Below are 228,253 nucleotides of genomic sequence, written 5' to 3'. Positions count from 1 at the left end.
GCGCCGTGGCCGGGGGCTGGGTCAGGGGAAGACCGACGGCGGGGTCTCGAGGTCTTCGAGCTCGACGCCGGGGGCGGCGAGAACGACGTCCCCGGCGATGTGAACCGTGTGCTGCTCGCCCGTGTCGAGGGCGTTGACCTGGTATTCGTCCACGGTCAGGGGGCCGTTGTCAGTGGCGTGCGCTTCACTTCTGATCAGGGCCCACGACTGGTCGACCGTGCGGGGGGCGAGGACCGGGTCGGTGAAGGCGACGAGGCGGACTCGGGTGGGGGGAGAAGCGGGGGTGAGGCGCAGCAGGCGGGTTGTGGCGATGTAGAAGGCCGGGGACGTGCCGGTGAAGGCGTGGGCGCGCACATTGCCTTCGGTGGCGTGTGTACCGGTGGGGTCGGTACGGACCCAGGTGACGCCGTCGAGGGCGGCGCCGCGGACCTGCCAGCTCGCGGCGTGGAGTTCGAGCCGGAGGGGGCGGCCGAGGTCGTCGAGGGTGAGGTCGACGGAGCCGGTGACGGTGGGCTCCTGGTGGCCGGTGCCGGGCCCGTTGCCAGTGGGGCCGGCGGATGGGGTGGTGGTCTGGGCGACGTAGCGCCAGCCGGAGGGGCCGGGCGCGCAGTGGAAGTGCTCTTCACCGAGGGGGGTGTGATCGTGCGGGTCGTGGAGCGAATAGCGGCCGCGGGGCATGGGGTCTCGGGTCCTCGGGATCGGCGGTAGGGGTACGCCCTGGTACGGGGCAGGCCCCCGGCACGGGGGTGCGGGGGCCTGCCTGGTACCTGCTGCCGTGATCGGCTGCTGCGGACGTGCGTCAGTGCACGGGCGCCGTCAGTAGCGGTAGTGGTCGGGCTTGTAGGGCCCTTCGACCTCGACGCCGATGTAGGCGGCCTGCTCGGGGCGGAGCGTCGTCAGCTTCACACCGAGCGCGTCCAGGTGCAGGCGGGCGACCTTCTCGTCCAGGTGCTTGGGCAGCACGTAGACGTCGGTCGGGTACTCCTCGGGCTTGGTGAACAGCTCGATCTGGGCCAGCGTCTGGTCCGCGAAACTGTTCGACATCACGAACGAGGGGTGACCGGTGGCGTTGCCCAGGTTGAGCAGCCGGCCCTCCGACAGCACGATGATCGTCTTGCCGTCGGGGAAGGTCCACGTATGGACCTGCGGCTTGACCTCGTCCTTGACGATGCCCGGGATCCTGGCCAGACCGGCCATGTCGATCTCGTTGTCGAAGTGACCGATGTTCCCCACGATCGCCTGGTGCTTCATCCTGGCCATGTCCGCGGCCATGATGATGTCCTTGTTACCGGTCGTGGTGATGAACAGGTCGGCCTGGCCGATCACCTCGTCCAGGGTCGTGACCTGGTAGCCGTCCATCGCCGCCTGCAGCGCGCAGATCGGGTCGATCTCGGTGACGATCACACGGGCACCCTGGCCGCGCAGCGACTCCGCACAGCCCTTGCCGACATCGCCGTACCCGCACACGACCGCGACCTTGCCACCGATCAGGACATCCGTGGCCCGGTTGATGCCATCGACCAGCGAGTGCCGGCAGCCGTACTTGTTGTCGAACTTCGACTTCGTCACCGCGTCGTTCACGTTGATCGCCGGGAACAGCAGCGTGCCGTCCCGGTGCATCTCGTACAGACGGTGCACACCCGTCGTGGTCTCCTCCGTCACACCACGGATCTCCGAGGCGAGACGGGTCCACTTCTGGGGGTTCTCGGTGAGGGTGCGGTTGAGGAGCGTGAGGATGTGGCCGTACTCCTCACTGTCCGCGGTGGAGGGGTCCGGGGCCTCGCCGGCCTTCTCGAACTCGACGCCCTTGTGGACGAGGAGGGTGGCGTCACCACCGTCGTCCAGGATCATGTTGGGGCCGCCGGTGGGCGTGTTCGGCCAGGTCAGGGCCTGCTCGGTGCACCACCAGTACTCCTCCAGGGTCTCGCCCTTCCAGGCGAAGACCGGAACGCCCTGGGGGTTGTCCGGGGTGCCGTTCGGGCCGACGGCGATGGCCGCGGCGGCGTGGTCCTGGGTGGAGAAGATGTTGCAGGAGGCCCAGCGGACCTGGGCGCCGAGGGCGACCAGCGTCTCGATCAGGACGGCGGTCTGCACGGTCATGTGCAGGGAGCCGGTGATGCGGGCGCCGGCGAGCGGCTGGGTCTCGGCGTACTCCTTGCGGATCGCCATCAGGCCCGGCATCTCGTGCTCGGCGAGGGTGATCTCCTTGCGGCCGAACGCGGCCAGGGAGAGATCGGCGACCTTGAAGTCCTGTCGGTTGACGACAGTCGTCATTTCGAGCTGCTCCTCGTGTTGGGTCGAGGGTGGGTACGGCTGGCTCTGCGAGGTGACTGGACACAAGGATGCCCGGTGCTCGCAGTGCAGTCGTCGGAGGCCCTCTCTCCCTCGGCCGGTCCGTCGTGGACCGCCCGACCGCCATCAGCAGCGACGTCTGGCTCTCGTCCCGAATCTACACCGATCGGCCCACGGGCCCACAGTCCGCCGGGGATCCTCCGGGCGGGTACGGGGGCCGGGCGGGGCACGGAGAAGGCCCCCGTCCCTTGCGGGGCGGGGGCCTCGGTCCCCCGCGTCAGGGGGTGGGGCTGATGGACTTGGTGTCGCGGTAGATGTCCGGCTCCAGGTAGATCACGCGGGCGATCGGGACGGCGGCACGGATGCGGCTCTCGGCGGCGTCGATCGCGCGGGCCACCTCGGCGGCCGTGTCGTCGTGCTGGACGGCGATCTTCGCGGCGACGAGCAGTTCCTCGGGGCCGAGGTGCAGCGTGCGCATGTGGATGACGCGGGTGACGCTCTCGTCGTCGACGAGCGCCTGCTCGATCTTCTTGACGTCATCGGTTCCGGCGGACTCGCCGAGCAGCAGCGACTTGGTCTCGGCGGCGAGCACGATCGCGATGACGATGAGCAGGACGCCGATGCAGAGGGTGCCGATGCCGTCCCAGACGCCGTTGCCGGTGGCGAGCGCCAGGCTGACGCCGACGAGGGCGAGGATCAGGCCGACGAGCGCGCCGAGGTCCTCCAGCAGGACGACCGGGAGCTCGGGCGCCTTGGCGCGGCGTACGAAGTCCTTCCAGGACAGCTGGCCGCGGACCTGGTTGGACTCCTTGATGGCCGTACGGAAGGAGAAGGTCTCCGCGATGATCGCGAAGACGAGGACGCCGACCGGCCAGTACCAGGCCTCGATCTCGTGCGGGTGCTTGATCTTCTCGTAGCCCTCGTAGAGGGCGAACATGCCGCCGACGGAGAAGAGCACGATCGAGACGAGGAAGGCGTAGATGTACCGCTCGCGGCCGTAGCCGAAGGGGTGCTGGGGTGTGGCCTCGCGCTGGGCCTTCTTGCCTCCGACGAGCAGCAGGCCCTGGTTGCCGGAGTCGGCGAGCGAGTGGACGCTCTCGGCGAGCATCGAGGACGAACCACTGAAGAGGAACGCCACGAATTTGGCCACAGCGATCGCCAGATTCGCGGCGAGGGCCGCCACGATCGCCTTGGTTCCGCCTGACGCGCTCATGCCTGCGGGTGTCCCTTCCTAGATGCTGCTGGGGGGTGGTTCGTACGGCCGCACATTGTTGCAGCAGCGGGGTCGGGCGGTGCGTCAGGCCACCACTGTGGCCCGGAAGGCCGTTCCCGTACCGGACAGTTCGGCTTTTTCGCCCGCGGGGATGAATACGGACTGGCCGGGCGTCAGGGACAGTTCGTTGGCGCGGGGGTTCCCGGACGTCGCGAGGACGATCTGGGGGGTGGGGGCGGTGATGTCGACGGGGGCGGCGCCCTCGGACCGTACGTACCGGGAGAGGCGGAACTCGTCGGTCGGCGTTTCGTAGACCTCTTCGCCGGACGGGGAGGCTTCGGGGCGAAGGACGCCGGGGTCGTGGGCCTCGAAGCGGACGACCTTGAGGAGTTCGGGGACGTCGACGTGCTTCGGGGTGAGGCCGCAGCGCAGGACGTTGTCGGAGTTGGCCATGATCTCGATGCCGAGGCCGGCGAGGTACGCGTGCGGGACGCCGGCGCCCAGGTGGAGCGCCTCGCCGGGCTGGAGCCGGACGTGGTTGAGCAGCATGGCGGCGAGGACGCCGGGGTCGCCGGGGAAGTGGTGCGCGAGGACGGCGTACGGGGCGTGGGCGCCGCCGAGCCGGTCGCAGGCGGCGGCGGTCTCGTCGACGGTGGCCGCCATGTCGGCGGGGTCGGCGGACAGGATGGCCGTCAGGACCTCGCGGAGGGCCGCGTCCTCGGGGTGGGCGTGGAGGAGGTCGACGTACGGCTTGAGCGAGTCGACATCGAGCGCGGCGAGCAGGTCGGCCGTGCGGTCGGGGGCGCGGAAGCCGCAGAACCCCTCGAACGGGGTGAGGGCGCAGATGAGTTCGGGCTTGTGGTGGGGGTCCTTGTAGTTGCGGTGGGGCGCGTCGACGGGGACGCCGGCGCGCTCCTCTGCGGCGTAGCCCTCCCGTGCCTGCGCCAGGTCGGGGTGGACCTGGAGGGAGAGCGGGGCGCCGGCCGCGAGGACCTTGAGGAGGAAGGGCAGGCGGGGGCCGAACCGGGCGACGGCGGCGGGGCCGAGCTCGCGTTCCGGGTCGGCGTCGATGACGGCGGACAGCGGTTGCTCCCCCTGTCCGGCGCGCGTGACGCGGGAGGGGGCGCCGGGGTGGGCACCCATCCACAGCTCGGCCTGGGGTTCGCCGGTGGGGGCGACGCCGAGCAGTTCCGGGATCGCCGTCGTGGAGCCCCAGGCGTATGGGCGGACGGTGTTGGAGAGGCGGTCCATGCGTCGTCTTTCCTTGCGTCGTGCGTGCCGTGCTTGCCGTGCGGCCGCGCGGGCCGCCGGGACGGCCGGGCGCCGGCCGTCAGGTGGTGGTGCGGCGGGAGGCCAGTGCCAGGTAGACGGCGGCGAAGTCCGTCACCGCGAGGAGCTCCGCGAGGCCTTCCAGATCGATGGAGCCGTTGCCGGCGGGGGCGGGAGCGGGGGCGGCTGCCGGACCGGGGCCGGTGCCGGGCGCGCCCGGTGCGCCTGGGGTGCCCGGTGTGCCCGGTGCTCCGGGTGCGGGGCCGTTCGTGCCGTCGGCGCCGGTGGGGCTGTTGCCGGTCGTGCCGTCGCCGGCGCTCGTGGCGTCCCCGGGTTCGAGTTCGCTGATGGTGGTGTCGTGGCTCAGCGCGAGTTCGCGGGCGGCGGGGGCGGCGGTGAGGCCGCCGGCCGGGCGGTCGCGGAGCAGGACGACGCGGGCGTGCAGGGCCTGCGCCTCGTCGACGCGGTCGCGGAAGAAGTCGTCGGGGTCGGCGCCGCCCGCGAAGTCGCCCGCGAGGAGGCCGCGGTGCGCGGCGAGCGCCTCCGGGAGCTCGGCCGCGAAGGCCGGCCGGCCCGCCAGCTCCCCCAGGACGGCGGCGAACCGGCTGCCGACCGGGGCGGCCGTGACCCCCTCGGTCCAGATCAGCGGCAGGGTGTCGGCGAGTTCCGCCGCGAGCGTCTTGGCGGGGTTGCTGTACGTGGCGACGGCCGGACCGCAGCGTTCGGCGGTGCGGTCGAGGCGGTCGGCGACCCTCTGGAGGGCGTCCGCGGACGCGCTGACCAGACCGACCCGGTCGAGCAGCGCCAGGAGCGGGGTGAGCAGCGCCCACAGGGCGGCGGGGCTCGCCTGCTGCGCCTCCTCGTCGGTCAGCTCGTGCGGGGCGACCGCCATGGGGACGACCAGCCCGTGCGCACCGTCGACGGCCTCGGCGAGCGGGGAGCGGCGGGGGGCGACGGCGACGATGGTGACGCCGCGGCGGTAGGCCTGCTCGGCGAGCAGGGCGAGTCCGGGCTCGGTGCCGTCGGTCGTGGTGATCAGCAGCAGGTCGACCGAGCCGGCCCAGCCGGGGAGCGTCCAGCGGAGGGCGCCGGAGGCGGCCGCGACCCCGGTGGAGTGCAGGCGGGCCACGGGCGCGGCGGCGCCGGCCAGGGCGGCCACCAGGTCGGCGACGCAGGCGGCGGCGGTGCCGGGGCCCGCGGTCAGGATGGCGCGGGGGCGCCCCTCGGGGTTCAGCTCGGTGACGCCCGCTTCGGCGGCGTGGCGAGCGGCGGTGCGTACCCGCGCGCCGGCTTCGGCGGCCCCGCGGAGGAGACCGCGGCGGTCGACTCGGGCCAGGGCGTCCGGGTCGTCGAGCAGCGTCTCGTCGAGCATGGGGTGGGGCCTCCGATCGCCGTGCGGGTGAGGTGCGGTGCGGCGCGGCGCCGGGATGAGCGGCGCCCTTTGCGGTGCGCGTTACGGGTTGCCCGTGGACGGTGCGGTACGCGTGGCGGGGCGGCGGTCTCGGTGGGCGCCGGGCGCGGGGCGGCGCGAGGCGCGCGGTGTGCGGGACCGGGCGTCCGGGTGTCCGGGCGTCCGGGCGCCGTCAGGCCCGGGCGCCGTCAGGCGGGGCGGCGGGCCTCGTCCACGAGGAGGACCGGGATGTCGTCCCGTACCGGGTAGGCCAGGCCGCAGTCCTCGCCGGTGCAGATCAGCTCGGGGGTCTCGGCTGCCGTGCGGTCGCTGAGCGGCGCGTGGCAGGCCGGGCAGGCGAGGATCTCCAGGAGGCCGGCTTCGAGCGGCATGGGGCGGGTCCCTTCGGGCGGATGGCTGCTGGGGTGGCGCTGATGCGTGTACAGCAGCGTGTCAGTGCTGCGTGGTGCTCGATGCGCGTGCCTGGCGGTACGCGATCGGCCAGGTCAGCCTACCGCCGGGGCGCACGGGATGTGGCTTTGGCGGGGGCGGGGTCGTCCCCGCCCCTGGCGTCCCGCCGGGAGCTGTGCCCCCGGCGGGCGCCGAGCGGTGTCAGGGCAGGCGGACGAGGGCGAGGACCTCGTCGCGGACGCGGGCCATCGTGGGCTCGTCGGCGGCCTCGACGTTCAGGCGCAGCAGCGGTTCCGTGTTGGACGGGCGGAGGTTGAACCACCAGTCGGGACCGGTGACCGTGAGGCCGTCCAGGTCGTCGGTGGTGACGCCGTCGCGGGAGGCGAACGCCTCGCGGACCGCCGCCGTACGGCCCGGCTGGTCGGCGACCGTCGAGTTGATCTCGCCGGAGCCGGTGTAGCGGTCGTACGAGGAGACCAGCTGGGACAGCGGCCCGTCCTGGCCGCCCAGGGCCGCCAGGACGTGCAGGGCGGCCAGCATGCCGGTGTCCGCGTTCCAGAAGTCGCGGAAGTAGTAGTGCGCGGAGTGCTCGCCGCCGAAGATCGCGCCGGTACGGGCCATCTCCTCCTTGATGAAGGAGTGGCCGACCCGCGTGCGGACCGGCGTCCCGCCGTTCTCGCGGACGACCTCGGGGACGGACCACGAGGTGATCAGGTTGTGGATGATCGTGCCCGTGCCGCCGTTCCTGGCCAGCTCGCGCGCCGCGACCAGCGCGGTGATCGCCGACGGGGACACCGGGTCGCCCTTCTCGTCCACCACGAAGCACCGGTCGGCGTCGCCGTCGAAGGCGAGGCCCAGGTCGGCGCCCTCCTCGCGCACCCGCTGCTGGAGGTCCACGAGGTTGGCCGGGTCCAGCGGGTTGGCCTCGTGGTTGGGGAACGTGCCGTCGAGCTCGAAGTACAGGGGCACCAGGTCCAGCGGCAGGCCCTCGAACACGGTGGGGACGGTGTGGCCGCCCATGCCGTTGCCCGCGTCGACGACGACCTTCAGCGGCCGGACGGACGTGAGGTCCACCAGGGTCTTCAAGTGGGCGGCGTAGTCGCGGAGGGTGTCCCGCTCGGTCAGCTCACCGGTCCTCGCCGCCGGTGCGGGGGCGCCCGTCTCCAGCCACCGCTCGACGAGCGCGCGGATCTCCGCGAGGCCGGTGTCCTGGCCGACGGGGGCCGCGCCGGCGCGGCACATCTTGATGCCGTTGTACTGGGCGGGGTTGTGCGACGCCGTGAACATGGCGCCCGGCAGCCCGAAGCTCCCGGAGGCGAAGTACAACTGGTCCGTGGAGCACAGGCCGATCAGCGTCACGTCCGCGCCCCGCCGCGCCGCGCCGCGCGCGAACGCGCCGGAGAGGCCGGGCGACGAGGGGCGCATGTCGTGGCCCACCACGATCGCGTCGGCGCCCGTCACCTCGACGAACGCGGCGCCGAGGAGCTCCGCCAGCGGCTCGTCCCACTGATCCGGCACGACTCCGCGGACGTCGTACGCCTTCACGATCTTCGACAGATCGACTGTCACTTACCCGTACCCTCCTGCAAGCCCCGTGTGTCCCACGAAGTGGAGCACACAAACTACCCGGCGGTCGCGGAGGGCGGTGGGTCAGGAGTCGGGAGAGCGCAGCACCCGCAGGTGGCCGCGGCGCCCGACCTCCACCGGGTCACCGGCCCGGCCGCCCGGCTTGCCACCGGCCTGCGCCGCGCGTTCCTGCGGGCGGGCGGCCTCGCGTACGGCGTTGGCGAGCGCCTCGAGGTCGTCGCCGCTGGGGCGGGCGGGGGCGGAGCCGTCCGAAAGGCGGACGACCTCCCAGCCGCGCGGCGCGGTCAGGCGCTCGCTGTGCTCGGCGCACAGGTCGTAGCAGTGGGGCTCGGCGTAGGTGGCGAGCGGGCCGAGAACCGCTGTCGAGTCGGCATAGACGTACGTCAGTGTCGCGACGGCAGGGCGGCCGCACGCGGTGCGCGAACAGCGACGTACAGGGCTCACGACGTTGGACGGTACCGCACTCTTGAGCGGGCCGCGATGACTCTCCACCAGGTCACTCGCCCGTGTCGCGGTGTGACGTCCCGCACAGGGGCTTCCGGAAACGCTTCGCTGACCTGCGCGGAAGGTCCCGTCCCGGCGGGCGGGCGGCTCGGTCGCCGAACACCACCCCGAACGAATCCGGTCAATCCCGACGAGCCGACCGATCGGCCCGACGTGCCGAATCGCGCCGAAGCGTGGCCGGAATGCTCAATCGGCGACACGTCGTGGGCATGGCGCGCGGCACGATCGTCGTACGCCGGGGAGAGCTACCCTGCCTCAGTGATGGACAGTCCCGTACCGCCCCGCCCGGCCGAGCCCCGGCCGCGCCGCCGAGACCGCCACGGCCGCGGCATGCGCGGGCCCGTCGCCCCGCCCCAGGTGCCGCTGTCGCTGAGCCGCGCGGACACCTTCCGCGATCTGGTCCAGGACTCGGTGGAGCGGCTGGAGCGGCGCTGGCCGCAGCTGGCCGACGTCGACTTCCTCGTCCTGGAGGTGCCGGTGGCGCCCGAGGAGTCGGTGCCGCTGGGCGTCTCCGTCCCGGCCGGCCGGGACCGGCCCGCGCGGATCATCGTCTACCGGCGGCCGGTCGAGCTGCGCGCCAAGAGCCGGGACGAGCGTGCGCTGCTGGTCCACGAGGTCGTCGTCGAGCAGGTCGCCGAGCTGCTCGGGCTGTCCCCCGAGTCGGTCGACCCCCGGTACGGGCAGGACTGACGCACCGGTCGCCCGCCCGGCGCCGCACGGTCGTGTGCGGCGCCGTCCGGTTCAGTCGACCAGTACCGACAGCTGCTGCCGGGCCGCCGGGACCTCCACCGTGCCCCGGTCGTCGGCGAGGGTCTGCACCGTGAACATCGGGACGCCGTCGTCCGGTTCGGCCAGCATGCGCGACGCGTGCACCGGGCCGCCCGACACGGTCTCGACGGTCAGCGCGTACGAGCCCTTGAGCCCGGCGGGCACCGGCGGCGGCACCGCCAGCGTCGTCCCGGCCTTGACCGTGTACGTCTTGGTGACCGGCGTCCCGCCCTCGGTGCCCGCCGACGCGGTGACCCTGACCTCCGCGGCCCCACCGGGAGCGGTCAGCGACAGGGTGGTGCCCTTGTCGCGGTTGTCCGCCACCGTCGCCCGCTCCCCCACCGGGCCGGTCGCCGGGATGAACGCCACCTCCTGGTCGTCGCCCTTGCCGCGCACGACCCGCAGCGCGGCGACCACCGGGGTGGCCTTCCCCTTCTGCGACGGGGACAGCAGCAGCGACCCGGCCTCGCCGCGGGTGAGGTCCTTGAGGTCGACGGCCGCCGTCATCCCGGCCTTCACGTGCAGGCTCTCGGCCGCGGCCGGGGTGATCGTGCCGGTCGGGCTGGCGAGCTGGATCTTCAGGTCGGCGTCGTCCTCGCCCGGTGCGTACGCCACCAGTCGTACGGACGTGGCGTCCGCGGGGACGCCGGGCAGGACCAATGTCCCGGCCGGGTCGGCCGACGCGGGCAGCCAGTCGCTGCCGAGCTTCTCGTCGGCGGAGCGCACGACCGCGCCGACCCGCCCGCTGCGGGTGGTGACGTGGACCGTGAGGTCCTCGGCCGCCGGGCCGGTCGTCAGCGTGGACAGCAGGACCGGCACGCCGGACCGGGCCGGCACCGTGACACCGTCGGTGAGCTGGGACTTCAGGGCTCCGTCGGGCCCGTACAGCTCGATGTCGACGACGGTGGCCGTGTCGTCGGGGTTGGTCAGGTGGACGTAGTCGGCGCGCTGCCGGGCCGTCGAGGCGCCGGGGAACCACAGGTCCGTGTCGGGCGCGGTGCAGCTGAGGCCGAGCAGCCCGCGTGCGCCGCCCGCGGGGACCTTGGTGGTCTGCTGGGTGGTCCAGCCGGGCGCGAGCCGTCCGGAGGCGGAGCCGACGAGGGCGGGGGCGTCACCGCCGTCGGCCTCGGCGGTGACCGGCTTGCCCGGCTGGTTGAGGGTGAGGACCGGTTTGCCGGCGGCCGGGGCCTTCTTGGGAGCGCCGGCCTTCTTGCCGTCGGCCGTCGTCTCGGCGGTGGCGGCGGACGGCTTCAGCTCCGCCTGCCCGGCGGCGTCGCCGGTGGCGGCCGCGCCGCTCCCGCCCGCGCCGGCCGGGGTGTACGAGGTGTACACCGTCTCGGCGACCTCGGAGTTGCTCGGCGCGGGGCAGAGCAGGCTGGAGCGCTCGACCGGCATCCGCGCGGGGGCCTTGGCGGCCGCCGGCGCACCCGCCCCGCTCTCCGGGGTGGTCAGGGCGGCGAACCCGGTGATCGCGGCGAGGGCGGTGACGGCGGCGGCGAGGGAGAGGGCGGTGCGGTTCACTGGTTGCTGCTCCCGTCGGGACGCTGCTCGTTGTCGTACTCGTAGCCGTAGTTCGGGGACTGCTCGTACGGACCGGGCGGGTACTGCTGGTCGTAGGGGCCCTGCTCGTACGGGCCCTGCTCCTGCTCGTACGGCTGGGCGTACTGCTGCGGGTACTGGCCGGGCTGCTGCTCGTACTGCTGCGGGTACTGCGGGTACTGCTGTTGCTCGGGGTACTGCTGGTACGAGTCGGCCTGGTACTGCTCCTGGCCGGCCGGGTACGCGGCGTACGACTGGCCGTCCCATTCGCCGTAGGAGGGCTGCTGGGGGACGCCCGCCGCGTAGGGGTCGGCGTCCGGTACGGGAGCGGCGGGGGCCGGCGCGGGCTCGGGAGCCGTCTCGGCCCCGGACGCCCCCGCTGCCTCGGCGGCCGCGGCCGCCCGCAGCCTGCGGGCCCGGCGGCCGTCGCCCGCCAGGTCCTCGGCGGTCACGGCCGGCTGCTCCTCCTCCGGCAGGTCGTCGTCCACGTCCCGGCGCCGCCCCGGCAGGGCCAGCACCAGCAGGACCACGGCCAGGAAGACCTGCGTCCAGATCCAGGCGGTGTGGCCGAGGGAGTCCTCGTACGTCAGGTCCAGGCGGCCACCGCCGGCGGGCAGCTCGAAGCCCTGCGCCCAGCCGTCGACGACCGTCTTCTTCAGCGGGCGGCCGTCGATCGTGGCCTGCCAGCCGTCGTCCGCGCGGTCCGCGAGCCGCAGGACGCGCCCCTCGCCGCCCTCGGGGATGTCGGTGTGCGCCTCGACCGGACCGGCGGCGACGGGCAGCCGCTCGCCCTTGCCGTCGCCGCCCGGGACGATGGTGACCCGGGCGATCTGGCCGTCGACGCCCCACAGCGCGACGCCGTCCAGCTGGCTGAGCCGGGTCAGCCCGGGGGTGGCGTCCAGGACACGGCTGGTCTGGCGCGGCGCCCCGTCCCGGACCAGGACGTACCGGATCGCGAAGCCGCTCAGCTGGTCGGTCTGGTCCGCCCCGGAGCCGGCGACCAGGTGGGCGACGACCTTGTCGAGGCGCGGGTCGCCGCCGCCCGCCGCGGTCAGCTCCGCGTCCCCGAGCCGGGCCCCGGAGCCGCGGACCAGGGTGTAGGGGACCTCGGCGGACGAGGTGCCGCCGAGGACGAGGGTGCGCGGCTGGTCCCGGGTGTCGCTCTCCGCGGCGACGAACGCCGGTACCTGCACCGGGTCGCGCCGCTCCAGCGGTCCGGCCGCGCCGCCGATCATCCAGCCGGCCGCGGAGACCACCGGTCCGGCCGCGGCGGCCAGGGCGATCAGCACCGCGACGGGCTGGCGCCAGCCGAAGCTCTGGGTGGCGACGCGCGTGCGGCCGCCCTCCGCGCCGAGCATGCCCGCGGCCAGCAGCGCGATGCCGTACACCAGCGTGGCGGGGCCGGCCCAGCCCGAGCCGCCGCCCGAACCGTTGAGCAGCACCGCGAAGACGAGGGCGACGACGGCGGTGACCCACGCCGTACGGATCGCGAACCGCCGCTCGGCCCTCAGCAGTGCCGCGAGCGCCGCGAGAACCACGCCGATCAGGACGAGCCCGCCGACCGCCTTCGGCCCGCCCGGCGAGACGCCGAGCAGGTCGAGCGGGGTCGCCGCCCCCGTACCGAACGCGATCCCGGCCTCCCGGAGGAGGGCGGACGGGTCGGTGAGCAGCGACAGCGACCAGGGCGCGAGCAGCAGCAGCGGGGTACCGGCGACGGCCAGGAAGCGCAGCCCGTACGCGACGAGGTCGTCGCGCCGCAGCGCCAGCACTCCCAGGCCGAGGACGACCGCGAGCGGCCAGACGACGGGCGTGAACGCCATGGTGAAGGTGAGCAGGAAGGCGTACGCCCAGGTGGCGCGCCAGCTGCCGCGCCCGTCGCCGCGCAGGCCGTGCGCGGCGACGGCGGCCCGGGCGATCAGCGGCAGCAGGACCGCGAGGACGGCCGTGCCGAGCCGCCCGGTCGCGAGCGCGCCGGTCGCGGCGGGCAGGAACGCGTACGCGACGGCGCCCCAGGCGCGCAGCAGCCGGGACTCGACCAGGGAGCGGGAGGCGAAGTACGCGGTGACGCCGGCCAGCGGCACCGAGCAGACGAGGAGCACGGTGAGCGCGAGGCCGGTGGAGCCGAGGAACAGCGCGGAGAGGGCGGCGAGGAGGGCGAGGTACGGCGGCGCGGTCTGTGTGCCGCCGGTGCCGAGCGGGTGCCAGGCGTCCGCGTAACGGCTCCAGAGGTCCCCGACCCCGTCGGGGACGGGCAGCAGCGCGCCGCCCGCGAGGGAGCCGCCGCCGAACAGGCCGCGGCAGGCGACCAGCGAGGCGACCAGCAGCAGGGCGAAGAGGACCGGACCCGGTTTGCGGGCGATCTTCTTGAGGCGGGCGAACTGCTCGATCTCCAGGTAGTCGGCGTCGTCGCCGCCGGGGCCGGACTCGACGGCCCCGTGCCGCGAGCCGCCCGAATCGGCCTCCGTGCCGCCGAAGTCGGACACGAACTGCTCGACGGTGGCGCGGACGGTGGCGCCGGGCGGCGGGAACAACGGGCGCAGTTCGGACGCCTCGACGGCCCGGCTCTTCCTCCGGCGCCGGGCCGCGATGATCCGTTCGGGCCGCAGCAACGTGCCGAACAGGCCCGTCACTTCGTCGACGGCCTGGCCGGGCGCCTTGCCCACGAGGTAGGCGAGGGTGCGCAGGAGGGTGCCGACGACGAGGCGGAGGAGGACCCAGGGGAAGGCGACGCCGCGGGCGTTGGCGAGCAGCGTGTAGACCGCGCCCGCCTTGTCGACGCGGTGGGGGCTGGCGACGGAGCGGCCCGCGCAGTCGACGGTGCGCCGCTCGCGGGCGGACGCCTCGGCGTGCCGGAGGACGGCGTCGGGGGCGACGAGGACGCGGTGGCCGGCGGCGTGGGCGCGCCAGCACAGGTCGACGTCGTCGCGCATCAGGGGCAGGCGCCGGTCGAAGCCGCCGAGCTCCTCGAAGACGTCGCGGCGGATGAGCATGCCGGCGCTGGAGACGGAGAGCACGGGGCGGACCTGGTCGTGCTGGCCCTGGTCCTGCTCGCGCCGGTCCAGCCCGGTCCAGCGGCGGCCGCTGTTGGCGATGGAGACGCCCACTTCGAGGAGCTGCTTGCGGTCGTACCAGCCGCGCAGCTTGGGGCCGATGATCGTCGCGTACGCGTCGCCGTCCGCGACGCGGAGCAGCTCGGCGAGGGCGCCGGGTTCGGGGGCGGCGTCGTCGTGGAGCAGCCACAGCCACTGCACGGGCTCGCCGTGCGGCAGCTCCGGCATGTCGTACGCCTCATCGCGCCAGGTCCTGCTGACCGGGTCCCAGCCGCTGGGCCGCTTCAGGTACGGCAGGTCCTCGGGGCCGAGCACGGGCGCGGTGCGCGCGGCCTCGTCGACGGCGGTGCCGAAGCCGGTGCGGCGCGCGAGGTGGAGCACCCGGTCGTCGCCGATCGCCTCGGTGACCAGCCGCGCGGAGTCGTCGGCGCTGCCGGTGTCGGCGGCGACGACGTTCTGTACGGGGCGTTCCTGGCCGAGCAGCCCGGCGATGACGTCCGGCAGCCACCGGGCGCCGTCGTGGGACACGAGCACGGCGGTGACGACGTGCCGCGGGAACTCGGGCTGCTGCGCGGGGGAAGCGGGGCTGAACGCGGCTGTGGTGGCGGACATCGGGTTACGGGCCCTCCGGCCGGGGGTCGCCCGCGGGGGGCGTTGGAGCGTCTCGGACGGAGGCCCACACTAATGGCTGGCACGACACCGGTCCGCCGCCTGTGGACACAGCCGGGCGGCGGACCGTTCTTTACGTACGTGTGTGCGCGGTTTGGCCGCTCGGCGCCGGCCGGCGGGCGGGGCGCACCCCTGCCGGACCAGTCGCCGGGCCGTGGCGCGGGCCCGTGTCGGGCCCGGTGGGGCGCCGGGCCTCGCGGGCGCCGGCGCGGCGGTGCGGTGGGCTTCGGCGGCCGGGGTCACCGGCCTCGCGGGGCCCGGTCGCGGTCGCCGGTCGGTGGCGGCGGTCGCCGGTCGTGGCGGCGGCGCCGGAGGGCGGCGGGCGGTGGCGTCAGACCGCGGCCTTTTTCAGCCGGCGGCGCTCCCGCTCCGACAGCCCGCCCCAGATTCCGAATCTTTCGTCATTGGCGAGCGCGTACTCGAGGCATTCCGAACGGACTTCGCAGGCGAGGCAGACCTTCTTGGCCTCGCGAGTGGATCCGCCCTTCTCGGGGAAGAAGGACTCCGGATCCGTCTGGGCGCACAAGGCGCGCTCCTGCCAGCCGAGTTCCTCATCCGCGTCCTCGACCAGCAGTTCCTGGAACAACTCGGTCATGTGCGCCCCTCGTCGGTCTTTGCGTCCCCGTGAAGTGGCCGTTTGTCGAATTTTCCGGCCGAACGACACGAGTGAAATTACAAGTGCGGTGCTCCGGGCCAGTCAAGCTGGGATCTGCTATTGGGCCCGGTATTCACTCTGCGGAACCAAGGCTATGCGGAAAGTGTTCAAATCAGCAAAATTGAGACACATGCCACCGCCCCGCCCGCATCCCCCCTTTCACCACCTCTTCCAGGGAGGACGCCCGCCGCTTCGATCTTGTTGCGGTCGAACCCGCGAAGCGACCCGGATCACAGTCAGGTCACGGCGGCGCGGCAACGTTTGTGCGGACGGTTGCAGCGGCATGTGTCCTGGCTTCCGCCAGCACAAACCTTTCTCCGGACGGAGTAACCGGATGAGGTGAAACATTGCGGCCAAACCGGGCATTGGGTTGACAGACGGAATCCGGCCGGTCACCTTTGATGGCATGCCAGCGACCTCAGTGCTCCCCGCGACCCGCACCGGTGGGTCCCGCAGCGCTGCCCGGGCTCTCCAGCCGCTGTGTCGCTGCCGCTGTCGCTGTTCCAGCTGTTGATGCCGTAGCGCTCCAGCCGCCTCTCCCCAGCGCCTGTTTTCCGCCTTCCCCGCGTGTACCCGTACCGCTTCCGGTTTCCGGACCCGTTTCTCTCGAGGAACCCCGCACCCCATGAACAGCGACAGCCCCACCAGCGACAGCGACCTCCAGATCGCCGGCGACATCCTCGCCGTACAGCACCTTCTGCAGCCCGCCAAGGCCCATCCCTCCACCGTGGCCGAGTTCGCCGGACTGGCCCGCTCCATCGCCGCCGACCGGACCCAGTGGGCCCACCTCGTCGAGTACGACGCCACCACCCGCTGGTACCACCGGCTGCGCACCGGACCGGGTTACGAGGTGTGGCTGCTGTCCTGGGTGCCCGGACAGGGCACAGGTATGCATGATCACGGCGACTCTTCCGGCGTACTGACCGTCCTCGACGGCGAACTGACGGAACGTACGGAAAAAGGGGCCCGCGTGCTCACCAGTGGCGCACAGCGCGTCTTCGCCCCCGGGTACGCGCACGACGTCGTCAACGACTCGCTCGAACCGGCCGTCAGCCTGCACGTCTACTACCCGGGCCTGACCGACATGCCGATGCACGCCACCGCCTGCGCCGCCCCGGCGGACGAGGACGTCGCCGTCGTCTGACGGGCCGGCCCGCCGCCGCGCCCACCACCCCTCAAACGATCAGGCTCCGGCTGACAGACTGTGCCCCATGCGCATTGTGGTTCTGGCCGGCGGCATCGGCGGTGCCCGTTTTCTGCGCGGCCTCAAGCAGGCCGCGCCCGACGCGGACATCACGGTCATCGGCAACACCGGTGATGACATCCATCTGTTCGGGCTGAAGGTCTGCCCCGACCTCGACACCGTCATGTACACCCTGGGCGGGGGCATCAACGAGGAGCAGGGCTGGGGGCGTACGGACGAGACCTTCCACGTCAAGAGCGAACTCGCGGCGTACGGAGTGGGGCCCGAGTGGTTCGGGCTCGGCGACCGCGACTTCGCCACCCACATCGTCCGGACCCAGATGCTCGGCGCCGGCTACCCGCTGAGCGCCGTCACCGAGGCGCTGTGCGCCCGCTGGAAGCCGGGGGTCCGGCTGCTGCCGATGTCCGACGACCGGGTCGAGACGCACGTCGCCATCGAGGTCGACGGCGAGCGGAAGGCCGTGCACTTCCAGGAGTACTGGGTGAAGCTGCGCGCCTCGGTGGACGCCCACGCGGTGGTGCCGGTCGGCGCCGAACAGTCCACGCCCGCGCCCGGCGTGCTGGAGGCGATCGGCGAGGCCGACGTCATCCTGTTCCCGCCGTCCAACCCGGTCGTCTCCATCGGCACGATCCTCGCCGTGCCCGGCATCCGCGAGGCGATCGCCGACGCGGGCGTGCCGGTCGTCGGCCTGTCCCCCATCGTCGGGGACGCGCCGGTGCGCGGCATGGCCGACAAGGTGCTCGCCGCGGTGGGCGTCGAGTCCACGGCCGCGGCGGTCGCCCAGCACTACGGCTCGGGACTGCTCGACGGCTGGCTCGTCGACACGACCGACGCGGGCACCGTCGGCGACGTCGAGGCGGCCGGCATCCGGTGCCGGGCGGTGCCGCTGATGATGACCGACACGGACGCCACGGCGGCCATGGCGCGCGAGGCGCTCGCCCTCGCGGAGGAGGTGCGCGCGTGACGGCCCCCTCCTACCGCGTGTGGGCCCTGCCCGGACTGCCCGAGGTACGGCCCGGCGACGACCTGGCCAAGCTGATCGCGGCCACCGAACCGGGGCTCGTGGACGGTGACGTCCTGCTCGTCACCTCCAAGATCGTCAGCAAGGCGGAGGGGCGGATCGTTACGGCGGACGACCGCGAGGCGGCGATCGACGCCGAGACGGTCCGCGTGGTGGCGCGGCGCGGGTCCCTCCGGATCGTCGAGGACCGGCGGGGCCTGGTGATGGCCGCCGCCGGGGTCGACGCGTCCAACACCCCGGCCGGCACGGTCCTGTTGCTGCCCGAGGACCCCGACGCCTCCGCCCGCGCGATCCGCGACGGGCTGCGGGACGCGCTCGGCGTGGACGTCGGCGTCGTCGTCACGGACACCTTCGGGCGGCCGTGGCGCAGCGGCGTCACCGACGTGGCGATCGGCGCGGCCGGGGTGCGGGTCCTGGACGACCTGCGCGGCGGTACGGACGCGTACGGCAACCCGCTCGTCGCCACCGTGGTCGCGGGCGCCGACGAGCTGGCCGCAGCCGGCGACCTGGTGAAGGGCAAGGCCGCGGGGCTGCCGGTCGCGGTGGTGCGGGGCCTCGGGCACCTGGTGGTGCCGGACGCCGGCGAGGGGGCCCGCGCGCTGGTGCGGGACGCGGCCAGCGACATGTTCCGGCTCGGCACGTCCGAGGCGGTCCGCGAGGCGGTGACGCAGCGGCGGACGGTACGGGAGTTCACCGACGACCCCGTCGACCCGGGCGCCGTGCGGCGGGCGGTCGCCGCGGCGCTGACCGCGCCCGCGCCGCACCACACGACACCGTGGCGGTTCGTGCTGCTGGAGTCGGAGGAGTCGCGCGTACGGCTGCTGGACGCCATGCGGGACGCGTGGGTCGCCGACCTGCGGGCCGACGGGCGGGACGAGGAGGCGGTCGCCCGGCGCGTGCGCCGCGGTGACGTCCTGCGGCGCGCCCCCTACCTGGTCGTCCCGTGCCTGGTCATGGACGGTTCGCACCGGTACGGCGACGCGCGGCGGGACGGGGCGGAGCGGGAGATGTTCGTGGTCGCCGCGGGGGCCGGCGTACAGAACTTCCTGGTCGCGCTGGCGGGTGAGCGGCTGGGGTCGGCGTGGGTGTCGTCCACCATGTTCTGCCGGGACGTCGTCCGGGACGTGCTGGACCTGCCGGACGACTGGGACCCGATGGGCGCCGTCGCGGTGGGCCGCCCCGCGACCGCGCCGACGCCGCGGACGCCCAGGGAGGCGGACGGGTTCGTCGAGGTGCGCTGAGCCGGGACCGTCTCCGGGGCCGGGCGGCGGTCCCGGGGTCAGAGCGCCGCGATGTTGCCCGGCGTGAAGCGGGGGCCCCGGCGGGGCGGGGTGTTGCCGCTGAGCAGGATGAGGCGGGCGGCGCGGTGGCGCTGGCCCGCGTACGGCTCCAGCAGCTCCAGCATCTCGTCGTCGTCGGCGCCCCGGCGGCCGGTCAGGGCGTACCCGACGATGTTCGGCAGGTGGTAGTCACCGGTGGTGACCGCGTCGGGGGCGCCGTTGCTGCGCTGGACCGTCTCCGCCGACGTCCACGGGCCGATGCCCGGGATCAGCTCCAGGCGCCGCACCGCCTGCTCGGGCTCCATCGTGGCGGCCTCCTCCAGGCGGTTCGCCACCCGGACGGCGCGCAGGATCGTGCCGGAGCGCTTGGAGTCGACGCCCGCGCGGTGCCATTCCCACGACGGGATCAGCGCCCACGTACGCGGCTCGGGCATGACGTGGAGGCGGTCGGCGGGGCCCGGCGCGGGCTCGCCGAACCTGCGTACGAGCAGGCGCCACGCCCGGTACGCCTCGTCCGTGGTGACCTTCTGCTCCAGGACCGAGGGGATGAGCGACTCCATGACCAGGCCCGTGCGGGTCAGCCGCAGCCCCGGGCGGCGCCGTTCGGTGACGGCCAGCAGCCGGTGGCGGGCGGTGAACGCGCCGGGGTCGTCGTCCGCCCCGCACAGCGAGGGCAGGCGGTCCAGCAGCCAGTCGGCGCCCGCGCCCCACGCCTCCGCCTCGACGGCCCCGCCCCGCGCGGTCACGCGCAGCGTGCCCGGCCCCTCGGGGGTGCGGCAGGCTCGCCAGACGGAGCCGTCGGGCGTCGTACGGAACGTGGGGTCGCCCGGTCCGCGCCGCAGCGGGCCGAGGACCAGCCCGAGGTCCAGCGGCCACGGAGGGGTCCAGCTCCGGGTGCGGGACGCGGCGGGGGCGGGGGCCGGGCGGGCGGCGGGTATGCCGACGTGTCCGCCGCGCACGGTGGTGCGGGTGGGGCGCGGGGCGTAACGGCCTGCCACGGAATTACGGTCCTCGGGATCGGGGTCCCTACGAGGGTAGACCCCCGCCCCGGCGGGAGGAACCCGCCGGCCCGGCGCTACTGGTCCGAGGAGAACCGCACCGCGCCGTCCGGCAGGCGGGCGCCGCACCAGACCCGCACGCCGTCGCGCAGCTCGTTGTCCGCGCCGACGTGGGCGCCGTCGCCGACGACCGCCCCGTGCAGGATCGTGCGGGCGCCGACCCGCGCGCCCTCGCCGATCAGCGAGTCGGTGACCACCGCCCCGGCCTCGACGACGGCGCCGTCCAGGACGGTGCTGCCGTCGACGCGGGCGCCCTCGCCGACGGTCGCCCCGGCGCCGATGACCGTGCCGCCCGTGAGCTTGGCGTCCGTGGCGACGGAGGCGCCGTCCAGGACGAGCCGGTCGCCGCGGCGGCCGGGCACCGCCGGGGACGGGGCGCGGCCCAGCACGAGGTCGGCCGAGCCGCGCACGAAGGCCTGCGGGGTGCCGAGGTCCAGCCAGTACGTGGAGTCGACCATGCCCTGGAGGTGGGCGCCGTTCGCCAGCAGGTCGGGGAACGTCTCGCGTTCGACCGAGACGGGGCGCCCCGCCGGGATGGTGTCGATGACGGAGCGCCGGAAGACGTAGGCGCCCGCGTTGATCTGGTCGGTGACGATCTCCTCGGGCGTCTGCGGCTTCTCCAGGAACGCCGTGACCCTGCCGGTGGGGTCGGTGGGCACGAGCCCGAACGCCCGCGGGTCCTCGACCCGGGTCAGGTGGAGGGAGACGTCCGCGCCGGACGTCTCGTGGGTGTCCACCAGGGCCCGGATGTCCAGGCCCGTGAGGATGTCCCCGTTGAAGATGAGCACCGGCTCGTCCGGCCCCGAGCGCAGCCGGGAGGCGACGTTGCGCATCGCCCCGCCGGTGCCGAGCGGCTCGCGTTCGGTGACGTACTCGATGTGCAGGCCGAGCGAGGAGCCGTCACCGAAGTACGGCTCGAACACCTCGGCCAGGTACGAGGTCGCCAGCACGATGTGCTCGACGCCCGCCGCCCGCGCGCGGGCCAGTTGGTGCGTGAGGAACGGGACGCCCGCCGCCGGGACCATCGGCTTGGGCGTGTTGACCGTCATCGGACGCAGCCGGGTGCCCTTGCCACCGACCAGGAGGATCGCTTCTGTCACCTGTCGTCTCTGCTTCCTGCTGGGTCCGGTCGATGGGCCACATCGGTCATATGACCGATACGACCGGACAGTGTATGCAGACCGTTCGGTACAGCCGTCCCCGTCCCGGTCGCCGCTCCGGTCGGCGTCACCGGCCCTGGTACTTGGCCGACGCGCTCCGGGCCGTGCCGAGCTTGTTGTAGAGCTGGGTGCCGGGGCAGTCGGTCACGAAGCCGTCCCGGTGACCGGAGATGACGTTGAGCTTGACCTTGGTGCCCTTCTTGTAGCGGTTTCCGCCACCCGACGTCAGCGTGGTCTTCGCGCGCGGGTCCTTCCCGTACAGCCCGAGCTTCCACGCCGTCAGCCGCGCGACGGCGGTCACCGCCGCCGAGGGCGGGGTGGACTGACTGTACGTGCCCAGGACGGCGATGCCCATGCTGTTGGTGTTGAAGCCCAGGGTGTGCGCGCCCAGCACCGCCTTGGCCACGCCTCCCGCACGCCCTTCGTAGATGTTTCCGCACTTGTCGACGGCGAAGTTGTAGCCGATGTCACGCCAGCCGCTGCTCTTGACGTGGTAGCGGTAGATACTGCGCAGAACGGACGGCGCCTGCTTGCAGGTGTAGTTGTTGCCGGTGGCGCTGTGGTGGACGAACGCCGCCTGCACGGACTTGGTGTAGACGAAGTCGCGTTCGCGCAGCTTCTCGTCCGCGCCCCAGCCCTTGCGAGTGACGATGCGCGGGCGGGGGCCCACGTACGGCTTGGCGGCCGCGGCCTCCTCACCGAACTGCTCGGCCAGCTCCGCGTCCGTCTGCTCCTTGGTCAGCTCCGGGATCTCGGTCGCTCCGAGCGGGGCCAGTTCGGCGTTGACCGCGGAGGCGGCCGACTCCTCGGCGGTGAGCGCCGGGGCGGGGACCTGGCCGGAGGTGGTGCCGGTGTCGGTGCCCTCGGGGACCTCGGGGCCCTGGGCGGTGTCCTCGCCGGCGGGGTCGACGACGGGGTCGGTGGCGGGGTCCACTTCGCCCGCGGGCTCGGTGCCGGGCTCGTCGCCGGGGTCGACCAACTCGATGCGCATGCCGCGCGGCAGGGCGGCGGGGCCGGTGCCCGAGCGCGGCGCCTCGGCCCGTACGCGCACCTCGACGCCGTCCGAGGCGCCGACCCACAGCGGGGCGGTGGAGCCGCGGACGGTGCCCGAGTCGCGTTCGGGCGTACCTGGGTCGGCGGCGTGGGCGTGGTTGTGGGTCTCGACGGACTGCCAGCCGGACCAGGCGCCGGTGCCGATGGCGCGGGTACGGACCTGGACCGAGCCGTTCAGCTCGGCCTCCGGGTCGTCCCAGACGATGCCCACCAGCGAGAACGGCCGGACGTCCGACCGGGCCAGGCCCTGCCGGGCGGCGCCGGTCGCCCGCTCGGAGGGCAGGGACCGCAGCGGCAGCGACTGGGTGGAGCCGGGGACCGCGGACTCGCCGGCCGGGGCGGTGAGAGCGGGGGTACGGGACACGGTGGGTGCGGCGCTCGCGGGGAGCGCGAGCGGGAGCACGAGGGCCGCGGCGCACGCGACGCCGATCGAGGATGCAAGGTAGGCACGCATGGGGCGATCCTGAGCGGGCCGGACGCGCCCCGCCCGGCAAGCAACTGACGCCCCATCGGGCCGACCGGAGGACGCCGTCACCGGTACGGCGGACCCCTCCCGCGCCGCGCGCGTACCCTGGCGCGCGTGAACGCCAGCGACCGCACCCCCGCCGACCTGCTGCGATCCGCCCTCGCCGCGGATCCCTCCCGCCCCTTGGTCACCTTCTACGACGACGCCACCGGTGAGCGCGTCGAATTGTCGGTGGCCACCTTCGCCAATTGGGTGGCCAAGACCGCCAACCTCCTCCAGGACCACCTGTCCGCCGAGCCCGGCGAACGGGTCGCGCTGCTGCTGCCGGCGCACTGGCAGACCGCCGTCTGGCTGGTCGCCTGCTCGTCGGTGGGCGTGGTCGCCGACCTCGGCGGTGACCCGGCCGCCGCGGACCACGTCGTCGCCGGGCCCGACCGCCTCGACGAGGGCCTGGCCTGCCGGGGCGAGCGCCTGGCGCTGTCCCTGGCGCCGCTGGGGCGCCGCTTCCCGTCGCCGCCGGACGGGTACGAGGACTACGCGGTCGAGGTGCCGACGCAGGGCGACGTGTTCGCCCCGTACGCCCCGGTGGACCCGGCCGGCCCGGCGCTCGCCGTGGGCGGTACGGAGCTGAGCGGCGCGGACCTCGTGGACCGGGCGCGTGAGGACGCGCTGCGGATGGGGCTGGCGAGCGGGGCGCGGCTGCTGTCGGCGCTCCCGTACGACACGTGGGACGGCGTCTCGGCGGGGCTGTACGCGCCGCTGGCCTCCGGCGCGTCCGTCGTCCTGTGCCGGAACCTGGACCAGCTGTCGCCGGCCGGGCTCGCGAAGCGGGTCGAGAGCGAGCGGATCACCAGCACTCTGGTGTGAAGTCCACCCGTCCGGCGCACGGCGAGCCGAGTCCCAGGGGGTTCGGCGCCGTCCGCGATGGATGATCGGTCCCACACCCCTCGTGTGAAGGACGGACGGACGACGTGACGGACAGCGCTGGTACGCCCCCGGAGCCGGACCCCCCGTCGGGGACGTCCGATCCCGGCACCCCAGCCGGTGACGCCCCGTCGGACCCGCCCACGGGCGGCGCCCGCCCCGCGCCGGGCGGCACGGGCCGCAACGGCAGGGGCGGCAAGGGCGGCCGGTCCGGCAAGAAGCGCCGCCGCCGTCCGCCGAACCCGCCGGCGGGAGGCGTCCGGGCCGGGGCGGGGGCGCGCCCCTCGAAGCCGGCCCCGCCTCCCCCGGCCGCCGCCCCGCCCGCCGCGCCTCCCCCCGTTACGGGCGGGCGGGCCCGGTTCCGGCCGCGCGGGCTGCGGGTCATCGCGTTCCTGGGCGCCGTCGTCGTCCTGGCGGCGGCCGGGGTCGGCTGGTGGCTGTACAAGAAGCTGGACGCGAACATCACCACCGACGTCTCCGCCGCCGCCGAGCTGGAGCGGTACGCGCGTGAGCGCCCCAGCTCCCTGGTGCGCGGCGCGCGGAACATCCTGCTCATCGGCTCCGACACCCGCGCCGGGAGCGGCAACGCGCGGTACGGCCGGGACAAGGGCACCCAGCGCTCCGACACGACGATCCTGCTGCACCTGGCCGCCCACGGGCGGGGCGTCACGGCGGTGTCCGTGCCGCGCGACCTGATGGTGCACATCCCGGGCTGCCGCAAGCGCGACGGTTCCCGCACCGTTCCGCAGTACGCCCAGTTCAACTTCGCGTACGAGTTCGGCGGCACCGCCTGCACGGTCCGCACGCTGGAGAAGCTGACCGGCATCCGCGTCGACCACCACGTGGTGATCGACTTCCGGGGCTTCAAGGACATGGTGGACGCCGTCGGTGGCGTGCGCGTCTGCGTCGCCAAGCCCATCAAGGACCGCGACGCGCAGGTGAACCTGAAGCCGGGCGCCCGGACGCTCGACGGCGAGCAGGCCCTCGGTTACGTCCGGGCCCGCAAGACCCTCGGCAACGGCAGTGACACCGAACGCATCAACCGCCAGCAGCAGTTCCTCGGCGCACTCGTCAACAAGGTGCAGAGCAACGGGGTGCTGCTGAACCCGACGCGCCTCTACCCGGTGCTCGACGCGGCCACCAAGTCCGTGACGACCGACCCGGGCCTCGACTCGCTGAAGGACCTGTACGACCTGTCGCGCGCCCTGCGCAGCGTACCCACCGAAAAGGTGCAGTTCCTGACGGTTCCCCGCCGCCCCTACCGTAACGATCCGAACCGCGACGAACTCGTACAACCTCGAGCGAACAGCCTGTTCAAGCGACTGCGGGACGACGAACCGGTCGCGGTGGTGCCCCAGAACGAGGCGGGCAGCGAAGAGCCCGGGGAAGCGGCCCGCCGCAAGAGGGATACGAGCCCTTCCGCGACGCCGACGTTCGCGGGGACGAACGCCGCCGTTGGTACATGCAGGTAGTCGCTGCGAGTAAAGCGATGCCCAAAGAGAACGCCTCACTCCAGGCGGATTGGGCGTATTGCCCGCTTGTAAGGGGCGTGGAATTTGTCACGGACGTCGCCCCACGCTGAACTGGGCGGATAGTGTGACGCGATCCGGTGCACCCGGCCGTGAGGTCGCGCACTCGAGGATCGTGGAACCGAGCGCCTGGGGGGAGGCGCCTCGCGTGGCACCGACGGAGGACTCAGGCAACCGTGGACGCGCACAGCCGTGGACGGGCGGACGACATCGACCCCGCCGACCAGTGGGTACTCAACCCGCAGACCGGTAACTACGAACTGCGACTGGACAATTCCGCTGGGCATTCGGCGCCGCCGGCGCAGTCCTCCCGCACCACCGGCCGACGCGGCTCCACCGGTTCCGGAAACGGCTCCACCGGGTCGCGAAAGGGTTCCACCGGGTCCAGGAACGGCTCCCCGGCGACCGCGCCGGGACGCGGTACCGTCCCCGGCCAGCGCAGGCGCCGCACTCCCGGCGCCCCCGACGCGCCGGGCCGTGACGGCGGTTCGTCCCCGGCGGGGCGCCGCAAGCGCAAGCCACAGAAGTCCCGCAAGAAGAAGGCGCTGATGTGGACCAGCGGCGTGACGGCCGGCCTGGTGCTCGCGCTCGCCATCACCGCGTACGCCTACTACGAGCACCTCAACTCCAACATCAGCACGGTCGACATCGCGGGTGCCGGCAGCGGCGGCTTCAAGAAGGACCAGGCCATCAACATCCTGGTCATCGGCACCGACAAGCGGACGGGGGACGGCAACGCGGGCTACGGCGACAAGGACAGCGCGGGCCACGCCGACACCACGATCCTCTTCCACGTCTCCAAGGACCGGACCAACGCCACCGCGATGTCCATCCCCCGGGACCTGAAGACCGACATCCCGGACTGCGAGACGAAGACCGGCGACGACACGAAGGTCATCCCGGGCGAGCAGGACGTCCGCTTCAACACCAGCCTCGGGCAGGCCGATCGCGACCCCGGCTGCACCATGCGCACGGTCAAGGAGATCACCGGCATCACCGTCGACCACTTCATGATGGCCGACTTCAACGCGGTGAAAACCCTGACGACCGCGATCGGCGGCGTCGAGGTGTGCGTGGCCAAGGACGTCGACGACAAGCAGTCCAAGCTGAAGCTCAGCAAGGGCAAGCACATCATCCAGGGCGAGGACGCCCTGGCCTTCGTCCGCACGCGGCACGCCTTCGGCAACGAGAGCGACCTGGACCGGATCAAGACGCAGCAGCAGTTCCTCAGCTCGATGATCCGCAAGATGAAGTCGAGCGAGACGCTCACCAGTCCGTCCAAGATGCTGGACCTCGCGGAGGCGGCCACCGAGGCGCTCACGGTCGACACGGGGATAGGGAGCATCAAGAAGCTCCAGGACCTCGGTTCCGAGCTGGCCAAGGTGAACCCCAAGAACATCACCTTCACCACGCTTCCCGTTATCGACAACCCGGCCGAGACGGTCAAGGCGACGGTCGTCGTCGACGAGCCGAAGGCGCAGCCGCTGTTCTCGATGATGCAGAACGACGTCTCGCTCACCGAGGTGAAGAAGAAGGAGAAGGACGCCAAGAACGCCCAGGCCGCGCTGCTCAAGGGGCCGCGGGCGGACGTCTCCGAGGTGCGCGTGGACGTGTACAACGGCAGCGGCAAGACGGGCGCGGCGCAGCGGACCCTGGACTGGCTCCAGAACGACCAGGGCGTCTACAAGTCCTCGAACAGGAGCAACGCCCCGCGGGAAATCGCCAGGACGACAGTGGAGTTCGCGCCGAACCAGGCCGACCAGGCCCGCAAGCTCGCGGATCTGATGGGTCTGCCCGCCACGGCGCTGAAGCAGGGGACGAAGGACGCCGGGGAGACGGAGCCGATGAAGCTCACCCTCGGCGGGGACTTCAAGGGCGCGGGGGTGCCCATCACCGGTCCGGCGAAGGCGCCGGAGGGTGTGCAGAAGGTAGTGGCAGACAAACAGGTATGCGCGGAATGACGCGTACCTGAACGACAGGGGGACCTGGGGTGGGACGCAGCAGCGTGCGTGGGGAGGGAACGCGGAAAGGCGTTCCGCACGCCCGTGAACTCGGCTGGGACGACGGTCTGTACGACGACGCGCCGTCCGGCGGCACGGACGACCCGGCGAGACCGGCGGGCGCGACGGCCCCGGCCGGCGCCGCGGGTGCGGCCGGTACGACCGAGGCGGCCGAAGCGCCTGGCGCGGCCGATGCGGTCGGCGGCGGCGGGCGGGGGCACCGCCGCGGCAGGGCCGGCGGCGGTCGCCGGCGTGCCGGTGCGGGCGCCGGTGGTACCGGAGGACCGGGCGGCAGGAGCGGCAAGGGTGGCAAGCGGCGGGTGCTCCGGTGGAGCGCCTCCGTGCTGTCGCTCCTCATACTCGGGACGGCCGGCGCCGGTTACCTGTACTACGAGCACCTCAACGACAAGATCAAGAAGGATGACCTGACGCTCGGCAAGAACATGCCCGAGCACAAGGCGAACGCGGCGGGCCAGACGCCGCTGAACATCCTGCTGATCGGCTCGGACGCCCGGGACAACAAGGCGAACCAGGACCTCGGCGGGGGCAGGGACACCTTCGACGGCCCGCCCCTCGCCGACGTACAGATGCTGGTGCACCTCTCCGCCGACCGCAGCAACATCTCCGTGGTGAGCATGCCCCGCGACACCATGCTGAAGATCCCGGAGTGCAGGGACAGCAACGGCAAGGTCTACCGGGCGCGCCAGTTCGCCCAGACCAACGAGTCGCTGGACCGCGGCGGTCCCGGCTGCACGGTGGCCACCTGGGTGGAGCTGACCGGCATCCCCATCGACCACTTCATGATGATCGACTTCGCCGGTGTGGTGTCGATGGCCGACGCGGTCGGCGGCGTACCCGTCTGCGTCGACAAGAACATCGAGTCCCGCACCTCCGACGGCAAGGGCTCGGGCCTGAAGCTCGCCAGGGGCACGCACCCCATCAAGGGCGAGCAGGCGCTCCAGTGGCTGCGCACCCGGTACGGCTGGGTGGGCGGCACCGACCTGGAGCGGGCCAAGGCGCAGCACATGTACATGAACTCGATGGTGCGCGAGCTGCGGAAGAACGCGAAGCTCACCGACCCCAACAAGCTGCGCAAGCTCGCCGAGGCGGCCACCGACGCGCTCACCGTGGACAACGGCCTCGACACCATCGGCAAGCTGTACGACCTGGCCGAGGAGCTCAAGAGCGTCCCGACCGGCCGCATCACCATGACGACGATGCCGAACTTCTACTCGACGCGGCAGGCCGGCAAGGTCGAGCCGACGCCCGGTGAGGCCGAGGAGCTGTTCCGGATGATCCGCGAGGACATCCCGCTCGACGGCAAGCCGTCCAAGCGCGCCAAGCCCGCGGCCAGCAAGGACCCCGCCGCCGCCCCCGCCGAGACCGCGGTCACCGTACGGAACGGCACCTACACCGACCAGTTGGGCTCGGCCCAGGGGCGGGCCACCACGGTCGCGGGGCTGCTGGAGGCCAAGGGCTACACGCGGGCGAAGGCCGACACGCTCACGCCGCGCACGGCCAAGACGACCGTCCAGTTCCCGAGCGCGGACCTGGAGGGCGACGCCCAGGCGGTCGCCAAGGCGCTGGGCATCCCGGCCGGTTCGGTGAAGAAGACGGACCAGGTGACGGGCATCACGCTCGTCGTGGGCGCCGACTGGCGGGAGGGCGACACCTACCCGAAGCCGAAGGCCACCGGCAAGGCGCCCGGGTCGAACACCAGCCGGGCCGACCAGTCCGGCTGTATGACGGTGGACCCCAACTTCACCTGGTGACGGGCGGGACGACCGCTACGACGCCGCCGTCCGGACGACCGCCGGGCGGCGGCTGGCGATGACCTTCCTCGCCAGCGAGCGGGGGCTGGTGAGGAACCCGTACCCCCACGACATGTGCATCGTCGCGAGCGCCACCGGGATCCGCAGCCGCGCCTTCAGCGGCAGCCCCCTGCCCGCGGGGACGGACCCGGCGACGATCGCCGCCAGGTAGGCGCCGGGGACGACGAAGCCCACCGGGGTGAGCGCCGCGCCCACCACGACACCCGCCGCGATCGCGCAGACGGCGGTCGGCGGGGCGAGGTAGCGGAGGTTGATGGAGCCCTGGTGGTAGCGGGCCACCACGTGCCGCCAGCGGCCGTAGTCCTTGTACTGCTTCGCCAGCGCCCGCACGCTCGGGCGGGGGCGGTACTGGACCTTCAGCTCCGGCGAGAACCAGATCAGGCCGCCCGCCTCGCGGATGCGGAAGTTCAGCTCCCAGTCCTGGGCCCGGATGAACTCCTCGTTGTACCCGCCCTGCTGCTCCAGTGCCTCGCGGCGGAACACGCCCAGGTAGACCGTCTCGGCCGGGCCCGCTTCCCCGCCGGTGTGGAAGGCCGCGTTGCCGACGCCGATCTTCGAGGTCATCGCGGCGGCGACCGCGTGCTCCCAGTCGTTCTCGCCCTCGGCGTGCATGATGCCGCCGACGTTCTGCGCGCCCGTCTCCTCCAGGAGGCGGACCGCGGTCGCGATGTAGTTCGCGGAGAGCATGCCGTGCCCGTCGACCCGCACCACGATCGGGTGACGCGACGCCTTGATCGCGGCGTTCAGCGCGGCGGGCGTGCGCCCGGTCGGGTTGGGCACGGTGTGGACGCGCGGGTCCTCCCGTACGAGCTCGGCGGCGATCTCGTCCGTACGGTCCGTGGACGGGCCGAGGGCGATCACGACCTCCATCTCGCCGTCGTACTCCTGCTCGAGGATGTGACGGACCGAGGCACGCAGATGCCGCTCCTCGTTGAGGACCGGCATGATCACGGAGACCGGGGGCTGGGACGTGGGCATGGTTCCTCGGGGGGTACGACAGCGGGGTCGCCGTCACGTTACCGCGAACGGGGGACAGCGGTGCGCGCCGCCCGGGTGGCGCGGGCGGCAGCTGATCGTATGGGCCTACTGTGCCGACCATTCCCCCAGCCGCCCGCGGAGGTGTCCTTCGTGCCCACGCCGCCCCGCCGCCCCGCCCCGCCCCGGCCGTCCGCCCCGGGGCGGACGAGACGGGTCCCGGCGCCGGCACCGGCCGGGCCGCAGGGCGGCCGGTACGAGCGGCGGGAGCCGGAGGACGGACGCACCTCGCGGGACGCGCGCGACCAGCGTGACGCACAGGACAGGCGCGACGGACGGGACGGGCACGGCGGACGCGAGGGGCGGGATCCGCGTGCCGCACGCGACGGGCGTGACGCACGCGACGGACGTGATCCGCACGACAGACGCGACGGGAGTGACCGTGGTGGCCCCGGTGACCGCGGCGGCCCGCGGGGCCGGCGCGGCGGACGCGGCGGACGCGGCGGGCGCGGCGGGGGCCGGTGGGGCATGCGGCTGGCGACCACCCTGTCGGTGCTGGTCCTCGCGGCGGGCGGCATCGGGCACGCGCTCGTCACGAGCCTGGACACGGAGATCGGCCGGGTCGACCCGTTCAAGGACATGAAGAACCGCCCCGCCCCCGGCCACGGCACCAACATCCTGGTCGTCGGCACCGACGGACGCGACAAGATCACACCCGCGGAGAAGGCGAAGTACCGGCTCGGCGGCGCGCCCTGCCGCTGCACCGACACGATCATGCTGGTGCACGTCTCGGCCGACCGTAAGCGGGCCAGCATGGTGTCGCTGCCGCGCGACTCGTACGCCGAGATCCCGCCGCACACCGACGCCACCACCGGCAAGCACCACCACAAGCACCCGGTGAAGCTGAACGCCGCGTACGCCGAGGGCGGGCCGAACCTCACCGTCCGCACCGTCGAGCACATGACCGGCGTGAAGATCGACCACTACCTGGAGCTGGACTTCACCAGCTTCATGCGGACCGTCGACGCCATCGGGCGCGTGGAGATCTGCACCGCCAAGCCGATGAAGGACGCCTACACCGGCCTCGACCTGCCGGCCGGCACCCACAGGCTGGACGGCGGGCAGGCGCTCCAGTACGTGCGCTCCCGCCATGTCGACGGGGCGTCTGACCTGGGGCGCATGCAGCGCCAGCAGCGGTTCATGGCGTCGCTGATCGACCAGGCGACGAGCAACGGCGTCCTGCTGAACCCGGTGAAGTTCCAGCAGGTCGTCACCTCGATGCTCAGCTCCGTGCGGGCCGACGAGGGTTTCGGCGCGGAGCAGATGCTGGCCCTGGCGAAGGCGATGCGCGGCTTCACCGCCGCCTCGTCGGAGTTCACCTCCGTACCGGTCAGCGATCCCAGCTTCCCCGTCAAGGGCATCGGCTCGACGGTGAAGTGGGACCCGGTGAAGGCGAAGAAGCTGTTCGCGGCGGTACGCGCGGACAAGCCGCTCGCCCCGTACGCCGGGCGCAGCACCGTCCGCAAGAAGCTCGTCGAGGTCTCGCCGCAGCAGATCCGGGTGCAGGTCTACAACGGCACGATGGTGCACGGGCTGGGCGCCCGCGTCGGCGCCGCGCTCAAGGCGACCGGCTTCCGGACGAGCGCACCGGCCCTGAACTGGCCGCGCCGGGACGTGGCCCGCACGATCGTCTGGTTCGACCCCCGCTGGGACCGCTCCGCCCGCTCCCTGGCCACCGCGCTGCCCGGCTGCCGGCTGCTGCCGGTGGAGGGCCAGGGCGCGGTGTTCAAGGTCACGGCCGGGGCGAACTTCACGGGCGTCCTGCCGGTGCGGGCTGAGAACGCCTTCCAGGGCGAATTCGGCGCGGTCACCGGCGACCAGGTGATCTGCTCCTGAGCGGTGGGCCCGACGCCGGAAGCGGGCACGCGGGTCAGTCCTCGTCGAGGCCCTCCGCCGCGCGCTTCTCCCGCAGCTCCTTGATCGCCCGGCGGCGGGCGAGGCGGTGCGTACGGCGGATCTGCGCCTCCTGGTAGCGACGCTTGTCCCGCTCCGTCTCGGGGACCACCGGCGGGACGGGCCGCGGCTTGCCGTCGGCGTCCACGGCGGCGAAGACCAGGTAGGCCGAGCCGACCTGGGTGGGGGGCGTGGACTCGTTCCAGCGCTCCGCCAGGACCCGCACGCCGACCTCCATGGACGACCGGCCGGTCCAGTTGACCTGCGCCTTCACATGCACCAGGTCGCCCACCCTGACCGGCTCCAGGAACACCATCTCGTCCATGGACGCGGTCACGGCGGGCCCGCCGGAGTGGCGGCCCGCGACGGCGCCCGCCGCGTCGTCCACCAGCTTCATGATCACGCCGCCGTGCACCGTACCCAGGAGGTTGGTGTCACTGCCGGTCATGATGTGGCTGAGGGTGGTGCGGGAGGCCGCGGTGGGCTTTCCCCGCAGCTCGGAGGCCTGATCTGTCATGCCCTCCACCCTATGCCCGACTCCGTCCGCCCCCGCATTGCATCAGGTTCGCTACAGCCCTGGCCCGATTCCCCACCCACCCTGTCGGCGGCCGGAGGGCGGCCTGCACACTGGTCCGCATGAACGACTGGCCCGATGGATGGACCGACGACCGCAACGGGCGTTACGGCCGCGGCAGCGCCGACGCCCAGCCCGAGGGCGCCCGGGTGATGCGGCACGTCCAGCGCCCCGCCGCGCCGTCGCAGCGCCCGCCGGTCCCCCAGCAGCAGTCGCAGGGGTACGACGACGCGTACGACAGCGGCTACAACACCGGCCAGGTCTACGGCACCCCCCAGGGCGGCGGCCGTGGCGGCGGCCCCCGGGTCCCCGACCGCGGCGGGGTCCGCGCCCCGGGCCCGGCCCCGGACTGGCGCCGCCGCATCAAGATCGGCTCCATCGTGCTGCTGGTCGCGGTCCTCGGCACCAGCATCGGCACCTACTTCTGGGCCGACGGCAAGATGCGCCGCGAGGTCGACCTCGCCAAGGTCATCGACCGCCCCAAGGAGGGCGACTGCACGACCTACCTGATCGTCGGCTCCGACAGCCGTGAGGGCATGACGGCCGAGGAGAAGAAGAAGCTGCACACCGGCTCCGCCGAGGGCAAGCGCACCGACTCGATGATGATCCTCGCGGCCTGCGGCAGCGGCAACACCATGATCTCGCTGCCCCGCGACTCCGACGTGGAGATCCCCAAGTTCGTCGGCTCCGAGTCCGGCAAGACCTTCCCCGCCCAGGGACGGCGCGTGAAGCTGAACGCCGCCTACGCCGAGGACGGCCCCGAGCTGCTCGTCCGCACCGTCGAGCACAACACCGGGCTGCGCATCGACCACTACGCCGAGATCGGCTTCGCGGGCTTCGCGAACATCGTCGACTCCCTCGGCGGTGTGGAGATGAACATCGAGAAGGGATTCAAGGACAAGAAGTCCGGCGCCGACTTCCAGGCGGGCAAGCAGACCCTCAACGGCGAGCAGGCCCTCGCCTTCGTCCGCACCCGGTACGCCTTCGCCGAGTCGGACCTGGCCCGGACCAAGAACCAGCAGAAGTTCCTGTCCGCCCTGGCGAGCCAGGCGGCGACGCCCGGCACGATCCTCAACCCGTTCAAGCTCTACCCGACGATGGGCGCGGGCCTGGACACGCTGATCGTCGACAAGGACATGTCGCTGTTCGACCTGGGTGAGATGTTCTTCGCCATGAAGGGCATCAGCGGCGGCGAGGGCACGTCGATGAACATGCCGATCAACGGCACCCGCGGCGGCAACCTCGTCTGGGACAGGGCGAAGGTGCAGCAGCTGGTGCAGCAGATCCAGAACGACGAGAAGGTCACGGTCACCGGCAAGTGACCCGGGCCGGGTCCGGCCGGGTCACTCCCGGAGGCTGATGGTCCCGCGCCGGCGGGCCCCGTCGAACTTCGACGGGTCGACCGCCGGCCGCGGGGCGGGCCGGGCGGCCAGCAGCTTGATGACGCCCCTCCCTGACAGCGCCGTACGCCACTCCCCCAGCGAGGGCCTGCTGCCGAACGGCCCGGCCGCCTGCACGTACAGCCTGCGTACGGCCGCCTCGCGGCGCTCGTCCAGCACGCCCGGCACCGGGGCGAACACCGTGCCCGGCGCGGTGTACGGGTCCTGGGCGAGGATGCGGCCCAGTGCGAGCGCCGCCTTGTAGCGGTCGCTGTCCACCGTCACGGCGCCCGGCGGCGCCAGCGGGTCGTTCCAGTCGATGGTGTCCGCCTGGGCGAGCACCGGCCCGCGGCCGGCCTGCCGGATGCCGTCGCAGTCCAGCAGGTGGACCGCGGGCGCGGGCCGGACGGTCCACAGGACGTTCGCCTGCGAGAGGTCGCCGAGGACCAGCCCCATGGCGTGGAGCCGGTCGACGAGGTCCACGACCGCGACGGCCAGCGCGTACCGCTCCTCGGGCGTCGGCTGGACCACGGCCCGCCAGGCCGCCTTGGCGGGCCGCAGCAGGTAGGCCAGCTCCGTCAGCTTGGTCCCGCCACCGCCCGGAGGCCGCCACGTCATCGAGTCGGGGGCGCGGCGCATCAGGAAGCCGGTGACCCGTCCGCCGTCGGTGACCCGGCACAGCGGCCACGCCGTCCGCTCGTCCCACCAGTCACGCTCGTCCGGCACCAGGTCCCGCCGGACCCGCACCAGCGCCGCGAGCGCGCCGCCGTCGGGGCGCAGCGCCGGACGGTACGCCTTGTAGAGGATGCCCGGCGGCCCGGCGACGGCGTGGACCTCGCCCTGTCCGCCGTCACCGATCCGGTCCAGCAGCCTCAAGCCGGACAGCGGGACGTCCTCGCCGTCCTCGGCGGTCACGGCCCCTCCCAGAGACAGACGGCCGTGCGGTCGTCGTCGTACGACTTCGCCCGGAACTGCGTCTGCCAGAGGAAGTCGGCGGGCTCCGGCGGCTCACCGCCCCAGGCGGCGGCGAGGAAGTCGCGCACCTGCCGCTCACCGGCGAGCGGGGACGACAGGCCGTCCGTGCTCAGGACGAGGACGTCACCCGGGGCGGCCGGACCCAGGACGTGCGCCTCCGTGTGGCGGGCCGTGGGCAGCGCCGCCGTCCTGGTGTCGATCACCCCGCCGCCGGGGCCGTCCGCCTCCCGGCCGGTGGGGTCGAGGTCCCACGCGCCGCCGCGCAGACGGGCCAGCCCGCCGTCGCCGACCGCGAAGAAGCCACGGTTGCGGATGGCGGGGTCCAGGGGGACGAGCAGGGCGCGCAGGGTGGTGGAGAAGGCGGCGGGCGGCTCGCCCCGCTCGGCCGCGAGCCGGTCGAGCGCCTCGGCGGTCCGGCCGACCGCGGAGCTGACGAGGGCGGTGAGCATGGTGTCCGCACCGTCCCGCACCGCCTGGACGAGCTGCTCGGCGCACGTGTCCAGCAGGCCCGCGACCGTACGGCAGGCGGTCTGCGACCCCACGTGCGAGCGGGCGGCGCTGCCCACCCCGTCCGCGACGGCCAGCAGGAGCAGGGAGTCGTGGGGCTCGCCGCCGCCGAGCCGGGTGACACACAGCGCGTCCTGCCGCGGCTCGCGCTCCCACCGGTGGGAGTCGCCGCGCACGGAGGCGGCCCGGACGGTCAGGGGCCCGTGGGTGGCACCGTCCAGGACGATGTCCGGGACCACCGCGGCGTCGAGGTCCTCACGCACTCCGGGCAGCGCACCGGGCCGTGGTGGGTACCTCGGCGGCCGGGCCCCGCTGTGCCACGGCTCGCCCAGGCGCGGTACGCCGGACGCGGGCGGCTCCTGCGGAGGCGCGGCGAGGGCCGGGGCCGGGGTTGGGGTTGGGGTTGGGGCCGGGGCGGGTTCGTGGACGCGGTCGGGGACGGGAGCGGTGGCGGGAGCCGGGCCGGGGGCGGGGGCGGTGGCCGGGCGGGCGATCGGCGCGGGTGGTGCGGGGGCGGGCGGTGCGGGGGCGGGCGGGGACACCGGTTCCGGTCGGGTTCCGGGGCCGTACCCGTATCCGTACCCGTACTCCGGGGCGGCCGGGGCCTCGGGGCGGTGCCGGGCGGGTGAGCGGGGGTCCGGCACCGACGGGCGGGGCACCGGTTCGCCACCCCGGCTCACCCCGTTCGGGAGGGTGTCGAAAGCGGAGTCGGCGTCGTCGGGCGCCGGGTGGTCGCGGTGGTCGCGGTGCTGGTCGTCCTGTCGCACGGCCGGCCTCAGAGCTTGTCGAGCGAGACGGTGGAGAAGCCGGGCACGGTCTCGTCCACGGCCAGATCGAAGCCGCCGCCGCCGTCGGCGGGGATGCTGTTCGCCGAGCGCACGATCGACCGGGTCAGGCTGGCGGCGAACTCGCGCAGCGCCTGGGCCGGTGAGACGGACGTGTCCTGCTGCATGAACGCCCGGAAGTTGGCGACGTGGCCGATGGTCGCCGCCTCCGCCTCACCGATGCCGAAAGCGATGATCTTGGGGCCGTAACGGGCCTCCACCAGCTCCTTGTGCGCCTGCTGCCAGCCGTCGTCGGTGGGGCTGCCGTCGGAGAGGAAGAAGGCGACGGGACGGTACACGTCGTGGCCCTCCGCCTTGAGCGCGGTCACGTCCGCCTCGATGCAGCGCAGCAGCGTGCGGAAGGCGTCCCCGTACGAGGTCAGACCGCCGGCCGCCAGCGCGGGCAGCGAGTCGATGTCACTCAGGTCCACCAGCGGCTGGAGCACCTTGGCGTCGTCGGAGAAACCGATCAGGCAGAAGCGCGTCTTGTCGGCGACCGTCGGATTGGTGCTGATCTCGTGGTGCAGGTCGGGCAGAGCGGTGTTGATGCTGTCGATGGGAGCCCCGTTCATCGACCCCGACTCGTCACACACCAGATAGAAGGGAAGGATCTGCATGCTCGCGCACCTCGCTGCTCAGTAGCTGTAGAAGTAGATCTCGATGTCGGCGTGGCCCCCGGAGGCCCCGCCCTTCCAGAAGTCACGTGTGGTCGCCCCCTCGAACATGCCGGGGCGGGCCTCGGCCAGCAGGGAGTTGACCTCGTGGGCGTACGCGCCCCCGGGGCCCGGGTCCGCGTGGCGGCCGAAGGTGAGGACGAACGCCGCCTGGCGGCCCGCGTGCCGCGCGGTGACGGCACGCAGCCGCTCGACGATCCGGTCGCGGTCGCCCGGGGCCGCGTCGATGGCCACGTTCACCGGCTTGCGCAGCACGGCACGGGGCCCGGTCGGGGACGGCTTGGGCCGGGGCTTTCCGGACGCGGACGGTGACGCCCCGGGCTTTTTGGCCGCCTCGGCGGCCTTCACCGAATCGCCCTGGTCGCCCATCGCGACCAGCGCGAGGACCAGCAGCATGTCGGCGAACAGCCAGCCCGCCAGGTGCAGCGGGTTGAACCGGACGCGTGCCGCCCGCCCCGAGCGGGCCCTCATCGCGCGTCGGCCCAGGTCGCCGGGTCGCTCCCGGCACCGCTCCCGCCGTCGCCCTCGCCCCGCGCCCCCGCGCTCTTGGTCAACGACACGGCGGACCCCGCGTCCCGCTCGTCCTCCTCGTGCCCCCGGACGCGCTCCGCCGCAGGACCCGGGGCAGGACCCGGGGCCGGGGCGGGAGCCGGCGCAGGGCCCGGCACGGAGGACGGCTCGCGCACCGGCGTCCTGCGCAGCTCGGCCGCGAGCTCCGCGAACCGCGCCGCCGCGTCACCCAGCGCCCGGGTCCGGTCGTCGAGGCGCCGCATCGTCTCCTGCGAGCCGGCCACCGCCCGGGCGGTCTCCTCGACGACCTCGGCGAGACGGTCGAGCACCCGCGCCGACACGTCGGCGGACACCTCGGCGCCCGTCGTGAACGCGCGCTGCGCCGCCGCGAGCGTGTGCACCGAGTCCTCGACCCGCTCACCCGCCCGCCCCAGCACGTCCCGCACGTCGCCGCTCGCGGCCCGTACCTCCTCCAGCGCGTCGCGCACCGCGGTCCCGCTGCCGCTCACGGCCGCCTCCACCCGGTCGGTCAGCGACACCACGGCCTTCCCGATGTCGGCCGCGCTCTCCTCCAGCGGCCGTACGGCGCCGTCCACCGAGGACAGCCGGCGCTCGGCGCTCTCCACCGCGTCCCCCACGGTGCTCGCGGCGGCGGTCAGCTCCTTGTGCGCCTTGACCGCCCTGTCGCCGAGCCGGCGCAACGTGGAGGCGGCACCGGTGAGTTCGGCCGTGAACCGCTGGGGCGACGTCAGCCGTACGTCGTTGAGCAGGAGCTGCGCCCGGGTGAGGAGGGGCACGAGCCTGGCCAGCAGCTCGTCGCCGGTGCGCCGGGCCGCGTCCTCCCGCCGCTCGACGGCGGCCCGCCGGAAGCCGTGCGCCAGCGCCAGCACGAGCAGCAACAGGATGGCACCGGTGGCGGTGCCCGCCACGTGACCGAAGGTGAACCAGCCGGTGAGCCGCCCCTCGAAGCCGGACTGCCACAGCTGGAGGAACGGACGGCCCGCCGCCTTCGGGTCGGTGCCGATCAGCGTCCCGTAGGCGCTGGACGCCTTGGTCAGCCCGTACCAGGTGAGGAGCAGCGGGACGAAGACGAGCGCCCCGAGTCCGGCCTCCAGCCACGCCCAGTAGGGGCGTTCCGGGCCGGCGGCGGGGCCGGCGGGGGTGATGCTCTCGGGCCGCGCGTAGGCGTGGAGCAGGTCCAGTTCGGTCCAGGGCTCCACGTCCCCGTCGCCGATGCCCTGGAGGGCGTCCGCGAGCGAGGTGAGCTCGTCGCGCCGTGAGGCCAGTTCCGGCCGTTCGGCCACGTCCCGTAATTGCTGTGCGACGACATGACGTTCCGCCAGAGCCCCGACCGGCATTCCCACCCCCATGAGAGAACCCGGGGTGGAGGCACGTCCGATCCCGCCCCCTCGACGACGGATCCCCTCAACCCCGTTGCGGCCACGCTGTGTTGACGTCGGCCGCGGGCGCCGATCGTAGCGCACGGAAAGGGGTGCGGAGTCTAGAATTCCACGACCGGGACAAAGGGGGGCCATGGGTACGGAAGAGCGTTCGAGCGACCGTCCGCGCGGGGTGATCCGGCTGCGCGGCACCGGTGCCCGCGGGGAGACGGTGCTGACGGCGGCCGCGCCGCGCGTCACCCTCACCGGGCGCGGCGCGCTGCAGGCCAACCTCAACTGGCGGCCCGGCTCCGGCGCGGACCTGAACCTGTGCTGCCTCGCGACCTTCACGGACGGCACGCCGAAGGTGGTGCAGGCCCTGGGCGAGGACTTCGGGTCGCTCACGGCGTGGCCGTACATCCGCCTCGACCACGACGACCGCACGGGCGACTCGTCCGACGGCGAGACCCTCCGGGTCAGCCTCGACCGGCGCGACCTCTTCCGGCGGCTGTTGTTCTTCGTGTACGTGTACGAGGGCGCGGCGGACTTCCGCCGGCTCGGCGCCACGGTGACCGTCACCGCGCCCGGCGGCCGGGCCGTGCGGATCCTCCTCGACGACTCGCCGCCCGGGACGACGGCCTGCGCCGTCGCGCTGGCCACCCCCGAGGGCGAGGGGCTCGCCCTGCGCCGGGAGGTCCGCTGGTTCCCGGCCCGGCCCGACAAGACCCCGCACGAGCAGATCGACGACGCGTACGGCTTCGGCGTCGAGTGGACGCGGATGAGCAAACCGCCCCGGCGCTGACCGGCTCCGGATACGGGAGAACGGGCGCCCCGACCGGCGGGGCGCCCGTTCCTTCGTCCGCGCGGCGGGTGCCTTACGGCAGGTTGCGGGCCATCACGATCCGCTGAACCTGATTGGTGCCCTCGTAGATCTGGGTGATCTTGGCATCGCGCATCATGCGCTCGACCGGGTAGTCGCGGGTGTAGCCGTAGCCGCCGAGCAGCTGGACGGCGTCCGTGGTGGCCTCCATGGCGACGTCGGAGGCGAAGCACTTGGCGGCCGCGCCCAGGTACGTCAGGTCGGCGTCGCCGCGCTCCGAGGCGGCGGCGGCCTGGTAGGTGAGGGCGCGGGCGGCCGAGATCTTCATCGCCATGTCGGCGAGCATGAACTGGACGCCCTGGAAGTCGGCGATCGGCTTGCCGAACTGCTTGCGCTCCTGGACGTACCCCTTGGCGTAGTCCAGGGCGCCCTGGGCGATGCCGAGGGCCTGGGCCGCGATGGTGATGCGGGTGTGGTCCAGGGTCTTCATCGCGGTGGCGAAGCCGGTGCCCTCCTCGCCGATCATGCGGTCGGCGGGGATGCGGACGTTGTCGAGGTAGACCTCGCGGGTCGGGGAGCCCTTGATGCCGAGCTTCTTCTCCGGGGCGCCGAAGGAGACGCCCTCGTCGGACTTCTCGACGACGAAGGCGCTGATGCCCTTGGAGCGCTTGGTCGGGTCGGTGACCGCCATGACCGTGTAGTACTCGGAGACGCCCGCGTTGGTGATCCAGCGCTTCACGCCGTTGAGGACGTAGTGGTCTCCGTCACGGACCGCCTTCGTCTTCATGCCGGCGGCGTCCGAGCCGGCGTCGGGCTCGCTCAGGCAGTACGAGAACATCGCGTCGCCCTTGGCGAGCGGGCCCAGGTACTTCTTCTTCAGCTCCTCGGAGCCGGAGAGGATCACGGGCAGCGAGCCGAGCTTGTTCACGGCGGGGATCAGCGAGGACGAGGCGCAGACGCGGGCGACCTCCTCGATGACGATCACGGTCGCGAGCGCGTCGGCCCCCGCGCCGCCGTACGTCTCGGGGACGTGCACGGCGTGCAGGTCGGAGGCGACCAGCGCGTCCAGCGCCTCCTGCGGGAAGCGGGCCTCCTCGTCCACCGCGGCGGCGAACGGCATGATCTTGGCCTCGGCGAGCGAGCGGACGGTGTCCCGGAGCATGTCGTGCTCCTCGGACGGGCGGTACAGATCGAAGTCAGGCGTTCCCGCCACTTTCTCTCACTCCCCTGGGCTGCTGCTAACTACCGTTAAGTAACCCGAATTTTAGTGGCCCCGGCCACGCGAGGCATACGTGAGCTTCGTGACAGCCCCCACCACGGGAGAACGGTGCCCGGGCCGGGGCCCGACTATGCTCGGGCGCGCACTCCCTCCCGTACGTCAATGGAGCACCGTATGGCCCTCAAGATCACCGTGATCGGCACCGGATACCTCGGCGCCACCCATGCGGCGGCCATGGCGGAGCTCGGTTTCGAGGTCCTCGGCCTCGACGTCGTGCCCGAGAAGATCGACATGCTGTCGGCGGGACGCGTCCCGATGTACGAGCCGGGCCTCGAGGACCTGCTGCGCCGGCACGTCGCCGGGATCGAGGGCTCCACCGGGCGGCTGCGCTTCACCACCTCCTGGGAGGAGGTCGCCGACTTCGGCGACGTCCACTTCGTCTGCGTGAACACCCCGCAGAAGCACGGTGAGTACGGGTGCGACATGCGGTACGTCGACGCCGCCTTCAGCTCGCTGGCCCCGCACCTGCGGCGGCCCGCCCTCGTCGTCGGCAAGTCGACCGTGCCGGTCGGCAGCGCCGAACGCCTCGCCCGGCTCCTCGCCGACCTCGCGCCGGTGGGCGCGGACGCCGAGCTCGCCTGGAACCCCGAGTTCCTGCGCGAGGGCTTCGCCGTGCAGGACACCCTCCACCCCGACCGGATCGTGGTGGGCCTCGAGAGCGCCGCCGCGGAGAAGCTGCTGCGCGAGGTGTACGCCACCCCCATGGAAGAGGGGTCGCCGTTCGTCGTGACCGACTTCCCGACGGCCGAGCTGGTCAAGACCGCCGCGAACTCCTTCCTCGCGACCAAGATCTCCTTCATCAACGCCATGGCCGAGGTCTGCGAGGCCGCCGGCGGCGACGTCGTGAAGCTCGCCGAGGCCATCGGCTACGACGAGCGGATCGGCGCGAAGTTCCTCCGCGCCGGCATCGGCTTCGGCGGCGGCTGCCTGCCCAAGGACATCCGCGCCTTCATGGCCCGGGCCGGCGAGCTCGGCGCCGACCAGGCACTCACCTTCCTCCGCGAGATCGACTCCATCAACATGCGCCGCCGCGGCCAGATGGTCGGCATGGCCCGCGAAGCCCTCGGCGACGGCACGTTCCTCGGCAAGCGCGTCGCCGTGCTCGGCGCCACCTTCAAGCCGAACTCGGACGACGTACGCGACTCGCCCGCGCTGAACGTCGCCGGCCAGATCCACCTCCAGGGCGGCCAGGTCACCGTGTACGACCCCAAGGGCATGGACAACGCCCGGCGCCTGTTCCCCACCCTGGCCTACGCCGACACCGCCCTCGACGCGGTGCGCGGCGCCGACGTGGTGCTGCACCTGACCGAGTGGAACGAGTTCCGCGAGCTCGACCCGGCCGTGCTCGGCGAGGTCGCCGCCTCCCGGGTCATCCTCGACGGCCGCAACGCCCTCGACGCCGAGCGCTGGCGCGAAGCGGGCTGGACCTTCCGCGCGATGGGCCGCCCCCGGGCCTGACCCGCGCCACGCATGGCACCGCGCCGCCCGGGCACCCGAGCGCCATGGCTATTGCGACGCTCTGCCTGACCGCGATCGACTGTCCCGAGCCGCGACGGCTCGCCGAGTTCTACGCCGCCGTCCTCGGCGGTGAGATCAAGGACGACCAGACCGACGACAGCACCTGGATCGACCTCCACCTCCCCGGTGGGCAGCGGCTGGCCTTCCAGAAGGCGCCCGACCTGCGTCCCCCCGAGTGGCCGCGGGCCGACCGGAACTCCCAGCAGCTCCACCTCGACCTGGACGTCGAGGACATGGACGCCGCCCACGAGCAGGTCCTGGCGCTGGGCGCGACACCGCTGGACACCGACGACGACGGGGGCAAGCGCGAGTTCCGCGTCTACGCCGACCCGGCGGGGCACCCGTTCTGCCTCTGCCGCGCCTAGCGCGTTACGCCGCGGGCTGCGCCGCGTCCGCCGCCTCGCGCACCACCCGTGCCGCGTTTCCCCAGGTCAGCCCGGCGATGTCGGCCTCGCACCAGTCCCGGTGCAGCAGTTCGGCGATCAGGTTCGGGTAGGAGGACGCGTCCTCCAGGCCGATGGTGTGCGGGGCGTCGTTCGTCATGCCGTACGAACCCGACAGCCCCACGCCCTCCGGCCCGGCCACCTCGCGGACGTGCTCGACGTGGTCGGCCACGTCCCACAGGGTCGCCGGCTGGTCGGCGCGGCGCGTGACCTGGTCAGGGGCGAAGCTCACCATGCAGACACCCCCGTTGGCGCGCAGCCGGCCCAGGATGTCGTCCGGGACGTTGGCGGAGTGCGGGGTCAGCGCCCCGGCCGCCGAGTGGGAGAGGATCACCGGCGCCTTCGATACCTCCAGCACCCGGTCCATGGTGGCCTCCGAGGCGCCCGAGAGATCCACGAGCACCCCGAGGCGGTTCATCTCGCGGACCGCCTCCTCGCCGAACGGCGTCAGGCCGTCGGGGCCCGACGCCCAGGCCGTACCGGCGATCAGGACGCTGCGGACGCCGAGCGCGTGGTAGGCCCGCAGGGTGCCCAGCGAGTCACCGAGGGCGGTGCCCGACACGGGCCCGAGGAGCGACGCGATACGGCCGCAGTCGCGGGCCTCGACCATGTCGGCGGCGGTCAGCGCCAGCCGCAGGGCCTCCGGGCAGGACGCGATGAGCGTACGGACCGCGTCTATTCGGTCCAGCGTCTCCTGCACGGCCATCGGGCCGGGCGGTACGCGCAGGGACCAGAACTGCGCGCCGACGCCACCGGCGCGGATGCGGGGGATGTCGGTGTCGAGGAGCGTCGACCCGTGCTGGAGGTCGTGCCAGTGCGTACGGTCCAGCTCCTGGGCGAGCGTGTTGTGACCGTCCACGACCAGCTGCGCGGCGAGCAGCACGCGGGCCCGCTCGATGTCGACCTCGGCCGGGGTGAGCGCCTCGGCGAGCCCGTCGGGCGGTTCGTCGACGTCACCGATCGCGGAGGGGTCTGCGTACGGGTGGTCCTGAAGGTCTGCCATGGGGGAGCTCCGCTCCGGGTGTCACGACGAGCCGTTGTTCGATACGGCAACGGTGGCACGGGCCGGTACGGGGGTCGCGGCGGCGTACTGCGTTCGGGTGAGCACGGTCGGTTGCGCCCGGTGGGTACGGTCGGGGCCCCTCCGGGCTCACCTCCTCGGGGTCGGCGGGGCACCCCCGTACTCTCGGCGCCGTTTCATGCCGCCGATCCCCTGCGGGGGCGACCCTGCACGGCCCCTCCGCGCCGCGGTCAATCGCAACCGGCCCGTGGACGGCGTACGCCCCGAGCGACCGCACCGGCAGTGAATCCGGCCGACAGCCGGGACACGACCCGGGCCGCGGCCGTGCAGGGTCGCCCCCGCAGGCGTTGGCGGCGCTGGTGCGGCTCCCTTACGTGCGACCCAAGGCCGCCGGCGCCGAGGAGGTGAGCCCGGAGGGGCCGCGGCCCACCACCCACCGGCAGGCGACCGACCCGCACCGCACCCGAGCGCGTCAGCCGTCCAGGGACGCGAGCGTCGCCGTGGAGGGCGCCCGGGACGACAGCGACCGGGACACGGCCTCCGCGTCGCGCAGGGTCCGGACCGCGTTCTGCCAGGTCAGCTTGGCCAGGTCCGTACGGGACCAGCCGCGGCGCAGGAGCTCCGCGATCAGGTTCGGGTAGCCCGACACGTCGTCCAGGCCCGCCGGGGTGAACGCCGTGCCGTCGAAGTCGCCGCCGATGCCGAGGTGGTCGACGCCGGCGACCTCACGCATGTGGTCGAGGTGGTCCGCGACCGTGGCGGCGGTGGCGACGGGGCGGGGGTGGGCCGCCTCGAACGCCGTGTGGACCTGCATCGCCTCGGGGGTGGTGTCCAGGTGGTGGAAGCCGTGCGCCCGCATGTTCTCGTCGGCCCGCCTGGTCCATTCGACGGCGGCGGGGAGGACGAACTTGGGGACGAACGTGACCATGGCGACGCCGCCGTTGCCGGGGAGGAGGGCGAGGACGTCGTCGGGGATGTTGCGGGGGTGGTCGCACACCGCCCGGGAGGAGGAGTGCGAGAACATCACCGGCGCCTCGGACGTGGCGAGGGCGTCCCGCATCGTGGTGTCGGCGACGTGCGAGAGGTCCACCAGCATGCCGAGCCGGTTCATCTCGCGTACGACCTCGCGGCCGAAGGCGGACAGGCCGCCGACGCCCGGGGCGTCGGTCGCGGAGTCGGCCCACGGGACGTTGTCGTTGTGGGTCAGGGTCATGTAGCGGACCCCGAGGGCGTACAGGGCGCGGAGGGTGGCGAGGGAGTTGTTGATGGAGTGGCCGCCCTCGGCGCCCTTCAGTGACGCGATCCGGCCCGAGGCCCGCGCCGCCTCCATGTCGTCGGCGGTCAGCGCGAGCGCCAGGTCCGCCGGGTGGCGGGCGAGGAGCCGGTCGACGCAGTCGATCTGCTCCAGGGTCGCGCTGACGGCGTCGTCGCCGGACATGCCGGTGCGTACGTACACCGACCAGAACTGGGCGCCGACCCCGCCGGCCCGCAGCCGGGGGATGTCGGTGTGGAGCCGGCCCGTCTGGTCGGCCGCGACGTCGAGGCGGTCCAGGTCATAGCCGGCGTGCTCCCGCAGCGCCCAGGGCAGGTCGTTGTGGCCGTCGACGACGGGATGCGCGGCGAGGAGCTCGCGCGCCTGCTCCACGTGCCCCGTCACCTGGCGAAGCCGAACGACGCCGAGCCCTCGACCTTCGCCCGCAGCCGCTTGCCCTTCTCGGTGGCCTGGTCGTTCAGCTCCTTCTGGAAGTCGGCCATGCGGGCGAGCAGGTCGGGGTCGGCGCTCGCGAGGATGCGCGCCGCGAGGAGGCCCGCGTTGCGCGCGCCGCCGACCGAGACGGTCGCGACCGGGACGCCGGCGGGCATCTGGACGATGGACAGGAGGGAGTCCATGCCGTCCAGGTACTTCAGCGGGACGGGCACGCCGATGACGGGCAGGGGCGTGACGGAGGCGAGCATGCCGGGCAGGTGCGCGGCGCCGCCGGCGCCCGCGATGATCGCCTTGAGGCCCCGGCCCGCGGCGTTCTCCCCGTAGGCGATCATCTCGTGCGGCATCCGGTGCGCGGAGACGACGTCGACCTCGTAGGGGATCTCGAACTCGTCGAGTGCGCCGGCCGCGGCCTCCATGACCGGCCAGTCGGAGTCGGAGCCCATGACGATGCCAATGAGGGGGCTGCTCATTCGGTGATCGTTCCTCGCAGGTAGTCGGCGGCGTGACGGGCGCGGTCCAGCACGTCGTCGAGGTCGTCGCCGTAGGTGTTGACGTGTCCCACCTTGCGGCCGGGCTTCACGTCCTTGCCGTACATGTGGATCTTGAGCTGGGGGTCGCGGGCCATGCAGTGCAGGTAGGCCCGGTACATGTCGGGGTAGTCACCGCCCAGCACGTTGCTCATGACGGTCCACCTGACGCGCGGCCGGGGGTCGCCGAGGGGCAGGTCGAGCACGGCCCGCACATGGTTGGCGAACTGCGAGGTGACCGCGCCGTCCTGGGTCCAGTGGCCCGAGTTGTGGGGGCGCATCGCGAGCTCGTTGACGAGGATGCGGCCGTCGCGGGTCTCGAACAGTTCGACGGCGAGGTGGCCGACGACGCCCAGTTCCTTGGCGATGCGGAGCGCCAGCTCCTGGGCCTGGCCGGCCAGGTCCGGCGACAGGTCGGGCGCCGGGGCGATGACCGTGTCGCAGACGCCGTCGACCTGGCGGGACTCGACGACGGGGTACGCCACGGCCTGGCCGTGGGGCGAGCGGACGATGTTCGCCGCCAGCTCGCGGACGAAGTCGACCTTCTCCTCCGCGAGGACCGGCACGCCCGCCAGGAACGGGTCGCGGGCCTCGTCCTCGGAGCGGACGAACCAGACGCCCTTGCCGTCGTACCCGCCGCGCACCGTCTTCAGGATGATCGGGAAGCCGCCGGTCTCCGCGGCGAAGGCCGCCGCGTCGGCGGGGTCGGCCACGATGCGGTGGCGGGGGGAGGGTGCGCCGATCTCGTCGAGCTTGGCGCGCATCACCCCCTTGTCCTGGGCGTGCACCAACGCGTCGGGCCCCGGCCGGACGGGGATGCCGTCCGCCTCCAGGGCCCTCAGGTGCTCGGTCGGCACGTGCTCGTGATCGAACGTGATCACGTCGCAGCCGCGTGCGAACTCACGCAGCGTGTCCAGGTCGCGATAGTCGCCGATGACGACGTCGCTCACCACCTGGGCCGCGGAGTCCTGTGGGGAGTCGCTGAGGAGCTTGAACTTGATGCCGAGGGGGATACCCGCCTCGTGGGTCATTCGGGCGAGCTGACCGCCGCCCACCATGCCTACTACCGGGAACGTCACCCTCTCAGGGTATCCGGCCCCGCGGGCGGGCCTTCCTCCGTCCCCGAGCGGGGCCACGGGCGGGTGGTTAGCATGGCTTGGTTGACCGAATCGACCGGACGGGGCTGAAAGATCACCATGAGTGAACGAGGCGCACTGCGGGTGCGGCTGGACCAGCTCGTCCGTGAGATGGCCAAATTCGGCGTCGTCGGCGGCCTCGGGCTGCTGGTCAACATGGCGGTCTTCAACCTGGTGCGGCACACCACGGAGCTCCCGGTCGTCCGGGCCAGCCTGCTCGCGACGGTCATCGCCATCGCGTTCAACTACGTCGGCTTCCGCTACTTCACGTACCGGGACCGCGACAAGAGCGGCCGGACGAGGGAGCTGACGCTGTTCCTGCTGTTCAGCCTGGTCGGGCTGGTCATCGAGAACGGCGTGCTGTACGCGGCGACGTACGGGATGGGCTGGGACAGCCCGCTGCAGAACAACTTCTTCAAGTTCTTCGGCATCGGGGTGGCCACCCTGTTCCGCTTCTGGTCGTACCGCACCTGGGTCTTCCGTACGCTTCCGGGCCCCGAGGCCGTGACGGCCGCCGAATCGTTCCTGGAGCAGCGGCGGCACGAGTCCGAGCGGGCCGGCGAGCCGGTCGCCCCGCGCTAGCGGACCGTCGGGGGCTCGTCGGCGGCCTCGTCCTTGCGGCCGCGCGCCTCGCGGCTGAGGAACAGCGCGAAGGTCGCCGGCTGCTGCTGGAGCAGCTCCAGCCGTCCGCCGTCCGCCTCGGCGAGGTCGCGGGCGACGGCCAGGCCGATCCCGGTGGAGTTGCGGCCGCTGATGGTCCGCTCGAAGATCCGCGCGCCGAGGTCCGGCGGTACGCCCGGGCCCTCGTCCGTCACCTCGACCACCGCCTGGTTGCCGGTGACGCGGGTGCGCAGGGCGACCGTGCCGCCCCCGTGCATCAGCGAGTTCTCGATCAGCGCGGCCAGCACCTGGGCGACCGCGCCCGGGGTGCCGACGGCCCGCATGCCGACCTTGCCCGACCGTACGATCGCCCGGCCCTCGCTGCGGTAGGCGGGCCGCCACTCCTCGATCTGCTGCTTGACGACCTGGTCGAGGTCGAAGGCGATCGCCGAGCCGGTGCGCGGGTCGCGCGAGTTGGTCAGGAGCCGCTGGACGACGTCGGTGAGTCGCTCGACCTGGGTGAGCGCGATGTGCGCCTCCTCCTTGACGGTCGCCGGGTCGTCGGTCTCGGAGATCTCCTCCAGCCGCATCGACAGCGCGGTCAGCGGCGTGCGCAGCTGGTGCGAGGCGTCGGCGGCCAGCCGCCGCTCGGCGGTCAGCATCCGGGCGATGCGCTCGGCGGAGGCGTCGAGGACGTCGGCGACCCGGTCCAGCTCCGGCACGCCGTACCTCTTGTGGCGGGGCCGGGGGTCGCCGGAGCCGAGCCGTTCGGCGGTCGAGGCGAGGTCGGTGAGCGGCGAGGCGAGGCGGTTCGCCTGGCGTACGGCGAGGAGGACCGCGGCGATCACGGCGAGCAGTGCGACGGCGCCGATGATCAGGAGGGTGCGGCCGACCTCGGCGGTGACGGTGGAGCGCGACTCCTCGACGGTCACCTTCTCGCCGCGCTTGCCGTCGGCGGTGCCCCGGATGACGCTGCCGTCGGGCCGTTCGCCGATCTCGATGGGGCCGCGGCCGGGGATCTCGATCAGGGCGTACCGCTTGGCGCCGCTCTGCTGGGCGAGGATGCCGGGGTTGACGGGTTCGCCGCCGACGAGCCGGCTCTCGACGATGCTGACGAGCCGGACGGCCTCGGAGTCCACGCTCTCCTGGGCGCTGCTGCTGATGGTGCGCGTCTCGACGATGACGAGGGAGACCCCGAAGACGGCGATGACGACGAGGACCACGGCGAGCGTGGAGTTGATCAGTCGGCGGCGCACGGTGCCTGCTCTCAGTGCCTGTCTCTGCGGTGCCGGTGTCGGCGGTGCCTAGCTCTTCTCGAAGCGGAAGCCGACGCCGCGCACAGTGGCGATGTAGCGGGGGTTCGCGGCGTCGTCGCCCAGCTTCTTGCGCAGCCAGGAGATGTGCATGTCGAGGGTCTTGGTGGACGACCACCAGGTGGTGTCCCACACCTCGCGCATCAGCTGGTCGCGGGTGACGACCCGGCCCGCGTCGCGGACGAGGACCCGCAGCAGGTCGAACTCCTTGGCGGTGAGCTGGAGCTCCTCGTCGCCCATCCAGGCGCGGTGGGACTCGACGTCGATGCGCACGCCGTGCGTGGAGGGCGCCGGGGCGGGCTCGCTGGCGCCGCGCCGCAGCAGCGCCCGGACGCGGGCGAGCAGCTCGGCGAGGCGGAACGGCTTGGTGACGTAGTCGTCGGCGCCCGCGTCCAGCCCGACAACGGTGTCGACCTCGTCGGCGCGGGCCGTCAGGACCAGGATCGGCACGGTGAGCCCGTCGGAGCGCAGCCGCCGGGCGACCTCCAGCCCGTCCATGCCCGGCAGCCCCAGGTCCAGTACGACCAGGTCGACGTGGCCCTGGAGCCCGGTGTCGAGCGCGCTGGGTCCGTCCTCCCGCACCTCGACCTCGTAACCCTCCCGCCGCAGGGCGCGGGCCAGCGGTTCCGAGATGGATGCGTCGTCCTCGGCGAGCAGTACACGGGTCATGGGGTGATGGTAGTCCGCCCCCGACCAGGCCGGTCGGCAGATCGCACGATGATCGTCATGACCTACGAGTGTGGGATGACATCCTGGTGAATACCTTGGAATCAGCGCTGTTGGTTCCAGCGACACCTGTGATCCATCTCTCAAGTCCTTCCATATGCCGCCCTGTCGTGTCGTATGGTGGCGAGACGCCTGATGCACTATCCGGGGACCTTTGGCCCACTTCGCGCCAAGGGTCTCTTTCTGCGTGGAGCCGGCCACGGCCGGCACCGCGACAGTGAACGACCTGTGGGCCGGGCCCCGTGGCGTGATGACATGTCCGGGGCGTGGATCCCGGTGCGGACTGTTCCCCCGCTCCGTACTCCGTACGGGCGGACCCCCCGTGGGCGTGGGGTGGTGGGGCGGAGCCCGTGCCGGTGCCGGCCGCCCCCCACCGGGCGCGTGACCGCTCACGAAGCGCAGCGCGTCCCGAGCGAGCAAGGATCGACCATGGCGTCCAGCCTGACGAGGAACTCGGCCAGTACCGCCGGCCCGGAGAAGACGTTCCTCGGCCACCCCCGCGGTCTGGCCAATCTCTTCATGACCGAGATGTGGGAGCGCTACAGCTTCTACGGCATGCGCGCGCTGCTCGTGCTCTACCTGTCGGCCTCGGTCGCCAAGGGTGGTCTCGGCTTCGACACGGCGACCGCCGTCGCCATCTATTCCGTCTACAACGCGATGGTCTACCTGCTCGCGCTGCCGGGCGGCTGGTTCGGCGACCGCGTGTGGGGCGCGCGGAAGACGGTGGCCATCTCCGGCACGATCATCATGATCGGCCACTTCCTGCTGGCCCTGCCGATGGAGATCTCCTTCTTCATCGGTCTGGCGTTCATCGCCGCCGGTTCCGGCCTGCTGAAGGCCAACATCTCCACGATGGTCGGCCACCTCTACCGGGACAAGAACGACCCGCGCCGGGACGGCGGCTTCACGATCTTCTACATGGGCATCAACCTCGGTGCCTTCGCCGCCCCGCTGTCGATCGGCCTGGTCGGCCAGAAGGTCAACTGGCACCTCGGTTTCGCCATGGCCGGTGTCGGCATGGCGCTGGGTCTCGCGTTCTTCCTGCTGGGCTTCCGCAACCTGGCGCCCGAGTCCAGCCAGGTGCCCGCCCCGCTGTCGGACACCGAGCGCGCCGGCCTCATCAAGAAGGTCCTCGTCTGGCTGGCCGTGGCGGCCGTCGCGTACGGCTTCGTCGGCTTCTCCGGCAAGCTGAGCATCGACTGGGTGCTGTGGCCGCTGACCATCCTCGGCCTGGTGCTCCCCGCCTGGTACCTGATCCGCATCAAGCGCGACAGCGACCTGGAGCCGGTCGAGCGGTCCCGGATGTCGGCGTACGTCTGGTTCTTCGTCGCCGCCGCCGTCTTCTGGGGCATCTACGACCAGACCGGCTCGACGCTGAGCCTGTTCGCGGAGCACAACACCGACCTGTCGCTGCTCGGCTGGGACTTCCCCGCCAGCTACTTCCAGTCGCTGAACCCGCTGTACGTGATGGCGCTGGCACCGGTCTTCGCCTGGCTGTGGGTGGCGCTGGCCCGCCGCGGCAAGGAGCCCAGCACGCTGGTCAAGTTCACCCAGGGCCTGGTCCTGGTCGGTGCGTCGTTCTTCGTGATGATGCTCGCCCAGGCCGCGTCCGCCGGCGGTGTGAAGGTCACCCCGCTGTGGCTGGCCGCCGTCTACCTCATCCAGACCGTCGGTGAGCTGACCCTCTCCCCGGTCGGCCTGTCCCTGACGACGAAGCTCGCCCCGCAGAAGTACGCGTCGCAGATGATGGGCGTCTGGTTCCTGGCCGTCACCGCCGGTGACTCGGTCATCGCGTTGCTCCAGCTGGTCGGCGCGCCGACCGACACCACCTGGTGGTTCGCCAGCCAGGGCGCCCTCGCGGTGATCGCCGGTGTCGCGATCTTCATGTACCGCCGCAAGGTGCAGCCGCTCATGGGTGGCGTGCACTGACGCGCGTACGACGCCGCTGAAGGGGCCGCCGCACCGGATCCGTCCGGGGCGGCGGCCCTTCGCCGTACCGTCAGCGCCTCAGCAGCCGCCGGGGCGTGAAGGTGAACACCGCGCCGCCCAGCAGGAGCGCCGTACCGGCGACCAGCGCGAGGGCGCGCAGGGCGCCGCCGTCCTCGGCACCGGTGTCGGCGAGCCCGCCGCCGGAACCGCCGCCGCCTGTGCCTCCTGTGCCGCCGGTGCCGGACCCGCCGGACGTGCTCCCGCCGGTGCCGGACCCGCCCGAGGCGCCGCCCGGCTGGGCGGAGGTGTCCAGCTCCAGGGAGACCTGGACGTTCGCGGGCGGGGTGCACGTCGTCGTCGTACCGAGCGCCTTGACCGTGAGGACGCCCGGGCTGAGCGTCGCCTTGCCGGTGGCGCCGGGCTTGTAGGTGCCGGTGAGGTCGGGGACCGCGATGGGGGCACCCGCCTTGATCGGCTCCTTGTTGGCGGGTCCCTCGACGTGGACGAAGCCCTGGTCCGCGCCGCCCAGCTTGACCTCCATGGACGGCTTGACCGAGTCGGCGGGGATGTCGGCCGGACTGTCCATCACCGACTTCGAGAACTTCACGGTGAGGTCGTAGCTCCCGCCACCGCGCTTGGCGTTGATCTTCACCGGTGACGTGGCGTTCTTGTCCCCGATGGGCGTCTTGCAGGCGTACGCGACGGAGACCTCCTTGCCTTCGAAGTCGGTCGGCCCGCCCCCGCCGCCGGTGCTGCCGCCCGTACCGCCGCCCGTGCTCCCGCCGGACGACGTCGTGCCACCGGTGGTCGTGCCGCCCGTCGTCGTGCCGCCCGCGGTGGTGCCCCCGCTCATGGTCGTCCCGCCCGAGTCCGTACCGCCCGACGTCGTACCGCCGCTCGTCGTTGTCCCGCCCGAGTCCGTACCGCCGCTCGTCGTCGTACCGCCCGACGTGCCGCCGCCGGCTTCCGTGACCTTGATCGTCGCGGAGGGCCGCACCGCTTCCTTCGGCGCGCACTTGGTGTCCGTGGACAGCGGCTTGGAGACGTTGATGGAGTACGCGCCCGGCGTCAGCGTGACCTCGCCCGCCGCCGTCAGCTTCAGCGTGCCCTTCATGTCCGGCAGCACCATCGGGCTGTTCTTGGGGATCGGCGGGTTCTGCCGCGGGCCCTCCATCGCCAGGTCGGCGGTCTGCGCGCCCGCGACCTTCAGCGTCCCGGTGGGTTTGACCGTGTCCTTGTCCAGGTCGAGGATGTCCGGGTTCTTGGACGCGGCCTCGACCGTCTTCCACACCACCTCCACCTCGTCGCCGACCTTCGCCTCGGCCGGCGCGGTGACCAGCACCTTCGTCGTGCCCTGCACCGGCGGCAGACCGGAAATGGGGGGCGGGACGCACTCGGTGCGGTACGACACCTCGGCCGCCTCGGCGGGTCCCGCGGCCAGCAGGATCCCCGCGCCGCCGAGCATCAGCGCGACACCGGCCGCGCTCATCCTCCGTTGCCTGCTCACGAATGTCCCTTCGTCGTGGGTCGGTTCTCTGACGGTGCGGAGTCCGGGGTGAACCAGGGCAGGCTCACCGGCTGGGCGGGAGGTCCGGCCGACGGCCCGGCGCGGCGGCGCCCGGCACGGTGGGACCGGCCCGGGGGCGACGGCCGTCCTTGGCTTCGGACGTGACCGTGGCGGCGGCGGCTCGTCCCGGGGCCGGGTGCGCGGCCGGGGCGTACGCGGTCCACGACCGCCATGCCGGCGCGGTACAGGGCCGCCGGGACGACCACGGCGAGCAGCGCCCAGAACAGCGTCACGCCCCAGGGCCGCCCCACCCGCCACGGCTGCTCGGCCAGCACCTTGCCGCCGTACTTCACCGAGACCTGGTAGTCGCCGTGCGCGCCCGCCGTCAGCTGGACCGGCAGCTCCACCAGCGCCCTGCGGCCCGGCTGGACGGTGCCGCGCCACTGCCGCTCCTCCCACTGCGGGGCGAACACGCCGTGGGCGGTGCCGACCTGGAAGACCGGGTCCTTGATGGGGGCCGTACCGAGGTTGCCGACGGTGAGGACGAGCCGGCGGCGGGCCGGGGCGCCGAACCACACGAGGACACCGCTCGACCCCTCGAGCCGGGTGGCCGCCAGCACGGCGAGCCTGCCGCCGCCGGTCGCCTCCGGCAGGGGCGCCACCGGGTGGCCGGTGATCCGCAGGGCGGCGTCGGCGGTGGCCGGGTCGCCGGTGACGGTGGCCACGTGGACGACGCACGGGCAGGGTTTCGGCGGGGCGGTGACCGGCAGACTCCTGGCGAACCGACCGGCCGCGTCGGTGGTGACGGCGCGCCCGTCGGCGTTGGCGCACGCGTTGGTGCCGCCCGCCATGTTCTGGCCGCACACCAGGAGCGTGAGCAGCGCCTTGGGGCGCCAGCCGGTTCCGGTGACGGTGATCACGGTGCCCCCGGCCGCCTCGGGGCGGGAGAGCGTGACGCCAGGGCGCCCGTCGGAGGCGTGGCCGCCCGGTGCGGCGAGCCCGGCGAACACGCACGCCAGCAGTGCGGCCACCACGGCCCACCGGTACGCCCCCGCCCGCGCCCTCACGTCTCCGACCCCCTCGCCCGGCGCCGCCGGGTCCACCACGTCACCGCGCCCGCCGCCACCGCCGCGGCCGGCACGGCCGGCGCCCACGGTGTGACGAACGTCCGCGTCGCCGCGGCCGCCCCTCGCGCGCCCTCCCCGGCCGTGGCGTCCAGCCGGACGGTGACCCGGTCCAGGGCCGGGCGTTCGGGGCCGGGCCACGGTTCGGTGAGTTCGGCCCGCCGCCCGGGCCGCAGTTCCAGCCGCAGCGGGCGTTCGGCGCGGCGCAGCACCTCGCCGAAGAGGCCCTCGGCCCGGACCGCGAGGCGCGGGGCGAGGACGGTGTTGCCGCGGTTGACCAGCGCGTAGCGGATGCTGTCGCCCGTGACGCGGACGTCCTCGACGGTGAGCGCCGCGAGTCGCGGGCCGCCGACCCGCAGCCGTACCGGCACGGTCACGCCGTCCCCGGCGCGCAGGGTGCCCGTGCGGTCGCCGGGCGGGGCGTCGGGCGGGACCGTGACGGAGAACGGCACGTCGGCGCGGGTGCGGGGCGGCACGGTCACCGGGTTTGCGGCGAAGGTGACCCATGGCGCGGTGGCGCGCAGCCGCAGCGTGAGCGGCGCCTTGCCGGGGTTGGTGAGCGTCAGGGTGTCTTCCAGGACGGTGCCGGGCGGGCCCTCCAGGTAGAGGTACGGCCGGCCCCCGGCCGTGACGGGCCCGGGGGCGGGTGAGGCGGAGGCGGAGGCGGAGGTGGTGGGTACGGCGGAGGCGGCGGGTGCCGTCAGGCCGGCGCACACCGGGGCGGCGAGTACGGCGGCCACGACGCCGGCGCGCACGCGGTCACGCCCGGCGGGCCCGGCGGGTCAGCCACAGCGCCCCGGCCGTGCCCGTGAGCAGTACGGTGCCGCCGAGCGTGCCGAGCGCCACGGCCGAGTCGAGTGGGCCGGTCCTGGGCAGTTCGTCGTCGCCCGTGCCTGTGCCCGTGCCCGTTCCTGTGCCCGTACCGGTGCCGGTGCCTGTGCCGGAACCGGTGGCCGTGACGTCCAGTTCCAGTGACGGCTTCGGGTTGTTCTTGGGCGTGCACGTCGTCGTCGTACCGAGCGCCTTGATGGTCAGGACCCCGGCCGTGAAGGTGACCTTGCCGCTCTTGCGGGGCTTGTAGGTCCCCGTCAAGTCGCTGATCTTGATGGGGGTGTTGGCGGGGATGGCCTGGGTGTTGGCCGGTCCGGTCACGGTCAGCGTCCCGCCGTCCGCGCCACCGACCTTGATCACCGCGCTCGGGTTCATGGCGCCCTTGCCCAGCTCGACCGGGCTGGAGGAGACGCCCTTGCGGAACGTCATCGTCAGCCGGTAGCCGCTGCCGCTCCTGACGCTCGTGATGTCGATCGGCGACACGGCACCCTTGGGCCCGATCGGCGTTCGGCACGCGTAGTCGACGTCCACGACGGTGGCGTGGGCGGCGGGGGCCGCCATCAGCACCACCCCGCCCGCGACTGCCGCCGCCAGCGCCGGAGTTGTCCGCTTCCGGTACGACACCTCGCATCACCCCAATGTCTGACGGCTCATCAGATCGGTGCACAAGGTACGCCCGGGACCTTGGGGAGGGAAGACAAAGAGCACGGCATATCGCCGTGCTCCACCACCGCTCAGGGACGCCCGCCGGTCAGGCGGGTGCCGCCAGTTCCGCCCAGACCGTCTTGCCGGGCATGCCGTCCGAGCGGACGACCCCCCAGTCCAGACAGAGGCGCTGCACGATGAACATGCCGTGCCCGCCCGGCCGGCCGGCCTGGTGCGGATTGCGCGGCGCGGGCTGACCGGCGCCGCGGTCCTCGACCTCGAGCCGCAGCACCTTGGAGTCGAGGGAGACGCGCAGCTCCTCCGGACCCTCGGCGTGCAGGCACGCGTTGGTGACGAGTTCGGAGACCACGAGCAGGACGTCCTCCGCGGCGGCCCGCCGGTCGGCGGTGGCCGCGGGGAGCCAGCCCCAGTCGTAGAGCGCTTGCCTCGTGAAGTCCCGGGCGAGCGGAACGATCCCGCTGGCACTGCCCAGCGAGAGCTGCCGCGTCCGGCGCCCCGCGGGCGTCGCCCCGGGACTCGCCCCGGACGGCGCACCTGACATGTCGGACCTCACCTCCGGCGCGGTGGACGTGGTGGAGGCAGCCGGAGCGGAGGCACCGACACCGAGACCGGAGCCCTCCGGCTGGGGGCCGAGATCGCTCGGCGGTTGCTGCTGGGTCGTACCCATCAGCGCTTCACCTCACCGATTCACCAAGTCGCCATTACGTCGTCACAGGGCAGCCACCAGGCCGTCACAGAGAGTGTGGAGCCCCTCCGTACAGTTGCCGCGGGATTCTTCTGCCCGGCCGATCCGGGACAACACCCGCTTTGTCGCGTCAGTCGGCGAGTGCCGCTTCCAGCGAGTCGTGGACGGTGAAGACCGCCTCCGCGCCGGTGATCTCGAACACCCTGGCCACCACGGGCTGCATCCCCGCCAAGTGCACCCCGCCGCCCGAGGCCTCCGCCTTCAGGCGCGCCCCGAGCAGCACGTTGAGCCCGGTGGAGTCGCAGAACGCGAGCTGCGAGCAGTCGATCACCAAGCGTGTGCGCCCTTGTTCGAGCGCAGCGTCCAGCGGCTCGCGCAGCAGCTCGGCGGTGTGGTGATCGAGCTCACCCGCCGGAGTGAGGACCTCGCTGCGGCCCTCCGTCCGGACCCCGACCTTGAGCCGGCCCTGATTCGCGCTGCCGACCGTCCCGCGGTCCATGCCGCCCCTCTTCGCCGATGCCGTTGAGTCGGTAGAACCCTACGCCTTCTGAACGGCGGTCGGTAGTCAGGACTTAACCACAAGCCGGGCATATGGGACAATTGACACTTGCAACGATCCGTGCGAAGCGGGTAGGGCTAGTAGGGACACAACCAACACGGCCGGCTTTGGAGGCGCCGCACACCGCAGCCACATTCTTTGGGCACCGGCGGCCATATGCCGAGAACGATGGAGGAGACCATGTCACCCCGGCTCGACGAAACGCGTACCCAGGACGCGCCGTCGGCAACTCCGCCCCACCAGATCGACGCCGAGCAGTTCGAGACCGACGCTCTCGGTCTGCCCGACATCCCCCGGTACGACGAAGTCGAACCGCTCGACGCGAGGGCCCTGTCGAAGACGCTCTTCGCACGCCTCGAGACCCTCGAGGAAGGGACGCACGAGCGTGCGTACGTCCGCAACACGCTCGTCGAACTCAACCTCGCCCTCGTCAAGTTCGCCGCCTCCCGGTTCCGCTCCCGCAGTGAGCCGATGGAGGACATCATCCAGGTCGGCACCATCGGTCTCATCAAGGCCATCGACCGCTTCGAACTCAGCCGAGGGGTCGAGTTCCCCACCTTCGCGATGCCAACCATCGTCGGAGAGATCAAACGCTTCTTCCGCGACACCTCCTGGTCCGTGCGCGTCCCGCGCCGGCTCCAGGAACTCCGCCTCGACCTCGCGAAGGCCGGGGACGAACTGGCCCAGCAGCTCGACCGCTCGCCCACCGTGGCGGAGCTGGCCGACAAGCTCGGGATCACCAAGGAGGAGGTCGTCGAGGGCATGGCGGCGAGCAACGCCTACACGGCCAGCTCGCTCGACGCCCAGCCCGAGGACGACGACACCGAGGGCGCGCTCGCGGACCGCATCGGCTACGAGGACCACGGGCTGGAGGGCATCGAGTACATCGAGTCCCTCAAGCCGCTGATCGCCTCGCTCCCGGCCCGCGACCGGAAGATCCTCTCCCTGCGCTTCGTCGCCGGACTCACGCAGTCGGAGATCGGCGAGGAGCTCAACATCTCGCAGATGCACGTCTCCCGTCTGCTCTCCCGCACGCTGGGCAAACTCCGCAAGGGTCTCACCCTCGACGAGTGACCGTCGTGCAGCCGCCTCCGCCGGCCTGCGGAAGGGCCCGCCCCGCCGAGGGACGGGCCCTTCCGCGTTCCTCCCGCGTTCCTCCCGCGTTCCTCCCGCGCGCTTCACGACGGCGGGGCCGGGCTCACGTACCGGACAGGGCGGCGGTGACGGCGGCCTCGGCGTGCAGCCGGGTGGTGGGGAACACCGGCACGGGGCTGTGCTCCTGCCCGATCAGCAGCTCGATCTCGGTGCACCCGAGGACGACGCCCTCCGCGCCGTCGGCCACCAGCTGGTCGATGACCCTCCGGTACGCGGCGCGGGAGCCGTCCTCGACGACGCCGAGGCACAGCTCCTCGTAGATGATCCGGTGCACCTCGGCCCGCTCCCGGGCCTCGGGGATCAGGACCGTGAGCCCGTGCTCGGCCAGCCGGTCGCGGTAGAACGTCTGCTCCATGGTGAACGCGGTCCCCAGCAGCCCGACGGTCTTCAGCCCCGCCGCGCGCACCGCCTCGGCGGTGGCGTCCCCGAGGTGCAGCAGCGGCACGGGCACGGCGTCCCGCACCTGCCCGGCCACCTTGTGCATGGTGTTCGTACAGATCAGCAGCAGGTCCGCCCCGGCCGCGGCCAGCCCCCGCGCGGCCTCGGCGAGCACCTCCCCCGCCTGCTCCCACTCGCCCGACACCTGGAGCCGCTCGATCTCGGCGAAGTCGACGGAGTGCAGGATGCAGCGGGCGGAGTGCAGCCCGCCGAGGCGCTCGCGCACGAGCTGGTTGAGCAGCCGGTAGTACTCGGCGCTGGATTCCCAGCTCATGCCGCCGATCAGTCCGATGGTCTTCATCGGGCCAGGTTGCCACGGCGGTGTCGTCCTCCGTCCCGCTGCCCCGGGTCACTCCCGTGCGACGAGATCGCCGTAGTCGGCGCTCCACAGGTCCTCGTCGCCGTCCGGGAGGAGCAGGACCCGCTCGGGGCGCAGCGCCTCGACGGCGGCGGGGTCGTGGGTGACCATGACGATGGCGCCGGGGTAGGCGGACACGGCCGTGAGGACCTCGGCGCGGGAGGCGGGGTCCAGGTTGTTCGTCGGCTCGTCCAGGAGGAGGACGTTGGCGCCGGAGTGGACCAGGCCGGCGAGGGAGAGGCGGGTCTTCTCGCCGCCGGACAGGACGCCGGCCGGCTTGTCGGCGTCGTCACCGCCGAACAGGAACGCGCCCAGTACCTGGCGCACTTCACCGTCCGTCAGGTGCGGGGCGGTGCCCGCCAGGTTCTCGCGGACCGTACGGGCGGGGTCCAGGGTGTCGTGCTCCTGGGCGAAGTAGCCGAGCCGCAGTCCGTGGCCGGGCACGACGCGTCCCGAGTCGGGCTGTTCGTGGCCGGCGAGGAGCTTCAGGAGCGTGGACTTGCCCGCGCCGTTGTGGCCCAGGACCACCAGGCGGCTGCCCCGGTCGACGGCCAGGTCCACGCCGGTGAGGACCTGGTGGGTGCCGTACGCCTTGGTCAGGGACACCGCGCCGAGCGGCGTCCGGCCGCAGGGCGCCGGCTCGGGGAGCCGGATGCGGGCCACCTTGTCACCGCGGCGGGCGGGCTCCAGGGCGGCCAGCATCCGGTCGGCGCGGCGCGCCATGTTCTTGGCGGCGGTCGCGGTGGCGACGTGGGCGCGCATCCGGTCGGCCTGGGTGCGCAGCGCGGACGCCTTGCGTTCGGCGTTGGCCCGCTCGCGGGCGCGTCGCCGGTCGTCGGCGGCGCGCTGCGCGAGGTAGGCCGGCCAGCCGGTGTTGTGGACGTCGAGGGCGGCGCGGTGCGGGTCGAGGTGGAAGACGCGGTTGACGGTGGCCGCGAGCAGGTCGGTGTCGTGGCTGACGAGGACGAGGCCGCCGGGATGTCCGGCGAGGAAGCCGCGCAGCCAGTCGACGGAGTCGGCGTCGAGGTGGTTGGTCGGCTCGTCGAGCAGCAGGGTGTCGTGCCGGGAGTACAGGATCCGGGCGAGCTCCACCCGGCGCCGCTGCCCGCCGGACAGTTCGCCCACGGGCCGGTCCAGGACGCGGTCGGGCAGCCCGAGTCCGGCGGCGACCCGCGCGGCCTCGGCCTCGGCCCCGTACCCGCCGCGCGTCTGGAACTCGGCGTCGGCGCGGGCGTACGCGGCCATGGCGCGGTCGAGGTCCGTCGCGGAGGCGCCCGCCAGGGCGGTTTCGGCGGCGCGCAGGTCGCGTACCGCCCGGTCGAGGCCGCGCGCGGACAGGATGCGGTCGGTGACGGTGGCGGCGGGGTCGGCGGCGCGCGGGTCCTGCGCGAGGTGGCCGACCGAGCCCGTGACGACGAGGTCGCCGGCGGCGGGGCGCTCGCGTCCCGCCAGGATCTTCATGAGGGTGGACTTGCCCGCGCCGTTGCGGCCGACCAGGCCGATACGGTCGCCGGGCGCGATGTGGAAGGAGATGCCGGCCAGCAGCAGCCGGGCGCCGACGCGCACGTCGGCACCACGAAGGGTGAGCATGAGTTGACGCTCCGGATGAGCAGAAGGACACACGGGTGGCGTGGGGCGTGCGTCCTGAGCTAGGAGATCCGGGGCGTAGACATGCGGCCAGGGTACGGAACGGCCGCCGCCGGCCGCATCTCCTTTACCGGCTCACTCGGCGCGCACCTGCCGGGAGAGTTCGGCCAGGTGCGTGAGGGAGGCGTCGGTGGACGGATCGGGCAGGGCGACGATGACGTGGTCGACGCCCTGCTCGGCGAGTTCGCCGCAGCGCTGGACGCTCTCGGCCACGGACTGGCCGTCCGGCACGCGCATGTGGAGCGTCTTCTCGATCGCCTCGTAGGGACGCCGCTCCGTCTCGCAGTGCGCGCGCAGGACGGACAGCTTGTGTGCGACGTCGGCGCCGAGGAACAGGTTGCAGGCGTCGCCGTAGCGGGCGACCAGCCGGAGGGTCTTCTGTTCGCCGCTGCCGCCGATGAGGATGGGCGGGTGGGGCCGGGAGAGCGACTGCGGTGAGTTGAGGGTGCGGGCGAGACGGTAGTGGGCGCCCTCGTACGGGGTGTCCTCGGCGCTCCACATGCGCTTGGCGATGCGCAGCGTCTCCTCCAGTCGCTCGAACCGTTCGGCGAGCGGCGGCAGCCGGAAACCGAGGCCGCGGTGCTCGTCCTCGTGGAACCCGGCGCCGATGCCGAGCACGGCCCGCCCGCCCGACAGGACGTCGAGGGTGGTGACCTGCTTCAGCAGCAGCCCGGGCTCGCGGTAGGTGACGCAGGTGACGAGTGTGCCGAGGGTGACGCGGCGGGTGAGGGCGGCGGCGTACGACAGGAGGCTGTACGCCTCCGGCATGGGGTCCTCGGCGGCGCCGAAGTTCGGTATCTGGAAGAGGTGGTCCATCACCCAGAAGCTGTCGAGGCCGGCGTCGTCCGCGCCGCGCGCGACGTCCGCGAACCGGGAGGCGATGGCGGCGTCGCCGCCGGGCCAGATGAACCGGGGGCAGGTGAGACCGAGCTTCACGGGCGTCTCCTTCAGGCACGACGAAAAGCCTGCCGGGTCGGCCGGCAGGCTGTGGGCTGCTGCTGTCGCAGCGGGAGTTGGGGGTTCAGCGGGAGTCTACGACGAGCCCGCCGGCGGCGTCGAGGGCGACGCGTACGCCGAACCCGCGGCTGACGCGGTCCAGCGTGGCCCGCAGCCACTCGGCGTCCGCGCGGGAGGCGTGCCGCAGGCGCATCCGGCGGGCCTGCATCGGCACGATCCGTACGCCCGGCGGGCGGCCGGAGCCGGGCTCCGCGGTGACGAGGTACAGCGGCCGGAGGTCGTCGCGGTAGTGCTCGTAGCCGGTGATGCCCTCGTAGTCGTCGACGAGGTCGCCGCAGCCGTACAGGACGAGACCGCCCCGGTACCGCTCCAGGGGGCGGGGGTGGTGCGAGGAGTGCCCGTGCACGATGTCGACGCCGCCGTCGACGAGGGCGTGTGCGAACCGGACGTGGTCGCGCGGGACGCCGTAGCCCCAGTTCGAGCCCCAGTGGACGCTGGCGACCACCACGTCGCCGGGCCGCCGGACGGCGCGGATCCGGTCGGTGACCGCGGCGGCCGCCTCGTACGTCGGCGCGGGCAGGAAGGCGACGCCGGGGCGGTCTCCGGTTGCGGCCCAGCCGGGCGGGATGCCGCTGGACTCCGTCCCGAAGGCGACCAGTACGACGCGGCGGTCGCCCAGGTCGACGACGGCCGGCCGCCATGCCTCGTCCGCGTCGCGTCCGGCGCCGGCGGCCCTGAGGCCGGCTCCGGCGAGCGCGTCGAGCGTCTCCTCGAGCCCGGGCCGGCCGAAGTCGAGGACGTGGTTGTTGGCCAGGGCGCACACATCGGGCCGGACGGCGGTGAGACAGGGCAGGTTCCCCGGGTGCATGCGGTAGTGCACTTCCTTCCCGGCTGCGAACGTCCCGTCGGCTGTGACGCTCGTCTCCAGGTTCACCACGCGCACGTCCGGCCGCGCCCGGTCCAGGACGGCCAGGGCGTCCCCCCACGGCCACGCCGGTGCGACGGGCCACGACACCGGCCCGTGCGCCGCCTCCGCGAGCTCCACGTACGCCCGCGCGTCCCGGATGTAGCCCTCGCGCAGGGCCGGGTCGCCCGGGTGGGGCAGGACTTGGTCCACCCCGCGGCCGAGCATCACGTCGCCGCACAGGAACAGGGTCACCGCGGGTGCGGTCATGCCTCCACGGTAGGCCGAAAGTGGCGTGATTGCCGATTGCACGTGTGATGACGGGATTGATAGTCATACCCGTACACATGATCGATCGGGGGGAAGAATGAGCAGCGACGCGCCGGTCGACCCGGCCGAGGTGCCGGAGTTCACCGGCGACGAGGCGCAACTGGCGGCCAAGGTCAAGGCGTTGTCCATGGCGGGTGTGAAGATCTCGACCGCCGCCGGGGACGTCCACACGTCCTTCGGCGGGTTACGGGCCTTCTACAGGGCGCCCGAGGCGGACCAGTTGTTCGCCACGACGCAGCCGGTCCAGGACAGGGCACTTGAGGTCGGCTCGGACCTGTGCGTGGTCGCGGGGGCGCTGGGGACGTACGCCGACGACATCCGTCCGCTGGTGCGGCGGCTCGACGAGCTGCGCCGGGCGGCGCGGGACTTCCGTACGAGGGTCGCCGGCGACGAGAAGTGGCGCGAGGACGACGACCTGATCGAGGAGAACCTCGACCGCCGCAACGAGATCGCCGAGGTCTGGGCCCGGTTCCAGGCCGCCGAACGGGCCTGCCACGACAAGATCGTGGCGCTGGTGGGCGGCCCGCCGCTGAAGGTCGACGACGGCTCCCACCAGCAGGGGATGTACGGCTACGACGCGGAGACGCTCAAGCAGGTCGAGAGTCTGCCGTGGGGCGACGCGGTCGCCGAGTCGACCCCCGGCTGGCAGGTCTGGGAGCACACGGGTGACTTCTTCGAGGGTTTCTTCGTCGACGGCGTGTGGGGCACGGTCACCAGCCTGGGCACGCTGGTCGGCACCCATGGCTGGGACGAGGCGGGCCAGGCGTGGAAGGGCCTGGGCATGGTGGCCACGGGAGTGGCGATCAGCGCCACCCCGATCGCGGGCGCCCTGTACGCGTCGGCGGAGGACGACGAGCTTCCGGCCTGGCTGCGGGACTCCCGTACCGCGATGAAGGAGGCGGGCAAGGCCTTCGTGGCCTGGGACCAGTGGCAGGAGAACCCCGGGCGTGCGGGCGGCTCGGTCACCTTCAACGTGTTCAGCACCGTCTTCACGGCCGGGGCCGGCGGGGCGGTGTCCACCGCGGGCAGGGCGAGCGCCGCGGCCAAGGCGATCTCGTTCGCGGGCAGGGCCGGGCGGGCCCTGGACCCGGGGACGTACCTCTTCAAGGGCGCCGCGGCGAGCGTGCGGAAGATCGGTGACGTGATGACCGGCCTCCGGGGCCTCGGGCACGTCGACGTGACGCTCCCGCCCGGCACGGTTCAGCTCCCCGCCGGGGCCTCCGTCCTGCCCGACGGAACGTTACGCCTGCCGCCCGGCGCGGCGGTCCCCCCGGGCGTCGTCGCGGTCCCCCCGGGCACGGTCCGCCTCGCGGACGGCACCCCGGTCCCGCCGGGCTCCGCCGACTTCGGCGGCGGCGTCGTCCGCCTCCCGGCCGACACCCCGGCCCCGCCGGGATCGGTCCCGGTACCGGAGGGCACCCTCAGGGTCACCGACGGCACCCTCGCCCTCCCAGAGGGCACGCTCCGGTACACCGACGCCAAGGGCGCCACCGTGTACCTGACGCCCCGCGGCGACCTCCACGCCGCCGACGGCACGCTGCTGCAACGCGCCGACGACGCCCACCGGGAGGCCCGCCCGGCCGCCGCGCCCGCCGCCCGACAACCGGCTCTGGTGGGTGCGGGGGCCCGCGTGGGGGAGGGCGCGGACGGCGGCCGTCTGGACGGCGGCTCGGAGGGCGCGGAGCCTGCCGGTGGCGGAGGCGCCGGCGACCGTATACCGACCAACGCGGTGGAGAGTTCCGGTGCGGGCCGTGGGGACCGGCACGGCGCCGGCCCGGGCCCGGGCGACCGCTCGGACATCCCTCCCACGGGCGGTGCCCGCGATACCGGCGGCGGCTCGGCGACCAACGGCACCGGCCATGGTGGTCCCGCCGCCGACCACGGCACACCCGTCAACGCTCGCCCCGACACCCCTGGCTTGGGCGCCCTGGACGAGGCCGCCGAGGGCGTGGACGACGCCCCCCGCATCAACGACGGAGCCCCGCCCGACGCCCAGCCGGCCACCAGCGGCGCGGGGGACGATGCCGGCGATCAGCCGGTGAGCCGGTCCGCCGAGGAGATGAAGCGGATTCAGGACGAGCACGTGCGTCTGGCGAACGAGGACCCGGTGTGGCGCGCGGCGCATTACGACGCTCGCTTCCATCGCAGGAGTGCCGACAGATACGTGGATGGGCAGCTGCTGCCCATTCTGAAGGAGTTGCCCGACGGGCGACTGGTCGCGACAAGCAATCTTCCGCACGCGGACCGTGAGTACTACCGGTTGAAGCCGGTGAACGTCGGCTTGGACTCGATCAGGAACGACGTCGCCGGTGAACTCGACGATCTGGCCGAAGCCCACCGGGCCTACCTCGATCTCGGCAATGCCCAACGGGCCTACGACAGTGATCCGACCCCTGAAAATGTGGAAGCGCTGGAGAACGCGCGCACGGCCATGGGCGACCGGGCCAACAACACCAAGATCGGTGAGCGGCTTGGCGAGGGTGCGGCACGACTGCACGCGGTTCCCGAGGTCTTCGAGAACACCAGAGAAGTGCCGCTCATGGAGACGGGAAACGGGTCGAGAAGATTTGATCAGTTGTACCGCCTCGATGATGGAAAGGGTGACTTCGTCATTGTCGAGGCGAAGGCACCTGGTGGGACACTCGACTGGCGTCAGGGTGCAGGAATCGAGAGCGAAAAGATGGTCAAGCAGGGAACCATCGAGTACGTCCGGACAATTCTGCAAGAAATGCTCAAGCGCGGTGACCCCGACAAGGGAATTGCGGAAGAGATGGGGCGGGCACTTCGAAAGAAGAAGGTGCAGTACGTCCTCGTCCACGCGAATGAACACACCGGAACATATGCTGGAGCGAAACTTCAGTACTTCGACCTCTACAGGGAAGGGCGCTAGTGGCTATCGTCGTCCCCCGCCACGACATCCGTACGGACAACCTCCCGGGGCGTGAGCCGGTCCTCGACCGGGGCACCGTCTGGGCGCTGGAGGATCTGGACGAGTCCCCCCAGGCCGTTGCGGACGCGATGAGTTCGTCGCTGATCCTGGCGCGAGCCAGGACGGTCGCCGATCCCACGGCCGAGTGGCTGGAGACCTGGGAGGTGTGGGTCACGGCCATGCAGTCCGGCTCCGCCATGTTCGCGGCGGCCGCGACGTCCGCGGCGAGCGTGGAGTCACGCATCCACCACGAGATGCGTACGGTCCCGGCGACCGGCCCGCAGCCGTGGGTGGATGCGGGCAACTGGGTCACCGCCTTCTGGCTGGCAGTCATCTGCCGCGACAAGAAGCGTCTGGACGCGCTGTGTCAGGTACCCATATCGCTGCTGCGCGAGTCCGGCTCGGTCTACGACGAGTATGTCTACTCCTGGATCGAGACGTTGCAGTCCTACTGGTTGGGGCGCGGGGACGTGGGCCAGAAGCTGGTGGAGGCGGCTCGCGGTGCCGCACCGGGAGCCGCCTCGATCGCGGGACCCGAGTTGTTGTCGAAGATCCTCTGGCCGCCCATCGATCTGTTCCACCGGTTCGTGACCGGTGATCAGGAGCGCTTCAACGACTCGCTCGTCGACGCCCTCACGTGGCACAAGGAGTTCTGGACGGCGGACGCCGAGCGCGCTCAGGACAGTGATGGTTTCGTCGCCGTCGGACCGCTCGCCGTGGCGTGCTTCGCCCACGACGCCGGCTTCCCGGTCGAGGTCGAGTCGGAGTACCTGCCGAAGCACCTGTTGAGGGGTTCCTGGGCAGGCGAGTTCGCCACGTGACCGTCGCGGACGGCGGCGGCCTCGCAGGGGGTGGCGGCAGGCCGTCGGCGCTGCCCCGGGTGGGTGACGACGAAGACCCCCGGAGCCCGGGGGTCTTCGGTGTTCCTGGGTTACGGATACGCCCGAGACGTTCAGACGACCCGCTCACCCCGGCGCCACACCCCTGCGACCAGGGGGACGCCCGGGCGGTAGGCGAGGTGGACGTGGGAGGGGGCGTCCAGGAGGGTGAGGTCGGCGCGGGCGCCGGGGGTGAGGCGGCCGATGTCGGTGCGGCGGAGGGCGGTGGCGCCGCCGGCCGTGGCGGACCAGAGGGCTTCGTCGGGCGTCATCCCCATGTCGCGTACGGCCAGGGCGATGCAGAACGGCACGGAGGACGTGAACGACGAGCCCGGGTTGCAGTCGGTGGAGAGGGCGACCGTGACGCCCGCGTCGAGGAGGCGGCGGGCGTCGGGCCACTCGGCGCGGGTGGAGAACTCGGCGCCGGGCAGCAGGGTGGCGACCGTGTCGCCGCTCGCGAGGGCGTCGACGTCCGCCTGGGTGAGGTGCGTGCAGTGGTCGGCGGACGCCGCGTCGAGTTCGACCGCGAGCTGGACGCCGGGCCCGTACGACAGCTGGTTGGCGTGGATGCGGGGGTGCAGGCCGCGCGCCTTGCCGGCGGTCAGGATCGCGCGGGCCTGGTCGCCGTCGAAGGCGCCCTTCTCGCAGAAGACGTCGATCCAGCGGGCGTGCGGGGCGCAGGCGTCGAGCATCTCGCCGGTGACGAGGGAGACGTAGCCGGCCGGGTCGTCGGCGTAGTCGGGCGACACGATGTGCGCGCCGAGGTAGGTGACCTCGTCGGTGTGGCGGGCGGCGATGCGCAGCGCACGGGCCTCGTCCTCGACGGTGAGGCCGTAGCCGGACTTGGTCTCGAAGGTCGTGGTGCCCTGGCGCAGCGCCTCGCGCAGGTAGTGGGTGACGTTGGCCTCGAGTACCTCGTCGGTGGCGGCGCGGGTCGCGGCGACGGTGGTGCGGATGCCGCCGGCGGCGTACGCCTGGCCGGACATGCGGGCGTTGAACTCGGCGGTGCGGTCGCCGGCGAAGACGAGGTGGGAGTGGGAGTCGACGAATCCGGGGATCACGGCCCGGCCGCCGGCGTCGACCCGGTTGTCAGTGGCGGGTGCTTTGCTTGATGCACCGATCCAGGAGACGTGGTCGCCGTCGATGACGACGGCCGCGTCCCGGATCAGTCCGAGGGGGGAATTGTCACCGTAGGAGGGGTCGTTGGTGACCAGGCTGGCGATGTTGGTGATGACGGTGGCCGTCGCCGCGACGGTGTTGTTCGCGGTCGCGGGGGCGGCCGTCGCCGGGGGGTTGTTCGTCGTGTCGGGGCCGCTGTTGATGCTGTTCATGGTGAGGGATGTCTCCTTCAGCGGGTTCAGCGGGTTCAGTGGTACAGCGCGGCAATCGAGTCCGCGAGGGCTCGGGGCACGTCGGGGATCCGGGCGTGGTGTCCGTCCCGGACGACGTGGCGTCCGCCCACGACCGTGTGGCGCACATCCGCTGCCGACGCGGCGAATACCGCTGTCTCAGCTGCCAGACGCGGTACCGGTCCCGCTGTCCTGACCGTGTCGAGGGCGATCGTCGTGAAGTCGGCGAGCGCCCCGGTCTCCAGGCGGCCCGCGTCCGGGCGGCCGAGGGCGGCATGCCCGTCGGCGGTGGCGGCGTGCAGCAGCGCGGCGGCCGTCCAATGGCCGCGCGTGCGGGAACGGAGGCGTTCGTCGAGCTCCATCGCCCGCGCCTCTTCGAGGAGGTCGATCACGGCGTGGCTGTCGCTGCCCAGCGACAGGGGCGAGCCGGCCCGCTGGAGGGCGACGGCCGGGCCGATGCCGTCCGCGAGGTCGCGTTCGGTGGTCGGGCACATGCAGGTGCCGGTGCCGGAGCCGCCGAGCAGGGCGATGTCCTCCTCGGTGAGGTGGGTGTTGTGGACGCCGGTGGTGCGGGGGCCGAGGACACCGTGGTCGGCGAGCAGCCGGGTGGGGGTGCGGCCGTGGGCGGCCAGGCAGGCGTCGTTCTCCGCCGTCTGTTCGGAGAGGTGGACGTGCAGCGGCGCCCCGCGGTCGGCGGCCCACTGGGCGACGGTGCCCAACTGGTCGGCGGGGACGGCGCGTACGGAGTGGATGGCCGCGCCGATCCGGACGCCGTCGCGGTCCTTGAGGAGGGACGCGCGTTCGGCCCACGCCTCGGCCGTGCCGTCGCTGAAGCGCAGCTGGTGCCGGTCGGGGGCGGCGCCGAAGCCGGAGGACAGGTAGGCCGTGTCGAGCAGCGTGATGCGGATGCCGGCCTCGGCGGCGGCCGCGATCAGCGCCTCACCCATGGCGCTGGGGTCGGCGTAGGGGGTGCCGCCGGGCGCGTGGTGGAGGTAGTGGAACTCGCCGACGGCCGTGATGCCGGCCAGCGCCATCTCGGCGTACACGGCGCGGGCGAGGGCGAAGTAGCTGTCGGGGTCGAGACGGGAGGCGACCTGGTACATGACCTCGCGCCAGGTCCAGAAGGTGCCGGAGCCGACCTGGACGGTGCCGCGCAGCGCCCGGTGGAAGGCGTGGCTGTGGGCGTTGGCGAGACCCGGGAGGGTGAGGCCGCGCAGGGTAACAGCGCCGGGCGGCGGGGTGGTGACGCCGGTGCGTACGGCGGTGATGCGGCCGTCGGTCACGTCGAGGGCGGTGCCCGGCTCGACGTTGGTGCCGAGCCAGGCGTGTTCGCACCAGTAGGTGAGGGGCGCGTGGGCCGGCGGCGCGGGGGCCGGCGGCGCGGGGGTCAGCGGCATGCGAGGCCCTCCAGTACGTCGGCGAGGGCGTGGACGCCGGCCAGGCAGTCGTCCTCGGCCGCGAATTCGGCCGGGGAGTGGGAGACGCCCGTGGGGTTGCGGACGAAGAGCATGGCGGTGGGGACGGCGGCCGAGAGGATGCCCGCGTCGTGGCCGGCGCCGGTGCCGAGGACGGGGACCTGGCCGCCGAGGATCTTGGCGAGTTCGTCCCGCAGGGCGTGTTCGAACTCGACGACGGGGGTGAACGACTCGCGGACGACGGTGAGGTCGATGCCGTGGCGGGTGGCCGCCTCGTGGGCGGCGGCCTCGATGGCCGTGACGACCGTGTCCAGGGTGGTCTGGTCGGCGGCGCGGGAGTCGAGCCAGCCGCGTACGAGCGACGGGATGGCGTTGACGCCGTTCGGTTCGACGGAGATCTTGCCGAAGGTGGCGACGGCTCCCGCCAGTTCCGCCTCGCGGCGGGCGGCGAGGACGGTCTCGGCGTACGTCAGCATCGGGTCGCGCCGGTCGACGAGGCGGGTGGTGCCGGCGTGGTTGGCCTCGCCGTGGAAGTCGTACCGCCAGCGGCCGTGGGGCCAGATGGCGGAGGCGATACCGACGGCGTCGCCCGTGAGGTCCAGGGCGCGCCCCTGCTCGACGTGGAGTTCGACGAACGCGCCGATGCGGGCGAGGCGTTGCGGGTCCGGGCCGATGGCGTCGGGGTCGTATCCGGCGGCCTCCATCGCCTGGGGGAGGGTGGTCCCGTCGCCGTCGCGCAGCTCGTGCGCCGCCGCCTTGGTCAGCTGTCCGGCCGCGAGCCGGGAGCCGACGCAGGCGAGGCCGAAGCGGGCGCCCTCCTCGTCACCGAAGTTGGTGATGGCCAGCGGCCGGCGGAACTCCACTCCCCTGTGGCGGAGTTCGTCGAGCGCGGCGAAGGAGGAGACGACGCCGAGCGGGCCGTCGAAGGCGCCGCCGTCGGGGACGGAGTCGAGGTGTGAGCCGGTGACGACGGCGTCCTCACCGAGGGGGTCGCCGAGCCAGGCCCACTGGTTGCCGTTGCGGTCGGTCTCGTAGGTGAGTCCGCGTGCCTCGGCCTGTTCCTGGAACCAGGTGCGGCAGTCGGCGTCGGCGCCGGTCCAGGCGTAGCGGCGGTAGCCGCGGGTGGTCGCGTCGCGGCCGATGGGGGCGAGGTCGGCCCACATGGCGTGGAACGAGGCACCCCCGGCGGCCGCGGGTGCGGGTGCGCGTTCACCGGCGGGCGTACCGGCGGGCGCATCCCGGTGGTCGCGCGCGGTGCCGGCCCGTTCCGCGGCGCTCACGACTCCTCCCGCATGGGGACGCGGACGCCGCGCTCGCCGGCGACGGAGTCGGCGATGTCGTAGCCGGCGTCGACGTGGCGGATGACGCCCATGCCCGGGTCGTTGGTGAGGACGCGGCGGATCTTCTCGCCCGCGAGCGGGGTGCCGTCGGCGACGGTGACCTGGCCGGCGTGGATGGAGCGGCCCATGCCGACGCCGCCGCCGTGGTGGATGGAGACCCAGGAGGCACCGGAGGCGACGTTCACCATGGCGTTGAGGAGCGGCCAGTCGGCGATGGCGTCGGAGCCGTCGAGCATGGCCTCGGTCTCGCGGTACGGGGAGGCGACGGAGCCGCAGTCGAGGTGGTCGCGGCCGATGGCGAGGGGGGCGGCCAGTTCGCCGGAGGCGACCATGTCGTTGAAGCGCTCGCCCGCGCGGTCGCGTTCGCCGTAGCCCAGCCAGCAGATGCGGGCGGGCAGGCCCTGGAAGTGGACGCGTTCGCCGGCCATCTTGATCCAGCGGGCCAGGGACTCGTTCTCGGGGAAGAGGTCCAGCATGGCCCGGTCGGTCTTGTGGATGTCGGCGGCGTCGCCGGACAGGGCGGCCCACCGGAAGGGGCCCTTGCCCTCGCAGAACAGGGGGCGGATGTAGGCGGGTACGAAGCCGGGGAAGTCGAACGCCCGGTCGTAGCCGGCGAGCTGTGCCTCGCCGCGGATGGAGTTGCCGTAGTCGAAGACCTCGGCGCCCGCGTCCATGAAGCCGACCATGGCCTCCACGTGGCGGGCCATCGACTCGCGGGCGCGCTGGGTGAAGTCGGCGGGCTTCTCGGCCGCGTAGGAGGCCATGTCGTCGAAGTCGACGCCGAGCGGCAGGTAGGAGAGGGGGTCGTGGGCGGAGGTCTGGTCGGTGACGATGTCGATGGGGGCGCCCATCTCCAGCATCCGAGGCAGCAGCTCGGCGGCGTTGCCGAGGAGCCCGATGGAGAGCGGGCGCCGGGCGTCGCGGGCCTCGACGGCCAGCTGGAGGGCGTGGTCGAGGGAGTCGGCCCTGACGTCGAGGTAGCGGTGCTCGATGCGGCGGTCGATGGCGCGCGGGTCGCAGTCGACGCAGATCGCGACGCCGTCGTTCATCGTGACGGCGAGCGGCTGGGCGCCGCCCATGCCGCCGAGGCCGGCGGTGAGGGTGATCGTGCCGGCGAGCGTGCCGCCGACCCCTCCCTTACCGATCGAATGCAGCTTTGCGGCGACGGCGGCGAAGGTCTCGTAGGTGCCCTGGAGGATGCCCTGCGTACCGATGTAGATCCAGGACCCGGCGGTCATCTGGCCGTACATGGTCAGGCCGAGCTGCTCCAGGCGGCGGAACTCCTCCCAGTTCGCCCAGTCGCCGACCAGGTTGGAGTTGGCGATCAGGACGCGCGGCGCCCACTCGTGGGTCTGCATGACGCCGACGGGGCGGCCGGACTGGACGAGCATGGTCTCGTCCTGCTTGAGGGTGCGCAGCGTACGGACCATGGCGTCGTAGGAGCGCCAGTCGCGGGCGGCCTTGCCGGTGCCGCCGTAGACGACGAGCTTGTCGGGGTGCTCGGCGACCTCGGGGTCGAGGTTGTTCTGCAGCATCCGCAGCGCGGCTTCCTGCTGCCATCCCAGGGCGCTCAGTTCCGTACCGCGCGGGGCCCGTACGGGGCGGGGTCCTGACATGGGGATGCCTCCTCGATCGCAGATGGTCGGCTGCGGTTGCAGATTCAGTTATTCACATCTTGACCTCCTGAATAGATGTAGTCAACGGCTGCGGTGCCCGGCGCCGGGTGATTGGCTGGAGAACATGGCTTCAGACCGACGCGATCAAGCCGTACGAGCAGCCGTCGACCAGAACCTCCTCTCCGAGACCGAGCCCGTCGCCGCCCTCCTCGACATCGCCGGCGTGCGCGCCTCCGCCGCCGCCCTGCGCGCCGCGTTCGCGGCCGTCACCGACGCGCCCGTCCTGCACGCCTTCGCCGTCAAGGCCTGCCCGCTCGTCCCGGTCCTGCGCCTGCTGTACGAGGCGGGGATCGGCGCCGAGGTCGCGAGCCCCGGCGAGCTGGCCCTGGCCCGGGCGGCGGGCGTCGACCCCGCCCGGATCGTGCTCGACTCCCCCGCCAAGACGCCCGGCGAGCTGCGCGAGGCGCTCGCCCTCGGCATCGCCGTCAACGCCGACAACCCGCAGGAGCTGGCCCGCCTCGACGCCCTCGTCCAGCAGGCGCCCACCCGCTCCCCGCTCGGGCTGCGGGTCAACCCGCAGATCGGCGGCGGCACCATCGACGCGCTGTCCACCGCCACCGCCACCTCCAAGTTCGGCATCGCCCTGCGCGACGAGGGCGCCCGCGCCCGCGTCGTCCGGGCGTACCTCGACCGTCCCTGGCTGACCCGGCTGCACACCCACTCCGGCTCGCAGGGAATGCCCCTCGCCCTCCTCGTCACCGGCATCAGGGAGGTGTACGAGCTGGCCGAGGAGATCAACGCGGCCGCCGGGCGCCGCCAGGTCGACACCCTCGACATCGGCGGCGGCCTGCCGGTGAACTTCGCCTCCGACGAGGAGACGCCGACGTTCGCGCAGTACGCCCGGCTTCTCGCCGACGGAGTGCCGGAGCTGTTCGACGGGCGGTACGGCCTGGTCACCGAGTTCGGCCGGTCGCTGCTCGCCAAGCACGGCACGGTCCTCGCCCGCGTCGAGTACACCAAGACGTCCGGGGCCCGCCCCATCGCCGTCACCCACGCGGGTGTCCAGGTCGCCACCCGCACCGTCTACGACCCGGTCTCCTGGCCGCTGCGGATCGCCGCGTACGACGCGAAGGGACAGCCGAAGGCGGGCGGCCCGGCCGTCGACCAGGACGTGGCCGGGCCGGCCTGTTTCGCCGGCGACCTGCTGGCCGTGAACCGCCCGCTGCCGCTCCTCGAACCGGGCGACGTCGTGGCCGCGCTGGACACCGGCGCCTACTACTTCGCGCACCACTACGCCTACAACTCGCTCACCCGCCCCGGCGTGTACGGCTTCGTGGCGCGCGACGACGGAGAGGTCCGCTTCGCGACCGTGCGCCCGCCGCAGGGCGTGGCCGAGATCGTCGCCGAGGCAGGTGGCGGACGCCCGGACGTGCTGCTCATGGAGTGAGGGCGCATCTGTCCCGCCGGTGGGGGCAAAACCCTTCCATGACCACCACGGAACAGCCCGCGGGGGCTCACCGGGAGCCGCCCCTCAAGCGGGTCATCGGACCGAAGCTGCTCGTCCTCTTCGTCATCGGCGACATCCTGGGCACCGGGATCTACGCCACCACCGGCAACGTGGCGGGGAAGGTGGGCGGCGCGCTCTGGCTGCCCTTCGTGATCGGCTTCGTCGTCGCGATCCTGACGGCGGCGTCGTACGTCGAGCTCGTCGGCAAGTACCCCAAGGCGGCCGGAGCGGCCCTCTACACCCAGAAGGCCTTCAAGGTCCCGTTCTTGACCTTCATCGTCGCCTTCATGGTGATGTGCTCCGGGCTGTCGTCCGCCAGCGCGGCCGCGCGCGCGTTCAGCGGCGACTACCTGTCCGAGTTCACCGAGGGAGCGGTGCCGCCCACGCTGGTCGCGATCCTCTTCATCCTCGCCCTCGCCGCGCTCAACCTGCGGGGCGTCTCGGAGTCCGTGAAGACGAACGTCGTCCTCACCCTGGTCGAGCTCACCGGCCTGGCGATCATCCTCTCCATCGGCGCCTGGGCGGTGCTGACGGGCGAGGGCGAGCCGTCCCGGCTGGGCGAGTTCCAGGCGACCGGCACCGGGTACGCGCTGCTCACCAGCGTCCTGGGGGCCACCGCGCTCGGCTTCTTCGCGTTCGTCGGCTTCGAGGACTCGGTCAACATGGCGGAGGAGACCCGGGACCCGGCCCGCACCTTCCCCCGCGCGATCTTCACCGGCGTCGCCGTCACCGGCACCATCTACGTCCTGGTCGCGCTCGTCTCGTCCCTCCTGGTCGACTACCGCGTCCTGGAGGAGTCGAGCGGCCCGCTGCTGGAGGTCGTCAAGGCCGGCGGCGTCGACTTCCCGCCCAAACTCTTCGCCCTCATCGCGCTGTTCGCCGTCACCAACTCGGCGCTCATCAACATCATGATGGCCTCGCGCCTCTGCTACGGCATGGCCAACGAGCGGATCCTGCCGCGCGCCATGGGCCGCGTCCTCGCCGGGCGCCGCACCCCCGTCGCGGGCATCGTGTTCGTATCGCTCCTGGCGGTCGGGCTGGTCTCGACCGGCGAGATCGAGGGCCTGGGCGACACGACGGCCTTCCTGCTGCTGTGCGTCTTCGCGGTGGTCAACATCGCGGTGCTGGTCCTGCGCCGCGACCGGGTCGACCACCCGCACTTCCGTACGCCGACGGTGCTGCCGGTGCTCGGCGCGATCACCGCCCTGATCCTCGCCAGCCCGCTCGCCGACCGGGACGCCGACGTCTACATCCGGGCGGGCGTGCTGCTGGCGATCGGCATCGGGCTCTGGGCGGTCAACAAGCTCGTGATGCGGGCGCGCGGCGAGGAGTCACCGGCGGAGCGCGAGAAGTCCTGACCCGCGGGCACGGCACGCCGTAATCTGCCCCTCGGAACCGGCCGGTCCGACGGTCCCGCCGCCGGCCGGCCCCACGAGGGGTAACCGGCGACCCTATCCCCTCCCGGGCATGTTCCTTTGGAAAATGCCAGAACTCCCACCAGGCTAGCGAACGTTGCGTAACCTCGCGGTCACAGCAGTTGCAGCGCAACGGGGAACTGGGAGGGGAGCCCGCGTGCCCGGAATCGACGAGTGCCTGCGCGAAGTGATGAGCCTGCCGGGCGCGCGGGGTGCGGCTCTCGTCGACTGGACCAGCGGCCTCGCCCTCGGTACGGCCGGCCAGTCCCCGGTGGGCGACCACGAGACGACGGCGGCGGAGACGGCGGAACTGGCGCGCGCGGCCGCGGAGTACGAGTCGTTCGCCCCCGACGCGTCGCCGCCCGACATGACGTCGCCCGGCACGTCGTCCCCCGGCACGTCGCCCGACCCGACGTCGCCTGGCACGTCGTCCCCTGGCACGTCGTCGCCCGGCACATCGCCGCCCCGTGCGTCGTCGCCCGAAGCGGCGCCCATATCCGGCTCGTCCCCCATACCCGGGCTGCCCCCCGTACCGGGGCTGACGCCGGTCCCGGTACCCGTACCGGGCGCGCCCGGCGGGGCGGCGGGGCGGCAGGCTCCCGCGGCCGGGGCCGCGAAGAGCCCGGCGGCACCGGCGCCCGCGGGCCCCGCCGGCTCGTCCCTGCTCCCGGTACTGGCGGGCGGGGGCGGCGTGGACCCGAAGGCCCCGCCGGTCGAGGACGTCATCGTGACGACCCGTACCGGCTACCACGTCCTGCGGTTCGTCGAGACGACGTTCGACAGCAGCGTCTTCCTCCACCTGTGGCTGGACCGCTCCACCGGCAACCTCGCCCTCGCCCGCCTGCGGCTGCGCGAGCTGGCCGAACGGCTGGTGCTGATATGAGTACGAGGACGCGTACCGCCGGAGCGATCGTCTCGCCGATGCTGCTGCGCCTCGCCCGCGACCACGCGACCGGGGCGCTCGTACGGGACCACGGGACGCTGTACCTCGTCGACGGGCGGGTGGTGCACGCGGAGAGCCCGGTGGCGCCCGGCCCGGACGTCCTGCTCACGGCGGGCGGGCGACAGCCGCGGCACGGCCGGATCGCGGCCGGCGAGCTGGAGATCTGCCACCTGGGCGCCCTGTTCGACGCGGCGTTCTTCGCGCTCGCCCCCGGGCGGAGCCCGGCCCGCTTCCAGTACGGCACGGTGCACGGAACGCACGCGGTACGGGCGGCCGTACGTCCCGTGTCCGCCGCCGAGGTGGAGCGGGAGACGCTGCGCCGCCGGGAGTTGCTCGACAACGTGTGGCCCTACCCGGCCGTCGACGCCGCCCCCGTCGTCCCCCGGCCCGCGGCGCCCGGCCAGACGGTCACCGCCCGGCAGCGCGCGCTGCTGGCCCACGCCGACGGCTCGCGCACCCCCGCGCAGCTCGCCTGGGCGCTGGGCCGGCCGGCCTTCCACACGCTGCTGGAGATCCGGCGGCTCGCCGCGGCCGGGCTCGTGACGACCCCTCCGGAGCCGGCCCCCCGGTACGCGCCCCCGCTCGACCAGGCCGTCCACGGCCCGCTGCCGGGCGGCCCCGCCGCACACGGCCCGGGCCCGCACACCCCGGGACCGCGAGATCCGGGACCGCGGGATCCGGGACCGCGGGATCCGTTCACGCCCGTCGCGTACGGGACGACCGCCGCCGCTCCCTACGAACCCGTCGGCTTCGCACCCGACCCGGACATCGCCCTGCTCCGCCGGCTCCGTGACGCCCTGGAGGCCCATCTGTGACCGCCCGTACGCCCGGTACGCGCTCATGAGGCGCGCCCTGCGACAGCGCGCCGGGAGAAGCGAGAGGAGTGAGAGGAGACAGCTGATGACGGCGGCCGAAGCCGAGGTGCTCGGCGAGCTCAGACGCCTGCGGGCCCGCGTGCCCCAGGTGACCGGGGCGCTCGCGGCCAGCGCCGACGGCCTGGTCCTGGCCCGGGACACGGCGGACGCGGACGCCGCAGAGGGCGTCGCCGCGCTCACCGCCGCCGCCCTCGGGGTGGGGCTCCGGCTGACGGAGGCCACCGGGCAGGGCGGATTCCGCGAGCTGCTGGTGCGCGGCGAGCACGGCTACGTCGCCACGTACGCGGCGGGCGAGTCCGCCGTCCTGACCCTCCTGGCCGAGCCCCGGATCAACGTGGGCCGGCTCCACCTGGAGGCCCGCCGGTCCAGCGCCCGCATCGGGGAGCTGGTCGACGGCGCCCTGCACCGGCGGACCCCGCTGGGCGATCCGCGGCAGGTGACCGCCGCACAAGCCATTCCACCCCTCCCGTCCCACAAACCGAAGGAAGCGTGACTCTCATGGCCAATACCGAAACCGCCCTCAAGGAAGCCACCACCGTCATCGACGGTGCCATCGGCGCCGCCCTCGTCGACTACACCAGCGGCATGGCCCTCGGCACGATCGGCGGCGGGAAGGACCTCGACCTGACGGTCGCCGCCGCCGGCAACACCGACGTCGTACGGGCCAAGGTGCGCACGATGGAGATGCTCGGCATCAACGAGGAGATCGAGGACATCCTGATCACCCTGGGCACGCAGTACCACCTGATCCGGCTCCTCAAGGGGCGGGGCCAGAACGGCCTCTTCCTGTACCTGGCGCTGGACAAGCAGCGGGCGAACCTGGCGATGGCCCGTCACCAGCTCCGGAAGATCGAGGCCGAGCTGGACGTCTGACGTGTGCCCGGCGGCGCCGTACCCGGCCGGTACGGCGTCGCCCGCCGCATGGCGCCAGGTGCGCCGGACGCGCTAGGTGCGCTCCGCCCCGGGGTCCGGGGGCGCCATGCCCTCCAGCAGGTGGCCGAGCGTGGAGACCACCAGGCGGCTGACCTCGCCGGGGTCCGCGTCCGCCAGCGGCTTCCTGCCGACGACGACGCGCATGAGGCCGATGCCGACGAGCCAGGACAGGGCGAGGTCGCCGCGCAGCGAGCTGTCGTCGGCCCGGCTCAGACCGGCCAGCGCCCGGGCGTAGTCGTCACCGAGTCCGGTGACCGCCGCCGAGATCTCGTCCCCCGCCCCCACTGATCGCAGCAGGGTCTCCAGCGAACGCCCGGCACCCGCGCCACTGCGGTCACCATTGCCCCGGCAGTCACCTTCGCCACGGCAGGTACCGTCGCCCGCACCGTCACCGACGTCACCGACGTCCTCGCCGTCGTCGACCGCGCCCGGCGGGGTCAGCATGCCGGCCAGCACCGTCTCCACGAGCCGTTCCGCCGGGGTGCTCCGCAGCTGCTCCCGGCCGTCGCGTGACACCACCTCGCCGAACAGGGCCCGCTTCGAGCCGAAGTGCCGGAACAACAGCGCCTGGTTGACCCCGGCGCGGCCGGCGATGTCCCGTACGGTCGCCCGGTCGTACCCGCGCTCGGCGAACAGCGCGGACGCCGCTTCGAGCAGCCGGTCCCGCGTCGACGTCCCGCCCCGCTCCTCGGCGTCCGCCTGCCTGGCCGCCACCTGCCACCCCCACCTGTCCGTCCGGCGCACCGCCGAGTGAACCCGCGCGAGGCGCCGTTGACCGCCCGGGAGCCCAACTCTAGGTTGGTAAGCAGCCGCTTACACCAGTGGAGGTTTCCGTGACGACCACGCACGACGCGCAGGAACAGACCCCGCTGACCTACCCGTTCAACGAACCCGAGGGACTGGGGCTGGCCGACGCCTACGCCGAGGCGCTGGAGCACCCCGGGCTGTTACGCGTACGGATGGCCTACGGCGAGCCCGCCTGGCTGGCCACGCGGTACGCCGACGCCCGCCTCGTCCTCGGTGACCGCCGCTTCAGCCGGGCCGAGGCGCTGGCGCACGACGAACCGCGCCAGTCGGAGGCGCAGCAGGACTCCGGCATCCTCAGCATGGACCCGCCCGAGCACACCCGGCTGCGCACGCTCGTGGCCAAGGCCTTCACGGTGCACCAGGTGGAGAAGCTGCGCCCCCAGGTGCGCGACCTGGCGCACGGCTTCCTCGACGGAATGGAGGCCATGGGCCCGCCGGCCGACCTCGTCGAGCACTACGCGCTGCCCATCCCGGTCGCCGTCATCTGCCGCATGCTGGGCGTGCCCGAGGAGGACCGGCCCCGGTTCCGGGTCTGGAGCGACGCCGCCCTGTCGACCAGCTCCCTGAGCGCCGAGGAGGCGGACCGCAACCGCGAGGAACTGCGCGCCTACATGGCCGGGTTGATCGAGGACCACCGGAAGAACCCCCGCCCGGACCTGATGACCGCCCTGATCGACGCGCGGGACACGGGCGACCGGCTGACCGAGCTGGAACTGGTCGACCTGTGCGTGGGCATCCTCGTCGCCGGGCACGAGACGACGGCGAGCCAGATCCCCAACTTCTGCCACGCGCTCCTGGACCACCCCGACCAGCTGGCGCTGCTCCGGGAACGGCCGGAACTCGTCGCCGGCGCGGTCGAGGAGCTGCTGCGCTTCGTGCCGCTGGGCAGCGGGGCCGCCTTCCCGCGCTACGCCAAGGAGGACGTCGAGGTGGGCGGCACGCTGGTGCGCGCCGGGGAGCCGGTGCTCGTCGCGGTCGGGGCCGCCAACCGGGACGCGCTGAAGTTCAGCGCTCCGGGCCGGCTCGACGTGACCCGGGCCGGTGTCCAGCACCTCGGTTTCGGCCATGGCGTACACCACTGCCTCGGTGCTCCGCTCGCCCGGCTCGAACTCCAGGAGGCGCTGCGCGCCCTGATCACCCGCTTCCCCTCGCTGCACCTCGCCGGTGACGTGGTGTGGAAGAACCAGATGCTGGTGCGGGGGCCGCGCGAGATGCCCGTGGGGTGGTGACCGGGGTGTCCTGGACCACGGAGGTCGACCGGGGGCTGTGCATGGGGTCCGGCATGTGTGCCGCGCTCGCCCCCGGCCTGTACCGGCTGGACGGCGACCACGCCGAGCCGGTGGCGCGGGAGATCGACGAGGACGAGACCGCGCTGGACGCCGCCGACTCCTGTCCGGCGCTGGCCATCGTCGTCCGCGACGGCTCCCGCACCCTGGGCCCCCGGCACTGACCCGTCTCGGACGGGGGCGAGGGACGGCTGCGGCCGGTGCCCAGGCACGCGGTACGCGGTACGCGGTACGCGGTATGCGGTACGCCGTATTCGGTACGCCGTATGCGGTACGCGCAGGACGCCGGCCGTGGCCGTCATCCCCGGCGCGGGGGCTACTCCACGAACAGGCCCCGCGAGGCCGCCGCCGTGTCGAATTCCTCCAGCCGGGCCTGGGCGTCGGGCAGCCCGTCGCACATCGCCTCCAGCAGGACCCGCCCGAGCAGCATGGGCGCGCACGCGGTGTCGAAGGCGAGACCGGTGCCGACCGCGGCCGGGAGCAGAAGGTCGCTGTGCTTGGCGACCGGGGCGAACGCGGAGTCGGCGACGGTCACGACGGTCAGCCCGGCATCGCGCGCGTACGCCAGGGCGTCCACCACCTCCCGGGGGTGCCGGGGCAGCGCGAAGCACAGCAGCACGGTCGCACCGGCGCGCACGGCCGCGTCGACGCGGTCGGTGAGCATCGTGCCGCCCTCGTCGAGCAGTCGTACGTCCGGATGGACCTTCGCCGCGAAGTAGGCGAAGCCCCGCGCCTGTGAGGACGCGGCGCGCAGGCCCAACACGGGCAGCGGGCGGGAGGAGGCGAGGAGCCGACCGGCGCGCTCCACGGGACCGGGGTCGGCGAGGAGTTCCGCGAGGTGCCGCAGGTTCTCGATCTCGCCCAGGACGGCCTGCTGGTACTCGTTGTACGAGGACTCGCCCGGCGCGCCGGCGGCCGGCTCGGCGGGCGCCACCTCGCGCAGGTGCTTGCGCAGCGCCGGGTAGCCGTCGAACCCGAGCGCCACGGCGAAGCGGGTCACCGACGGCTGGCTGACCCCGGCCAGCTCGGCCAGTTCCACGCTGGACAGGAACGGTACGTCGCCGGCGCGCCGCACCATCGAGTGGGCGATCCGGCGCTGCGTGGGCGTCAGCCGGTGCCCCTCGAAGAGCGCCTGCAGCCGCGCGGCAGGGCTGTCGCTCATGTTCCGTCCCCCTCGTTCCCGACCCGGATATTCAGTCTCCCAAGACTCTGCATGACGATATGCAGGCGGGCAAGCGGCACGCGTGGGGGGCGGGGCGGGCCGAGGGTGGTGCGGGGGTGTCCAGGGGGACGAAGAGGGGGGTTATCCCCAGCGACACGGCGGCCCCGGCTCCGTACCGTAGTCGGCATGGAACCCCGTGACACGGAGCTCGAGAAGGAGCTCGACGCCACCCTCCAGGCCCGCCGCGAGCTGGGGACGGAGTACGAGTCGGCCCTGATCGAGTCGTTCCTGGAGAAGGTGGAGCAGCGGCTGGACGCCACCGTGGACCGCCGGGTCCGCCGGCAGGTGGCCGAGCAGCAGATGATCGTCGCCCGGGGCGCCCACCCCGGCGGCGACCGGCCGGCCGGGGAGCATTTCGGTGAGCGCTTCGGCTTCGCCATCATCTCGATGGTCCTCGCGATACCCCTCTCGGCGATCAGCGTCGTGAACGCCGGTCTGGCGGGACTGGCCGTCACCTGGGCGGGCATCGTCGGGGTGAACACGGCGCACTCGCTGCGGGGTGTGTCGCGGCGGCGGCTGCACCGGGACGGTGCCGACGGGGTCTGAGCCACGGGCGGCGCCCAGAGGGCCGGCCGGGAGGTGTGGCGCGGGGACCGCCGCACCCCCGTTGCCGGGGGGCGGGACGACGGCGGTCCCCGCGAGGACGCGGTTCCGGGTCAGGGCCGGTTCCCGCGTCGGCGGCGTCCGTGGAGGCCCGGGAGCCGCTCCGGAAGTCCTTGACGCCGACGAGGACCACCTTGCCCGGTGCGCGTTAAGCGCGTGCTGCCACTACATGTCGTGCTCGTACCGATCGCACGAAGCCCCGAAGCCCCGAAGCCCGAAACCCGTTGCCCCGGTGGCTACTTGCCGTCCTTCGCGAGGAACGACAGCAGGTCCTGACGGCTCACCACACCGGTCGGCTTGCCCTCGACCAGCACGATCGCCGCGTCGGCCGTGCCGAGCACGGACATGAGGTCGGCGACCGGCTCGCCGGAGCCGACCTGGGGCAGCGGCGCACTCATGTGCTTGTCCAGCGGGTCGTCGAGGGAGGCGCGCTTGGTGAACAGGGCGTCCAGCAGCTCGCGTTCGACGACGGACCCGACGACCTCGGCGGCCATGACGTCGGGGTGACCGGCGCCGGGCTTGACGATGGGCATCTGGGACACGCCGTACTCCCGGAGGACCTCGATGGCCTCGCCGACCGTCTCCTCGGGGTGCATGTGGACGAGCTTGGGGATGTCGCCCTCCTTGTCACGGAGGACGTCACCGACGCGGGCGGACGGGCCGGAATCCTCCAGGAAGCCGTAGTCGGCCATCCACTCGTCGTTGAAGATCTTCGACAGGTAGCCCTTGCCGCTGTCCGGGAGGAGGACGACCACGACGTCGTCGGGGCCGAGGCCCTCGGCGACCCGCAGCGCCGCGACGACGGCCATGCCGCAGGAGCCGCCGACGAGGAGGCCCTCCTCCTTGGCGAGGCGGCGGGTCATCTGGAAGGAGTCCTTGTCGGACACGGCGACGATCTCGTCGGTGACGGTCCGGTCGTAGGCGCTGGGCCAGAAGTCCTCGCCGACGCCCTCGACGAGGTAGGGGCGGCCCGAGCCACCGGAGTAGACGGATCCCTCCGGGTCGGCACCGACGACGCGGACCTTGCCGTCGCTGATCTCCTTCAGGTACCGGCCGGTGCCGGAGATGGTGCCGCCGGTGCCGACGCCGGTCACGAAGTGGGTGATCTTCCCGTCGGTCTGGTCCCACAGCTCGGGACCGGTGGTCTCGTAGTGCGAACGGGGGTTGTTCGGGTTGGAGTACTGGTCCGGCTTCCAGGCGCCCGGCGTCTCACGGACGAGGCGGTCGGACACGTTGTAGTACGAGTCGGGGTGCTCGGGGTCCACCGCCGTGGGGCAGACGACGACCTCGGCGCCGTACGCCCGCAGGACGTTGATCTTGTCGGTGGAGACCTTGTCGGGGCAGACGAAGACGCACTTGTAGCCCTTCTGCTGGGCCACGATGGCGAGGCCGACGCCCGTGTTGCCGGACGTGGGCTCGACGATCGTGCCGCCGGGCTTCAGGGCGCCGCTCTCCTCGGCCGCCTCGATCATGCGCAGGGCGATGCGGTCCTTGACCGAACCGCCGGGGTTGAAGTACTCGACCTTGGCCAGGACGGTCGCCTGCAGGCCCTCGGTCACACTGTTGAGCTTCACCAGCGGGGTGTTGCCGACGAGGCTGATCATCGAGTCGTGGTATTGCACCGTAATCTCCGGGGTCTCCGTAATGGTCCCGCCAGCGTATGCGTAGTCGGAGTCGAGTACGGGGCAGTTAGCTCTTGTACGGCAACGAGGAGGTGGCTGCACCTATGTCGAGGGCGAGAGTGGCACGGCGGATCGCCGCCGGCGCCGCGTACGGGGGCGGCGGCATCGGGCTGCTGGGAGCGGCGGCGGTCGGGGTGCTGCTGGCCGAGGTGCAGCTGGCGAAACGTTCGGTGGGCGGCGGGGTGGCACCGCTGCCGCCGTGCGCGGACGGACTGTACGGGCGGTGGTACGGCGGCGGCGTGGCGCCGCTGCGGCTAGCCCTCCTGGGTGATTCCACGGCGGCGGGTCAGGGCGTGCGGCGGGCGGGCCAGACGCCGGGCGCGCTGCTCGCCTCCGGGCTGGCGGCGGTCGCGGAGTGCCCGGTGGAGCTGCGGAACGTCGCCCTGCCGGGTGCCCGCTCGGACGACCTGGAGCGCCAGGTCACGCTGCTGCTGGCCCATCCGGGGCGGGTTCCCGACGTGTGCGTGATCATGATCGGGGCGAACGACGTGACGCACCGGATGTCGCCCACGCAGTCCGTCCGGTACCTGTCGACGGCCGTGCGCCGGCTGCGGACGGCGGGGACGGAGGTCGTCGTCGGCACCTGCCCCGACCTGGGCACGATCGAGCCGGTCTACCAGCCGCTGCGCTGGCTGGCCCGGCGGGCGTCGCGCCAGCTGGCCGCCGCGCAGACGATCGTGGTCGTGGAGGGGGGCGGCCGGACGGTGTCGCTGGGCGACCTCCTGGGGCCGGAGTTCGCGGCGAACCCGCGCGAGATGTTCGGCGCCGACAACTACCACCCCTCGGCGGAGGGGTATGCCACGGCGGCGATGGCGGTGCTGCCGACGCTGTGCGCCGTGATGGGCGTGTGGCCGGAGACGGACCGGCTGGAGGCGGACCGCCGGGAGGGCATGCTGCCGGTCGCGAAGGCGGCAGTGGAGGCGGCCGAGGAGGCCGGTACGGAGGTCACGGGCGCCCGCGCCCCATGGGCCCTCCTCAAGCACCGCCGCCGCCGGCGCCTCCCCTCCGTCCAGGACCCCGCCCCCCTCGGCGAACCCCACCCCGGCTCCACGGCCTGACGCCCGCGGCGGTCGGGGCGCCCGGCCGCGCGGGACGCCGGCGGGGTCCCGGCCCACCCCGGGCCGCCTGGCGCTCGGCGGCACGGCCGGGGTGCCCGCCCGTGGCGCCCGAGCCGGTGGAGGTCCGGCGGGGTGTGGCGCGGCAGGGGGCACCCTTCGTGCGCGGGCCGGTGGGTGAAACGTCCCGTTCCGGGAAGGAGCCGGGTGCGGGTACCGGCAGCGGAGAGCTGAGCGAGCGCTTAGAAATGCGGCCCGCATCACACGCCCGTCCCGATGACCTACGCGATACGTACGGGTAACTTCCCTCTCAGTCCTGCCCCTCGCCCCTCTGGAGCCGTGATGCCCGAAGCCGTGATCGTCTCAGCCGCCCGCTCCCCCATCGGCCGGGCCTTCAAGGGCTCCCTGAAGGACCTGCGGCCGGACGACCTGACCGCCACGATCATCGAGGCCGCGCTCGCGAAGGTGCCCGAGCTCGACCCCCGCGACATCGACGACCTGATGCTCGGCTGCGGCCTGCCCGGCGGGGAGCAGGGCCACAACCTGGGCCGTATCGTCGCCGTGCAGATGGGCATGGACCACCTTCCCGGCTGCACCATCACCCGGTACTGCTCCTCGTCGCTCCAGACCTCCCGCATGGCCCTGCACGCCATCAAGGCGGGCGAGGGCGACGTCTTCATCTCCGCCGGCGTCGAGATGGTGTCCCGTTCCGTGAAGGGCACCAGCGACGGCCTGCCCGACACCCACAACCCGCTCTTCGCCGAGGCCGAGGCCCGTACCGCCGCCCGCGCCGAGCAGGAGGGCACCGACTGGCACGACCCGCGCGAGGACGGCCAGATCCCCGACGCGTACATCGCGATGGGCCAGACCGCCGAGAACCTGGCCCGCCTCAAGGGCGTCACGCGCCGGGACATGGACGAGTTCGGCGTCCGTTCGCAGAACCTCGCCGAGGAAGCCATCAAGAACGGCTTCTGGGAGCGGGAGATCACCCCGGTCACGACGCCCGACGGCACGGTCGTCAGCAAGGACGACGGCCCGCGGGCGGGCGTGACGCTGGAGGGCGTCCAGGGGCTCAAGCCGGTCTTCCGCCCCGACGGCCTGGTCACCGCCGCCAACTGCTGCCCGCTCAACGACGGCGCCGCCGCGCTGGTCATCATGAGCGACACCAAGGCGCGGGAGCTGGGCCTGACCCCGCTGGCGCGGATCGTCTCCACGGGCGTCTCGGGCCTGTCGCCCGAGATCATGGGCTACGGCCCCGTCGAGGCGAGCAAGCAGGCGCTGAAGCGCGCCGGGCTGACCATCGGCGACATCGACCTGGTCGAGATCAACGAGGCGTTCGCCGCGCAGGTCATCCCGTCCTACCGCGACCTGGACATCCCGCTGGAGAAGCTGAACGTCAACGGTGGCGCCATCGCCGTCGGCCACCCCTTCGGCATGACCGGCGCCCGCATCACCGGCACCCTGATCAACGGCCTCCAGTTCCACGACAAGCAGTTCGGCCTGGAGACGATGTGCGTGGGCGGCGGCCAGGGCATGGCGATGGTCATCGAGCGGCTGAGCTGAGCTGTAGCGGAGGGTAGGGGTCGTCCGAGGAACGAGGACGGCACCTGCCCGCAGCGGTAGCGAAGCGGAGCGCGAGCACAAGAGGCGAGGGCCTGAGCTGACGCCGCTCAGCCCAAGCCACTCAGCCGACGCCGCTCAGCCCCAGCGCCTGAGCGCCCGAGCGCCCAAGCGCCCGAGCCAAGCGCGCGGCTCACCCCGGGCCGAAACCTCCGCGTCCCAGCCGTGACCGAATCTCCCCCAGGATGTGACCTATCTCCCGGGGGAGATTCGTTTTTGCAGGTCACGGCCCATCTCGGGGGAAACCACGAGGCAAAAGACCTGTCCATTTCGTGACGTAATGCACTGACAGGGGGCGCGGGGGCACGACAAGCTGATGTAGGAAGTGCGGGGGATCGATTGAAACCGGGAGTAAGTCAGTGAGCGCCATGTCTCTCGCCCTGCTGCTGACCACGGCCGCCGCGACGGCCGTGGGCGCCGCTGCCCTGCACGCGGCCCACGGGCTGCGCAAGCAGGTCACCGCCCTGCGCACGGAACTCGCCGCCATGAACACCGCCGACCGCGCCCCTCTCGTGCCCCACGCGCGCACCACCGAGGACATACGCACGGCCGTCGCCGAGGCCCTCGCCGAGGAGCGGGAGCGCGAGCTGGCGGAGGCGCGGGCGTTCTGGGCGGCCCAGGAGGCGCGGGACGCCTCCGACGGGCCGGGGACGCTGCTGGGCGGGCTCGGTGGCGCCGTGGGCGGGCCGGCCGAGGACGGGCCGTTCTTCGTACCGCGCCAGGCGGACTTCGCGGGCCTGGAGGCGATGGACGCGATGGAGCTGAGCGCCGAGTACGCGGAGTACGCCGACGGGCTGGACGACCTCGACGCCCTGGCCGAGCTGCCCGACATCCCCGGGATCACCGACAACGCCTTCCCCGAGGACTCCCCCGAGCTGGCCGCGGCCCGCCGCCGGCACCCCTCGCACCCCGACTTCGTGCCGGTCCAGACGCCCGTCGTCACCGACCACGAGCGCACCGTGGGCCGCCTGGAGGAGCTCGCCGAGACCCGCACGGCGCTCACCGACGTCCGGCCGGGTCCGCTCGGCACCCTGGACGTGTACGTCTTCGCGGACGGCACGACCCTGTGCATGACGCCCGGCCACCGGGAGACCGCCGAGCGGCTGGCGGACGCGCTGCGCAAGGGCGAGACGCCCGTCCTGCTGGGCGGCTCGGGGGTGTCCGGCGCGTACGCCCTGACCTTCTCGTGCGGGAGCGGCGCCGACTCCGAGAACGTCTACATCCTCGCCGACCGCGTCATAGCGTCGCTGTAGCGGCCGTTCGCCGCACCGCCGCCACGGCCTCGTCCAGCTCCCGCTGAAGCGGGGTGCCGGCCGGGGCCGTTCCCCTTCGCAGAATTTCCGCCAGATCGTTGCAGGCCACCACAAGCTGGTCCGCGACCGCGAACACCCCGGCGTCCGGCATGGTCCGCGGGGGTGCGTCCGGCGCCTCCAGCCGCTGGGCCCGCAGTGCCAAGTCCCTGGCCAGGGCCAGCCCCTCGGCCGCCGCGCCCCGCTGGAGGCGGCTCTGCGGCGCGGCCCGCAGCCGGTCGGCGAGGCGTTCGGTGGCGGCGGTCAGTTCTGTCGTATCGAGCACGCCGCGACCCTATGCGCCCCGACGGGACTGTTGCCAACGGGCGAACGCTCAGGCACGGTGACGTGAAGGACCACACGCGCAAAGCGTCCGGAGGCGCCGATGTCCCAAGTCTTCTCCGAAGAGACCCATCGCAATCTGCTCTCCCGCATTCCCCATTGCACAGGCCGGCAAGTGTCCGAGTGGCTCCGCACCGTCGAGGAAGGCCCCTCCCTCGTGCGTTTCGAGGAGAAGGTGAGCTGGCTCCGGGGCGAGCACGACCTCAGCTACGGGCACGCCAAGGCGATCATCCACGAGTACGACCTGAGGCGGGCGGCCCGCAAGCTGCTCTGACGGGTCGCACCGCACCCACGGCGAAGGGCCCGCCCGGCGGATGCCGGACGGGCCCTTCGTACCGTCCTCGACGAGGGACGGTGGGCGGTCAGTCGTCGCCCTGGAGGATCGACAGCAGACGCAGGAACTCCAGGTAGATCCACACCAGCGTCATGGTGAGGCCGAAGGCGGCCAGCCAAGACTCCTCGCGAGGGGCGCCGTAGGTGACGCCGTCCTCGACCTGCTTGAAGTCGAGGGCCAGGAAGCACGCGCCGAGGATGATGCCGATGACGCCGAACAGGATGCCGAGGCCCCCGCTGCGGAAGCCGAGGCCGTCACCGCCGCCGAACACGGCGAACAGCAGGTTCACCGCCATCAGCAGGACGAAGCCCAGGGCAGCCGCCATGACGAAGCCGTAGAACCGGCGGGTGACGCGGATCCAGCGCATCTTGTACGCGATCAGCACACCGGCGAAGACCGCCATGGTGCCGAGCACCGCCTGCGGGACGACGCCGGGCGAGACGTACGTCGAGACGGCGTTGGAGATCACGCCCAGGAAGACGCCCTCGAACGCCGCGTAGAGCAGGATCAGCGCCGGGGACGCCTTGCGCTTGAAGGACTGGATCATGGCGAAGACGAAGGCCACGAGGGCCGCGCCGATGCCGATGCCGTACGACTTGCCGAGGTTCGCCGGGTCCACCGGCAGCAGGAACCAGGCGAGCGTGGCGGTGACGAAGACCGTACCGAGCGTCATCGCGGTGCGGGACACCACGTCGTCGATGGTCATCGCACCCGGGCGCGCCGGGGCCTGTGCGGGGGCGCCGAGCTGGGCGTCCTGCGCGTACGGGTTGGTCGCGTACGGGTTCGTCGCGTACGGGGCGGTTCCAGCGGCGGGGCCCCCGGCCTGCGGCTGCTGCGCGTTGAAGCCCGCATAGCCGTTGTCGCGGCTGAACCCCCGTCGCGAGAAGACCGGGTTGCTGCTCCTCATCTCACTCCTCCATGGCCGCCGTGCGCGGCCTTAGGACAAGAGTAATGGGCAAGCAAAAGAAACACCCTAGTGCTCGGGGAGGATCTTTCCCTCCTGTCACACTGGTGTCCGGCTGAATCCTGCCGGTCGTCCGGTTTTTTGTGGGACCGCTCCCGCCGGGAAGGTCGGGAGTGCCCGGAACCGGACTCGAACCGGTACGGCCCGAAGGCCAGCGAGGTTTAAGCTCGCCGTGTCTGCATTCCACCATCCGGGCGTTACCCCGCGGCTCCTCGTTGGCACATGAGCCTATCGGGGCCCGTCCCCCGAACAGCGGAACGATGGCCCGATGTTGTCTTATTTTATTGACGTCTGAGGCCGCGTCAGCGCTGGTCGGCGGCGTTCCCCGGCAGACTCCCACGGCTCGCGTGCGCAAAGACATACGCAAAGGAATGACGGAAAGTCGCCGCCTGGTGTCACCCGGCGGTGAACCGGCACCTTCTCAGGGGTGCCGTCATACCTGGGGAGGAGCCGCAGGCGCCGCGGTCCGACTCCAGGCTGCCTCGGGAACGGGCTTGCGGAGGGACGCCCCGGGGGGTGGCGGGCGCCGACGATGGAGGGGTCCTCGAAGAACAGTCCCCGACAGGAGCCCCCTCGTGACCACCACCCCCACCGCTTACCGCGCCACCGCGGTAGCCGCCCGCGCCACGGATCTGTCCAAGGTCTACGGACAGGGCGAGACCCAGGTGGTCGCCCTGGACCGGGTCACGGTGGACTTCCACCAGGGCGAGTTCACCGCGATCATGGGCCCCTCGGGTTCCGGCAAGTCGACGCTGATGCACTGCGTGGCCGGGCTGGACACCTTCAGCGGCGGTTCGGTGCGCATCGGCGACACCGAGCTGGGCTCCCTCAAGGACAAGCAGCTCACGCAGCTGCGCCGGGACAAGATCGGCTTCATCTTCCAGGCGTTCAACCTGCTGCCGACGCTGACCGCGCAGGAGAACATCACGCTCCCCATGGACATCGCGGGCCGCAAGCCCGACAAGGAGTGGGTGGGCAAGGTCATCGACATGGTGGGCCTGTCCGGCCGGCTGGGCCACCGGCCCGCGCAGCTCTCCGGCGGCCAGCAGCAGCGCGTCGCCGTGGCCCGCGCGCTGGCCTCCCGGCCCGAGATCATCTTCGGTGACGAGCCGACCGGAAACCTCGACTCCCGCTCCGGCGCCGAGGTGCTGGGCTTCCTGCGCAACTCGGTCCGCGAACTCGGGCAGACCGTCGTCATGGTCACCCACGACCCGGTGGCCGCCTCCTACGCCGACCGCGTGATCTTCCTCGCGGACGGGCGGATCGTCGACGAGATGCTGCGGCCCACCGCGGACGGCGTGCTGGACCGCATGAAGGAGTTCGACGCCAAGGGCCGTACGAGCTGACGCCCCGCCGGGGCGCCCGCCCCGGACCGACGCCCTCGGCGGCCGACCGCCGGTCCCTCTTCACCCCAGGACTCACACCTCATGTTCCGTACCGCCTTGCGCAATGTGCTCGCGCACAAGGCCAGGCTGCTGATGACCGTGCTCGCCGTCATGCTCGGCGTGGCGTTCGTCTCCGGCACCCTGGTCTTCACCGACACCCTGTCCAACGCCTTCCGCAACCAGCAGGCCAAGAGCTACGACGACGTCGCGGTCGCCGTCACCTCGTACGCCGACGCCGACGACCCCAAGCAGGAACCCGGCCTCTCGCAGGCGACGCTCGACAAGATCGGGAAGCTGGACGGGGTCGCCTCCGTGACCGGACGGGTCGAGGGCTTCGCCGGGGTCGCCGACCCGGGCGGCAAGCTCATCGGCGTCGGCTGGTCCAACAAGGGCTCCAACTTCGCCCCCGGCGAGAACGGCAAGGACGGCGCCTACACCTTCACCGAGGGCTCCGGCCCGGTGAAGGACGACCAGATCGCCCTGGACAAGGACACCGCCACCACCGGTGAGTACCAGGTCGGCGACCGGGTGCGGGTCGCCACGAACGGGCCGGTCAAGGAGTACACGCTCGCGGGCGTCTTCACCACCGACGACGGCGCCGTCAACGCGGGCGGCAGCCTCGTCCTCTTCGACACCTCCGTCGCGCAGTCGCTGTACCTGAAGCCCGGCTACTTCACGAGCCTCACCGCCACCGCCGCGCCCGGCGCGGACGACGACCGGATCCTCGACGCGGTGAAGCCGCTGGTCCCGGAGAACTCCGACGCCACGACGGGCGCCGCGCTCGCCGCCGAGCAGTCGCGGCAGATCGAGGAGGGACTGAGCGGCCTCAACCAGATGCTGCTCGGCTTCGCCGGCATCGCGCTCTTCGTCGGTGTCTTCCTGATCTCCAACACTTTCACCATGCTGGTCGCCCAGCGCACCAAGGAACTGGCGCTGATGCGCGCCGTGGGCGCCTCCCGCAAGCAGATCACGCGCTCGGTGCTGGCCGAGGCCGGTGTGGTCGGCCTGGTGGCCTCCGTGGTCGGCTTCGTCCTCGGGATCGGCCTGGCGGTCGCGCTGCGGTCCGGGATGGCCTCGTTCGGCATGAAGGTCCCGGACGGGCCGCTGATCGTCGGCGTGACCCCGTTGCTCGCCGCCCTCGGCGTCGGCGTGCTGATCACGATGTTCGCCGCCTGGCTGCCCGGCCGCCGCGCCGCGAAGATCCCGCCGGTCGCCGCGATGAGCAGCGTGCACGCGATCGCGACCACCAAGTCGCTGGTGGTGCGCAACTCCATCGGTGCCGCCATCACCGCCATCGGCGCGGCCCTGATCGTGTGGGGTGCCGCGGCCGGTTCCGACGGCCGGTGGACCATCGCCGGTGGCGCGTTCCTGGCGCTGATCGGCGTGATCGTCCTGATCCCGCTGCTGTCCCGCCCCGTCATCGCCCTGGTCCGGCCGCTGCTGGTCGGCGCCTTCGGGGTCGCCGGCAAGCTGGCCGGCCAGAACGCGGTGCGCAACCCGCGCCGCACCGGCGCCACCGCCTCCGCCCTGGCCATCGGCCTGACCCTGGTCACCGGGCTGTCGGTGCTGGGCGTGACGGTCGGCACGGCGCTGGACAAGATGACCACGGACCAGATCAAGGCCGACTACATGGTCGTCATGGCCAGCGGCGGCCACCTCGACAAGTCGGCGCTGACCGCGCTGGAGAAGGCGCCGGGCGCCACGGCCGTGTCGCCGCAGTCGGCCGCGTACTTCGAGCTCGGCGACGAGTTCGTCTCGGCATCGGCGATCACCCCGGGTGACGTCGAGAAGGTCCTGAACGTCGAGCTGGTGAACGGTTCGCTGGACTCGCTCGGCCGGGGACAGGTGGCGGTCGCCGAGAAGACGGCCACCAAGCAGGGCTGGAAGGTCGGCGAGACCCTGCCGGTCACGTACTCCGACGACAAGAAGGGCAGGCTGACCGTCGGCGCGGTGTACAAGGACACCGAGTTCCTGTCGCCGGTGCTGGTCGACACCAGGGTCGTCGCCCCGCACGAGGTGAGGCCGTCCATCCAGCAGATCTTCGTGACCATGGACGGCGGCGAGACCGCGGCGAACGAGAAGGCGCTGGTCGGCGCCCTGGGTGAGAACCCGGCGATCAACGTGATGGACAAGCAGGACATCCGCGACCAGTTCGGCGGGATGATCAACATGATGCTGAACATCATGTACGGCCTGCTGGCGATGGCGCTGATCATCGCGGTCCTGGGTGTCGTCAACACCCTGGCCATGTCGGTGTTCGAGCGGCAGCAGGAGATCGGCATGCTGCGGGCGATCGGCCTGGACCGGCGCCGGGTGAAGCGGATGGTGCGCCTGGAGGCCGTGGTCATCTCGCTCTTCGGCGCGGTGGTCGGCATCGGTCTCGGCTCGTTCCTGGGCTGGGCGATCGGCCAGACCATCAAGGCGGAGCTGCCGGGCTACGCGCTGGTCATCCCGTGGGACCGGATCGGGATCTTCCTGCTCCTGGCCGGCCTGGTGGGCGTCCTGGCCGCGATGTGGCCGGCCCGCAGCGCGGCGCGGCTGAACATGCTCAACGCCATCAAGACCGAGTAGCCGCGGCCGGCTCGTACGACGGCCAGGGCCGGGTTCCCCTTCGCGGGGGCCCGGCCCTGGTCGTGTCAGCGCTCGCGGCGCTCGTTCCACGTCCGCGGGCGCAGCGGCATGCCGGAGGCCCCGTCGCCGGGCGTCCGCACGGCGAGGACCTGGTTGACGCCGATGCGGTTGCGCTCGAAGGCGACGGCGCAGGCGGCCATGTAGAGGTGCCAGACGCGGACGCGGCCGGGGGAGGTGAGCCGCTCGGCCTCGGACCGGCCCGCCTCCAGGTTGGCCACCCAGCGCCGCAGGGTGAGCGCGTAGTGCTCGCGGATCGCCTCGACGTCGCGGACCTCGAACCCGGCGTCCTCCAGGGCGGCGGTGGTGCGCCCGACGGGCGCGAGCTCGCCGTCGGGGAAGACGTACCGGTCGATGAACTCGTCGACGTGGTAGGCGGCTTCGTTCTTCTCGGGGCGGCGGGAGATCTGGTGGTTCAGCAGCCGGCCGCCGGGCCCCAGCAGGGCGTACAGGTGGTCGGCGTACTCCTGGAAGCGGACCCGCCCGACGTGCTCGGCCATGCCGATGGACGAGATCGCGTCGTACGGCCCGTCCCTGACGTCCCGGTAGTCCTGGACGCGGATCTCCACCAGGTCGGTGAGGCCCTCGCCGGCGACGCGTTTGCGGGCGTAGGCGGCCTGCTCGGTCGAGAGGGTGACGCCGACGACCCGGGCGCCGTAATCGCGGGCGGCGTGGACGGCCATCGAGCCCCAGCCGCAGCCGACGTCGAGGAGCCGGTCGCCCTCGGCGAGGGCGAGCTTGGCGCAGATGAGGTCGAGCTTGGCGGACTGCGCCTCTTCGAGGGTGCCGTCCTCCTCGTCCCAGTAGGCGCACGAGTAGACCATGGAGGGGCCGAGGATCAGCCCGTAGAAGTCGTTGCCGACGTCGTAGTGGTGGCTGATGGCCGCCCGGTCGCGCCGTCTGGTGTGGAGGGGGCCGGTGCGGCGTCTGACCTCCTCGACGGGCGGCGGGGGCGGCGGCCACGGCCCGGCGAGCCGGAGCAGGGACCGGGCGGCGGCGTGCAGCCGGGGGTCGCGCACCGCGCGCAGCGCCTGTGCCGCGCGTACGGCCCGGGCGGCGCGCACGGCGCCCGGGCTGCCCGCGCCGCGCTCCCAGACGAGGCCGGCGAGCCGGTCGAGGGCGTCGTACAGGTCGCCCTCCACGTCGAGCTCGCCCGCCACCCACGCCCGGACCAGTCCCAGCTCCCCCGGGCGCCACACCAGCCGCCGCAGCGCCCGGCGGTGGCGTACGACGAGGACGGGCGCACCGGGCGGCCCCGCTTCGCTGCCGTCCCAGGCGCGGATCCTGACGGGGAGCTCCACGCCCAGCAGGTCCTCGGCGAGCGTGGTGAGCCGCGACGCGGCGTCGGCCATGGTGCACACCTCCGTGATGAGGAAGCCCAGAAATGCTCACCACCACGAAAACATCCGGGGCGCGGGTACGCAGTCCCGAAACGAAGCAATACGACGGCGAAATGCGTGCCGTCCGCCCGCAGCGCGTCCGCTGACGCCCCCTCAGTCCACCGGAGGCGCCGCCGGGTGCCGGGCATGCCGAAGGGGCCGCCCGCACCACGGATGGCGGGCGGCCCCTTCGGTTCAGGAACCCGGGGGTCGTCGGGTCAGGAGGCCTTGGCCTTCTCCGGCTTCGACGCCGAGGCGGCGGCCGGGGCGGGCTTGGCGGCCTCGTAGAACTCCTCGCGCGGCGACTCGATGGCGCCGAGCGAGACGACCTCGCGCTTGAGGAACATGGCGAGCGTCCAGTCCGCGAAGACGCGGATCTTGCGGTTCCAGGTCGGCATGGCCATGCCGTGGTAGCCGCGGTGCATGTACCAGGCGAGACGGCCCTTGAGCTTGATCTTCACCTTGCCCATGACGATCATCGCGACGCCCTTGTGCAGGCCGAGACCGGCGACCGCACCCTTGTTGGCGTGGCTGTACTCCTTCTGCGGGAAGCCCCGCATGCCGGAGATCACGTTGTCGCCGAGGACCCGGGCCTGGCGCAGCGCGTGCTGGGCGTTCGGCGGGCACCAGGCGTTGGGGTTGCCGGCCTTGCGGCCGACGAGGTCCGGGACCTGGGCGTTGTCGCCGGCGGCCCAGATGTAGTCGGTGCCGTTGACCTGGAGGGTGGGCTCGCAGTCCACGTGGCCGCGGGGGCCGAGCGGCAGGCCGTAGCGGGCGAGCGCAGGGTTCGGCTTCACACCGGCGGTCCACACGATGGTGTTGGAGTCGACCTCGAGGCCGTTCTTCAGCACCACGTGGCCGTCGACGCAGGAGTCCATGGACGTGGAGAGGTAGACCTCGACCCCACGGCCCTCCAGGTGCTCCTTGCCGTACTTGCCGAGCTTGGGGCCGACCTCGGGGAGGATCTTGTCCGCGGCGTCGACCAGGATGAAGCGCATGTCCTCGCGCTTCACGTTCTTGTAGTACTTCGCGGCGTCGCGGGCCAGGTCCTCGACCTCGCCGATGGTCTCCGCGCCGGCGAAGCCGCCGCCCACGAAGACGAAGGTCAGCGCCTTGCGGCGGACCTCCTCGTCGGTCGTCGAGTCGGCCTTGTCGAGCTGCTCGAGAACGTGGTTGCGCAGGCCGATGGCCTCCTCGATGCCCTTCATGCCGATGCCCTGCTCGGCGAGGCCGGGGATCGGGAAGGTGCGGGAGACCGCGCCGAGCGCGATCACCAGGTAGTCGAAGGGCAGCTCGTACGCCTCGCCGACGAGCGGCGAGATCGTGGCGACCTTGCGGTCCTGGTCGATGGTGGTGACCCGGCCGGTGAGTACCTCGGCCTTGGGCAGCACGCGTCGCAGCGGGACGACGACGTGCCGCGGCGAGATGCTGCCGGCGGCGGCTTCGGGCAGGAAGGGCTGGTAGGTCATGTACGACCGGGGGTCGACGACCGTGACGGTCGCCTCGCCGTAGCGCATCTTCTTGAGAATGCGCCGAGCTGCGTACAGGCCTACGTACCCACCGCCTACTACGAGGATCCTGGGACGCTCCGTGGTGCTCATGCCATCGAGTATCCACCCGGTGGAGGGGGGTCGCTCGTGCGCCCCTTCACAAGGTCCGGGGAGACCTCTGCTACACTGCGCGGCCCGCGTGACCGAGGTCATGGCGCCGCAGGGGAACCACGGTGTATCGGAACACGTTGTTCACCCCCGTTGAACTGGGACGGCGAGCACCTTTTAACCGTGGAGCGCCACCGGAGTTCACGCCTGCGAAACACAGACGAGGATGGCGTCCACACCTGCGAAAGGGCCCTGTAAGGGGCTCCGGAGGCCTTTGCGGCCCTCTCCGACCCCCCTCAGGGCCCTTTCTCTTGTGAAGAACTTCACGAACTTTCCCGACGGACTGTCCGACAGGCCGCCCCACGGGTCGTCCGGGGCGCCCGGATCAGACCAGCGACAGGGCGATTCCGTCCAGAATGTCGTGTTCGGAGACGACCACCTCGCGGGCCCCGGTGCGCTCCATCACGGCCCGCAGGACCAGCGCTCCGGCGACGATGACGTCCACCCGGCCCGGGTGCATCACCGGGACGGCGGCGCGCTCGTCGTGCGTCGCCGCCAGCAGCCGCTCGGTGACCTCGGCGACCTGCTCGTAGGAGATCCGCGACCGGTGGATCGCGGCCGAGTCGTACGCGGTGAGCCCCAGGGCGATCGCGGCGACCGTGGTCACCGAACCGGCCAGCCCGACGAGCGTCTCCGCCTCCCGCAGCGGGACCGACTCCTCCGCAAGGTCCAGCGCCGCCTCGATGTCGGCGCGGATCGCCGCCACCTCCGCCGCGGAGGGCGGGTCGCTGCGCACATGACGCTCGGTCAGCCGTACGCAGCCGATGTCGACCGACCGGGCCGCCCGCGCGTGGGTGCGGCCGACCACGAACTCGGTGGACCCGCCGCCGATGTCGACGACCAGGTACTCGCCGCCAAAGGAGTGCTCCAGCTCGTTCGTCGCGCCGGTGAAGGAGAACTCCGCCTCCTGGTCACCGCTGATCACCTCGGGCTCCACGCCCAGGATGTCCACCACGCCCCGGACGAAGTCGTCGCGGTTCTCGGCGTCGCGCGAGGCCGACGTCGCCACGAACCGCAGCCGCTTCGCCCCGTACTCCTCGACCACGGCGGCGTACTCGCGGCACGCGGCGAAGGTGCGCTCCAGCGCCTCGGGCGCGAGCCGTCCGGTGCGGTCGACGTCCTGGCCGAGCCGCACGATCGTCATCCGGCGGTCGAGGTCGGTGACTTCGCCGGTGGCGGGGTCGACGTCGGCGACCAGGAGGCGGATGGAGTTCGTACCGCAGTCGACGGCGGCGACGCGGGTCACGCGCCGGCCTCCTCGTCCCGGTGGGCCGTGACGCAGGGGCCCTTGGCCCACCACTCCGGCAGCATCGCGATCGCCTCGTCGCCCAGCGGGTTCACGCCGGGACCGGCCGCCAGCGAGTGGCCGACCAGGACGTGCAGGCACTTCACGCGGTCCGGCATGCCGCCGGCGCTGGGGAAGCCCTCCAGGACCTCGATGGCGTCACGGCGGGCGATGTAGTCCTCGTGCGCGGCGCGGTAGGCGGCGGCGAGCTCCGGGTCGGCCTGGAGCCGCTCGGTCATCTCCTTCATGACGCCGTTCGCCTCCAGCGTGCCGATCGCGGAGGCCGCGCGCGGGCAGGTGAGGTAGTACGTCGTCGGGAACGGCGTACCGTCCGGGAGCCGCGGCGCGGTCTCCACCACGTCGGGGTTGCCGCACGGGCAGCGGTGCGCGATGGCGCGCAGGCCGCGCGGCGGACGGCCGAGCTGTTCCTTGAACGCCGCGACGTCCGCCTCGGTGGGCTCGGTGCGTTCGGTCTGCGGAGGGGGCGTTTCCATGCCTGCCTTGGGTTCTACTTGCGGTCGGTGCGGTCGGCGGTGTCCACGCCGTCCCAGAGGTTGGAGTACCAGGGGCGGTCGGCCGCGCCCTGGTCGGTGCGGCGCTGGCGCACCGCGTCGGGGTCGATGACCGTGTATCCGGTCTCCCCGGGGAGTACGTAGTGCAGGTGCTCGCGGGCCAGGCGCTTGACGTACGCGTCGTCCCGCAGCCGGGCCTTCTCGTCGCGCAGCCGTTCGACGCGTTCGCTCGCCTCGGCCGCCAGCCGTTCCTGGTCGGCGATCTCGGCGCGCTGGGACACCCATTGGCGCATCGGGTAGGCCAGGGCGACGACCAGGGAGCAGACGACCAGCGCGAGGAACGCCGCGCGGCCGGTGAGCCGGGAGCGGCGGGCCTGCCGGCGGGTCTGGGAGCGGTAGACACGGGCGGCGGTCTGCTCGCCGAGCAGCCGCAGCCTGGTCGCGGTGGAGAACCGGTCCCGGGCCATGTGTTGTACCCGCCTCCCCTTGCCCGTTACGTACGTACGTCCCCGGACACGGTACGGGACCGTGGCCGGGGACGTACGGAGGCTGCCGCGGAAGATCAGCCCTTGAAGCGCGGGAAGGCCGAGCGGCCCGCGTACACGGCCGCGTCGTCGAGGATCTCCTCGATGCGCAGCAGCTGGTTGTACTTGGCGACGCGCTCGGAGCGGGCCGGGGCGCCGGTCTTGATCTGGCCGCAGTTGGTGGCGACGGCCAGGTCGGCGATGGTGACGTCCTCGGTCTCGCCGGAGCGGTGCGACATCATGCACTTGAAGCCGTTGCGCTGGGCCAGCTCGACGGCGTCCAGGGTCTCGGTGAGCGAACCGATCTGGTTGACCTTGACCAGCAGCGCGTTGGCGGCGTTCTCGTCGATGCCGCGGGCCAGGCGCTCCGGGTTGGTGACGAACAGGTCGTCGCCCACGAGCTGGACCTTGGCGCCCAGCTTGTCGGTGATGGTCTTCCAGCCGTCCCAGTCGTCCTCGAACAGCGGGTCCTCGATGGAGACCAGCGGGTACGCCTCGACCAGCTCGGCGTAGTAGTCCGTCATCTCGGCGGCCGAGCGGGACTTGCCCTCGAACTCGTACGAGCCGTCCTTGTAGAACTCGGACGCGGCGACGTCGAGCGCCAGGGCGATGTCCTTGCCCGGGGCGTAGCCGGCCTGCTTGATGGCCTCGAGGATGAGGTCGAGGGCGGCGCGGTTGGAGTCGAGGTTCGGGGCGAAGCCGCCCTCGTCGCCCAGGCCCGTGGAGAGGCCCTTCTCCTTCAGGACCTTCTTCAGGGTGTGGTAGACCTCGGCGCCCCAGCGCAGGGCCTCGGAGAAGGACTCGGCGCCGATCGGCGCGATCATGAACTCCTGGATGTCCACGTTGGAGTCGGCGTGCGAGCCGCCGTTGAGGATGTTCATCATCGGAACGGGCAGCAGGTGCGCGTTCGGGCCGCCGAGGTAGCGGAAGAGCGGCAGGTCGGACGCCTCGGAGGCGGCGTGCGCGACGGCGAGGGAGACGCCGAGGATGGCGTTGGCGCCGAGCGACGACTTGTCCGGCGTGGCGTCCAGGTCGAACATCGCCTGGTCGATCAGCCGCTGCTCGGTGGCGTCGTAGCCGACGAGCTCCGGGCCGATCTGCTCGATGACGGCGAGGACGGCCTTCTCGACACCCTTGCCGAGGTAGCGGTCCTTGTCACCGTCGCGGAGCTCGAGGGCCTCGAACGCTCCGGTGGAGGCACCGGACGGGACGGCAGCACGGCCGGTGCTGCCGTCGTCGAGGCCGACCTCGACCTCGACCGTGGGGTTGCCTCGGGAGTCCAGGATTTCCCGGGCTACGACGACGTCGATGGACGGCACGAGCATCTCCTTCTGGGATGTGACGCAAAATGTGACGCGTGCGGTGCAGGGTCTCTTTGGCCTTGCGGCAAGAGCCTAACCGGCCGGGGAGCCGGTACCGGCCGACGCCCGCCTCCTGGGACGAAAAAGCGTTCACCAGGCCGCATTACGGACAGAACACCGCGAAACTTACCGGCCGGTAGCCTCGGTGTGCGGGGGCCCGCTCAGGGGTGCGCCCCAGTTGGGCCGCTCGGGCCGGTGGGCCCGGCCGGGCCGGTCGCGGAAAAGCCCCGGCCCGGCGCGCGGGGGAAGGACGCGCCGGGCCGGGGTGGTCCCGCCGGGGGTCAGCTCAGGTGGAGCTGCTGGCCCACGTAGATCAGGTCGGCGTCGTCGACGATGTCCTTGTTCAGCTCGAACAGCTTCTCCCAGCCGCCGGCGACCTTCTTGTCGGCGGCGATGGTGCTGAGGGTGTCGCCGGCCTTCACCTTGTACTCGCCGTCGCCCTTCTCGACCTTCTTGCCGGTCGGGGTGGTGACGGTCTTCGGCGCGGCCTTCTCCTCGGCCTTCGGCGCGGTGCGCTGCTCGCTGCGCGTGGTGGGCTGCTCGGCCTCGCGCTCCACCTTCGGCTGGGCGGGCTCGGCGGCGGCGCCGTCGTTGGCGGCGTTGGACAGGCCGACGCCGCAGCTCGGCCAGGCACCCTTGCCCTGGCCCGCGAGGACCTTCTCGCCGATCTCGATCTGCTGGGCCTTGGAGGCCTGGTCGGCCGTCTGGGCGTAGGCCGTGCCGCCGTACGCGGCCCAGGTGGAGGCCGAGAACTGCAGGCCGCCGTAGTAGCCGTTGCCGGTGTTGATGGACCAGTCGCCGCCGGACTCGCACTGCGCGACCTGGTCCCACTCGGCGGTGGTGGCGGCGGAGGCGGTCGTGGCGCCCATCAGCGGGGCGGCGACGGCGGCACCGGTGATGCCGGCGAACGCGGCGAATCGGACGGCCTTGGAGGGGCGACGGTGCTTGGCCTTGCCGGAAAACAGCATGGGACATCTCCTCACCGACGCCTGCGAGGTGAGCTGTCGGGTTCGGGCGTGAGCTGCCCGGCCGCGCGGCACCTTCCGTGCGCGCGGCTTCACCCCAAGCCGGTTCCGCGCCATGTCTCCATGGCCCGGGCCCGGCACTTACCTTGGGTCCCCCGCTCCTGCCTTCGGCGCGTGACGCGACGACTGTTCCCGTCGGCCGGCGGCAGGATTCGGCGTTCCGGTCGATGGGGCCCGCGGTGGCGAGCGGTCACGACCGTAGACACAGACGTCCCCGAAGTTCAAAGACGGACATCCGGGTCAATCAGCCCTTACAGACCTCGCCTTGACGGGCGTTTACGCAGGTGAAGGGCGGATTGTGCGATTCGGTCCACCGCTCTGCGCCAACGAGGCCGAAGAGATTCATATCTCACTGGCGCAGAAGCGGACATACAGTCTGATACTTACGGCTGATCCGCCGTCAGTTCCAGGCTCTGACCGGGGACGATGAGGTCCGGGTCGCCGCCGACGGCGTCCTTGTTGGCCTCGTAGAGCGCCGGCCAGCCGCCCGGGACCTCGTTCTCGTCCGCGATGGTCCAGAGGTTGTCGCCGGGGCGCACCGTGTACGCGCCGGGCTCGACGCTGCCCGGGTCGCGCGAAGCGCCGTCGCCCCGCGAGGGGTGGCCGTCCGCTTCGCGGCCGTTGCCCGAATTGCCGGGCTCGGTGGGCGCGGTGGGGGTGGCGGTGCTGCCGTCCCCGGAGGCGGCCGGAGCGGCGGGCTCGGCGGGCGTGGCGGGCGTGCTGGAGGCCGGGGCGCCGGGGGTGGCGGGGGCGGCGGGCTCCGTGCCCGGCGTCTCTTCCTTGGCGGCCTCGCCACGGTGCTTGCCGGTGCCGGGCGCGGGGCTCTGCGGGGTGGCGGGCGCCGAGGGTTCGGGCTGCCCGGGCAGGAGCGACCCGACCGGGTCGTCCGACGGCCGCGGGGCCGCGGGCGCGTCCGGGCCCTCGAGCGTCTCGGTCGGGTCGGACGCCTCGGGAGCCGCCTCGGTGGCGCCGGCGGACGGCGCGGTGGGGTCGGCCGTGGTGGACCCGGCGGCGCCGCCGAGCCCGGCGATGGGCGCGCAGGTCTCCCACGCCTTGACGCCGGTCGCCGCGTACACCTTCTCGGCGACGGCGATCTGGGCGGTGCGGCTGGCGAGGTCGGGGCGTGCGGCGTGGGTGAGGCCGCCGTACGACTCCCAGGTCTCCTGGGACATCTGGAGGCCGCCGTAGAAGCCGTTGCCGAGGTCGGCGCTCCACATGCCGCCGGACTCGCACTCGGCGACGCGGTCCCACGTGGCGGCGTCGGCCGCCGACGCGGAGCCCGCGCCGAGCAGCGGGAGCGCGATGGCGGATCCGGTCACCCCTGCCGCGACGACGATGGCGGGGGCTTGACGGGGTCGTCGGTGCCGGCCGTTCCCGGAGCGCATGCGGTGCTGCCTTTCGCGTGACTGCTGAGGTGACGGTGAACGTAGCGGCATTCGAACGTCAGTCACAAGTCGATGCACTACAGATCACGCGAATATCACAGACCTGACGCACCGTCAGTGGATATCGGCCCCAAAAGGGGTGAACTCGACGGGGAGCGTACGCAGTCCACGCATAATGAGCCCACCACGCCACCGCAAATCGGCCGGATCCACCGCAAGGCTCAGATCGGGCAACCGGGTCAGCAGCGTGGCGAGCGCGGTCTGCCCCTCCAGCCGGGCGAGCGGCGCGCCGAGGCAGTAGTGGATGCCGTGCCCGTACCCCAGGTGCTGGTTGTCGCGCCGCGCCAGGTCGAGCGTGTCCGGCTCGCCGAACCGCTCCGGGTCCCGGTCGGCCGCGGCGAGGACGACGAGCACGGGGTCGCCGGCGGCGATCCGCTCGCCGCCGAGGGTGAGCGGCTCGGTCGCGAACCGCCACGTCGCCAGCTCCACCGGCCCGTCGTAGCGCAGCAGTTCCTCCACCCCGGTCTCCAGCAGCCCGCGCTCGCCGGTGGCCAGGGACGCCTGGAGGCGCTCGCGCTGTCCGGGGTTGCGCAGCAGCGCGTACACCCCGTTCCCGATCAGGTTCACGGTGGTCTCGAAACCCGCGAAGAGGAGGATGAACGCCATCGCGGCGGCCTCGTTCTCGGTGAGGTGCTCGCCGTGGTCGGAGGCCCGGATGAGTCCCGAGATGAGGTCGTCGCCCGGTTCGTCCCGCTTGCGGTGGATCAGCTCGGCGAGGTACCCGCGCATCTTCTTCACCGACCGCGCGACCCCGCCCCGCGGGCCTCCCCCGTGCCGGATCATCATCCCGGCCCAGTCGCGGAAGTCGTCCTGGTCCTCGCGCGGCACGCCCAGCATGTCGCAAATGGCGTAAATGGGGAGCGGGAAGGCGAAGTCGTGGATGAGGTCCGCGCTCCCCTTTGTGACGAAGTTGTCGATCAGCCCGTCGGTCAGCTCCTGCACGCGCGGGGCGAACTCGGCGACGCGCCGCGGTGTGAACGCCTTGGACACCAGCCGGCGCAGCCGGGTGTGGTCCGGCGGGTCGATGTTGAGCAGGTGCGTCATCAGCTCGGCCTTGCGCTCGCCGGGGATGCCGGTCTTGCCCTTGGCGTGCGCGGGCTCGTCGTGATGGGCGGGGTTCTTGCTCAGCCGCTGGTCGGCCAGCGCCTGCCGGGCGTCCGCGTACCGCGTCACCAGCCAGGCCTCGACCCCGCTGGGCAGCCTGGTGCGGTGCACGGGCGCGTGCTCGCGCAGCCAGGCGTAGGCGGGGTACGGGTCGGTCGCGAACTCCCAGGTGAAGAGTTCGGGCGGGGTGTTCGGGTCGCTCACGCCCCCGACGTTAACCCGTCAGGACGGCTGCCCCGCCGCCTCGGCCGTGCGGATGGCGTCGCGGTAGGCGCGGCCCGCCGCGCGCAGGGCGGCCTCCGGGTCGACACCGTCCGCCTCCGCGCGTACGGCGAGGGCGAGCAGCTCGTAGCCGATGCCGTCGCCGGCCGGGAGGGCGACGTCCAGACCGGCGGTGCGAACCCGGCTCGCGAGCTTGGCGGCCAGCGCGAGGCCCGGCTGGCCGAGCGGGACCCCGTCGGTGACCGACGCGCGCCGCTTCTCGATCGCCTTGGTCCGCAGCCAGTGCTCCTTGACCTCCTCCGGCGTCTCGGCGCGCTCCTCGCCGAAGACGTGCGGGTGGCGGTGGATGAGCTTCTCGACGATCGTGCCTGCCACGTCGTCGACGGAGAACGGCTCCTCCTCGTGCTCCTCGGCGATCCGGGCGTGGAACACCACCTGGAGCAGGACGTCCCCCAGCTCCTCGCGCAGCTCGTCGCGGTCGCCGTCCTCGATGGCCTCGACGAGCTCGTACGCCTCCTCGATGCCGTACTTGGCCAGGCCCTCGTGCGTCTGCCGGGACGACCAGGGGCACTCGCGGCGGATGCGGTCCATCACCTCGACGAGGTCCAGCAGCCGGGCCCCCGGCAGGTCGTACGAACCGGGCAGCAGCTCCAGGTCGGGCATCGCGACCCGGCCGGAGCCCGCCAGCCGGGCCAGCCCGTCCGTCAGGGCGCCGTCGCCCTCGCCGGCCGCCACCACGACGACCGTGCGGCCCCCGGCGCAGGCGTCGACCAGCTCCCGCGCGGTGGGCGCGGCGATCTCCACGGTGACGCCCGCCTCGCGCAGGTACGGCAGCTGGGGGTGCGCGTCGTCGGCGCACAGGACGCGGTCGGCGTCGTGCAGCGTCCGCCACGCGGACCAGGACAGCAGCCCGGGTGCCACGCGGTGGCTGGCGGTCAGCAGGACGACGCGGCCGGGGGCGCCGGACGCGCCGGGGCCGTCTGCGGAGGAGGTGTCGGGGGTGTCGGGGCTGTCGGCGTTCACCCCTCGAACCTACATCTGCTGCTGCCCGCTCGACCGGCGGAGCCAGGGTGCGCTGTACTCGCCGAGCTGGATCTTGTCGTTGTCCCACGTGCCGTACCGCGGGTTCACATCGATGTCGAGTGCCTTGGACGCCGCGGCGAAGACCTGGGTCAGCTTCTGCTGCCCCTCCGGGGTGTTCCCCGCGCCCAGCTTCGCGGCGACCTTGTTCATCAGCACGTTGCGCCGCACCACGCCGTCGATCTCGTCGGGCGCGACGCCCTGCTGCTGGAGCAGCATCGCGGCGAGCTGCTCCTCGCCGCCGCTCTCGGCGGCCGCGGCCCGCCGGGTCTCCTGGACCTCCTTGCGGCTGACGGTGATCCCCTCGTCGGCGGCGACCTTCTCCACCACCCGGTCGAAGATCAGGCCGTTCAGCTTCTGGCGGTTCAGGTCGCCGGTGGCCTCGATCAGCTGCTTCGCCTGCGGGGACGCCTCCTGGGCGCTGCGTACGTCCCTGACCTGGGCCTGGAGGGCGGCCACCTCGATCCGGTCGCCGTCGACGACGGCCGCGGCGCCCGGGTGGGTGTCGCTTCCGCAGGCGGCCAGGAGGGGTGCCGCGGCGATGAGCGCGGCGGAGACGGAGAGCGCGGTGCGACGGCGGCGATGCAGGCGGTGCAAAGGAGCCTCCCGGCGTGGGTCGTGCGTCAGTGTGAACGACCTTGCGGTGATCGATGGTAGGCAGTGAAGGTGGCTCGGGCCACTACTTCGAGGCGACTGCTTCGATCAACGAGTCACGGGTCCGGGGAGTCTCGGGCCGGAGCATGATCGTCCGCGAGACGACGAACGTGATCGGGATGGCCGCCGCGGCGGCCACCAGTGGGGCCCAGCGGCTGGAGAAGCCGGCCACGTCCACCAGGAGCCACACGCCGCTCGTGGTGATCACGAAGTTGGCGGCGTTGGTCAGCGGGAACAGCAGGAACTTCCGCCAGGTGGGGCGGGTCCGGTAGGTGAAACGGCAGTTCAGGAAGAACGACCCGGTCATGGAGAGCAGGAAGGCGACGACGTGGGCGGCCACATAGGGCAGGCCCACGGCCAGGAACAGCAGGTAGAAGCAGTAGTACGTGGCGGTGTTCACCACGCCCACCAGCGCGAACCTGACGATCTGGCCGCGGACGGTCATCGGCGTACGAGCTCCCCACGGGGTCGGTGGTGCGGTACGGGCGTGTTGGTCGCCTTCACCAGGAAGTGCGGGCGGCGTTTCACCTCGTAGTAGATACGGCCCACATACTCCCCGACGAGTCCCAGCATCACCATCTGCACCCCGGCGAGTGCCGTGACCGTCACCAGCAGGGTGACATAACCGGGGGTGTCGACCCCGTTCACCAGGGCGGCACCGACGATCCAGGCGGCGTACGCGCCGGCCAGGGACACCAGCAGGAGTGGAGCTTTCCGAACGTCCATGCCGAGCGGCCGCGCTCACGCGGGACGTTCTCGTACTCGAAGGCGCGCTGCCCCTGGTGACGGTCCGTCCGGATGGCCCGGAACCCCGCTACGGGGCCTCGCCGTTCCGCGACCAGGAACTGCTGCTCGGCGCCCGCGTCTACGACCTGCCCGCCGACGGCACGTGCCCGGTCGGCACCGACGTCCACCTGTGGGCGCCGGACTTCACCGGGACGGCGCGCCTCGGCGGCGCGGGCGCACCGCGCGGTGGCGGTGCACGTCACCGGCGACGGCGTGCGCGCCGACCTTCCGCCGGGCGCCCGGGGCACCGCCGTCCTCGCGGCGCCCCGGATCGCGGGCTGGCGCTGCGAGGGGCGGCCCGCCGGGTCGTACGGCGGCTGGTCGCCGTGGCGGTGAGCGGCCGGAAGACGTCCGTGGCGTGCGCGTTCCGCCCGCCGGGGCTGCGGGCGGGGGCGGCCGCGGCGGCCGTGGCGCTCGTCGCGCTGGTGGCCGCGGGCACCGCCCGACGCCTGCGCGCCACCAAGACTTCACCGCCGCACCACCGTGACGTGACCCGGGCGGTGGTCCCCGCGGCGTAGCTTGCCGCGCATGCCCTCTCTTCTGAGCAACCGGCTGGCGAAGCGGGTCCTGCGCCCGGCCTTCGCCCTGGTCGAGCAGCGCATGGAGCGTGCCACCTCCGCGTTCCAGACCGACCTCGACGCCCTGCACCACGCGGTCGCCGACCTGCGCCGCCAGAGCTACGGCCTCGGGCTGCTGCTCGACCGGGCCGGTCGCGACGGGCACCGGATGCCCACCGCGACCCAGGTCGACGTTCTCGTCCGGGAGGTGCGCGCCGTCACCGGCGGCGACGGCGAGCGGACCCGGCACGACGTGACCGTCGCCTACCGCCACCTCGTGGCGCTGGAGGCGCTCGGGGCGGGCGGCCTGCCCGGCACGGTCTCCGACGTGTGCGGCCGGCTGGCGGCCGTCCCGCTGCTCGCCCCGCCCAACGGCGACGTCCTGGAGATCGGCACCCTGCACGGGCTGTTCGGCGCCGGGCTGCAACGGATGCTGCGGCGCGGCGGTGTCGAGGCGCGGCTGACGGTCGTCGACCCGCTGGACGGCCCGCCCGCCCGGGAGGACGTGGTGCGCGGCAACCTGGCGCTGGGCGGCGGGGCGGGGGCGGCGGACGCGGTGCGCATCGCGCGGGGCGGCTTCGGCGACGCGGCCGTGCGGGAGCGGATCGCCGACCGCCGCTACGGCGTGCTCGTGGTGAACGGCGACCACGACCTGGCGGCCGTGCGCGACCTGGCGGCGCCCGGGGCGGTCGTCGTCCTCGGCCCGGACGCCGGCCCCCGCCCGCCGGGCCTCACCGGCCTGGGCCGGATCGCCGACTCGGTCTACTGCCGGGCGGCCACGGCCTCATAGCCCGCGCATGCGCTGCTGGCGGTCCAGCGCGCGGCGCAGCTCGGCCGGGAGCGGGTGGTACGGCCCGTACACCCGCTCCGTGTCGTACAGCAGGTTCTGGAGCTGCTGGTGGGCCGCCGTGTGGTCGCCCATGGCGAGCAGCAGGTGCCCGATGCGGTGCCGGATGTCGAAGGCTCGGCCGCCCTGGTCGGTGCCGGCGGACTGGCTGCCGGCGTAGTACGGGAGCACCGCGCGGTACTCGGCGAGCGCGGCGGCCGTCTCGCCGAGCTGCTCCAGGCACAGCGCGGCGTCGTACCGGAACTGCAGCGCCTGCGGGTCGGCCGGTCCTGCCTCGGCCTCGCGGTCGTCGGCGAGGCGCCGCAGCTCGGGCAGGGCGCGCCGGTACTGGCCGTCGTCCATCAGCGTCGTCGCGTACTGCTTGCGCAGGATCCGGACCACCGGGGAGTGTTCGCCGTGCTCGGCGGCGGCCGCCGGGAGGATCGAGCCGAGGAGGTCGACGGCCTGGGTGATGCTGCCCTCGCCGAGCAGCCGTTTCACCTCCTCGACGGCGGCGGCCACGTCGGGCCGGGACACCGGGGGCGGCGCGGTGGGCGGCGGCGGTACGGGCGCGGGCGTGGTGACCCGGTCGGGCCACGGGGCGTGCGGGCGGACGAAGGGCCGGGTCGGGTCGAGCGGCCCGGTGGTCGCACCGCGGGCGGGCAGCAGCGGGACGAGGGCCTCGTAGACCTCCTGCGCGCCGGACGGGCGGGCCTGCGGGTCCTTGGCGAGCAGCCGCAGGACCAGGGCTTCGAGCGCGTCGGGGATCTCCGGGCGCAGCTGGCGCACGGGCAGCGGCGGCTCGTACAGGTGCCGGTGCAGGACGCCGAGGGCGGTCGAGCCGGCGAAGGGCACCTGGCCGCTGAGGAGTTCGTGGAGCAGCGCGCCGAGCGCGTACAGGTCGGTGTACGGGCCGACGGCGCCGCCCATGGCCTGCTCGGGCGCCATGTAGGCGGGGCTGCCGATGGGCGAGCCGGTGTGCGTGAGGCGGGTGGTGTCGGTGTCGATGACGGACGCGACGCCCAGGTCGAGGACGGTGACCGTGCCGTCGGGCTTCACCATGACGTTCCGCGGCTTGAGGTCGCGGTGGACGATCGGCACCGCGTGGACGGCGGCGAGCACGGCGCACAGCTGGGCGGCGACGGACACCGCCCACTGCCACGGGTAGGGGTCGTGCTCGGCGAGGTGGTCGGCGAGGTCGGCGCCCTCCACGTACTGCATGACCAGGAACAGGTCGTCGCCGTCACTGCCCGCGTCGTGCACGGTGACCAGGCCGGGGTGGGAGACCTGGGCGGTGACGCGGCACTCGCGGACGAACCGGCGGCGCATCTCCTCCGCGGCGGTGGCGGCGGCCATGCGGTCGGGGCGCAGCAGCTTGACGGCGACCCGGCGGTCGAGCCGCCCGTCGTAGGCGGTCCAGACCTGCCCCATGCCGCCCTGGCCGATGACGGTGGACAGTTCGTACCGCCCGGCGATGACCCGTCCGTTCACCGGCCCTCGTCCCGGGGGTCGCGGTCGCGCGGTTCGCTGCGCAGGAGGTCGCTGAGCTCGTCGAGCTCGGCGCGCACCTGGTCGATGCGCTGGGGCGTGGGCTTCGGGGCGGGAGGGGGCGTCTGGTGGGGCTGGTGGGGCGCCTGTTGCGGCTGGTGGGGCGGCTGGGGCGGCGGGGTCGGATGCTGGGGCTGGGTCTGGTGGTGCGGCGGCTGGTGCGGCTGGGTGTGCTGCGGCCGGGTCTGCTGCGGCGGTGCGGCGGGCGGGTAGCCGTAACCGGTGGGCCGCGGCGCGCCGTAGAGCGGGGCGGGCCCGGCGGTGGCGCTCCCGTAGTGCCGGATCTCGGCGATCAGGTAGTAGACGGTGACGCCGAGGATGGTGATCACCGTCCAGGTCAGGAAGGCGATCGCCGCCCCGTCGCTGATCTCCTGGTTCTCGTCGGTCGGGGTGGCCGCCACCAGGAAGGCGAACATGCCGATGGCGGACAGCGTCACGACGCAGAACAGGATCCAGTCGAGGGCCCTGCGGGTGACGACGGCGAGCCGCAGCAGCGGCGTCCAGGCGAGGAAGCCGCAGCTCAGCACGGTGAGGGCCACGAAGAGCGTGCGCAGGACGACCAGCGTGCCGTCGGCGGTACGCCCTGGCTGGGGCGGTGCGTGGCCGTGGCCGTGCATTACTGCTCCTGGATGACGTGTGCCGACCCGGCGAGTCGGACGAGAGGACGAGCGTATACATCGACACCGACAGCGGCGCCGGGGTTGTACGGAACCGTTGTCGAACTGATCACGCGGCGCCGCCCGGGCCGTCGGCGGGCCGTTCCGTCAGGCCTCGACCGTGCCGTCCGTCAGCCCGTCGTACATGCCCCGCACCAGCCGCTCGCCCAGCCGCCCCGCGAGGCGCAGCGCCTCCTCGAACTCGGCGAGCGCCCGGAACCGCTCGCCGTAGCGCTGCTGTTCGGCGAGCGGGAGGCGGGGCAGCTGGAGGCGCCGGACGTCCAGGCGGGTCGCGGTGGACGCGTAGCTGCTGGCCTGGCGGTTGTTGGCGGTGCCGCGCAGGAAGCCGGCCAGGAACCAGGGGTCGAGGGCGGCCGGGTCGGGGCGCAGCAGCTGGAGGTTGCGGCCCAGGGCGGCGCCCTCGGTGGCGGCGTCGGCGACCCGGGCGATCGAGCCGCCGCCGAGGACCGGTACGACGACGTCACCGGCGCGGACGAGCACCGGCTCGTCGCCGCCGCCCTCGGGGAGGGTGCCGGAGGGGGGCCGGCCGGCCAGGACGTCCTGTTCGGTGAGGACGGCGACCGGGCCGGTGGCGGTGCCGGAGCCCGTGAGCAGCTCCAGGGCGCCGGTGCGGGCGAGTTCGCCGACCGTGACGCCGGGCAGGCGGGCGGGTCCGGGGTGCGGGGAGGTGCGGGCGGGCGGCGGGGTGAGCTCGCCGGTGCGGCGCAGTACGGCGGTCAGCCGGTCGCGCACTCCGGCCAGTTCCTCGGCTCCGCCGGCGGCGGCCGGGGGCGGCAGGTGGCGGGCGGGGGCGAGGTCGACGTCGTCGTCGAGGAGTTCGATGACGGGGACGGACCGGTGGGCGCCGGGCCGTTCGGTGACCGTGCCGTGTTTGTCGAAGGGCGTCCACGCGTCGAGCACGGCGGTGTGGACGGCCGGCCAGTCGAGCTTGTCGCGGCCCGCGTCGGTGTGCTCGGAGGTGTCGACGAGCAGCAGTTCCGGTGAGGCGGGGGCGCCCGCGACGGGCTTGCGCAGCACCCACAGGTGGAGCGGGACGCCGTACGGGGGCGCCGCCCCCGCCGGGAGGGCGACGACCGCCCGCAGCGCGCCGCGGCGCAGCAGGTCGGCCCGGATGCGGCGGCCGGAGCGGCGGGAGGCGGCCGCGGGCGGCATCAGCAGGACGGCGGTGCCCCCGGGGCGCAGCCTGGCCAGGGCGTGCTGGACCCAGGCCAGTTCGGACTCGGTGCGGGCGGGGAAGCCGTACTCCCAGCGCGGGTCGTAGGCCAGCTCCTCGTGGCCCCAGTTGCGTTCGTTGAAGGGCGGGTGGCAGAGCACCGCGTCGGCGGCCAGCTGCCCGAACGCGTCGGCGCGCAGCGCGTCGCCGGCCCGGGCGCGCACCTCGGCGCCGGACTGGAGGGCCAGCCGCAGGGCGGTGAGCGCGGCCAGGTCGCGGTCGGTCTCCTGGGCGTACAGGGCGGCCGGGCCGGGGACGGCGCGCAGCAGGGCGCCGGTCCCGCACGCGGGGTCGAGGACGGTGGCGGCGGGGACGGTGGCGGCGGGCGCGGCGAGTTCGGCCATGAGGGAGGCGGGGCCGGGCGGGGTCAGCGTGTACTGGCGGGGGTTGGCGTCCAGGTGGCGGCCGAGGAGGAACTCGAAGGCCTGGCGGGCGCCCGCCCCGGCGGCGAGCTCGGTGGCGGACCGCAGCAGGGGGACGGAGGGGGCGAGTTCGGCCGGGCGGGGGGTGGGGACGGTCCGGTCGGTGCCGAGGCGCAGCGTCAGGACCTCGTCCAGCGCGGCGGGCAGCAGTTCGGCCAGGCGCTCGTCGGAGACCGCGCTCAGCTCCAGCCAGCCGCTGGGCCGGTCCCGTACGAGGAGGAGGGCGCAGCCCGCGTGGAGGAGGGCGGTGACGGCTCCGGCGGGGTGTCCGGCGACGTGCTGCCAGACGCGTTCGCGCAGCGGAACCTCGGCGAGCTTGCCCTGGGCGCGCAGCCACCGCTCGACGTCGGCGAGGGCGAAGGACGGACTGGTCTCGGTGCCCCCGACGGGCTTGGGGAAGTCGGCGTGCCTGCGCCGCCAGTTGCTGACCGCGGCACGCCCCACTCCGGCGAGCCGGGCGATCCCGGCCGCGGTCACCTCTGCTGCGTTGTCCGGCACCGGCCGACTCCCTTCCCTCTGCTGCTGTGGCGCCGATCCTACAACCGAGCACAGGACGAACCCCTTCACAGTGTGAGCCGATCTCAACTTTGTGAACCGTGTTGACTCGGTTCACAGCCTCTGGTCTTATTGACCCGTCGCCGCACGGGGCAGCTGTGAAGCCCCGAACCCACCCATGCACGGTCCGAGGGGGACCCATGTCCGACTTCACGCAGCAGCCCCAGAACCAGCACGGCAGCCACCAGCCCTACCCGGGCCCCTACGGCGGCGCGCCGGCACCACAGCCGCAGCCGGTCCGCAACGGACTCGGTACGGCGGCGCTCGTGCTCGGTGTCATCGGCGCCCTGGCCGGTGTGATCCCCCTGCTGTTCTGGGTGGCCGGCGTGCTCGGCGTCCTGGCCCTGATCCTGGGCCTCTCCGGCCGGGGCCGGGCGAAGAGGGGCGAGGCCGCCAACAAGGGCGTGGCCACGGCCGGCGCGGTGCTCGGCCTGGTCGCGATGATCCTCTCGGTCGTCGGCGCGGTGATCGTGTTCAAGGCCGCGAGCGACGTCGTCGAGGAGGTCGACAAGGCGCTGGACAGTGCCAGCACGGCGCCGAAGGACCCGTCCACCGCCGAGAGCGGCGCCCCCGCGGCGGAGGAGACGCCCGACGGCAAGCCGCTGGCCGCCGGCGACGCCTCCGTCTACGACGACGACCTCCAGGTGAGCGTGTCCGCACCGAAGCCCGTCGAGGCCGGCGAGTACGCCATCGGCCACACCGAGGGCAACAAGGTCTACGAGGTCTCGATCGTCGTCGAGAACGGCGGCAAGAAGGCGTTCGCCAGTGACTCCCTCGCCGTCAGCGCCCGGGCCGGCGCGGAGGGCGCGACCGCCGAGGAGATCTTCGACGGCGACACGTACGGCAAGGGCTTCACCGGCACCGTCCTGCCCGGCAAGAAGGCCACCGTGAAGTACGCCTTCGACGCCCCCGCCGACGCCAAGACCCTGACCGTCGAGGTCACCCCCGGCTTCGACTACAACCCCACGCAGTGGGAGCTCACGCTCTAGGTCGTGTCGCGCCCCTCCCCCTCCCCACCCCCTTTCACCTCTTCACCCCATCACCCCTTCACCCTTCACCCCCGGAGTCGTCACCCCATGTCTGCCACCACCCGTCGCGCCCTGAAGGTCTCCCTCGTGGCCGCCCTGTGCACGTCCGCCGCCCTCGGCCTGAGCGCCTGCGGCCCCACCGGCACGGCGGGCGCCAAGGCGGAGGAGAAGGGCCCCTTCCCGGGCCTCTCGGGCCAGCAGATAGCCAATAAGGCCATCAAGGCGACCAAGTCGGCCACCTCCCTCACACTCGACGCCGACCTCACGACGGAGGACGGCCGGACGAAGACGTTCCTGGCCCTGGACACCAAGGGGCAGTGCGCCGGCACCGTCACCCTGGGCGCCACCGGCACCATGGAGATCCTCCGCACCGGGGGGCTCGCCTACCTGCGCTTCGACGAGGCGTTCCTGCGCGACCAGAACGAGGGCTCCTCGCCCGAGGAGACGGAGGCCGTGCTCACCATGCTCAAGGGCCGCTGGGTGAAGACGGACATCGACGACCCGGAGGCCAAGGACAGCCTGGGGATGTGCGAACTCAACACGCTGCTGTCCGAGTTCGAGACCGGCCGCAACGCCGCCGAGCGCGGCGAGGAGACCACCGTCAACGGCAAGAAGGCCCTGACCCTCACCGAGAAGGACGGCGCCACGACGTACAAGATCTACGTCGCCACCGAGGGTGAGCCGTACCTGCTGAAGGTCGACGTGAAGGGCGGCGACGAGCCGGGCACGATGTCGTTCCTCGACTACGGCAAGCCCGTTCCGGCCAAGAAGCCGGCCGAGAAGGACATCGTGGACCTGGACGCGCTGGGCGCGGAGTAGAGGGACCGACGGGGGGAACGCGAGGAGCCGGACGGGCCGTCGGAGGGGACGGCCCGTCCGGCTCCGCCGTGTGCGCACCGCACACGGCGGAGCTCAAAGCCGGTGGCGCACCCACACGTTGGGCTCGACGTACACGGCGTACCCGCTCGACGCCTCGCACCGCACCGGCGCCAGCGCGCCCTCCACCTCCACCGGGCCGTCCGTGTCGAACGGCAGCCCGGTCCACTCCCGCCAGCGCTCCACCGAGTGCGCGATCGTCATCGAGGCGGGCGCCACCGCCTCCACGACCCCGCCCGCGCGGACGTGGACCCGCAGCCAGGGGTCGTGCGGCAGCCCGTCCTCCGGCCGCGTACGGAACGCGTACTCGTGCATCGGCGTCCCGGCCTCCAGGTGCTTGCCGCTGGGGCGGACCGGTGCGACGACCTCGCGGAAGCCCATCCGCGCCGCGTTGTCCCGCATGGCGGCCAGCATCCGCGCCGACACGCCCTTGCCCTGGACACGGGTGTCGACGGCGATCTCGATCGCGCTCACCGTGTCGGGGATGCGCCCGTGCCGCCGGTCCGAGAACGCCCACAACAGCACCTGGTCCCAGCCGGTCGCGGGCAGGTCACCGCGCCCCTGCGCCCGCAGCTGGAACGGAACGCTGAACCCGCGTGCCACGACCGCCCCCTCGGCGTCGGTGGCGACGAGCACGTACTCCGGCAGCTCGGTGACGATCCGGCCGATGTTGGCCCAGCCGATGGGGTCGTGGCGCATGAACTCCGGCCACAGGTCGAGCATGTCCCAGAGGGTGCCCTGGAGTTCGGGCCGCTCGGCGAGCGTCGTTATGTGCAGTTCCATCCGGGCAGGCTAAACAGCCCGGCGCGCCGCGCCCAACGGGTTTATCGCCCGCACCGGCTCATCCGCCGCACGGTTCAGCCGCCGCACTGCGCCAGCATCGTGCGCCGGTCCGCCGCCGTCACGGCCAGCCGGTACTTCTTCGCCACCTGCGCGAACCGCACCGCGTACGCGCACCGGACGGCCTTGTGCGGCGGCAGCCAGGACGCCGGGCCCGAATCGCCCTTCCGGCCGTTCGTCGCGCCGTCGACCGGCAGCAGGTTCAGCGGATCGTTCGCCAGCTGTTCGCGGGTGCGCTCCGGCCAGCGCGAGGCGCCCATCTGCCAGCTGTACGACAGCGGTACGACGTGATCCACCTGCACGTCCGCCGCCTCCGCCTTCTTCCAGGCGATGTCCTTGCCGGTGTAAGGGTCGTGCAGCGTCATCGCCACCACCACGCAGTCGGAACCGGACCGGAAGCGCACGTCCTGCCCGTCGCGGCGCAGGAGGTCGTTGCGGGTGTCGCAGCCGTTGCGCGCCAGCGGCACGCCGTCGGCGGTGTCCATCCAGGCGTAACCGAACTCGTCCCGGTCGTAACCGGTCCTGGCCCCGCGGCCTTTGACGGGGAGCGCCTCGACGAGCCGCCGCGCCGCCGCCCGGTCGGCGTCGGTCGTGAGGGGCGCGAGTCCCGGCTTCGTACCGTCGGGGTTGTCGAGCGGCCCGGCCGCGCGCGTGCCGGACGACGGGCCGTGCGCCGGGGAGGCGTCGTCCAGCACGCCGCACCCGGCGGCCAGGGGCGCGGCGAGGGACAGGGCGAGGGCGGCGGCCCGGAGCGTACGGCGCATCCCCGCATCGTAGGCCCGCGCCCCGGGACCGTCGCAGGCCCTACGCCCCGGCGCCCGCCCCCGGTCTACGAACCCAGGATCGTCGTGAGGAACTCGCCCGTCCACGCCAGCAGTTCGCGGCCCACCACCGGCTTGCCGCCGATCTTGCCCGTGGTGGGGCGCGGCACCAGGATCTGGTGCGTGGGCGCCTTGATGACCGTGCGGGGGTAGAGGCGCTTGAGGCGCAGCTCCTGCGACTCGCGCAGGTCCACCGGGGCGAAGCGGACGTTCGGCCCCTGGAGGACGATCTCGCCGACGCCGCACGCGCGGGCCAGCATCCGCAGGCCGGCGACCAGCAGCAGGTTCTCCACCGGTTCGGGGAGCTTGCCGTAACGGTCGGTGAGCTCCTCGCGGACCGCCGCGATGTCCTCCTCCGTGTTCGCGGAGGCGATCGCCCGGTACGCCTGGAGCCGGAGCCGCTCGCCGGGCGCGTAGTCGTGCGGGACGTGCGCGTCGACCGGCAGCTCGATCTTGACCTCCAGCGGCGGCTCCTCCTCGACGCCGCCCTCCAGGGAGGCCCGGTAGTCCGCCACCGCCTCGCCCACCATGCGGACGTACAGGTCGAAACCGACGCCCGCGATGTGGCCGGACTGCTCGCCGCCGAGCAGGTTGCCCGCGCCGCGGATCTCCAGGTCCTTCATCGCCACGTACATGCCGGCGCCCATCTCGGTGTGCTGGGCGATCGTCGCGAGCCGCTCGTGCGCGGTCTCCGTCAGCGGCTTCTCCGGCGGGTAGAGGAAGTACGCGTAGCCCCGCTCGCGGCCGCGGCCCACCCGGCCGCGCAGCTGGTGCAGCTGCGAGAGGCCGAAGTTGTCGCCGCGCTCCACGATCAGGGTGTTGGCGTTGGAGATGTCGATGCCGGACTCGACGATCGTCGTGGAGACCAGCACGTCGAACTTCTTCTCCCAGAAGTCCACGACCACCTGTTCCAGGGCCGACTCCGACATCTGGCCGTGCGCGGTCGCGATGCGCGCCTCGGGCACGATCTCGCGGAGGCGGGCCGCCGCCCGGTCGATGGACTCGACCCGGTTGTGGATGTAGAAGACCTGGCCCTCGCGCAGCAGCTCGCGGCGGATCGCCGCGCCGATCTGCTTCTCCTCGTACGGGCCGACGAAGGTGAGGACCGGGTGCCGCTCCTCCGGCGGGGTGGTGATGGTCGACATCTCGCGGATGCCGGTCACCGCCATCTCCAGCGTCCGGGGGATGGGGGTGGCGGACATGGTGAGCACGTCGACGTTGGCGCGCAGCTTCTTCAGCTGCTCCTTGTGCTCGACGCCGAAGCGCTGCTCCTCGTCGACGATGACCAGGCCCAGGTCCTTGAACTTCGTCTCCGAGGAGAACAGCCGGTGCGTGCCGATGACGATGTCGACCGCGCCGTCCTTCAGCCCTTCCAGCGTGGCCTTGGCCTCCGCGTCGGTCTGGAACCGGGACAGGGCCCGCACGACGACCGGGAACTGGGAGTACCGCTCGGAGAACGTGCCGAAGTGCTGCTGCACGAGCAGCGTGGTGGGCACCAGGACCGCGACCTGCTTGCCGTCCTGCACCGCCTTGAACGCGGCCCGCACCGCGATCTCCGTCTTGCCGTAGCCGACGTCGCCGCAGATGAGGCGGTCCATGGGGACCGTCTTCTCCATGTCCTCCTTCACCTCGGCGATGGTGGACAGCTGGTCGGGCGTCTCCGCGTAAGGGAAGGCGTCCTCCAGCTCCCGCTGCCACGGGGTGTCCGCGCCGAAGGCGTGGCCGGGGGCGGCCATCCGGGCGCTGTACAGCTTGATCAGGTCGGCGGCGATCTCCTTGACCGCCTTCTTCGCCCGCGCCTTGGTCTTGGTCCAGTCGGCGCCGCCGAGCCGGTGGAGCGTCGGCGCCTCGCCACCGACGTACTTGGTGACCTGCTCCAGCTGGTCGGTCGGGATGTAGAGGCGGTCACCGGGCTGGCCGCGCTTGGCGGGCGCGTACTCGACGAGGAGGTACTCGCGGGTGGCGCCCTGGACGGTGCGCTGCACCATCTCGATGTAGCGGCCCACGCCGTGCTGCTCGTGGACGATGTAATCGCCGGTCTCCAGGGTCAGCGGGTCGATCGTCTTGCGGCGCCGCGTGGGCATCCGCTGGCCGTCCTTGCCGGCCGCCTTCTGGCCGGTCAGGTCGGTCTCGGTGAGGACCGCCAGCCGCAGCGCCGGGTCGACGAAGCCGTACTCGACCGCACCGCACGCCACGTGCACCAGGGACGGCTCGATGTCCTTCAGGTCCTTGTCGAGGCGGGCCGCGATGCCCTCGCCGCCCAGCACCTCGACCGTACGGGCCGCGGGGCCGTGCGCCTCGGTGACGAACACCGTGCGCCAGCCGTCCGCCAGCCAGCCCTTGGTGTCGGCGAGCGCCCGGGCGGTGTCGCCGCGGTACGACTCCGGGGCGTGCATGCCCAGCTTGAGCGTGTCATCGTCCAGCTCGTCGTCCGCCGCGAACGGCGACACCGACCACCACATCATGCCCAGCTCGCGCGCCCGGTCCCGGACGTCCGCGATGCCCCACAGCGACGCCGCGCCGACGTCGATCGGCGCCTGACCGCCGCCCGCGGTCGCCGCCCACGAGGCGTGCAGGAACTCCTGGGAGGTGGCCACCAGGTCGGCGGCCCTGGTCCGCACCCGCTCCGGGTCGCACACCACCGCCATGGCGCCCTTGGGCAGCACGTCGAGCAGCAGCTCCATCTCGTCCACCAGGACGGGCGCGAGGGACTCCATGCCCTCCACGGCGATCCCCTCGGCGATCTTGCCGAGCAGTTCCCCCAGCTCCGGGTGGGCCTCGGCCAGCGCCGCCGCCCGCTCCCGGACGGAGGCCGTCAGCAGCAGCTCGCGGCACGGCGGGGCCCACAGGCCGTGTTCGGCGATCTCCAGGGACCGCTGGTCGGCGACCTTGAAGTACCGGATCTCCTCGACGTCGTCGCCCCAGAACTCGACGCGCAGCGGGTGCTCCTCCGTCGGCGGGAACACGTCCAGGATGCCGCCGCGCACCGCGAACTCGCCGCGCTTCTCGACCAGCTCCACGCGCGCGTACGCCGCCGCCGCGAGGCCCTCCACCACCTCGTTCAGGTCGGCCTGCTGCCCGGTGCGCAGCGCCACGGACTCCAGCTCGCCCAGGCCCTTGACCTGCGGCTGGAGCACGGAGCGCACGGGTGCGACGACGACCGACACGGGGCCGGCCGCCGGGTCGTCCGGCGACGGGTGGACGAGCCGGCGCAGCACGGCCAGGCGGCGGCCCACGGTGTCCGAGCGGGGCGAGAGGCGCTCGTGCGGCAGCGTCTCCCACGACGGGTACTCCACCACGGTGTCCGGGTCCAGCAGGCTGCGCAGCGCGGCCGCCAGGTCCTCCGCCTCCCGGCCCGTCGCCGTCACCGCGAGCACCGGCCGGCCCGCGTCCCGGGCCAGCGCGGCGAGCGCGAAGGGACGCGCCGCGGGCGGGCCGACCAGGTCGACGTGGGCCCGGTGGCCGTCTGCGGCGGCGCCGACCGCTTCGGCGAGGGCGGGGTCCTTGACGACGGCGTCGAGCAGACCGTGCAAGCTCATGAAGGCTTCCATCCGGGGTGTGGGGCAACGCGAAGGGCCCGACACGTCTCACGGGCCGGGGGTTTCCCAGCGTACGACGTCGCTCCGACACCCGCCCCCGAAACCCTTCCCGGGCCCGGGGACGTCCGTACGGGGCGTGCGTCCGGAAATTCGTGCGGCCGCATGTCAACCGGGACCGTCCCCCCGGACGTATACGCCATGAGACATGTCCGACCCGTGCCGGGAGCCGCATTGACCGAAGAGGAGTTCCAGGAGCTGTACGCCCACTCCGCCACGCGGCTCGTCGGCCAGCTGTACCTGATGACGGGCGACCTCCACGAGGCCCAGGACGTGGTCCAGGAGGCGTTCGTACGGGCCTGGGGGCGCCGCTCGCGGCTGTCCCGGGACGCCGGGCCGGAGGCGTGGGTGCGTACCGTGGCTGGGGGTCCCCCCGGGCCGAAGGCCCAGGGGGAGGCTCGCCGTCAGCCGGTGGCGCCGCCGGAAGCGGTCCGCCGAGGCGTGGCGGCGGCACGGCGACGGCCTCGCCTCGGCGGTGCCCGCGCCAGGACCGGGCACGGTCGCCCTGGTCACGGCGCTGCGCCGGTTGCCCGACCGGCAGCGCCGGGTCGCCGTCCTGCACTACGTCTGCGACCTGAGCGTGCAGCAGGTCGCCGACGAGACCGGCATCTCGGCCGGCACCGTCAAGACCCACCTGTCGCGGGCCAGGCACGCCCTCGCACCCCACCTCTCCGCCACCGAGGAAGCCGAGGAGCAGCACGGTGACCGATCCGCGTGACGACAACGCCGCCGGGGCACCCGGCGGTGCCGGGGGCACCCACGGGACGCCCGCCCCGGGGGCGCGCGACCGGGTCGACGAGGCCCTCGCCGCGGCGCTCAAGGGTGCCGCCGCGGCCGGGGCGCGGGCGGCCGTGCCGGAGCCCGCCGCGCGGGTGGTCGTGCGGGGCGCGCGCCGCCGGCGGCGTACCGTGGCGGCCTCGGCGGCCGGCGTCGCCGTGTGCGTCCTGGCCACGACGGGCGCGCTCGCCGCGCTGGGGCTGCGGCCGGACGCGCCGGCCCCGCCGGCGGCCCCGTCGCCCACGGGCCCGGCCCCGTCCCTGTCGCCCTCCCCCACACCGTCCCCGCCCCCGCCCCCGCCCCCGTCACCGTCCTCCTCCACCTCTCCGGCGTCGACCTTCCCGGCGCCGCCCACCACCCCCGCCACACCCACCACGCCCGGGACCGGAGCGCCCGGCACCCCGTAAGCCCCTTAAGGAGCCCCCCCTCATGCGTGGAGCCGTCCTCGCCCCACCGGACACCGCCGACGAGCCGGTCCGAATACCCGGCGCGCGCCGTCCGTCCCCTCCGGGCACCCCCCGGCGGACCCGGACGGACCGCGCGCCGCACCTCCTCGCACTCGCGCTGTTCGCCGCGTACGCGACCCTCTCCGTCCTGCGCCACCACCGCATGGAGACCCGCTCCTGGGACCTGGGCATCTTCGAGCAGGCCGTCCGGGGCTACGCCCACCTCCAGGCGCCGGTCGCCGACCTCAAGGGGCCGGGCGCCAACATCCTGGGCGACCACTTCAGCCCCGTCACCGCCCTGCTGGCCCCCGCCTACCGGCTCTTCCCCACGCCGGTCACCCTGCTCGTCGCGCAGGCCGCGCTGTTCGCGCTCGCCGCGATCCCGGTCACCCGCGCCGCCACCCGCCTGCTGGGCCGGGGCTCCGGTCTCGCCCTCGGCGTCGCGTACGGGCTGTCCTGGGGCATCCAGCAGGCGGTCGACTTCGACTTCCACGAGATCTGCTTCGCCGTCCCGCTGATCGCCTTCTCCCTCGAAGCGCTCCTGGGGCGGCGATGGCGCGCCGCCCTCCTGTGGGCGCCCCCGCTCGTCCTGGTCAAGGAGGACCTGGGCGTCACCCTCGCCGCGATCGCCCTGGTGGTGGCGTGGCGGGCGTACCGGGAGTCCCCGCGGGCGGCGGTGTACGCGCTCGGGGTCGCCGTGCTCGGCGCGGCCGCGACGCTGCTCACCCTCACCACCGTCATCCCGGCGTTCAACACCTCGGGCGGCTACGACTACTGGACCAAGGTCGACGGCGGCCCCTCGCCGCTCGCCGGGGCCGACACCAAGCTGCGCACCCTTCTGTGGCTGCTGCTCCCCACCACCGGGCTGCTCGCCCTGCGCTCCCCCCTGCTGCTGGCCGGCGCACCCACCCTCGGCTGGCGGTTCCTGTCCGGCGACGACCACTACTGGTCCACCGACTGGCACTACAGCGCCGTCCTGATGCCGGTGCTGATCCTCGCCCTCGCCGACGCCGCCGACGTCTCGCGCCGCAGCCCTCGCCCCTGGCTGCGCACCTGCGCCGACCGGCTCCCCGCCTGCGCCGCCGCGGCCGCCCTCGCCCTCACCCCGTCGCTGCCCCTGGCGGCGCTCACCGAGTCGGCCACCTACCGCAAGCCGCCGCGCGCCGTGGCGGCGGAGGAGCTCCTCGCCCGCGTCCCGGACGGCGCGACCGTCGAGGCGAACGTGGGGCCGATCAGCCGCCTGGCCGGGCGGTGCCGGGTCATGTGGGTGGGCGGCACCCGGGACGTGACGCCCGACTGGATCGCCCTCGACAACGCCTCCGGCTGGGTGCGCGACCCGTACACCTACGCCCGGCAGCTCCACCCGGACGCCCGCTACCGCGTGTCCGGCGAGGCGGGCGGCTTCCTGCTGCTGGAGCGCCGGACCTGACGCCCCGGCCGCGCCGCCGGGTGTCCACGGGGTGGCACACCCCGTGACGCCTCCCGCCCCGCGTGGAATGCTGCTCGCTACACGTATGTGCGTCGGACGGGCTGGGGGGAACGTGAGCGGTACCGCCGGGCGAGCAGACCGCGCCGAGGACGGTGCCGACGACGGCGCCCCCCGCCGGCCGGACCCCGCCCGGGCCTCCGCGCCGCCCGCCCGCCGGGGAGCGGTCGTCGCGGCCCTGATGCTGGCCATGGCGCTCGCCGCCCTCGACGGCACCGTCGTCTCCACCGCCGTCCCGCAGATCGTCGGCGACCTCGGCGGGCTCTCCGTCTTCTCGTGGCTGTTCGCCGGCTACCTCCTCGCCGTCACGGTCACCCTGCCGGTGTACGGGAAGCTGTCCGACACCTTCGGCCGCAAGCCCGTCCTGGTCGCGGGCATCGTCCTGTTCCTCGTCGGTTCGCTGCTGTGCGCCGCCGCGTGGAGCATGACGTCCCTCATCGCCTTCCGGGTCGTCCAGGGGCTCGGTGGCGGCGCGTTGCAGGGCACCGTGCAGACCCTGGCCGCCGACCTGTACCCGCTGAAGGAGCGCCCCAGGATCCAGGCCCGGCTCTCCACGGTGTGGGCGACGTCCTCCGTCGCCGGCCCGGCCCTCGGCGGACTGCTCGCCGGATACGCGGACTGGCGCTGGATCTTCCTGGTCAACCTGCCCGTCGGGGCCGTCGCGCTCTGGCTGGTCGTGCGCCACCTCACCGAACCGGCCCGGGCCCGGGCGAAGGCCCGCGTCGACTGGCCGGGCGCGCTCGCGGTCTTCACCACCGGTGCGTTGCTGCTGACCGCGCTCGTCCAGGGCGGCGTGGCCTGGCCGTGGCTCTCCCCGCCGTCCCTCGCGCTGTTCGCGGGCGCGGCGGTGCTGACGGCCGTCACCGTCCGGATCGAGCGCCGCGCCGCCGAGCCGATCATCCCCGGCTGGGTCTGGCGCCGCCGCACCATAGCGGCCGTCAACCTCTCCCTCGGCGCGCTGGGCCTGCTGATGGTCGCCCCGACGGTCTTCCTCCCCACCTACGCCCAGTCCGTCCTCGGGCTCGGCCCCGTGGCCGCCGGTTTCGTCCTGTCGGCGATGACCCTGTCCTGGCCGATCAGCGCGGCGTTCTCCAACCGCGTGTACGCCCGCATAGGGTTCCGCCTCACCGCCGTCACCGGCATGTCCCTCGCCGTCCTGGTCCTCCTGGCCTTCCCGCTCCTGCCCTACCCGGGCGAGCCGTGGCAGCCGGCGCTCCTCATGCTGCTCCTGGGCGGCGCGCTCGGCCTCTTCCAGCTGCCGCTCATCGTGGGCGTCCAGTCCACCGTCCCCTGGGCCGAACGCGGCACGACCACCGCGTCCGTCCTCTTCTGCCGGCAGGTCGGCCAGAGCGTGGGCGCGGCCCTGTTCGGCGCCGTCGCCAACGCGGTCCTCGCCACCCGCCTCACCGAGGGCGGTCTCGACGATCCCACCGCGCTCACCCCCAGGGCGGTGGACGCCGCGGTGGAGTACGTCCACATCGGCGCCGCCGCGGCCGGAGCCCTCGCGCTCCTGGCCCTCCTGACGCTCGCCCCGCGCCGCTTCCCCGTCCTCACCACGGACGACGACGGACCCACCGCCTGAGCCCCGGGCCCCTGAGGCGCGTCGCGGAAGTCCCGCCCGGCCGGGAACGCCCGGCACGCGCCCCGTCACCAACGCTGCGGGCCAGTACACCTAGGGCGTGCCCGAACGGCCCGTCAGCGCGGCGAGGCTGCTGCGGACATGGGCCATGTGCGCCCGAACCTCGTCGCGGGCCGTCTCGTGCTCCCGCAGCAGGCGCTCCGTCTCCCGCTCGACCCGCTCCGCCCGCAGCCGCGCCCCCGCCAGCACCTCCGCCGCGCGCGCGTCGGCCTCCTCCTGGTCGTGCCGCGCCCGCTCGGCCGTCTCCGCCAGGGCCCGCTCCGCCTCCGCGAGCCGCTCCCCGGCCGCCGCGAGCAGCGCGCCCTGCCGGGCCGCGCGGTCCGCCTCCCGCCCGGCCGCCTCGCGCTCCGCCGCCTCCGCCCGTTCCGTGTGCCGGGCGTCCTGCTCGGCCAGCAGCCGCTCCGCGCGCTCCCGCGCCTCCCGCAGCGCGGCCAGCCCCTCGCCGCGCCGCTCCTCGGCCTCCGCGAGCGCCCGGGCCCGCGCCTGCCCGGCCCCCTCGCGCGCGGCCGCCAGGGCCTCCCCGGCCCGCGCCTCGGCCGCGTCCCGTACCGCCCGGGCGGCCTCGCGTGCCGCGTCGCGCACCGACCGGGCCGCCGTCTCCGCGCCGTCCGCGAGGCGCCGCGCCTCCTCCAGCGCGTCCGCCCGCAGCGCCTCGGCCTCCTCCTCGGCGAGCGCGAGGATCTCCTGGGCGCGCCGGCCCAGCGTCTCGTACCGCTGCGGCGGCAACCGTGCCACGAGCTCCCGCAGCCGCGCCGCCTCCGTCGTCAGCTCCTCCAGCCGTACGGCCAGTTCGTCCGCCCGCCGGCGCGCGGCGACCCGTTCGGCCTCCAGCCCCTCGACGGCCCGGTCGACCTGCTCGGCCCGGTAGCCCCGGCCCCACACCACAGCGAACCCGCTCATGACTGACGCCCCCTTCCCGGTACAGGATGCAACAACCCGCACCGAGGGAAAGGGGCGCCTATGCGCCAATAACAGCGGCCGACGCGGCCGTCGCGGCGGCTACAGCAGTCCGTCCCACATCTGCTCCAGCAGCACCGACCACCAGCTCTCCGGCGAGGACAGCGCCGCCGGGTCCAGCATCGCCAGCTGCGCCTGGAAGTCGACCGTCCAGCGGCCCGCCTGCTCCGGCGTCAGCCCGAACCGCAGTCGCCACATCCGGCCCAGCAGCCCCAGGCACCGGGTGAACTCCGGCAGCCCGCTGTTGACGAACTGCGGGGCGGCCGGGCGGCCGTCGGGGCCCGCCTCGACCGACACGGCCACGATGTGCGCCGTGCCGTACTGCACGCAGATCGCCCGGCCGAAGTCGGAACCGATCACCAGGTACGAGCCCGCGTCGGACGCCGGCTGCACCTGCCGCTGCGCGGCCAGTTCGGCGAGCGTCGGCACCACCGGCTGGGCGGGCTGCGCCCAGAAGAACGGCCCGAAGTCCGCCGGCAGGCCCGCCCACACCAGCGTGCGCGCCACCAGCTCGGGCACGCCCTGCCGGGACACGGCCCGCTGGTCGAACCGGCAGATCCCCTGCGGCCCGAACGCGCCCACCAGCTCCTGGGCGATGCCCTCCGGCGGAACCGGCGGCGCGGGCTGCACCGGCGGCAGCGGCACCCGCAGCGGGGCGGGCCGCGCCGGGCCGTCGGCGACCTGGTGCAGCTCGCCCTGGTGGACGATCAGTTGCTGCATGCCCTGCTGACGGCTGGCGTGATCGCGCCCGTACGGGGCGATCGACGTGATCCGCGCCTGCGGCCACGTCTCCCGGATCATGCGGGCGCAGTACCCGCCGGGCAGCTCGCACGACTCCAGCTCGGTGTGCAGCTCCAGCACCGCCTGCGGCGGCACGTTCATGGCGCGCAGCTCGTGCAGGATCTGCCACTCGGGGTGCGGCGTACCGGGCGCCGAGCGGCGGATCAGCTGCGCCTCGGAGCCGTCGGGCGCGCGGTAGCGCAGCACGGCCTGGTAGCCGGGGCCCACGGTCGGCATGCCGGTCGGCGGCTGCTGCGGGTAGCCGTACGCGGGCGCCGCAGGAGCCGGCGGGGCCGGAGCCGGGGGCGGCAGCGGGCCGCCCGGGCCCGGCTGGGCCAGCATCGTCGCCGCGTGGTGCACCCCGCCGCCGGGCGGGCCGGGCGGCCCGGGGGGCGGCGGCGTACCAGGGGCACCGGATCCACCGGGCGCGCCGGGAGGCCCCGGCGGGGGCGGCGTACCCGGAGCACCGGGACCGCCCGGGCCCGGGTGCGCCAGCATCGTCGCCGCGTGGTGCACCCCGCCACCCGGAGGCGGCGTGGCACCCGGAGGCGCCGGGGGCGCGGGCGGGGGCGGCGTACCCGGAGCACCGGGACCACCGGGGCCCGGGTGCGCCAGCATCGTCGCCGCGTGGTGCACCCCACCACCCGGAGGCGGCGTGGCCCCCGGAGGCGGCGGCGGTGCGGGCGGCCCCGGCGGGGGCGTGGCGTCGGGCGGCAGCTGCGAGACGAGCTGCGTCGGTACGTACCCCCCGGCGGGCGCGCCGGGCGCACCCGGGCCCGAGGCGGGCGGACGCGCACCGGGGGTGCCGGGCGCGCCGGGCGGCGGCGGGGTCGTCGGCCCCGTCCCCCGCGAGGGCCGGGCACCGCGCGGCGGCACGGCGGCCTTGCTGGTGGCGGCGTCCGCGATGTCGCCGGGCGCCGAGGGCTGCGGGTCCAGCGCCTGCGGATCCAGCGCGGGCGCGATGGCGGTGCGCGGCAGCCGGCTGCCCCCCGACATGAGCGCGGTCGGGGCGTCGGCGCCCACGGCGGGCGGCGGAGTGTCGTCGTCGTCCGACCCGGACAGCGGCGGCGCGAACACGGTCGCGGGCAGCGGTACGGAGGCGTCGTCACCGCCGGGCGCGTTGACGTCGCTCCACGGCGCGGAGGCGGGGACGCCGTCCTGCGCGGTGGGCTCGTGGTCCCCGGGCGGGGCGGGCCACTCGCCGGACCCGGCCGGAGCCGCGTCGGGAACGACCGCGGGAGCCGCCGCGGGAGCCGGGGTGCCCGGCGCCTCACCCGTACCGGACGCACCCGTACCGGAGGTGTCCCCCTCCGGTACGCCGCCACCACCGGCGGCGGCCCCGCCCGAGGTGCCACCACCCGACGTGCCGCCCGACGTACCGCTCTCGGAGCGCCGGTCCGGGATGCCCATCCTGTCCGCCGCGTCCTGCAGCCACTCCGGCGGAGTCAGCAGGAACGACGTCTGGTTGAGGTCGATCCGCTCCGGCTGCCCGGAAGGAGCCTCCACCGGCACGCCCGCGGGCGCCCCGTACTCCTCCTCGTACCGGCGGATCACCTCACCGACCGGCAGACCCGGCCACAGCGTCGCCTCGCCGCTGTCCCGGGCGATCACCAGCCGCTGGCGGCCACCGTCGGACGTGGGACCGTTCTCGCGGTCCTCCGCCCACACCACGAACCCCAGGTCGAACTCCCGCACCCGCACCTCCCGGTGCTGGTACGCGGGCAGGTCACCGTTGACCCACTCCTCCGCCCGCTCCTGCGCCTGCGCGAAGGTCACCATCGAAAGCTCACTCCCCCACCGGGACGGCGTGCGCGAAGCCACCGTCCACCATCAGGTTCGCCACGGTCTCCAGCTCCGGCGGATTGCCCGCCAGCCGCTGGAGGAACTCGTCGAAATCCGCCCCGCACGGCAGCAGCAGGCGCTCCACCCGGTCCCCCACCGACAGACCGTCCTCGTCCCGCGCGTCGTCGAACGCGCAGAACCACACCGACCCGACGTCACCACCGCGCACCTTCACCGCCAGCAGACCGCCCTGGACGAAACCCACGCCCAGGTAGTCCTTGGTGAGGTGATCACGCAGACACTTGTTGACGTACACCAGGTCGTTGACCGCCGCCTCGTCCCGGACCGTGAAGAACGGCTGGTCGACCAGCAGACCCAGCTCCGCGTCGAGGGCCGCGCCGACCGGCGCGCAGCCGCCCGCCGCCTTCAAAAACGAGCGGTACGCCCCGGGAAGCCGGTAGCCCAGGTCCTCCTCCACGCCCTGGAGCTGCGCCTCGGTCACCGACAGCGCGCCCTTCGGCAGCCCGAAGTGCGCGGGGCGGGTCTCCTGCAGCGGTCGCGTGCCGCGCTTGCCGTGGTCCACCGCCGTCGTCGTCAGCCCGCCGTGGTGCCGCAGCAGCGCCTTGACCTCCACCGGCACCAGCTCCATGCGGCGCGTGCCGGACACGTGGTGCCACGTCCAGCCGTGCGGCGTCGCCACCGCGGGCACGGTGTCCCACAGCTCGTGCCCCGACGCGGCCAGCGCGGCGTTCGCGGACACGTAGTCCGTCAGCCGCAGCTCGTCCACGCCGAAGCCCTCCGGCGGCTCGGCGATCTCCGCGGCCGCGCGGGCGTACGGCGAGAAGACCGGGTGCCCGTTCCCGTCCACCCGCACCCCGGCGGGATACCGGGCGGCGCGGACCGGGTCCGGGAAGTGCACGACCTGCCCGGCGTAGGCCGCGTTCGGTGGCGCGGCACTGTGCTGCCCGAGCCGACCTGTCGTCATGGCGGATGCCCCCTGCTGCTGCTGGCTGGTCCGCACAGCCTAAGCGGTGGGCCGGAAGGAGGAACCCGCGCTCCGTCACGGTGACCACCCGTCACACACAGGTGACCCACAGACGATCACGCGACACACCGATCACACGTTTCAGCGCCCCCGCTTCCCCATCAGCTCACCCATTTGGCAGGCTGTCCCCCGCAACTCGGGGGATTGCAGAGGGGACGACACGCATCATGCACACAGCACGACCAGGCACGACGTCCGCCACGGGCGGCGACCCACGCCTGAGCTGGAGCAGCACCGGCCAGAACCTCACCCCGATACTCCGCCACCGCAGGGACGGCATCCTGCCCACGGTGGGAGCAGCACTCTCCGTACGCGGCGAGACCCTCACCTGCACCGCCGGCCGCGGTGACCGGCCGCCCGCGCTGCACCCCCTCGTACAGGACTTCCTCGACACCCTCACCAGCGGACAGCGCGAACGCTTCACCGGCCGCTGCCCCGAGGCGATCCTCCTGTCCCGCCACCTCGCCGCCACCGAGACGGGCCGCTCCAAGCGCGCCCAGCGCAAACCCCTCAGCCAGGGCGAGGCCCGCCGCTCCCTCAAGAACGCCAAGATCACCGCACGCCGCATCCGCGAGGACGGCGACCCCCTCCACGGCACCTACGCCGCCCCCTGCCGCTCCTGCGCCGCCCTGCTCGCCCACTTCGGCGTACGCCCCGTCGACCCCACCACCGCCCAGAACGGCTGACCGCACGCACATGCCCGACCTCAACACCACCCGCTTCCCCGTCGCCGTGGACGCCGCCCTGAGGGAAGCGGGCTGGCAGCCCGGCCGCTGGGACATCAAGCAGGCCGAACAGTGGGCCGACGCCCTGCGCTCCCACCTCTCGCCCGCCGGGCACCGGCACAGCGTCTTCCCCGCCGCCGTCGAGGCGTGGGCCGAGTTCGGCGGCCTGCGCATCACCGCGCCCGGCCCCGGCCGCCAGATCGCCCCCGCGCCCGTCCACCTGAACCCGCTGGCCGGCCTCCACCACGCCCGCAGCCTCGCCGACCTCGGCCGCGCCCTCGACACCGACATGGCCCCGCTCGGCGAGGAGGCCGACAACCGCGCCGTCCTCGCCATCGACGCCGAGGGGCGCGTCTACAGCATCGACCACGCCGGCGACTGGTACCTGGGCCCCGACATCGACCACGCGCTGGCGCTCCTGGTCACCGGCGCCCAGCCCGCCCGCCTCACGTCCCCCTGACCCCACCCGGTCGGGCGGCCCGTCACCACCGTCACCCCGCCGCCCCCGGCGGTCAGGCGGCCTCGACCGGCAGCACCGCCGACACCTTGAAACCACCGTCGTCCGTCGGACCCGACACGAACACCCCGCCCAGCGCCGTCACCCGCTCCCGCATGCCCACCAGGCCGTTGCCCCCACTCGGCAGCCCCGCGTCCGCCGCCTTGCCGTCCGACGGCCCGTTCTCGACCTGCATCGCCACCTCATCGCCCCGGTGCGCCAACCGCACGACCACCTTCGCCCCCGCCGCGTGCTTGTGGACGTTCGTCAGCCCCTCCTGCACCACCCGGTACGCCGTCGACTCCACCCGCGGCCCGTACGACCGCGCCTCCCCCATCACCAGCAGCTCCACCACCATCCCCGCCTGCCGCGACTGCTCCACCAGCTCCGCCACCGCGTCCAGGCACGGACCGTCCTCCACCCCCGGGACCTCCCCGGCCCCCGCCGCGGAGGCGACCGCCGCGGCCGCCCGCCCCACCGCCGCCAGCGGCACCGTCTCCCGGGCCGGCGCCCGGTCACCCGCGCGCAGCACCCCGAGCATCTCCCGCAGCTCCGTCAGCGCCTGCCGCCCCATGTCGCCCACCAGGGCCGCGTTCCGCACCGCCTTCTGCGGGTCCTTCACCGCCACCGCCTGGAGCGCCGCCGCGTGCACCACCATCAGGCTCACCCGGTGCGCCACCACGTCGTGCATCTCCCGCGCGATACGCGTCCGCTCCTCCGTACGCGCCATCTGCGCCCGCTGCTCCGCCCGGTCGGCCAGCAACGACAGCTCCTGCTCCAGGCTGTCCGCGCGCTCCCGCAGACTCTCCATCAGCCGCCGCCGCGCCCCTATGTACAGCCCGAGGAACACGGGCGGACCGTTCACGCCCAGCGACAGGAAGACCGCCATCAGCGGCACGTACCAGGGCCCCGGATCGAAGTCGGCCGACGCGATGTCCTGCTGCACCCGTACGTACGTGACGATCAGCACCGCCACCAGCGACATCCCCGCCAGTGCGGCGATGATCCGCCGGGGCACCTCGGACGCCGCGAGCGTGTAGAGACCGACGATGGCCATCAGGTAGCCCATCTCGGCGGGCGTGATGGCGATCGAGACGAGCACCACGGCGATCGGCCACCGCCGCCGCACGACGAGCACCGAGCCCGCCAGCAGCCCGAACACCACCCCGACCGGCACCGGCAGCGAGGCGTAGTCCGCGAACTCGACCCCCTCCGCCGCGCACTCCAGCGCCGACACGCTCCCCAGCGTCACATCGAGCACGGCACTGCGCCGCCGCCCCCACCACCACCAGCCACGGGTGGTCGCGCCCGCAGCCTCCTGGTGTGCCCCCGTTGTGGTCATGTCCCCCAGACTACGGGCGCCCGCCACCCCTTTTCCGGCCAGCCCGACGGCACACGGAGCCGCGATCCGCAGGCGACACGCACAAGAATCCCTCGAACACGTGAACCGCTCACGCATGCGACCCGGACGTCCGCATTCCGGACCAATCTGTCCGCATGACAACCACCACTGGCAGGTACGCGGACTTCGAGAAACTGCGCACCCAAGCGGTCGCCCTCCGCCGCGAAGGCCTCAGCCTCCGCCAGATCCGCGACCGCCTCGGTATCCACAACAACGACATCCTCCACCGCCTCGTGAAGGGAGAACCCCCGCCGGACTGGACCAAACGCCCCCGCGCCAAGGACGAGCTCCGCGCCAAGGCCCGCGAACTGCGCCTCCAGGGCCTGACCTACGACCAGATCCAGGTCGAGCTGGGCTGCTCGAAGAGCTCGATCTCGCTGTGGGTGCGGGACCTGCCGAAGCCGGAACGCAAGCGCACCCCCGAGGAGGCGTCGGCCATCGCGAGGCGGGGATGGGAGGTGACGCTCCAGCGACGGGACGAGGAACGCCGGCGCACCAAGCAGTCCGCCAAGGACGCCATCGGCCGGATGACGGACCGCGAGCTCTTCCTCACCGGCGTGGCCCTGTACTGGGCGGAGGGCACCAAGGACAAGCCGTACGCCCGCCGCGAGATCGTGACGTTCGTGAACAGCGACCCCGGCGTGATCCTCGTGTTTCTCGCATGGCTCGCACTGCTCGGCGTGGAACGCGAACGCATCGGTTACCGCGTCATGATTCACGAAACGGCGGACGTGACAGGCGCCGAGAGCCATTGGGCCGAGATCGTCGGCGCCGACCGCAGCGCGTTCGGCAAGACAACGCTCAAGAGGCACAACCCGCGCACAACCCGGAAGAACGTCGGGGACGGTTACCGCGGATGCCTGGTCATCAAGGTGCGACAGAGCGCCGACTTGTACCGTCGCATCGAAGGCTCCTGGTACGGCATAGTAGGGGCTGCGTCCACATCCGGATCACGGAATCGGACATAGCGGCTATCCCGGGTCGTCTAAGGGCAAGACGTCAGATTTTGGTTCTGATCATGGGGGTTCGAGTCCTCCCCCGGGAGCACTTCCCAGGTTCGGGTCCTGACCCACACCGTCAGGACCCGTTCTCGTTCCCGCACCCCCTTACCGCCCCCCGCCCCCATTTCCGCTCCGGAACCCCCCGGTATCCTGCGGGTGTCCACCACCCGAAGCCGAAGGGCATTCCCGTGAGCGCCAACCGCCCGGCAGCCGTCGTCGTCCTCGCAGCGGGTGAGGGCACCCGCATGAAGTCGAAGACCCCCAAGGTCCTGCACCAGATCTGCGGGCGCTCGCTCGTGGGTCACGTCGTCTCGGCGGCGCGCGAGCTGGATCCCGCGCACCTCTGCGTGGTCGTCGGGCACGCCCGCGAGCAGGTGACCGCACACCTCGACGAGCTCTACGCCGGCACCCGCACCGCGATCCAGTACGAGCAGAACGGCACCGGTCACGCCGTGCGCATGGCGCTGGAGGAGCTGGGCGCCGGGGCGCTGGACGGGACCGTCGTGGTGGTGTGCGGGGACACTCCGCTGCTGTCGGGCGAGACGCTGACCGCGCTGGCGCGGACGCACGCCGCCGACGGCAACGCCGTGACCGTGCTGACCGCCGAGGTGCCGGACTCGACGGGGTACGGGCGGATCATCCGTGACCCGGAGACCGACGCCGTGACGGCGATCGTGGAGCACAAGGACGCGTCGGACGCGCAGCGTGCGATCCGGGAGATCAACTCCGGTGTCTTCGCGTTCGACGGGAAGCTGCTGGCGGACGCGCTGGGGAAGGTCCGCACGGACAACAGCCAGGGCGAGGAGTACCTCACCGACGTGCTGGGGATCCTGCGCGAGGCCGGGCACCGGGTGGGCGCGTCGGTGGCGGGTGACCACCGGGAGATCCTGGGCATCAACAACCGCGTGCAGCTCGCGGAGGCGCGGCGGCTGTTGAACGGCCGGCTGCTGGAGCGGGCGATGATGGCCGGCGTGACGGTCGTGGACCCGGCGTCGGTGTTCCTGGACGTGACGGTGACCTTCGAGCGCGACGCGGTGGTGCACCCGAACACGGAGCTGTCGGGTGCGACGCACGTGGCGGAGGACGCCGAGGTGGGCCCGAACAGCCGCCTGAAGGACACGCGCGTGGGCCGGGGTGCCCGGGTGGACAACACGGTGGCGGACCGCGCGGAGGTCGGCGAGGGCGCGTCGGTCGGCCCGTACGCGTACCTGCGTCCGGGGACGCTGCTGGGGCCGAGGTCGAAGGCCGGTACGTACGTCGAGATGAAGAACGCCCGGGTGGGCGAGGGGTCGAAGGTTCCGCACCTCTCGTACGTCGGGGACGCGACGATCGGTGAGTATTCGAACATCGGTGCCGCGAGCGTGTTCGTGAACTACGACGGTGAGAGCAAGCACCACACGACGATCGGTTCGCACTGCCGTACCGGCTCGGACAACATGTTTGTGGCTCCCGTCACGGTCGGGGACGGCGCGTACACCGCCGCCGGCTCGGTGATCACCAAGGACGTGCCGCCCGGTTCGCTGGCCGTCGCCCGCGGCCAGCAGCGGAATATCGAGGGTTGGGTGGCGCGGAAGCGGCCCGGCAGCGCCGCCGCGCAGGCGGCCGCCACCGCCTCCGAGCAGGCCCCTCGCGAGGACTGACCGGAAACAGGTGCGCCGAACTCGGCGTACCGTGATACGTGCACACAAATTCGGCTGGTTCGCGCGATGGTGGTCGCGGCCAGAGGACACGTCTGAGGAGACAGTGCTGTGACCGGGATCAAGACGACCGGCGAGAAGAAGCTGATGCTCTTCTCCGGCCGCGCCCACCCCGAGCTGGCCGAGGAGGTTGCGCACCGGTTGGGTGTCGGTCTCGTACCGACGAAGGCGTTCGATTTCGCCAACGGTGAGATCTACGTCCGCTTCCAGGAGTCGGCGCGCGGTGCGGACTGCTTCCTGATGCAGAGCCACACGGCTCCCATCAACAAGTGGATCATGGAGCAGCTGATCATGATCGATGCTCTGAAGCGGGCTTCGGCCCGGAGCATCACCGTGATCATCCCGTCGTACGGCTACGCCCGGCAGGACAAGAAGCACCGCGGCCGTGAGCCGATCTCGGCCCGTCTGGTCGCGGACCTGCTGAAGTGCTCGGGTGCCGACCGCATCCTCACGGTCGACCTGCACACGGACCAGATCCAGGGCTTCTTCGACGGTCCGGTGGACCACCTGTCGGCGCTGCCGGTGCTGGCGGACTACGTGGGCGCCAAGGTGGACCGCTCGAAGCTGACGGTGGTGTCTCCGGACGCGGGCCGGGTGCGCGTCGCCGACCGCTGGTGCGACCGGCTGGACGCGCCGCTGGCTATCGTCCACAAGCGCCGTGACAAGGACGTCGCGAACCAGGTGACGGTCCACGAGGTCGTCGGTGAGGTCGAGGGCCGGGTCTGTGTCCTGGTGGACGACATGATCGACACCGGTGGCACGATCTGCGCCGCGGCCGAGGCGCTGTTCGCGCATGGCGCGGAGGACGTGATCGTGACGGCGACGCACGGCATCCTGTCGGGTCCGGCGGCCGACCGTCTGAAGAACTCGAAGGTGAGCGAGTTCGTGCTGACGAACACGCTGCCGACGCCGGGTGAGCTGGAGCTGGACAAGATCACGGTGCTGTCGATCGCGCCGACGATCGCGCGCGCGGTGCGCGAGGTGTTCGAGGACGGTTCGGTGACGAGCCTCTTCGAGGAGCAGGGCTGATCCGCTGACGCCCGGGAGGCCGCTTCGACCACGGGTCGGGGCGGCCTCTCGCGTTCGGTTAGACTGGTGGGGTTGCTCGGCGAGGGAGGCCGTACCGGTTCAGGTGCGGCGGTCCGTTATCGACGCGCTCTTCGTAGCAGGCCAAGTCCAGTCGTGGCCGGGTGACCCCACGACCGTTGATTCGTCTGACTCTTACGAGGAGTGCACATGTCCGAGGTGAAGCTCGCCGCCGAGACCCGTACCGAGTTCGGCAAGGGTGCCGCCCGCCGCATCCGCCGCGCCAACCAGGTTCCGGGTGTTCTCTACGGTCACGGCTCGCAGCCGCTGCACCTGACGCTGCCGGGTCACGAGCTGCTGCTCGCGCTGCGTACGCCGAACGTCCTGATCTCCCTGGACATCGACGGCAAGACCAACGAGCTGGCGATCCCGAAGGCCGTGCAGCGCGACCCGCTGAAGGGCTTCCTGGAGCACGTCGACCTGCTGCTGGTGAAGCGCGGCGAGAAGGTCAACGTGGAGATCCCGGTGCAGACCGAGGGTGAGCTGGCCCCCGGTGGCAACCTGCTGGAGCACGTGCTGAACGCGCTTCCGGTCGAGGCCGAGGCCACCCACATCCCCGAGTCCGTCTCGGTCTCCGTCGAGGGCCTGGAGGCCGGTGCCTCCGTCCTGGCGAAGGACATCACGCTGCCGAAGGGCGTCACCCTGGCCGTCGAGGAGGACGCCGTCGTCCTGCAGGTCCTGGCCGCGCAGGCCGAGGAGCCGGCCGCCGAGGGCGACGAGGCCGCCGAAGAGGCCGCCGAGGCCTGAGCCCTCCTGGGCTCCGAGTGACGGGGTGGCGGGCTGCGGCCCGCCACCCCGTTTCCCTGTTCCGTGTAGGTGTACGCACACGAGGAGACTGACGACATGACGACGGCGGCGGAGGCCGGCGCGCCCTGGCTGGTGGTGGGCCTGGGGAACCCGGGGCCGGAGTATGCCGGGAACCGGCACAATGTCGGGTTCATGGTGGCCGATCTTCTCGCGGAGCGGATCGGGGGCAGGTTCAAGCGGGCCGGCAAGGCGCAGGCGCAGGTGGTGGAGGGCCGGATCGGTCCTCCGGGTCCGGCGAGCCGCCGGGTGGTCCTGGCGAAGCCGATGTCGTACATGAATCTGTCGGGTGGCCCGGTGACGGCCCTGCGGGACTTCTACAAGGTGCCGACGGCGCACGTGGTGGCGGTGCACGACGAGCTGGACATCGACTACGGCGTTCTGCGGCTGAAGCTGGGCGGCGGGGACAACGGGCACAACGGCCTGAAGTCGATGACGAAGGCGATGGGGGCGGAGTACCACCGGGTGCGGTTCGGGATCGGGCGTCCGCCGGGCCGGATGCAGGTCGCCGACTTCGTGCTGAAGGACTTCGGGTCGGCGGAGCGCAAGGAGCTGGCCTACTTCGTGGACCGGGCGGCGGACGCGGTGGAGTGCCTGGTGACGGAGGGGCTGGAGCGCGCGCAGTCGGCGTACAACACCTGATCCTGGACGTTTCCGACCTTTAGGGACCGGAATTGACCGGGTGCGGTCGTGTGCCAGAGGATCGCGCCCCATGAGCAAGAAGCGGACTTCAGCCCTCCCGTACGCCCGCAGTGCCGCGATGGCGCTCGTCGCGCTGCTGCTTGTGGTGGCGGGCACGTGGGCGTCGTGGGGGACGGCGCAGCACGTGCTGCTGTCGAAGGGCCGGGAGCACGGCACGCTCACGGTGACCGGCTGCTCGACGGACGTCTGCACGGGGCGGTTCGACCCGGAGGGGCCGGCGGGGCCGCGGGCGGACATGACGATCGACCATTCGGTGGCGGTGGAGAAGGGCGGCCGCTACGCGGTGGTGGTGAAGCCGGACACCACGGAGCTGGTGCGTACGGGCTGGTCGGGCGGGCTGCACGCGTGGTTGCCGCTGGGCGGTGCGCTGCTGCTGGCGGCGCTGGTGATCGGCGGCGGGATGCGGCTGCCGAGGCTGGCGTGGGCGTCCGCGTCGGCGGGCGGGGCGCTGCTGGTGGGGGCGTTCTTCGCGCTGTAGGGGACCCGCGGAGGTATGCGCTGTAGGGGCAGACGGAAGCATGCGGAAGGGGGCGCCCGGTTGAGAACCGGGCGCCCCCTTCGTCGTGCCGTACGCGGGTCAGCCGGTGTTGCGCAGACCGGCGGCCACGCCGTTCACCGTCAGGAGCAGGGCCCTGGCGAGCAGCGGGTCGGGCTCCTCGCCGCGCTCGACGGCGGCCCGCTGGCGGGCGAGCAGCGAGACCTGGAGGTAGGAGATCGGGTCCAGGTAGGCGTCGCGGATGGCGAAGGTCTGCTGGAGGACCGGGTTGGAGTCGAGCAGTTCCTTGCCGCCGGTGACGCGCAGCACCTCGCTGACGGTCAGCGCGTGCTCGGCCTCGATGTGGTCGAAGACGTGCCGGAGGTTCTCGGGGACGAGGGTCTCGACGTAGTGGCGGGCGATCCGCAGGTCCGTCTTGGCGAGCGTCATCTCCACGTTGGACAGGAAGTTGCGGAAGAAGTGCCACTTTCCGTACATCTCGTCGAGCACGGCGTCGAGGCCCGCCTCGCGCAGGGCCTTGAGGCCGGAGCCGACGCCGAACCAGCCGGGGACGATCTGCCGCGACTGGGTCCAGCCGAAGACCCACGGGATGGCCCGCAGTCCGTCGAGCGAGACGCCCGAACCGGGGCGGCGGGAGGGCCGCGAGCCCAGGTGCAGGTCGGCGAGCTGGTCGACGGGGGTGGAGGCGAGGAAGTACGTCGGCAGGTCGGGGTCCTCGACGAGCTTCCGGTAGGCCGTGTGGGCGGCGTCGGAGACGACGTCCATGGCCGCGTCCCAGCGGGCGAGCGCCTCGTCCGACTGGCGGGGCGCGGTGTGCAGGGCGGACGCCTGGAGCGTGGCCGCCACCGTCAGCTCCAGGTTCTCCCGGGCGAGGGAGGGGATGAGGTACTTGTCGGAGATGACCTCGCCCTGCTCGGTGACCTTGATCTCGCCTTCGAGGGTGCCCCACGGCTGGGCGAGGATCGCGTCGTGGGAGGGGCCGCCGCCGCGGCCGACGGTGCCGCCGCGGCCGTGGAAGAGGCGCAGCCGTACGCCGTAGCGATGGGCGACGTCACGCAGCCGGCGCTGGGCGCGGTGGATCTCCCACTGGCTGGTGGTGATGCCGCCGAACTTGGAGGAGTCGGAGTAGCCGAGCATGACCTCCTGGACGTCGCCGCGCAGCGAGACGAGGCGGCGGTAGGAGGGGTCGGCGAGCATGTCGTCGAGGATGACGTCGGCGGCCTTGAGCTCGTCGGTGGTCTCCAGCAGCGGCACGATGCCGATCTTGGCCCAGCCGGCGTGGAGGTCGATCAGTCCGGCCTCGCGGGCGAGGACGGCGGCGGCGAAGACGTCGTCGGCGCCCTGGCACATCGAGATGATGTAGGACTCGATGACCTCGGGGCCGAACCGCTCGAAGGCTTCCTTGACCGTGTGGAAGACACCGAGGGTCTTGGTGCCGGCCGCGTCGAGCGGGGCGGGCGTCGGGGCCAGCGGGCGGCGCGAGCGCAGCTCCTTGGCGAGGAGCTTCTGGCGGTAGTCGCGGGGCATGTCCGCGTAGCGCCAGGACTCCTCACCGAGGCGGTCGAAGAGCTGGCCGAGGGTGTGGTGGTGGGCGTCGGCGTGCTCGCGGACGTCCATGGTGGCGAGCTGGAGGCCGAAGGCGGCGAGGGTGCGGATGGTGCGGTCCATGCGGCCGTCGGCGAACAGGCCGCCGCGGTGCTCGCGCAGGGACGTCTGGATGACGGTGAGGTCGGCGAGCAGCTCGGCGGTGCCGAGGTAGTCGCGGCCGTCCTGGTGCGCGGTGCCCTTGGCGAGGCGCTCGCGGGTGTTGACGAGCTTCTGGCGGACGCAGGTGGCCTTAAGCCGGTACGGCTCCTCGGCGTTGAGGCGCTTGTAGCGGGGGCTGATCTCGGGGAGCCGCTCCAGGTCGCTCTGGAGGGAGTCGAGGAGCTCCTGCGTGGCGCCCGCGTAGCGGATGGAGTTCGACAGCTGGCTGCGCAGGTGGTCGACCAGCTCGATGGCGTCGGTGATGCCGTGCTCGTGCTGGAGGATCAGGACGTCCCAGGTGACGGCCGGGGTGACGTTGGGGTTGCCGTCGCGGTCGCCGCCGATCCAGGTGCCGAAGGTGAGGGGGCGGGTGCCGGGGGGCAGCTCGACGCCGACGCGCTCCAGCTCGGCGGCGAGGTCCTCGAGGACGTCGCCGACGGCGTTCGCGTGCAGCTCGTCGAGGTAGTAGATCGCGTTGCGGGCCTCGTCGGTCGGCTCGGGACGGACGACGCGCAGCTCGTCGGTCTGCCAGATGAGGTCGATGGCCTCGGCCAGGCGCAGGTCGTGGCGGCGCCGGTCGGAGGCGATGACCGGGGTCTCCAGCAGCTCGGCGACGCGGCGGAGCTTGTTGAGCACGGAGCGGCGCGCCGCTTCGGTGGGGTGCGCGGTGAAGACGGGGCGGACGCTGAGGTGCTTGACCGTCTCGCGCACGTGCTCGGGGTCGCCGTCCTTGAGCATGTCGGCGGTGCGGGCGAGCAGGCCGCCCTCGGCGGCGCGCTTCTCGCGCAGCTCGCGGCCGCGGTGGACCTGCTCGGTGACGTTGGCCAGGTGGAAGTAGGTGGAGAAGGCGCGCACCAGGCGGGCGGCGGTCTCCAGGTCGGTGTCGCCGAGCAGCGCCGCGGCGTCCTCGCCGTTCTCCCGGGTGAGGTGGCGGACCTTCTCGACGAGCTCCAGGAGCTCGGGTCCTTCCTGCCGGACGAGGGTCTCGCCCAGCAGGTCGCCCAGTCGGCGGATGTCGGCGCGCAGCTCTGCGCTGGCGGAGGGGGTCTGGTCGGCACTGCTCACAGGTGCGGCTCCTTGCAGTGTTTGAGCACGTCTGGAGGGGTACTGGAGGCTGCGGACCGCGCTGTCCGACGACACCCAGGATAGGTGTCCCGTCCGGCGGCGCCGTCGCCAGCCCTCTTGCCGCGCGCCGAACCGCTGCCATACTTACGTCGCCGTAGGTTACGGAACCGTAGCCACAGCTTCCGTTGTATCCCTCACCCCCCAGGGGACTCCATGACCTCAAGCCCCGACGTGCTCGAGAATTCGGGCCCGTCCGCTTCGCCTTCTCCGGATCTTCCTCCCGGCACGCTCGGCGGGGACAGCAAGCGCACGACCGAGCAGGTCGCGCTGCTGCTGTTCATCACGGTGCCCTTCGTGGCCCTGGTCGCGGCGGTGCCGCTGGCGTGGGGCTGGGGGGTGAGCTGGCTGGATCTGGGCCTGCTGGTGGCGATGTACTACATCGGCTGCCACGGGATCACGATCGGCTTCCACCGGTACTTCACGCACGGTGCGTTCAAGGCGAAGAGGCCGCTGCGGATCGCGCTGGCGGTCATGGGTTCGCTGGCGGTGGAGGGGCCGCTGGTGCGGTGGGTGGCGGATCACCGCAAGCACCACAAGTTCTCGGACGCGGAGGGCGACCCGCACTCGCCGTGGCGGTTCGGCGAGACGCTGCCGGCGCTGATGAAGGGCCTGTGGTGGGCGCACATCGGCTGGATGTTCGACGAGGAGCGCACGCCGCAGGCCAAGTACGCCCCGGACCTGATCAAGGACCCGGCGCTGCGCCGGATCTCCCGCCAGTTCATCGGCTGGACGATCGTGTCGCTGGCGATCCCGCCGCTGGTGGGCGGTCTGGTGACGATGTCCTGGTGGGGCGCGTTCACGGCGTTCTTCTGGGGGTCGCTGGTGCGGGTGGCGCTGCTGCACCACGTGACCTGGTCGATCAACTCGATCTGCCACGCGGTGGGCAAGCGGCCGTTCAAGTCGCGTGACCGCAGTGGGAACGTGTGGTGGCTGGCGGTGCTGTCGTGCGGTGAGTCGTGGCACAACCTGCACCACGCCGACCCGACGTGTGCGCGTCACGGTGTGCTGCGGGGGCAGATCGATTCCAGTGCGCGGCTGATCCGCTGGTTCGAGATGCTGGGCTGGGCCTACGACGTGCGCTGGCCGACCGCGTCCAGGATCGAAGGCCGACGCCAGGACCGGGCCGCGAACGCGGCATGATGGACGGTGTGGCGATCGACGGCAGTGGCACCAGTAGTACTGACAAACCCAGGCGGGGGCGCCGGGTCCGGATGACGGGCGCCGAGCGCCGGCAGCAGCTGCTCGACATCGGTCGCACGCTGTTCGCGGCGCGGGGCTTCGAGGGCACGTCGGTGGAGGAGATCGCCGCGAAGGCCGGGGTCTCCAAGCCGGTGGTGTACGAGCACTTCGGCGGCAAGGAGGGCCTGTACGCGGTGGTGGTCGACCGCGAGATGCGCCAGCTGCTGGACATGGTGACCGGCGCCCTGACGGCCGGGCATCCGCGCGAGCTGCTGGAGCAGGCCGCGTTCGCGCTGCTCGACTACATCGAGACGTACACGGACGGTTTCCGCATCCTGGTGCGGGACTCGCCGGTCGCGCAGTCGACGGGTACGTTCGCGTCGCTGATCTCGGACATCGCCACGCAGGTGGAGGACATCCTGGGCCTGGAGTTCAAGGCCCGGGGCTTCGACCCGAAGCTGGCCCCCCTGTACGCGCAGGCGCTGGTGGGGATGGTGGCGCTGACCGGCCAGTGGTGGCTCGACGCCCGCAAGCCGAAGAAGGCGGAGGTCGCCGCCCACCTGGTCAATCTGGCGTGGCACGGCCTGGACGGCCTGGAGCCGAAACCCCGCCTGATCGGCCACCGCAAGAACTGACCCCGCCGGCCCGGCGCGCCGCCGCTGCGGACCGGCCCCCGCCGCCCCGGGTCGGGGGCGGCCCGCGCCGGGTGCCGTACGGGCGTGCGGTCCGGCGCGGGCGGGTGGCGGGGGCGACCGGTAAGTGGGGCGTCACCCTGTCGCTTCCCGGGTCCGCGTCGCGACCGCGAAGACGCGCCGGAACGGGAAGACCGTGCCGTGCGGGCCCGGCGGATACGCCTTGCGGAGCAGGTCGCGGTACTGGGCCAGGAATTCGCCGACCGCCTCGTCGTCACCGTCCAGGGCGGTGATGACGGGGCGCAGCGCGGTGCCCTTGACCCAGTCGAGGACGGGGTCCTCGCCCTGGAGGAGCTGGGAGTAGACCGTCTCCCACACGTCGACGTCGAGGCCGAGGTCGGCGAGGCGGGTGAGGTAGTCGGCGGCGTCGAGGATATGGACGAAGCGGCGGCCGTGGCCGGTGAGGCGGGCCCGCCACTGCGGGGTCTCGCACAGTTCGCCCAGCAGCGCGTGGCTGGGTGCGGTGAAGTTGGCCGGGACCTGGAAGGCGAGGGTGCCGCCGGGGGCGAGACCCTCGGTCCAGTCCGGGAACGATTCGGGATGGTTGGGCACCCACTGGAGCGCGGCGTTGGAGATGATCAGGTCGTAGGGTTCGTCGGGCGTCCAGTGCGCGGCGTCGGCGGGCCGGAAGTCGAGCCAGCCGCCCCCGTCGGTGCTTCCGGCGTAGTGCGTCTTCGCCTGTTCCAGCATCTCGGGCGAGAGGTCGAAGCCGGTGATGCGGGCGCCGGGCCAGCGTTCCGCGAGCAGCGCGGTGACGTTGCCGGGACCGCAGCCGAGGTCGGCGATACGGGGTGAGCGGCCTCGCGCGGCGGCGGGCAGTTCGGGTATCCGGGCGAGCAGGTCGAGGAACGGTCGGGTGCGGTGGGTGGAGTGGCGCAGGTACTGCTGTGGATCCCAGATCGGTGCGGAATGCATGTTTCGAGCCCCCTTGCTGGAACGTAGTGCCGAAGCGGAACAAAGTCCCGGCCCCGTCATGCCCAATGGTCCAGCCGAATATTTCTTGACGTCAAGAGACTTCACATCGACAGATCCCCTACACTGATCGCCATGGAGGACGAGGTCGACCGTCTGGTCGCTGCATGGCGCCGCGAGCGCCCCGACCTCGACGTGGAACCGCTCGAGGTCCTCAGCCGCGTCTCCAGGCTGGCCCGCCACCTCGACCGGGCGCGTCGGCTCGCCTTCTCGGAGCACAACCTGGAGCCCTGGGAGTTCGACGTCCTGACGTCCCTGCGCCGCGCGGGAGCCCCCTACCAGCTCTCCCCCGGCCAGCTGCTCACCCAGACCCTGGTCACCTCCGGAACGATGACCAATCGTATCGACCGGCTCGCCAAGAAGGGCCTCGTCGAGCGGCTGCCCGATCCGAGCGACCGCCGGGGCGTCCTCGTCCGCCTCACCCCCGAGGGCCGCGACCGTGCCGACCAGGCGCTCGCCGGGCTCCTCGCGCAGGAGCGGGCCATCCTCGCGGAGCTGTCCCGCGCCGAGCGCGCCGACCTGGCCGCGCTGCTACGCCAGCTGACCGCCCCGTTCGACAACATCCCCGGCTAGCCCGGGCCCCAGGTCGGCCGGGCCGACGCCCGCCCGGCGGGCCAGCGCGACCGCCGCCAGCGTGGAGTGCACGCCCAGCTTTCCCAGCACGTTCTGCATGTGGGTACGGACCGTGTGCGGCGACAGGTACAGCCGCTCGGCGACCGCCTTGCGGCCGAGACCGGCCACCATGCAGCGCAGCACCTCCCGCTCGCGCGGCGTGAGCGACTCCACCAGCCGCTCGCTCTCGGTGCGGTGCTTGCGCGCGGCCGTCAGCTCCCGCAGCACCCCCGTGAGCAGCGCGGGCGGCAGGTGCGTCTCGTCGCGCAGCACCCCGCGTATCACCGTCAGAAGGCGCTGGAGCGAGCAGTCCTTGGCGACCCAGCCCGAGGCGCCCGCCTGCAGGGCGAGCGCGGCTCTGCCCGGGTCGTCCTTCTCGGCCAGCACGACCGTACGCACCTCGGGGCGGCCCTCACGGACACCGGCCACCAGCGAGATGCCGTCCACCGCGCCCTCGCCGTTGTCCGGCACCGCGCGGGCGACCGCCGGCGCGGCCGCGGCGCCCAGGTCGGCGTCGACGAGCAGCACGTCGAACCGGCGGCCCTCGGCCGCCGCCCGGTCCAGGCACCGCAGCGCGGCGGGCCCGCTGCCCGCCGCGGCGACGTCCACGTCGGGCTCGGCCGCCAGGGCGGCGGCGAGCGACTCGGCGAAGATGCGGTGGTCGTCCACCACCAGAACCCGGATACGGACCACTGACACCCCCAAGCGTCGAGGAAACGGGGCAGCTGCGGGTACGGCGCCCGGAGCCGGAGGCACAGCGGTCGCACGGCCGCCGCCGCGCAGTGACTGTTACCCCCACCCCGGGCGTCGTACCCGGCTGTCTCGCCCCCTGATCAGCACCGGCCCCCACCGGTGCCGTGCATCAGAGTACGGCGACGGAACGGCGGACAAGGGGACTTGTGGAAAACTCACCGCCCCCACGGGGTGATCCGGACCCGGGCCCCGTGCGCACCCGGTTCGGCACCCTGGTGCCCGACCGCGGGGCCCTCGCCCGGCGCGGCGCCCACAGCGCCCGGCGACGGGGCCCGGACGCGGCAGGCCCCGGCCCCGGACGGGAGCCGCCGACGCCCGGGCGCCGCGCCGCGCCGCGCCGCGAGCGAGGGGCGCCCCGCGCGGTCAGGCCGGGCGCCCCGCCCTCACCCCACCCGCCGCGCGCCCGCCGACGGACGGGCCGGGAAGACGCGGGGGGCCGTGTGGCCGGCGGCCGCGAAGGCTTCCGTGACCGCCTTGGTCACCGTGTCCGCGTCCGTCGCCTCGGTCAGCACGATCGCCGAGCCGCCGAAGCCGCCGCCCGTCATCCGGGCGCCCAGCGCCCCGGCGGCATTGGCGGCCGAGACCACCAGGTCCAGTTCGGGGCAGGAGACCCGCAGGTCGTCGCGGAGGGAGGCGTGCCCTTCGGTGAGGACCGGCCCGACCGCCCGCACGTCGCCCGCGTCCAGCAGGGCGATCGTCCGCTCGACCCGGTGGTTGTCGGACACGACGTGGCGGACCTGGGCGCGAATCGTTTCGTCACCCAACCGCCGCAGGGCGTCCGGCAGTTGCACGTACTCGATCTCGCGCAGCGTGCGCACGCCGAGCGCCCGCGCGCCCGCCTCGCACCCGGCGCGCCGCTTCGCGTACGCGCCGTCGCCGAGCGCGTGCTTCACCCGGGTGTCGACGACCAGCAGCGCCAGGCCGTGGGCGTCGAGGTCGAAGGGCACCTGGCGGGTCGACAGGTCGCGGGTGTCGAGGTGGAGGACGTGGCCCTCGGTGCAGCACGCCGACGCCATCTGGTCCATCACGCCGCACGGGACGCCCACGAACGCGTTCTCGGCGCGCTGTCCGGTGAGGGCCAGCTGCCGGGCGGTCAGTCCGAGTCCGTACAGGTCGGCGAGGGCGAGCGCGGTGACGACCTCCAGGGCGGCCGACGAGGACAGCCCGGCGCCCGTGGGCACCGTGGACGCGAGGTGGATGTCGGCGCCCGTGACGGGGTGGCCGGCTTCGCGCAGCGCCCACACCACCCCGGCGGGGTAGGCGGCCCAGCCGGTGCCGGTGAGCGGCCGCAGGGTGCCCGCGTCGAGCTGGACCACGCCCTGGTCGGTGTCGGCCGAGTGGACGCGCAACCGCCCGTCGGTGCGGCGGGACACGGCGGCGACCGCGGTGTGCGGGAGCGCCAGCGGCATCACGAACCCGTCGTTGAAGTCGGTGTACTCGCCGATCAGGTTGACCCGGCCCGGCGCCGCCCACACGCCCTCGGGGGCGGCCCCGTACAACCGGTGGAAGTCCTCGGCGACCGCCGCCGGCGTGTGCCTCGCACCGCCCGCGCTCCCGTCCCCGGCGCTCCCGTCCCCGGCGCTCCCGTCTCCGGCGCTCACTCGCCCGCCCCCTCCTTCTCCAGCCGGCGCGCGAACTCCCAGGCGTCCGCGACGATGCGGGCCAGGTCGGGCCGGGACGGCTTCCAGCCGAGCCGCTCCCGGGCGGCGTCGGCCGAGGCGACCAGCACCGCCGGGTCACCGGCGCGCCGGGCGGCGACGACCTCGGGCACCGGGTGGCCGGTGACCTCGCGCACGGTCTCGACGACCTCGCGGACCGAGAAGCCGCTGCCGTTGCCGAGGTTGCAGATCAGGTGCTCGCCCGGGGTGAGGGCGTCCAGGGCGAGCAGGTGCGCCTCGGCGAGGTCGGCGACGTGGATGTAGTCGCGGACGCACGTGCCGTCGGGCGTCGGGTAGTCGTCGCCGTACACCGAGATCGACGCGCGCCGGCCGAGGGCGACCTGGAGGACGAGCGGGACGAGGTGGGACTCGGGGTCGTGCCGTTCGCCGTACGCGCCGTACGCGCCCGCGACGTTGAAGTACCGCAGCGACGCGGCGGCCAGCCCGTGCGCCGCGGCCTCACCGGTGATCATGTGGTCGACGGCCAGCTTCGAGGCGCCGTAGGGGCTGGTGGGGGCGGTGGGGTCGGTCTCGGTGACGGGCGTGGAGACCGGCTCCCCGTACGTCGCGGCGGTGGAGGAGAACACCAGGCGGCGCACGCCGTGGTCGCGCATCGCGGCCAGCAGGGCCATCGTGCCGCCGACGTTGTTCGCCCAGTACTTCTCGGGGTCGGTGACGGACTCGCCGACCTGCGAGAACGCCGCGAAGTGCAGGACGCCGTCATAGGTGGCGTCCAGGTGCCGGGCGGCGTCCTGGATACGGCCCTCGACGAAGCGGGCGCCCGCCGGGACCGCCTCGCGGAAGCCGGTGGACAGGTCGTCCAGGACGGTCACCTCGTGCCCGTCCCGCAGCAGGTGCGCGGCGACGACACTGCCGACGTAACCGGCCCCGCCCGTCACCAGGTACTTGGCTGTGCTCACTGGGTCGCCACCTCTCGCAGTCGGCGCGCCGCGGCCTCCGGCGGCACGTCGTTGATGAACACGCTCATCCCGGACTCGGAGCCCGCGAGGAACTTCAGCTTGCCGGAAGTGCGGCGGATGGTGAAAAGCTCGAGATGCAGGGCGAAGTCGTGCCGCCCGGGGGCGCGGAAGGGCGCCTGGTGCCAGGCGGAGATGTACGGCGTGGGCGGCTCCGCCTCCCCGAAGATGCGGTCGAAGCGCCGGAGCAGTTCCAGGTAGACCTGCGGGAACCCGGCACGGGCGTCCTCGTCCAGCGCGCGGAGGTCGGGCACGCGCCGCTTGGGGTAGAGGTGCACCTCGTAGGGCCAGTGCGCGGCGTACGGCACGAAGGCGACCCACTCGGCGGTCTCCAGGACCACCCGTTCGGCCTGCCCGAGTTCACGCGCGAGGAGATCGTCGAAGAGGTTGCGGCCGGTGGACGCGCGGTGCTCCTCCAGCGAGCGCAGCATCAGTGCCGTGCGCGGGGTGGTGAAGGGGTACGCGTAGATCTGGCCGTGCGGGTGGCCGAGGGTGACCCCGATCTCGGCGCCCCGGTTCTCGAAGCAGAACACCTGCTCGGCGCCCGGGAGCTCGGCGAGTTCGGCGGTGCGGTCGGCCCAGGCCTCCAGGACGAGGGCGGCGCGCTCCTCGGTGAGGCCGGCGAACGAGGCGTCGTGGTCGGAGGTGAAGCAGACGACCTCGCAGCGGCCGGAGTCGCCGGCGAGGGAGGGGAAGCGGTTCTCGAAGACCACGACGTCGTAGTCGCCGTCCGGGACCTCGCTGAGCCGGCCGTCCCGGGAGGGGCACAGGGGGCACTCGTCGGCCGGCGGATGGTAGGTGCGCCCCTGGCGGTGCGAGGCGACGGCGACCGCGTCGCCGAGCAGGGGGTCCCGGCGGATCTCCGAGGTCGTGGCGACGGGTGCGAGGGGACGCCGGTCGACGGCGTCCCGCACCACGTCGTCGCGGGAGTCGTAGTAGACCAGCTCGCGGCCGTCGGCCAGCCGGGTCGGTGTCTTCTTCACTCCGGGGCTCTCCTCGGCACACTCTCAACAGAAGTAAACACAATCAACCATAGAGCAACAGCGCCCGTCAATGGGTCTTGCCTCACCCCGCCACAAGCGCTTACTTGGGGACATATCCACGCACGCGATCACGATCAAACAAAGAAATCCAACAGAAGTGTTCAGATCATGAGTGGGGAAGCGTAGGTTCCGGCCTGATCAGTTCGCGCGACGAAGCGAGTCACTCATGCACTTCCAGGCCGAGGGGCACTACCTGGCCGACGGGCTCCGGCTCCCCACCAACGGGCTCGACTACACGATCCTGGCGATCTACTTCGCCGTCGTCCTGGGCATCGGCTTCGCCGCCCGGGCCAGCGTCCGGACCAGCCTCGACTTCTTCCTCTCGGGCCGTTCCCTGCCCGCCTGGGTCACCGGCCTGGCCTTCGTCGCCGCCAACCTGGGCGCGACCGAGATATTGGGCATGGCCGCCACCGGCGCCCAGTACGGCGTGGCCGTCGTCCACTGGTACTGGATCGGCGCCATCCCCGCCATGGTCTTCCTCGGCCTGGTGATGATGCCGTTCTACTACGGCTCCAAGGTGCGCTCCGTACCCGAGTTCCTGCTCCAGCGGTTCGACCGGCCGGCGCACCTGCTCAGCTCGGTGCTGTTCGCCTTCGCCGCCATCCTCATCGCGGGCGTCAACCTCTACGCCCTGTCGATCGTCGTCGAGGCGCTGCTCGGCTGGCCGCAGTGGGTCTCCATCGTGGTCGCCGGCTTCTTCGTCCTGGCGTACATCACCGTCGGCGGTCTGTCCTCGGCGATCTACAACGAGGTCCTGCAGTTCTTCGTGATCCTCGCCGCGCTCATCCCGCTGACCGTCCTCGGTCTCAAGCGGGTCGGCGGCTGGGACGGACTGACCGGCTCACTGGAGAAGAGCCACGGCTCCGACTTCCTCTCCGCCTGGGGCGGCACCGGCATCGGCGACGCCAACCCGCTGGGCGCCAACTGGCTGACCATCGTCCTCGGCCTCGGCTTCGTGCTCTCCTTCGGCTACTGGACCACCAACTTCGCCGAGGTGCAGCGCGCCCTGTCCGCGAAGAACCTGTCCGCCGCCAAGCGCACCCCGCTGATCGCCGCCTTCCCCAAGATCTTCATCGTGTTCGCGGTGATGATCCCGGGCCTGGTCGCCGCCGTCCTCGTACCGAGGATCGGCACGGCCGGCTCGGACCTCACCTACAACGACGCCATCCCGCTGCTGATGCAGGAACTGCTGCCCAACGGCGTCCTCGGCATAGCCGTGACCGGTCTGCTGGCCGCCTTCATGGCCGGCATGGCGGCCAACGTCTCCTCGTTCAACACCGTCTTCACCGCCGACATCTGGGCCAAGTACGTCGTCAGGGACCGCGACGACACCTACTACCTGCGCTTCGGCAGGCTCATCACCGCGATCGGCGTCCTCGCCTCCATCGGCACCGCGTTCCTCGCCGCCAGCTTCTCCAACATCATGAGCTACCTCCAGACCCTGTTCTCCTTCTTCAACGTGCCGATGTTCGTCGTCTTCATCATCGGCATGTTCTGGAAGCGCGCCTCGGTCAAGTCCGGCTTCTGGGGCCTGATCGCCGGCACCGTCGCCGCGATGGTCAACTACTTCGTCGTCTACAAGCAGGGCGTCATCGCCATCCCCACCGACCAGGGCGCCAACTTCGTCTCGGCGATCGTCGGCTTCGTCGCCGGCGCCGTGGTGATGGTCGCCGTCACGCTCTTCACCGCCCCCAAGCCCGAGGCGGAGCTCGCCGGCCTGGTGTACGGCACGAGGTCGCCGGGCATGGAGGAGGCCCCGTCCGAGGGTGACGACGCCTGGTACCGGCGGCCCGCCCTGCTGGGCTGGGGAGCGATCGTCCTGGCCGCCGCCTGCTACCTGCCGTACTCCTTCTGACCCGCCCGGAGGCACCCACCCATGTCCGAACTGCAGCGTGAAGTCTCCGAGCTGGAGAAGAAGTCCGCCACCGCCGCCCGCCTCTTCGACATCCGGCGCATCATCGGCGGCCTGTTCACCGTGTACGGGATCATCGTCACCGTCGCCGGGATCACCGCGTCCGACGCGGACCTGAAGAAGGCCGTCGGCGTCAACATCAACCTCTGGACCGGCCTCGGCATGCTCGCCCTCGGGCTGTTCTTCCTGGTCTGGCTGCGACTGCGCCCGACGGCCCCGCCGCCCCCGCCCACCGGATGACGCACCGCGGCGGGCCGGGCATCAGACGGGGCCCGGCCCGCCCACTCCGGCCGCTCCGCCCGCTCCCGCCGGCCCGCCCGCCCCGGGCCCCGGCGACGGCCGCGACGGCCCCGCCGCCCCGGCGGACACCGCCCGGTCCAGCAGGCCCGTACGGGCGGCGAGCGCCGCGGCCTCCAGCCGCGAACCGACGCCCAGCTTCATCAACACCCGCTGCACATGCGTCCGCGCGGTGCTCGGCGCGATCCGCATCCCGGCCGCGATCAGCCGCGTGTCCTCGCCCTCCGCGACCCGCACCAGCACCTCCACCTCGCGCGGGGTCAGCAGCCGCAACAGCCGCTGGCCCTCGTCGTCCGGCTGCGCGGCCGGGTTGAGCAACTCGGTGAAGGCGCCCTGGAGCAGTTGCGGCGCCACCGCCGCCTCGCCCGCCCGGGCCTTCATCATGGCCCGCTCCACGCCCTCGATCCGCTCGTCGTGGCGTACGTAACCGGAGGCGCCGGCCGCGAACGCCGCCGCGATGCCGCGCGGCGACGGGACCGGCCCGAGCACCACCACGGCCACCTGCGGCCGCTCCCGCTTGATCGTCACGATCGGGTCGAAGACCCCCGGCTCCGCCGGTGCCGCCGTGCCCAGCAGGCACACCTCCGGCGCCCTGCTCACCACCAGCTCGGCCGCGCCCGCGGTGGGCGCGGCGGCGGCGAGGACCCGGTGCCCCCGCAGTTTGAGCGCCGACGCGAGCGCCTCCGCGAGCAGTCGGTGCTCGTCGACCACCATGAGCCGCACGCCCATCGAGCTTCCCCCCATCCCCCCGGGTCCGACCCCCCGTCGCCCCCGGCACTGTTGACCCGGCAAGCTACACGCTTGTTCGACGTCGCGCTTCCGTTACGTGGCAGAAGCCCCCCAGAATGTCGAATTCTTCGTCAAACAGGGCTACGTGCGGTGCATCAAGTGGACGGCCCGGCACCTCGGTTCCCCGAGGTGCCGGGCCGTCCCCGTCCCGTGCGCCGGCGCCCGTGACTCAGCTCGTCGTGAAGGACATCGCCAGGTACTTCTTGGTGTCGGACGAGCCCCTCGGCGCGTCGAACAGGTCGTCCGCGATGAACAGCCTGCCGCCCGCGTAGACGATCTCGTCGGAGTCCAGGTTGAACGACTGCTCCGCGTCCCGGACGGACTCGTCGGCCGGGTTCTCCATCAGGACGGTCTGCTTGAACGTCCCGCCGTCGATGCTCACGACCTGACCGCCCTTGTCGTAGGGCGCCTTCTTGTAGGCGATCACGTTGCCGCCGTCCATCCGCAGGGGGAACATCGAGTACCGGTCGCCCGCGTCGGCCTTGTCCGTGGTGGGCTTGCCGGTGGTGAGGTCGAAGGACACGATCTCGTTGGTGTCGCCGTACTCACCGCCGCCCTCGTGGTCCTCGGTGGGCAGGTACAGCCGGTTGTTGCCGACGACGACCTTGCTGCACTGCTCGACCGCGAGCTCGCACTCCGCCGCGTACCGGTCGGCGTCCGCCGCGATCTTCACCTTGAGCTTGCCGGTCTTCTCGTCGATGGAGAAGAAGTCCGAGATGCTGGAACCGTCACCGGCGGTGTCACCGACGTCGGCGGCGACCACCAGCGGCTTGGTGGACACGATGCCCGCGTCCTCGACACCGGGCGGCATCTTGAACGACGAGAGGGGCGCGCCGGACTTCGGGTCCAGGTTCTGGATCAGGAGGTACTGGTTGTCGAGCGGCCCGCAGGCGCGCGCCGCGACCAGGTTCTCGCCACCGGCGTAGCCCTTGTCCTCGCACTCCTCGGCGTTGATCTGGGGCCGCCACAGCTCCTTGCCGCTGGTCAGGTCCCAGGCCGCGCCGCCGTCCAGGCCGCCGGCCGCGACGGTGGTGGCGCCGATGGTCACCTCGTCGAACGAGGCCTTCTCGTCACCCGAGTCGGGGCTGGTGGCGCTCTTGCGCCACAGCAGCTTGCCGGTGGTCAGGTCGACGACGCCGACCTCGGTGCAGGGCTGGAAGTTCTTCGGCGGTACGCGCTTGGCGGCCTCGAAGGCGACGGCCACCTTGTTGTCCTTGACGTGCCGCGAGGACGCGCACACCTGACCGGGCAGCGGGGTGGTCCACAGCGGGGTGCCCTTGGCGACGTCGTAGCCCACGACCGACTCGACACCCGGCTTCACGTACGCCTTGTCGGTGACCCAGGAGCCGGTCACGTTGGTGAGGTCGGTGACCTTGGGCAGCGGGAGCTGGAACGCCACCTTGGAGGTGGTGCTGGCGGGCACCTTCTCCTTGCCGGCCCCGTCCGGGGCGTTGCCGCCGGTGTCCTTGCCGCCGCCCCCGGAGGTCCCGGAGGTGCCGCCGCCCTTGGCGTCGTTCGCGGGGTCGTCCTCGGAGCTCGCGTACCAGACGCCGCCGGCGATGATCAGGACCACGGCGACGGCCGCGGCGATGATGATCTGCATCGACGCGGACAGCTTCTTGCGCCCGCCCCCGCCGCCCTGCGGCGGCACCTGCTGGTGCATGGGAGCGGTGGGGTAGCCGTAGCCCGGCTGCGGGTGGCCGTAGCCCCCCGGCTGGGTCGGCGGCTGGCCGGGGGCCTGGCCCGGGGGCTGGCCGGGGGCCTGGGGGTAGCCGTAGCCGGGAGGCTGGGCGGGCGGCGGCGTCTGGGGTGCCTGCGGGTACCCGTAGGCCGGGCCCTGCGGTGGCGTGGGAGCGCCGAAACCACCCGAAGGGGGCTGCGCCGGAGGCTGGTTCGGGGGCTGGCCGGGCGGCTGGTTCGGCGGCGGCGGTGGCTGCGTCATGGGGTGGGTACCTCGGGTGGGGAAGGTTGTCGGTCGGGTGGGTGCGGGCGGCTGTCCAGGACGCGGTCACGCGCCGGGAACCAGGCGGGCCCGGCGTACGCGCCGGGCCCGCCCGCTCGTCACTTGCCGAAGGCCATCATCGTCTTCGTCTGCTTCTCCTCGGTGTCGTTGCGGGCGCTCACGCGACCGCTCGCGATGAAGAAGCGCCCGTCGGCGTAGGCGTACTTCGGCGAATAGAAGTCCCGCTCGATCTGGGCCGTCGACGCCGGGTGCTGGAGGAGCACCTTCGGGCTGCCGCCGGTCGGCGCGAGGGTGGCGACACCGCCACCGCGGTCCCACGAGCCCTCCATGTACATCAGGACGTTGCCGCCCTCCATGCGCAGCGGGGTCATCGTCCGCTGCGGTCCGGCGGCCGCGCGCCACTTGGGCTTGCCGGTGTTCAGGTCGAAGGCCACCACGTCGTTGGTGCCGTTGGTGAGCTGGGTGGGCTCGGTCGACATGTAGAAGGTGTTGGCGTCGGCCGCGACACCGGTGCAGCCCTGGAGGTTCTCACCGAAGACGACGAAACCGCCGCCGCACTTGGGGTTGAACTTGTCCTTGCCGCCGTCGAGCGTCGAGCGCGGCTTGCCGGCGTCCGTCAGGGCGACGATGCTCCACGTCTTCTTGTCCGGCTCCTCGGTGGAGATGACCAGCGGGCTGACCGAGAAGACCTTGGTGACCTCCCAGTTGGGCGGCAGCTTGTACGTCCACTTCGGCTTGCCGGTCGCCGGGTCGACCTCGCTGACCTGGTGCTGGGTCTTCTTGTAGTCACCCGTGCGGCACTGGGCCGCGGCGATCAGCTTGGGTCCGCCCGCGTACGCGAACGGCTGGCAGTCGGCGGCCGAACCGCCGAACAGCTGCTTGCCGTCGGTCAGCGAGAAGCCGTACGCGTTGCCCGTACCGGCGGCCGTCACGGTGCTGCCGCTGATCGCCAGCGTCATGTCGGACAGCGCGAAGAAGCCGGTGCCCTTGGGGACCGGCTTCTTCCAGCCGGCCTTGCCCGTCTTCAGGTCGATCTGCTGGAGGACGTTGCAGTCCGCCTTCTCACCGGTCTTGTCGTTGACGCCGATGACGATCGTGCCGTTGCCGGCGGGGGCGACGGGTGCGGTGCACACCTCGGTGGCGACCGGCACCTCCCACTTCTTCTTGCCGTCGGCCGCCGAGTAGCCCACGACGCTCTTGTACATCGCCTTGACGACCGTGTCGCCGACGACCCACGGGCCGTAGACGTCCGCGCCGTTGCGCGGCAGGTCCACGTCGTTCGTCATCAGCCAGTCGACCTTGGCCTCGCCCGGCTTGCGCCCGGCGTTCAGGTCGTCGTCGGCATCACGGCCACCGCCGTTGCCGTCACCCGTGTCGACGTCACCGGTGCCGGTCGGGGCGGGCGCGGCGCTGGAGCCCTTGGCGTCCGGCTTCTTGGGGTCGGTGTCGTCGCCGCTGAGGGCGAAGTACGTGCCGCCGCCGATGACGAGCAGGGCGGCGAGAGCCGCGCCGACGATCGCGGCCGCCTTGCCCTTGAACGGCCCGCGCGGACCGGCCGGGGGCGGGGTGGGCACGCCCGGGTACTGCGGCTGCGTGGGGTGACCGCCGTAGGGGTTGGGCTGGCCGTAGGGCCCGGGCGCCCCGTACGGGCCGGGCTGCGTGCCGGGCTCCTGCGGGTAGCCGTAGCCGGGTGCGGGGGGCGGGGTCTGCGGGTAGCCGTAACCGGGCGCGGGGGGCGGGGTCTGGGGGGAGCCGTAACCGGGCGCGGCGGCGGGCGGCTGGCCGGGCGGTGCCTGCGGCGGCACCGGCGGCTGGCCGGCGGGCGGCTGCGGGGCGCCGAAACCGGGCGCGGCGGCCGGGGGCTGCGCCGGAGGGGCGGGCGGGCCTGCGGGCGGCTGCGGAGCCTGGGAGGGCTGGGAAGGCTGCTGGTGCGGGTCCTGCGGAGACCCGGAGCCCCCCTGCGGCGGTTGCTGGCTGGGTGGCTGAGTCATCAGCGCTTCCCCCTTCGTGCGGCCCGCTGCCCGACCGGCCTCCCCCGCCATTCCGGCGCGCACGTACCGCCGGAAAGGAGCGAATCGGACATGGATTCCGCAGTGTTGCGTGAGTCGAGCGGGGCTTCTTTCTATCACTCGGCACCCGCGCGAAAAGGGCCGGTCCGCCCCTGTTCCCAAGGGAGGACCGGCCTGTGATGCCCTCGTTATCCGCTCTCCACGCCTTCTCTACGTCCGCGCCGGCACTACGCGTCTTCGGCGAGTTCCAGCCACCGCATCTCCAGGTCCTCCCGCTGCGCGGCCAACTCCCGGAGCTCCGCGTCCAGTTTCGCCACCTTCTCGAAGTCCGTGGCATTGTCGGCGATCTGCGTGTGCAGCTTCGCCTCCTTCTCGGAGACCTTGTCGAGCTGGCGCTCGATCTTCTGCAGCTCCTTCTTCGCGGCCCGGGCGTCGCCCGCCGACCTCTCCTTCGCGGGCGCGGAGACCGCGGCAGGCGCCGGGGCGGCCGTCTCGACCATCCGCTGCCGCCGCTCCAGGTACTCCTCGATGCCGCGCGGCAGCATCCGCAGGGTGGCGTCACCGAGGAGCGCGTACGTCTTGTCCGTCGTCCGCTCGATGAAGAACCGGTCGTGGGAGATGACGACCATCGAACCGGGCCAGCCGTCGAGGAGGTCCTCCAGCTGCGTGAGGGTCTCGATGTCGAGGTCGTTGGTCGGCTCGTCGAGGAAGAGGACGTTCGGCTCGTCCATCAGCAGCCGCAGCAGCTGGAGCCGGCGGCGCTCACCGCCGGACAGGTCGCCGACCGGCGTCCACTGCTTCTCCTTGGTGAACCCGAACTGCTCGCACAGCTGCCCCGCCGTCATCTCGCGGCCCTTGCCGAGGTCGACCCGGTCCCGCACCTGCTGGACGGCCTCCAGCACCCGCAGCGTCGCCGGGAGTTCGGCGACGTCCTGCGACAGGTACGCCAGGCGGACCGTCTTGCCGACGACGATCCGGCCGCCCGCCGGCTGCTGCTCGCCCCCGGTGGCGGCGGCGTCGCCCAGCGCCCGCAGCAGGGACGTCTTGCCCGCGCCGTTGACCCCGACCAGACCGATGCGGTCGCCGGGGCCGAGCTGCCAGGTCAGGTGCTTCAGCAGTACCTTCGGCCCGGCGGTGACGGTCACGTCCTCCAGGTCGAACACCGTCCGGCCCAGCCGGGCGTTGGCGAACTTCATCAGCTCGCTGGTGTCGCGCGGCGGCGGCACGTCGGCGATCAGCTCGTTGGCCGCCTCGATGCGGTAGCGCGGCTTGGACGTACGGGCGGGGGCGCCGCGCCGCAGCCAGGCCAGCTCCTTGCGCATCAGGTTCTGCCGCTTGGCCTCCTCCGTGGCGGCGATGCGCTCCCGCTCGGCGCGGGCGAAGACGTAGTCGGAGTAGCCGCCCTCGTACTCGTGGACCGTCCCGCGCTGCACGTCCCACATCCGGGTGCAGACCTGGTCGAGGAACCAGCGGTCGTGGGTGACGCAGACCAGCGCGGACCGCCGCTCCTGGAGGTGGCGGGCGAGCCAGGCGATGCCCTCGACGTCGAGGTGGTTCGTCGGCTCGTCCAGGACGATCATGTCCTGCTCGGCGATCAGCAGCTTCGCCAGCGCGATCCGCCGCCGCTCGCCCCCGGACAGCGGCCCGATCACGGTGTCCAGCCCCTGCGGGAACCCCGGCAGGTCCAGCCCGCCGAACAGCCCGGTCAGCACGTCCCGGATCTTGGCACTGCCGGCCCACTCGTGGTCGGCCAGGTCCCCGATCACCTCGTGCCGCACGGTGGCACCGGGATCCAGCGAGTCGTGCTGCGTCAGCACCCCCACGCGCAGCCCGCCACTGTGCGTGACCCGCCCGGAGTCGGCCTCCTCCAGCTTGGCGATCATCCGGATGAGGGTGGTCTTGCCGTCTCCGTTGCGGCCGACGACACCGATCCGGTCCCCCTCGGAGACGCCGAGGGAAACACCGTCGAGCAGGGCACGGGTGCCGTACACCTTGCTGACTGCCTCGACATTGACCAGGTTGACGGCCATCAACACTCCAGACGGGGGTTAGATCGGCCTTCCAGCGTAGTCGGCCCGGCGGCCCCGCCGTCGCGCGGGCGAGTGCGCGCTCCCCCTGGCGGAACGGGTGGCGGCACGCACCGGAAACGAAAACACGGTCGCAGCCGGGAAACTCGTGCGATCCCGGCCGTGACCCCTCGGCACCCCGGACGGTTGTCAGGCCAGGGGGTGATCACATGAGCACACGGCGCGGTGTGGCGGGAAGGTCCGCCGCGGCGGCCGGGGAGCGGGTGCTGACGGCCGTCGTGCCCGTGTGGCTGGACCGGGCCGACCACGAGGCGGCGCACCGGGGCTGTCATGCCTCCGCGCTCCTGTGGAACCGCTGTGTCGCGTGGTTGCGCGAGGAGTGGCGGGCGGGGCGTCGTCCCGGGAGGGAGGACGTACGTCGCTTCGTCACGGCGCTGCCCGCCGCGGAGCGGCCGGTGCACGCGCACACCGCGCAGGCCGTCGCGTACGACCTGTGGGACGCCGTCGAGACGGCGCGGGCCCGCAGAGCCGGTGGGGCGACGGGGGTGCGCCTTCCGTGGCGGGAGAAGGCGTATCGCCCGCTGGTGTTCACCCGTAACTTCGGCTGGCGCACGGGACCGGCGGGTGGCCTCTCGCTGTCCCTCGGGCGGGGGCGCCGGAGGATCACGGTTCCCCTGCCGGTCTTCACGGACCGGGAGGGAGTGGTGGTCGATCCTGGCCGCTGGGGTGAGATCACGCTGTGCTGGGACGGCGACGCCCGTATGTGGGCACTGCACGTGTCGTACCGCTCGTCCGTGGGGACCGCGCCGGATTCGCCGGCCGGGCGTGGGGAGGAGCGGGTGGTGACCGTCGCGGTGGACGAGGGCGTCATCAATCCGCTCACGCTGGTCCACCGGGCGCCGGACGGAGTCCATGAGGTCACGGTGATCAACGGTCGGTCCGGTCGGTCGATCAAGCGGGGGCGGAACAAGGCGGTGGGCAGGCTGTCGTCGATGATGTCGCGGTGCCGGAACGGCTCGCGGCGGCATCGCCGTCTGGCGGCCGCGAAGAGGAAGACCAGGAGCAGGGCGAAGGCGCGGCTGCGGGACTTCAACCATCAGGTGACGGCCAAGGCGGCGGAAGTCGTTCGTGCGGCGCACGACCGGCATCAGGGCGCGGCTCCCGATGGCGTCACGGTGGTGGTGCGGGTGGTGGTGGGGGACGTTCGCGGCATTGAGCAGCGGACCGCCCGTCGGCGTCGCGTGCACCGGTCCACCAGGCAGCAATTGTCCCAGTGGGACCGTGGGACGCATGAGCATCAGCTCGCCTACAAGACGGGGCTGGAGGTCGAGCACATCAGTGAGGCGTACACCTCGCAGTCGTGTCCGCGCTGTGGACGGCGCCGGAAGGTGCGGGGGCGCTGGTACGCGTGCGGCGAGTGCGGCTTGAGGTTGCACCGGGATGCCGTGGGCGGCGTGAACATCCTCACGCTTGCCGACAATGACGGAACGCTGGTTCCGGTCGGACCCTCGCTCGCGGTGAGGGTCACGTATCTACGAGCCCAGCCCGGGTGGGGTCCGCTCCAACGGGCACTGCACAGCCGTCACCAGCGTGCCCGCGGGCGCGCCGGTGCCGGCCGGCGGGGAAGCCCGTAGTAGAGCCCATGAACCGGGCCTTGGTCCGTTCGCCGGAGCGGACCATGTCGCTGCGGCACCCCCGGGGTGCATCGGCGGCTGGGGCAAGCGCGCCGTCCGCACCGCCTGGTGTGGACGGTGAGACTTCGGTCGCCGCCCAGCCGGTCGCCGCAACGCGGAAACCCTGGCCTTGCGGCCGGGGAGGTTCACGGCCATTTCACTCCCGTCTGAGCGGTGCGTCGTCGGTGCGATAGCGTGCGGCGTTCTTTCGGTGGTCGAGCGGGCTCAGGGGTGGGGTTGTCGTGGGGCGGTACGGGATGTGGCGGGGGGCTGTCGTGGTGGTGGCGGCCGGGGTGGGGCTGGTGGGGTGCTCCTCCGGGACGGACACGGCCGCGCCCGCCGAGGCGACCAAGGCGGCGGCGACCGGGGCGGCGAAGCCGGCTGCCGGGGTGGGGAAGGGCGTCGTGCTCGGGGCGAAGGGGACGCCGTGCGTGCTGCCGGTGACCTTCGAGACGGCGCCGAAGTGGACCGCGGAGGCGGTGTCGGTCGCCGCTGACCCGGACTTCGCGGCGCTGGCGAAGCAGGGCACGGTGACCCTGGTGTGCGAGGTGGACGCCAAGCCGGCCGGGCACGTCGGGTTCGTGCGCGTCTGGACGGGCGGCGACGCGAAGGAGACGCCGCGCGAGGCGCTGGAGGCGTACGTCGGCGACGAGGAGAACGCCTCGAAGGCCGCGTACCAGGAGATCAAGGCGGGGGCGCTCGCCGCCACCGAGGTGTCCTTCACGATCAGCAGCGAGTTCACCGACGGGCCCAAGCCCGAGCGGGCCTTCGCCGTCAGCACGCCGCGCGGTGTGGTCGTGGTGCACCTGGGCGGTCTGGACGCCGCTGAGCACAAGGCGATGCTCCCGGCGTACGAGCTGGCGAAGCGGACCGTCGCGCTCGCGGGCTGAGCCCGTACGGGCCGGGCGGCCGGGGTCAGGCGCCGCGGCCCGCGCGTTCCACCAGGAGCCAGCCCGCCAGGGCCATGCCGACCGCCAGCGGGGCGGTGACGGGGACGGCGATCAGGAGGGCGGAGCGGCCGTCGAGCAGGCCGCCGAAGCCGACCATCGACAGGCCGAGGACGCCGAACAGGCACAGAGTGATGCCGAGGGCCGCCAGGGGCGAGGAGCCCGTGGTGCCGGACGGGCGGCGGGGGCCGGGCCGTTCGGCGGCGCGGAAGGCGGCGACCAGCAGCGCCGTCACCGCCGCCGCGACGGCCAGCCGCACCGGCACCTGCGCCCACCAGGCGGCGGACGCGGGCTCCGGCAGCGGTACGCCGAGCGCGAGCGTCGCGCCGTACACGCCGAGCATGGCCGTCAGGTGCCACAGGAACGCCGTCATGGCGATGCCGTTCGCGGTGATGACCGCCCGCCACACGGCCGGGCGGCGGGCCAGCCGGGCGCCGGGGCCGCGCAGCAGCTCCACCGCGCCGACCAGCCACATGCCGTGGCACAGCAGGGCGAGCGTCGGCGGGGCCATGTTGGAGACCTTCTCGCCCGGCATGCCGACCATGGACAGCGGGTACGGGCCGAGCGCCACCAGCGCCGCGGCGCCCGCCAGGCCCGCGGCGGCGAGCAGCGACGGCACCCGGATGCGGTCGTCGGCGCGCAGGAAGCCCAGCTGGTGCACGGCCAGCCACACGAAGGCGAAGTTGAGGAACTCGACGTACGGCACTCCGGCGGCGAACCGGAGTACGTCCACCGCGGCCGCGGCCGCGGCCAGCGCGCCGAACGCGCCCCACCCGTACCGCTCGTGGAGCCGGAGCAGCGGCGGGGTGAACGCGACCATGGCGAGGTAGATGCCGATGAACCACAGCGGCTGGGCGACCAGGCGCAGGGCGACGCCCGTGAGGCCGCCGTCCCGGCCGGTGACCTGGAGGGCGAGCGCGGCGGCGGTCCAGGCGCCGGTGAACACCATCGTGGGGCGCAGCAGGCGTTGCAGCCGGGCCCGCAGGAAGGTGGCGTAGTCGGGGCGTGAGCGGTACGACAGGGCGTGGGAGAAGCCGCCGACGAAGAAGAACACGGGCATGACCTGGAGTGCCCAGGTGAGCGGTTGCAGCTGGGGGATCTCGGCGAGCAGGTTGCCGACCGTGCCGTCGGTGGTGACGGCGGCCATCAGCCAGTGGCCGAGCACGACGGTGGCGAGGGACGCGACCCGCAGGAGGTCGACGTACCGGTCGCGGGTGTCGGGGGTGCGGGCGGCGAGCTCCGAGACGCTGATAGCCATGCCGGTACGGTCCCGGGCGGGGCCGTACCGGCGTCACCGCTTTCGTACTCAGGTGCGGATCTGAGTAGCTCCCGGGGCGGGGGAGGTGGCCGTGCGGGCGGTGCGGCAGGTGCCGGAGGCGATCAGGGCGTCGGCGACGGTGCGGGCCGCCTCCTCGTCCTTGACCAGGAACGCGGTCGTCGGCCCGGAGCCGGAGACCAGGCCGGCGAGGGCGCCGGCGCCGGTGCCCGCCGCGAGGGTGGCGGCGAGTGAGGGGCGCAGGGAGAGGGCGGCGGGCTGGAGGTCGTTGACGAGGGCTCCGGCGAGGAGGGTGGTGTCACCGGTGCGCAGGGCGTCCAGCAGGGCGGGGGAGGCGGCCGGGGCGGGGACGTCCGTGCCGGCGGTGAGCCGGTCGAACTCTCCGTACACCGCGGGGGTGGACAGTCCGCCGTCGGCGACGGCGAAGACCCAGTGGAAGGTGCCGCCGACTTCCAGCGGGGTGAGCCGCTCGCCGCGTCCGGTGCCGAGGGCGGCGCCGCCGACGAGGCTGAAGGGCACGTCGCTGCCGAGTCCGGCGCAGATGTCGAGGAGTTCGTCCCGGGTGGCGCCGGTGCCCCAGAGGGCGTCGCAGGCGAGGAGGGCGCCCGCGCCGTCGGCGCTGCCGCCCGCCATGCCGCCGGCGACCGGGATGTCCTTGGCGATGTGGAGGTGGACGTCCGGGGAGATGCCGTGCCGGGCGGCGAGGGCGGCCGCCGCGCGGGCGGCAAGGTTGGTGGTGTCGAGCGGCACCTGGTCCGCGTCGGGGCCGGAGCAGGTGATGCGCAGCTCGTCGGCGGGGGTGGCGGTCACCTCGTCGTAGAGCGAGACGGCGAGGAAGACGTTGGCCAGGTCGTGGAAGCCGTCCGGGCGGGCGGCGCCGACGGCGAGCTGGACGTTGACCTTGGCGGGTACGCGTACGGTGATGCTCACGCTGACTTGGCCTCCGCGATGCGTGCGAACTCTTCCACGGTGAGGGCCTCGCCCCGGGCCTGCGGGGAGACGCCCGCGGCGACCAGGGCGGCCTCGGCGGCGGCCGGTGATCCGGCCCAGCCTGCGAGGGCGGCGCGCAGGGTCTTGCGGCGCTGGGCGAACGCGGCGTCGACGACGGCGAAGACCTCGCTCTTGGTGGCGGTGGTCTTCAGGGGCTCGGTGCGGCGCACGAGGGAGACGAGGCCGGAGTCGACGTTGGGGGCGGGCCAGAAGACGTTGCGGCCGATGGCGCCGGCGCGCTTGACGTGCGCGTACCAGTTGGCCTTCACCGACGGCACGCCGTAGACCTTGTTGCCGGGTTGTGCCGCGAGCCGGTCGGCGACCTCGGCCTGGACCATGACGAGGGTCCGTTCGATGGTCGGGAAGCGGTCGAGCATGTGCAGCAGGACGGGCACGGCGACGTTGTACGGGAGGTTCGCGACGAGCGCGGTGGGCGGCGGGCCGGGCAGCTCCTGGACGTGCATGGCGTCGGAGTGGACGAGCGCGAAGCGGTCCTTCCTGGCCGGCATGCGGGCGGCGATCGTGGCGGGCAGGGCGCCGGCGAGGACGTCGTCGATCTCGACGGCGGTGACCCGGTCGGCGGCCTCCAGCAGGGCCAGGGTCAGCGATCCGAGTCCGGGCCCGACCTCCACGACGACGTCCTCGGGGCGGACCTCCGCGGTGCGGACGATGCGCCGCACGGTGTTGGCGTCGATGACGAAGTTCTGGCCGCGCTGCTTGGTGGGGCGTACGCCCAGCGCGGCGGCCAGTTCACGGATGTCGGCGGGGCCGAGGAGGGCGTCGGGCTCAGTGGTGCTCACCGATACAGCCTACGGCCGCAGTGCGGCCACGGGCTCGCCCCCCGTTGTACGTACAGCTTCTTCGCCCGGAATGTCTGTTCGGCGGCGGGGGCGTTCTGGGCGGTGCCGCTGCCGCCGAGGGAGCGCCAGGTGCCGGGGTCGAACTGGTAGAGCCCGCCGTAGGTGCCGGAGGCGTCCACGGCGTCGGGCCGGCCGCCGGACTCGCACTGGGCGAGGGCGTCCCAGTTCAGGTGGTCGGCGCCGTCGACGGAGCTGGGCATGGGCCGGGTGCCGACCAGGACCCGCCGGTGGACGGGCTCGCGCACGATCTCGTCGGCGATCCGCGTCGGCTTGTGCCGGACGCCGTTGACGGTGCGCACGGAGTAGGTGACGCGGCGCACGCCCGGCCGCCCCTGGCGTTCGACGACCTCGGTGCCTTGGTGGAGGGCGGGGTCGTCGACCTTCACGATCTCGTACGGGACGGGCTCCTCGCGGATTTCGCTGGTGTCGGTGATCCGCATGATGGTGATCGTCTGCCCGTCGCGGGGGAAGCTGCCGGGCGGCACGGAGGTGGTGTCGCGTCCGCTGAGGGTGATGCCCGCCTGGTGGAGGGCCTCGCGGACGGTGGCGGCGTTGGTGCGGACGGTGCGCTCGCGGCCGTCGGCCATGAAGGTCACGGTGCGTTCGGTGCGTACGTCGAGGGCGAGGCCGCGCCGGCTGATGGCGGAGGAGCGGGACACGGACAGGTAGGCGCCCTCGGCGCGGACCCCGAGGGCGCGCAGGGCCTCGTCGACGGTCCGGGCGGTGGTCCAGATCTGGCGGCGGTGGCCGTCGAGGGTGAGGGTGACGGGGCGGCCGTAGCGCAGGACGACTTCGTCGCCGCTGGCGAGCGCCTGGTGGGCGCCGGGGGCGACGAGGTCGTGTTCGCCGACGTCCAGGCCCTGGTCGGCGAGGAGCTCGGAGACGTCGTCGGCGAAGGTGTGCAGGGTGCGGGGGGCGCCGCCGTCGACGCTGAGGCGTACGGCCTTGTCGTCGGCGACGAAGGCGCTGGTGCCGCCCGCGAGGAACGCCACGACGAGGGCCTGCGGGACGAGCCGCCGCAGCCCCTCGGGGCCGCCGGGCGCGGCGGCCCTGCGGCGGCGGGCGGCGCGGCGGGCCTCGGCGCGGCCGCCGGCGGGACCCCCGGCGGGTACGGCCGTGAGGGTGGGCGCCTCGGGGTCGACGCCCCCGGCTCGCGGGCTCGTCCCGGCCGCCGGTCGGGAACCCGCCCCCTGGTGGCCGGCGGCCCCGGTCGCGGCCTCGGTCCCGGTCCCGGCCGTTCCCGTGCCGCCCTGGCGGGGCAGTGCCCGGTAGACGGCGACCGGGGCGGGGGCGGGCGGTGGCGCCGGCGCCTGCGGGGTCGCGTCCCACGCCCCGTACCCCGCCGGTGCGGGGGCGGGGGAAGGCGGCCCGGAGGCGTGGCGGCCGCTCCGGGTGGCGGCGCGGTGACTGCCCTGGGAGGTGCTCACGAGGCCGGGACCCTAGCGGAGCGCCGGTCACTCTCCAAAGCGACTCGACTACCCAGGGTCGCGGCGCTACCCTGGGCGGCCGACTGTCGTTATCGCTCAGTAATCAAAGGCTCGCGCGGTGTTGACGGCGATCGCGGTCGACATGGCCTCCTCGTCGACACCCCGCACCGCCGCCATCGCCCGGACCGTGATGGGAACGAGATACGGGGCGTTGGGCCGTCCGCGGTAGGGCGCGGGCGTGAGGAACGGCGCGTCCGTCTCGACGAGGACCAGGTCCAGGGGGGCGACGGCGAGTGCGTCGCGCAGCGGCTGGGCGTTCTTGAAGGTGACGTTGCCGGCGAAGGACATGAAGTATCCGGCGTCCGCGCAGATCCGCGCCATCTCCGCGTCGCCGGAGTAGCAGTGGAAGACCGTCCGCTCCGGGGCGCCCTCCTCGGCGAGGATCCGCAGGACGTCGTCGTGGGCCTCGCGGTCGTGGATGACGAGGGCCTTGCCGTGCCGCTTGGCGATCTCGATGTGCGCGCGGAAGGACCGCTCCTGGGCGGCGATGCCCTCCGGTCCGGTGCGGAAGTGGTCGAGGCCGGTCTCGCCGACCGCCCTGACCTCCGGGAGGGCGGCGAGCCGGTCGATCTCGGTGAGCGCGTCGTCCAGCGCCGTGTCGCCGCCGGCCTCCCGGGCGCCCTGCCTGGACCAGCCGTCGGGATCGCCCAACACGATCCGCGGCGCTTCGTTGGGGTGGAGGGCGACGGCGGCGTGGACGTTCGCGTACGCGGCGGCCGTCTCCGCGGCCCACCGGGAGCCCTTCAGGTCGCAGCCCACCTGGACCACGGTGTCGACGCCGACGGCGGCGGCCTTGGCGAGGGCCTCCTCGACGGTGCCGGACTGCATGTCCAGGTGGGTGTGGGAATCGGCGACCGGTACCCCGAGGGGTTCGGGCAGCGGCGGCGGGGCGTCCTTGGCACTCATGCCCCGATCGTACGAAAGGGGCCGGGGCGCTACTTGCGGTGGAAGGCGTGCAGCAGGTCGGACAGGTGCCAGTGGTGCGGCTCCTTGGCCGGGGTGTCCGGGGGGCGCGGGGTGTCCGGGGGCGGCGCCGGCGCACGTTCCTGACCGAGGGTCGGCCCGGCGGCCCCGACGGAGCCCTTGGTGGGCTCGGCCTGGCCCTGGGCGAGCAGTTCGAGCACGGAGGAGACCTGCCCGGCCCGCATGATGCGCACGACGTGCCGTCCGCAGTTGACGCAGGTCGGGTTGGAGAGCGGCGACGGCACACGCCGGTTCCCCGCCTTGTACACGACGAACTCGTGTCCGCTGATGTCGGTGTGGTGCTCGATGTCGTAGGCCTGCTCCCAGCCGTGCCCGCAGTTCATGCAGGCGAAGGCATATGCCTCGTGGCCGACCGGGGTGCTGGTGGTCTCGCTCATGCCGGCTCCTTTCCACTGCACCAGTGGACGCCTCTGCGGGCGGGAGTGCGAAGGCACCTGCCGAAAGATGGACCGGTCTTGGGGCTCTCCATGCCGGGGAGACCCTCCGGGCGGTCCGGTCTTTGCCCTTTTACGATAGTCCTTTACCGTTCGCCGGGCCTTCGCGAGACGCGTTCTTCGCCGCGACGACGGCGTCGAACACCTCGCGCTTGGGAAGGCCGGCCTCGGCGGCGACGGCGGCGATGGCTTCTTTCCGACGCTCGCCCGCCTCCTCCCGCACGTGCACCCGGCGCACCAGCTCGGCCGCGTCGAGTTCGGCGGGCCCGGACTCCGGGGCGCCCTCGACGACGATCGTGATCTCGCCGCGTACGCCGTCGGCCGCCCATCGGGCCAGCTCGCCGACGCCGCCGCGCTTGACCTCCTCGTAGGTCTTGGTCAGCTCCCGGCACACCGCGGCCCGCCGGTCCTCGCCGAACACCTCGGCCATCGCGGCGAGCGTGTCGTCGAGGCGGTGCGGGGCCTCGAAGTAGACGAGGGTGCGGCGCTCGTCCGCGACCTCGCGGAGCCGGGTGCGGCGCTCGCCCGCCTTGCGGGGCAGGAAGCCCTCGAAGCAGAAGCGGTCGACCGGCAGCCCGGACAGGGCGAGCGCGGTCAGCACGGCGGACGGTCCGGGCACGGCGGTGACCTTGATGTCCCGTTCCACGGCGGCGGCGACCAGCCGGTAGCCGGGGTCGGAGACGGACGGCATGCCCGCGTCGGTGACCAGCAGGACGCGCGCGCCGCCCGCCAGGGCGTCGACCAGCTCGGGCGTACGGGCGGACTCGTTGCCCTCGAAGTACGACACGACCCGTCCGGTGGTGTGCACGCCGAGCGCCTGCGTCAGCCGGCGCAGCCGCCGGGTGTCCTCCGCGGCGACGATGTCGGCCCCCTCCAGCTCGGCGGCGAGGCGCGGCGGGGCGTCCGCGACGTCTCCGATCGGGGTCCCTGCGAGTACGAGCGTTCCGGTCACCGTTCCTGTCACAGGGGTCATCCTCGCAGCCCGGACGGGCGACTCGCACAGGCGCGTTCCCTACGATGGCGCGGTGACCAGTACTGCTCCTGAGGCCCTGCGCGGGCAGGACGCCGGGAAAGAGCCGCCCCCGTGGCAGCGGCGCCTGCGTCGTTTCGGCTACGTGCCGCGGCCGGTGACGGGCCTGCGCGAGCGGTTGGTGCCCGGCTACGCCCGCCCCTCCGACCGGCTGTGGACGGTGCTCGGCGCGCCGCCCGCCCTGGCCGACCGGCTGTGGCGGCTGTCGGCGTGGGGCGGTCCGCTGCTGGTGGCGCTCGTCGCGGGACTGCTGCGGTTCTGGCACCTGGGCGAGCCGCACGCGGTGATATTCGACGAGACGTACTACGCCAAGGACGCTTGGGCGCTGATCAACCAGGGCTACGAGGGGTCGTGGCCCAAGGACGTCGACGCGTCGATCCTGGCGGACCCCGGCGCGGTGGCGGTCCCGGCGGGCCCCGGCTACGTGGTGCACCCGCCGGTGGGCAAGTGGGTCATCGGGGCGGGCGAGTGGCTGTTCGGCTTCGATCCGTTCGGCTGGCGCTTCATGGTGGCGGTGCTCGGCACGCTGTCGGTGCTGATGCTGTGCCGGATCGGGCGGCGGCTGTTCCGGTCGACGTTCCTGGGCTGCCTGGCGGGCGCGCTGCTGGCCGTGGACGGGCTGCACTTCGTGATGAGCCGGGCGGCGCTCCTGGACCAGGTGCTGATGTTCTTCGTCCTGGCGGCGTTCGGGTGCCTGCTGATCGACCGCGACTGGGCGCGGAGCCGGCTGGCCGCCGCGCTGCCGGTGGACGCGGACGGGGTGCTGCGGCCGGACGCGGCCGTCGCGGAGACGCTGCGCCTGGGGTGGCGGCCGTGGCGGCTCGCGGCCGGTCTGACGGTGGGTCTGGCGGCGGCCACCAAGTGGAACGGCCTGTACGTCCTGGCCGCGTTCGGGGTGATGACGGTGCTGTGGGACGTCGGCGCCCGCCGCACGGCCGGCGCCTTCCGCCCGTACGCGGCCGTCGTTCGGCGGGACCTGCTGCCCGCGTTCGTCTCGACGGTGCCGGTGGCGATCGTGACGTACGTCGTGTCGTGGTCGGGCTGGATCCTCACGGACAAGGGCTACTTCCGGAACTGGGCCGCCACCGAGGGCCGGGACAGCTCGTGGTCGTGGCTGTTCCCCGACTGGTGGCGCAGCCTGTGGCACTACGAGTCGGAGGTCTACCGGTTCCACATCAACCTGACGTCGGGCCACACCTACGAGTCGAACCCGTGGAGCTGGCTCGTGCTGGGCCGCCCCGTCTCGTACTTCTACGAGGACCCGGCGGCGGGCCGTGACGGCTGCCCGGCGGACGCCACGGAGAAGTGCGCCCGCGAGGTGCTGGCGATCGGCACGCCGCTGCTGTGGTGGGCGGCGTGCTTCGCGGTCCTCTACGTCCTGTGGCGCTGGTTCTTCCGCCGCGACTGGCGCGCGGGCGCCATCGCCTGCGCGGTCGCGGCCGGGTGGGTGCCCTGGTTCCTCTACCAGGAGCGCACCATCTTCCTGTTCTACGCGGTGGTCTTCGTCCCGTTTCTGTGCCTCGCGGTCGCCATGATGGCCGGCGCGATGCTCGGCCCCCCGGGCCCGGACGGCACGGCGGAACGCCGCCGCACGATCGGCGCGGTCGCCACGGGCGTCCTGGTGCTGCTGATCATCTGGAACTTCATCTACTTCTGGCCCCTGTACACCGGCCAGTCCATCCCGATGGACGACTGGCGGGACCGGATGTGGCTGGACACGTGGGTGTAGCGGGGTGAACACACCATGAGGGCGGTCGGTGGTGGCTGTCGTTGGCCGCCGTCGGACGGCCCAGGGACGGCCCGGCTCCAGAACAGGTACATCCAGACAGGGACCGTACTCAGCCAGAACCCGGGTAGGGCTGAGTACCTGCGCTCTGGTCACTCATGGGGTGAGCCGGAACGCTTGGGCCATGCGGCAACGACTACTGAAACTCGCTCCCCAGCTGGTGATCCCCGTGCTGGCTCTGGTGACGCTGGCGGCGTGGGCGGCCTGGCTGGGCTGGGACCAGCATCGTGACGTGCAACCTGACGGTGCGACGACCGGCCCCTACGAGGCGTGGCAGGTGATCGGGCTCGTCCTGACTCTGCTGGCACCGGTGTACTGGGCGGCATCCCGGCGCTACATCGCGGGTGCCGTGCTCGGCACCACCGTCGGCCTGACCGTTGCCGCCTACTACGACTGGTCGGACGACGCCAGCGGCCTTTACATGCTCGGCGTTGGGATGGTCATGGTGGGAAGCCTCGCTACGACCGCCCTCGTTTCCGCCGTGATCGCCTCAGTGAAACGAGGAGGCCCGCCGACAGTCGCCGCTGAATAGGCTGCGGCGCCACACACTGTCGACCACATTTCCCGCCCAGGTCGGGCGGGGTCATGCGGTGGGCTACGCCGGGAGGGCCAGGCGCACTACGGCGGTGAGCATCAGGGCGACCGGCGGCGCCGGCCACCAGCGGTTCAGGGCGGGCCGGTGCGAAGGCGCCAGGGGTGCTCGAACGACGTGTGCCCCCCGTGACCGGGGTGCCGGAAAGCGATGATCCTACGGCCGTCGCGCCGAATCGTCCCTTCGGTCGTCCTCTCACGGTCAGCCGGTGGGGGCGCCGAACCAGGTCGGGAGGTGGGACGTCAGGTCGCGCTGGTCGTGGCCGATCCAGGCGACGTGGCCGTCGGGGCGCAGGAGGAGTGCGGGGGCGTCCGGGGCGGCGGTGGGGTCGGGGATGTGGTCGACGCGGTCCGCCCAGCCCGTGACCGAGAGCCGGCCGGTCCGGTCGAGGAGCAGGCCGCGGCCGGTGCGCATCCGCTCGTAGAGGCGTCCCTTCCCGAGGTCCGCGTCCCGCATCCGGCGGCCGAGGAGTTCGGGGCCCTCGCCGAAGTCGTAGCGGACTCCGATGCCGGTGATCTTCTCGATGAGGTACCGGTTGACGTCGTCGAAGTCCATGAGTTCCGCCAGCAGTCGGCGGACCGCCTGCGGGCCGGGTTCGGTGGACATCAGCTCCATCTGGGCGCGGGTGTTGTTGAGGACGTCGGCGGCCACCGGGTGCCGTTCGGTGTGGTAGCTGTCGAGGAGGCCTTCGGGGGCGTGGCCGGCGATCTCGGCGGCGAGCTTCCAGCCGAGGTTGAAGGCGTCCTGGACGCCGAGGTTGAGGCCCTGTCCGCCGGTCGGCGGGTGGATGTGCGCGGCGTCGCCGGCGAGCAGGACGCGGCCGCTGCGGTAGCGCTCGGCCAGCCTGGTGGCGTCGCCGAACCGGGAGAGCCAGCGCGGTGCGTGCGCGCCGAGGTCGGTGCCGGCGACCTTCCGCAACTGTTGCCGGAACTCCTCCAGGGTGGGCGGGACCGTGCGGTCCTCGGCGACCCCTTCCGCGGGCACGATGACGCGGTACGCCCCGTCCCCGAGGGGCATGGCGCCGAACCGCTTCTGGGTGCGGCGGACCTCGGCCATCACGGTGGCCAGCGTCTCGGGCGGTACGTCCAGCCGCATCTCGCCCAGCAGGGTGTCGACCCTGCTGGGTTCGCCGGGGAAGGCGATGCCGAGCAGTTTGCGCACCGTGCTGCGGCCGCCGTCGCAGCCGACGACGTACCGCGCGCGCAGGGTGCCGGCCCCGTCGGCGAGTTCGACGCTCACCCCGTCGTCGTCCTGGCTCAGCCCGGTCACGGCGCGGCCGCGCCGGATCTCGGCGCCGAGTTCGGTGGCGTGCTCGCTCAGCAGGCGGTCGGTGACGGGCTGCGGGATGCCGAGGACGTAGGGGTGGGTGGTGTCGATCCGCTGGGGCGCGGGCTTGTCGACGGCGGCGAAGAGGCCACCGACCGGGTGCTTCCGGCCGTGCGCGAGGAACCGGTCCAGGAGGCCGCGCTGGTCCATCACCTCGATGCTGCGCACGTGCAGGCCGAGCGCGCGGACCACCTTCGTCGGCTCGGGGTCGCGTTCCAGCACCAGCACGCTCACCCCGTGCAGCCGCAGTTCGCCGGCCAGCATCATTCCGGTTGGTCCGCCACCGGCGATGATCACGTCGTACATGAGCACACCCATTCAGAAGGAGAAGTCCGAGAACTCCGAGATGTCCGCCGATTCCGGCTCAGGGCGGAGATTCTCCGGTACGACCGGGGTCTTGCCGCAAGGCCCCCTGTGCGCTATACGTTGAGAGTGGCAAGGAGTACGTGACTCCTTGCCTTTGCTCTTGTCTCCTTCGCTGTTGGCTCCGCCGCCCGCCTTTGTAGGGTGACTCCCTATGCGCTTGAACATGTTCAAGCGAGCTCCTGGGGAGGGGAACCGCACATGCGCAGTGGAGCGAAGGTCGCCGTCGTCGGCGGGGTGTTCATCGTCGTCGCGGGCGGGGTGGGGTACGGGGCGTACCACGTCCTCTACGGCGCGGACGACGGCGGCGGGCCCGTCACCACCTCGGCCGCGGCCCCGCGCGAGGCGGGCAGCGGGCCGGTGACCGCCGAGGAGACGCGGCGGACCGCGAAGGACTTCCTGGCCGCGTGGGCGGCCGGTGACGCGGCGGCGGCCGGTGAGCTGACGGACGACGCCGGTACGGCGACGCCCGCCGTGGCGGGTTTCCGGACGGAGGCCCACGTCTCGAAGGCGGTCATCACCCCGGGCGAACCGGTGGGCCCGAAGGTGCCGTTCACGGTCGACGCGACCGTCACGTACGAGGGGAAGTCCAAGCGCCTGACGTACGCCTCGGAGCTGACCGTCGTCCGGGGCGTCACCACCGGGCTGCCGCTGGTCGACTGGAAGCCGTCGGTGCTCCACCCGAAGCTGACCGAGCAGTCGGCGCTGCGCACGGGCGAGGCGCCCAGCCCGCCGGTGAAGGCGGTCGACCACGACGGCGTGGAGCTGACGCCGGAGAAGTACCCGTCCCTGAGACCGGTCCTGGACCAGTTGCGCGAGAAGTACGGCGAGGACGCGGGCGGGAAGCCCGGCATCGAGACGTGGATCGACTCCACCGTCGAGGGCCGGGCCGACCAGACGCTGCTGACGCTCGCCAAGGGCGTGCCCGGCAAGCTGGTGACGACGCTGGACGCGGACGTCCAGGCGGCGGCCGAGCGGGCGGTGAAGCGGTACGGCGAGTCGTCGGTGGTGGCGATCAAGCCGTCCACGGGTGAGATACGGGCCGTGGCCAACAATCGCCAGGACGCGTTCAACGCGGCGTTCGAGGGGAAGCAGGCGCCCGGTTCGACGCTGAAGATCGTGACGGCGGCGATGCTGCTGGAGAAGGGCCTGGTGGGCGCGGACCGCCCGGCGGAGTGCCCCAAGGAGGTCATGTACCAGGGCCGCACCTTCCACAACCTCGCTCACTTCGACCTCCCCAGCGGCAGCACCTTCAACGAGAGCTTCAAGCGCTCCTGCAACACCGCCTTCATCAAGCTGATCGACGACGTGAAGAACGACGCGGCGCTGGGCGAGGAGGCCCGTGACGTCTTCGGCATCGGGCTGAACTGGCAGACGGGCGTGGTCTCGTGGGACGGGTCGGTGCCCGCGGAGACCGGCGGGGTGGCCGCGGCCCAGTACATCGGGCAGGGCACGGTGCAGATGAACGCCCTCAACGTCGCGTCCATCACGGCGACCGCGAAGAACGGTTCCTTCCGGCAGCCGGTCATCGTGCCGCCGGGGCTGGACGACCGGGAGATCGCCACCGCGTCCCGCCCGCTGGAGGGCTCCGCCGCCGGGCAGTTGCGCGACATGATGCGGGCCACCGCGACCAGCGGCACGGGCGCGGCGGCCATGGCCGGGGTCGGCGGCGACAAGGGCGCGAAGACCGGCTCGGCCGAGGTCGGCGGGCAGGCCGACTCCAACAGCTGGTTCGCCGGCTTCGCCGACGACCTGGCGGCCGCGGCGGTCGTCCAGGCGGGCGGCCACGGCGGCGACGCGGCGGGCCCGGTGGTCGCGGCCGTGCTCAAGGCCCGGTGACGCACTCGCGTGGCCCGTACAGCTACCGCTAGCGTGCGGGCCATGAGCGCTTCCCTTGCCCTTCCGCGGTTCGCCGAGGCCCTGCGCGAGCTCGGCCTGCACGACGTGGAGGTCCGCCGCTTCCCCGACGCCACCCGCACCGCCGCCCAGGCCGCCGCCGCGATCGGCTGCGACCCGTCCGAGATCGTCAAGTCGCTGGTGTTCGCGGCGGACGGCGTGCCCGTGCTGGTCCTGATGGACGGCTCCTCGCGGGTCGACGTGGAGCGGGTGCGCCAGGAGCTGGGCGCGGCCGCCGTGACGCGGGCGGACGCCGACCTCGTACGGCGGACCACGGGGTACGCCATCGGCGGCGTACCGCCCTTCGGCCATGTGACGAGCACGCGGGTGCTGGCCGACCGGGGGCTGCTGGGCCACGACGTGGTGTGGGCGGCGGCCGGGACGCCGCACACGGTGTTCCCGCTCGACCCGGCGACGCTGGTCGCCCACGCGGGCGCCACCCTGGCGGACGTGCGCGAGCGGTCGGCATGACGCCGCTGGTGGCCGCCGCCGTGCTGGTCGCCGCGGTGACGCACGCCGGGTGGAACGCCATCGCCCACCACCTGAAGGACCAGTTGCTGTCCTTCACGCTGATATCCGGCGGCGGGGCGCTGATCGCCGCGTGCGCGATCTGGTTCGTCCCGGCGCCCGCCCCCGCGGCCCGGCCGTACCTGCTGCTGTCCGCCGCCCTGCACGTTGGGTACATGGCGCTGCTGATGCGTTCGTTCTCGCTCGGCGACTTCGGCCAGACGTACCCGATCGCGCGTGGCACGGCCCCGCTGGCGGTCACTCTGCTGGCGGCGGTCTTCGTCGGCGAACTCCCCGACGGGCGGCAGCTCCTGGGGGTCGCCGTCGCCTCGGCGGGCCTGGTGGGGCTCGCCCTGTGGGGCATCCGCGGCACGAGCCGCCGCCCCAACCGGCCCGCGGTGCTCGCCGCCCTGGCCACCGGCGTGGCCATCGCCGGTTACACGGTCGTGGACGGGGTGGGGGTGCGCGCCGCGGGCAGCCCGCTCGGCTACATCGCGTGGCTGATGCTCCTCCAGGGGCTCGCGATCCCGGCGTACACCCTGGCCCGCCGCGGCACCGCGCTGGGCGCCCAGCTCCGTCCGCACGCCGCCCTGGGGCTCCTCGGCGCGGCCATGTCGATCTCGGCGTACGCCCTCGTCCTGTGGGCCCAGACCCGCGCGCCGCTGGCTCCGGTGGCCGCCCTGCGCGAATCGTCCATCATCGTGGGCGCGGCCATCGGCGCCCTGTTCTTCAAGGAACGCTTCGGCGCCCCGAGGATCGCGGCGGCGGGCGTGATGGTGGTGGGCATCGGGCTGATGCTGCACGTGGGGTGAGTTCTTCGCACGGGTATCCTGCGGTGCCCCCGGAAGTGGGGGCGCAGATTCCGTTTTTGGGGAGGGCTTCATGGCCATCAAGAAGGCGACCATCCAGCAGCAAGTGGCCCAGGCCCTCGCGCAGGTCAATCCGGCCGACCGGCCGGTCGTCACCATCCAGGCGATCGCCGGGCCCAGTGTGTGGCTGATGAGCATGCTGGGACTGATCGGGCAGGCGTTCCTGACGTACTACTTCATCACCCTGACCGAGCAGGCCGTGGTCGTCCACAAGGCGAGCCGGTGGAGCAACCGCCCCCAGGAGGTGGCGTTCGCGCTGCCGCCCGCCCAGGTGGGGGCGATGATAAGCGACGTGCGGCGCAACACCCTGTGGAGTTCCTTCCGGGTGCTGCTGCCGGGGCAGCCGAAGCCGACGCGGATGAACGTGCACCGCATCTGGCGGGGCGAGATGGACCACCTGCTCGGCCTGCTGACCGGTCAGCGGGTGCACTGACCGCCGGGCCGGCCGGGCGGACGCGGGACCGTGCCCGGGGCCGGGGCCGGGGCGGCCGACAGCAGGCCCAGCTCCTGGGCGCGCAGGACCGTGCCCAGGCGGTCGGCGGTCTCCAGCTTGCGGTAGAGGTTCTGCAGGTGCTTGTGCACCGTGCGCACCGAGACCCCGAGCCGGCGGGCCATGGCCGTGGCGGGAAGCCCTTCGGCGAGCGTCCGCAGGACGGCCGTCTCACGGGGCGTCAGCCCGTGGCCGGCGCCCGCCGCCGCCGGGGACTCCTCCGCCCACCGGTGCGCCAGCAGCCGGTGCTGGGCCGCGGCGGCGGCCAGCAGGGGCTGGACGCGCGCGGCGTAGAACAGGTCGCGGGCGTCGAAGTCCGTGCCGTCGCGGTGGACGATGAAGCCGCGGACCGCACTGTCGTGGCCGGGCAGCGGCAGGCCGAGCATGTGGCGGGTGCCGAAGGACTCCCGCAGCGCGCTCGCCGTCTCGCTGTGGGACCAGGCGCGGTCCCCGGCGACCTGGGCCGCCGTGCGGGGGTCCCGGTCGTCGTGGTCGACGTAGTGGCTCGCGAAGGGGTAGCCGGAGCGGATCAACCGGGCGGTGGCGTCGTCCGGTTCGACGGGGGCCGGCGCGCCGGGCAGCCAGACGCCGACCGCGCCGCTGGACGGGGTCCAGTCACCGTCCTTCATCAGCAGGACCGAGCCGTCCAGCCTGCGCAGCAGCTCCGCGGCGACCAGCTGCCACACGTCGCCGGGCCGCCGGCTCTCCATGACCGCGACGGCGAGGTCGAGCATCCGCTCGTAGTCGTGCGCCACCCGGTACGCCACGGCTCCCTCCGCAGTCCATACGCAGTTCTCCCCATGGATCGGCCTCGGCCGCGCTGCCATCGTAGGCGGGACGGATCCCCACCCGCCGACTGGTTACACCCGGAGGCCCCCCTCCGGGACCACTCACCGCGGTGCGCCCCGCCCGGCCCGAGCCGGGCCGTGCGGGGCGTGGGCTCCGCTCCGCGCACGGGGGTCGCGGGGCCGGGCACGCGGGGCGGGTGGGCCGGGCGCGGGGCGAGTGTGCCGCGCGGGACCTACGCGATCGACGCCCTGACCGCCCGCACCAGGGCCTGGGCCCGGGGGTCGGCCGTGACGCCCTTGCGCATGCCGTTCGTGACGTACCCGAACGCGATGCCCGACTCCGGGTCGGCGAACCCGAGCGAGCCTCCCCGGCCCGGGTGGCCGAAGGAGCCCGGGCCGAGCAGCGGTGACGCCGGGCCGTGCAGCATGTGGCCGAGGCCGAAGCGGGTGGAGACCACCAGGACCCGGTCGGGGCCGGCGGACTCCTCGGTGCGAGCCATCGCGAGGGTCGCCGGCGCGAAGAGGCGGTGGCCGTCGACCGGGCCGAGCGTCGCCGCGTAGAAGCGGGCGAGCGCGCGGGCGGTGGAGACGCCCGCCGAGGCGGGGAGTTCGGCGGCGCGGTAGGCCGGGTCGTTCTCGTCGGGCGCCGGGTCGAGCGCGCCGAACGCGCGGCGGGTGAGCGAGGCCGGGTCGGCGTAGGCGTCGGCGACCGAGCGCTTGGGGCGCAGCCTGAGCGCGCCCCCGGCGGACGGCTCCTCGACGGGGCCCACGCGGCCGGCCCGGTGCGCTTCGTCGGCGGGGAGGCCGATCCACAGGTCGAGGCCGAGCGGGCGGGCGATCTCCTCGGCGACCCAGCGGCCGATGGAGCGGCCGGTGACCCGCTGGACCAGGGCGCTCAGCAGCCAGCCGTAGGTGTGGGCGTGGTAGCCGTGGGCGGTGCCCGGCTCCCAGGCGGGGGCCTGGGCGGCGATGGCGTCGGACGCCACGGAGAGGTCGGCGGCCTCGGCCACGGTCAGGGGGCGGTCCACGACGGGGACGCCCGCCTGGTGGGACAGCAGGTGCCGCACCAGTGTGCGCTCCTTGCCCGCCGCCTTGTACTCGGGCCAGTACGTGCCGACCGGCGCGTCCAGGTCCAGTTGCCCCCGCTGGTGCAGCAGCAGCGGTACGGCGGCGGCGACGCCCTTGGTGGCGGAGCGGACGATCTGCGCGGTGTCCACGGCCCACGGGGCGGTGCCGTCCACGTCCTTGGCGCCGGCCCACAGGTCGACGACCTTGCGGCCGTCCCGGTAGACGGCGACGGCGGCGCCCCGTTCGCCGCGCTGCTGGAAGTTGCGCAGGAACGCGTCCCTGACCGGTTCGAAGCCCGCCTGCACCGTGCCCCGGATGTCCTGGATGCCCTGGATCTCCCGGACGTCCACGCTCCCACGCTCCTCTCGCGTTCGTTCACCCCATGGTGCAACGCCTCAGCGGGGCGCGGGCTTCCGGGTCGGGCCGGCGGCCGGGCGGTCGGCCGGGCGGGCGGTCGGGTCGAAGCCGAAGGGCAGCTCCAGGCGGTGCGCGCGCATCAGCTCCTCGTCGGCGAGCAGGGCACCGGTCGGGCCGTCCGCCGCGATCACACCCTCGCTCAGCACCACCGCGCGGGGGCACAGTTCGAGCGCGTAGGGGAGGTCGTGGGTCACCATCAGCACGGTGACGTCCAGCGAGCGGAGGATGTCGGCGAGTTCGCGGCGCGAGGCCGGGTCGAGGTTGGACGACGGCTCGTCGAGGACGAGGATCTCGGGCTCCATGGCGAGGACGGTCGCGACCGCGACCCGCCGCCGCTGGCCGAAGGACAGGTGGTGCGGGGGGCGGTCCGCGTACTCCGCCATGCCGACCCGGGCCAGGGCCTTGGCGACGACCTCCTCCAGCTCAGGGCCGCGCAGCCCGGCCGACGCCGGCCCGAAGGCGACGTCCTCGCGGACGGTCGGCATGAACAACTGGTCGTCGGGGTCCTGGAAGACGATGCCGACCCGGCGGCGGATCTCCGCGAGGTTGGCCTTGGCGACCGGCAGCCCGGCCACGGTGACGGTCCCGGCGCCGCCGGTGAGGATGCCGTTGAGGTGCAGGACGAGGGTGGTCTTGCCGGCGCCGTTGGGGCCGAGCAGGGCGACCCGCTCGCCGCGCTCGACGGTCAGGTCCACGCCGAAGAGCGCCTGGTGGCCGTCGGGGTAGGCGTACGCGAGGCCGCGGACGTCGAGCGACGGCACGAAACTGAGACTCATAGCGTCCATCCCAGCAGACAGATGAGCAGGGCCGCGAAGGGCAGGGCGGCGGCGGAGGTCCACTGCGCCCGGGAGGCGGTCACCTCGTCGATGACCGGCATGGAGCCGGCGTAGCCGCGGCTCACCATCGCCAGGTGGACGCGTTCGCCGCGTTCGTAGGAGCGGATGAACAGGGCGCCCGCCGACTTGGCGAGCACCCCCCAGTGCCGGACGCCCCTCGCCTCGAACCCGCGCGAGCGGCGGGCGACGGACATGCGGCGCATCTCGTCGGTGATGACGTCGCCGTACCGGATCATGAAGGAGGCGATCTGTACGAGCAGGGGCGGCAGTCTCAGCCGTTGCAGGCCGAGCAGCAGGGCTCGCAGTTCGGTGGTGGCGGCCAGCAGCACGGACGCGGCGACCCCGAGGGTGCCCTTGGCGAGCACGTTCCAGGCGTCCCACAGGCCGGGCACCGAGACGGAGACGCCCAGCACCTGCGTCTGCTCGCCGGGCACGACGAACGGCATCAGGAACGCGAACGCCACGAACGGCACCTCGATCACCAGGCGCCGCAGCAGGAACGAGGGCGGCACCCGCGCCGCCGCCGCGACCGCGCCGAGCAGCCCGGCGTAGGCGGCGAAGGCCCACACCGCCTCGCGGGGCGTGGACACGACGACCAGGACGAACGCGAACACGGCCGCGAGCTTGCAGTGCGGCGGCAGCCGGTGCACGGGCGAGTGCCCGTGCCGGTAGAGCTTGTGCGCGTGCCCCGCCCCCACGTCAGTCGCTGCCCTGGGTACGGGCCCCGGCGGTGGCGGCGTGCGTGCGGCGGCGGCGCACCGCCCAGAAGATCCCCGTGCCGGCGAGGACGGTCGCGCCCACGCCGATGGTGCCCGCCAGCCCCCCGGACAGGCGGGCGTTGTCGAGGCCGCTGACGCCGTAGTCGGCGAGCGGCGAGTCGGCGGCGGCGTGCTCCTCGACCTTCTTGTCGATGCCCTGGTCGGCGGCGACCCTCTCCAGGCCGTCGGGGCTGGCGGAGGCGTAGTAGGAGATGCCACCGGCCAGGACGAGGGCGGTGCCCAGGCCGGCGAGCCAGACCTTCCGGGTGGGGCGGGCGGGGGCCGGCGCGGGCGCGGCGGGCGCCGCGTCGACCAGCTCGCCGCCCACCCGCAGCTTCAGGGGCGCGGTCAGGCCCCGCGCCCCGTACACCAGGTCGGGGCGTACGGCGATGACGGCGCCGACGGTCGCCGTGGTGATCAGCGCCTCGCCGATGCCGATGAGGACGTGGACGCCGGTCATGGCGGCGAGGACCTTGGTGAGGGGTACGTCGGTGGTGCCGCCGACCGCGTAGACGGCCGTGAACGCCACCGCCGCGGCCGGTACCGAGACCAGGGACGCCACGAAGGAGGCCACGGTCACCGACCGGCGGGTGCGCGGCAGGACCCTGACCAGGCCGCGGAAGATCCCGTACGAGACGACGACGGTGACCGCGCCCATCACGGTGATGTTGACGCCGAGCGCGGTGAGCCCGCCGTCGGCGAACAGGACGCCCTGGAGGAGCAGTACCACCGCGATGCACAGCACGCCGGTGTACGGCCCGACGAGGATGGCGGCCAGGGCTCCGCCGAGCAGGTGGCCGCTGGTGCCGGCGGCGACGGGGAAGTTCAGCATCTGGACGGCGAAGACGAACGCCGCGACCAGCCCGGCGAGCGGCGCGGTCCTGTCGTCCAGCTCCCTCCGCGCCCCGCGCAGGCTGATGGCGACGGCGGCGGCGGCCACGAGTCCCGCCCCGGCGGAGACCGGCGCGTTGATGAATCCGTCGGGAACATGCATGCGACGACCGCTTTCGGACAGGCGGAATATGAACGGCTCTGATGATGGGTCCTCCTGCGAACCATGTGCAAGAGCGTCCACATGCCAGAAGCGGGGGCGGGCGTACACCACGGAATGGTGGGACATTAGAGACAAATAAGGCGAGTGTGAGGAGTCGGCCCATGTACCCCGCTGAGGAAGGCGTCGTAGTCCACACCAAGGCCCTGATCGTGACCGACGGTCCTCTCTCCCGCCCGGTCCCCGTCGCGGTGCGCTACGACCCGGCCGCCTCCGAGCCGCTCGTCCAGCTGTGCTTCCCCGGTGGCACCGAGTGGAGCTTCCCGCGCCCCCTGCTGGAGTCGGGGCTGCGCGCCCCCTCCCGCGACGGCGACATCGGCATCTGGCCGTGCGGCCGCGTCCAGACGATCGTGGAGTTCCACACGCCGGAGGGCGTCGCGGTGGTGCAGTTCGACTCCTCGGCACTGCTGCGCTTCCTGCGGCGCACGTACGCCGCCTCCACGTCGCCCGTCACCCACTGAGGGCGACGGCGCGACGCGGCGACGGCGTGGCGCGACAAGGGTGTGGCGCGGTGGCGTCAGGCGCGGACGAGTTCCCGTTCGTCGCCCTCGGGCGCGTCGTCGCTCAGCTCCTTGCGCAGGCCCTCGCCCTCGACGTCCACGTTGGGCAGCGCGCGGTCGAGCCAGCGCGGCAGCCACCAGGCCGTGCGGCCGAGCAGGGCGAGCACCGCCGGGACGATGGCCATGCGGACGACGAACGCGTCGAAGAAGACGGCGACCGCGAGGCCGAAGCCGATCATCTTCACCATCTGCTCGCTGGAGCCGATGAAGCCCGCGAACACCGCGATCATGATCACGGCGGCGGCGGTGACGACCCGCGCCCCGTGCCGGAAGCCGGTCACGATCGCCTCGCCGGGCCGCTCCCCGTGGACGTACGCCTCTCGCATCCGGGTGACGAGGAAGACCTCGTAGTCCATCGCCAGGCCGAAGACGACGCCCACCATGAAGATCGGCATCATGCTCATGATCGGACCGGTCTGCTCGACGCCGAAGACGGAGCCGAGCCAGCCCCACTGGAAGACGGCCACCACCGCGCCGAGCGCGGCGACCACCGACAGCAGGAAGCCGAGCGCGGCCTTCAGGGGCACCAGCACCGACCGGAAGACCACCATCAGCAGCAGGAACGCGAGCCCGACGACCAGCGCCAGGTAGGGCAGCAGCGCGTCGTTCATCTTCTGCGAGAAGTCGATGTTCATCGCGGTCGCGCCGGTGACCAGCACGTCGTCACCGGTGGTGTCGCGGATCGAGTGGACCAGGTTCTCCGTCTCCACGGAGGACGGCCGGTCCTTCGGCACGACGGTGATGATCGACGTGTCGCCCGCCTTGTTCGGCGAGGGCGGGGTGACGGCGGCGACGCCGTCCAGGCCCTTGATGTCGGTGACGGTACGGTTCGCGGCGGCCCGGTCGCCGTCGACGACCACCATCAGCGGGCCGTTGGAGCCCGGCCCGAAGCCCTCGGACAGCAGGTCGTAGGCGCGGCGCTGGCTGGTGGAGGTGGGCTGGGCGCCGTCGTCGGGCAGGCCCATCTCCAGTGACGCGGCCGGTACGGCGACGGCACCGAGGCCGAAGACGCCGACCAGCAGCACCGCGACCGGGCGGCGCAGCACGAAACGGGCCCAGCGGGTGCCCATGTTGGGCTTGTCGCCGGCCGCCGCCTGCGGGTTCTTGCGGGCCTTGCGCCCGACGACCCGCTTGCCCGCGTAGCCGAGCAGCGCCGGGATGAGGGTGAGGGCGATCAGCACGGCGATCAGGACCGTGCCGGCTGCCGCGAAGCCCATCTTCGTCAGCATCGGGATGTTGACGACCGCGAGGCCGACCAGGGCGATGACGACGGTGAGCCCGGCGAAGACGACGGCGGAACCGGCGGTGCCGACGGCCCGGCCCGCGGCCTCCTCCCGCTCCCGGCCCTCGGCCAGTTCGGCGCGGTAGCGGGACACGATGAACAGGGCGTAGTCGATGCCGACCGCGAGGCCGATCATCATCGCCAGGGTGGAGGTGGTGGAACCGAGGTCGAGCGCGGACGCGAGCGCCGTGATCGTCGAGACGCCGATGCCGACGCCGATGATCGCGGTGAGCAGCGGCAGTCCGGCGGCCACCAGGGAGCCGAAGGTGATGACGAGGACGATCCCGGCGACGATCACACCGATGATCTCGCCCGCCCCGGTCTCCGGGACGGTCTGCAGCGCGTCGCCGCCGATCTCGACGGTGAGGCCGCTCTGCCGCGCCTCCTCGCCGGTCTCCTTCAGCGCCTCGCGCGTCGCGTCGGTCAGCTCCATGCCGTTGACCTTGTAGGTCACCTGCACGTAGGCGGTGCCGCCGTCCCGGGAGACCGCCTGGACGGTGTACGGGTCGGTGACGTTGGCGACCTGGTCGGAGCCGCTCTTCAGCTCGCCGACGGCCTTGCCGACCGTGGCCTTGTGGGCCGGGTCCGTCATCTTCTGCCCGTCGGGGGCCTTGAAGACGACACGGGCGGTGGCGCCGTCGGCGCCGGCCGCCGGGAAGCGCTCTTCGAGCAGGTCGAAGGCCTTCTGGGCCTCCGTGCCCGGTATGGAGAAGGAGCTGGAGGTCGCGACGGGCGCGGAGGCCGCGCCTACGCCGGCGAGCGCCAGCAGCGCGACCCATATGAGGGTCACGAGGTGGCGGCGCCGGAACGCGGACCGGCCCAGTCGGTACAGGAACGTTGCCACGGGGGCGTCTCCCGGTGAGGGTTGGGACAGGACAGGGGGAGTCGGCCCGACAGCGTGAGCGGTACGTGTCAGGTGCTGCTGGTGGTGCTGATGGTGCTATGTGGTGCTGGTGGTGCGGTGGAGTCAGACGCCCAGGGCGGGGAGGACCACGGCGTCGGCGTACTCGGCGAGGAAGTCCTTGTCGACCGGCCGGTCCTCGATGAGGGGGCGGGCGACGAAGGCGCCGATGATCATGTGCGGGACGAGCTTCAGCGCCGGGTTGTCCGCGGCGACCTCGCCGCGCCGCACCGCACGGCCGAGCACCTCGTCGAGCCCGGTCATCTCGGGTTCGACGAACAGCTCGCGCAGCGCCTGGAGCAGGTCGGGGTTCTCATGGACGGCGGTGGCGAGGCCCCGCAGCAGCGCGGACTCCCGCTCCATCTGGCAGTCGTCGGAACGCGCCAGTATCTCGTGGAAGTCCCCGCGCAGCGAGCCGGTGTCGATCTGGGAGATGTCGACCGGCTTGCCGTGCCGCAGGGCGTGGGCGACCAGCTCGGGCTTGCTCCCCCACTGGCGGTAGAGGGTGGCCTTGCTGGAGTGGGTGCGGGCGGCGACGGCGTCCATGGTGAGGGCGTCGTAACCGACCTCGCGGAGCAGGTCGAGCACGGCTTCGTACAGCTCGGACTCGCGTTCCGGGGTGAGCCTGCCGCGGGCCATGCCTCCGACTCCCATCGAGACGAAACGGTTTCGTACACATGGGAGCGTACGCGCGCTGCGCGCGAAACGAAACCGTTTCGTACGTGTTCCCGGTCACGGTTTCGCTCACGGTTCCCGGTCCGGCCGGGCGCCCCGCGTCCGGAAAGGTGCGCCCGGCCGGGTTGCCGGGCCCCCTGAGCGCGGAAAGCATGGCTGTGTGAGCAGCGACGGCGCATACCTCCGCTTCCCCCACCTCCACGACGGCCTGCTGAGCTTCGTGGCCGAGGACGACCTCTGGGTCGCGCCCCTGGTCGCGGACGGCGAACCGCCCGGCCGCGCCTGGCGCGTGACGGTCGACCGGACCCGCGTCGGGCACCCGCGCTTCTCGCCGGACGGGCGGCACCTCGCGTACACGACCTGGCGCAGCCTGGACCCCGAGATCCACCTGGCACCGGTCGACGGCGGGCCCGCGCGCCGGCTCACCTACTGGGGGGCGACGGACACGCGGGTGTGCGGGTGGACGCCGGACGGCGAGATCCTGGCCGTCGCCTCGCACGGCCAGCCGTTCTCGCACTTCTCCTGGGCCTACAAGGTCCCCGTCGACGGGTCGCCCGGCGGGCGCCTGCCGTGGGGGCCGGTCTCCGACATCGCGGTCGCGGACGTCGACGGGCAGCACCTCACGCTCCTGCTGACCGGTAAGCCGCCGCACGAGCCGGCCTCCTGGAAGCGGTACCGGGGCGGGGCGACCGGGCGGCTGTGGCTGCACGGGGAGCAACTGCTGCCGGACCTCGGCGGCCACCTCGACTGCGTGATGTTCGTGGACGGCCGGATCGCGTTCCTCTCCGACCACGAGGGCGTCGGCAACCTCTACTCGTGCCTCCCGGACGGCACCGGCCTGCGGCGGCACACCGACCACGACGCCTTCTACGCACGGCACGCCTCCACCGACGGGCGCCGCGTGGTCTACCAGTGCGCGGGCGACCTGTGGACCGTGGACGCCCTGACCCCCGACTCGGTGCCGCGCCGGCTGGCGGTGCGGCTCGGCGGGCCGCGCGCGGGACGGCGCACCTACCAGGTGCCCGCGGCCCACCACGTGGACGCCGTGTCGGTCGACGAGACGGGCCGGGCCAGCGCCGTCTGCGTACGCGGCAGCCTGTACTGGCTCACCCACCGGGACGGCCCCGCCCGGACCATCGCCGACACCGCGGGCGTCCGGGTACGGCTCCCGGAGATGCTCGGCAGCAGCGGACGCGTCGCGTACGTCACGGACGCCGAGGGCGAGGACGCCGTGGAGGTGGCCCACCTCCCTCGCGCCAGCGGCGACCGCGAGCCCCGGCGGCTCGCGGCGGGCGAACTGGGCCACGTCACCGAGATGGTGGCCGACCCCGACGGCGAACGGCTCGCCATCGCCTCGAACGACGGCCGGCTCCTGCTCCTGGACGTCTCGGAGGAACCGGAGACCCTGACCGGTGAGCTGGGCCAGGTGGATGGGCTGGGCGAGGCGGGCGGGGCGGGTGAGGCGGGAGGGCCGGGCGAGGCTGGTGGGACCCACGACGCCCCTGCGACCGACGCCGCGGATGAGCCCACCGGGGCCACCGGGCCTGCCGACGCCACCCACGCCGACGCCGCCACCGGCGCCCTGACCGAGCTGACCCGGTCCGTCAACGGGCCCGTCCGCGACCTGGCGTTCTCCCCCGACGGGGCCTGGCTCACGTGGTCCCACCCGGGCGTCGGCCGGTCGCTGCGCCAGATCAAGATCGCCCGGATCAAGGACCGGACGATCGTGGACGTCACCAACGGCCGCTTCGAGGACGAGAGCCCGGTGTTCACCCGCGACGGCCGCTACCTCGCCTTCCTGTCCTGGCGGGGCTTCGACCCGGTGTACGACGTGCACACCGGGGACCTGTCCTTCCCGCTCGGCTGCCGTCCCCACCTCGTGCCCCTCTCCTCCACCACGCCCTCCCCCTTCGCGCTGTCGCCGGAGGGGCGCCCGGCCGCCGGGGGGCTGGACCTGGCGGAGGAGGCGCCGGAGGGCGACGGGACGGTGGTGGTCGAGTTCGAGGGGCTGGAGAACCGGGTGACGCCCTTCCCGGTCACCGCCTCCAAGTACTCGTCCCTGCACCCGGTGAACGGCGGCGGGCTGGTCTGGCTGCGGTGGCCGATCTCGGGCGCGCTCGGCGAGACGTTCGTCAACCCGGCCGACACCTCGGGGCGGCCCACGCTCGAACACTTCAGCCTCACCAAGGCCCGCAAGACCGAGCTGGTCGACCACCTGGACTGGTACGCCGTGAGCGGTGACGGGACCCGGCTCGTCGTGGTCGACGAGGGCGACCTGCGCGCGGTCCCGGCGACCGAGAGCGGCGACAGCGACTCCACGGTGTACGTCGACTCCCGCCGCATCCCGCACGACGTGGACCCGGGCGCGGAGTGGCGCCAGGCGTACGACGAGGCGGGCCGCATCATCCGCGCGTACTTCTGGGACCCGGGCATGAGCGGCATCGACTGGGACGGCGTCCTCGACCAGTACCGCCCGCTGGTCGAACGGGTCGCCTCGCCCGACGAGTTCGCGGACCTGATGCGGGAGGTGCTGGGCGAGCTGGGCACCTCGCACGCGTACGTCACGCCCGCGCGCCGCAACGAGGGCCCGCCGCACTACCAGCGGGCCCAGGGCCTGCTGGGCGCGAACTTCGTCTGCCGGGACGGACGGTGGACGGTGAAGCGGATCCTGCCGGGCGAGTCGTCCGACTCCAAGGCGCGTTCGCCCCTGGCGGGCACCGGGATCCGGGAGGGCGCCGTCCTCACCCATGTCGACGGCCGCCCGGTGGACCCGGTGGCGGGGCCCTACCCGCTCCTGGCGGGGGCGGGCGGGACGACGGTCGACCTGACGTTCCGCCCCGACGGGGGCGAGGGCCGCGCCCGGCGCGTCGCCGTCGTCCCGCTCGTCGACGAACGGCCGCTGCGGTACCAGGACTGGGTCGCCAAGCGGCGGGAGGTGGTGCGGGAGCTGAGCGGCGGCGTGTGCGGTTACCTGCACATCCCGGACATGGGCGGCTCCGGCTGGGCGCAGTTCAACCGGGACCTGCGCCTGGAGGTGTCCCGGCCCGCCCTGATCGTGGACGTGCGGGGCAACGCGGGCGGGCACATCAGCGAGCTCGTCGTCGAGACGCTCACCCGCAGGATCCTGGGCTGGGACCTCACCCGGGGCGCCCAGCCCGTTTCGTACGCCTCGAACGCCCCGCGCGGCCCGGTCGTCGCCCTCGCCGACGAGGCCACCGCGTCGGACGGCGACATGATCACGGCGGCCTTCAAGCTGCTGGGCCTCGGCCCGGTGGTCGGCCGGCGCACCTGGGGCGGTGTCGTCGGCATGACGGGTCGCCACCGGCTGGGCGACGGCACGGTCATCACGGTGCCGATGAACGCGGCCTGGTTCGACGAGTACGGCTGGTCGATCGAGAACCACGGCGTGGCACCGGACATCGAGATCCTGCGCACCCCGCTGGACTGGGCGGAGGGCCGCCACCGCCAGCTGTCCGACGCGGTGGAGGTCGCGCTGGACCTGCTGGCGACCCATCCGGCGTCCCGCCCGCCGGACTACTCGCAGGTCCCCGACCTGGCCCGGCCCAAGCTCCCCCCGAGGCCGAACCCCTGACGACCGCCCGGCCCCTGTGACGGACGGCCCCTGTGACGGCCCCGTCCGTGCGCAGGACGCGCGGGCGGGGCCGTCCTCACCGCGCCACCGGGCCCAGGTGCCGCCCAGGCAGACCCGGAGCAGTCGACGGCCGACGAGCGGGTCTGGTTCGTCCACCTACCGCCGGTCTCCTTCCAGGAGGAGACCTGGGTCACCGCGCAGTAGCCGTCCCGGACGGTGTCGTCGGCGGCGGCCCGCGCCGGGAGGGCGGTGGTCGGCCCGGACACCCGGCGCCGGCACCCGTCGGCGAACGCAGGGCGCGCCGGGACGGGCGTCGTCCCGCGCTGGTCCGGCATCCGCCGAAACCCTCGCGGCAGTCCGCCGGTTCCTCGTCCGTTCGCGGTACTCCGGGCCCGGGGGGCCGGTGCCGCGCACCCGCGGGACGCGCGAAGGCGCACCCGGCGTCCCGGGTGCGCCCTTCACCGCTGCGGCGTGGCGTCAGACCTCGTCGAGGTCCCGCCGGTCCTGCGCCATGCGCGTGTCGCCCTGGGGGCGGCGCTCGTCGCGCTCGGGACGGCCGCCCTGCTGCCGGTCCTTCTGCGTACGCTCCTGCGCATCGCGCTTCGCGTCCTGGGCCCGCCGCTTGGCCTGGTCCTTCATGTCCTGCGCCTTGTCCTGGAACTGGTCTGCGATACCCATCGAGGTTTCTCCTGAAAGGGTGGGGGACTGCGGGAACCGTGATCGGTTCCCGGCCTCGACCAGATTTGCACGCCCCGACATTCCGCGCATTTCGATCAAGCTGTAGTCGCCCGATCACTCTCCGTGCGCTCCTGTTCGTCGGCCGCGCCGCCCGCTCCGACGAGTCCCGTCCGCACGCCCGACAGCCGGGGCTCGAAGCGCCGCATCTCGCGCCGGCCGACCGTCGCGATCACCCCCGGCAGGTAGCCGCGCACCGACTGCATGCCCCGCAGCCACCACTGCGCGTACACGTGCGCCGAGCGCCGTTCGATGCCCGCGACGATCCGGTCGACGGCGGGGCCCAGGGGGTACGTACGGTTCGACGGCCACGGCAGCCGCTGCCGCAACTCCCGCATCACGTCGTCCTGGTCGGCGCCGCGCACCATGTCGGTGTCGGTCCACGACAGGTAGCCCACGCCGACGCCCACGCCCTTGTGGCCGACCTCCGCGCGCAGGCTGTGGGCGAACGCCTCCACACCCGACTTGGAGGCGCAGTACGCGGACATCATCGGCGCGGGCGTGATGGCCGCGAGCGACGCGATCTGGAGGAAGTACCCCCGGCTCTCCGTCAGCACCGGCAGGAACGCCCGCCCCGTCACGGCGCCGCCGATGAGGTTGACCTCGATCACCCGGCGCCACGCGACCGGGTCGGAGTCGGCGAAGGGGCCGCCCGCCGCGACACCGGCGTTGGCGACGACGACGTCCACCTTGCCGAAGCGTTCCTTCACCTCACCGGCGACCCGCGCCATCGCCTCGTGGTCGGTGACGTCGACGTGCCACCAGTCGCTCTCGGTGTGCAGCCGCCCCGACACCTCCTTCAGCAGTTCGGGTTCGAGCCCGAGCAGCGCGACCTTCGCGCCGCGCGCGGACAGCTTGCGCGCCAGCAGTTCCCCGACGCCCCGCGCCCCGCCCGTGACGACGGCGACCTGACCCTCAAGGCTGACCCTGCTCATGCCACTTCCTCCTGCTCGGTACGGACGTAGCGCGTCACCAGCGCGCGGATGCGGGCCGTCACGGCCTCCGGCGCCTCGACCGGCGTCATGTGCCCGACGCCCGCCAGTTCCTCCAGCCCCACGCACTCGGGCAGCGCGGCGGCCAGCGCCCGCGCGTGCACGGGCGGGGTGAGCCGGTCGGCCGTCCCGGCGATCACCGCCGTGGGCACGGTCAGCCGACGTACGTCCGCCTCGACGTCGAGGCCGGCCAGCACGTGCGACCAGGCGACCCGCACCGCGCGCGGGCAGGCGTGCACGATCCGGGCGCACTCCGCGACCCGCTCGGCCGCCGAACCGGGGCCCATCGTGGCGTACTTGAGGACGGCCCTGGACACGGGGGTCACCGGTCCCAGGGGTGCCCGTGCGCCCAGGACGGCCCGGGTCAGCCGGGTCCGCAGCCGCCCGGCCCGCAGCGGCAGCACCAGCGACTCGGCGACCAGCCGCGAGGGGCCCGTGCTGCACAGCAGGACGGCCGCCGCGTGCTCGCGCAGCCCGGGTCGCCCGGCGGCGGCCATGAGCGTCATGCCGCCCATGGAGTGACCGGCCAGGACGGCCTTCTCGCCCGGCGCGAGGGTGGCCGCCAGCACGGCCTCCAGGTCGTCGGCGAGGGCGTCCGTGGTGTACCCGGCCGGCCCCACGGCGGGCGTGCGCCCGTGGCCGCGCTGGTCGTAGACGATCACCCGGTGGTCGGCGGACAGGTCCCGCACCTGGGCGGCCCAGAACTCGGTCGAGCAGGTCCAGCCGTGGGACAGCACCACCGCCGGGGCGTCCTCGGGCCCGTACACCTCGGCGTGCAGCCGCGATCCGTCGGCGGAGACGGCGGGGACGGTCCTCATGCCACGGCCCCCTTCGCGGCGCCGGAGCCGGGGCCGCCGGGCTTGGCGTCCGACAGCGGCCGGGCGCGGACCACCTCGTACTCCGACAGGTCCACCTGCCGCGTCGCGCGCCGGAACTCGGCCGTCGTGCCGGGCCAGATGGTGGTGTTGCGCCCGTTCGCGTCCAGGTACCAGCTGTCGCAGCCGCCGGCGTTCCAGACCGTGCGCTCCATGCGGGTCTGCACGCGCCGGTTCCAGGCGGCGACGGCCGACGGCCGGGCGGCGAGGGCGGCCCGGCCGCCGAGGACGTCCAGTTGGCGCACGTAGTCGGCCAGGTAGTTCAGCTGGGACTCGATCATGAGGATCATGGAGGAGTTCCCGAGACCCGTGTTGGGCCCGATGATCGTCATCCAGTTGGGGAAGCCCGCGGCGGTCGCGCCCCGGAGCGACTCCATGCCGTCCTTCCACGCCTCGGCGAGCGTGATCCCGTCGGCGCCCACCACGCGCTGGGCGATCGGCATGTCGGTGACGTGGAACCCGGTGCCGAAGATGATCGTGTCGGCCTCGGTCTCCGTCCCGTCCGCGGCGACGAGCATCCTGCCGCGCACCTGCGCCAGCCCGGAGGCGACGACGTCCACGTTGGGTTGCGCGAGGGCCGGGTAGTACTCGCTGGACAGCAGGATGCGCTTGCAGCCGATGCGGTAGTCCGGGGTCAGTCTGGCCCGCAGAGCGGGGTCCTTGATGGCCCGGCCCATGTTGGCCTTGGCGATCGACTCGATCAGCCGCAGCTCGTTCGGCCGCTTGGTGAACGCGCTGACCTGCAACTCGCGTATGCCCCACAGCAGTCCGCGGCGGGCCTTGCCGGTGAACGGCAACTGCCGGTGCAGCCAGCGCTCCACGCCGCTGATGGCGCGGTCCATGCGGGGCATGACCCACGGCGGGGTCCGCTGGAACAGGGTCAGGGAGCGGGCCTTCGGCTGGATCGCCGGGACGATCTGGATGGCCGAGGCGCCGGTGCCGATCATCGCGACGCGCTCACCGGTCAGGTCGTGGTCGTGGTCCCAGCGGGCGGAGTGGAAGACCTTGCCGCCGGCCTCCTCGAAGGAGGCGAGCCCGGGGATGTCCGGGATCTTCGGGTCGGACAGGGGGCCGGTCGCGGAGACGACGATGTCGGCGGTGAGCGTGCCGCCGGAGGTCTCGATCTCCCACCGCAGCTCGTCGTTGTCCCAGCGCATCATCATGACCTCGTGGTTGAGGCGGATGTGCGGGCGCAGGCGGAAGGTGTCGGTGACGTGCTCCAGGTAGGCGCGGATGTGCCGCTGTCCTGAGAAGGTGCGCGGCCAGTCGGGGTTGGGCGCGAACGAGAACGAGTAGAGGTGCGACGGCACGTCGCACGCGCAGCCGGGGTAGCTGTTGTCGCGCCAGGTGCCGCCGACCGAGTCGGCCCGCTCCAGGACGACGAAGTCGGTGATCCCCTCGCGGCGCAGCCGGACGGCGGCGCCGAGGCCGCCGAATCCGGATCCGATCACCGCCACTCGTACGTGCTCGTGCTGGCTCATGCCGCCTCCGCATCGGAAATCCGCTGTCCGCAAACTCTGCCAGTATTCACTGGCACGGTTGTTGGGAGAGTAGGGCAGGTTCCTACCGAGCGGTAGAGGGTGGGCCAAGGAAGTTACCGGCGGTACGACATAGGGTTGCGGACGTGACGAACCAGCGGGCGAACGGACGGGCGGGCGGACGGTCCCACACACCGGCGGGCGACGCGGTGGACGCACCGGCGGATGCACCGACCGGCGGCGCGGACGGCGGCGCGCGCGAGTACCGCATGCAGGAGCTCGCCGACGCCGCCGGCATCACCGCCCGTACGCTGCGCTTCTACCGCGAGCGCGGCCTGATCCCGCCGCCCCGCCGCGAGGGCCGCATCGCCTGGTACGGGCCCCAGCACCTGGCCCGGCTGCGGACGATCGCCGCCCTGCTGGAGCGCGGCCACACCCTCAACGGCATCGCCGACCTGGCCGCGGCCTTCGAGAGCGGGCGCGACGTCGGCCAGGTGCTCGGGCTCGGCGAACCGACGGAGGAGGAGCCGGTCCGGCTCACGCCCGAGGAACTCGCCGACCACTTCGGCGACCAGGTCACGCCCGAGAACTTCGCCGCCGCCCTCGAACTCGGCTACCTGGCCACCGACGGCGAGCAGATCGTGCACGTCAGCCGCCGCCTGCTGGAGGTCTCGGCCGCCCTCGTCAAGGAGGGCCTCCCGCTGTCCGCGGTACTGGCCGCGGCCAACCGCGTCCGGGAGCACGCCGACGCGCTGGCCGCCCTGTTCGCCGACCTGCTGCACAGCCACGAGGTGGGCGACGCCGACGTCGTACGGCTGCGCCCGCTGGCCAAGAGCGTGGTGGAGGCCGAGGTCTCGATGGCCCTGGACCGCCGCCTGCGCGCCCTCAAGCCGTGATCGCCGCCGGCGGGTGGCCCCGGACGCACGGCGCTCACCGCCACGGGGGCGCGAGCCGCCACCAGCGGGCCTTGTAGACGCCGCCGTTCGCCAGCCGGTACGTCCCGGACGGCCGGTGCACCGCCACGGTGCGCGTCCACCAGCTCTCGCCCAGCCCCCGCTCCGGCACCGTCGAGAGCACCTGCCCGGTCACGGGGTCGTCCCCCACCGCCTTGACCCGCGCCCGGCTGATCGCCGCCGCGCCCGGATAGTCCCGCAGGAACGCACCGGTGCTCTTCACGTACTGGTAGACCGCCGAGCCGCTGCTCACCCACAGCCGGTCCGGGTCCCCCGCCACCTGCCCCAGGTCGTGCCCGTGCGGGGTCGGCAGCCGCGCCTCGGAGGTCACGGTGAGCGTCGGGGCGGCCGTCGTGCCGCCCACCTCCAGGGCCACCAGCCGGTCCCCGCCCAGGGCCCACAGCACCCGCCGGGCGGCGTCCCACTGGAGCCCGTGCGCGTCCTTCAGCGGATGGTCCACATAGGCCGCGCCCGGCCGTCCCGGACGGGCACCGGCGGCGTAGAGCCGGACGACACCGCCGGTGCTGCCGGCCACGGCGACGTTGCCGTCCGGCAGCAGCTCGATGCTGTGCGGGTTGTGCCGGACGGTGCCCGGCGAGAGCGCCGCGCCGAAGTACCGCCGGCCCGACGGGTACGCGACCACGGCCGCGAAGCCGTAGGAGGCCACGGTCAGCACGTACGTCCGCCCGCGCCACCGGCGCACCTTGGCCTCACTCGGGTGCACCCAGCTGACGCCGGGGTCCAGGTCGGCGTAGCGCGCGTCCCCGACCGGCGAGAACGCCCACTTCACGACGGCCGGAGCGGCGGCCGGGTCCCAGTCGCGCCTGCGGCCGTCGAGGACCAGGACGCGCTTGGAGGCCTGGTCGGCGAGGAGGACGTCGGGCGTCCCGGCGGGGATCTCGTGAGCGGGGACCGGGACGGTGGCCGACGTCGGTACGGTGGCGGCGATCAGCGCTGCGCACGCGACCGTCGCGAACAGGGCGGGCTTCAGCGGCGTACGTACGGCGGTGATGCGCACGGCGCCTTACCCTGCCAGAAGCTTCCCCCGAACCCGGGCGCGCCACACGGGCCCTGGCGGACCCTCACTTCCGGATCGCCCGGTCCCGCTTGGGCAGCGGGGCTCCACGAATCCTCCGGGAGCCCTCTACGGTCGCTTCACAGGTCGTACGCGGCCGTGACCGGCGCGTGATCGCTCCACCGCTCGCCGTGGGTCGCCGCCCGCTCGACCCAGGCCTTGACCGCGCGGTCGGCGAGGCCCGGGGTCGCCACCTGGAGGTCGATGCGCCAGCCCGCGTCATTGTCGAAGGCGCGGCCGCGGTAGGACCACCACGAGTACGGCCCGTCCACGCCGGGGTGCAGGGCCCGGACGACGTCCACGTACGCGGCCTCGCCGAAGACGCGGGTGAGCCACTCGCGCTCCTCGGGGAGGAAGCCGGAGTTCTTCTGGTTGGCCTTCCAGTTCTTCAGGTCGGCCTGCTGGTGCGCGATGTTCCAGTCGCCGCAGACGACCACCTCGCGGCCGTCGGCGGCCGCGCGCTCCCGCAGCCCCTTGAGGTAGGGGAGGAACTCGCCCATGAAGCGGTACTTCTCCTCCTGCCGTTCGGTGCCGACCTCGCCCGAGGGCAGGTAGAGGCTCGCGACCGTGACGCCGGGCAGGTCGGCCTCCACGTACCGGCCGCTGCCGTCGAACTCGTCCGACCCGAACCCGACCCGTACGGCGTCGGGCTCGCGCCGCGTGTAGAGGGCGACGCCCGCGCGGCCCTTCGCGGCGGCCGGGGCGTGCACCGTGTGCCACCCCTCGGGGGCGCGGACCGCCTCGGGCAGCTGGGACTCCTCGGCCCGCACCTCCTGGAGGCACACCACGTCGGCCTCGGTGGCGGCGAGCCACTCCACGAAGCCCTTCTTGGCGGCGGCGCGCAGACCGTTTACGTTCACGGACGTCACAATGAGCATCCGCGCACCCTATCCGTCCGGCCTCGAAGATCGCCCCGCATGATTGTACGATTCTCCGCATGATTATTCACACTCGGTCGTTCGACCACCCCGACGCCCGCAAGCTCAACGACCTGGTCCAGCAGGAGTACGTCGAGCGGTACGGCGACGGGGGCGACCTGACGCCGCTGGACCCGGGGATGTTCCTCCCGCCGCGCGGCCTCTACCTGATCGCGTACGACCCGCTGGACCGCCCCGTCGCCACCGGCGGCTGGCGCACCCAGGACCGCAACGAGGAGGGCTACGCGGACGGAGACGCCGAGCTCAAGCGCATGTACGTGGTCCCCGAGGCGCGCGGCCTGGGCCTCGCCCGCCGCATCCTCGCCGCCCTGGAGGACGACGCCCGGGCCGCCGGCCGCACCCGCATGGTGCTGGAGACGGGCGACGCCCAGCCGGAGGCGATCGCGCTCTACACCTCCAGCGGCTACGAGCCCTGCGCCAAGTTCGGCTACTACCGCGAGTACGAGAGCAGCCGCTGCTTCGCCAAGCCGCTGAGATGACCCTGACGCGCTCCTGACAAATTGCCGCTGTCCGTGGCACGCTGCCTCACGCACGTCGATCCGCACCGCTCTTCGTTCCCCCACCCTGCCCGGCCGCGCCGACCGCGCCCCGGGCACGGCAGAAGGAGACATGCGTGAGAGGCCATCGCACCGCCATGGGCGTCCTGCTGACCGTCGGAGCCCTGCTGACCGGAGCCCTGTCGGCGACCGCCGCGACCGCGGCCGCACCCGCCACCACCCCCGCGCCCGGCGCCCGGAGCGTCGGCCCCGCCGAACAGCGGGAGGCGCGCACCTTCTGGACCGCCGAGCGGATGCGCGGCGCGACCCCGCTCGACCTGGTGCTCACCCCGCGGGCCGCGCGGCAGCTCAAGACCCCCAAGCCGGACGGCGCCCCGACGACCGTGGCCCCGACCCGCGTCGCCCCCACCGCCTTCCCCCAGCCGGGCGGCCCCTGGACCGTTGGCGGCGCGGTGGTGAAGACCTCGGGACGGGTGTTCTTCACCATGCAGGGCCGCACGGCCTCCTGCTCCGGCAACGCCGTGACCAGCCAGAACGCCAGCACGGTCATCACCGCCGGGCACTGCGTGAAGTACCAGGGCACCTGGCACACCAACTGGGTCTTCGTCCCCGGGTACGACAACGGCCAGGCCCCCTACGGCCAGTGGACGGCCTCGAAGACGCTGACCACACCGCAGTGGGAGGCGAGCGAGGACATCAACCACGACATCGGCGCCGCCGTGGTCGCGCCCCTCGACGGCCAGAAGCTCACCGCCGTCACCGGCGCGCAGGGCATCCAGTTCAACGGCGGCTACAACAAGCGGATGTACGCCTTCGGCTTCCCGGCCGCGTCCCCGTACGACGGCTCCAAGCTGATCCACTGCAGCGGGAACTCCTCCAAGGACTGGCTCTTCTCGCAGGACCACAGCCTCGGCTGCAACATGACCGGCGGCTCCAGCGGCGGCCCCTGGTTCACCGGCTTCGACGAGACCGCCGGCACCGGCCTCCAGGTGTCGGTGAACAGCTTCGGCTACGTCTTCCTGCCGAACCGGATGTTCGGCCCGTACTTCGGCAACGAGGCCAAGGCCCTGTACGACAAGGCCCAGGCATCCTGAACGCCACCGCCCCGCCCGGCGACCCGGGCGGGGCGGCCCGCTCACCGCACGCCCACCACGAGCCCCGGAACGGTGACCGGCGGGACGGCGACGGGCGAGCCGATGACCGGTGACAGCGCGGCCCGAGCCTCCCGCGCGGGCTCGCGCTCCGGCGCGGGCGCCGGGTCCGTGACGCCGCGCACGGCGTACCGCTCGCCGGGAGGGCTCCCCGGGCCGGGCACGGACGGGCGGGGCTCGGACGGACCGGGCACGGACTGACCGGGCACGGACTGACCGGGCACGGACGGGCCGGACGGCCGCCCCGGCGACGGCCCGGCGCCGTCGCGCGCGCCTCCGCCCCGGCCCTCACCCCCGGCGTCCCCCGCGGTCCCGGACGCCCGCCGGGGTGCGGGAGTGGCCGGTGCGACAGCGTTGTCAGTGAGCCAGCGCTGGAACTCCGTCCCGTCACGCATCTTGACGACCACACCGGCCCCGGGCAGGGCGGTGGCGGGCACCAGTCCCAGGCCGGCGTGCCACCGGGGTACGACGTGCCCCTGGACGCTCAGGTCGTACCGCACGGTCACGGCGGCCTGCGCCTCGCACAGCCTCAGCACGGCCGCCCCGGAGGACTCCTGGGAGTGGGGGCACAGGGTGGGGGCGGCGGCGCTGCGCAGCAGCCCGTCCCGCTCGTACCGCCACACCTGCGACCCGGAGCCCGAGCACGGCGCGAGGACGAGCTCGGCGCCCACCCGCGGCAGGCCGTCCCGGACGTCCAGGCACTCCCCGGCGCCCGCGTTGCGCAGCCGGGTCCGCAGCGCCCCGGCACCGTCCCCGTCCGCGTGCCCGGCCGACTCGGGCGGCCGCGGCGCGGCGCCGGCGGGCGGGGAGCCCTGCCCGGGGGCGGGACCGCCCACGGCACCGCCCTGCGGGGTGACCGGGTCCCCCGGGCTCACCGCGCCGCTCGGCGTCCCCGCCCCGGCACGCTGCCCGCCCTCGTCCCCGTCCGGCCAGAGGCTCGACAGGGCGACCACGACCAGGACGCCGGCCACCGCGATCCCGAGGCCCACCCGGAGCGCCCCGCCGCGCGGCACGGCCTCGGCGAGGCGCCGTGCGGCGGCGCCCGCCGGGACGACCCGCGAGTGCCGCCCCGCCCTGCGCCCCTCCGCCGGGCGCGTCTGCGCACCGCCTCCCCCGGCCGCCCGCACCCCGAACCCGCGCGCCATGGGGCCGCGCGCCTCGGATCCGCGTGCCGCGCCCGGAGCGCCGTCCCGGGAACGGGTACGGGAGCGGCCGGGCCGGGAGTCCACATAACCCCGGGCGCCCTCGCCCAGCACGCCCTCGGCCAGCAGCAGCGGCAGCCGTCCGTCGGAATGGCGCAGCTGGTCCGCGCCGTACCGGCAGTGCCGGCACTTCGACAAATGCCGCTGGATGTCCGGGATCAGCGCGCCGCCGCGGCGCAGCGATATGTCGAGCAGCCGGTTGTAGTGGCGGCATTCCGGGTCCGCGGCCAGCTCGGAATGCGCGCGCAGACAACCGGCGCGGAACAGTTCGCGGGCGTCTTCGAGTTGTGCCGAGGCGACGCGCGGGTCGACGGCCAGCAATGCGGCCGGAATGGATATCCCTTCCGCCTCGACCTCGCGGTGCCAGAGCAGCACCTGCGCCGGTCCGGGCAGTGCCGCGAACGCCCGGGCGACGAGCTGCCGGTCGGGACCGGGGCCCGCGGGAGCCCTGAGCCCGGCGAGGAGGCCCGCGACGCGGGGGTCGTCGGTCCACTCCCGGACGGTGTGGCGCACCGCGACCAGCAGCCGCGGCCGCAGCGCTCCCGCCGCGCCGCCCCCGCCGCCGTACCGCAGTTCCTCCAGGACTCGCGTGAAGGCGGCGGACACGGCCATCGAGGCGTGGGCGGGCGAGCCGGTGAGGAGCGCCGCGTAGTCGCCGGCCGCGCCCCAGTGCCGTGCCATCAGCGCGGTGGCGGGATAGGCGTCGACCGGGCCCCCGCCGCCGGCCGCCGCGCCCAGCAGGCCGGCCAGTGCCGCGTCCGCCCCTCCTGACGTGGGCGCGTAGGGGGGCGGTGGTGGGGCGGAATGCTCGGGACGGGGAGGGAGCATGGGTCTATTTCCATTCAGGGCATTGCGATGGGGGCTGAAGGGGAACGCCGCCTGATTGGTACATACCTTTTCGGCGCGATTCCCTTTTAGGGACGCCACCGCCCAGGAATTCGAACTGCCGCGCAATTGCGCCCTGTTGGGCCCGCGGGGCTGCACAGCTTTCCATAACCCACGGGTAGGGAACAAGAGTTCCGGCGCTCGGCGCCCTTCGGCCATTTCCCCCGGCCCGCGACCACCGCCCCGCGGTCGTCCGGTCTCGCCCGCGCACCAACGACGAGATCCCGCCCGATCGGAATGATCGGACGGGATCTCGTGTGTGCGTGGACCTGTGGGGATTTGAACCCCAGACCCCCTCGATGCGAACGAGGTGCGCTACCAGACTGCGCCACAGGCCCTTGCGACGTGTGAAACATTAGCATCCCGATCCGGGTGCTCGGAAATCCGCACCCCCGGAGGGCCCGTGGGGCCCGTCACACCACCCTCACTCGTTGGCGGCGCGCGGGCGGTCCTCGTCCGCGTACTGGTCGAAGAGGGGGGTCCGGCCGTGGTCGTGCGAGCGGCGCGGCGGGTGCGGGCTCGGGTGCGGGTTCTGGCGGGTGGCCGGGGGCGGGGTGGGCTCCGCGGCGGAGGAGCGGGCGGCGCTCCAGGTCTCCGGGTCAGTGACGTCGACGCCGCCCGTGGCCCGCGGCGCGACCGGCGCGGTGACGTACGTGGGCAGCGGCACGGGGACCGGGTCCCAGCTGTCGCCGCGGCTGGGGCCGTGGTCGCGCTGCTGGTCCACCCACTCGGCGTGGTCGGTCTGCTCGACCAGTGCGCGGCGTCCGGCCTCCTGCGGGGTGAGCGCGGGGGCGGGCTCCGGGTCCGGCTGGGTGTGGCGGTCCTCGGGCAGGTCGTCGTGGTCCGGGGCCGACCGGCCGCGGGGCCGGCTCTCGCGCAGGCGCTGGGCCGCCGCCTCGGCGCGGCGCCGGTCCATGACGTACACGAAGCGCCGGCGCTCCTGGGCGCGCAGGTGCACGATGTACGCGCTCAGCAGCACGGCCGGGACGCCGGGGGCCCACAGGAAGGCGAGGCCGCCGACGGCCGCGACGATCGCGCCGAGCGTGAAGGCGAGGAAGAGGACGACCGTGGTGCGCCGGCGCCGGGCGAGGACCTTGGAGCGCCGGGCGCGCTCGGCGGCCGCCCCGGCGGGCCGGGGGCGCCGGGCGGGGCGTGGCCGCGCCGGCGGGACCTCCGGGACCTCGAGGCGCGCCTCCGTGTGGTCCGGGGGCGCGGCGAAGGCCCGGACGTCGACCGAGCTGAGGTGCTCCGTCTCGGCGTCCGGGTCGACGTCGGGCGACGCCGCGCGCCCGTCTCCCGACCGCCACCCCTCATCGGCGCCGCCGTGCGGCGGCTGCCCCGATTCGGCGGTGCGCTCCCGCAGCTCCTTGGCGTACCGGCGCTCCATTCCCGCCCGTCCGGACAGAAGCCGGATGGCGGTGCTGAAACGTTCCGTGGGACGGGCTTCGTTCAGCTCGTCCTGCCTGCGGAGCCACATCGGCACCAGGTAGGCGGCCCAGGCCCCGACGATGACTGCGTAGATGAGGCCGCTGCTGCTCACGCCTCACACCGTAGAGGGGTTCGCATCAGGCCATCGGCCAATTGGACCGGTGTGTCGCACGATCTGGCTGATATCACTGAATTTTTTTGCGATTGGTCGGACCGGTTGCGACAGATCGGTGACTGAATTCGAACAAATATTGCATTAATGCGGGGTGCCCCTGCTGATCCGGTGCCAGCGGCGCAGCAGTCCCTCCGGGACCTCCTCCGCCGTGAGCGCGAAGACGAGGTGGTCGCGCCACGCCCCGTCGATGTGGAGGTAACGGGGGCGCAGCCCTTCCTCGCGGAATCCGAGTTTCTCGACGACCCGGCGGCTCGGCGCGTTCTCCGGCCGGATGCACACCTCCATGCGGTGCAGGCCGACCGTGCGGAAGCAGTGGTCCACGGCGAGCGCCACGGCGGTCGGCATGACGCCCCGGCCGGCGACCTCGCGGTCCACCCAGTACCCGACGTGTCCCGAGCACATCGAGCCCCAGGTGATGCCCGCGACGGTCAGCTGTCCGACCAGCCGGCCCTCGTACTCGACGACGAAGGGCAGCATCCGCCCGGCGTTCGCCTCGGTGCGCAGGTGGCGGACCATCTGGCGGTAGGTGGGCCGCTGGGCGAGCGGGCCGCCGGGCGCGGGCGGCGGGATCGTCGCCTCCCAGGGGCGCAGCCAGTCGCGGTTGCGCCGGTTGACCTCCCGCCAGTCCCGCTGGTCGCGCATCTTTATCGGCCGCAGGACGACGGCACCGTCCGCCAGCGTCACGGGCCACGCCGGGTTCATGACGGTCTGGGGTGGTCGCCGCCGCGCAGCTGGTCGACCGCGTGGACCAGGAGCCGCTCCAGGACGGCGAGGCCGTCGCGGACGCCGCCGGTGGAGCCGGGCAGGTTGACGATCAGGGTGCGGCCGGCGACCCCGGCGAGGCCGCGGGAGAGGGCGGCGGTGGGGACCTTGCCGCGGCCGTGGGCGCGGATCGCCTCGGGGATGCCGGGGACCTCGTGGTCGAGGACGCGGCGGGTGGCCTCCGGGGTGCGGTCCGTCGGCGAGATGCCGGTGCCGCCGGTGGTGAGGACGACGTCGTACGCCGCGGCCACCGCGTCGCGCAGGGCGGCCTCGACCGGGTCGCCGTCCGGGACGACCCGGGGCCCGTCGACGGTGAAGCCCAGCGCGGCGAGCCCCTCGGCGAGGATCGGGCCGCCGGTGTCCTGGTAGACGCCGGCGGACGCCCGGTTGGAGGCGGTCACGACCAGGGCGCGGTACGGGGCGCCTCCGGAGGGCGCGGCCGCCGGCTGGTGGCCGGGGGCATGCGCGGTGGGGGCGTGCGCGGGATCGTGGGCGGGGGCGTGCGGGGTTCCGGTGGGCTCCGGTTCCGGGGCGTGCGCGCCGTGGACGTGCCCGGCCCGGGGCGTCACGCCCGCGCCCCTTCCGCCTCGTCGCGCCGGTAGTGGCCCGACTTGCCGCCCGTCTTCTCCTCCACCCGTACGTCGGTGATGACGGCCGCCTTGTCGACGGCCTTGATCATGTCGACGACGGTGAGGGCGGCGACCGAGACGGCCGTGAGGGCCTCCATCTCGACGCCCGTGCGGTCGGTGGTCTTCACCGTCGCCGCGATCTCGACCGCGTCGTCCGCGACGGACAGGTCCAGCTTCACGCCCGAGACGGCCAGCGGGTGGCAGAGCGGGATGAGGTCGGGGGTGCGCTTGGCGCCCATGATGCCCGCGATCCGGGCGGTGGCGAGGGCGTCGCCCTTGGGGACGCCCTCGCCGCGCAGCAGCTCGATCACCCGGGGCGAGACGAGGACCCGGCCGGTGGCGCGGGCGGTGCGGGCGGTGACGTCCTTGCCGGAGACGTCGACCATGCGGGCCGCCCCGGACTCGTCGATGTGCGTCAGGCTGCCTTGCGTACTCACTGCTGAACTCCGCCTCGCGTGTTCCGGCGCCGATTGCCCCGCACGGCCCATTGTCGCGCCGACGGGGGCCGGGGGTGGTCCCCCGGGTAGGCACAGCGGCAGACACGGTACCGCCAAGGCGGGCCCTTCAGCCGATGAGGACCACGTCCAGCTCGTCGCCCGGCTCGACCGTGGTGGTGTCCTCGGGGACGACGAGCAGGGCGTCCGCGTGCGCGAGGGCGGCGATCAGGTGGGAGCCGGCGCCGCCCACGGGGGTGACCGTGCCCGCGTCGGCGTCGTGCGTGCCGCGCAGGAACTGGCGCTTGCCGGCCGGCGAGGTCAGCGGCTTGTCGGCGGCGAGCACGGCACGCACGCGTGGCCGCTGCGCGTCGGGCACGCCGCCCAGGCCCATCAGGGCGCGGATCGCGGGGCGGACGAACAGCTCGAAGGAGACGTAGCTGGAGACCGGGTTGCCGGGGAGCGCGAGCAGCGGGGTGTGCTCGGGGCCGATGGAGCCGAAGCCCTGCGGCTTGCCCGGCTGCATGTCGAGCGTGCGGAAGTCGATGCCGCTGCCCGGCTCGTCCTCGTCGCCGACCGAGGAGAGGGCCTCCTTGACGACGTCGTACGCCCCGACGCTCACCCCGCCGGTGGTGACCACCAGGTCTGCGCGGATCAACTGGTCCTCGATGGCGGCCCGCAGCGTGGTGGCGTCGTCCGTGACGGCGCCGACCCGGTAGGCGATGGCGCCCGCGTCCCGCGCGGCGGCGGCGAGGGCGAAGCTGTTGGAGTCGTAGATCCGGCCCTGGCCCAGCTCCTCACCGGGCTGGACCAGTTCGCTGCCGGTGGAGATCACGACCACGCGCGGGCGGGGGCGCACCCGCACCGTGCCGCGCCCGATGGCGGCGAGCAGCCCGATCTGCGGCGGGCCGAGGACCGTCCCGGCCTCCAGGGCCAGGTCGCCGGCCTGGACGTCGCTCCCCCGGGCCCGGACATGGGCGCGGGCCTCGGCGGGGCGGTGGACGCGGACCTCGCCGGTGGCGCCCTCGGGGGCGGCGCTGGCCGCCCGCATGCCGGTGGCGGGGGCGCCGCCGGTGCCCCCGTCGGTCCACTCGACGGGGACGACGGCCTCGGCGCCCGGGGGCAGCGGGGCGCCGGTCATGATGCGTGCGGCCTGGCCGGGGCCGACGGTGGGCAGTCCCTCGCTGCCCGCCGCCACGTCTCCGATGACCGTGAGCACCGCCGGGAACTCCTCGGTGGCGCCGGTGACATCGGCGACCCGTACCGCGTACCCGTCCATGGAGCTGTTGTCGAAGGGCGGCAGGGCGACGGGCACCGTGACGTCCTCGACCAGGACACAGCCCTGGGCGTCGGGCAGCTGCAGCTCGATCGGGTCGAGCGGGTGGACCGCCTGGAGGATGTCCTCCAGGTGCTCGTCCACCGACCAGGTCGTCCTCACAGTCCTTGCATCTCCTCGGTGACGTAGGCGCGCAGCCAGTTCCGGAAGTCCGGTCCCAGATCATCACGTTCGCACGCGAGTCTGACAATGGCCCGCAGGTAGTCGCCGCGGTCGCCGGTGTCGTAGCGGCGGCCCTTGAAGACGACGCCGTGCACCGGGCCGCCCACCGACTCGTCGGCGACGAGCTTCTGGAGGGCGTCGGTCAGCTGGATCTCGCCGCCCCGGCCCGGCTCCGTCTCGCGCAGTATCCCGAACACGGCGGGGTCCAGGACGTACCGGCCGATGACCGCGTAGTTGCTGGGCGCCTCGGCCCGGTCGGGCTTCTCGACCAGGTTGGTCACCTTGACGACGTCGGCGTCGCCGGTGGGCTCGACGGCCGCGCAGCCGTAGAGGTGGATCTGCGACGGCTCGACCTCCATCAGCGCGACGACGCTGCCGCCCTCGCGCCCCTGGACCTCGACCATGCGGGACAGCAGCGGGTCGCGGGGGTCGATGAGGTCGTCGCCGAGGAGGACGGCGAAGGGTTCGTTGCCCACGTGCGGGGCGGCGCACAGGACGGCGTGGCCGAGGCCGCGCGGGTCGCCCTGGCGGACGTAGTGCATGGTGGCCAGGTCGCTGGACTCCTGGACCTTGGCGAGGCGCTCCTGGTCGCCCTTCTTGATGAGGGCCTCTTCGAGCTCGTAGTTGCGGTCGAAGTGGTCCTCCAGCGGCCGCTTGTTGCGGCCGGTGATCATCAGCACGTCGGAGAGGCCGGCGCCGACGGCCTCCTCGACGACGTACTGGATGGCCGGCTTGTCGACCACAGGCAGCATCTCTTTGGGAGTGGCTTTGGTGGCCGGCAGGAACCTGGTGCCGAGGCCTGCGGCGGGGATGACAGCCTTGCTGATCCTGGGGTGCGACTCGTTCATGCGGAGCACCCTATCCGGTCGGTATAGGCGGAAGATTACCTTCCGGCCAACTTCGGGCCCCTATGGCCGTGTACGAGAGGTTTTGTGAGGTATTGATGACCGGCGACATGTCCGAAAAGGCCGCTCTGCGACGCCACTTGCTCGCCGCTCGGGCCCTCCTGACCAGTGATGACGCCCAGAACGCCGCCGCGGTTCTCGCGGAGACCGCCCTGAATCTGCCCGAGTTGCGGCGGGCCGGGACGGTCGCCGCGTACGTCTCCATAGGGAGCGAACCCGGCACGCGCGCGTTGCTCGACGCGCTGCGCGAGCGGGGCGTGCGCGTCCTGCTGCCCGTGCTGCTGGCGGACAACGACCTGGACTGGGCGGCCTACGAGGGCCCCGAGCGGCTCGTACGGGCCCGGCGGGGCCTCCTGGAGCCCGCGGGGGACCCACTGGGCGTGGACGCCGTCCTGGAGGCCGACACGGTCCTCCTGCCCGGCCTGGCGGTCGACGCGCGCGGCATGCGCCTCGGGCGGGGCGGCGGCTCCTACGACCGGGTGCTCGCCCGCATCGCCCGCGCGGGGCACGACCCGGCCCTGGTGGTGCTCCTGTACGCGAACGAGGTGGTCGAGCGGGTCCCGGAGGAACCGCACGACCACCCCGTGCACGCCGTGGTGACCCCGGAGGTCATCCTCCGCTTCCGCGCCTGACGGCCGCGTCGGCGGGCGGGCCCCCGGGCGGCCTCACGGCGTGAGGACGAGCGTGTCGACGGTCTTCGCGTCGACCGTCCGCTTGCCGTAGGCCCAGTCGAGCAGCTCGCCCTTGGCCCACTTGTCGGTCTGGTCCGTGTAGTGGGCGTTGTAGGCGTGCCCGGAGGCTCCGGTCAGGTTGATCCAGCGGGACTTGTCCCAGTCGCCCACGTTCACCACCATCCGCATGGACGGCACCCACACGACCCCGTACCCGCCGGCCGCGTTCCAGCCGGTGGCGTTGACCGCCGCCTCGCCGCCCGACAGGTTCCACGGGCCGCGGTTGAGCAGCCACTGGACCGCGCCCGGGCCGGCGGTGCCGAGGGTCTGGTTCTTCAGGGTCAGCTGGTGCAGCCGCCCCCAGCTCCAGCTGTTGACGTCCTTGCCGAGCTTCGAGGTCAGCTCCCAGCGGGCGTCGACCATGGCGCGCTCCAGCAGCTCGTCACGGGTGACGGTGCCCTTGTCGTAGGTCCGGCTGGAGGCGGACTTCCACCACTCGTTCTTCTCGTCCTCCAGGATCCGGCGCACCACCTCGTACCAGCGGTCGCCGCCGTCCGGCTGTGCCGTCTCGGCGTCGCGCTGCCCGCACTCGCGGACGAGCCGGTCCTGCTCCTCGACGGGTCCGGTGGGGTCGGCCGGGCGGACGTTGAGGCACTCGCCCTTCACCCGCAGCTCCTTGGGGAGCTTGTTGCCGAAGGCGAGCTTGAGGACGTTGCGCCAGACGCCGTTGAAGTAGGCGGCCGCTCCGGAGTCCGCGTCCTGGGTGTAGTTCCAGCCCTCCAGGAGCTTCTGCGCCTCACGGACGTGCGGGTCGGAGACATCGATCTTCAGCAGGTACGGCGTCAGCAGCTTGGCGATCTCGCTGCTGTTGTCCATCTGCATGGTCCGCATGTCCTCGGTCGAGACCTTGGCCCCGTCCTTGGTCTTGGACTCGATCAGGTCGTTGATGCGCTGGCTGCGCGAACCGTAGCCCCAGTCCTGCGTGAGGTCGTGCGGGTACGTGTCGGGGTCGATGACGGCCTGGTTGGCGGTCACGATGTAGCCGCTCTTCGGGTTCTCCTCGTACGGCAGCTCGTCGAACGGGACGAACTTCTTCTCCCAGGTGTACTTCGGGTCCCAGCCGGGCGCCGGCATGGTGCCGTCGTGGCCCTTCTGGCGGACCGGGATCCGGCCGGGCGCCTGGTAGCCGATGTTGCCCTCGGCGCCCTTGGCGTCGGCGTAGATCAGGTTCTGGGAGGGCACGTCGAAGTCGCGGGCGGCCTCGCGGAACTGCTTGAAGTCGGTGGCGCGGTTCAGCTTGAAGACGGCGTCCATGGACCTGCCCGGGTCCAGGGCGGTCCAGCGCAGCGCCACGGCGTACCCGTCGCCGCGGTCCGGCGCCAGGGCGTCGACGGGGGCCTCGTCGCCGACCTTCTCCAGCTCGTTGCTGCGGTCGGAGATCAGCGGGCCGTTGTTCGTCGTGCGGACGGTGATGGGCCTGCTGGCGCCGCCGGCGACCTTGATCACCTCTTCGCGGGTGACGAAGGGCCGTTCCTTGCCGGCGTAGAGGTAGCCGCTGTCGGTGACCTTCTCCAGGTACAGGTCGCTGACGTCCGCGCCCAGGTTGGTGAAGCCCCAGGCGATGTCCTGGTTGTGGCCGATGACCACGCCGGGCATGCCCGAGAAGGTGTAGCCGGACACGTCGTAACGGCACTTGTCCGAGACGGTGCGGCAGTGCAGGCCCATCTGGTACCAGAGCGAGGGCAGCTGGGGCGCCAGGTGCGGGTCGTTGGCCAGCAGCGGCTTGCCCGTGGTCGTGTACTTGCCGGAGACGACCCAGGAGTTGGACCCGATGCCGTTGCCGTTGGGGCCGAGCAGCGCGGGAACCTTCTCCAGGGAGGCGGACAGGGCGGACAGCTGCGACTGGAGGCCCTCGGTGGCGCCCTGGGCGGTGCCGTCACCCTGGCCGCCCGTGCCGGTGCCCTGGCCCGTACCACCGCCCTGGTTCTGGCCCGTACCACTGCCCTGGTTCTGGGTCTGGCCGGAGCCGGAGCCCTGGCCGCCGTCCGAGCCGCTGTCCGAGTCGCCGTCGCGGGTGCTGCCCTCGGCGGAGGGGTCGAACTTCCCGGTGGCCCGGTCGACGCCGCCCTTGCCGACGATCGGGCGGTGCAGGTCGTACGGGTACGCGGGGTAGAGGTCCTTGATCTGCTTGTCGCTGAGCCTGGCGGTCATCAGCGAACGGTCGATCTCCTCCTGCATGTTGCCGCGCAGGTCCCAGGCCATCGCCTTGAGCCAGGCCACGGAGTCCACCGGCGTCCAGGGCTCGATCTTGTAGTCGTTCTCGAAGGCGAGGGCGGCGTACTCGACGGAGATGTCGCTGCCCTCCTTGCCCTTCAGGTAGGCGTTGACGCCCTCCGCGTACGCCTGGAGGTTCTTCTTGGTCTCGGGCGACAGGAGCTTGTCGTACTCCTCCTGCGCCACCCGGTGCCAGCCCATGGTGCGCAGGAACGCGTCCGTCTCGACCTGGTCCTTGCCGAACATCTCGGACAGCCGGCCGGCCGTCATGTGGCGGCGGACGTCCATCTCCCAGAACCGGTCCTGCGCCTGGACGTAGCCCTGGGCGCGGAACAGGTCCTCGTCGGTCGAGGCGTAGATCTGTGGAATGCCGTAGTCGTCCCGTTTCACGTCGACGGGGGCGGAGAGCCCGTCCAGCTTGAGGCTGCCGGTGGTCTGCGGGAACGGGGCGCGCACGGTGCTGACGCTCCAGTAGGCGCCGTAGCCGACGCCCGCGACCAGCGCCAGCACCAATGCGATCACGAGCAGACGGGCACGTCGCCCCTTCTTCTTGGTGGAAGCGGCGGTGGTGTTGGCGGGCATCGCTGTCCTTCGAGGCGCAGGCTGGTCCTGGAGTGCTGGAGCAACCATAGGCGCAGCGTCGGCGCGGCCCGGACGCGGTGTCAGTAAGCGCCCGTTTTGCGGGACGGCGGAGATCCCGCGGACCGGGCGTCAAGGAAACGTTAATGATTAGGTAAGGTAACGAAGTACCGCAGCCGGAACGATCCGGCGCGCACGTGAGGAAAGGGTCGGCCACTGACTGTCCACCAGCTCAACGAACTCCTGTTCATCTGCTCGCTCGTGCTGCTCGTCGCCGTCGCAGCGGTGCGGATCTCCTCCCGCAGCGGGCTCCCCAGCCTGCTCCTGTACCTCGGGATCGGGGTCGCCATCGGGCAGGACGGGATCGGCAACGTCCACTTCGACAACGCCGAACTGACCCAGGTGATCGGCTATGCCGCACTTGTGGTGATCCTGGCCGAGGGCGGCCTGGGCACCAAGTGGAAGGAGATCAAACCCGCGTTGCCCATGGCGGCCGTCCTGTCGACCGCCGGCGTCGCGGTGAGCGTGGGCGTCACGGCCGCCGCGGCGCACTACTGGGTGGGCCTGGACTGGCGGCAGGCGCTGATCATCGGCGCGGTGGTCTCCTCGACGGACGCGGCCGCGGTCTTCTCCGTCCTGCGCCGGGTGCCGCTGCCGTCACGGATAACCGGAACCCTGGAGGCGGAGTCCGGCTTCAACGACGCCCCCGTCGTGATCCTGGTGGTGGCCTTCTCGACGACCGGTCCCGTCGACAGCTGGTACGTGCTGCTCGGCACCATCGTCATGGAGCTGGCCATCGGCGCCGCCATCGGCCTGGCCGTCGGCTTCCTGGGCTCCTTCGGCCTGCGGCACGTGGCGCTGCCCGCCTCGGGCCTGTACCCGATCGCCGTGATGGCCATCGCGGTGGTGGCGTACGCGGCCGGCGCCATGGCGCACGGCAGCGGCTTCCTCGCGGTGTACCTGGCCTCGGTGGTGCTGGGCAACGCCAGGCTGCCGCACGCGCCCGCCAACCGCGGGTTCGCGGAGGGTCTGGGCTGGCTCGCGCAGATCGGCATGTTCGTCCTGCTCGGCCTGCTGGTGACCCCGCACGAGCTGGTCGACGACTTCTGGCCCGCCGTGATGGTCGGGCTGGTGCTGACGGCCGTGGCGCGGCCGCTGTCGGTGCTCCTGAGCCTGCTGCCCTTCCGCGTCCCCTGGCAGGAGCAGGCCCTGATGTCGTGGGCCGGACTGCGCGGAGCGGTGCCCATCATCCTGGCGACCATCCCCATGGTGTCCGGGATCGAGGGCAGCGAGAAGGTCTTCAACATCGTCTTCGTGCTCGTGGTCGTCTACACCCTGGTGCAGGGCCCGACCCTGCCCTGGCTGGCCAGGGCGCTGCGCCTCGGCGACTCCGCGGAGGCCGCAGACCTGGGCGTCGAGTCGGCTCCGCTGGAGCGGCTGCGTGGGCACCTGCTGTCGGTGGCCGTCCCGGAGAAGTCCCGGATGCACGGGGTGGAGGTCGCGGAACTGCGGCTGCCTCCCGGGGCGGCCGTCACCCTGGTCGTACGGGACGGCAAGAGCTTCGTGCCGTCGCCGACGACCGTGCTGCGGCGCGGCGACGAGCTGCTGGTGGTGGCGACGGACCCGGTCCGGGACGCCGCCGAGCGGCGCCTGCGGGCGGTCAGCCAGGGCGGCAAGCTGGCCGACTGGCTGGGCACCGGCGGAACCGGAAAGTGAACATCCGGTTAATCGGAGGCGGCACCTGAGCCATATCGGCCATTTCACAGGTGCCGTCCTCGCCGTCCCCTGTATCATGAAGGCACACTGATCGACGCAACTCTGCCTGACGCAGAGCTGGCGCGACCGTATGGCGGCCGTGACGCTCCCCGTAGTGGAGCCCGGTATCTACCGCAGTTCCGCGCAAGAGGACAGCTCTCGGCGGCTCCCGACACCCAGGGGAGCGCTACCAGGCGGCAGAAAGGCACGAGCCGTGCCCTCCGCTGTCCACACAGCCACGGACACGACGAACCCCTCGACGGAGCCTGCCCGGCGCCCCGGATACGGGCAGCTCCTGCGCACCCCCGGTGCGTGGACGTTCCTGCTGCCGGGATTCGCCGCACGACAGCCCTTCGCGATGCTGACCATCGGCATCGTCCTGCTGGTGCAGCACACCACCGATTCGTACGGCAGCGCCGGCGCGGTCGCCGCGTTCACCGGTGTCTCCATGGCCCTGTTCGCGCCGCAGAGCGGCAAGCTCGCCGACCGCTTCGGCCAGCGTGCCGTGCTGATCCCCGGCGTGCTGATCCACACGGTGTCCGTGTCGGTCCTGACGGTGCTGGCCCTGGCGGACGCCCCCTTGTGGGCCCTGTTCGTGGCCGCCGTCCCGACCGGCGCCTCGGTGCCGCAGATCGGGCCCATGGTGCGGTCCCGCTGGGCCGCGAAGCTGGAGGGCTCACCGCTGATGTCGACGGCGGCGGCCTTCGAGTCCGTCACCGACGAGTTCACGTTCGTGGTGGGCCCCGTCCTCGCCACCGCGCTGTGCACCGGCGTCCACCCGGCCGCCGGACTGATCGCCGAGGCGACGCTGACGCTGGCCGGCGGCCTGCTCTTCGCCGCCCAGAGCCGCACCCAGCCCGCCCACGGCCTGTCCGGCTCCCACGCGCGCGTGGAGCGCGTCTCCGCGCTCTCGGTGCCGGGCGTCCGGGTCCTGGCGGTGGCCTTCCTGGGCATCGGCTCCGTCTTCGGCGGCATGCAGGTCTCCCTCACCGCGTTCACCGAGGAGATCGGGCAGCCGGGCATGAACGGCCTGCTGTACGGACTCTTCGCCGCGGGCAACATGCTGGCCGGTGTCGTCGTCGGCGCGGTCGCGTGGAAGATGGGCCCCCGCCGCCGCCTGATCCTCGGGTACGCGGGACTGACCGTCACCGCCTCGCTGCTGTGGTCCGCGCACTCCGTGGTGCTGCTGGGCGCGCTCGGGCTGCTCGTCGGCCTGTGCATCGCCCCGGCGCTGATCACCGGCTACACGCTGGTCGACTCGCTGGTCCCGGCGTCCGCCCGCACCGAGGCGTTCACCTGGCTGACGGGTGCCGTGGCACTGGGCCAGGCGGCCGCCGTGACGGTGGCCGGCCGGCTCGCCGACGGGTACGGCGCGAGCGCCGGTTTCCTCGTCCCGCTGGCCGGTACGGCACTGGCGCTGGTCACCCTGGTGGCCCTCAGGTCGCGGCTCGCGCCCAAGCCCGCCACCCGGACCGTGGCACGTGGCGTCGGTCACCGCGTACCCGTGACGGTGGACTGATCCCGCGGAATACGTCACTATGGACTGTCGTTAGCACTCACTGAGTGAGAGTGCCAGGAGGAAGACAAGTGCCGACCTACCAGTACCAGTGCACCGAGTGCGGCGAGGGCCTCGAGGCGGTGCAGAAGTTCACCGATGACGCTCTGACCGAGTGCCCGAGCTGCCAGGGACGCCTCAAGAAGGTGTTCTCGGCCGTCGGCATCGTCTTCAAGGGCTCCGGCTTCTACCGCAACGACAGCCGTGGCGCGTCGTCGAGCAGCTCGCCCGCCGGCTCGTCCGCCGCGAAGTCGTCGAGCACCACCGGCGCATCGAGCTCGTCGTCCGGCTCCTCCGGCTCCTCGTCGTCGGACTCCAAGCCCGCGACGTCGAGCGCGGCCGGAAGCTCCACCTCCGCCGCCTGATCCGGCTTTTCCCGGGACCCCGCCGTAGTGACGGCGGGGTCCTCGGCGTGTCCACGTCCGGTTAGGGTGACCCGCATGGAGAACGCAGCGCAGGCGGGCAACGGCGGCACGGGCGGCGAACCGGGCGCGCACATCGGCGTCATCGGAGGCTCGGGTTTCTACTCCTTCCTGGAGGACGTCACCGAGGTCCGGATGACCACCCCGTACGGCAGCCCCAGCGACTCGCTGTTCCTCGGCGAGCTGGCCGGGCGCAAGGTCGCCTTCCTGCCCCGGCACGGCCGCGGCCACCACCTGCCGCCGCACCGCATCAACTACCGGGCCAACCTGTGGGCGCTGCGCGCGGCCGGCGTGCGGCAGGTCCTCGGTCCGTGCGCGGTGGGCGGGCTGCGCCCCGACTACGGGCCGGGCACCCTGCTGGTCCCGGACCAGCTGGTGGACCGGACGAAGTCCCGCACGCAGACCTTCTTCGACGGCGAGCCCCTGCCGGACGGGACCGTGCCGAACGTGGTGCACACGACCTTCGCCGACCCGTACTGCCCGGACGGGCGCAAGGTGGCCCTCGCCGCCGCGCACGGACGCGGCTGGGAGGCGGTGGACGGCGGGACGATGGTCGTCGTGGAGGGCCCGCGCTTCTCCACCCGCGCCGAGTCGCGGTGGCACGCCGCGATGGGCTGGTCGGTCGTCGGCATGACCGGGCACCCCGAGGCGTACCTCGCCCGTGAGCTGGGGCTCTGCTACACGTCCATGGCGCTGGTGACCGACCTGGACGCGGGCGCCGAGACCGGCGACGGCGTCTCGCACACCGAGGTGCTGCGGGTCTTCGGGGAGAACGTGGGCCGGCTGCGGGAGGTGCTGTTCGACGCGGTCGCGGGGCTGCCCGAGACCGAGAACCGCTCCTGCCTGTGCACCCACGCGCACGACGGCTGGGACCTCGGCATCGAACTGCCGTGATCATGACCGGGGGCCACCCCCGCGGGTGACGGGGTTCTCCCCATCGCCGGGTCTGTCCACAGGCACGAGCGGGAGCGGCGGGGACGCGGGATCGTGAGGGGCGCCGGTGGAATGCCGGCGCGGTCGATGCCCGTTCCCGGTCCTGGTGCGGGTCCCTCACGGCAGGCGGTGGTTGCCATGACGTCCCGTTCGCTCCCCATTCCTTCCCCTCCCGACAGGTGCGGGGTGCCGCAGTTCGCTCCGCTGCGGGTGCGCGGCGGGCGTCACCGGCTGCGGCGGACGGTGCGGCGGCGACGGCACGCGATGGCGGCGGGGCTCGCCATGGCGGTCGCCGCGCTGGCCGCCTCGGCCACCGGCTCGCGCGGGCCCGCCGAGGCGGACCGGCCACAGGCGAGCACGGCGCCCCGGCGGGAGGGCAAGCCGGTCGAGGTGGTGTCCGTCCCGGTGCGGATCGCGGACGGCGCGACCGTCCGGCTGCTGCGGCCCGGGGACCTCGTGGACGTGATCGCGTCGCCGGTGGCGCCGTCCGGGGGCGGTGACGGTGACGGCACCGCCCGCGTGGTGGCCACAGGCGTGCGCGTGGAGAAGGTGCCCCGGGTGGGCGGCGAGCCGGCGGACGCCGGCGCGCTGGTCGTGCTGGCCGTGCCCCGCCCGGTCGCCGCCGCGCTGGCCGGCGCGGCCGCGTCGTCCCGGCTGGCGGTGACGATGTGCTGAGCCGCCTGATGTGCCACCTGCCGGGCCGCCTGATGTGCCGCCTGATGAGCCGTCCTCCGCACCCACGGGCGCGTCCTGGTCGCACGGACTGCCGGTCACGTCCCCTGTCCGTGCGTACGGATTGGACGGTTACGCACGGTGCACGGCGTAATGGCTGCGCCGACTGCACACGCGACGAAGGGCACCGTGGTGAGCCAGGAGAAGAAGCAGAGCTTGCTGGAGGGCTTCAAGGCCTTCCTCATGCGGGGGAACGTGATCGACCTGGCGGTCGCGGTGGTGATCGGCGCCGCGTTCACCAACATCGTGAACGCGATCGTCCGGGGCGTGATCAGTCCGGTCGTCGGCGCGTTCGGCACGAAGAGCCTGGAGAGTTACCGCTCCTGTCTGAAGGGCCCGTGCCGGGTCAGCGAGGGAGGCGAGGTCGTCCAGGGCGTCGCGATCCTGTGGGGTTCGGTGCTCAGCGCCACGCTCAGCTTCCTGATCACCGCGGCCGTCGTCTACTTCCTGATGGTGCTGCCGATGGCCAAGTACCTGGCCCGCCGGGCGGCGCTGGAGAAGGAGCGCAGGGGTGTCCAGGAGACCCTGGAGGTCACCGAGCTGGAGCTGCTCAAGGAGATCCGCGACGCCCTCGTCGCCCAGCGCGGCACCCCGTAGGGCCGCCGGCTCCACCGGCTCCACCGGCTCAGAGGTGGTGCGGCGGCTTCTCGTCGAGGAAGCGCGCGAGGTCGGCGGCGCTGTCGCCGCCCGGAGGCCGCTCACCCCACCCACGGTCCGTATCGTCCGCGGACGGCTGGTCCAGCGGATCGTCGAAGATCAGCGCCGGTGTCCTCTTCTGCGGGTCGTTCTCTTCCTTCGGCGCTGATTCGGTCTTCGCGTCTCGCGGTCCGGGGGCGGGGGCGGTCCTCATACGTCCAGCGTACGCCGGTGGCCGGTGGTCGCCGGTCCGGGCCGCCGGGGAGGGAGGTGCGGGACGGTTCGCCCGTTGTGGGGACTTCGGGGGTGACCGTTCCCGCGGAGGGCGTCCGGCGGCGGTGCCTCTGCTGTCCTGGTGGGATGACCTCCCCTCCCCCCGCGTCCCGTACGCCCCTGCGGCCCCTGGTCTCGCGCAGCCGCGACGAGGAGCACCGCGCCGCCACGCCCCTGGAGCTCTTCTTCGACCTGTGCTTCGTCGTGGCGGTCGCGCAGGCGGGCGTCCAGCTCGTGCACGCCGTGGCCGAGGGCCATGCCGGAGACGGCATCGCCCGGTACGCGATGGTGTTCTTCGCCATCTGGTGGGCGTGGATGAACTTCACCTGGTTCGCCTCGGCGTACGACAACGACGACGTGCTCTACCGCGTCGTGACGCTCGTCCAGATCGCCGGTGTCCTGCTGCTGGCCGCCGGGGTGTCCCGCGCCTTCGAGGAGAACGAGTTCTTCCTGGTGTGGCTCGGGTACGTGGTGATGCGGCTCGCGCTCGCCTCGCAGTGGCTCCGGGCGGCGCGCAACGCGTCCGGGGCGGAGCGGACCATGGCGCTGCGGTACGCGGCCGGGGTGTCGCTCTGCCAGATCGGCTGGACGGCGCTGGTCCTCGTGCCCGAACCGGCCCGGCCCTGGGTGTTCCTGGTGATGGTGGCCGCCGAGCTGTCCGTGCCGCCGCTCGCGGAGCGGGACTTCTCCTCCAGCTGGCACGCCCACCACATCGCCGAGCGGTACGGGCTGTTCACCATCATCGTGCTCGGCGAGACCATCGCGGCGGCCACGGTCGCGGTGAAGACGGGTATCGAGGAGAACGACGCGCTGGGCGACCTGCTGCCGATCGCCGCCGGCGGGCTGCTGCTGATCTTCGCGGCCTGGTGGATCTACTTCGTCGTCCCGGTGCACCGTCGGCTGATGTCCAACCGGCAGGCGTTCCTGTGGGGGTACGGCCACTACCTGATCCAGGCGTCGGCGGCGGCGATCGGCGCGGGACTGGAGGTAGCGGTCGAGCAGGCGACCGGCGAGGCCCACCTGTCGGCGACCTCCGCCGCGGCCGCGGTCACCCTGCCCTCGGCACTGTTCCTGCTGCTGGTGTGGGCGCTGCACTCGCGCTACTTCAAGGCGGGCATCGCACAGCAACTGGTGCTGCCGTGCGCCGCGCTGGGCATCCTGCTCTGCACGTTCGCGGGGCGCTGGGGGATCTTCTCGGCCGGGATCGTGGCGGCGGCGGCCGTCGCGACCGGAGTCACCCTCACGGCCCGTGCGGAGCGTGGTACGCAAGGGGGATGAACGACGCACTGACGGACGTGGCCGGTCTGCGGGTCGGCCACGCGCGCGTACCGGGGGACAAGGCGCTCAGCGGCACCACCGTGGTCCTGGCGCCCGAGGGCGGGGCGGTCGCGGCGGTGGACGTGCGCGGCGGGGGCCCGGGCACCCGGGAGACGGACGCGCTCGACCCGCGCAACCTGGTCCAGCGCGTCGAGGCCCTGGTCCTGACGGGCGGCAGCGCGTACGGGCTGGAGGCGGCGGCCGGGGTGATGGCCTGGCTGGAGGAGCGCGGGCGGGGCGTGCGGGTGGGGCCCGACCCGTCGCAGGTGGTGCCGGTCGTCCCGGCGGCGTGCGTGTTCGACCTGGGGCGTGGCGGTGACTGGAAGGCGCGCCCGGACGCGTCGACCGGGCGTGCGGCGGTGGAGGCGGCGGACGCGTCCGGCCTCCGCGCGCCCGTGGAGTGCGGGGCGGTCGGTGCCGGTACGGGGGCGGTGGTCGGCGGTATGAAGGGCGGGGTCGGTACCGCGAGCACGGTGCTGGCGTGCGGGATCACCGTCGGGGCGCTGGTCGTGGCCAACGCGGTGGGGTCGGCCGTCGACCCGCTGACCGGCGCGCTGTACGGGGCGTACGGCGACGGGCCGATGGAGTTCCCGGACCCGGAGGCGCACGCGGCGGCGGCGCGGCGGCTCGCCGAGTCGCTGGAGCGCAACGACTGGCCGCCGCTCAACACCACGCTCGCCGTGGTCGGTACGGACGCGGACCTGACCCGGGCGCAGGCGCAGAAGCTCGCGGGCACGGCGCACGACGGCATCGCGCGCGCCGTGCGGCCGGTGCACCTGCTCAACGACGGGGACACGGTGTTCACTCTCGCCACCGGCGGGCGCCCCCTGCCGGACACGCACGGCCCGCTCGGGCTCAACGAGGTCCTGGCGGCCGGTGCGACCGTGGTGACCAGGGCGATCGTCCGGGCGGTGCTGGCCGCCGGGTCGGTCTCGGGGCCGGGTGGTGACTTCCCCGCGTACCGCGACCTGTACGGGCTGGACTGAGGCCCGCGGGCGCCGCGTTGTACGGGGCGCGCGGGAACTCGGTTCGCGCGCCCCTCGTTTCGTGGAAGTCGGACGCGTTGTCAGACCCAGGCACTACCTTAAGCAAGCATCGAGTGACACGCGGCGACGGCCTGGAGACCCCTCTTGAACGTTCCGAACGACGAGACGACCGAGATGCACGTCGAGCGCCTCCTGGGGCGGGCGCTGAACTCCTTCGACCTGCCCGACGCACTGGTCGAGCGACTGGATTCCGCGCTGGCGCACGCCAGTTCGCTGCACTCGTCGCACCACAGCGCGGCGCTCCACCGGACGACCCACCGGCACACGTTCCTGCTGGCCGACGCCTCGTCGCTGACGCTGTGGGAGGTGGTGCACAACGCCGGGAGGGACGGCGCCGAGCAGCACGAGCTGTACGCGGAGGAGAGCGAGGCACGGCTCGCCGCCTCCCGCCTGACGGCCGGCTTCCCCGACCCGGAGGACGAGCTGGGCGAGGACCTCGACGCGGACCTGGAGCTGCTGGGCGCGCTGATGGCCAGGCCCGCGGCCCCGGCACCGCTGATGTACGTGCCGGACCGCTCGGCGGACCACGCCCGCCGGGTGCTGCGCCGCGCGGAGAACGAGGACCGGCCGGGCGAGGCGGTGGCGGCGCGGCTCCGGGGCGCGTTCGCCCACCACATCCGCCAGGTCTTCGGCCGGCAGTGCGGCGTGGCGGGCAGGGACGCCGGTTTCGCGCTGTACGAGCACGCGTTCCTGCTGCTGGACGGCAGCGAGATGAGCGTCTGGGAGGTCGAGCACACGGCGACGCCGGACGGTCGGCACATGTGCGAGGTGTACGAGGACGAGCACGTCGCCCGCGCGGCGATGGAGCGCCGCGCGCAGGTGCGGGGCCGGGTGCGTTGACCGGTCCGTGGCGGGCCGGCGCCGTCTCCGTACCCGTACCCGTACCGGTAACCGAAGGGCCCGGCTCGCGGGATCGGATCGATCCGGCGGGCCGGGCCCTCGGTCAGGCGGGGTTCAGGCGGTGAACGCGGGCTGCGCCTCCTCGGCCGGCGCTTCGGCCGGTGCGTCGCCGGCGGTCGCCGCCTCGCCCTCCAGGTGCTGCTTGGGCCGTCCCGGCAGCGCGAACATCACGGCGAAGATCACGCCGAGGACCGCGACGACCCACCACAGGGAGCCCTGGAAGGCGTCCGCGAACGCGGTCCCGACCTCGCCGGGCGCGAGCCGCTTCTCGTCGATCACCCCGAAGAAGACCACCGACACCAGGCCGAGGCCCAGCGCCGTGCCCATCTGCCCGGTGGTGTTGATCAGTCCGGACGCCGAACCGGCGTGTTCGCGCGGCACGTCCGACAGCACGGCGTCCGTCAGCGGCGCCACGATCAGCCCCATGCCCACGCCCATCACGATCAGCGGCGCGGCCATCTGCCAGGGCTCGATGCCGGTGCCGTACCGCCCGGCCTCCCAGATGTAGAGGAGCACACCGGCGACCATCGTCAGCGCACCGGCCTGGAGCACCTTGCGCCCGAAGCGCGGGACCAGCTTCTGCACCGACATCCCGGCCGCCGCGGACACGGCGATGGAGAACGGCACACCGGTCAGGCCGGCCTTCAGCGGGCTCCAGCCCAGGCCGATCTGCATGTACAGCGTCCAGACGAGGAAGAAGATGCCCATCACGACCCCGAAGGTGAGCTGCACCGCGATGCCCGCCGCGAAGCTCTTCACGCGGAACAGCGACAGCTCGACCAGCGGGGAGCCGTCCTTGCGCGTCTTGTACCTCTCGTACGCCACGAAGACGCCGAACACGACCGGGCTGGCCAGCATGCAGACGTGACCCCACAGCGGCCAGTCCAGCTCACGGCCGCGCGTCAGCGGGTAGATCAGCATCAGCAGCCCGAGCGTGACCAGCGCGACGCCGACCAGATCCAGCCGCATCGCCTTGTCCGCACGCGACTCGGTGATGTACTTCCGGCCCAGGATCAGCCCCGCGACCCCGACCGGCAGGTTGATCAGGAAGATCGGCCGCCACTCCAGCCCGAACAGGTTCCACTGGGTCAGCAGCGCGCCCAGCAGCGGACCGGAGACGGCCCCGAGCCCCACCACCGCGCCGAACATCCCGAACACCTTGCCGCGCTCGTGCGCCGGGAACGTGACGTGGATGATCGCCAGCACCTGCGGGACCATCAGCGCGGCCATCGCGCCCTGAAGCAGCCGGGAGGCGACCAGCATCTCGGAGTTCGCGGCGAGACCGCAGAGGGCGGAGGCGACGGTGAACCCGGCGATGCCGACCAGGAAGAGCCGCTTGCGGCCGTAGATGTCGCCCAGGCGACCGCCGGTGATGAGCCCGGCGGCGAAGGCCAGCGCGTAGCCGGCGGTCACCCACTGGATGGCGCCGAACGACGCCGACAGGTCACGCTCGATGCTGGGGATGGCGATGTTGACGATGGTGACGTCGACGAGGTCCATGAACGCGGCGGTCATGACGATGGCGAGCGCCAGCCATCGCCGCCGGTCGGCCGCCACCGGCGTGCTGCCGGTGGCACCGGTGGTGCCGGTGGTGCTGTGGGTGGTGGAGGAGGTCATACCGAAAATCTATTGGTCATATAGGCCAGATCATGTCCTAGTGGGGGCGCATCCTGGGAAACATGACGGACACCCCGGCACGACTCCTGAATCTGCTGTCCCTCCTCCAGACGCCGCGCGAATGGCCGGGCACCGAGCTGGCCGACCGGCTGCACGTCAGTCCGCGCACCATCCGCCGCGACATCGACCGGCTGCGCGACCTGGGGTACCCGGTCGAGGCGACCCGCGGCGCGGTCGGCGGGTACCGGCTGGTGGCCGGCGCCGCGATGCCGCCGCTGCTGCTGGACGACGAGGAGGCGGTCGCCATCGCCGTGGGGCTGCGCGCCGGGGCGGGCCACGCCATCGAGGGCGTGGAGGAGGCGGCCGTACGGGCGCTGGCCAAGCTGGAGCAGGTGCTCCCGGCGCGGCTGCGGCACCGGGTCGCCACCCTCCAGAACGCGACGATCCCGCTGACGCGCGGCGACGGCGCGACGGTCGCGCCCTCCACGCTGACCACGCTCGCGGCCGCGGTCACCGCCCACGAGCGGCTGCGGTTCGGCTACCGCGCGGGCGACGGGGCGGAGAGCAGGCGGCTGGTCGAGCCCTACCGCCTGGTGTCGACCGGGCACCGCTGGTACCTGGTGGCCTACGACCTGGAGCGCGAGGACTGGCGGACGTTCCGCGTCGACCGGGTGTCCGAGCCGTTCGCGACCGGCGCCCGGTTCGCCCCGCGCGAGCTCCCGGCGGCGGACGCGGCCGAGATGCTGTCGCACTCGGCGTCACGGGCGCAGCCGGAGCACGACGTGGACGTCACCTTCGCGGCGCCGGCGGAGTTCGTGACCGCCCGCCTGCCCTCGAACCTCACGCCCGCGCCCACGCCCACCGGCCCCGGCACCTGCCGGCTGCGCGCCCGGTCGGCGGACTCGGTGGAGTGGCTGGCGCTGCGGCTGGCGCTGGTCGACTGCGAGTTCACGGTGCACGGCCCGGACGCCCTGGCCTCCTACGTGCACAGCCTCGGCGCCCGCCTGACCCGCTCGGTGACGCCCCCGGCCCCCTGACCGGCGCGCGCCACCCCGGGCGGGGGCGCCTTGACCCGGTGGGCCCGCCGCGAGCCCCGGCGCGCCGCCCCGGTGCGGGCCGGCCCGGGTGCCTTGCTCGGTGGGGCGCCGGCGGCGGGCGCGGCCGCATGTGACCCGGGGCGGGTCGCACACGGTACGGCGACGGCCCCCGCCCGCGGCGGGAGCCGGAGTCGGGGCCGGTGAGCCCGGGCCAGGGCACCGGGGGGGACCCGCCGGCGCCGCAGCGCCCCGGGCGACCGGCAGCCGTCGCGGCCCGCCCCGCGGCCCCGCCCGTCAGGCCGCCGCGTCGAAGCCCGTGTCGCGGGCCATGCGCTTGAGTTCGAGGAGCGCGTGCTTCTCGATCTGGCGGATGCGCTCGCGGGTCAGGCCGTGCTCCTTGCCGACCTCGGTCAGGGTGCGCTCGCGGCCGTCCTCGATGCCGTACCGCATGCGGATGATCGACGCCGTGCGGTTGTCGAGCTTGCCGATCAGGTCGTCCAGTTCCTCGCTGCGCAGCAGCGTCAGGACGGACTGCTCGGGCGACACCGCAGAGGTGTCCTCCAGGAGGTCGCCGAACTGGGTCTCGCCCGCGTCGTCCACGGACATGTTGAGCGACACCGGGTCGCGTGCCCAGTCCAGGACGTCGATGACCCGGTCCGGGTTGGAGCCGAGTTCGGCGGCGACCTCCGCGGGCTCCGGGTCACGGCCGTGCTCGCGGTTGAACTCGCGCTGCACGCGCCGGATCCGGCCCAGCTCCTCCACCAGGTGGACGGGGAGGCGGATGGTGCGGGACTGGTCGGCGATCGACCGGGTGATGGCCTGGCGGATCCACCACGTCGCGTACGTGGAGAACTTGAAGCCCTTGGTGTAGTCGAACTTCTCCACCGCGCGCACCAGGCCCGCGTTGCCCTCCTGGATGAGGTCGAGCAGCGGCAGGCCGCTGCGCGGGTACCGGCGGGCGACCGCCACCACGAGACGCAGGTTCGACCGGATGAAGACGTCCTTGGCGCGCTCGCCCTCGGCGACCAGGCGCTCCAGCTCCTCGCGGGACGCGCCCGCGGCCTCGGAGTCCACGTCGCCGTCGAGGATCTGCCGGGCGTACACACCCGCCTCGATGGTCTGGGACAGCTCGACCTCCTTGGCGGCGTCGAGCAGGGGCGTGCGCGCGATCTCGTCGAGGTACATGCCGACCAGGTCGCGGTCGGCGATCTCCCCGCCCACGGCGCGAACGCTGCTTGCCCGGTCGGTGGTCCCACCGGTGGCGGACTGACGACGGGCGACGGCACGGGTTGCCATGCGAGCTCCCTTGCTGAGTAGGTGTCGCGACACCCTCCCGGGTGCCCTGCATCCGACGGAAACAACGACTGGAAACCGGACAGAATTCCCATGACGTCCGTCGATTTCGCTGATCTTGCAGTACCCTGTCGCGCCGCCGAGGGTGGACACGTACCGCGCGACGGCGAAGAGGTGCAGGTCAGACCGGGCGCGGGAGGGGGATCCCGCCGCCCCCGCGGGCATCGGCGACCGCGAGGTCCGTGAGACGGCCGTCACACACGGACCGGTTTCACGCTCCTACCCGTCAAGACGGCTTTCACCGCCCGCTGGTTGCCCGCGCCCCCTGGACACCGCCGAACTGCACGGACCGCTTCGCGAGCCCCATCCAGAACCCGTCGATGACGCTGCGCCCGCCGTCGAGGTCGCCGGCCGCGTCGGCGGCGCCCAGGGTGACGAACAGGGGGGCGAAGTGTTCGGTACGGGGGTGGGCGAGCGCCCCGGCGGGTGAGGCGTGCGCGAAGTCGAGCAGCGCGTCCACGTCCCCGCCCTCCAGCGCCCGCCGCCCCCAGTCGTCGAACTCCGCCGACCAGCCGGGGACGCCGCCGTGCCGGAGCGCGGCCAGGTTGTGGGTGAAGAACCCGCTGCCGACGATCAGTACGCCCTCGTCGCGCAGCGGCGCCAGCCTGCGCCCGACGTCCATGAGCCGGACCGGGTCGAGGGTGGGCAGGGACATCTGGAGGACGGGGACGCCGGCATCCGGGTACATCTCGACGAGCGGGACGTACGCCCCGTGGTCCAGGCCCCGGTCGGGCAGGTCCTGCACCGGGGTGCCGGGTGCGCGCAGGAGCCCCCGGACCGCTTCGGCGAGCGCGGGTGCGCCGGGCGCCGGGTAGCGGACGCGGTAGTAGTGCTCGGGGAAGCCCCAGAAGTCGTACACGAGCGGGGCGGTCCGGGTGGCACCGAGCGCCAGTGGGGCCTCCTCCCAGTGGGCGGAGACCATCAGGATCGCGGCCGGCCGCGGCAGCGAGGCGGACCAGGCGGCGAGCTGCGCGGGCCAGAGCGGGTCGTCCGCGAGCGGCGGCGCGCCGTGGGAGAGGTACAGGGCGGGCATCCGCCCGGCGGCGGGTCCGGAGGGCTGGGGGTGTTCGGTGAAGGCGGTCATCGCTGCGGCTCCCGGCGTGCGCTTCCATCCTACTTACTTGAACATTCAAGCAGGCTCGAACACCACCGTATCGACCCTTTGTTCAACTTTCAAGAAGCCTTTAGAGTGGATACATGGATACGGCAACCAACGGCGGAGCCGAGCAGCCGCGGTGGCTCAGTGACGACGAACAGCGGGTGTGGCGGGCGTACCGGCAGGCCACCACCCTGCTGGAGGACCATCTCGACCGGCAGCTCCAGCGCGACGCCGGGATGCCGCACATCTACTACGGCCTGCTCGTCCAGCTCTCCCAGGCGCCGCGCCGCCGCATGCGGATGACCGAGCTCGCCAAGGACGCCAAGATCACCCGCTCCCGGCTGTCGCACGCCGTGGCCCGCCTGGAGAAGAGCGGCTGGGTGCGGCGCGAGGACTGCCCCTCCGACAAGCGCGGCCAGAACGCCTGCCTGACGGACGAGGGGTACGAGGTGCTGAGGCGGAGCGCGCCCGGCCACGTCACCGCCGTGCGCCAGGCGCTGTTCGACCGGCTCAGCCCCGAACAGGTCGCCCAGCTCGGCGAGATCATGCGGCTCATGGCCGAGGGCCTCCAGCCCGCCGGCCCGGACGCCGACCTGCCCTGGCTGCGCTGACCCCCCTCGGCCCCCGCGCGGCGGTGCTACGCCGTCAGCAGGACGCCCGCGTACGACACCGCGGCGATCAGCACCCACGCCGTCAGTCCCAGCACCGCGACCCGCGCCCCGGTGCGGGACAGCGTCGGCAGGTGCACCGCGCTGCCCAGGCCGAACAGGGCGGCGGCCAGCAGCAGTTCCTGGGCGGTACCGGCGGCCTCCAGAGCCGGCGCGGGCAGCCACCCGGTCGTACGCAGCGCCACCATGAGCAGGAACCCGGCGACGAACAGCGGCACGAACGGCGGACGCCGGTCCCGCTCCGTGCCGCGCACCTCCACGCCCGGCCCCCGCGCGGCGCCCCGCCCCCGCCGCCGCGCCGCCACCACCAGTGCCGCGACCAGGGGCGCCAGCAGCGCGACCCGCATCAGCTTGACCAGCACCGCCTCGCCGAGCGCGGCGGGCCCCGCGGTCTGGGCGGCCGCGACGACCTGGCCCACGTCGTGCACGCCCGCCCCGACCCAGCGCCCGAACTGCGCGTCGGTCAGGCCCAGCGGGCCGTGCAGCAGCGGGAGTACGGCGATGGCGAGCGTGCCGCACAGGGTCACCAGGGCGACCGACGCGGCGGCGTCGTCCTCGTCGCTGTCCCGCACCGCGCTCACCGCGCCGATCGCCGACGCGCCGCAGATGGCGTACCCGGTGGCGATGAGCGCCGGCTGGTCGCCCGGCAGTCCGAGGCGGCGCCCGAGCCACCACGTACCGCCCAGGGTGGCGGCCACGACGGCGAGCACCATGGCGACCGTCCGCCAGCCGAGGCCCAGGACGTCCCCGAGACTCAGCTTCAGCCCGAGCAGGACGACCCCGACGCGCATCAGGCGCTTGGCCGCCAGCGTCAGGCCCGGCTTGCAGCGGCCCCGGACCCGGGCGCGCAGCCACGGCGTGTGGGCGGCGGCGACGCCCAGGACGACGGCGGCGGTGAGTACGGGGACGGCGGGCACCAGGAGGTGCGCCAGCCACGCCACGCCCACCCCGGCCGCGGCGAGCGCCAGACCGGGCGCGGGCCCCGGGCCGGCCCGGCGGCCCGCGGCGAGCGGACGGACCCTTGCGCCGACGAGCGCCATCAGCGGTCCGCGGGCAGGCGGTAGATGCGCCGGACGCTGGTGCCCAGGCGCGTGATGTCGGCGCCGTAGACGTGCAGCGACAGCGCGGTTCCCGTGCCGCCGTTGCGTACGGAGTGGATGTCGCCGGGCGGGGCGAGGGCGGCGACCTCGCCCGGCCCGTTCACGACGTCGCCGGTGGCGAGCAGCCGCGCGGAGGTGCCGTCCGGGACGAGCTGGTAGCGGCGTTCGTGCTCCTCGCCCTGGTGGACGCCGGCCGCGCACCAGGCGACGTGGTCGTGGATCGGGGTGCGCTGGCCGGGCAGCCAGACGATGGCGACGACGGAGAAGCCACCGTCGGGCTCGGCGTGCAGGACGTGCTGGCGGTAGTGGTCGGGGTCGCCCTCGCACTGCGCCGGGGTGAGCAGGTCGGGCGCGCCGAGGTGCGGGGCGAGGCGTTCGCCGACCAGCCGGGCGGTCGGCTCCGGCGGCAGGCCGCGGTCGACGATCTCGCGGGTCCGGGCGACGAGGTCACGCAGGCGTTCGGTGGTCGGGCCGGCAGCGGCAACGGGGGTCGTCGTCATGGCGGCAGCGTCCGCCCGGCCGACCCATCACGTCCAAGGAGGGTTCTTTGGCGGGAGGCGAAGAAACACTTATGGATGCGGTGGGGTCAGCAGCCGACGCGCGACTCGGCCACCGCGACGATCTGGTCGAGCATGAGGGCCGTGGCGGGTATCCGGAGGTGGTCGCGCAGGACGTACGCGTACACCTGGCGGCGTGTGTGCGGCTCGACGATACGCCCGGCGACCTTGTCGTGGCAGAGGAACGACAGGACGAGCGCGGGCACCATGGCGATGCCGACGCCCGCGGCCACCAGGCTCTGCATCACCAGGTTGTCGTCCGTGGTGCAGGCGATGTCCGGGCTGAACCCGGCCTCGGCGCAGGCGTGCAGGAAGTTGGCGTTGCAGCGCGCGCAGCCGGCGATCCACCGCTCGTGCGCCAGGTCCGCCAGGTGCACGCCGCGGCGGCGGGCCAGTGGGTGGCGGGTGGGCAGGAGCACCGTCAGCGGGTCCTCCAGCAGCCTGAACTCGTCGAGTTCGGGGGGCACGTCGACCCGCAGGCCCGGGTAGCTGAAGGCCAGGGTGATGTCGCACTCGCCGCGGGCGACCATCCGCAGCGACTCGGGCGGCTCGCTCTCCACCAGCTCGACCCGGACTCCCGGGTGTTCGGCCGCCATCCGGGCCATCGCCTCGGGCAGGATCGTCGCGCCCGCGCTGGGGAAGGCGCACACCCGCACCCGGCCGGAGCGCAACCGCGCTATGGCGTCGATCTGCTCCTGGGCGACGGCCAGGCTGTCGAGGATCGTCCCGCTGTGCCGGGTGAGGGCCTCCCCCGCCTCGGTCAGCCGCAGGCCGCGCCCGACGCGGGTGAACAGCGGGGTGCCGACGTCCCGTTCCAGCGCCTTCATCTGCTGGCTGACGGCCGGCTGGGTGTACCCGAGGGCGCGGGCGGCCGCCGTATAGGAACCGGTCCTGACCACTTCATGGAAGGTCTTGATGTACCGGGAGTCGAACACAGTCGGAAGCATAAGCAGAAATTGGGGTACGCACAGGGGCCGCGTACGGGCGGGGGGCGCCCCCGCCACGACCGGCGGGGGCGCCCCTCGGGGTACGGACGCGTCAGTGCGCGACGACCGGGACGCGCACCTCGTCCTCGGCGCCGCCGGAGGCGACGGGCTGCGAACCGGCGCCCGGGCGGCCCGTGTTGATGAAGGTGACCGCGATCGCCGCGGACACCAGCAGGATGCCGACCGCCCACCAGATGGCGGCGGAGTAGCCCTCCACCATGCCCTGGAGCTGGAGCAGCTTCTGCGCCTGCGGCGAGGTCGCGGCGGCCGCGTGGTCGGTGAGGTACGCGGTGGTCGCGGACGCGGCGATGGTGTTGAGCAGCGCCGTACCGATGGCGCCGCCGACCTGCTGCGAGGTGTTCACCATCGCGGACGCCACTCCGGAGTCCCGGGCCTCGACGCCGTGCGTGGCGAGGGACATGGCCGGCATGAAGGCGGTGCCCATGCCGAGGCCCAGCAGGAGCTGCGCGGGCAGGATGAGCCCGGCGTACGACGAGTCCACCTCCAGCTGCGTCAGCAGCAGCATGCCGGTGGCGGCGGCCAGGAAGCCGGGGCCCATCAGCAGCCGGGGCGGCACGCGGGTCATCAGGCGGGCACCGATCTGCGTGGAGCCTGTGATCATTCCGGCGATCATCGGCAGGAAGGCGAACCCGGTCCTGACCGGCGAGAAGCCCTTGACGACCTGGAGGTAGTAGGTGAGGAACAGGAACAGGCCGAACATCGCGATGATCGCGAGCCCGAGGGAGAGGTAGACACCGCCGCGGTTGCGCTCGGTGAGCACCCGCAGCGGCAGCAGCGGCGACTTCACCCTGGCCTCGACGGCCAGGAACGCGGCGAGCAGCACGGCGGAGGCGACGAACAGGCCGATGGTGCTGGTGTCGGACCAGCCGTGGGACTCGGCGCGGGTGAAGCCGTACACCAGGGAGACCAGTCCGAGGGTGGACAGCACGACGCCCGGGACGTCGAGCGGCGAGCGGTTGCGGCCACCGGCCGGCTCACGGATCACGAGCCAGGCGCCCACGGCCGCGATCACGGCGAAGGGGATGTTGACGTAGAACGTCCAGCGCCAGTCGAGGTATTCGGTGAGGACGCCGCCGAGGATCAGGCCCACGGCGCCGCCGCCACCGGCGATCGCGCCGTAGATGCCGAACGCCTTGGCGCGCTCCTTGCCGTCGGTGAACATCACGGCCAGCAGGGACAGCGCGGCGGGCGCCAGCAGCGCGCCGAAGGCGCCCTGGAGGGCGCGCGAGCCGAGCATCATCGCCTCACCGGTGGCCGCGCCGCCCAGCGCGGACGCCGCGGCGAAGCCGAGCAGGCCGACGACGAAGGTGCGCTTGCGGCCCCACAGGTCGGCGATGCGGCCGCCGAACAGCAGCAGACCGCCGAAGGCGAGGGCGTACGCGGTGATGACCCACTGCCGGTTGCCGTCCGAGATCCCCAGATCCTGCTGGGCGGAGGGCAGCGCGATGTTCACGATCGTCGCGTCGAGCACGACCATCAGCTGGGCCAGGGCTATGAAGACCAGCGCTTTCCAGCGGCTGGGATCGGGGCCGGTCGTGGTGGCGGGACCGGCGGGGCCGGAGGTCTTGTCGGGCATGGGGCAGCACCTAAGGGCTCGTGCGGGTGGTGGGAAGTCGGTGTCGTCCTCGGAGGCTCAGGGCTCGCGCCGCAGGTCCTCCAGGGTCGCGGCCGTGCCGGGCAGCTCGGAGCGCGCGGGCGCCTCCAGGCCGTCCAGGAACAGCTGGAGGTGGCGGTGGACGAAGCGGTCGAAGTTCGGGCAGGCGGAGCCCGGCAGGGGCCGGGTGAGCTGGGACAGGCCGACCAGCAGGTCACCCACGGCGACGTCGGTGCGCATCCGGCCGGCCTCCTGCGCCCGGGCGAAGAGCGTCTGCACGGCGTCCTCCAGGCGCCCGCGCTCGGCGAGCAGTTCGGGGTGGTCCCGGTCGAAGGCGCCGGAGAGCAGCGGGCACAGGGCGCCGATCCGCTCGTCGGCGGCGGCGTGGGTGAAGCGGCGCAGCGCCTCGAAGGCGTCTGCCTCGTCGGTGGCCGCCTCCAGGGCGCTCTCGGTGGTGCGGGACAGGACGGAGAGGACGACCTCGTGGACCAGGGCGGCCCGGTCGGGGAAGTGCCGGTAGAGGGTGGCGTTGCCGACGCCGGCCCGGCGGGCGACCTCGTCGAAGGGCACGTCGGCCCCGAGCTCGACGAACATCTCGCGGGCCGCCGTCACGATCCGTTCGCGGTTGCGCAGGGCGTCCGCCCGGGGACGGGACGCGCGCGTACCGGTGCCGGTGCCGGTGCTCGTGCTCGTGCTCGTCGTCACGGTCCACTTCCTCTCTCCACGCACAACCGGGGACGAGTTCCCCGCTTCCTGCGACACAGGGGTAAACGGGGAGCGCATCCCCGGTTAGTCCCGCTTCCCCTGTGAGCCGCGTCACTCACCCTTCCGGCGAGTAACCCACGATCGGCCGCATCCGGCGGGCGCCCCCACCCGGCCCGGCAGAGGCTGATCGGACGGAGAGCGATCGGACCCGGCCGACCGCCGCCGACCGAAGGCGATCAGCACGTATGCAGCAGACCCGCCGGCGGATACGCAGACCGGTCGCCCTCGGCGCGGCCGTCACCACCCTCGCCCTGGCCGGCCTCGCCACGGCGAGCTCGAGCCTCCCGGGCCCGTCCCGCGCCTCCGCCGGCCCGGTCGCCGCCCGTTCCGCCGCCGACGACGCGGGCCTCGCGCCCTGCCGGATCACGGCCGCCCTGGGCGTCCAGCTGTCGGAGGGCATACCCACGGGCCCGGGCTACGCCCGCTCGACGGGCGACGTCCGGGCCCTGACCCTGATGGTCGACTTCCCCGACGCCCCCGGCGAGGGCCCGGCGATGAGCCGGTTCGCCGAGTTCTTCCCGCAGACCACCGACTGGTTCCGCACCAGCTCCTACGGCCGGATGCGCTACCGCCCCGAGGCGCCGCTGCCGGACTGGCTGCGGATGCCGATGCCGTTCGACTCGTACGGGATCGACCGCGGCTCCCCCTACGAGCCGGGCTACCGGCGGCTCGTCCAGGACATCGTCACCGCCGCCGACCCGAAGGTCGACTTCGCCGACTACGACCTGGTCAACGTCCTGGTCACGCCCAACGCCGGCCCCTCCGCCCTGGACACCGTCCTGTCCGTCACCTTCTCCGGCAACGGCGAGGCCCCGCACGCGGACGGCGCGCCGCTCGCCAACACCTCGTTCGTCTACAGCCGCCAGGACGACGGTTCGGGCACCTACCACGAGACGGGCTTCCGGGTCCTGCCGCACGAGAACGGCCACGTCTTCGGGCTGCCCGACCTCTACACGGCCGAGGGCGGCGGCGCCGTGGGGCACTGGGACATCATGTCCGAGGACTGGGGGGCCAACAACGACTTCCTGGGCTGGCACAAGTGGAAGCTCGGCTGGCTCGACAACGGCCAGGTGCGCTGCGCCTCCGCGTCCGGCACCCGCGAGTACACGCTCACCCCGCTGGCCGCCAGGGGCGGCGCGAAGCTCGCCTTCGTCCCGCTCACCCCGGAGTCCGGGTACGCGGTGGAGGTCCGCACCCGGGAGGGCAACGACGAGGCGGTGTGCGAGCCGGGGGTGCTGATCTACCACGTCGAGTCCGACGTGGACACCGGGCACGGCCCGGTCACGGTCGTGGACAGCGACCGCGACAGCGGGGGCTGCACGCGGCGGCCGAACGTGCACGCCGAGCTGTCGGACGCCCCCTACCGCCCCGGCGAGTCCTTCACCGACCCCGAGAGCGGCGTACGGATCACCGTGCTGTCCGAGGACCCCGAGTCCGGCGCCTACCGGATCCGCGTCACCCGGGCCTGATCGCCCCGGTGCCGCCCGCACCCGGCATCCGGCCGGAGGGGCCGTGCCGGAGGGGCCCCGACCGTACCCACCGGCGGAATCCGCACGACCCGCACCCGCACCACTACCCCGCCGCGGGCAGCCCCGCCCGTACCGTGTCGCGCAGCTCCCGCTTGAGCACCTTGCCCGTCGCGTTCCTGGGCAGCGGCTCCCGCTGGACGAGGACGTGCGCCGGCACCTTGAAGGCCGCGAGGCCGCGCGCCACGTGCGCCCGCAGCTCGTCCGCCCCGGCCGCCGCGCCCTCGCGCAGCCGCACCACGGCCGCGACCTCCTCGCCCAGCCGGGGGTGGGGGACGCCGAGCACGGCCGCGTCCACCACGTCGGGGTGGCCGTACAGCGCGGCCTCGACCTCCCCGCAGTACACGTTCTCGCCGCCCCGGATCACCATGTCCTTCAGCCGGTCGACGACGCTGACCCGGCCGTCGCGCACGATGGCGAGGTCACCGGTGCGCAGCCAGCCGTCCGGGGTGAACGCCGTCGCCGTCGCCGCCGGGTCCTGCCAGTAGCCGCGTAC

The 228,253-nt window shown here is 73.1% G+C and carries 198 protein-coding genes, 3 tRNA genes, 3 pseudogenes and 1 riboswitch (1 of these 205 running past the window's edge); of the genes and pseudogenes, 83 read left to right on the top strand and 121 right to left on the bottom strand.

Annotated features, from left to right (window positions below):
• Positions 1-21: 21 nt before the first annotated feature.
• The 8 genes from EIZ62_RS20100 to EIZ62_RS20065 form a co-directional block, all read right to left on the bottom strand.
• Positions 22-678, bottom strand: a complete 657-nt coding sequence (locus tag EIZ62_RS20100; protein WP_156694033.1) for a hypothetical protein — start codon at positions 676-678, stop codon at positions 22-24.
• Positions 679-816: 138 nt separating this feature from the next.
• Complete coding sequence (ahcY, locus tag EIZ62_RS20095; protein ID WP_156694032.1) at positions 817-2,274, bottom strand: adenosylhomocysteinase; 1,458 nt, start codon at positions 2,272-2,274, stop codon at positions 817-819.
• Positions 2,275-2,569: 295 nt separating this feature from the next.
• Entirely contained in the window at positions 2,570-3,505 is a 936-nt protein-coding gene (locus tag EIZ62_RS20090) for a cation diffusion facilitator family transporter (RefSeq protein ID WP_156694031.1), read from the bottom strand.
• Positions 3,506-3,589: 84 nt separating this feature from the next.
• On the bottom strand, positions 3,590-4,756 hold the full coding sequence (manA, locus tag EIZ62_RS20085; RefSeq protein WP_156694030.1) for a mannose-6-phosphate isomerase, class I: 1,167 nt from the start codon (positions 4,754-4,756) through the stop codon (positions 3,590-3,592).
• Between the two features lie 79 nt (positions 4,757-4,835).
• Positions 4,836-6,146: an SIS domain-containing protein gene (locus tag EIZ62_RS20080; protein WP_244375832.1), complete on the bottom strand. Its 1,311-nt coding sequence runs from the start codon at positions 6,144-6,146 to the stop codon at positions 4,836-4,838.
• Positions 6,147-6,373: 227 nt separating this feature from the next.
• Positions 6,374-6,556 (bottom strand): Trm112 family protein, encoded by a 183-nt coding sequence (locus EIZ62_RS20075; RefSeq protein ID WP_030350970.1) that lies wholly within the window; start codon positions 6,554-6,556, stop codon positions 6,374-6,376.
• A 220-nt stretch (positions 6,557-6,776) separates the two neighbouring features.
• Entirely contained in the window at positions 6,777-8,144 is a 1,368-nt protein-coding gene (locus EIZ62_RS20070) for a phosphomannomutase/phosphoglucomutase (protein WP_156694029.1), read from the bottom strand.
• An 81-nt stretch (positions 8,145-8,225) separates the two neighbouring features.
• Positions 8,226-8,654: a DUF3499 domain-containing protein gene (locus EIZ62_RS20065; RefSeq protein WP_156694028.1), complete on the bottom strand. Its 429-nt coding sequence runs from the start codon at positions 8,652-8,654 to the stop codon at positions 8,226-8,228.
• A 273-nt stretch (positions 8,655-8,927) separates the two neighbouring features.
• Here EIZ62_RS20065 and EIZ62_RS20060 point away from each other — a divergent pair, with 273 nt between their 5' ends.
• Positions 8,928-9,356, top strand: a complete 429-nt coding sequence (locus EIZ62_RS20060; protein WP_156696505.1) for a metallopeptidase family protein — start codon at positions 8,928-8,930, stop codon at positions 9,354-9,356.
• 51 nt (positions 9,357-9,407) lie between these two features.
• On the opposite strand, the gene EIZ62_RS20055 is transcribed toward EIZ62_RS20060, so the two are convergent.
• The 3 genes from EIZ62_RS20055 to EIZ62_RS20045 form a co-directional block, all read right to left on the bottom strand.
• Positions 9,408-10,955 (bottom strand): DUF5719 family protein, encoded by a 1,548-nt coding sequence (locus EIZ62_RS20055; protein ID WP_156694027.1) that lies wholly within the window; start codon positions 10,953-10,955, stop codon positions 9,408-9,410.
• A complete protein-coding gene (locus EIZ62_RS20050; RefSeq protein WP_156694026.1) occupies positions 10,952-14,635 on the bottom strand; it encodes a glycosyltransferase family 2 protein in 3,684 nt (1,227 codons plus the stop codon). The genes EIZ62_RS20055 and EIZ62_RS20050 overlap by 4 nt, the downstream gene beginning before the upstream one ends.
• A gap of 388 nt (positions 14,636-15,023) precedes the next feature.
• Positions 15,024-15,287 carry a WhiB family transcriptional regulator gene (locus EIZ62_RS20045; protein ID WP_023588371.1) on the bottom strand — a complete coding sequence of 88 codons (264 nt, stop codon included), beginning with the start codon at positions 15,285-15,287 and terminating at the stop codon, positions 15,024-15,026.
• 685 nt (positions 15,288-15,972) lie between these two features.
• On the opposite strand from EIZ62_RS20045, the gene EIZ62_RS20040 reads away from it, so the two are divergent.
• From EIZ62_RS20040 to EIZ62_RS20030, 3 genes are all read left to right on the top strand, one after another.
• Entirely contained in the window at positions 15,973-16,491 is a 519-nt protein-coding gene (locus EIZ62_RS20040) for a cysteine dioxygenase (RefSeq protein ID WP_156694025.1), read from the top strand.
• 67 nt (positions 16,492-16,558) lie between these two features.
• Positions 16,559-17,515 (top strand): 2-phospho-L-lactate transferase, encoded by a 957-nt coding sequence (gene cofD, locus EIZ62_RS20035; RefSeq protein WP_156694024.1) that lies wholly within the window; start codon positions 16,559-16,561, stop codon positions 17,513-17,515.
• Positions 17,512-18,813, top strand: coding sequence for a coenzyme F420-0:L-glutamate ligase (locus EIZ62_RS20030; protein ID WP_156694023.1), 1,302 nt, complete (start codon positions 17,512-17,514; stop codon positions 18,811-18,813). Before cofD ends, EIZ62_RS20030 begins: the two co-directional genes overlap by 4 nt.
• Before the next feature lie 38 nt (positions 18,814-18,851).
• On the opposite strand, the gene EIZ62_RS20025 is transcribed toward EIZ62_RS20030, so the two are convergent.
• The 3 genes from EIZ62_RS20025 to EIZ62_RS20015 form a co-directional block, all read right to left on the bottom strand.
• On the bottom strand, positions 18,852-19,850 hold the full coding sequence (locus EIZ62_RS20025) for a DNA-3-methyladenine glycosylase family protein (RefSeq protein ID WP_156694022.1): 999 nt from the start codon (positions 19,848-19,850) through the stop codon (positions 18,852-18,854).
• Positions 19,851-19,927: 77 nt separating this feature from the next.
• Positions 19,928-21,010: a mannose-1-phosphate guanylyltransferase gene (gene manB, locus EIZ62_RS20020; RefSeq protein ID WP_156694021.1), complete on the bottom strand. Its 1,083-nt coding sequence runs from the start codon at positions 21,008-21,010 to the stop codon at positions 19,928-19,930.
• Positions 21,011-21,137: 127 nt separating this feature from the next.
• On the bottom strand, positions 21,138-22,577 hold the full coding sequence (locus tag EIZ62_RS20015; protein WP_156694020.1) for an N-acetylmuramoyl-L-alanine amidase: 1,440 nt from the start codon (positions 22,575-22,577) through the stop codon (positions 21,138-21,140).
• A gap of 126 nt (positions 22,578-22,703) precedes the next feature.
• Between EIZ62_RS20015 and EIZ62_RS20010 the strand changes: the two genes are divergently transcribed.
• The 4 genes from EIZ62_RS20010 to EIZ62_RS19995 all read left to right on the top strand — a co-directional run bounded on the left by EIZ62_RS20010 (position 22,704) and on the right by EIZ62_RS19995 (position 28,814).
• On the top strand, positions 22,704-23,456 hold the full coding sequence (locus EIZ62_RS20010; RefSeq protein WP_156694019.1) for a TIGR03089 family protein: 753 nt from the start codon (positions 22,704-22,706) through the stop codon (positions 23,454-23,456).
• Positions 23,457-23,560: 104 nt separating this feature from the next.
• On the top strand, positions 23,561-24,985 hold the full coding sequence (locus EIZ62_RS20005) for an LCP family protein (RefSeq protein ID WP_156694018.1): 1,425 nt from the start codon (positions 23,561-23,563) through the stop codon (positions 24,983-24,985).
• 233 nt (positions 24,986-25,218) lie between these two features.
• On the top strand, positions 25,219-27,003 hold the full coding sequence (locus EIZ62_RS20000) for an LCP family protein (RefSeq protein WP_156694017.1): 1,785 nt from the start codon (positions 25,219-25,221) through the stop codon (positions 27,001-27,003).
• Positions 27,004-27,032: 29 nt separating this feature from the next.
• Positions 27,033-28,814, top strand: a complete 1,782-nt coding sequence (locus EIZ62_RS19995; protein ID WP_156694016.1) for an LCP family protein — start codon at positions 27,033-27,035, stop codon at positions 28,812-28,814.
• 15 nt (positions 28,815-28,829) lie between these two features.
• Here the strand turns inward: EIZ62_RS19995 and EIZ62_RS19990 are convergent, their stop codons facing one another.
• On the bottom strand, positions 28,830-29,852 hold the full coding sequence (locus EIZ62_RS19990) for a glycosyltransferase family 2 protein (RefSeq protein WP_156694015.1): 1,023 nt from the start codon (positions 29,850-29,852) through the stop codon (positions 28,830-28,832).
• 99 nt (positions 29,853-29,951) lie between these two features.
• On the opposite strand from EIZ62_RS19990, the gene EIZ62_RS19985 reads away from it, so the two are divergent.
• Positions 29,952-31,745 (top strand): LCP family protein, encoded by a 1,794-nt coding sequence (locus EIZ62_RS19985; protein ID WP_483030211.1) that lies wholly within the window; start codon positions 29,952-29,954, stop codon positions 31,743-31,745.
• Positions 31,746-31,779: 34 nt separating this feature from the next.
• Here the strand turns inward: EIZ62_RS19985 and EIZ62_RS19980 are convergent, their stop codons facing one another.
• Entirely contained in the window at positions 31,780-32,319 is a 540-nt protein-coding gene (locus EIZ62_RS19980) for an acyl-CoA thioesterase (protein ID WP_156694013.1), read from the bottom strand.
• Positions 32,320-32,438: 119 nt separating this feature from the next.
• Here EIZ62_RS19980 and EIZ62_RS19975 point away from each other — a divergent pair, with 119 nt between their 5' ends.
• A complete protein-coding gene (locus EIZ62_RS19975) occupies positions 32,439-33,698 on the top strand; it encodes an LCP family protein (RefSeq protein WP_156694012.1) in 1,260 nt (419 codons plus the stop codon).
• Between the two features lie 21 nt (positions 33,699-33,719).
• Here the strand turns inward: EIZ62_RS19975 and EIZ62_RS19970 are convergent, their stop codons facing one another.
• Genes EIZ62_RS19970 through EIZ62_RS19950 form a run of 5 tightly spaced genes read right to left on the bottom strand, consistent with a single transcriptional unit; the run spans position 33,720 to position 38,603 of the window.
• Positions 33,720-34,670, bottom strand: coding sequence for a hypothetical protein (locus EIZ62_RS19970; protein ID WP_156694011.1), 951 nt, complete (start codon positions 34,668-34,670; stop codon positions 33,720-33,722).
• Positions 34,667-36,004 carry a protein phosphatase 2C domain-containing protein gene (locus EIZ62_RS32760; protein WP_167536400.1) on the bottom strand — a complete coding sequence of 446 codons (1,338 nt, stop codon included), beginning with the start codon at positions 36,002-36,004 and terminating at the stop codon, positions 34,667-34,669. The genes EIZ62_RS19970 and EIZ62_RS32760 overlap by 4 nt, the downstream gene beginning before the upstream one ends.
• Before the next feature lie 8 nt (positions 36,005-36,012).
• Entirely contained in the window at positions 36,013-36,678 is a 666-nt protein-coding gene (locus EIZ62_RS19960; RefSeq protein WP_156694010.1) for a vWA domain-containing protein, read from the bottom strand.
• Between the two features lie 18 nt (positions 36,679-36,696).
• Positions 36,697-37,206 carry a hypothetical protein gene (locus EIZ62_RS19955; protein ID WP_156694009.1) on the bottom strand — a complete coding sequence of 170 codons (510 nt, stop codon included), beginning with the start codon at positions 37,204-37,206 and terminating at the stop codon, positions 36,697-36,699.
• Positions 37,203-38,603 carry a methyl-accepting chemotaxis domain-containing protein gene (locus EIZ62_RS19950; protein ID WP_156694008.1) on the bottom strand — a complete coding sequence of 467 codons (1,401 nt, stop codon included), beginning with the start codon at positions 38,601-38,603 and terminating at the stop codon, positions 37,203-37,205. The genes EIZ62_RS19955 and EIZ62_RS19950 overlap by 4 nt, the downstream gene beginning before the upstream one ends.
• A gap of 175 nt (positions 38,604-38,778) precedes the next feature.
• Here EIZ62_RS19950 and EIZ62_RS19945 point away from each other — a divergent pair, with 175 nt between their 5' ends.
• Positions 38,779-39,426: a tellurium resistance protein gene (locus EIZ62_RS19945; RefSeq protein WP_167536399.1), complete on the top strand. Its 648-nt coding sequence runs from the start codon at positions 38,779-38,781 to the stop codon at positions 39,424-39,426.
• A gap of 73 nt (positions 39,427-39,499) precedes the next feature.
• Here EIZ62_RS19945 and EIZ62_RS19940 read toward each other — a convergent pair whose 3' ends face one another.
• On the bottom strand, positions 39,500-40,657 hold the full coding sequence (locus EIZ62_RS19940) for an acyl-CoA dehydrogenase (RefSeq protein ID WP_156694007.1): 1,158 nt from the start codon (positions 40,655-40,657) through the stop codon (positions 39,500-39,502).
• Positions 40,658-40,837: 180 nt separating this feature from the next.
• Between EIZ62_RS19940 and EIZ62_RS19935 the strand changes: the two genes are divergently transcribed.
• Positions 40,838-42,181, top strand: a complete 1,344-nt coding sequence (locus tag EIZ62_RS19935; RefSeq protein ID WP_156694006.1) for a UDP-glucose dehydrogenase family protein — start codon at positions 40,838-40,840, stop codon at positions 42,179-42,181.
• 44 nt (positions 42,182-42,225) lie between these two features.
• Entirely contained in the window at positions 42,226-42,606 is a 381-nt protein-coding gene (locus EIZ62_RS19930) for a VOC family protein (protein WP_156694005.1), read from the top strand.
• Between the two features lie 4 nt (positions 42,607-42,610).
• Here the strand turns inward: EIZ62_RS19930 and EIZ62_RS19925 are convergent, their stop codons facing one another.
• The 4 genes from EIZ62_RS19925 to EIZ62_RS19910 form a co-directional block, all read right to left on the bottom strand.
• Positions 42,611-43,687, bottom strand: a complete 1,077-nt coding sequence (locus tag EIZ62_RS19925; protein ID WP_156694004.1) for a dipeptidase — start codon at positions 43,685-43,687, stop codon at positions 42,611-42,613.
• 490 nt (positions 43,688-44,177) lie between these two features.
• On the bottom strand, positions 44,178-45,350 hold the full coding sequence (locus tag EIZ62_RS19920; protein WP_244375830.1) for a dipeptidase: 1,173 nt from the start codon (positions 45,348-45,350) through the stop codon (positions 44,178-44,180).
• A gap of 8 nt (positions 45,351-45,358) precedes the next feature.
• Positions 45,359-45,883, bottom strand: a complete 525-nt coding sequence (gene purE / locus EIZ62_RS19915) for a 5-(carboxyamino)imidazole ribonucleotide mutase (protein WP_156694002.1) — start codon at positions 45,881-45,883, stop codon at positions 45,359-45,361.
• Complete coding sequence (locus tag EIZ62_RS19910; RefSeq protein WP_244376243.1) at positions 45,880-46,998, bottom strand: 5-(carboxyamino)imidazole ribonucleotide synthase; 1,119 nt, start codon at positions 46,996-46,998, stop codon at positions 45,880-45,882. Before EIZ62_RS19910 ends, purE begins: the two co-directional genes overlap by 4 nt.
• 138 nt (positions 46,999-47,136) lie before the next feature.
• Between EIZ62_RS19910 and EIZ62_RS19905 the strand changes: the two genes are divergently transcribed.
• Positions 47,137-47,658, top strand: coding sequence for a GtrA family protein (locus EIZ62_RS19905; protein ID WP_156694000.1), 522 nt, complete (start codon positions 47,137-47,139; stop codon positions 47,656-47,658).
• On the opposite strand, the gene EIZ62_RS19900 is transcribed toward EIZ62_RS19905, so the two are convergent.
• Both EIZ62_RS19900 and EIZ62_RS19895 read right to left on the bottom strand, forming a co-directional pair.
• Positions 47,655-48,932 carry an ATP-binding protein gene (locus EIZ62_RS19900; RefSeq protein ID WP_156693999.1) on the bottom strand — a complete coding sequence of 426 codons (1,278 nt, stop codon included), beginning with the start codon at positions 48,930-48,932 and terminating at the stop codon, positions 47,655-47,657. The two genes, EIZ62_RS19905 and EIZ62_RS19900, sit on opposite strands and share 4 nt — an antisense overlap.
• Before the next feature lie 48 nt (positions 48,933-48,980).
• Positions 48,981-49,658, bottom strand: a complete 678-nt coding sequence (locus tag EIZ62_RS19895; protein ID WP_156693998.1) for a response regulator transcription factor — start codon at positions 49,656-49,658, stop codon at positions 48,981-48,983.
• A 486-nt stretch (positions 49,659-50,144) separates the two neighbouring features.
• Here EIZ62_RS19895 and EIZ62_RS19890 point away from each other — a divergent pair, with 486 nt between their 5' ends.
• Entirely contained in the window at positions 50,145-51,644 is a 1,500-nt protein-coding gene (locus tag EIZ62_RS19890; protein WP_156693997.1) for a peptide MFS transporter, read from the top strand.
• A 70-nt stretch (positions 51,645-51,714) separates the two neighbouring features.
• Here EIZ62_RS19890 and EIZ62_RS19885 read toward each other — a convergent pair whose 3' ends face one another.
• The 6 genes from EIZ62_RS19885 to EIZ62_RS19865 form a co-directional block, all read right to left on the bottom strand.
• Positions 51,715-53,133: a hypothetical protein gene (locus EIZ62_RS19885; protein ID WP_156696503.1), complete on the bottom strand. Its 1,419-nt coding sequence runs from the start codon at positions 53,131-53,133 to the stop codon at positions 51,715-51,717.
• A gap of 14 nt (positions 53,134-53,147) precedes the next feature.
• A complete protein-coding gene (locus EIZ62_RS19880; protein ID WP_244375828.1) occupies positions 53,148-54,218 on the bottom strand; it encodes a neocarzinostatin apoprotein domain-containing protein in 1,071 nt (356 codons plus the stop codon).
• On the bottom strand, positions 54,215-55,030 hold the full coding sequence (locus EIZ62_RS32505) for a COG1470 family protein (protein ID WP_244375826.1): 816 nt from the start codon (positions 55,028-55,030) through the stop codon (positions 54,215-54,217). The genes EIZ62_RS19880 and EIZ62_RS32505 overlap by 4 nt, the downstream gene beginning before the upstream one ends.
• Before the next feature lie 4 nt (positions 55,031-55,034).
• A complete protein-coding gene (locus EIZ62_RS19875; protein WP_156693995.1) occupies positions 55,035-55,730 on the bottom strand; it encodes a peptidase in 696 nt (231 codons plus the stop codon).
• A gap of 127 nt (positions 55,731-55,857) precedes the next feature.
• Positions 55,858-56,439 carry an ATP-binding protein gene (locus EIZ62_RS19870; RefSeq protein ID WP_156693994.1) on the bottom strand — a complete coding sequence of 194 codons (582 nt, stop codon included), beginning with the start codon at positions 56,437-56,439 and terminating at the stop codon, positions 55,858-55,860.
• A 148-nt stretch (positions 56,440-56,587) separates the two neighbouring features.
• Positions 56,588-56,956, bottom strand: a complete 369-nt coding sequence (locus tag EIZ62_RS19865) for an STAS domain-containing protein (RefSeq protein WP_156693993.1) — start codon at positions 56,954-56,956, stop codon at positions 56,588-56,590.
• A 240-nt stretch (positions 56,957-57,196) separates the two neighbouring features.
• Here EIZ62_RS19865 and EIZ62_RS19860 point away from each other — a divergent pair, with 240 nt between their 5' ends.
• Positions 57,197-58,090, top strand: a complete 894-nt coding sequence (locus tag EIZ62_RS19860; RefSeq protein ID WP_156693992.1) for an RNA polymerase sigma factor SigF — start codon at positions 57,197-57,199, stop codon at positions 58,088-58,090.
• 124 nt (positions 58,091-58,214) lie between these two features.
• Here EIZ62_RS19860 and EIZ62_RS19855 read toward each other — a convergent pair whose 3' ends face one another.
• The 4 genes from EIZ62_RS19855 to EIZ62_RS19840 form a co-directional block, all read right to left on the bottom strand.
• Positions 58,215-58,910, bottom strand: coding sequence for an aspartate/glutamate racemase family protein (locus EIZ62_RS19855; RefSeq protein WP_156693991.1), 696 nt, complete (start codon positions 58,908-58,910; stop codon positions 58,215-58,217).
• A 48-nt stretch (positions 58,911-58,958) separates the two neighbouring features.
• A complete protein-coding gene (locus tag EIZ62_RS19850; protein WP_156693990.1) occupies positions 58,959-60,557 on the bottom strand; it encodes an ABC-F family ATP-binding cassette domain-containing protein in 1,599 nt (532 codons plus the stop codon).
• 132 nt (positions 60,558-60,689) lie between these two features.
• The gene (locus tag EIZ62_RS19845; RefSeq protein WP_156693989.1) at positions 60,690-61,550 is read right to left on the bottom strand and encodes an LLM class F420-dependent oxidoreductase; all 861 of its coding nucleotides are present in this window, start codon (positions 61,548-61,550) and stop codon (positions 60,690-60,692) included.
• A gap of 85 nt (positions 61,551-61,635) precedes the next feature.
• A complete protein-coding gene (locus tag EIZ62_RS19840; RefSeq protein WP_156693988.1) occupies positions 61,636-62,745 on the bottom strand; it encodes a CapA family protein in 1,110 nt (369 codons plus the stop codon).
• A gap of 97 nt (positions 62,746-62,842) precedes the next feature.
• Between EIZ62_RS19840 and EIZ62_RS19835 the strand changes: the two genes are divergently transcribed.
• Together EIZ62_RS19835 and EIZ62_RS19830 are read left to right on the top strand one after the other, a co-directional pair.
• Positions 62,843-65,695, top strand: coding sequence for a hypothetical protein (locus EIZ62_RS19835; protein ID WP_156693987.1), 2,853 nt, complete (start codon positions 62,843-62,845; stop codon positions 65,693-65,695).
• Positions 65,695-66,555 carry an immunity 49 family protein gene (locus EIZ62_RS19830; protein WP_244375824.1) on the top strand — a complete coding sequence of 287 codons (861 nt, stop codon included), beginning with the start codon at positions 65,695-65,697 and terminating at the stop codon, positions 66,553-66,555. The genes EIZ62_RS19835 and EIZ62_RS19830 overlap by 1 nt, the downstream gene beginning before the upstream one ends.
• 131 nt (positions 66,556-66,686) lie before the next feature.
• Here the strand turns inward: EIZ62_RS19830 and hutI are convergent, their stop codons facing one another.
• The 4 genes from hutI to hutU all read right to left on the bottom strand — a co-directional run bounded on the left by hutI (position 66,687) and on the right by hutU (position 72,332).
• Positions 66,687-67,934: an imidazolonepropionase gene (gene hutI, locus EIZ62_RS19825; RefSeq protein WP_156696501.1), complete on the bottom strand. Its 1,248-nt coding sequence runs from the start codon at positions 67,932-67,934 to the stop codon at positions 66,687-66,689.
• A gap of 44 nt (positions 67,935-67,978) precedes the next feature.
• Positions 67,979-69,358 carry a formimidoylglutamate deiminase gene (locus EIZ62_RS19820; RefSeq protein WP_156693986.1) on the bottom strand — a complete coding sequence of 460 codons (1,380 nt, stop codon included), beginning with the start codon at positions 69,356-69,358 and terminating at the stop codon, positions 67,979-67,981.
• Complete coding sequence (locus EIZ62_RS19815; RefSeq protein ID WP_156696500.1) at positions 69,349-70,539, bottom strand: allantoate amidohydrolase; 1,191 nt, start codon at positions 70,537-70,539, stop codon at positions 69,349-69,351. The genes EIZ62_RS19820 and EIZ62_RS19815 overlap by 10 nt, the downstream gene beginning before the upstream one ends.
• A gap of 113 nt (positions 70,540-70,652) precedes the next feature.
• Entirely contained in the window at positions 70,653-72,332 is a 1,680-nt protein-coding gene (gene hutU / locus EIZ62_RS19810; RefSeq protein ID WP_156693985.1) for a urocanate hydratase, read from the bottom strand.
• Positions 72,333-72,456: 124 nt separating this feature from the next.
• On the opposite strand from hutU, the gene EIZ62_RS19805 reads away from it, so the two are divergent.
• The 7 genes and pseudogenes from EIZ62_RS19805 (at position 72,457) to EIZ62_RS19780 (ending at position 77,945) form a co-directional block, all read left to right on the top strand.
• On the top strand, positions 72,457-73,779 hold the full coding sequence (locus EIZ62_RS19805) for a type III PLP-dependent enzyme domain-containing protein (protein WP_156693984.1): 1,323 nt from the start codon (positions 72,457-72,459) through the stop codon (positions 73,777-73,779).
• 38 nt (positions 73,780-73,817) lie between these two features.
• Complete coding sequence (locus EIZ62_RS19800; protein WP_156693983.1) at positions 73,818-75,197, top strand: APC family permease; 1,380 nt, start codon at positions 73,818-73,820, stop codon at positions 75,195-75,197.
• Between the two features lie 214 nt (positions 75,198-75,411).
• Positions 75,412-75,603 (top strand): annotated as a pseudogene (locus EIZ62_RS19795) (roadblock/LC7 domain-containing protein); the annotation flags it as partial.
• Between the two features lie 171 nt (positions 75,604-75,774).
• Positions 75,775-76,137, top strand: a complete 363-nt coding sequence (locus EIZ62_RS32965) for a hypothetical protein (RefSeq protein ID WP_425281883.1) — start codon at positions 75,775-75,777, stop codon at positions 76,135-76,137.
• Positions 76,134-77,012, top strand: a complete 879-nt coding sequence (locus EIZ62_RS19790; RefSeq protein ID WP_425281833.1) for a transcriptional regulator — start codon at positions 76,134-76,136, stop codon at positions 77,010-77,012. Before EIZ62_RS32965 ends, EIZ62_RS19790 begins: the two co-directional genes overlap by 4 nt.
• 25 nt (positions 77,013-77,037) lie before the next feature.
• On the top strand, positions 77,038-77,565 hold the full coding sequence (locus EIZ62_RS19785; RefSeq protein ID WP_156693982.1) for a roadblock/LC7 domain-containing protein: 528 nt from the start codon (positions 77,038-77,040) through the stop codon (positions 77,563-77,565).
• Between the two features lie 5 nt (positions 77,566-77,570).
• Entirely contained in the window at positions 77,571-77,945 is a 375-nt protein-coding gene (locus EIZ62_RS19780) for a hypothetical protein (protein ID WP_156693981.1), read from the top strand.
• Between the two features lie 72 nt (positions 77,946-78,017).
• On the opposite strand, the gene EIZ62_RS19775 is transcribed toward EIZ62_RS19780, so the two are convergent.
• Positions 78,018-78,719, bottom strand: a complete 702-nt coding sequence (locus tag EIZ62_RS19775; RefSeq protein WP_244375820.1) for a TetR/AcrR family transcriptional regulator — start codon at positions 78,717-78,719, stop codon at positions 78,018-78,020.
• A 119-nt stretch (positions 78,720-78,838) separates the two neighbouring features.
• Here EIZ62_RS19775 and EIZ62_RS19770 point away from each other — a divergent pair, with 119 nt between their 5' ends.
• Together EIZ62_RS19770 and EIZ62_RS19765 are read left to right on the top strand one after the other, a co-directional pair.
• Positions 78,839-80,041: a cytochrome P450 gene (locus EIZ62_RS19770; RefSeq protein ID WP_156693980.1), complete on the top strand. Its 1,203-nt coding sequence runs from the start codon at positions 78,839-78,841 to the stop codon at positions 80,039-80,041.
• Complete coding sequence (locus tag EIZ62_RS19765) at positions 80,038-80,262, top strand: ferredoxin (RefSeq protein ID WP_156693979.1); 225 nt, start codon at positions 80,038-80,040, stop codon at positions 80,260-80,262. Before EIZ62_RS19770 ends, EIZ62_RS19765 begins: the two co-directional genes overlap by 4 nt.
• A 152-nt stretch (positions 80,263-80,414) precedes the next feature.
• Here EIZ62_RS19765 and EIZ62_RS19760 read toward each other — a convergent pair whose 3' ends face one another.
• On the bottom strand, positions 80,415-81,260 hold the full coding sequence (locus EIZ62_RS19760) for a MurR/RpiR family transcriptional regulator (protein ID WP_156693978.1): 846 nt from the start codon (positions 81,258-81,260) through the stop codon (positions 80,415-80,417).
• Between the two features lie 186 nt (positions 81,261-81,446).
• Here EIZ62_RS19760 and EIZ62_RS19755 point away from each other — a divergent pair, with 186 nt between their 5' ends.
• On the top strand, positions 81,447-81,866 hold the full coding sequence (locus tag EIZ62_RS19755) for a hypothetical protein (protein ID WP_156693977.1): 420 nt from the start codon (positions 81,447-81,449) through the stop codon (positions 81,864-81,866).
• A gap of 293 nt (positions 81,867-82,159) precedes the next feature.
• Here EIZ62_RS19755 and EIZ62_RS19750 read toward each other — a convergent pair whose 3' ends face one another.
• The gene (locus tag EIZ62_RS19750) at positions 82,160-83,545 is read right to left on the bottom strand and encodes a cystathionine beta-synthase (RefSeq protein ID WP_156693976.1); all 1,386 of its coding nucleotides are present in this window, start codon (positions 83,543-83,545) and stop codon (positions 82,160-82,162) included.
• 104 nt (positions 83,546-83,649) lie between these two features.
• Here EIZ62_RS19750 and EIZ62_RS19745 point away from each other — a divergent pair, with 104 nt between their 5' ends.
• From EIZ62_RS19745 to EIZ62_RS19735, 3 genes are all read left to right on the top strand, one after another.
• Positions 83,650-84,663, top strand: a complete 1,014-nt coding sequence (locus EIZ62_RS19745; RefSeq protein ID WP_208827987.1) for an SGNH/GDSL hydrolase family protein — start codon at positions 83,650-83,652, stop codon at positions 84,661-84,663.
• A gap of 339 nt (positions 84,664-85,002) precedes the next feature.
• Complete coding sequence (locus tag EIZ62_RS19740) at positions 85,003-86,223, top strand: acetyl-CoA C-acetyltransferase (RefSeq protein ID WP_156693975.1); 1,221 nt, start codon at positions 85,003-85,005, stop codon at positions 86,221-86,223.
• Positions 86,224-86,648: 425 nt separating this feature from the next.
• Complete coding sequence (locus tag EIZ62_RS19735; RefSeq protein WP_208828232.1) at positions 86,649-87,533, top strand: hypothetical protein; 885 nt, start codon at positions 86,649-86,651, stop codon at positions 87,531-87,533.
• On the opposite strand, the gene EIZ62_RS19730 is transcribed toward EIZ62_RS19735, so the two are convergent.
• The gene (locus EIZ62_RS19730; RefSeq protein ID WP_156693973.1) at positions 87,517-87,855 is read right to left on the bottom strand and encodes a hypothetical protein; all 339 of its coding nucleotides are present in this window, start codon (positions 87,853-87,855) and stop codon (positions 87,517-87,519) included. The genes EIZ62_RS19735 and EIZ62_RS19730 overlap by 17 nt on opposite strands.
• A gap of 99 nt (positions 87,856-87,954) precedes the next feature.
• Here EIZ62_RS19730 and EIZ62_RS19725 point away from each other — a divergent pair, with 99 nt between their 5' ends.
• Complete coding sequence (locus EIZ62_RS19725; protein ID WP_156693972.1) at positions 87,955-88,185, top strand: DUF4287 domain-containing protein; 231 nt, start codon at positions 87,955-87,957, stop codon at positions 88,183-88,185.
• Between the two features lie 88 nt (positions 88,186-88,273).
• Here EIZ62_RS19725 and EIZ62_RS19720 read toward each other — a convergent pair whose 3' ends face one another.
• Positions 88,274-89,152: a Bax inhibitor-1/YccA family protein gene (locus EIZ62_RS19720; protein WP_156693971.1), complete on the bottom strand. Its 879-nt coding sequence runs from the start codon at positions 89,150-89,152 to the stop codon at positions 88,274-88,276.
• Between the two features lie 171 nt (positions 89,153-89,323).
• Positions 89,324-89,405: transfer RNA gene (locus EIZ62_RS19715), tRNA-Leu, on the bottom strand.
• 379 nt (positions 89,406-89,784) lie between these two features.
• Here EIZ62_RS19715 and EIZ62_RS19710 point away from each other — a divergent pair.
• Both EIZ62_RS19710 and EIZ62_RS19705 read left to right on the top strand, forming a co-directional pair.
• A complete protein-coding gene (locus EIZ62_RS19710) occupies positions 89,785-90,555 on the top strand; it encodes an ABC transporter ATP-binding protein (protein WP_156693970.1) in 771 nt (256 codons plus the stop codon).
• Between the two features lie 81 nt (positions 90,556-90,636).
• The gene (locus EIZ62_RS19705) at positions 90,637-93,165 is read left to right on the top strand and encodes an ABC transporter permease (RefSeq protein WP_156693969.1); all 2,529 of its coding nucleotides are present in this window, start codon (positions 90,637-90,639) and stop codon (positions 93,163-93,165) included.
• Between the two features lie 65 nt (positions 93,166-93,230).
• On the opposite strand, the gene EIZ62_RS19700 is transcribed toward EIZ62_RS19705, so the two are convergent.
• The 13 genes and pseudogenes from EIZ62_RS19700 to EIZ62_RS19640 form a co-directional block, all read right to left on the bottom strand.
• Positions 93,231-94,574, bottom strand: coding sequence for an SAM-dependent methyltransferase (locus EIZ62_RS19700; protein ID WP_156693968.1), 1,344 nt, complete (start codon positions 94,572-94,574; stop codon positions 93,231-93,233).
• A 245-nt stretch (positions 94,575-94,819) separates the two neighbouring features.
• Positions 94,820-96,202 (bottom strand): NAD(P)/FAD-dependent oxidoreductase, encoded by a 1,383-nt coding sequence (locus EIZ62_RS19695; protein ID WP_156693967.1) that lies wholly within the window; start codon positions 96,200-96,202, stop codon positions 94,820-94,822.
• Between the two features lie 382 nt (positions 96,203-96,584).
• Positions 96,585-97,505, bottom strand: coding sequence for a Ppx/GppA phosphatase family protein (locus tag EIZ62_RS19690; RefSeq protein WP_156693966.1), 921 nt, complete (start codon positions 97,503-97,505; stop codon positions 96,585-96,587).
• Positions 97,502-98,038 (bottom strand): DUF501 domain-containing protein, encoded by a 537-nt coding sequence (locus tag EIZ62_RS19685; RefSeq protein ID WP_156693965.1) that lies wholly within the window; start codon positions 98,036-98,038, stop codon positions 97,502-97,504. Before EIZ62_RS19685 ends, EIZ62_RS19690 begins: the two co-directional genes overlap by 4 nt.
• A gap of 14 nt (positions 98,039-98,052) precedes the next feature.
• Positions 98,053-98,523 carry an FtsB family cell division protein gene (locus EIZ62_RS19680; RefSeq protein ID WP_156693964.1) on the bottom strand — a complete coding sequence of 157 codons (471 nt, stop codon included), beginning with the start codon at positions 98,521-98,523 and terminating at the stop codon, positions 98,053-98,055.
• Positions 98,524-98,618: 95 nt separating this feature from the next.
• Positions 98,619-99,899, bottom strand: coding sequence for a phosphopyruvate hydratase (gene eno, locus EIZ62_RS19675; RefSeq protein WP_156693963.1), 1,281 nt, complete (start codon positions 99,897-99,899; stop codon positions 98,619-98,621).
• Between the two features lie 323 nt (positions 99,900-100,222).
• Positions 100,223-100,909 carry a transglycosylase family protein gene (locus tag EIZ62_RS19670; protein WP_156693962.1) on the bottom strand — a complete coding sequence of 229 codons (687 nt, stop codon included), beginning with the start codon at positions 100,907-100,909 and terminating at the stop codon, positions 100,223-100,225.
• Between the two features lie 3 nt (positions 100,910-100,912).
• Positions 100,913-101,089: riboswitch (cyclic di-AMP (ydaO/yuaA leader) on the bottom strand.
• Between the two features lie 260 nt (positions 101,090-101,349).
• Positions 101,350-102,351 carry a LysM peptidoglycan-binding domain-containing protein gene (locus EIZ62_RS19665; RefSeq protein WP_156693961.1) on the bottom strand — a complete coding sequence of 334 codons (1,002 nt, stop codon included), beginning with the start codon at positions 102,349-102,351 and terminating at the stop codon, positions 101,350-101,352.
• 114 nt (positions 102,352-102,465) lie between these two features.
• Positions 102,466-103,719, bottom strand: a complete 1,254-nt coding sequence (locus EIZ62_RS19660) for a cytochrome P450 family protein (RefSeq protein WP_156693960.1) — start codon at positions 103,717-103,719, stop codon at positions 102,466-102,468.
• Positions 103,720-103,737: 18 nt separating this feature from the next.
• Complete coding sequence (locus EIZ62_RS19655) at positions 103,738-104,760, bottom strand: nucleoside triphosphate pyrophosphohydrolase (RefSeq protein ID WP_156693959.1); 1,023 nt, start codon at positions 104,758-104,760, stop codon at positions 103,738-103,740.
• Between the two features lie 9 nt (positions 104,761-104,769).
• Positions 104,770-105,405 (bottom strand): SurA N-terminal domain-containing protein, encoded by a 636-nt coding sequence (locus EIZ62_RS19650; RefSeq protein WP_156696496.1) that lies wholly within the window; start codon positions 105,403-105,405, stop codon positions 104,770-104,772.
• 91 nt (positions 105,406-105,496) lie between these two features.
• Positions 105,497-105,916: a GtrA family protein gene (locus tag EIZ62_RS19645; protein ID WP_156693958.1), complete on the bottom strand. Its 420-nt coding sequence runs from the start codon at positions 105,914-105,916 to the stop codon at positions 105,497-105,499.
• A pseudogene (locus EIZ62_RS19640) lies at positions 105,913-106,238 on the bottom strand (glycosyltransferase); the annotation flags it as partial. The gene EIZ62_RS19645 and the pseudogene EIZ62_RS19640, both read right to left, overlap by 4 nt.
• A gap of 232 nt (positions 106,239-106,470) precedes the next feature.
• On the opposite strand from EIZ62_RS19640, the gene EIZ62_RS32960 reads away from it, so the two are divergent.
• Genes EIZ62_RS32960 through EIZ62_RS19630 form a run of 3 tightly spaced genes read left to right on the top strand, consistent with a single transcriptional unit; the run spans position 106,471 to position 107,604 of the window.
• A complete protein-coding gene (locus EIZ62_RS32960; RefSeq protein ID WP_425281832.1) occupies positions 106,471-106,593 on the top strand; it encodes a hypothetical protein in 123 nt (40 codons plus the stop codon).
• Positions 106,590-106,775, top strand: coding sequence for a hypothetical protein (locus tag EIZ62_RS32955; RefSeq protein ID WP_156693957.1), 186 nt, complete (start codon positions 106,590-106,592; stop codon positions 106,773-106,775). The genes EIZ62_RS32960 and EIZ62_RS32955 overlap by 4 nt, the downstream gene beginning before the upstream one ends.
• A 10-nt stretch (positions 106,776-106,785) precedes the next feature.
• Positions 106,786-107,604, top strand: a complete 819-nt coding sequence (locus tag EIZ62_RS19630) for a class I SAM-dependent methyltransferase (protein ID WP_156693956.1) — start codon at positions 106,786-106,788, stop codon at positions 107,602-107,604.
• On the opposite strand, the gene EIZ62_RS19625 is transcribed toward EIZ62_RS19630, so the two are convergent.
• From EIZ62_RS19625 to EIZ62_RS19615, 3 genes are all read right to left on the bottom strand, one after another.
• Positions 107,599-109,131, bottom strand: a complete 1,533-nt coding sequence (locus EIZ62_RS19625; RefSeq protein ID WP_156693955.1) for a serine/threonine-protein kinase — start codon at positions 109,129-109,131, stop codon at positions 107,599-107,601. The genes EIZ62_RS19630 and EIZ62_RS19625 overlap by 6 nt on opposite strands.
• Positions 109,128-109,805, bottom strand: a complete 678-nt coding sequence (locus EIZ62_RS19620) for a hypothetical protein (protein ID WP_156693954.1) — start codon at positions 109,803-109,805, stop codon at positions 109,128-109,130. The genes EIZ62_RS19625 and EIZ62_RS19620 overlap by 4 nt, the downstream gene beginning before the upstream one ends.
• Before the next feature lie 147 nt (positions 109,806-109,952).
• On the bottom strand, positions 109,953-111,998 hold the full coding sequence (locus EIZ62_RS19615) for an N-6 DNA methylase (RefSeq protein ID WP_244375816.1): 2,046 nt from the start codon (positions 111,996-111,998) through the stop codon (positions 109,953-109,955).
• Between the two features lie 197 nt (positions 111,999-112,195).
• Here EIZ62_RS19615 and EIZ62_RS19610 point away from each other — a divergent pair, with 197 nt between their 5' ends.
• Both EIZ62_RS19610 and EIZ62_RS19605 read left to right on the top strand, forming a co-directional pair.
• The gene (locus EIZ62_RS19610; RefSeq protein ID WP_156693953.1) at positions 112,196-113,044 is read left to right on the top strand and encodes a DUF4190 domain-containing protein; all 849 of its coding nucleotides are present in this window, start codon (positions 112,196-112,198) and stop codon (positions 113,042-113,044) included.
• 87 nt (positions 113,045-113,131) lie between these two features.
• Positions 113,132-113,902 carry a hypothetical protein gene (locus EIZ62_RS19605; protein ID WP_156693952.1) on the top strand — a complete coding sequence of 257 codons (771 nt, stop codon included), beginning with the start codon at positions 113,132-113,134 and terminating at the stop codon, positions 113,900-113,902.
• Positions 113,903-113,995: 93 nt separating this feature from the next.
• Here EIZ62_RS19605 and EIZ62_RS19600 read toward each other — a convergent pair whose 3' ends face one another.
• The 3 genes from EIZ62_RS19600 to mfd all read right to left on the bottom strand — a co-directional run bounded on the left by EIZ62_RS19600 (position 113,996) and on the right by mfd (position 119,159).
• A complete protein-coding gene (locus EIZ62_RS19600) occupies positions 113,996-114,742 on the bottom strand; it encodes an N-acetyltransferase (protein ID WP_156693951.1) in 747 nt (248 codons plus the stop codon).
• A gap of 74 nt (positions 114,743-114,816) precedes the next feature.
• Positions 114,817-115,563, bottom strand: a complete 747-nt coding sequence (locus tag EIZ62_RS19595; RefSeq protein ID WP_156693950.1) for an HNH endonuclease family protein — start codon at positions 115,561-115,563, stop codon at positions 114,817-114,819.
• A 65-nt stretch (positions 115,564-115,628) separates the two neighbouring features.
• Positions 115,629-119,159, bottom strand: coding sequence for a transcription-repair coupling factor (gene mfd, locus EIZ62_RS19590; protein ID WP_156693949.1), 3,531 nt, complete (start codon positions 119,157-119,159; stop codon positions 115,629-115,631).
• A 231-nt stretch (positions 119,160-119,390) separates the two neighbouring features.
• On the opposite strand from mfd, the pseudogene EIZ62_RS19585 reads away from it, so the two are divergent.
• The 4 genes and pseudogenes from EIZ62_RS19585 (at position 119,391) to EIZ62_RS19570 (ending at position 123,507) form a co-directional block, all read left to right on the top strand.
• Positions 119,391-119,934 (top strand): annotated as a pseudogene (locus EIZ62_RS19585) (SigE family RNA polymerase sigma factor).
• On the top strand, positions 119,918-120,400 hold the full coding sequence (locus EIZ62_RS19580) for a hypothetical protein (protein ID WP_156693948.1): 483 nt from the start codon (positions 119,918-119,920) through the stop codon (positions 120,398-120,400). The pseudogene EIZ62_RS19585 and the gene EIZ62_RS19580 overlap by 17 nt, the downstream one beginning before the upstream one ends.
• 22 nt (positions 120,401-120,422) lie before the next feature.
• The gene (locus EIZ62_RS19575) at positions 120,423-121,868 is read left to right on the top strand and encodes a DUF2079 domain-containing protein (RefSeq protein ID WP_156693947.1); all 1,446 of its coding nucleotides are present in this window, start codon (positions 120,423-120,425) and stop codon (positions 121,866-121,868) included.
• Between the two features lie 85 nt (positions 121,869-121,953).
• Positions 121,954-123,507 (top strand): MFS transporter, encoded by a 1,554-nt coding sequence (locus tag EIZ62_RS19570; RefSeq protein ID WP_156693946.1) that lies wholly within the window; start codon positions 121,954-121,956, stop codon positions 123,505-123,507.
• 90 nt (positions 123,508-123,597) lie between these two features.
• On the opposite strand, the gene EIZ62_RS19565 is transcribed toward EIZ62_RS19570, so the two are convergent.
• The 3 genes from EIZ62_RS19565 to EIZ62_RS19555 form a co-directional block, all read right to left on the bottom strand.
• The gene (locus EIZ62_RS19565; protein WP_156693945.1) at positions 123,598-124,464 is read right to left on the bottom strand and encodes a coiled-coil domain-containing protein; all 867 of its coding nucleotides are present in this window, start codon (positions 124,462-124,464) and stop codon (positions 123,598-123,600) included.
• Between the two features lie 99 nt (positions 124,465-124,563).
• A complete protein-coding gene (locus tag EIZ62_RS19560) occupies positions 124,564-127,080 on the bottom strand; it encodes an SUKH-4 family immunity protein (RefSeq protein WP_156693944.1) in 2,517 nt (838 codons plus the stop codon).
• A 7-nt stretch (positions 127,081-127,087) separates the two neighbouring features.
• Complete coding sequence (locus EIZ62_RS19555; protein ID WP_156693943.1) at positions 127,088-128,068, bottom strand: SMI1/KNR4 family protein; 981 nt, start codon at positions 128,066-128,068, stop codon at positions 127,088-127,090.
• Between the two features lie 227 nt (positions 128,069-128,295).
• Here EIZ62_RS19555 and EIZ62_RS19550 point away from each other — a divergent pair, with 227 nt between their 5' ends.
• The gene (locus EIZ62_RS19550; protein ID WP_156693942.1) at positions 128,296-128,814 is read left to right on the top strand and encodes a YwqJ-related putative deaminase; all 519 of its coding nucleotides are present in this window, start codon (positions 128,296-128,298) and stop codon (positions 128,812-128,814) included.
• A gap of 10 nt (positions 128,815-128,824) precedes the next feature.
• Positions 128,825-129,313 carry an SUKH-3 domain-containing protein gene (locus tag EIZ62_RS19545; RefSeq protein ID WP_156693941.1) on the top strand — a complete coding sequence of 163 codons (489 nt, stop codon included), beginning with the start codon at positions 128,825-128,827 and terminating at the stop codon, positions 129,311-129,313.
• A gap of 52 nt (positions 129,314-129,365) precedes the next feature.
• Here the strand turns inward: EIZ62_RS19545 and EIZ62_RS19540 are convergent, their stop codons facing one another.
• Entirely contained in the window at positions 129,366-130,691 is a 1,326-nt protein-coding gene (locus EIZ62_RS19540) for a sensor histidine kinase (RefSeq protein ID WP_156693940.1), read from the bottom strand.
• Between the two features lie 155 nt (positions 130,692-130,846).
• Here EIZ62_RS19540 and EIZ62_RS19535 point away from each other — a divergent pair, with 155 nt between their 5' ends.
• The 7 genes from EIZ62_RS19535 to EIZ62_RS19505 all read left to right on the top strand — a co-directional run bounded on the left by EIZ62_RS19535 (position 130,847) and on the right by EIZ62_RS19505 (position 136,519).
• A complete protein-coding gene (locus EIZ62_RS19535) occupies positions 130,847-131,719 on the top strand; it encodes a hypothetical protein (protein WP_156693939.1) in 873 nt (290 codons plus the stop codon).
• Between the two features lie 6 nt (positions 131,720-131,725).
• Positions 131,726-131,796 (top strand) — tRNA-Gln (locus tag EIZ62_RS19530).
• A 144-nt stretch (positions 131,797-131,940) separates the two neighbouring features.
• A complete protein-coding gene (gene glmU, locus EIZ62_RS19525) occupies positions 131,941-133,392 on the top strand; it encodes a bifunctional UDP-N-acetylglucosamine diphosphorylase/glucosamine-1-phosphate N-acetyltransferase GlmU (protein ID WP_156693938.1) in 1,452 nt (483 codons plus the stop codon).
• A gap of 108 nt (positions 133,393-133,500) precedes the next feature.
• The gene (locus EIZ62_RS19520) at positions 133,501-134,478 is read left to right on the top strand and encodes a ribose-phosphate diphosphokinase (RefSeq protein ID WP_064073246.1); all 978 of its coding nucleotides are present in this window, start codon (positions 133,501-133,503) and stop codon (positions 134,476-134,478) included.
• A gap of 207 nt (positions 134,479-134,685) precedes the next feature.
• Entirely contained in the window at positions 134,686-135,282 is a 597-nt protein-coding gene (locus tag EIZ62_RS19515; protein ID WP_156693937.1) for a 50S ribosomal protein L25/general stress protein Ctc, read from the top strand.
• A 96-nt stretch (positions 135,283-135,378) separates the two neighbouring features.
• Positions 135,379-135,981, top strand: coding sequence for an aminoacyl-tRNA hydrolase (gene pth, locus EIZ62_RS19510; protein ID WP_156693936.1), 603 nt, complete (start codon positions 135,379-135,381; stop codon positions 135,979-135,981).
• Positions 135,982-136,051: 70 nt separating this feature from the next.
• Complete coding sequence (locus tag EIZ62_RS19505) at positions 136,052-136,519, top strand: hypothetical protein (protein WP_156693935.1); 468 nt, start codon at positions 136,052-136,054, stop codon at positions 136,517-136,519.
• A gap of 99 nt (positions 136,520-136,618) precedes the next feature.
• Here the strand turns inward: EIZ62_RS19505 and ppc are convergent, their stop codons facing one another.
• Complete coding sequence (gene ppc / locus EIZ62_RS19500; RefSeq protein ID WP_156693934.1) at positions 136,619-139,348, bottom strand: phosphoenolpyruvate carboxylase; 2,730 nt, start codon at positions 139,346-139,348, stop codon at positions 136,619-136,621.
• A 213-nt stretch (positions 139,349-139,561) separates the two neighbouring features.
• Here ppc and EIZ62_RS19495 point away from each other — a divergent pair, with 213 nt between their 5' ends.
• Both EIZ62_RS19495 and EIZ62_RS19490 read left to right on the top strand, forming a co-directional pair.
• Positions 139,562-140,548 carry an acyl-CoA desaturase gene (locus tag EIZ62_RS19495; protein ID WP_167536397.1) on the top strand — a complete coding sequence of 329 codons (987 nt, stop codon included), beginning with the start codon at positions 139,562-139,564 and terminating at the stop codon, positions 140,546-140,548.
• Positions 140,545-141,222, top strand: coding sequence for a TetR/AcrR family transcriptional regulator (locus EIZ62_RS19490; protein WP_156693933.1), 678 nt, complete (start codon positions 140,545-140,547; stop codon positions 141,220-141,222). Before EIZ62_RS19495 ends, EIZ62_RS19490 begins: the two co-directional genes overlap by 4 nt.
• 132 nt (positions 141,223-141,354) lie before the next feature.
• On the opposite strand, the gene EIZ62_RS19485 is transcribed toward EIZ62_RS19490, so the two are convergent.
• Positions 141,355-142,194, bottom strand: a complete 840-nt coding sequence (locus tag EIZ62_RS19485) for a trans-aconitate 2-methyltransferase (protein WP_156693932.1) — start codon at positions 142,192-142,194, stop codon at positions 141,355-141,357.
• A 132-nt stretch (positions 142,195-142,326) separates the two neighbouring features.
• Here EIZ62_RS19485 and tamR point away from each other — a divergent pair, with 132 nt between their 5' ends.
• Entirely contained in the window at positions 142,327-142,824 is a 498-nt protein-coding gene (tamR, locus tag EIZ62_RS19480) for a MarR family transcriptional regulator TamR (protein ID WP_156693931.1), read from the top strand.
• On the opposite strand, the gene EIZ62_RS19475 is transcribed toward tamR, so the two are convergent.
• The 4 genes from EIZ62_RS19475 to galT all read right to left on the bottom strand — a co-directional run bounded on the left by EIZ62_RS19475 (position 142,783) and on the right by galT (position 147,234).
• Positions 142,783-143,556 (bottom strand): LuxR C-terminal-related transcriptional regulator, encoded by a 774-nt coding sequence (locus EIZ62_RS19475; RefSeq protein ID WP_156696493.1) that lies wholly within the window; start codon positions 143,554-143,556, stop codon positions 142,783-142,785. The genes tamR and EIZ62_RS19475 overlap by 42 nt on opposite strands.
• A gap of 443 nt (positions 143,557-143,999) precedes the next feature.
• Positions 144,000-145,217 (bottom strand): galactokinase, encoded by a 1,218-nt coding sequence (gene galK, locus EIZ62_RS19470; RefSeq protein WP_156693930.1) that lies wholly within the window; start codon positions 145,215-145,217, stop codon positions 144,000-144,002.
• Positions 145,214-146,194, bottom strand: a complete 981-nt coding sequence (galE, locus tag EIZ62_RS19465; RefSeq protein ID WP_156693929.1) for a UDP-glucose 4-epimerase GalE — start codon at positions 146,192-146,194, stop codon at positions 145,214-145,216. Before galE ends, galK begins: the two co-directional genes overlap by 4 nt.
• Positions 146,191-147,234 carry a galactose-1-phosphate uridylyltransferase gene (galT, locus tag EIZ62_RS19460; RefSeq protein WP_156693928.1) on the bottom strand — a complete coding sequence of 348 codons (1,044 nt, stop codon included), beginning with the start codon at positions 147,232-147,234 and terminating at the stop codon, positions 146,191-146,193. Before galT ends, galE begins: the two co-directional genes overlap by 4 nt.
• Positions 147,235-147,460: 226 nt before the next feature.
• On the opposite strand from galT, the gene EIZ62_RS19455 reads away from it, so the two are divergent.
• Both EIZ62_RS19455 and EIZ62_RS19450 read left to right on the top strand, forming a co-directional pair.
• The gene (locus EIZ62_RS19455) at positions 147,461-149,149 is read left to right on the top strand and encodes a sodium:solute symporter family protein (protein ID WP_156693927.1); all 1,689 of its coding nucleotides are present in this window, start codon (positions 147,461-147,463) and stop codon (positions 149,147-149,149) included.
• A gap of 21 nt (positions 149,150-149,170) precedes the next feature.
• Complete coding sequence (locus tag EIZ62_RS19450) at positions 149,171-149,446, top strand: hypothetical protein (RefSeq protein ID WP_156693926.1); 276 nt, start codon at positions 149,171-149,173, stop codon at positions 149,444-149,446.
• A gap of 21 nt (positions 149,447-149,467) precedes the next feature.
• Here EIZ62_RS19450 and EIZ62_RS19445 read toward each other — a convergent pair whose 3' ends face one another.
• The 4 genes from EIZ62_RS19445 to EIZ62_RS19430 all read right to left on the bottom strand — a co-directional run bounded on the left by EIZ62_RS19445 (position 149,468) and on the right by EIZ62_RS19430 (position 156,294).
• Complete coding sequence (locus tag EIZ62_RS19445; RefSeq protein WP_156693925.1) at positions 149,468-150,232, bottom strand: response regulator transcription factor; 765 nt, start codon at positions 150,230-150,232, stop codon at positions 149,468-149,470.
• Positions 150,233-150,461: 229 nt separating this feature from the next.
• A complete protein-coding gene (locus tag EIZ62_RS19440; protein WP_156693924.1) occupies positions 150,462-152,234 on the bottom strand; it encodes an outer membrane protein assembly factor BamB family protein in 1,773 nt (590 codons plus the stop codon).
• A gap of 119 nt (positions 152,235-152,353) precedes the next feature.
• On the bottom strand, positions 152,354-154,246 hold the full coding sequence (locus EIZ62_RS19435) for an outer membrane protein assembly factor BamB family protein (protein WP_156693923.1): 1,893 nt from the start codon (positions 154,244-154,246) through the stop codon (positions 152,354-152,356).
• 245 nt (positions 154,247-154,491) lie between these two features.
• On the bottom strand, positions 154,492-156,294 hold the full coding sequence (locus EIZ62_RS19430) for an ABC-F family ATP-binding cassette domain-containing protein (protein ID WP_156693922.1): 1,803 nt from the start codon (positions 156,292-156,294) through the stop codon (positions 154,492-154,494).
• A 206-nt stretch (positions 156,295-156,500) separates the two neighbouring features.
• On the opposite strand from EIZ62_RS19430, the gene EIZ62_RS19425 reads away from it, so the two are divergent.
• Both EIZ62_RS19425 and EIZ62_RS19420 read left to right on the top strand, forming a co-directional pair.
• The gene (locus tag EIZ62_RS19425; RefSeq protein WP_156693921.1) at positions 156,501-157,925 is read left to right on the top strand and encodes an RNA-guided endonuclease InsQ/TnpB family protein; all 1,425 of its coding nucleotides are present in this window, start codon (positions 156,501-156,503) and stop codon (positions 157,923-157,925) included.
• A 281-nt stretch (positions 157,926-158,206) separates the two neighbouring features.
• Entirely contained in the window at positions 158,207-158,854 is a 648-nt protein-coding gene (locus tag EIZ62_RS19420; RefSeq protein WP_244375814.1) for a lipoprotein, read from the top strand.
• Between the two features lie 25 nt (positions 158,855-158,879).
• Here EIZ62_RS19420 and EIZ62_RS19415 read toward each other — a convergent pair whose 3' ends face one another.
• From EIZ62_RS19415 to rsmI, 7 genes are all read right to left on the bottom strand, one after another.
• A complete protein-coding gene (locus tag EIZ62_RS19415) occupies positions 158,880-160,169 on the bottom strand; it encodes an acyltransferase family protein (protein WP_156693920.1) in 1,290 nt (429 codons plus the stop codon).
• A 48-nt stretch (positions 160,170-160,217) separates the two neighbouring features.
• Positions 160,218-161,117, bottom strand: a complete 900-nt coding sequence (locus EIZ62_RS19410) for a 4-(cytidine 5'-diphospho)-2-C-methyl-D-erythritol kinase (RefSeq protein ID WP_156693919.1) — start codon at positions 161,115-161,117, stop codon at positions 160,218-160,220.
• On the bottom strand, positions 161,114-161,977 hold the full coding sequence (gene rsmA / locus EIZ62_RS19405; protein WP_156693918.1) for a 16S rRNA (adenine(1518)-N(6)/adenine(1519)-N(6))-dimethyltransferase RsmA: 864 nt from the start codon (positions 161,975-161,977) through the stop codon (positions 161,114-161,116). The genes EIZ62_RS19410 and rsmA overlap by 4 nt, the downstream gene beginning before the upstream one ends.
• The gene (locus tag EIZ62_RS19400) at positions 161,974-163,464 is read right to left on the bottom strand and encodes a resuscitation-promoting factor (protein WP_244375812.1); all 1,491 of its coding nucleotides are present in this window, start codon (positions 163,462-163,464) and stop codon (positions 161,974-161,976) included. Before EIZ62_RS19400 ends, rsmA begins: the two co-directional genes overlap by 4 nt.
• Positions 163,465-163,560: 96 nt before the next feature.
• A complete protein-coding gene (locus tag EIZ62_RS19395) occupies positions 163,561-164,430 on the bottom strand; it encodes a TatD family hydrolase (RefSeq protein ID WP_156693917.1) in 870 nt (289 codons plus the stop codon).
• Positions 164,431-164,459: 29 nt separating this feature from the next.
• Positions 164,460-164,885, bottom strand: coding sequence for a hypothetical protein (locus EIZ62_RS19390; protein ID WP_156693916.1), 426 nt, complete (start codon positions 164,883-164,885; stop codon positions 164,460-164,462).
• 130 nt (positions 164,886-165,015) lie between these two features.
• Positions 165,016-165,894: a 16S rRNA (cytidine(1402)-2'-O)-methyltransferase gene (gene rsmI, locus EIZ62_RS19385; protein ID WP_156696490.1), complete on the bottom strand. Its 879-nt coding sequence runs from the start codon at positions 165,892-165,894 to the stop codon at positions 165,016-165,018.
• 73 nt (positions 165,895-165,967) lie between these two features.
• Here rsmI and EIZ62_RS19380 point away from each other — a divergent pair, with 73 nt between their 5' ends.
• Positions 165,968-167,701 carry a dolichyl-phosphate-mannose--protein mannosyltransferase gene (locus EIZ62_RS19380; protein WP_156693915.1) on the top strand — a complete coding sequence of 578 codons (1,734 nt, stop codon included), beginning with the start codon at positions 165,968-165,970 and terminating at the stop codon, positions 167,699-167,701.
• Positions 167,702-167,882: 181 nt separating this feature from the next.
• Positions 167,883-168,290, top strand: coding sequence for a hypothetical protein (locus tag EIZ62_RS19375; RefSeq protein ID WP_156693914.1), 408 nt, complete (start codon positions 167,883-167,885; stop codon positions 168,288-168,290).
• A 261-nt stretch (positions 168,291-168,551) separates the two neighbouring features.
• On the opposite strand, the gene rox is transcribed toward EIZ62_RS19375, so the two are convergent.
• Entirely contained in the window at positions 168,552-169,982 is a 1,431-nt protein-coding gene (rox, locus tag EIZ62_RS19370; RefSeq protein ID WP_156693913.1) for a rifampin monooxygenase, read from the bottom strand.
• A gap of 258 nt (positions 169,983-170,240) precedes the next feature.
• On the opposite strand from rox, the gene EIZ62_RS19365 reads away from it, so the two are divergent.
• The 4 genes from EIZ62_RS19365 (at position 170,241) to EIZ62_RS19350 (ending at position 173,744) form a co-directional block, all read left to right on the top strand.
• Positions 170,241-171,878 carry a penicillin-binding transpeptidase domain-containing protein gene (locus tag EIZ62_RS19365; protein WP_156693912.1) on the top strand — a complete coding sequence of 546 codons (1,638 nt, stop codon included), beginning with the start codon at positions 170,241-170,243 and terminating at the stop codon, positions 171,876-171,878.
• 42 nt (positions 171,879-171,920) lie between these two features.
• Complete coding sequence (locus EIZ62_RS19360; RefSeq protein WP_156693911.1) at positions 171,921-172,406, top strand: YbaK/EbsC family protein; 486 nt, start codon at positions 171,921-171,923, stop codon at positions 172,404-172,406.
• A complete protein-coding gene (locus tag EIZ62_RS19355; protein ID WP_156693910.1) occupies positions 172,403-173,254 on the top strand; it encodes an EamA family transporter in 852 nt (283 codons plus the stop codon). The genes EIZ62_RS19360 and EIZ62_RS19355 overlap by 4 nt, the downstream gene beginning before the upstream one ends.
• A gap of 70 nt (positions 173,255-173,324) precedes the next feature.
• Positions 173,325-173,744 carry a hypothetical protein gene (locus tag EIZ62_RS19350; RefSeq protein WP_156693909.1) on the top strand — a complete coding sequence of 140 codons (420 nt, stop codon included), beginning with the start codon at positions 173,325-173,327 and terminating at the stop codon, positions 173,742-173,744.
• On the opposite strand, the gene EIZ62_RS19345 is transcribed toward EIZ62_RS19350, so the two are convergent.
• The 5 genes from EIZ62_RS19345 to EIZ62_RS19325 all read right to left on the bottom strand — a co-directional run bounded on the left by EIZ62_RS19345 (position 173,729) and on the right by EIZ62_RS19325 (position 178,662).
• Entirely contained in the window at positions 173,729-174,568 is an 840-nt protein-coding gene (locus EIZ62_RS19345) for a helix-turn-helix transcriptional regulator (protein WP_244375810.1), read from the bottom strand. The two genes, EIZ62_RS19350 and EIZ62_RS19345, sit on opposite strands and share 16 nt — an antisense overlap.
• A 254-nt stretch (positions 174,569-174,822) precedes the next feature.
• Complete coding sequence (locus tag EIZ62_RS19340; protein WP_244375808.1) at positions 174,823-176,007, bottom strand: serine hydrolase domain-containing protein; 1,185 nt, start codon at positions 176,005-176,007, stop codon at positions 174,823-174,825.
• A 45-nt stretch (positions 176,008-176,052) separates the two neighbouring features.
• Positions 176,053-176,850, bottom strand: a complete 798-nt coding sequence (locus tag EIZ62_RS19335; protein WP_425281831.1) for an energy-coupling factor ABC transporter ATP-binding protein — start codon at positions 176,848-176,850, stop codon at positions 176,053-176,055.
• Entirely contained in the window at positions 176,847-177,608 is a 762-nt protein-coding gene (gene cbiQ / locus EIZ62_RS19330; protein ID WP_156693907.1) for a cobalt ECF transporter T component CbiQ, read from the bottom strand. The genes EIZ62_RS19335 and cbiQ overlap by 4 nt, the downstream gene beginning before the upstream one ends.
• Position 177,609: 1 nt before the next feature.
• Positions 177,610-178,662, bottom strand: a complete 1,053-nt coding sequence (locus tag EIZ62_RS19325) for an energy-coupling factor ABC transporter permease (RefSeq protein WP_156693906.1) — start codon at positions 178,660-178,662, stop codon at positions 177,610-177,612.
• 161 nt (positions 178,663-178,823) lie between these two features.
• Between EIZ62_RS19325 and EIZ62_RS19320 the strand changes: the two genes are divergently transcribed.
• Positions 178,824-179,180, top strand: coding sequence for an SsgA family sporulation/cell division regulator (locus tag EIZ62_RS19320; protein ID WP_156693905.1), 357 nt, complete (start codon positions 178,824-178,826; stop codon positions 179,178-179,180).
• 56 nt (positions 179,181-179,236) lie between these two features.
• Here EIZ62_RS19320 and EIZ62_RS19315 read toward each other — a convergent pair whose 3' ends face one another.
• The gene (locus tag EIZ62_RS19315; protein ID WP_156693904.1) at positions 179,237-181,405 is read right to left on the bottom strand and encodes an MMPL family transporter; all 2,169 of its coding nucleotides are present in this window, start codon (positions 181,403-181,405) and stop codon (positions 179,237-179,239) included.
• A gap of 123 nt (positions 181,406-181,528) precedes the next feature.
• On the bottom strand, positions 181,529-182,101 hold the full coding sequence (locus EIZ62_RS19310) for a TetR/AcrR family transcriptional regulator (protein ID WP_156693903.1): 573 nt from the start codon (positions 182,099-182,101) through the stop codon (positions 181,529-181,531).
• A 196-nt stretch (positions 182,102-182,297) separates the two neighbouring features.
• Between EIZ62_RS19310 and EIZ62_RS19305 the strand changes: the two genes are divergently transcribed.
• Positions 182,298-185,729 (top strand): S41 family peptidase, encoded by a 3,432-nt coding sequence (locus EIZ62_RS19305; RefSeq protein ID WP_156693902.1) that lies wholly within the window; start codon positions 182,298-182,300, stop codon positions 185,727-185,729.
• Between the two features lie 477 nt (positions 185,730-186,206).
• Here the strand turns inward: EIZ62_RS19305 and EIZ62_RS19300 are convergent, their stop codons facing one another.
• The 4 genes from EIZ62_RS19300 to EIZ62_RS19285 form a co-directional block, all read right to left on the bottom strand.
• Positions 186,207-186,407, bottom strand: a complete 201-nt coding sequence (locus tag EIZ62_RS19300; protein ID WP_156693901.1) for a hypothetical protein — start codon at positions 186,405-186,407, stop codon at positions 186,207-186,209.
• A gap of 95 nt (positions 186,408-186,502) precedes the next feature.
• On the bottom strand, positions 186,503-187,399 hold the full coding sequence (locus tag EIZ62_RS19295; RefSeq protein ID WP_156693900.1) for an SDR family oxidoreductase: 897 nt from the start codon (positions 187,397-187,399) through the stop codon (positions 186,503-186,505).
• The gene (locus EIZ62_RS19290; RefSeq protein ID WP_156693899.1) at positions 187,396-188,274 is read right to left on the bottom strand and encodes an alpha/beta fold hydrolase; all 879 of its coding nucleotides are present in this window, start codon (positions 188,272-188,274) and stop codon (positions 187,396-187,398) included. Before EIZ62_RS19290 ends, EIZ62_RS19295 begins: the two co-directional genes overlap by 4 nt.
• Positions 188,271-189,812, bottom strand: a complete 1,542-nt coding sequence (locus EIZ62_RS19285) for a flavin-containing monooxygenase (RefSeq protein WP_156693898.1) — start codon at positions 189,810-189,812, stop codon at positions 188,271-188,273. The genes EIZ62_RS19290 and EIZ62_RS19285 overlap by 4 nt, the downstream gene beginning before the upstream one ends.
• A 266-nt stretch (positions 189,813-190,078) precedes the next feature.
• Between EIZ62_RS19285 and EIZ62_RS19280 the strand changes: the two genes are divergently transcribed.
• On the top strand, positions 190,079-190,705 hold the full coding sequence (locus EIZ62_RS19280; RefSeq protein WP_156696487.1) for a MerR family transcriptional regulator: 627 nt from the start codon (positions 190,079-190,081) through the stop codon (positions 190,703-190,705).
• Positions 190,706-190,739: 34 nt separating this feature from the next.
• Here the strand turns inward: EIZ62_RS19280 and EIZ62_RS19275 are convergent, their stop codons facing one another.
• Positions 190,740-191,780 carry a DUF6528 family protein gene (locus EIZ62_RS19275; protein WP_156693897.1) on the bottom strand — a complete coding sequence of 347 codons (1,041 nt, stop codon included), beginning with the start codon at positions 191,778-191,780 and terminating at the stop codon, positions 190,740-190,742.
• Positions 191,781-191,917: 137 nt separating this feature from the next.
• Complete coding sequence (locus EIZ62_RS19270) at positions 191,918-192,715, bottom strand: exodeoxyribonuclease III (protein WP_156693896.1); 798 nt, start codon at positions 192,713-192,715, stop codon at positions 191,918-191,920.
• 59 nt (positions 192,716-192,774) lie between these two features.
• Here EIZ62_RS19270 and EIZ62_RS19265 point away from each other — a divergent pair, with 59 nt between their 5' ends.
• Both EIZ62_RS19265 and EIZ62_RS19260 read left to right on the top strand, forming a co-directional pair.
• Positions 192,775-193,254 carry a GNAT family N-acetyltransferase gene (locus tag EIZ62_RS19265; protein WP_156693895.1) on the top strand — a complete coding sequence of 160 codons (480 nt, stop codon included), beginning with the start codon at positions 192,775-192,777 and terminating at the stop codon, positions 193,252-193,254.
• Positions 193,255-193,388: 134 nt separating this feature from the next.
• Positions 193,389-194,366: a trypsin-like serine peptidase gene (locus tag EIZ62_RS19260; protein WP_156693894.1), complete on the top strand. Its 978-nt coding sequence runs from the start codon at positions 193,389-193,391 to the stop codon at positions 194,364-194,366.
• Positions 194,367-194,407: 41 nt separating this feature from the next.
• Here the strand turns inward: EIZ62_RS19260 and EIZ62_RS19255 are convergent, their stop codons facing one another.
• From EIZ62_RS19255 to galU, 8 genes are all read right to left on the bottom strand, one after another.
• The gene (locus EIZ62_RS19255) at positions 194,408-196,453 is read right to left on the bottom strand and encodes an RICIN domain-containing protein (protein WP_156693893.1); all 2,046 of its coding nucleotides are present in this window, start codon (positions 196,451-196,453) and stop codon (positions 194,408-194,410) included.
• A gap of 321 nt (positions 196,454-196,774) precedes the next feature.
• Positions 196,775-196,848, bottom strand: a tRNA-Ala gene (locus EIZ62_RS19250).
• Between the two features lie 86 nt (positions 196,849-196,934).
• The gene (gene sepX / locus EIZ62_RS19245) at positions 196,935-198,050 is read right to left on the bottom strand and encodes a divisome protein SepX/GlpR (protein ID WP_156693892.1); all 1,116 of its coding nucleotides are present in this window, start codon (positions 198,048-198,050) and stop codon (positions 196,935-196,937) included.
• A gap of 144 nt (positions 198,051-198,194) precedes the next feature.
• A complete protein-coding gene (locus EIZ62_RS19240) occupies positions 198,195-198,797 on the bottom strand; it encodes a GNAT family N-acetyltransferase (protein ID WP_156696485.1) in 603 nt (200 codons plus the stop codon).
• Positions 198,798-198,811: 14 nt separating this feature from the next.
• Positions 198,812-199,282 (bottom strand): MogA/MoaB family molybdenum cofactor biosynthesis protein, encoded by a 471-nt coding sequence (locus EIZ62_RS19235; RefSeq protein ID WP_156696486.1) that lies wholly within the window; start codon positions 199,280-199,282, stop codon positions 198,812-198,814.
• A gap of 158 nt (positions 199,283-199,440) precedes the next feature.
• Complete coding sequence (moaC, locus tag EIZ62_RS19230; protein WP_156693891.1) at positions 199,441-199,941, bottom strand: cyclic pyranopterin monophosphate synthase MoaC; 501 nt, start codon at positions 199,939-199,941, stop codon at positions 199,441-199,443.
• Positions 199,942-200,068: 127 nt separating this feature from the next.
• Positions 200,069-201,376: a molybdotransferase-like divisome protein Glp gene (gene glp / locus EIZ62_RS19225; RefSeq protein ID WP_156693890.1), complete on the bottom strand. Its 1,308-nt coding sequence runs from the start codon at positions 201,374-201,376 to the stop codon at positions 200,069-200,071.
• On the bottom strand, positions 201,373-202,284 hold the full coding sequence (gene galU / locus EIZ62_RS19220) for a UTP--glucose-1-phosphate uridylyltransferase GalU (RefSeq protein ID WP_156693889.1): 912 nt from the start codon (positions 202,282-202,284) through the stop codon (positions 201,373-201,375). The genes glp and galU overlap by 4 nt, the downstream gene beginning before the upstream one ends.
• 95 nt (positions 202,285-202,379) lie before the next feature.
• Between galU and EIZ62_RS19215 the strand changes: the two genes are divergently transcribed.
• Positions 202,380-202,973 carry a 5-formyltetrahydrofolate cyclo-ligase gene (locus EIZ62_RS19215; protein ID WP_156693888.1) on the top strand — a complete coding sequence of 198 codons (594 nt, stop codon included), beginning with the start codon at positions 202,380-202,382 and terminating at the stop codon, positions 202,971-202,973.
• A gap of 33 nt (positions 202,974-203,006) precedes the next feature.
• On the opposite strand, the gene EIZ62_RS19210 is transcribed toward EIZ62_RS19215, so the two are convergent.
• The gene (locus tag EIZ62_RS19210) at positions 203,007-205,868 is read right to left on the bottom strand and encodes a penicillin acylase family protein (protein ID WP_156693887.1); all 2,862 of its coding nucleotides are present in this window, start codon (positions 205,866-205,868) and stop codon (positions 203,007-203,009) included.
• A 258-nt stretch (positions 205,869-206,126) separates the two neighbouring features.
• Between EIZ62_RS19210 and EIZ62_RS19205 the strand changes: the two genes are divergently transcribed.
• The 6 genes from EIZ62_RS19205 (at position 206,127) to EIZ62_RS19175 (ending at position 211,859) form a co-directional block, all read left to right on the top strand.
• Positions 206,127-207,581 (top strand): potassium/proton antiporter, encoded by a 1,455-nt coding sequence (locus tag EIZ62_RS19205; RefSeq protein WP_244375806.1) that lies wholly within the window; start codon positions 206,127-206,129, stop codon positions 207,579-207,581.
• A 253-nt stretch (positions 207,582-207,834) separates the two neighbouring features.
• On the top strand, positions 207,835-209,139 hold the full coding sequence (locus EIZ62_RS19195; RefSeq protein ID WP_156693885.1) for an MFS transporter: 1,305 nt from the start codon (positions 207,835-207,837) through the stop codon (positions 209,137-209,139).
• A gap of 68 nt (positions 209,140-209,207) precedes the next feature.
• Positions 209,208-209,540 (top strand): FmdB family zinc ribbon protein, encoded by a 333-nt coding sequence (locus EIZ62_RS19190; RefSeq protein ID WP_156693884.1) that lies wholly within the window; start codon positions 209,208-209,210, stop codon positions 209,538-209,540.
• Positions 209,541-209,615: 75 nt separating this feature from the next.
• Positions 209,616-210,491, top strand: coding sequence for an S-methyl-5'-thioadenosine phosphorylase (locus EIZ62_RS19185; RefSeq protein WP_156693883.1), 876 nt, complete (start codon positions 209,616-209,618; stop codon positions 210,489-210,491).
• A gap of 225 nt (positions 210,492-210,716) precedes the next feature.
• A complete protein-coding gene (locus tag EIZ62_RS19180; protein WP_156693882.1) occupies positions 210,717-211,205 on the top strand; it encodes a hypothetical protein in 489 nt (162 codons plus the stop codon).
• A 150-nt stretch (positions 211,206-211,355) separates the two neighbouring features.
• Complete coding sequence (locus EIZ62_RS19175; RefSeq protein ID WP_208827985.1) at positions 211,356-211,859, top strand: large conductance mechanosensitive channel protein MscL; 504 nt, start codon at positions 211,356-211,358, stop codon at positions 211,857-211,859.
• A 28-nt stretch (positions 211,860-211,887) separates the two neighbouring features.
• On the opposite strand, the gene EIZ62_RS19170 is transcribed toward EIZ62_RS19175, so the two are convergent.
• Positions 211,888-212,112 (bottom strand): hypothetical protein, encoded by a 225-nt coding sequence (locus tag EIZ62_RS19170; RefSeq protein WP_156693881.1) that lies wholly within the window; start codon positions 212,110-212,112, stop codon positions 211,888-211,890.
• Between the two features lie 146 nt (positions 212,113-212,258).
• On the opposite strand from EIZ62_RS19170, the gene EIZ62_RS19165 reads away from it, so the two are divergent.
• From EIZ62_RS19165 to EIZ62_RS19155, 3 genes are all read left to right on the top strand, one after another.
• Positions 212,259-213,449, top strand: a complete 1,191-nt coding sequence (locus tag EIZ62_RS19165) for a low temperature requirement protein A (protein ID WP_156693880.1) — start codon at positions 212,259-212,261, stop codon at positions 213,447-213,449.
• Complete coding sequence (locus tag EIZ62_RS19160) at positions 213,446-214,474, top strand: P1 family peptidase (protein ID WP_156693879.1); 1,029 nt, start codon at positions 213,446-213,448, stop codon at positions 214,472-214,474. The genes EIZ62_RS19165 and EIZ62_RS19160 overlap by 4 nt, the downstream gene beginning before the upstream one ends.
• A gap of 174 nt (positions 214,475-214,648) precedes the next feature.
• Positions 214,649-215,374, top strand: a complete 726-nt coding sequence (locus EIZ62_RS19155; protein WP_425281882.1) for a DUF6227 family protein — start codon at positions 214,649-214,651, stop codon at positions 215,372-215,374.
• Positions 215,375-215,488: 114 nt separating this feature from the next.
• Here EIZ62_RS19155 and EIZ62_RS19150 read toward each other — a convergent pair whose 3' ends face one another.
• Positions 215,489-217,051: an MFS transporter gene (locus EIZ62_RS19150; RefSeq protein WP_156693877.1), complete on the bottom strand. Its 1,563-nt coding sequence runs from the start codon at positions 217,049-217,051 to the stop codon at positions 215,489-215,491.
• Positions 217,052-217,113: 62 nt separating this feature from the next.
• Between EIZ62_RS19150 and EIZ62_RS19145 the strand changes: the two genes are divergently transcribed.
• Positions 217,114-218,088 (top strand): helix-turn-helix transcriptional regulator, encoded by a 975-nt coding sequence (locus tag EIZ62_RS19145; protein ID WP_156693876.1) that lies wholly within the window; start codon positions 217,114-217,116, stop codon positions 218,086-218,088.
• Between the two features lie 294 nt (positions 218,089-218,382).
• On the opposite strand, the gene EIZ62_RS19140 is transcribed toward EIZ62_RS19145, so the two are convergent.
• A complete protein-coding gene (locus EIZ62_RS19140) occupies positions 218,383-219,384 on the bottom strand; it encodes a sigma-70 family RNA polymerase sigma factor (RefSeq protein WP_156693875.1) in 1,002 nt (333 codons plus the stop codon).
• A gap of 295 nt (positions 219,385-219,679) precedes the next feature.
• Positions 219,680-220,525, bottom strand: a complete 846-nt coding sequence (locus tag EIZ62_RS19135) for a dioxygenase family protein (protein ID WP_167536396.1) — start codon at positions 220,523-220,525, stop codon at positions 219,680-219,682.
• 113 nt (positions 220,526-220,638) lie between these two features.
• On the opposite strand from EIZ62_RS19135, the gene EIZ62_RS19130 reads away from it, so the two are divergent.
• Positions 220,639-221,151, top strand: a complete 513-nt coding sequence (locus tag EIZ62_RS19130; protein ID WP_156693874.1) for a MarR family winged helix-turn-helix transcriptional regulator — start codon at positions 220,639-220,641, stop codon at positions 221,149-221,151.
• Between the two features lie 26 nt (positions 221,152-221,177).
• Here EIZ62_RS19130 and EIZ62_RS19125 read toward each other — a convergent pair whose 3' ends face one another.
• The 5 genes from EIZ62_RS19125 to EIZ62_RS19105 form a co-directional block, all read right to left on the bottom strand.
• Positions 221,178-222,248, bottom strand: a complete 1,071-nt coding sequence (locus EIZ62_RS19125; RefSeq protein WP_156693873.1) for a YeiH family protein — start codon at positions 222,246-222,248, stop codon at positions 221,178-221,180.
• Positions 222,248-222,808 carry a cysteine dioxygenase family protein gene (locus tag EIZ62_RS19120; RefSeq protein WP_156693872.1) on the bottom strand — a complete coding sequence of 187 codons (561 nt, stop codon included), beginning with the start codon at positions 222,806-222,808 and terminating at the stop codon, positions 222,248-222,250. The genes EIZ62_RS19125 and EIZ62_RS19120 overlap by 1 nt, the downstream gene beginning before the upstream one ends.
• A gap of 86 nt (positions 222,809-222,894) precedes the next feature.
• On the bottom strand, positions 222,895-223,800 hold the full coding sequence (locus EIZ62_RS19115) for a LysR family transcriptional regulator (RefSeq protein WP_156693871.1): 906 nt from the start codon (positions 223,798-223,800) through the stop codon (positions 222,895-222,897).
• Positions 223,801-223,903: 103 nt separating this feature from the next.
• Positions 223,904-225,448, bottom strand: a complete 1,545-nt coding sequence (locus tag EIZ62_RS19110) for an MFS transporter (RefSeq protein ID WP_156693870.1) — start codon at positions 225,446-225,448, stop codon at positions 223,904-223,906.
• Positions 225,449-225,505: 57 nt separating this feature from the next.
• Entirely contained in the window at positions 225,506-226,171 is a 666-nt protein-coding gene (locus tag EIZ62_RS19105; protein WP_244375804.1) for a TetR/AcrR family transcriptional regulator, read from the bottom strand.
• 245 nt (positions 226,172-226,416) lie between these two features.
• Between EIZ62_RS19105 and EIZ62_RS19100 the strand changes: the two genes are divergently transcribed.
• Positions 226,417-227,700, top strand: a complete 1,284-nt coding sequence (locus EIZ62_RS19100) for a M6 family metalloprotease domain-containing protein (RefSeq protein ID WP_156693868.1) — start codon at positions 226,417-226,419, stop codon at positions 227,698-227,700.
• Positions 227,701-227,803: 103 nt separating this feature from the next.
• Here EIZ62_RS19100 and EIZ62_RS19095 read toward each other — a convergent pair whose 3' ends face one another.
• Positions 227,804-228,253 carry the end of a class I adenylate-forming enzyme family protein gene (locus EIZ62_RS19095; protein WP_244375802.1) on the bottom strand. It continues 1,239 nt past the right edge of the window, so the window shows 450 of its 1,689 coding nt (coding positions 1,240-1,689); its start codon lies beyond the right edge, outside the window; it ends in the stop codon at positions 227,804-227,806.

Origin of the sequence: Streptomyces ficellus, assembly GCF_009739905.1 — a bacterium.
Lineage (GTDB): Bacteria > Actinomycetota > Actinomycetes > Streptomycetales > Streptomycetaceae > Streptomyces > Streptomyces ficellus_A.
This window is presented reverse-complemented; position numbering and strand designations above follow the sequence as displayed.

Bases quoted from the DNA above. Each gene is read 5' to 3' on its own strand.
- EIZ62_RS19740 (WP_156693975.1), top strand. From the start codon at position 85,003: ATGCCCGAAGCCGTGATCGTCTCAGCCGCCCGCTCCCCCATCGGCCGG.
- EIZ62_RS19950 (WP_156694008.1), bottom strand. From the start codon at position 38,603: ATGCCGGTCGGGGCTCTGGCGGAACGTCATGTCGTCGCACAGCAATTA.
- EIZ62_RS19910 (WP_244376243.1), bottom strand. From the start codon at position 46,998: ATGGTGGGCGGCGGTCAGCTCGCCCGAATGACCCACGAGGCGGGTATC.
- EIZ62_RS19610 (WP_156693953.1), top strand. From the start codon at position 112,196: ATGTCCGACTTCACGCAGCAGCCCCAGAACCAGCACGGCAGCCACCAG.
- EIZ62_RS19365 (WP_156693912.1), top strand. From the start codon at position 170,241: ATGCGCAGTGGAGCGAAGGTCGCCGTCGTCGGCGGGGTGTTCATCGTC.
- EIZ62_RS19255 (WP_156693893.1), bottom strand. From the start codon at position 196,453: ATGCTCCCTCCCCGTCCCGAGCATTCCGCCCCACCACCGCCCCCCTAC.
- EIZ62_RS19300 (WP_156693901.1), bottom strand. From the start codon at position 186,407: ATGGGTATCGCAGACCAGTTCCAGGACAAGGCGCAGGACATGAAGGAC.
- EIZ62_RS19415 (WP_156693920.1), bottom strand. From the start codon at position 160,169: ATGGCTATCAGCGTCTCGGAGCTCGCCGCCCGCACCCCCGACACCCGC.
- EIZ62_RS19685 (WP_156693965.1), bottom strand. From the start codon at position 98,038: ATGGAAACGCCCCCTCCGCAGACCGAACGCACCGAGCCCACCGAGGCG.
- EIZ62_RS19450 (WP_156693926.1), top strand. From the start codon at position 149,171: ATGTCCGAACTGCAGCGTGAAGTCTCCGAGCTGGAGAAGAAGTCCGCC.
- EIZ62_RS19495 (WP_167536397.1), top strand. From the start codon at position 139,562: ATGACCTCAAGCCCCGACGTGCTCGAGAATTCGGGCCCGTCCGCTTCG.
- EIZ62_RS19870 (WP_156693994.1), bottom strand. From the start codon at position 56,439: ATGGGTACGACCCAGCAGCAACCGCCGAGCGATCTCGGCCCCCAGCCG.
- EIZ62_RS19545 (WP_156693941.1), top strand. From the start codon at position 128,825: ATGCCCGACCTCAACACCACCCGCTTCCCCGTCGCCGTGGACGCCGCC.
- EIZ62_RS19790 (WP_425281833.1), top strand. From the start codon at position 76,134: ATGAGTACGAGGACGCGTACCGCCGGAGCGATCGTCTCGCCGATGCTG.
- EIZ62_RS19455 (WP_156693927.1), top strand. From the start codon at position 147,461: ATGCACTTCCAGGCCGAGGGGCACTACCTGGCCGACGGGCTCCGGCTC.
- EIZ62_RS19835 (WP_156693987.1), top strand. From the start codon at position 62,843: ATGAGCAGCGACGCGCCGGTCGACCCGGCCGAGGTGCCGGAGTTCACC.
- EIZ62_RS19850 (WP_156693990.1), bottom strand. From the start codon at position 60,557: ATGCTCACCCTTCGTGGTGCCGACGTGCGCGTCGGCGCCCGGCTGCTG.
- EIZ62_RS19360 (WP_156693911.1), top strand. From the start codon at position 171,921: ATGAGCGCTTCCCTTGCCCTTCCGCGGTTCGCCGAGGCCCTGCGCGAG.
- EIZ62_RS19485 (WP_156693932.1), bottom strand. From the start codon at position 142,194: ATGCATTCCGCACCGATCTGGGATCCACAGCAGTACCTGCGCCACTCC.
- EIZ62_RS19800 (WP_156693983.1), top strand. From the start codon at position 73,818: ATGACCACCACGGAACAGCCCGCGGGGGCTCACCGGGAGCCGCCCCTC.
- EIZ62_RS19980 (WP_156694013.1), bottom strand. From the start codon at position 32,319: ATGACAGATCAGGCCTCCGAGCTGCGGGGAAAGCCCACCGCGGCCTCC.
- EIZ62_RS19175 (WP_208827985.1), top strand. From the start codon at position 211,356: ATGGCTGCGCCGACTGCACACGCGACGAAGGGCACCGTGGTGAGCCAG.
- EIZ62_RS19645 (WP_156693958.1), bottom strand. From the start codon at position 105,916: ATGACCGTCCGCGGCCAGATCGTCAGGTTCGCGCTGGTGGGCGTGGTG.
- EIZ62_RS19735 (WP_208828232.1), top strand. From the start codon at position 86,649: ATGTCTCTCGCCCTGCTGCTGACCACGGCCGCCGCGACGGCCGTGGGC.
- EIZ62_RS19820 (WP_156693986.1), bottom strand. From the start codon at position 69,358: ATGCCGCTGACCCCCGCGCCGCCGGCCCCCGCGCCGCCGGCCCACGCG.
- EIZ62_RS19335 (WP_425281831.1), bottom strand. From the start codon at position 176,850: ATGAGTCTCAGTTTCGTGCCGTCGCTCGACGTCCGCGGCCTCGCGTAC.
- EIZ62_RS19515 (WP_156693937.1), top strand. From the start codon at position 134,686: ATGTCCGAGGTGAAGCTCGCCGCCGAGACCCGTACCGAGTTCGGCAAG.
- EIZ62_RS19265 (WP_156693895.1), top strand. From the start codon at position 192,775: ATGATTATTCACACTCGGTCGTTCGACCACCCCGACGCCCGCAAGCTC.
- EIZ62_RS20060 (WP_156696505.1), top strand. From the start codon at position 8,928: ATGGACAGTCCCGTACCGCCCCGCCCGGCCGAGCCCCGGCCGCGCCGC.
- tamR (WP_156693931.1), top strand. From the start codon at position 142,327: ATGGAGGACGAGGTCGACCGTCTGGTCGCTGCATGGCGCCGCGAGCGC.
- EIZ62_RS20050 (WP_156694026.1), bottom strand. From the start codon at position 14,635: ATGTCCGCCACCACAGCCGCGTTCAGCCCCGCTTCCCCCGCGCAGCAG.
- EIZ62_RS19165 (WP_156693880.1), top strand. From the start codon at position 212,259: ATGACCTCCCCTCCCCCCGCGTCCCGTACGCCCCTGCGGCCCCTGGTC.
- EIZ62_RS19430 (WP_156693922.1), bottom strand. From the start codon at position 156,294: ATGGCCGTCAACCTGGTCAATGTCGAGGCAGTCAGCAAGGTGTACGGC.
- EIZ62_RS19860 (WP_156693992.1), top strand. From the start codon at position 57,197: ATGTCACCCCGGCTCGACGAAACGCGTACCCAGGACGCGCCGTCGGCA.
- EIZ62_RS19290 (WP_156693899.1), bottom strand. From the start codon at position 188,274: ATGAGGACCGTCCCCGCCGTCTCCGCCGACGGATCGCGGCTGCACGCC.
- EIZ62_RS19310 (WP_156693903.1), bottom strand. From the start codon at position 182,101: ATGGCCCGCGGCAGGCTCACCCCGGAACGCGAGTCCGAGCTGTACGAA.
- EIZ62_RS19100 (WP_156693868.1), top strand. From the start codon at position 226,417: ATGCAGCAGACCCGCCGGCGGATACGCAGACCGGTCGCCCTCGGCGCG.
- EIZ62_RS20045 (WP_023588371.1), bottom strand. From the start codon at position 15,287: ATGACCGAGTTGTTCCAGGAACTGCTGGTCGAGGACGCGGATGAGGAA.
- EIZ62_RS19600 (WP_156693951.1), bottom strand. From the start codon at position 114,742: ATGGAACTGCACATAACGACGCTCGCCGAGCGGCCCGAACTCCAGGGC.
- EIZ62_RS19440 (WP_156693924.1), bottom strand. From the start codon at position 152,234: ATGACGCAGCCACCGCCGCCGCCGAACCAGCCGCCCGGCCAGCCCCCG.
- EIZ62_RS19285 (WP_156693898.1), bottom strand. From the start codon at position 189,812: ATGAGCCAGCACGAGCACGTACGAGTGGCGGTGATCGGATCCGGATTC.
- EIZ62_RS19805 (WP_156693984.1), top strand. From the start codon at position 72,457: ATGGCTTCAGACCGACGCGATCAAGCCGTACGAGCAGCCGTCGACCAG.
- EIZ62_RS19145 (WP_156693876.1), top strand. From the start codon at position 217,114: ATGACGGACACCCCGGCACGACTCCTGAATCTGCTGTCCCTCCTCCAG.
- ahcY (WP_156694032.1), bottom strand. From the start codon at position 2,274: ATGACGACTGTCGTCAACCGACAGGACTTCAAGGTCGCCGATCTCTCC.
- EIZ62_RS19670 (WP_156693962.1), bottom strand. From the start codon at position 100,909: ATGCTGTTTTCCGGCAAGGCCAAGCACCGTCGCCCCTCCAAGGCCGTC.
- EIZ62_RS20090 (WP_156694031.1), bottom strand. From the start codon at position 3,505: ATGAGCGCGTCAGGCGGAACCAAGGCGATCGTGGCGGCCCTCGCCGCG.
- EIZ62_RS19935 (WP_156694006.1), top strand. From the start codon at position 40,838: ATGGCCCTCAAGATCACCGTGATCGGCACCGGATACCTCGGCGCCACC.
- EIZ62_RS19445 (WP_156693925.1), bottom strand. From the start codon at position 150,232: ATGGGCGTGCGGCTCATGGTGGTCGACGAGCACCGACTGCTCGCGGAG.
- EIZ62_RS19960 (WP_156694010.1), bottom strand. From the start codon at position 36,678: ATGCAGATCCTTCCCTTCTATCTGGTGTGTGACGAGTCGGGGTCGATG.
- EIZ62_RS19555 (WP_156693943.1), bottom strand. From the start codon at position 128,068: ATGACGACAGGTCGGCTCGGGCAGCACAGTGCCGCGCCACCGAACGCG.
- EIZ62_RS19985 (WP_483030211.1), top strand. From the start codon at position 29,952: ATGGGCCTACTGTGCCGACCATTCCCCCAGCCGCCCGCGGAGGTGTCC.
- EIZ62_RS19855 (WP_156693991.1), bottom strand. From the start codon at position 58,910: ATGAAGACCATCGGACTGATCGGCGGCATGAGCTGGGAATCCAGCGCC.
- EIZ62_RS19505 (WP_156693935.1), top strand. From the start codon at position 136,052: ATGAGCAAGAAGCGGACTTCAGCCCTCCCGTACGCCCGCAGTGCCGCG.
- EIZ62_RS19390 (WP_156693916.1), bottom strand. From the start codon at position 164,885: ATGAGCGAGACCACCAGCACCCCGGTCGGCCACGAGGCATATGCCTTC.
- EIZ62_RS19815 (WP_156696500.1), bottom strand. From the start codon at position 70,539: ATGTGGGCCGACCTCGCCCCCATCGGCCGCGACGCGACCACCCGCGGC.
- EIZ62_RS19150 (WP_156693877.1), bottom strand. From the start codon at position 217,051: ATGACCTCCTCCACCACCCACAGCACCACCGGCACCACCGGTGCCACC.
- EIZ62_RS19120 (WP_156693872.1), bottom strand. From the start codon at position 222,808: ATGACGACGACCCCCGTTGCCGCTGCCGGCCCGACCACCGAACGCCTG.
- cofD (WP_156694024.1), top strand. From the start codon at position 16,559: ATGCGCATTGTGGTTCTGGCCGGCGGCATCGGCGGTGCCCGTTTTCTG.
- manA (WP_156694030.1), bottom strand. From the start codon at position 4,756: ATGGACCGCCTCTCCAACACCGTCCGCCCATACGCCTGGGGCTCCACG.
- hutU (WP_156693985.1), bottom strand. From the start codon at position 72,332: ATGTCAGGACCCCGCCCCGTACGGGCCCCGCGCGGTACGGAACTGAGC.
- EIZ62_RS19560 (WP_156693944.1), bottom strand. From the start codon at position 127,080: ATGGTGACCTTCGCGCAGGCGCAGGAGCGGGCGGAGGAGTGGGTCAAC.
- EIZ62_RS19975 (WP_156694012.1), top strand. From the start codon at position 32,439: ATGAACGACTGGCCCGATGGATGGACCGACGACCGCAACGGGCGTTAC.
- EIZ62_RS19745 (WP_208827987.1), top strand. From the start codon at position 83,650: ATGTCGAGGGCGAGAGTGGCACGGCGGATCGCCGCCGGCGCCGCGTAC.
- EIZ62_RS19780 (WP_156693981.1), top strand. From the start codon at position 77,571: ATGGCCAATACCGAAACCGCCCTCAAGGAAGCCACCACCGTCATCGAC.
- EIZ62_RS19680 (WP_156693964.1), bottom strand. From the start codon at position 98,523: ATGGCCCGGGACCGGTTCTCCACCGCGACCAGGCTGCGGCTGCTCGGC.
- EIZ62_RS19375 (WP_156693914.1), top strand. From the start codon at position 167,883: ATGCGGCAACGACTACTGAAACTCGCTCCCCAGCTGGTGATCCCCGTG.
- EIZ62_RS19570 (WP_156693946.1), top strand. From the start codon at position 121,954: ATGTGCGTCGGACGGGCTGGGGGGAACGTGAGCGGTACCGCCGGGCGA.
- EIZ62_RS19840 (WP_156693988.1), bottom strand. From the start codon at position 62,745: ATGACCGCACCCGCGGTGACCCTGTTCCTGTGCGGCGACGTGATGCTC.
- EIZ62_RS19785 (WP_156693982.1), top strand. From the start codon at position 77,038: ATGAGGCGCGCCCTGCGACAGCGCGCCGGGAGAAGCGAGAGGAGTGAG.
- EIZ62_RS19720 (WP_156693971.1), bottom strand. From the start codon at position 89,152: ATGAGGAGCAGCAACCCGGTCTTCTCGCGACGGGGGTTCAGCCGCGAC.
- purE (WP_156694002.1), bottom strand. From the start codon at position 45,883: ATGAGCAGCCCCCTCATTGGCATCGTCATGGGCTCCGACTCCGACTGG.
- EIZ62_RS19595 (WP_156693950.1), bottom strand. From the start codon at position 115,563: ATGCGCCGTACGCTCCGGGCCGCCGCCCTCGCCCTGTCCCTCGCCGCG.
- EIZ62_RS19990 (WP_156694015.1), bottom strand. From the start codon at position 29,852: ATGCCCACGTCCCAGCCCCCGGTCTCCGTGATCATGCCGGTCCTCAAC.
- EIZ62_RS19280 (WP_156696487.1), top strand. From the start codon at position 190,079: ATGCAGGAGCTCGCCGACGCCGCCGGCATCACCGCCCGTACGCTGCGC.
- EIZ62_RS19630 (WP_156693956.1), top strand. From the start codon at position 106,786: ATGCCCTCTCTTCTGAGCAACCGGCTGGCGAAGCGGGTCCTGCGCCCG.
- EIZ62_RS19210 (WP_156693887.1), bottom strand. From the start codon at position 205,868: ATGCCCGCCAACACCACCGCCGCTTCCACCAAGAAGAAGGGGCGACGT.
- EIZ62_RS19925 (WP_156694004.1), bottom strand. From the start codon at position 43,687: ATGGCAGACCTTCAGGACCACCCGTACGCAGACCCCTCCGCGATCGGT.
- EIZ62_RS19490 (WP_156693933.1), top strand. From the start codon at position 140,545: ATGATGGACGGTGTGGCGATCGACGGCAGTGGCACCAGTAGTACTGAC.
- EIZ62_RS19155 (WP_425281882.1), top strand. From the start codon at position 214,649: ATGCACGTCGAGCGCCTCCTGGGGCGGGCGCTGAACTCCTTCGACCTG.
- EIZ62_RS19325 (WP_156693906.1), bottom strand. From the start codon at position 178,662: ATGCATGTTCCCGACGGATTCATCAACGCGCCGGTCTCCGCCGGGGCG.
- EIZ62_RS19130 (WP_156693874.1), top strand. From the start codon at position 220,639: ATGGATACGGCAACCAACGGCGGAGCCGAGCAGCCGCGGTGGCTCAGT.
- EIZ62_RS19540 (WP_156693940.1), bottom strand. From the start codon at position 130,691: ATGACCACAACGGGGGCACACCAGGAGGCTGCGGGCGCGACCACCCGT.
- EIZ62_RS19185 (WP_156693883.1), top strand. From the start codon at position 209,616: ATGGAGAACGCAGCGCAGGCGGGCAACGGCGGCACGGGCGGCGAACCG.
- EIZ62_RS19425 (WP_156693921.1), top strand. From the start codon at position 156,501: ATGAGCACACGGCGCGGTGTGGCGGGAAGGTCCGCCGCGGCGGCCGGG.
- EIZ62_RS19140 (WP_156693875.1), bottom strand. From the start codon at position 219,384: ATGGCAACCCGTGCCGTCGCCCGTCGTCAGTCCGCCACCGGTGGGACC.
- EIZ62_RS20075 (WP_030350970.1), bottom strand. From the start codon at position 6,556: ATGCCGCTCGAAGCCGGCCTCCTGGAGATCCTCGCCTGCCCGGCCTGC.
- EIZ62_RS19865 (WP_156693993.1), bottom strand. From the start codon at position 56,956: ATGGACCGCGGGACGGTCGGCAGCGCGAATCAGGGCCGGCTCAAGGTC.
- EIZ62_RS20015 (WP_156694020.1), bottom strand. From the start codon at position 22,577: ATGCGTGCCTACCTTGCATCCTCGATCGGCGTCGCGTGCGCCGCGGCC.
- EIZ62_RS19895 (WP_156693998.1), bottom strand. From the start codon at position 49,658: ATGACCCGTGTACTGCTCGCCGAGGACGACGCATCCATCTCGGAACCG.
- EIZ62_RS19320 (WP_156693905.1), top strand. From the start codon at position 178,824: ATGTACCCCGCTGAGGAAGGCGTCGTAGTCCACACCAAGGCCCTGATC.
- EIZ62_RS19565 (WP_156693945.1), bottom strand. From the start codon at position 124,464: ATGAGCGGGTTCGCTGTGGTGTGGGGCCGGGGCTACCGGGCCGAGCAG.
- EIZ62_RS19620 (WP_156693954.1), bottom strand. From the start codon at position 109,805: ATGCACGGCCACGGCCACGCACCGCCCCAGCCAGGGCGTACCGCCGAC.
- EIZ62_RS19605 (WP_156693952.1), top strand. From the start codon at position 113,132: ATGTCTGCCACCACCCGTCGCGCCCTGAAGGTCTCCCTCGTGGCCGCC.
- EIZ62_RS19930 (WP_156694005.1), top strand. From the start codon at position 42,226: ATGGCTATTGCGACGCTCTGCCTGACCGCGATCGACTGTCCCGAGCCG.
- EIZ62_RS19705 (WP_156693969.1), top strand. From the start codon at position 90,637: ATGTTCCGTACCGCCTTGCGCAATGTGCTCGCGCACAAGGCCAGGCTG.
- EIZ62_RS19125 (WP_156693873.1), bottom strand. From the start codon at position 222,248: ATGGCGCTCGTCGGCGCAAGGGTCCGTCCGCTCGCCGCGGGCCGCCGG.
- EIZ62_RS19755 (WP_156693977.1), top strand. From the start codon at position 81,447: ATGGAACCCCGTGACACGGAGCTCGAGAAGGAGCTCGACGCCACCCTC.
- EIZ62_RS19215 (WP_156693888.1), top strand. From the start codon at position 202,380: ATGACCGGCGACATGTCCGAAAAGGCCGCTCTGCGACGCCACTTGCTC.
- EIZ62_RS20080 (WP_244375832.1), bottom strand. From the start codon at position 6,146: ATGCTCGACGAGACGCTGCTCGACGACCCGGACGCCCTGGCCCGAGTC.
- EIZ62_RS19700 (WP_156693968.1), bottom strand. From the start codon at position 94,574: ATGGCCGACGCCGCGTCGCGGCTCACCACGCTCGCCGAGGACCTGCTG.
- EIZ62_RS19160 (WP_156693879.1), top strand. From the start codon at position 213,446: ATGAACGACGCACTGACGGACGTGGCCGGTCTGCGGGTCGGCCACGCG.
- EIZ62_RS19170 (WP_156693881.1), bottom strand. From the start codon at position 212,112: ATGAGGACCGCCCCCGCCCCCGGACCGCGAGACGCGAAGACCGAATCA.
- EIZ62_RS19945 (WP_167536399.1), top strand. From the start codon at position 38,779: ATGGGTACGGAAGAGCGTTCGAGCGACCGTCCGCGCGGGGTGATCCGG.
- EIZ62_RS19890 (WP_156693997.1), top strand. From the start codon at position 50,145: ATGGCGTCCAGCCTGACGAGGAACTCGGCCAGTACCGCCGGCCCGGAG.
- pth (WP_156693936.1), top strand. From the start codon at position 135,379: ATGACGACGGCGGCGGAGGCCGGCGCGCCCTGGCTGGTGGTGGGCCTG.
- EIZ62_RS19885 (WP_156696503.1), bottom strand. From the start codon at position 53,133: ATGAGCGCGGCCGGTGTCGCGCTGATGCTCGGCGGCGCGGGGATCCTG.
- EIZ62_RS19355 (WP_156693910.1), top strand. From the start codon at position 172,403: ATGACGCCGCTGGTGGCCGCCGCCGTGCTGGTCGCCGCGGTGACGCAC.
- EIZ62_RS19110 (WP_156693870.1), bottom strand. From the start codon at position 225,448: ATGCCCGACAAGACCTCCGGCCCCGCCGGTCCCGCCACCACGACCGGC.
- rox (WP_156693913.1), bottom strand. From the start codon at position 169,982: ATGTACGACGTGATCATCGCCGGTGGCGGACCAACCGGAATGATGCTG.
- EIZ62_RS19760 (WP_156693978.1), bottom strand. From the start codon at position 81,260: ATGAGCGACAGCCCTGCCGCGCGGCTGCAGGCGCTCTTCGAGGGGCAC.
- EIZ62_RS19665 (WP_156693961.1), bottom strand. From the start codon at position 102,351: ATGCGCTCCGGGAACGGCCGGCACCGACGACCCCGTCAAGCCCCCGCC.
- EIZ62_RS19295 (WP_156693900.1), bottom strand. From the start codon at position 187,399: ATGAGCAGGGTCAGCCTTGAGGGTCAGGTCGCCGTCGTCACGGGCGGG.
- EIZ62_RS19550 (WP_156693942.1), top strand. From the start codon at position 128,296: ATGCACACAGCACGACCAGGCACGACGTCCGCCACGGGCGGCGACCCA.
- galU (WP_156693889.1), bottom strand. From the start codon at position 202,284: ATGAACGAGTCGCACCCCAGGATCAGCAAGGCTGTCATCCCCGCCGCA.
- EIZ62_RS19135 (WP_167536396.1), bottom strand. From the start codon at position 220,525: ATGACCGCCTTCACCGAACACCCCCAGCCCTCCGGACCCGCCGCCGGG.
- EIZ62_RS19575 (WP_156693947.1), top strand. From the start codon at position 120,423: ATGCGTGGAGCCGTCCTCGCCCCACCGGACACCGCCGACGAGCCGGTC.
- EIZ62_RS19905 (WP_156694000.1), top strand. From the start codon at position 47,137: ATGAGTGAACGAGGCGCACTGCGGGTGCGGCTGGACCAGCTCGTCCGT.
- EIZ62_RS19955 (WP_156694009.1), bottom strand. From the start codon at position 37,206: ATGAGGGCCCGCTCGGGGCGGGCGGCACGCGTCCGGTTCAACCCGCTG.
- EIZ62_RS19350 (WP_156693909.1), top strand. From the start codon at position 173,325: ATGGCCATCAAGAAGGCGACCATCCAGCAGCAAGTGGCCCAGGCCCTC.
- EIZ62_RS19435 (WP_156693923.1), bottom strand. From the start codon at position 154,246: ATGACTCAGCCACCCAGCCAGCAACCGCCGCAGGGGGGCTCCGGGTCT.
- mfd (WP_156693949.1), bottom strand. From the start codon at position 119,159: ATGAGCTTGCACGGTCTGCTCGACGCCGTCGTCAAGGACCCCGCCCTC.
- EIZ62_RS19695 (WP_156693967.1), bottom strand. From the start codon at position 96,202: ATGAGCACCACGGAGCGTCCCAGGATCCTCGTAGTAGGCGGTGGGTAC.
- EIZ62_RS20100 (WP_156694033.1), bottom strand. From the start codon at position 678: ATGCCCCGCGGCCGCTATTCGCTCCACGACCCGCACGATCACACCCCC.
- EIZ62_RS19535 (WP_156693939.1), top strand. From the start codon at position 130,847: ATGACAACCACCACTGGCAGGTACGCGGACTTCGAGAAACTGCGCACC.
- EIZ62_RS19395 (WP_156693917.1), bottom strand. From the start codon at position 164,430: ATGAGTGCCAAGGACGCCCCGCCGCCGCTGCCCGAACCCCTCGGGGTA.
- EIZ62_RS19270 (WP_156693896.1), bottom strand. From the start codon at position 192,715: ATGCTCATTGTGACGTCCGTGAACGTAAACGGTCTGCGCGCCGCCGCC.
- EIZ62_RS19725 (WP_156693972.1), top strand. From the start codon at position 87,955: ATGTCCCAAGTCTTCTCCGAAGAGACCCATCGCAATCTGCTCTCCCGC.
- EIZ62_RS20040 (WP_156694025.1), top strand. From the start codon at position 15,973: ATGAACAGCGACAGCCCCACCAGCGACAGCGACCTCCAGATCGCCGGC.